Origin of the sequence: Staphylococcus edaphicus (assembly GCF_002614725.1) — a bacterium.
GTDB lineage: Bacteria > Bacillota > Bacilli > Staphylococcales > Staphylococcaceae > Staphylococcus > Staphylococcus edaphicus.
Genome location: NZ_MRZN01000003.1, coordinates 1 through 191615, shown reverse-complemented (window position 1 = coordinate 191615; position 191615 = coordinate 1). Strand labels below are relative to the sequence as shown.

General features: G+C 33.3%; 197 protein-coding genes and 2 pseudogenes. 142 read left to right on the top strand and 57 right to left on the bottom strand.

Translation table 11 applies throughout. From position 1 onward, the window contains the following. Both BTJ66_RS03555 and BTJ66_RS03550 read right to left on the bottom strand, forming a co-directional pair. Positions 1-1742, bottom strand: a 1742-nt coding sequence (locus BTJ66_RS03555; RefSeq protein ID WP_153043313.1) for a fibrinogen-binding adhesin SdrG C-terminal domain-containing protein, incomplete at its 3' end; no start/stop codon positions are given. Between the two features lie 282 nt (positions 1743-2024). Further along, complete coding sequence (locus tag BTJ66_RS03550) at positions 2025-3032, bottom strand: fatty acid desaturase (RefSeq protein ID WP_099089615.1); 1008 nt, start codon at positions 3030-3032, stop codon at positions 2025-2027. Positions 3033-3446: 414 nt separating this feature from the next. Here BTJ66_RS03550 and BTJ66_RS03545 point away from each other — a divergent pair, with 414 nt between their 5' ends. Both BTJ66_RS03545 and BTJ66_RS03540 read left to right on the top strand, forming a co-directional pair. Then, positions 3447-4805, top strand: a complete 1359-nt coding sequence (locus BTJ66_RS03545) for an amino acid permease (protein WP_099089614.1) — start codon at positions 3447-3449, stop codon at positions 4803-4805. A gap of 110 nt (positions 4806-4915) precedes the next feature. Next, complete coding sequence (locus BTJ66_RS03540) at positions 4916-5392, top strand: SRPBCC domain-containing protein (protein WP_099089613.1); 477 nt, start codon at positions 4916-4918, stop codon at positions 5390-5392. Between the two features lie 97 nt (positions 5393-5489). Here BTJ66_RS03540 and BTJ66_RS13935 read toward each other — a convergent pair whose 3' ends face one another. Next, positions 5490-5621 carry a hypothetical protein gene (locus BTJ66_RS13935; RefSeq protein ID WP_002484110.1) on the bottom strand — a complete coding sequence of 44 codons (132 nt, stop codon included), beginning with the start codon at positions 5619-5621 and terminating at the stop codon, positions 5490-5492. A gap of 276 nt (positions 5622-5897) precedes the next feature. Between BTJ66_RS13935 and BTJ66_RS03535 the strand changes: the two genes are divergently transcribed. Next, entirely contained in the window at positions 5898-6251 is a 354-nt protein-coding gene (locus tag BTJ66_RS03535) for a zinc ribbon domain-containing protein YjdM (protein WP_099089612.1), read from the top strand. Positions 6252-6327: 76 nt separating this feature from the next. Here BTJ66_RS03535 and BTJ66_RS03530 read toward each other — a convergent pair. Then, positions 6328-7503 (bottom strand): annotated as a pseudogene (locus BTJ66_RS03530) (MFS transporter). Between the two features lie 122 nt (positions 7504-7625). Here BTJ66_RS03530 and BTJ66_RS03525 point away from each other — a divergent pair. Beyond that, positions 7626-8516 (top strand): LysR family transcriptional regulator, encoded by an 891-nt coding sequence (locus BTJ66_RS03525; RefSeq protein ID WP_099089611.1) that lies wholly within the window; start codon positions 7626-7628, stop codon positions 8514-8516. A 51-nt stretch (positions 8517-8567) separates the two neighbouring features. On the opposite strand, the gene BTJ66_RS03520 is transcribed toward BTJ66_RS03525, so the two are convergent. Continuing rightward, on the bottom strand, positions 8568-9209 hold the full coding sequence (locus tag BTJ66_RS03520) for a FusB/FusC family EF-G-binding protein (protein WP_099089610.1): 642 nt from the start codon (positions 9207-9209) through the stop codon (positions 8568-8570). A 442-nt stretch (positions 9210-9651) separates the two neighbouring features. Here BTJ66_RS03520 and BTJ66_RS03515 point away from each other — a divergent pair, with 442 nt between their 5' ends. Together BTJ66_RS03515 and BTJ66_RS03510 are read left to right on the top strand one after the other, a co-directional pair. Beyond that, positions 9652-10614, top strand: coding sequence for an NAD-dependent epimerase/dehydratase family protein (locus BTJ66_RS03515; protein WP_099089609.1), 963 nt, complete (start codon positions 9652-9654; stop codon positions 10612-10614). A 308-nt stretch (positions 10615-10922) separates the two neighbouring features. Continuing rightward, positions 10923-11999 carry a branched-chain amino acid aminotransferase gene (locus tag BTJ66_RS03510; protein ID WP_099089608.1) on the top strand — a complete coding sequence of 359 codons (1077 nt, stop codon included), beginning with the start codon at positions 10923-10925 and terminating at the stop codon, positions 11997-11999. Positions 12000-12089: 90 nt separating this feature from the next. On the opposite strand, the gene BTJ66_RS13615 is transcribed toward BTJ66_RS03510, so the two are convergent. Together BTJ66_RS13615 and BTJ66_RS03500 are read right to left on the bottom strand one after the other, a co-directional pair. After that, positions 12090-12308 (bottom strand): hypothetical protein, encoded by a 219-nt coding sequence (locus tag BTJ66_RS13615; protein ID WP_099089607.1) that lies wholly within the window; start codon positions 12306-12308, stop codon positions 12090-12092. Positions 12309-12371: 63 nt separating this feature from the next. Further along, positions 12372-12581, bottom strand: a complete 210-nt coding sequence (locus BTJ66_RS03500; protein WP_099089606.1) for an anticodon-binding domain-containing protein — start codon at positions 12579-12581, stop codon at positions 12372-12374. A gap of 215 nt (positions 12582-12796) precedes the next feature. Between BTJ66_RS03500 and BTJ66_RS03495 the strand changes: the two genes are divergently transcribed. Then, positions 12797-13489, top strand: a complete 693-nt coding sequence (locus tag BTJ66_RS03495; RefSeq protein WP_099089605.1) for an HAD family hydrolase — start codon at positions 12797-12799, stop codon at positions 13487-13489. 84 nt (positions 13490-13573) lie between these two features. Continuing rightward, the gene (locus tag BTJ66_RS03490) at positions 13574-13963 is read left to right on the top strand and encodes a hypothetical protein (protein ID WP_099089604.1); all 390 of its coding nucleotides are present in this window, start codon (positions 13574-13576) and stop codon (positions 13961-13963) included. Positions 13964-14035: 72 nt separating this feature from the next. Here BTJ66_RS03490 and BTJ66_RS03485 read toward each other — a convergent pair whose 3' ends face one another. After that, positions 14036-14698, bottom strand: coding sequence for a deoxynucleoside kinase (locus BTJ66_RS03485; protein ID WP_099089603.1), 663 nt, complete (start codon positions 14696-14698; stop codon positions 14036-14038). Beyond that, positions 14691-15308, bottom strand: a complete 618-nt coding sequence (locus tag BTJ66_RS03480) for a deoxynucleoside kinase (protein ID WP_099089602.1) — start codon at positions 15306-15308, stop codon at positions 14691-14693. The genes BTJ66_RS03485 and BTJ66_RS03480 overlap by 8 nt, the downstream gene beginning before the upstream one ends. A gap of 64 nt (positions 15309-15372) precedes the next feature. Here BTJ66_RS03480 and tadA point away from each other — a divergent pair, with 64 nt between their 5' ends. From tadA to BTJ66_RS03465, 3 genes are all read left to right on the top strand, one after another. Beyond that, positions 15373-15864, top strand: coding sequence for a tRNA adenosine(34) deaminase TadA (gene tadA / locus BTJ66_RS03475; RefSeq protein ID WP_099089601.1), 492 nt, complete (start codon positions 15373-15375; stop codon positions 15862-15864). A 100-nt stretch (positions 15865-15964) separates the two neighbouring features. Beyond that, entirely contained in the window at positions 15965-16837 is an 873-nt protein-coding gene (locus BTJ66_RS03470) for a Cof-type HAD-IIB family hydrolase (protein ID WP_099089600.1), read from the top strand. Between the two features lie 18 nt (positions 16838-16855). Further along, a complete protein-coding gene (locus tag BTJ66_RS03465) occupies positions 16856-17422 on the top strand; it encodes an NADPH-dependent FMN reductase (protein ID WP_099089599.1) in 567 nt (188 codons plus the stop codon). 56 nt (positions 17423-17478) lie between these two features. Here BTJ66_RS03465 and BTJ66_RS03460 read toward each other — a convergent pair whose 3' ends face one another. The 5 genes from BTJ66_RS03460 to BTJ66_RS03440 form a co-directional block, all read right to left on the bottom strand. Then, on the bottom strand, positions 17479-17817 hold the full coding sequence (locus BTJ66_RS03460; protein ID WP_099089598.1) for a transcriptional regulator, SarA/Rot family: 339 nt from the start codon (positions 17815-17817) through the stop codon (positions 17479-17481). Positions 17818-17847: 30 nt separating this feature from the next. Beyond that, positions 17848-18564, bottom strand: coding sequence for a hypothetical protein (locus tag BTJ66_RS03455; RefSeq protein WP_099089597.1), 717 nt, complete (start codon positions 18562-18564; stop codon positions 17848-17850). A 595-nt stretch (positions 18565-19159) separates the two neighbouring features. Then, complete coding sequence (gene folE2, locus BTJ66_RS03450) at positions 19160-20038, bottom strand: GTP cyclohydrolase FolE2 (protein WP_099089596.1); 879 nt, start codon at positions 20036-20038, stop codon at positions 19160-19162. Between the two features lie 14 nt (positions 20039-20052). Continuing rightward, positions 20053-20718: a bacillithiol biosynthesis deacetylase BshB2 gene (bshB2, locus tag BTJ66_RS03445; protein WP_099089595.1), complete on the bottom strand. Its 666-nt coding sequence runs from the start codon at positions 20716-20718 to the stop codon at positions 20053-20055. Positions 20719-20730: 12 nt separating this feature from the next. Beyond that, positions 20731-21090 carry a YojF family protein gene (locus BTJ66_RS03440; protein WP_099089594.1) on the bottom strand — a complete coding sequence of 120 codons (360 nt, stop codon included), beginning with the start codon at positions 21088-21090 and terminating at the stop codon, positions 20731-20733. Positions 21091-21456: 366 nt separating this feature from the next. Between BTJ66_RS03440 and nagB the strand changes: the two genes are divergently transcribed. From nagB to BTJ66_RS03385, 11 genes are all read left to right on the top strand, one after another. Further along, a complete protein-coding gene (gene nagB / locus BTJ66_RS03435; protein WP_099089593.1) occupies positions 21457-22185 on the top strand; it encodes a glucosamine-6-phosphate deaminase in 729 nt (242 codons plus the stop codon). Positions 22186-22295: 110 nt separating this feature from the next. Next, positions 22296-22928, top strand: coding sequence for a 3-hexulose-6-phosphate synthase (hxlA, locus tag BTJ66_RS03430; protein ID WP_099089592.1), 633 nt, complete (start codon positions 22296-22298; stop codon positions 22926-22928). Position 22929: 1 nt separating this feature from the next. Continuing rightward, on the top strand, positions 22930-23478 hold the full coding sequence (gene hxlB / locus BTJ66_RS03425; protein ID WP_099089591.1) for a 6-phospho-3-hexuloisomerase: 549 nt from the start codon (positions 22930-22932) through the stop codon (positions 23476-23478). A gap of 344 nt (positions 23479-23822) precedes the next feature. Continuing rightward, complete coding sequence (locus tag BTJ66_RS03420; protein ID WP_238597580.1) at positions 23823-25190, top strand: AMP-binding protein; 1368 nt, start codon at positions 23823-23825, stop codon at positions 25188-25190. A 2-nt stretch (positions 25191-25192) separates the two neighbouring features. Further along, positions 25193-26335 carry a thiolase family protein gene (locus tag BTJ66_RS03415; RefSeq protein WP_099089590.1) on the top strand — a complete coding sequence of 381 codons (1143 nt, stop codon included), beginning with the start codon at positions 25193-25195 and terminating at the stop codon, positions 26333-26335. Further along, a complete protein-coding gene (locus BTJ66_RS03410; RefSeq protein WP_099089589.1) occupies positions 26307-26669 on the top strand; it encodes a hypothetical protein in 363 nt (120 codons plus the stop codon). Before BTJ66_RS03415 ends, BTJ66_RS03410 begins: the two co-directional genes overlap by 29 nt. Before the next feature lies 1 nt (position 26670). Continuing rightward, positions 26671-26934: a hypothetical protein gene (locus BTJ66_RS03405; protein ID WP_099089588.1), complete on the top strand. Its 264-nt coding sequence runs from the start codon at positions 26671-26673 to the stop codon at positions 26932-26934. Positions 26935-27123: 189 nt separating this feature from the next. Further along, a complete protein-coding gene (locus tag BTJ66_RS03400) occupies positions 27124-28536 on the top strand; it encodes an MFS transporter (protein WP_099089587.1) in 1413 nt (470 codons plus the stop codon). Between the two features lie 218 nt (positions 28537-28754). Continuing rightward, on the top strand, positions 28755-29177 hold the full coding sequence (locus BTJ66_RS03395) for a MarR family winged helix-turn-helix transcriptional regulator (RefSeq protein ID WP_099089586.1): 423 nt from the start codon (positions 28755-28757) through the stop codon (positions 29175-29177). A gap of 109 nt (positions 29178-29286) precedes the next feature. Then, on the top strand, positions 29287-30642 hold the full coding sequence (locus tag BTJ66_RS03390; RefSeq protein ID WP_099089585.1) for an MATE family efflux transporter: 1356 nt from the start codon (positions 29287-29289) through the stop codon (positions 30640-30642). Between the two features lie 124 nt (positions 30643-30766). Further along, entirely contained in the window at positions 30767-31213 is a 447-nt protein-coding gene (locus BTJ66_RS03385) for an ASCH domain-containing protein (RefSeq protein WP_193433008.1), read from the top strand. 253 nt (positions 31214-31466) lie between these two features. On the opposite strand, the gene vraX is transcribed toward BTJ66_RS03385, so the two are convergent. Further along, the gene (vraX, locus tag BTJ66_RS13555) at positions 31467-31637 is read right to left on the bottom strand and encodes a C1q-binding complement inhibitor VraX (protein WP_099089584.1); all 171 of its coding nucleotides are present in this window, start codon (positions 31635-31637) and stop codon (positions 31467-31469) included. A gap of 278 nt (positions 31638-31915) precedes the next feature. Here vraX and isaB point away from each other — a divergent pair, with 278 nt between their 5' ends. Further along, positions 31916-32425, top strand: coding sequence for an immunodominant staphylococcal antigen IsaB family protein (gene isaB, locus BTJ66_RS03375; RefSeq protein ID WP_099089583.1), 510 nt, complete (start codon positions 31916-31918; stop codon positions 32423-32425). A gap of 77 nt (positions 32426-32502) precedes the next feature. On the opposite strand, the gene thiD is transcribed toward isaB, so the two are convergent. After that, positions 32503-33333, bottom strand: a complete 831-nt coding sequence (thiD, locus tag BTJ66_RS03370; protein ID WP_099089582.1) for a bifunctional hydroxymethylpyrimidine kinase/phosphomethylpyrimidine kinase — start codon at positions 33331-33333, stop codon at positions 32503-32505. Positions 33334-33581: 248 nt separating this feature from the next. Between thiD and BTJ66_RS03365 the strand changes: the two genes are divergently transcribed. The 6 genes from BTJ66_RS03365 to BTJ66_RS03340 all read left to right on the top strand — a co-directional run bounded on the left by BTJ66_RS03365 (position 33582) and on the right by BTJ66_RS03340 (position 38844). After that, positions 33582-34238, top strand: a complete 657-nt coding sequence (locus BTJ66_RS03365; protein ID WP_099089581.1) for a uracil-DNA glycosylase — start codon at positions 33582-33584, stop codon at positions 34236-34238. A gap of 3 nt (positions 34239-34241) precedes the next feature. Next, entirely contained in the window at positions 34242-34607 is a 366-nt protein-coding gene (locus BTJ66_RS03360; RefSeq protein ID WP_099089580.1) for a DUF5327 family protein, read from the top strand. A gap of 36 nt (positions 34608-34643) precedes the next feature. Next, a complete protein-coding gene (locus BTJ66_RS03355) occupies positions 34644-35006 on the top strand; it encodes a DUF423 domain-containing protein (RefSeq protein ID WP_099089619.1) in 363 nt (120 codons plus the stop codon). Between the two features lie 62 nt (positions 35007-35068). Further along, positions 35069-36553: an APC family permease gene (locus BTJ66_RS03350; protein WP_099089579.1), complete on the top strand. Its 1485-nt coding sequence runs from the start codon at positions 35069-35071 to the stop codon at positions 36551-36553. Between the two features lie 215 nt (positions 36554-36768). Further along, complete coding sequence (locus tag BTJ66_RS03345; protein ID WP_099089578.1) at positions 36769-37230, top strand: MarR family transcriptional regulator; 462 nt, start codon at positions 36769-36771, stop codon at positions 37228-37230. Between the two features lie 204 nt (positions 37231-37434). Then, positions 37435-38844, top strand: coding sequence for a DHA2 family efflux MFS transporter permease subunit (locus BTJ66_RS03340; RefSeq protein ID WP_099089577.1), 1410 nt, complete (start codon positions 37435-37437; stop codon positions 38842-38844). Between the two features lie 109 nt (positions 38845-38953). Here the strand turns inward: BTJ66_RS03340 and BTJ66_RS03335 are convergent, their stop codons facing one another. The 3 genes from BTJ66_RS03335 to hemQ all read right to left on the bottom strand — a co-directional run bounded on the left by BTJ66_RS03335 (position 38954) and on the right by hemQ (position 41627). After that, positions 38954-39406 carry a threonine/serine exporter family protein gene (locus BTJ66_RS03335; RefSeq protein ID WP_099089576.1) on the bottom strand — a complete coding sequence of 151 codons (453 nt, stop codon included), beginning with the start codon at positions 39404-39406 and terminating at the stop codon, positions 38954-38956. Positions 39407-39417: 11 nt separating this feature from the next. Beyond that, the gene (locus tag BTJ66_RS03330) at positions 39418-40188 is read right to left on the bottom strand and encodes a threonine/serine exporter family protein (protein ID WP_420801872.1); all 771 of its coding nucleotides are present in this window, start codon (positions 40186-40188) and stop codon (positions 39418-39420) included. A 689-nt stretch (positions 40189-40877) separates the two neighbouring features. After that, entirely contained in the window at positions 40878-41627 is a 750-nt protein-coding gene (gene hemQ / locus BTJ66_RS03325) for a hydrogen peroxide-dependent heme synthase (RefSeq protein WP_099089574.1), read from the bottom strand. A gap of 172 nt (positions 41628-41799) precedes the next feature. Between hemQ and pta the strand changes: the two genes are divergently transcribed. From pta to BTJ66_RS03220, 21 genes are all read left to right on the top strand, one after another. Next, the gene (gene pta, locus BTJ66_RS03320; RefSeq protein WP_099089573.1) at positions 41800-42786 is read left to right on the top strand and encodes a phosphate acetyltransferase; all 987 of its coding nucleotides are present in this window, start codon (positions 41800-41802) and stop codon (positions 42784-42786) included. After that, the gene (locus BTJ66_RS03315) at positions 42786-43622 is read left to right on the top strand and encodes a lipoate--protein ligase family protein (RefSeq protein WP_099089572.1); all 837 of its coding nucleotides are present in this window, start codon (positions 42786-42788) and stop codon (positions 43620-43622) included. The genes pta and BTJ66_RS03315 overlap by 1 nt, the downstream gene beginning before the upstream one ends. Before the next feature lie 571 nt (positions 43623-44193). Further along, positions 44194-45117, top strand: coding sequence for a mevalonate kinase (gene mvk / locus BTJ66_RS03310; protein ID WP_099089571.1), 924 nt, complete (start codon positions 44194-44196; stop codon positions 45115-45117). A 5-nt stretch (positions 45118-45122) separates the two neighbouring features. Beyond that, complete coding sequence (gene mvaD, locus BTJ66_RS03305; protein ID WP_099089618.1) at positions 45123-46106, top strand: diphosphomevalonate decarboxylase; 984 nt, start codon at positions 45123-45125, stop codon at positions 46104-46106. A 12-nt stretch (positions 46107-46118) separates the two neighbouring features. Then, positions 46119-47195 carry a phosphomevalonate kinase gene (locus tag BTJ66_RS03300; protein ID WP_099089570.1) on the top strand — a complete coding sequence of 359 codons (1077 nt, stop codon included), beginning with the start codon at positions 46119-46121 and terminating at the stop codon, positions 47193-47195. 236 nt (positions 47196-47431) lie between these two features. Next, positions 47432-47773 carry a YuzB family protein gene (locus BTJ66_RS03295; RefSeq protein WP_099089569.1) on the top strand — a complete coding sequence of 114 codons (342 nt, stop codon included), beginning with the start codon at positions 47432-47434 and terminating at the stop codon, positions 47771-47773. Between the two features lie 430 nt (positions 47774-48203). After that, complete coding sequence (locus BTJ66_RS03290) at positions 48204-49139, top strand: aldo/keto reductase (protein ID WP_099089568.1); 936 nt, start codon at positions 48204-48206, stop codon at positions 49137-49139. A 447-nt stretch (positions 49140-49586) separates the two neighbouring features. Beyond that, positions 49587-50132, top strand: a complete 546-nt coding sequence (locus BTJ66_RS03285) for a flavodoxin family protein (RefSeq protein WP_099089567.1) — start codon at positions 49587-49589, stop codon at positions 50130-50132. A 130-nt stretch (positions 50133-50262) separates the two neighbouring features. Further along, positions 50263-50742 (top strand): GNAT family N-acetyltransferase, encoded by a 480-nt coding sequence (locus tag BTJ66_RS03280; protein ID WP_099089566.1) that lies wholly within the window; start codon positions 50263-50265, stop codon positions 50740-50742. A gap of 36 nt (positions 50743-50778) precedes the next feature. After that, positions 50779-52080, top strand: a complete 1302-nt coding sequence (locus BTJ66_RS03275; RefSeq protein WP_099089565.1) for an HD domain-containing protein — start codon at positions 50779-50781, stop codon at positions 52078-52080. 37 nt (positions 52081-52117) lie between these two features. Continuing rightward, positions 52118-52651, top strand: a complete 534-nt coding sequence (locus BTJ66_RS03270; protein WP_420801871.1) for a YwhD family protein — start codon at positions 52118-52120, stop codon at positions 52649-52651. Positions 52652-52839: 188 nt separating this feature from the next. Further along, positions 52840-53253: a YwiB family protein gene (locus tag BTJ66_RS03265; RefSeq protein WP_099089563.1), complete on the top strand. Its 414-nt coding sequence runs from the start codon at positions 52840-52842 to the stop codon at positions 53251-53253. Continuing rightward, positions 53254-54921 carry an arginine--tRNA ligase gene (gene argS, locus BTJ66_RS03260; protein WP_099089562.1) on the top strand — a complete coding sequence of 556 codons (1668 nt, stop codon included), beginning with the start codon at positions 53254-53256 and terminating at the stop codon, positions 54919-54921. Between the two features lie 128 nt (positions 54922-55049). Continuing rightward, the gene (locus tag BTJ66_RS03255) at positions 55050-55703 is read left to right on the top strand and encodes an endonuclease III domain-containing protein (protein WP_099089561.1); all 654 of its coding nucleotides are present in this window, start codon (positions 55050-55052) and stop codon (positions 55701-55703) included. Between the two features lie 146 nt (positions 55704-55849). Continuing rightward, entirely contained in the window at positions 55850-56734 is an 885-nt protein-coding gene (locus BTJ66_RS03250) for an ABC transporter substrate-binding protein (protein ID WP_099089560.1), read from the top strand. A gap of 201 nt (positions 56735-56935) precedes the next feature. After that, positions 56936-57886 carry a FecCD family ABC transporter permease gene (locus BTJ66_RS03245; RefSeq protein WP_099089559.1) on the top strand — a complete coding sequence of 317 codons (951 nt, stop codon included), beginning with the start codon at positions 56936-56938 and terminating at the stop codon, positions 57884-57886. Positions 57887-57983: 97 nt separating this feature from the next. Then, positions 57984-58685 carry an HAD family hydrolase gene (locus BTJ66_RS03240; RefSeq protein WP_099089558.1) on the top strand — a complete coding sequence of 234 codons (702 nt, stop codon included), beginning with the start codon at positions 57984-57986 and terminating at the stop codon, positions 58683-58685. Beyond that, complete coding sequence (locus BTJ66_RS03235) at positions 58686-59486, top strand: alpha/beta fold hydrolase (protein WP_099089557.1); 801 nt, start codon at positions 58686-58688, stop codon at positions 59484-59486. It abuts the gene before it with no gap. Between the two features lie 167 nt (positions 59487-59653). Then, on the top strand, positions 59654-60160 hold the full coding sequence (locus tag BTJ66_RS03230; RefSeq protein ID WP_099089556.1) for an SA0570 family protein: 507 nt from the start codon (positions 59654-59656) through the stop codon (positions 60158-60160). A 190-nt stretch (positions 60161-60350) separates the two neighbouring features. Then, positions 60351-61061 (top strand): hypothetical protein, encoded by a 711-nt coding sequence (locus BTJ66_RS03225; RefSeq protein WP_099089555.1) that lies wholly within the window; start codon positions 60351-60353, stop codon positions 61059-61061. A gap of 243 nt (positions 61062-61304) precedes the next feature. Beyond that, positions 61305-62108, top strand: coding sequence for an alpha/beta fold hydrolase (locus BTJ66_RS03220; RefSeq protein WP_099089554.1), 804 nt, complete (start codon positions 61305-61307; stop codon positions 62106-62108). 289 nt (positions 62109-62397) lie between these two features. On the opposite strand, the gene sarA is transcribed toward BTJ66_RS03220, so the two are convergent. The 4 genes from sarA to BTJ66_RS03205 all read right to left on the bottom strand — a co-directional run bounded on the left by sarA (position 62398) and on the right by BTJ66_RS03205 (position 65112). Next, positions 62398-62772 (bottom strand): global transcriptional regulator SarA, encoded by a 375-nt coding sequence (sarA, locus tag BTJ66_RS03215; protein WP_099089553.1) that lies wholly within the window; start codon positions 62770-62772, stop codon positions 62398-62400. A 361-nt stretch (positions 62773-63133) separates the two neighbouring features. Continuing rightward, on the bottom strand, positions 63134-63631 hold the full coding sequence (locus BTJ66_RS13775; protein ID WP_238597579.1) for an efflux RND transporter periplasmic adaptor subunit: 498 nt from the start codon (positions 63629-63631) through the stop codon (positions 63134-63136). A 107-nt stretch (positions 63632-63738) separates the two neighbouring features. Continuing rightward, complete coding sequence (locus BTJ66_RS13770) at positions 63739-64065, bottom strand: hypothetical protein (RefSeq protein WP_238597577.1); 327 nt, start codon at positions 64063-64065, stop codon at positions 63739-63741. A 117-nt stretch (positions 64066-64182) separates the two neighbouring features. Next, positions 64183-65112, bottom strand: coding sequence for a DMT family transporter (locus BTJ66_RS03205; RefSeq protein ID WP_099089552.1), 930 nt, complete (start codon positions 65110-65112; stop codon positions 64183-64185). Positions 65113-65336: 224 nt separating this feature from the next. On the opposite strand from BTJ66_RS03205, the gene BTJ66_RS03200 reads away from it, so the two are divergent. Then, complete coding sequence (locus BTJ66_RS03200) at positions 65337-65573, top strand: hypothetical protein (protein ID WP_099089551.1); 237 nt, start codon at positions 65337-65339, stop codon at positions 65571-65573. Positions 65574-66444: 871 nt separating this feature from the next. Here the strand turns inward: BTJ66_RS03200 and BTJ66_RS03195 are convergent. Continuing rightward, positions 66445-66663 (bottom strand): DUF2922 domain-containing protein, encoded by a 219-nt coding sequence (locus BTJ66_RS03195; RefSeq protein WP_099089550.1) that lies wholly within the window; start codon positions 66661-66663, stop codon positions 66445-66447. Between the two features lie 18 nt (positions 66664-66681). Beyond that, positions 66682-66888, bottom strand: a complete 207-nt coding sequence (gene sroA / locus BTJ66_RS03190) for a sigS mRNA-stabilizing protein SroA (protein WP_099089549.1) — start codon at positions 66886-66888, stop codon at positions 66682-66684. A 147-nt stretch (positions 66889-67035) separates the two neighbouring features. Here sroA and BTJ66_RS03185 point away from each other — a divergent pair, with 147 nt between their 5' ends. The 9 genes from BTJ66_RS03185 to BTJ66_RS03145 all read left to right on the top strand — a co-directional run bounded on the left by BTJ66_RS03185 (position 67036) and on the right by BTJ66_RS03145 (position 75931). Next, entirely contained in the window at positions 67036-67587 is a 552-nt protein-coding gene (locus BTJ66_RS03185) for a tyrosine-type recombinase/integrase (RefSeq protein ID WP_099089548.1), read from the top strand. A 24-nt stretch (positions 67588-67611) separates the two neighbouring features. Then, the gene (locus tag BTJ66_RS03180; RefSeq protein WP_099089547.1) at positions 67612-70008 is read left to right on the top strand and encodes a DUF4040 family protein; all 2397 of its coding nucleotides are present in this window, start codon (positions 67612-67614) and stop codon (positions 70006-70008) included. Then, complete coding sequence (gene mnhB2 / locus BTJ66_RS03175; RefSeq protein WP_099089546.1) at positions 69995-70420, top strand: Na+/H+ antiporter Mnh2 subunit B; 426 nt, start codon at positions 69995-69997, stop codon at positions 70418-70420. The genes BTJ66_RS03180 and mnhB2 overlap by 14 nt, the downstream gene beginning before the upstream one ends. Continuing rightward, on the top strand, positions 70417-70767 hold the full coding sequence (mnhC2, locus tag BTJ66_RS03170) for a Na+/H+ antiporter Mnh2 subunit C (RefSeq protein WP_099089545.1): 351 nt from the start codon (positions 70417-70419) through the stop codon (positions 70765-70767). Before mnhB2 ends, mnhC2 begins: the two co-directional genes overlap by 4 nt. Continuing rightward, positions 70760-72259 (top strand): Na+/H+ antiporter Mnh2 subunit D, encoded by a 1500-nt coding sequence (gene mnhD2, locus BTJ66_RS03165; protein WP_099089617.1) that lies wholly within the window; start codon positions 70760-70762, stop codon positions 72257-72259. Before mnhC2 ends, mnhD2 begins: the two co-directional genes overlap by 8 nt. Further along, positions 72259-72741, top strand: a complete 483-nt coding sequence (gene mnhE2 / locus BTJ66_RS03160; protein WP_099089544.1) for a Na+/H+ antiporter Mnh2 subunit E — start codon at positions 72259-72261, stop codon at positions 72739-72741. The genes mnhD2 and mnhE2 overlap by 1 nt, the downstream gene beginning before the upstream one ends. Further along, a complete protein-coding gene (gene mnhF2, locus BTJ66_RS03155; RefSeq protein WP_099089543.1) occupies positions 72738-73040 on the top strand; it encodes a Na+/H+ antiporter Mnh2 subunit F in 303 nt (100 codons plus the stop codon). The genes mnhE2 and mnhF2 overlap by 4 nt, the downstream gene beginning before the upstream one ends. Then, complete coding sequence (locus tag BTJ66_RS03150) at positions 73015-73461, top strand: Na+/H+ antiporter subunit G (RefSeq protein ID WP_099089542.1); 447 nt, start codon at positions 73015-73017, stop codon at positions 73459-73461. Before mnhF2 ends, BTJ66_RS03150 begins: the two co-directional genes overlap by 26 nt. 418 nt (positions 73462-73879) lie before the next feature. After that, a complete protein-coding gene (locus BTJ66_RS03145; protein WP_099089541.1) occupies positions 73880-75931 on the top strand; it encodes a cation:proton antiporter in 2052 nt (683 codons plus the stop codon). 312 nt (positions 75932-76243) lie between these two features. On the opposite strand, the gene mntC is transcribed toward BTJ66_RS03145, so the two are convergent. From mntC to BTJ66_RS03130, 3 genes are read right to left on the bottom strand one after another with little or no spacing between them, the layout of a single operon-like run. Continuing rightward, positions 76244-77167 (bottom strand): manganese ABC transporter substrate-binding lipoprotein MntC, encoded by a 924-nt coding sequence (gene mntC, locus BTJ66_RS03140; RefSeq protein ID WP_099089540.1) that lies wholly within the window; start codon positions 77165-77167, stop codon positions 76244-76246. Continuing rightward, a complete protein-coding gene (locus tag BTJ66_RS03135; protein ID WP_099089539.1) occupies positions 77164-78000 on the bottom strand; it encodes a metal ABC transporter permease in 837 nt (278 codons plus the stop codon). The genes mntC and BTJ66_RS03135 overlap by 4 nt, the downstream gene beginning before the upstream one ends. A 22-nt stretch (positions 78001-78022) precedes the next feature. Further along, a complete protein-coding gene (locus BTJ66_RS03130; protein WP_099089538.1) occupies positions 78023-78745 on the bottom strand; it encodes a metal ABC transporter ATP-binding protein in 723 nt (240 codons plus the stop codon). Positions 78746-78864: 119 nt separating this feature from the next. On the opposite strand from BTJ66_RS03130, the gene BTJ66_RS03125 reads away from it, so the two are divergent. Beyond that, positions 78865-79509, top strand: a complete 645-nt coding sequence (locus BTJ66_RS03125) for a metal-dependent transcriptional regulator (RefSeq protein WP_099089537.1) — start codon at positions 78865-78867, stop codon at positions 79507-79509. A 148-nt stretch (positions 79510-79657) separates the two neighbouring features. On the opposite strand, the gene BTJ66_RS03120 is transcribed toward BTJ66_RS03125, so the two are convergent. Continuing rightward, a complete protein-coding gene (locus BTJ66_RS03120) occupies positions 79658-80407 on the bottom strand; it encodes a M50 family metallopeptidase (RefSeq protein ID WP_099089536.1) in 750 nt (249 codons plus the stop codon). A gap of 302 nt (positions 80408-80709) precedes the next feature. On the opposite strand from BTJ66_RS03120, the gene tarA reads away from it, so the two are divergent. Continuing rightward, entirely contained in the window at positions 80710-81456 is a 747-nt protein-coding gene (tarA, locus tag BTJ66_RS03115) for an N-acetylglucosaminyldiphosphoundecaprenol N-acetyl-beta-D-mannosaminyltransferase TarA (RefSeq protein ID WP_099089535.1), read from the top strand. A gap of 57 nt (positions 81457-81513) precedes the next feature. Here the strand turns inward: tarA and tagH are convergent, their stop codons facing one another. Next, entirely contained in the window at positions 81514-82308 is a 795-nt protein-coding gene (tagH, locus tag BTJ66_RS03110; RefSeq protein ID WP_099089534.1) for a teichoic acids export ABC transporter ATP-binding subunit TagH, read from the bottom strand. 395 nt (positions 82309-82703) lie between these two features. Here tagH and BTJ66_RS03105 point away from each other — a divergent pair, with 395 nt between their 5' ends. From BTJ66_RS03105 to tagD, 4 genes are all read left to right on the top strand, one after another. Then, complete coding sequence (locus BTJ66_RS03105) at positions 82704-83504, top strand: ABC transporter permease (RefSeq protein ID WP_099089533.1); 801 nt, start codon at positions 82704-82706, stop codon at positions 83502-83504. Between the two features lie 280 nt (positions 83505-83784). Then, positions 83785-84876, top strand: a complete 1092-nt coding sequence (tarB, locus tag BTJ66_RS03100) for a teichoic acid glycerol-phosphate primase TarB (protein WP_099089532.1) — start codon at positions 83785-83787, stop codon at positions 84874-84876. Continuing rightward, on the top strand, positions 84873-85931 hold the full coding sequence (locus BTJ66_RS03095) for a glycosyltransferase family 2 protein (RefSeq protein ID WP_099089531.1): 1059 nt from the start codon (positions 84873-84875) through the stop codon (positions 85929-85931). The genes tarB and BTJ66_RS03095 overlap by 4 nt, the downstream gene beginning before the upstream one ends. Before the next feature lie 91 nt (positions 85932-86022). Beyond that, positions 86023-86421 carry a glycerol-3-phosphate cytidylyltransferase gene (tagD, locus tag BTJ66_RS03090; protein ID WP_099089530.1) on the top strand — a complete coding sequence of 133 codons (399 nt, stop codon included), beginning with the start codon at positions 86023-86025 and terminating at the stop codon, positions 86419-86421. Between the two features lie 160 nt (positions 86422-86581). Here the strand turns inward: tagD and pbp4 are convergent, their stop codons facing one another. Further along, positions 86582-87877 carry a penicillin-binding protein PBP4 gene (gene pbp4, locus BTJ66_RS03085; protein WP_099089529.1) on the bottom strand — a complete coding sequence of 432 codons (1296 nt, stop codon included), beginning with the start codon at positions 87875-87877 and terminating at the stop codon, positions 86582-86584. Between the two features lie 230 nt (positions 87878-88107). On the opposite strand from pbp4, the gene BTJ66_RS03080 reads away from it, so the two are divergent. The 12 genes from BTJ66_RS03080 to BTJ66_RS03025 all read left to right on the top strand — a co-directional run bounded on the left by BTJ66_RS03080 (position 88108) and on the right by BTJ66_RS03025 (position 101466). Continuing rightward, a complete protein-coding gene (locus tag BTJ66_RS03080; RefSeq protein WP_099089528.1) occupies positions 88108-89826 on the top strand; it encodes an ABC transporter ATP-binding protein in 1719 nt (572 codons plus the stop codon). Positions 89827-90210: 384 nt separating this feature from the next. Beyond that, positions 90211-91440: a NupC/NupG family nucleoside CNT transporter gene (locus BTJ66_RS03075; RefSeq protein ID WP_099089527.1), complete on the top strand. Its 1230-nt coding sequence runs from the start codon at positions 90211-90213 to the stop codon at positions 91438-91440. A 639-nt stretch (positions 91441-92079) separates the two neighbouring features. After that, positions 92080-92916: a YitT family protein gene (locus BTJ66_RS03070; protein ID WP_099089526.1), complete on the top strand. Its 837-nt coding sequence runs from the start codon at positions 92080-92082 to the stop codon at positions 92914-92916. Positions 92917-93225: 309 nt separating this feature from the next. Beyond that, complete coding sequence (locus tag BTJ66_RS03065) at positions 93226-94029, top strand: ABC transporter ATP-binding protein (RefSeq protein ID WP_099089525.1); 804 nt, start codon at positions 93226-93228, stop codon at positions 94027-94029. Positions 94030-94038: 9 nt separating this feature from the next. Further along, positions 94039-95040, top strand: coding sequence for a FecCD family ABC transporter permease (locus tag BTJ66_RS03060; RefSeq protein WP_099089524.1), 1002 nt, complete (start codon positions 94039-94041; stop codon positions 95038-95040). Beyond that, on the top strand, positions 95037-96053 hold the full coding sequence (locus tag BTJ66_RS03055) for a FecCD family ABC transporter permease (RefSeq protein ID WP_099089523.1): 1017 nt from the start codon (positions 95037-95039) through the stop codon (positions 96051-96053). The genes BTJ66_RS03060 and BTJ66_RS03055 overlap by 4 nt, the downstream gene beginning before the upstream one ends. A gap of 168 nt (positions 96054-96221) precedes the next feature. Further along, positions 96222-97187 carry a dihydroxyacetone kinase subunit DhaK gene (gene dhaK, locus BTJ66_RS03050; RefSeq protein WP_099089522.1) on the top strand — a complete coding sequence of 322 codons (966 nt, stop codon included), beginning with the start codon at positions 96222-96224 and terminating at the stop codon, positions 97185-97187. A 34-nt stretch (positions 97188-97221) separates the two neighbouring features. Beyond that, on the top strand, positions 97222-97800 hold the full coding sequence (gene dhaL, locus BTJ66_RS03045) for a dihydroxyacetone kinase subunit DhaL (protein WP_099089521.1): 579 nt from the start codon (positions 97222-97224) through the stop codon (positions 97798-97800). Beyond that, complete coding sequence (gene dhaM, locus BTJ66_RS03040; protein WP_099089520.1) at positions 97800-98162, top strand: dihydroxyacetone kinase phosphoryl donor subunit DhaM; 363 nt, start codon at positions 97800-97802, stop codon at positions 98160-98162. Before dhaL ends, dhaM begins: the two co-directional genes overlap by 1 nt. A gap of 159 nt (positions 98163-98321) precedes the next feature. Continuing rightward, positions 98322-98822 (top strand): hypothetical protein, encoded by a 501-nt coding sequence (locus BTJ66_RS03035; protein WP_099089519.1) that lies wholly within the window; start codon positions 98322-98324, stop codon positions 98820-98822. A gap of 416 nt (positions 98823-99238) precedes the next feature. After that, complete coding sequence (locus tag BTJ66_RS03030) at positions 99239-100306, top strand: YkvI family membrane protein (protein ID WP_099089518.1); 1068 nt, start codon at positions 99239-99241, stop codon at positions 100304-100306. A 128-nt stretch (positions 100307-100434) separates the two neighbouring features. Further along, a complete protein-coding gene (locus BTJ66_RS03025) occupies positions 100435-101466 on the top strand; it encodes an alpha/beta hydrolase (protein WP_099089517.1) in 1032 nt (343 codons plus the stop codon). Positions 101467-101839: 373 nt separating this feature from the next. Here BTJ66_RS03025 and BTJ66_RS03020 read toward each other — a convergent pair whose 3' ends face one another. Next, complete coding sequence (locus BTJ66_RS03020) at positions 101840-102346, bottom strand: GNAT family N-acetyltransferase (protein ID WP_099089516.1); 507 nt, start codon at positions 102344-102346, stop codon at positions 101840-101842. A gap of 121 nt (positions 102347-102467) precedes the next feature. Here BTJ66_RS03020 and BTJ66_RS03015 point away from each other — a divergent pair, with 121 nt between their 5' ends. From BTJ66_RS03015 to BTJ66_RS02995, 5 genes are all read left to right on the top strand, one after another. Beyond that, on the top strand, positions 102468-103385 hold the full coding sequence (locus tag BTJ66_RS03015; RefSeq protein ID WP_099089515.1) for an NAD-dependent epimerase/dehydratase family protein: 918 nt from the start codon (positions 102468-102470) through the stop codon (positions 103383-103385). A gap of 11 nt (positions 103386-103396) precedes the next feature. Next, a complete protein-coding gene (locus BTJ66_RS03010) occupies positions 103397-104071 on the top strand; it encodes a response regulator transcription factor (RefSeq protein ID WP_099089514.1) in 675 nt (224 codons plus the stop codon). Continuing rightward, the gene (locus BTJ66_RS03005; protein ID WP_099089513.1) at positions 104064-105092 is read left to right on the top strand and encodes a sensor histidine kinase; all 1029 of its coding nucleotides are present in this window, start codon (positions 104064-104066) and stop codon (positions 105090-105092) included. Before BTJ66_RS03010 ends, BTJ66_RS03005 begins: the two co-directional genes overlap by 8 nt. A 567-nt stretch (positions 105093-105659) precedes the next feature. Next, a complete protein-coding gene (locus BTJ66_RS03000; RefSeq protein ID WP_099089512.1) occupies positions 105660-106277 on the top strand; it encodes a DUF47 domain-containing protein in 618 nt (205 codons plus the stop codon). Positions 106278-106290: 13 nt separating this feature from the next. Further along, positions 106291-107298, top strand: a complete 1008-nt coding sequence (locus BTJ66_RS02995; RefSeq protein ID WP_099089511.1) for an inorganic phosphate transporter — start codon at positions 106291-106293, stop codon at positions 107296-107298. A gap of 499 nt (positions 107299-107797) precedes the next feature. Here BTJ66_RS02995 and BTJ66_RS02990 read toward each other — a convergent pair whose 3' ends face one another. Next, positions 107798-108604: a LysM peptidoglycan-binding domain-containing protein gene (locus tag BTJ66_RS02990; protein ID WP_099089510.1), complete on the bottom strand. Its 807-nt coding sequence runs from the start codon at positions 108602-108604 to the stop codon at positions 107798-107800. A gap of 463 nt (positions 108605-109067) precedes the next feature. Between BTJ66_RS02990 and BTJ66_RS02985 the strand changes: the two genes are divergently transcribed. The 5 genes from BTJ66_RS02985 (at position 109068) to BTJ66_RS02965 (ending at position 114150) form a co-directional block, all read left to right on the top strand. Continuing rightward, positions 109068-109727 (top strand): Bax inhibitor-1/YccA family protein, encoded by a 660-nt coding sequence (locus tag BTJ66_RS02985; protein ID WP_099089509.1) that lies wholly within the window; start codon positions 109068-109070, stop codon positions 109725-109727. A gap of 316 nt (positions 109728-110043) precedes the next feature. Further along, positions 110044-112194 carry a helix-turn-helix domain-containing protein gene (locus BTJ66_RS02980; protein WP_099089508.1) on the top strand — a complete coding sequence of 717 codons (2151 nt, stop codon included), beginning with the start codon at positions 110044-110046 and terminating at the stop codon, positions 112192-112194. A gap of 171 nt (positions 112195-112365) precedes the next feature. Continuing rightward, positions 112366-112722: a transcriptional regulator, SarA/Rot family gene (locus BTJ66_RS02975; protein WP_099089507.1), complete on the top strand. Its 357-nt coding sequence runs from the start codon at positions 112366-112368 to the stop codon at positions 112720-112722. Between the two features lie 206 nt (positions 112723-112928). Beyond that, complete coding sequence (locus tag BTJ66_RS02970; RefSeq protein WP_099089506.1) at positions 112929-113645, top strand: YebC/PmpR family DNA-binding transcriptional regulator; 717 nt, start codon at positions 112929-112931, stop codon at positions 113643-113645. 1 nt (position 113646) lies between these two features. Beyond that, positions 113647-114150: a cupin domain-containing protein gene (locus BTJ66_RS02965; RefSeq protein WP_099089505.1), complete on the top strand. Its 504-nt coding sequence runs from the start codon at positions 113647-113649 to the stop codon at positions 114148-114150. Positions 114151-114390: 240 nt separating this feature from the next. Here BTJ66_RS02965 and BTJ66_RS02960 read toward each other — a convergent pair whose 3' ends face one another. Then, positions 114391-115503, bottom strand: a complete 1113-nt coding sequence (locus tag BTJ66_RS02960) for a 5-methyltetrahydropteroyltriglutamate--homocysteine S-methyltransferase (RefSeq protein WP_099089504.1) — start codon at positions 115501-115503, stop codon at positions 114391-114393. 213 nt (positions 115504-115716) lie between these two features. Between BTJ66_RS02960 and BTJ66_RS02955 the strand changes: the two genes are divergently transcribed. The 5 genes from BTJ66_RS02955 to BTJ66_RS02935 all read left to right on the top strand — a co-directional run bounded on the left by BTJ66_RS02955 (position 115717) and on the right by BTJ66_RS02935 (position 120882). Beyond that, positions 115717-116457: a ribonuclease FAU-1 family protein gene (locus tag BTJ66_RS02955; protein ID WP_099089503.1), complete on the top strand. Its 741-nt coding sequence runs from the start codon at positions 115717-115719 to the stop codon at positions 116455-116457. Positions 116458-116818: 361 nt separating this feature from the next. Continuing rightward, a complete protein-coding gene (locus BTJ66_RS02950; protein ID WP_099089502.1) occupies positions 116819-117676 on the top strand; it encodes a LysR family transcriptional regulator in 858 nt (285 codons plus the stop codon). A gap of 104 nt (positions 117677-117780) precedes the next feature. Next, entirely contained in the window at positions 117781-118989 is a 1209-nt protein-coding gene (locus BTJ66_RS02945) for a sugar efflux transporter (RefSeq protein WP_099089501.1), read from the top strand. A 6-nt stretch (positions 118990-118995) separates the two neighbouring features. After that, the gene (locus BTJ66_RS02940) at positions 118996-119484 is read left to right on the top strand and encodes a DUF456 domain-containing protein (protein ID WP_099089500.1); all 489 of its coding nucleotides are present in this window, start codon (positions 118996-118998) and stop codon (positions 119482-119484) included. Between the two features lie 237 nt (positions 119485-119721). Beyond that, positions 119722-120882: an MFS transporter gene (locus BTJ66_RS02935; protein ID WP_099089499.1), complete on the top strand. Its 1161-nt coding sequence runs from the start codon at positions 119722-119724 to the stop codon at positions 120880-120882. 83 nt (positions 120883-120965) lie between these two features. Here BTJ66_RS02935 and BTJ66_RS02930 read toward each other — a convergent pair whose 3' ends face one another. Beyond that, positions 120966-121649, bottom strand: a complete 684-nt coding sequence (locus BTJ66_RS02930; RefSeq protein ID WP_099089498.1) for a DUF1129 family protein — start codon at positions 121647-121649, stop codon at positions 120966-120968. A 97-nt stretch (positions 121650-121746) separates the two neighbouring features. Between BTJ66_RS02930 and BTJ66_RS02925 the strand changes: the two genes are divergently transcribed. From BTJ66_RS02925 to BTJ66_RS02905, 5 genes are all read left to right on the top strand, one after another. Beyond that, positions 121747-122217, top strand: a complete 471-nt coding sequence (locus tag BTJ66_RS02925) for a GNAT family N-acetyltransferase (protein ID WP_099089497.1) — start codon at positions 121747-121749, stop codon at positions 122215-122217. 35 nt (positions 122218-122252) lie between these two features. Next, positions 122253-122465: an SA0632 family lipoprotein gene (locus BTJ66_RS02920; protein ID WP_099089496.1), complete on the top strand. Its 213-nt coding sequence runs from the start codon at positions 122253-122255 to the stop codon at positions 122463-122465. A gap of 264 nt (positions 122466-122729) precedes the next feature. Next, on the top strand, positions 122730-123026 hold the full coding sequence (locus tag BTJ66_RS02915; protein ID WP_099089495.1) for a hypothetical protein: 297 nt from the start codon (positions 122730-122732) through the stop codon (positions 123024-123026). 102 nt (positions 123027-123128) lie between these two features. Next, on the top strand, positions 123129-123674 hold the full coding sequence (locus tag BTJ66_RS02910; protein ID WP_099089494.1) for a GNAT family N-acetyltransferase: 546 nt from the start codon (positions 123129-123131) through the stop codon (positions 123672-123674). A gap of 77 nt (positions 123675-123751) precedes the next feature. Next, positions 123752-124369 carry a LysE/ArgO family amino acid transporter gene (locus BTJ66_RS02905; protein ID WP_099089493.1) on the top strand — a complete coding sequence of 206 codons (618 nt, stop codon included), beginning with the start codon at positions 123752-123754 and terminating at the stop codon, positions 124367-124369. Between the two features lie 109 nt (positions 124370-124478). Here the strand turns inward: BTJ66_RS02905 and BTJ66_RS02900 are convergent, their stop codons facing one another. The 4 genes from BTJ66_RS02900 to BTJ66_RS02885 form a co-directional block, all read right to left on the bottom strand. Then, positions 124479-125045, bottom strand: coding sequence for an LOG family protein (locus BTJ66_RS02900; RefSeq protein ID WP_099089492.1), 567 nt, complete (start codon positions 125043-125045; stop codon positions 124479-124481). Positions 125046-125061: 16 nt separating this feature from the next. Continuing rightward, the gene (locus BTJ66_RS02895) at positions 125062-125511 is read right to left on the bottom strand and encodes a YaiI/YqxD family protein (RefSeq protein WP_099089491.1); all 450 of its coding nucleotides are present in this window, start codon (positions 125509-125511) and stop codon (positions 125062-125064) included. 6 nt (positions 125512-125517) lie between these two features. Then, entirely contained in the window at positions 125518-126219 is a 702-nt protein-coding gene (locus tag BTJ66_RS02890) for a hypothetical protein (RefSeq protein ID WP_099089490.1), read from the bottom strand. Between the two features lie 219 nt (positions 126220-126438). Then, positions 126439-127314 carry an undecaprenyl-diphosphate phosphatase gene (locus BTJ66_RS02885; protein WP_099089489.1) on the bottom strand — a complete coding sequence of 292 codons (876 nt, stop codon included), beginning with the start codon at positions 127312-127314 and terminating at the stop codon, positions 126439-126441. 279 nt (positions 127315-127593) lie between these two features. Here BTJ66_RS02885 and BTJ66_RS02880 point away from each other — a divergent pair, with 279 nt between their 5' ends. Genes BTJ66_RS02880 through BTJ66_RS13930 form a run of 3 tightly spaced genes read left to right on the top strand, consistent with a single transcriptional unit; the run spans position 127594 to position 131042 of the window. Continuing rightward, positions 127594-129225, top strand: a complete 1632-nt coding sequence (locus BTJ66_RS02880; RefSeq protein ID WP_099089488.1) for an ABC transporter ATP-binding protein/permease — start codon at positions 127594-127596, stop codon at positions 129223-129225. Beyond that, positions 129222-130901: a thiol reductant ABC exporter subunit CydC gene (gene cydC / locus BTJ66_RS02875; protein WP_099089487.1), complete on the top strand. Its 1680-nt coding sequence runs from the start codon at positions 129222-129224 to the stop codon at positions 130899-130901. Before BTJ66_RS02880 ends, cydC begins: the two co-directional genes overlap by 4 nt. Before the next feature lie 18 nt (positions 130902-130919). Continuing rightward, positions 130920-131042, top strand: a complete 123-nt coding sequence (locus BTJ66_RS13930) for a hypothetical protein (protein WP_274521111.1) — start codon at positions 130920-130922, stop codon at positions 131040-131042. A gap of 80 nt (positions 131043-131122) precedes the next feature. On the opposite strand, the gene mgrA is transcribed toward BTJ66_RS13930, so the two are convergent. After that, on the bottom strand, positions 131123-131566 hold the full coding sequence (gene mgrA, locus BTJ66_RS02870) for a global transcriptional regulator MgrA (RefSeq protein ID WP_099089486.1): 444 nt from the start codon (positions 131564-131566) through the stop codon (positions 131123-131125). A gap of 226 nt (positions 131567-131792) precedes the next feature. Between mgrA and BTJ66_RS02865 the strand changes: the two genes are divergently transcribed. The 5 genes from BTJ66_RS02865 to mdh all read left to right on the top strand — a co-directional run bounded on the left by BTJ66_RS02865 (position 131793) and on the right by mdh (position 135689). After that, the gene (locus BTJ66_RS02865; RefSeq protein ID WP_099089485.1) at positions 131793-132719 is read left to right on the top strand and encodes a CobW family GTP-binding protein; all 927 of its coding nucleotides are present in this window, start codon (positions 131793-131795) and stop codon (positions 132717-132719) included. A gap of 32 nt (positions 132720-132751) precedes the next feature. Further along, complete coding sequence (locus BTJ66_RS02860) at positions 132752-133660, top strand: aldo/keto reductase (protein WP_099089484.1); 909 nt, start codon at positions 132752-132754, stop codon at positions 133658-133660. Positions 133661-133684: 24 nt separating this feature from the next. Then, positions 133685-133984 carry a hypothetical protein gene (locus BTJ66_RS02855; RefSeq protein WP_099089483.1) on the top strand — a complete coding sequence of 100 codons (300 nt, stop codon included), beginning with the start codon at positions 133685-133687 and terminating at the stop codon, positions 133982-133984. Between the two features lie 55 nt (positions 133985-134039). Continuing rightward, positions 134040-134651 carry a DedA family protein gene (locus BTJ66_RS02850; RefSeq protein WP_099089482.1) on the top strand — a complete coding sequence of 204 codons (612 nt, stop codon included), beginning with the start codon at positions 134040-134042 and terminating at the stop codon, positions 134649-134651. A gap of 99 nt (positions 134652-134750) precedes the next feature. Continuing rightward, the gene (mdh, locus tag BTJ66_RS02845) at positions 134751-135689 is read left to right on the top strand and encodes a malate dehydrogenase (RefSeq protein WP_099089481.1); all 939 of its coding nucleotides are present in this window, start codon (positions 134751-134753) and stop codon (positions 135687-135689) included. Between the two features lie 150 nt (positions 135690-135839). On the opposite strand, the gene BTJ66_RS13765 is transcribed toward mdh, so the two are convergent. The 3 genes from BTJ66_RS13765 to BTJ66_RS02830 all read right to left on the bottom strand — a co-directional run bounded on the left by BTJ66_RS13765 (position 135840) and on the right by BTJ66_RS02830 (position 137622). Then, positions 135840-136115, bottom strand: coding sequence for a hypothetical protein (locus BTJ66_RS13765; RefSeq protein ID WP_099089480.1), 276 nt, complete (start codon positions 136113-136115; stop codon positions 135840-135842). Beyond that, positions 136112-136729, bottom strand: a complete 618-nt coding sequence (locus BTJ66_RS02835; RefSeq protein WP_099089479.1) for a DUF1361 domain-containing protein — start codon at positions 136727-136729, stop codon at positions 136112-136114. The genes BTJ66_RS13765 and BTJ66_RS02835 overlap by 4 nt, the downstream gene beginning before the upstream one ends. Before the next feature lie 473 nt (positions 136730-137202). After that, on the bottom strand, positions 137203-137622 hold the full coding sequence (locus tag BTJ66_RS02830; protein WP_099089478.1) for a PPC domain-containing DNA-binding protein: 420 nt from the start codon (positions 137620-137622) through the stop codon (positions 137203-137205). Positions 137623-137821: 199 nt separating this feature from the next. Between BTJ66_RS02830 and norA the strand changes: the two genes are divergently transcribed. From norA to BTJ66_RS02775, 11 genes are all read left to right on the top strand, one after another. Continuing rightward, positions 137822-138982: a multidrug efflux MFS transporter NorA gene (gene norA, locus BTJ66_RS02825; RefSeq protein WP_099089477.1), complete on the top strand. Its 1161-nt coding sequence runs from the start codon at positions 137822-137824 to the stop codon at positions 138980-138982. Positions 138983-139297: 315 nt separating this feature from the next. Next, complete coding sequence (locus BTJ66_RS02820; RefSeq protein WP_099089476.1) at positions 139298-140038, top strand: hypothetical protein; 741 nt, start codon at positions 139298-139300, stop codon at positions 140036-140038. Positions 140039-140215: 177 nt separating this feature from the next. Continuing rightward, positions 140216-141085 (top strand): UTP--glucose-1-phosphate uridylyltransferase GalU, encoded by an 870-nt coding sequence (gene galU, locus BTJ66_RS02815; protein ID WP_099089475.1) that lies wholly within the window; start codon positions 140216-140218, stop codon positions 141083-141085. An 81-nt stretch (positions 141086-141166) separates the two neighbouring features. Next, positions 141167-141646, top strand: a complete 480-nt coding sequence (ybaK, locus tag BTJ66_RS02810) for a Cys-tRNA(Pro) deacylase (RefSeq protein WP_099089474.1) — start codon at positions 141167-141169, stop codon at positions 141644-141646. 234 nt (positions 141647-141880) lie between these two features. Then, positions 141881-142639, top strand: coding sequence for a DeoR/GlpR family DNA-binding transcription regulator (locus BTJ66_RS02805; RefSeq protein ID WP_099089473.1), 759 nt, complete (start codon positions 141881-141883; stop codon positions 142637-142639). Continuing rightward, the gene (pfkB, locus tag BTJ66_RS02800) at positions 142636-143559 is read left to right on the top strand and encodes a 1-phosphofructokinase (protein ID WP_099089472.1); all 924 of its coding nucleotides are present in this window, start codon (positions 142636-142638) and stop codon (positions 143557-143559) included. Before BTJ66_RS02805 ends, pfkB begins: the two co-directional genes overlap by 4 nt. Position 143560: 1 nt before the next feature. Next, the gene (locus BTJ66_RS02795) at positions 143561-145510 is read left to right on the top strand and encodes a PTS fructose transporter subunit IIABC (RefSeq protein WP_099089471.1); all 1950 of its coding nucleotides are present in this window, start codon (positions 143561-143563) and stop codon (positions 145508-145510) included. Between the two features lie 195 nt (positions 145511-145705). Continuing rightward, positions 145706-146872 carry an N-acetylglucosamine-6-phosphate deacetylase gene (gene nagA, locus BTJ66_RS02790; protein ID WP_099089470.1) on the top strand — a complete coding sequence of 389 codons (1167 nt, stop codon included), beginning with the start codon at positions 145706-145708 and terminating at the stop codon, positions 146870-146872. Positions 146873-147164: 292 nt separating this feature from the next. Beyond that, the gene (locus BTJ66_RS02785; RefSeq protein ID WP_099089469.1) at positions 147165-148514 is read left to right on the top strand and encodes a hemolysin family protein; all 1350 of its coding nucleotides are present in this window, start codon (positions 147165-147167) and stop codon (positions 148512-148514) included. A gap of 167 nt (positions 148515-148681) precedes the next feature. Next, a complete protein-coding gene (locus tag BTJ66_RS02780; protein ID WP_099089468.1) occupies positions 148682-149521 on the top strand; it encodes an aldo/keto reductase in 840 nt (279 codons plus the stop codon). A 362-nt stretch (positions 149522-149883) separates the two neighbouring features. Further along, the gene (locus BTJ66_RS02775) at positions 149884-150945 is read left to right on the top strand and encodes a glycosyltransferase family 2 protein (protein ID WP_099089616.1); all 1062 of its coding nucleotides are present in this window, start codon (positions 149884-149886) and stop codon (positions 150943-150945) included. Positions 150946-151145: 200 nt separating this feature from the next. Here the strand turns inward: BTJ66_RS02775 and BTJ66_RS02770 are convergent, their stop codons facing one another. The 5 genes from BTJ66_RS02770 to queC all read right to left on the bottom strand — a co-directional run bounded on the left by BTJ66_RS02770 (position 151146) and on the right by queC (position 154107). After that, positions 151146-151397, bottom strand: a complete 252-nt coding sequence (locus BTJ66_RS02770; RefSeq protein WP_099089467.1) for a GlsB/YeaQ/YmgE family stress response membrane protein — start codon at positions 151395-151397, stop codon at positions 151146-151148. 68 nt (positions 151398-151465) lie between these two features. After that, on the bottom strand, positions 151466-152059 hold the full coding sequence (locus BTJ66_RS02765; protein WP_099089466.1) for a hypothetical protein: 594 nt from the start codon (positions 152057-152059) through the stop codon (positions 151466-151468). Positions 152060-152299: 240 nt separating this feature from the next. After that, complete coding sequence (gene queE, locus BTJ66_RS02760; protein WP_099089465.1) at positions 152300-153016, bottom strand: 7-carboxy-7-deazaguanine synthase QueE; 717 nt, start codon at positions 153014-153016, stop codon at positions 152300-152302. Further along, complete coding sequence (gene queD, locus BTJ66_RS02755) at positions 153009-153434, bottom strand: 6-carboxytetrahydropterin synthase QueD (protein WP_099089464.1); 426 nt, start codon at positions 153432-153434, stop codon at positions 153009-153011. The genes queE and queD overlap by 8 nt, the downstream gene beginning before the upstream one ends. A 1-nt stretch (position 153435) precedes the next feature. After that, positions 153436-154107 (bottom strand): 7-cyano-7-deazaguanine synthase QueC, encoded by a 672-nt coding sequence (queC, locus tag BTJ66_RS02750; RefSeq protein ID WP_099089463.1) that lies wholly within the window; start codon positions 154105-154107, stop codon positions 153436-153438. Positions 154108-154361: 254 nt separating this feature from the next. Here queC and BTJ66_RS02745 point away from each other — a divergent pair, with 254 nt between their 5' ends. From BTJ66_RS02745 to ltaS, 7 genes are all read left to right on the top strand, one after another. Beyond that, complete coding sequence (locus BTJ66_RS02745) at positions 154362-154955, top strand: anthranilate synthase component II (RefSeq protein ID WP_099089462.1); 594 nt, start codon at positions 154362-154364, stop codon at positions 154953-154955. Further along, on the top strand, positions 154939-156081 hold the full coding sequence (locus tag BTJ66_RS02740; protein ID WP_099089461.1) for a chorismate-binding protein: 1143 nt from the start codon (positions 154939-154941) through the stop codon (positions 156079-156081). The genes BTJ66_RS02745 and BTJ66_RS02740 overlap by 17 nt, the downstream gene beginning before the upstream one ends. Next, positions 156081-156689, top strand: a complete 609-nt coding sequence (locus BTJ66_RS02735) for an aminotransferase class IV (RefSeq protein WP_099089460.1) — start codon at positions 156081-156083, stop codon at positions 156687-156689. Before BTJ66_RS02740 ends, BTJ66_RS02735 begins: the two co-directional genes overlap by 1 nt. Positions 156690-156805: 116 nt before the next feature. Then, positions 156806-157012 (top strand): hypothetical protein, encoded by a 207-nt coding sequence (locus BTJ66_RS02730; RefSeq protein WP_099089459.1) that lies wholly within the window; start codon positions 156806-156808, stop codon positions 157010-157012. Positions 157013-157034: 22 nt separating this feature from the next. Further along, the gene (locus BTJ66_RS02725) at positions 157035-157742 is read left to right on the top strand and encodes a 5-oxoprolinase subunit B family protein (protein ID WP_099089458.1); all 708 of its coding nucleotides are present in this window, start codon (positions 157035-157037) and stop codon (positions 157740-157742) included. Continuing rightward, positions 157730-158734 carry a 5-oxoprolinase subunit C family protein gene (locus BTJ66_RS02720; protein ID WP_099089457.1) on the top strand — a complete coding sequence of 335 codons (1005 nt, stop codon included), beginning with the start codon at positions 157730-157732 and terminating at the stop codon, positions 158732-158734. Before BTJ66_RS02725 ends, BTJ66_RS02720 begins: the two co-directional genes overlap by 13 nt. A 678-nt stretch (positions 158735-159412) precedes the next feature. Further along, on the top strand, positions 159413-161353 hold the full coding sequence (gene ltaS / locus BTJ66_RS02715; RefSeq protein ID WP_099089456.1) for a polyglycerol-phosphate lipoteichoic acid synthase LtaS: 1941 nt from the start codon (positions 159413-159415) through the stop codon (positions 161351-161353). A 73-nt stretch (positions 161354-161426) separates the two neighbouring features. Here ltaS and BTJ66_RS02710 read toward each other — a convergent pair whose 3' ends face one another. Then, a complete protein-coding gene (locus BTJ66_RS02710) occupies positions 161427-162245 on the bottom strand; it encodes a ZIP family metal transporter (RefSeq protein ID WP_099089455.1) in 819 nt (272 codons plus the stop codon). Between the two features lie 112 nt (positions 162246-162357). Between BTJ66_RS02710 and BTJ66_RS02705 the strand changes: the two genes are divergently transcribed. From BTJ66_RS02705 to BTJ66_RS02680, 6 genes and pseudogenes are all read left to right on the top strand, one after another. Then, on the top strand, positions 162358-164241 hold the full coding sequence (locus BTJ66_RS02705) for an ABC-F family ATP-binding cassette domain-containing protein (protein ID WP_099089454.1): 1884 nt from the start codon (positions 162358-162360) through the stop codon (positions 164239-164241). A 13-nt stretch (positions 164242-164254) separates the two neighbouring features. Then, positions 164255-166033: a DNA helicase RecQ gene (recQ, locus tag BTJ66_RS02700; RefSeq protein WP_099089453.1), complete on the top strand. Its 1779-nt coding sequence runs from the start codon at positions 164255-164257 to the stop codon at positions 166031-166033. 297 nt (positions 166034-166330) lie between these two features. Beyond that, complete coding sequence (locus tag BTJ66_RS02695; RefSeq protein ID WP_099089452.1) at positions 166331-167296, top strand: ABC transporter ATP-binding protein; 966 nt, start codon at positions 166331-166333, stop codon at positions 167294-167296. Then, entirely contained in the window at positions 167289-168806 is a 1518-nt protein-coding gene (locus BTJ66_RS02690) for an ABC transporter permease/substrate-binding protein (protein WP_099089451.1), read from the top strand. Before BTJ66_RS02695 ends, BTJ66_RS02690 begins: the two co-directional genes overlap by 8 nt. A gap of 184 nt (positions 168807-168990) precedes the next feature. Further along, positions 168991-170046 carry a histidinol-phosphate transaminase gene (gene hisC, locus BTJ66_RS02685; protein ID WP_099089450.1) on the top strand — a complete coding sequence of 352 codons (1056 nt, stop codon included), beginning with the start codon at positions 168991-168993 and terminating at the stop codon, positions 170044-170046. Positions 170047-170182: 136 nt separating this feature from the next. Then, a pseudogene (locus tag BTJ66_RS02680) lies at positions 170183-170730 on the top strand (5' nucleotidase, NT5C type). Positions 170731-170875: 145 nt separating this feature from the next. Here the strand turns inward: BTJ66_RS02680 and BTJ66_RS02675 are convergent. The 5 genes from BTJ66_RS02675 to BTJ66_RS02655 all read right to left on the bottom strand — a co-directional run bounded on the left by BTJ66_RS02675 (position 170876) and on the right by BTJ66_RS02655 (position 177131). Next, a complete protein-coding gene (locus tag BTJ66_RS02675) occupies positions 170876-171829 on the bottom strand; it encodes a diacylglycerol/lipid kinase family protein (RefSeq protein WP_099089449.1) in 954 nt (317 codons plus the stop codon). Between the two features lie 329 nt (positions 171830-172158). Then, positions 172159-173667 carry a peptide MFS transporter gene (locus tag BTJ66_RS02670; protein WP_099089448.1) on the bottom strand — a complete coding sequence of 503 codons (1509 nt, stop codon included), beginning with the start codon at positions 173665-173667 and terminating at the stop codon, positions 172159-172161. 368 nt (positions 173668-174035) lie between these two features. Continuing rightward, the gene (locus tag BTJ66_RS02665; RefSeq protein ID WP_099089447.1) at positions 174036-175550 is read right to left on the bottom strand and encodes a peptide MFS transporter; all 1515 of its coding nucleotides are present in this window, start codon (positions 175548-175550) and stop codon (positions 174036-174038) included. A 179-nt stretch (positions 175551-175729) separates the two neighbouring features. Then, positions 175730-176230, bottom strand: a complete 501-nt coding sequence (gene queF, locus BTJ66_RS02660; RefSeq protein ID WP_099089446.1) for a preQ(1) synthase — start codon at positions 176228-176230, stop codon at positions 175730-175732. A 13-nt stretch (positions 176231-176243) separates the two neighbouring features. Continuing rightward, complete coding sequence (locus BTJ66_RS02655; RefSeq protein WP_099089445.1) at positions 176244-177131, bottom strand: DMT family transporter; 888 nt, start codon at positions 177129-177131, stop codon at positions 176244-176246. A gap of 715 nt (positions 177132-177846) precedes the next feature. On the opposite strand from BTJ66_RS02655, the gene nrdI reads away from it, so the two are divergent. From nrdI to BTJ66_RS02615, 8 genes are all read left to right on the top strand, one after another. After that, entirely contained in the window at positions 177847-178245 is a 399-nt protein-coding gene (nrdI, locus tag BTJ66_RS02650) for a class Ib ribonucleoside-diphosphate reductase assembly flavoprotein NrdI (RefSeq protein ID WP_099089444.1), read from the top strand. Further along, complete coding sequence (gene nrdE / locus BTJ66_RS02645; RefSeq protein WP_099089443.1) at positions 178208-180313, top strand: class 1b ribonucleoside-diphosphate reductase subunit alpha; 2106 nt, start codon at positions 178208-178210, stop codon at positions 180311-180313. Before nrdI ends, nrdE begins: the two co-directional genes overlap by 38 nt. 120 nt (positions 180314-180433) lie before the next feature. Further along, positions 180434-181402 carry a class 1b ribonucleoside-diphosphate reductase subunit beta gene (nrdF, locus tag BTJ66_RS02640; RefSeq protein ID WP_099089442.1) on the top strand — a complete coding sequence of 323 codons (969 nt, stop codon included), beginning with the start codon at positions 180434-180436 and terminating at the stop codon, positions 181400-181402. Between the two features lie 385 nt (positions 181403-181787). Then, the gene (locus tag BTJ66_RS02635; protein ID WP_099089441.1) at positions 181788-182756 is read left to right on the top strand and encodes an ABC transporter permease; all 969 of its coding nucleotides are present in this window, start codon (positions 181788-181790) and stop codon (positions 182754-182756) included. Next, a complete protein-coding gene (locus BTJ66_RS02630; protein ID WP_099089440.1) occupies positions 182746-183705 on the top strand; it encodes an iron chelate uptake ABC transporter family permease subunit in 960 nt (319 codons plus the stop codon). The genes BTJ66_RS02635 and BTJ66_RS02630 overlap by 11 nt, the downstream gene beginning before the upstream one ends. Next, positions 183702-184502 (top strand): iron ABC transporter ATP-binding protein, encoded by an 801-nt coding sequence (locus BTJ66_RS02625; RefSeq protein ID WP_099089439.1) that lies wholly within the window; start codon positions 183702-183704, stop codon positions 184500-184502. Before BTJ66_RS02630 ends, BTJ66_RS02625 begins: the two co-directional genes overlap by 4 nt. 109 nt (positions 184503-184611) lie before the next feature. Next, complete coding sequence (locus tag BTJ66_RS02620; protein ID WP_099089438.1) at positions 184612-185658, top strand: ferrated catecholamine ABC transporter substrate-binding lipoprotein SstD; 1047 nt, start codon at positions 184612-184614, stop codon at positions 185656-185658. Between the two features lie 197 nt (positions 185659-185855). Beyond that, positions 185856-186182, top strand: a complete 327-nt coding sequence (locus tag BTJ66_RS02615; protein WP_099089437.1) for a PH domain-containing protein — start codon at positions 185856-185858, stop codon at positions 186180-186182. A 181-nt stretch (positions 186183-186363) separates the two neighbouring features. On the opposite strand, the gene BTJ66_RS02610 is transcribed toward BTJ66_RS02615, so the two are convergent. The 3 genes from BTJ66_RS02610 to BTJ66_RS02600 form a co-directional block, all read right to left on the bottom strand. Then, entirely contained in the window at positions 186364-186678 is a 315-nt protein-coding gene (locus BTJ66_RS02610) for a CHY zinc finger protein (RefSeq protein WP_099089436.1), read from the bottom strand. A gap of 14 nt (positions 186679-186692) precedes the next feature. Next, positions 186693-187616 (bottom strand): UDP-N-acetylmuramate dehydrogenase, encoded by a 924-nt coding sequence (gene murB / locus BTJ66_RS02605; RefSeq protein WP_099089435.1) that lies wholly within the window; start codon positions 187614-187616, stop codon positions 186693-186695. A gap of 164 nt (positions 187617-187780) precedes the next feature. Beyond that, positions 187781-188299 carry a GrpB family protein gene (locus BTJ66_RS02600; RefSeq protein ID WP_099089434.1) on the bottom strand — a complete coding sequence of 173 codons (519 nt, stop codon included), beginning with the start codon at positions 188297-188299 and terminating at the stop codon, positions 187781-187783. A 127-nt stretch (positions 188300-188426) separates the two neighbouring features. Between BTJ66_RS02600 and BTJ66_RS02595 the strand changes: the two genes are divergently transcribed. From BTJ66_RS02595 to BTJ66_RS02580, 4 genes are all read left to right on the top strand, one after another. Beyond that, complete coding sequence (locus BTJ66_RS02595) at positions 188427-189320, top strand: EMYY motif lipoprotein (RefSeq protein ID WP_099089433.1); 894 nt, start codon at positions 188427-188429, stop codon at positions 189318-189320. Positions 189321-189473: 153 nt separating this feature from the next. Continuing rightward, complete coding sequence (gene ytxJ, locus BTJ66_RS02590; protein WP_099089432.1) at positions 189474-189794, top strand: bacillithiol system redox-active protein YtxJ; 321 nt, start codon at positions 189474-189476, stop codon at positions 189792-189794. A gap of 276 nt (positions 189795-190070) precedes the next feature. Beyond that, the gene (locus BTJ66_RS02585) at positions 190071-191195 is read left to right on the top strand and encodes a glycerate kinase (protein ID WP_099089431.1); all 1125 of its coding nucleotides are present in this window, start codon (positions 190071-190073) and stop codon (positions 191193-191195) included. A gap of 226 nt (positions 191196-191421) precedes the next feature. Then, a partial coding sequence (locus BTJ66_RS02580; protein ID WP_476662000.1) for a transposase occupies positions 191422-191615 on the top strand: 194 nt, incomplete at its 3' end.

Here is a 191615-nt window from a genome sequence, read left to right as displayed (position 1 = left end):
CGGCGTTGGTCAGGGTCCGGAGTTGGATCAGGGTCCGGAGTTGGATCAGGGTCCGGCGTTGGCTCAGGATCAGGTGTTGGCTCAGGATCCGGCGTTGGCTCAGGATCCGGAGTTGGATCAGGGTCCGGAGTTGGATCAGGATCCGGAGTTGGTTCAGTTCCTTCTCCATCAGCGTTGCTTTGATAGAATGATACGCCGTTATTCCAGCTTACTTGTGTATAGTAATTTTCATAATATGGTGAAAATCCTGATAGGGTAGTTCTAAATGTTAGTGATTGCGCATCGCCATCATAATCACTATCAAATTTCACTACATAGGTACTTTCCAAATCATCAAAATCTATCTGGTATTGGCCATTAGCAAGATTTATATTTAAGTCCATAGTTACATCTTGGAACAATGAAGTATCTGAAGTATCGGCATATACACTTTGATTTAATTGATTTGGTTTAAGTACTTTGAATACTTTTACAGATGGTAGTTTACCATTTTGATTATTCCCAGTAAGCATTTGTCCATAGACAGAGGCAGAAGGAATGTTGAAATTGTTAGGGTTTATATAAGCGATATGTGTAAAAGTGTTGTTTTGCTTATTTAACGAAACAATACTTCCATTAACACTTAAACCGACATTATTAATGCCATTTAGGTATTTTATATAAACATCCTTTTGTGTCTTATGTCCATTAACTGTGGCAATAATAGATTGTTTACTATCTTGAGTGACATTTTTTGGATCGATAAATAAATTTAGAGATAAGTTTGTTTTCAAATTCTCCTTATTGTTTACATAATCTGTGAAAGTATATCTAATTTTACCATCCTCTAAGATGCGCCCGTTTGCAATAATTGTTTCTCCATTTTTAATTTCTGGAACTTTACCTATTAAAGACACACCACGTGTATTGACATTATTAGAAAGAGAAATATCGAAGTAATCACCTGCTTTAATTCCCTCACCAAATGTTAATCCGTATTTTAAAGTTGATTTTTCACCATTATGTGGCCTGATTGTATCATTCGATTCAATATTACTATTAACCACTGTGATTTTATCGCTAATATCTGTACCTTCTGTATTTTCACTTCTAGCTAATTCGACATTTGGTTTTGCAATATTATTGGCAACAAACGATCGTTTAGGAGAATTGTTTGAAGTATTATGATCATTTGATAGTGTGCTACGAGATTCAGCTATCAGCTCGTTGTTTTGTGGTGGGGGCGATTGTCTTGCTCCATTTTGTGAGTGTCCATCGTCAGAAGTTGATTCAGAATGAGGCGTCGTTTGTTCACTTGAGTCCGTTTTTTCATTGTTGTTGATCGTATTGAATTGAGCATTATCATTATTTTTTCTATTATTTTCTTGAGTTGAGTCTTCCACTTTAGTTATATTTTCATTTTTTAAAGTATTTTCTGTTTCGTCTGTTTTTATCTTCTCATCATTGTTGGTTGATTCTATCTTTTCAACCTCATTATTACCTATCATTGTATCTTTGGGTATTGCTGTTTCATTGTGTATAGCAGCTTCATTTGATATATTTTTGTCAGCTTGAGTTGTACTATTCGGATTATTTGAAGCTATATGACTTGAATCAAGTTTAGTTTCATCACTCGCGGTCTCTGATGCTTTTGCCTCCCCAGAAGCACTTAAACCAATAGCTAAACAAGTACCTAAAAGTACAGATGCAGCACCAAATTTATATTTACGGATACTGAATTTTTCATTTTTATTTATTAACATAACATTCTCCTTTTTTAACTTACATCGTTTAACGATATAAGTAAGTATTATAATTTATTTTATATAATTAGGCAATGTAATAATTATTTATTTTTAAATATTTATTAAATGATAAAAAAATGATTAGCTTTGCTAATTATAAAAAATGAGTAGTCTAGTTTGTGGTAAATGAGAAGCACTAGACTTTTTTGCGAAAAAAACTGCCCACCTCATATGAAATATGAGTGTTGGGCAGTACTTTATAATGCGTATATTTTATACCAGTTATATAGGTTGATTATTCTATAAGGATTGTTTTTGTCTCAAGGCAAATTCTTTAAATGTGATAAATCGCTTATGACTTTCATCATATAATTTGAATTTTAATGAGACAAAACTTTCTCTAATAGTAATTGAAGTTGCATGATGTAGCGGAATGACATTTTTATGTGTTGCTTCTAGAGCATAATTTGGGATTCTAGGGTTTAAATGATGTACATGATGATATCCTATATTACCAGTAATCCATTGAATGAATTTTGGTAATTTATAGTATGAGCTTCCATCAATGGCAGCTTTAACATAATCCCATTCAGAAGATTCTTCAAAATAAGAATCTTCAAAAGTATGTTGTATATAAAACAACCAAATACCAATCATGCCAGAAATAAAGATCATAGGAGCGAAAATCGCCAAAAATTGTCCCACGCCTAATAGATACACAAGTCCACCATAAACAACGAGTAATAAAATATTGTTAAGCCACGTATTTGTGCGCTCTGGTGTTTTAGCATCTTTGCTATTAAAACGATTAGATATAAACACTAAGAAAAATGGTCCTAAAATGAACATGACTATTGGATTACGATAACATCTATAGAGCAACCGTTTAAAAATTGATGCGGCTTGATATTCTTCAACGGTCATCACCCAAATGTCTCCGATACCACGTTTTTCTAAATTACCACTTCCTGCATGATGCATTAAGTGTTCTCTACGCCATTTTCGATAAGGGAAGAAAGTTAAAAATCCCGTCACATTACCTAACAAGTCATTATGCTTTTGCTTTTTTAGATACGAACCGTGACATGCATCATGAAAAATAATGAATGTTCTAATTAAAAAGATGGAAGAAAAAACACTAGCAACGATGGCGAGTGACCAATGAACCTGATATAAAAATCCACTTGCTATTAATAATGCAAGGAGGGGGAGTATTGTATTTAAAATTTGAATTGTACTTTTTGTATAGCTTGTTTTCGCAAAAGGTTTAACCATTTTGTTTAACAATTTCTTTTTATCTTTTTCCATATACACCAAACTTTCTATACACTCAGAAATTAATTTTTACTGAAGTGTTTCATTTAGTGTATAGAAAGCCTGTAGCTATTACAAATATTTATTTGAAATCCTTTTAAACAAAGGTGAAGTAAATGCTATTTAAAATATTAATTTAAGAAAAAATTGAATTTAGGCTTGATTTTAATTTTTATGTTTTAATCAATTAAAGCGTTGAAAATGCAAAAGTGTAAAAACACAAGAATATATAAATAAATTTATATCATTAGTTGTAATTTTCTGAAAAAAATAATATTATACAACCAAGCATTATTGAGATATATACATGTAATATTTACATTAGTTTATTTATTGATAACAAAGGGGCTAATAAACTAAGAATATATAGTAATGATGCTTAAAAACAATGGAATTGGGGCAAGATTTATGACAAATACTTTGAACAGAGAGTTGAGTAACAGACATATTCAACTTATTGCGATTGGTGGAGCTATAGGAACTGGCTTATTTTTAGGGGCTGGTCAGTCCATTAGTTTAACGGGGCCATCGATTTTACTCACGTATATAATTGTCGGTTTTGTATTGTTTATATTCATGCGTGCGATGGGCGAAATGTTACTTTCTAATACAGAATATAAAACTTTTGCAGACATTGCACATGATCAAATTGGTCCATTTGCTGGGTTTGTAACGGGATGGACGTATTGGCTAACTTGGATTACTTCAGGTATGGCAGAAATTACGGCAGTTGCGAAATACGTAGAATTTTGGGTGCCAGACCTACCAAACTGGATTACATCGTTAGCGTGTATACTCATTCTTATGGCATTTAATTTATCAAGTACTAAAATGTTTGGCGAATTAGAATTTTGGTTTGCAATTATTAAAGTTTTGACAATAGTTGCTTTGATCGTTATTGGTATCGTAATGATTGTATTTGCAATGCAAACACCTTTTGGTAAGACGGGCGTCTCTAATATATTCAATAATGGTGGCTTATTCCCGCATGGCGCATCTGGTTTTTTCATGTCATTCCAAATGGTTGTCTTTTCATTTACAGGTATTGAAATATTAGGTATTACTGCAGGAGAAACTAAAAATCCTGAAAAAACTATACCAAAAGCGATTAATAGTGTACCTATCAGAATATTACTATTCTATGTAGGGGCATTAGCGGTCATGATGTCTATTATTCCATGGCAAGACATTGATCCAGATAATAGTCCGTTTGTCAGCCTATTTGCACTTATCGGTGTACCATTTGCAGCAGGATTAATTAACTTTGTTGTGTTAACTGCAGCATCATCGGCCTGTAACAGTGGTATATTTGCAAATAGTAGAATTTTATTTGGATTATCTGAGAAAAAACAAACGCACCATTTATTAATGAAAACAAATAAAAAAGGTGTGCCTTATATAGCAATCATAGTAACATGTGCTTTATTATCTATTACTGTGTTATTAAATTACTTAATACCTAATGCAACACAGGTTTTCTTTTATGTCACTGCGATTTCGACAATTTTATTAGTCATTGTATGGATGTTTATAGTTCATTCATATGCAAGATATGTTAAAGCGCATCCAGAATTACATGAAAAAAGTACCTTTAAATTACCAGGTGGTATCCATATGGCAAGAATGGTGCAACTATTCTTTGTCTTCGTACTTATCATTTTGCTTGTAGTACCAGATACTAGAATGGGAGTTATATTATCACCACTCTGGTTTATCTTACTAGGATTAATTTATTTAAGGTATACAAGAAAAGCGCGCAAACTATAATTGAGTAGGCATTCATATCGTAAGTTTGTAATAAACTAATATAGGAAACCTAATAGTATGCATGTGTGGTTCAAGCTTGAAAAGTGTAAGATGAAAGGAGACTTGTTGATATGGAAGCTGTATATTCAAAAGATGAACAAGGTGCATATCAAACTTTAAAAATAACAATTAAACAAGATGCAGCAACTGTGTTTAAATATTTAAGTACGACGGAAGGCATTCAACAGTGGTTTCCACAATTATCGTTTGAGGATCGTAAAGTCGGAGGTAAGATGAAATTTCATATGGATGGGCAAGCTGATATGGAAATGGAAATCACGGCTATTGAAGAGAATGAGACGATAGGCTTTACATGGGACATTGGCACAGTTAGATTTGATTTGCATGATAGTGGTAATGAAACGGTATTAATTTTCGATGAGTGCTTACCATTTGAATTTCCGCATATTGTACTTGATTTTTCAGGTTGGCAGTTTCAAATGGAAAGTATTAAACGTGTTGTTGAAACGGGTTCACCGTTAGATCAAAAGGATTGCGACTTTGATAGTAAGAAACAAGAAATCGAAGAAAAATTAGATTTGAAATAAAATCACGTGAGATAAAAAAGCATCTGTTAGTACAGTTCATGTACTAACAGATGCTTTTAATTTAAATCATATAGCGAGTCAAGATTATTTCTGACAATTAAAATTTATCTTTTAAATCTTTTGCCTTATCTTGAGCTTGGTCTTTAACTTCTTTTTGTTTATCTTTGTCGTTTTTCACTTCGTCTACTTTGTCTTTTGCTTGGTCTTTAAAATCATCAAATTTACTCATTATAAAAGCCTCCTTTATGATTTGTGACATAAGTCTTTTTCCACTTATAAAACTAAATAAACATATTTATAATTGTTTTTTTTTTGAAAATTAAAAATAACAACGGATTTATGCTCTTTTCTTATATCGGCAAGTCCTTTTCATAGGCAGTACCCTTTTGTGATAGGAAATAAAAAGTAATAATATAAACTTTAATAAAAAAGTGGAGAAAATAGAACATATATTTTATAATATGGTAGGTTATGAGCTAAACAAAAACTTACCGGAGGTCTAATTATGGAATACACTTTACCTAACTGCCCAAAATGTGATTCTAGTTATACATACGAAGATGGCACTTTACTTGTGTGTCCTATGTGTGGTCACGAATGGTCTGAATCTGAAAATGAAGAAAATAAAGAAGCACAAATTACGAGAGATGTGAACGGTCAAGAACTTGTAGATGGTGATGCTGTCACGGTGATTAAAGATTTAAAAGTAAAAGGCACTTCATTTGTAATTAAGCAAGGTACTAAAGTGAAAAGCATTCGAATTGTGGAACCTGAGGATGGTCATGATATTGATGCCAAAGTTGATAAGATAGGTCTAGTTGGTTTAAAGTCATCACTTGTAAAAAAACTAAAGGGATAGAGAACAATTAAAAAACTGGGACAGAAATCACATTATAAAACATTGATTTCTGTCCCAGTTTTATCTATAAATAGCATTATTGCGATGTGTGCATTGCTTTTTTACCATGCATAAAATAGTAAAGTATGATGGAAGCGATAACTACAATGGCCATTGTAATGTATAAATAACGATACCCCATGATTGGAATTAGTATGCCTAAGACGAATGGTCCAATACCGGCACCAAAGTCAGCAAACATATAGAATGTCGAAGTTGCTAAACCCATTTTTTCAACTGGTGATTGTTGAATAGCAATCGCTTGTGCGCTCGGAATGATGGTTCCGTAACCGATTCCTACAAATATAGCTGCAACGAGCAACAATACACTAGTATGTGTGATTGCTAGCAGCACTAAGCCGACGGCAAAGCTAATTAAGACAGGATACATGACCTTATTTTCACCATAATTATCATATATTTTCCCGGTGAATGGACGAGTAAAAAAGGTACTGACTGCATATACGATAAAGAAGAAACTAGATGCAGTAGCTAAGTTGATTTGTTCTGTATAAACCGTTAAGAAAGACAAGACACTTGAATATGCGATACCAACGAATATCACTACAAATGAGATTGGAAGTGCTTCTTTTTGAATATACGCACTAAGCCCTTTATTTGTAGAAGCGTCATTGTTTTTTACAGGCGGTTTTGGTAACCCTTTGATAAATAATGCGGCAATACATGCCACTATGATAATAAATGAACTAACGATAAATATAGATTCGAAACCAAAACGTTGATTTAATATAATGCCGCAAAATGGTCCAATCGCCGAGGCGGTTGTGACACTGAGTGCGTATTAACCAATACCTTCTCCTTTACGTTGTTCAGGTATGATTCTTGATGAAATCGTTCCTGTAGCTGTAGAAGCTAAACCAAATGCCATACCGTGTAATAGACGAACCATCATTAAGATCGTCAAGCTATGAATTAAAAAATATAAACCGACAGTAATCACTGAGGAAATAATACCGAATAGTAAAACTTTTTTCGGCTGTAAATGGTCAATTACCCGTCCAGATACTAAACGTCCAAATAGCATTCCGATAATAAATATACCTGCTGCTAAACCACCCATACTTTCGGAAGCGTGGAATTTATCAATTGTAAATATAGTTACAGTAACGATTAATGTGTAATGTATTAAATACATTAAAAAATTCACGAATGTGATTGTGATAAAATCCTTTGACCAGAGTTTATCATACATATTAAGACCGTCCTTTGATTAATATTTCATGCATACTTTATTATAATGATTAATATGTGCTAATGTAAAATTAGTATTTTTAATCCTTGCATAAGCATAGCTTATGCAAAAGAGGTGTATATATGAATTTTGAACAATTAGCTTACGTTAAAAAAATATATGAAACCGAATCCATTGTACATGCTGCAGCAGCAAAGCATATTAGTCAGTCTGCTATGAGTCAGTCGATTGCAAATTTAGAATCGGAACTAGGATATAAGATTTTTGATCGTTCTCGTCAAGGCACATTGCCAACTGAAATTGGTAAAAAAATAATTCCGTTAATCATCGATATTTTAGAAGCACAAGCGCTATTGATATCAGAAGTTGATGCGATGCATTCAAATATTACAGGCGCATTAAAAATTGCGACTATCCCGACATTATTTAATAAAATAATCCCAAAAGCATTATCTTCCTTTAAAAAAGATTATCCTCACATTGAGGTTGAAGTTGTTGAAAGTGATAGAGATCAAATTATACAAATGCTTGAACATAACGAAATAGATATCGGCTTAATCGGGAAGACAGAAAGTGAGACCTTTGAGAAACACATTGTATCTAATCCCCTGAATATATCTACAAATTTTAGATTAATCGTTCCTAAGAAATCAAAATTATCATTGCAAAAAGCTGTTGAAATGGAAACGATTCAGCAATATCCATTTGTATTATATGATCGTAATTTTTATCATCATAATTTTAAACAGTTTGAAGATGAAAACGGGCCTCTCAAAATTGTGTTTCGTACCAATAATCCAAGTGTATTGATAAAAACGGTATCAGAAGGTTTAGGTGTGAGTATTGTTTCAAGTTTGATGCTTGAAGATGATCCTTATATCTTGAATGGACTCATAGAAATGTTACCTATTGGAGCGCCGTTTGATTATTATATTTATTTTACGGCTGTTACACATGTAGATAGAACTAATGCGCAAACAATCCGTACTTTTATTGATTATTTAAGAAAATAAAAATAGACCCTAGCAAAGCAGCATAGCTTCGCAAAGGGTCTAGCATATGGTTTATTGAATTTTATTTAAAAAATGATGGAAGTGTGACAAATCTGAAATTTGTTGATTACACAACGTGCTATCATAACAAATATAATCACCTTTTTTAGTATATTGACCATCACTTGCTGTACGTGTCTTTCTCATAAACAAAGCGACGCGGGATTCTTTGTTACAAATAGAACAGAATCCTTTAACGGTTTGATTAGAAATATCGCCATAAACTCCATTTAGTTTTCCTAAAGTATCATAATAAATGATGAACTTTCTATTGGACGCAATATCATTCCAACCAATATAAGTGCTAGTTTGAAGTATTTCATCACTAATGAGTGGTGCTTTTAACTTTTTAATCCTTTTAAAAACTTGAGCTAATTGTTTTTTACTAGGATGTTCAAACGGAATGACATACATTTGCAAGCTGTCTAAAATTTTTTGAGCTTGTTCTTTCGTTAATTGTAAGTTCATGAATTTTTCGACAGTTGATTGAATGGTAGTATTTGTCGACGGAAAGGTATTCAGTATTTCCTCACGTGTCATATCTTTAATCGAAGTGATTGTATTGGGATCATTGACTGAATTATAGGCGTTGACTAAATGTGCAACACGCTCTTTTATATAGTTAAATTGATAAGGATAAAGTAGTTTTTCCATTTTTTTGTTCCTCTCACATTAATATAGCTTGCATACTTAAGTTAGATGCTTTGTGATAAGGAAGTAGAGTACAAAGCATCGACTACGCGAATCGAACACTCTGTATTAATAATGTAGCATTTTTATGCAACATATCATCATCTCCTAAAGGTTTAATAACTATTTTATAACAGTACAGTGCTTGTGTGTCAAACGACGTATAACACTGGAAATTCAAACCGTATGATAAACAAAAAGAATCAACATACGAGATAAATAAATGATACGATTTTAAACATTTAAATAGTAGACAATCAGCGTCTATATTGCTAATATTTAAAGAAAGTGTTCTCTCAATATATACAATAAAGCGTTTTTTTAATATAATATGGATGAAAATAAAGTTATTGTCCACGAGGGAAATACATTACAGTTTCTGTAATATACAAGGGAGATAGAAATTATGAAGAGAATTATGATAACTGGTGCTTTAGGGCAAATTGGTACAGAGCTAGTCGTGAAATGTAGATTATTATACGGGAATGATAATGTTTTAGCTACTGATATTAGAGAACCAGAAGCGGATTCTGCATTAGCAGACGGACCATTTGAAATTTTAGATGTAACTGACAAAGCACGTATGGATGAATTAGCTGAATCATTTAAACCTGATACAATGATGCACATGGCAGCATTGTTATCAGCAACTGCTGAGAAAAACCCATTATTTGCTTGGGATTTAAACATGGGCGGTTTAATGAACGCATTAGAAGTGGCACGCGAACATGACTTACAATTCTTTACACCAAGTTCAATCGGTGCTTTTGGCCCATCTACACCTAAAGTAAATACACCTCAAGTAACGATTCAACGCCCAACGTCTATGTATGGTGTGAATAAAGTTGCTGGTGAATTATTATGCCAATATTACTTTGAAAAATTTGGTGTTGATACGCGTAGTGTTAGATTTCCAGGTTTAATTTCTCATATTAAAGAGCCGGGTGGTGGTACGACTGATTACGCGGTAGATATTTACTTTAAAGCAGTTAGAGAAGGACAATATGCAAGCTTTATCGCAAAAGATACGTTTATGGATATGATGTATATGGAAGATGCCATCAATGCTATTATCCAATTAATGGAAGCAGATGGTGTTAAATTAATTAACCGTAATGCGTATAATTTAAGTGCCATGAGTATTGAACCAGAAATGGTTAAAGAAGCAATTCAAGAATATTATCCGGACTTTAAATTAGACTATGATGTAGATCCAGCTAGACAATCCATTGCGGATAGTTGGCCAAACAGCATTGACGTAAGTTGTGCTAGAGCAGAATGGGGCTTTGATCCACAATATGACTTAAGCAAGATGACTAAAGTGATGCTAGATGCAATTGAAGGCAAAGAGAAAGCAGAAGTAAAATAATATAAATAAGGGATTCATTATTGAGGCGTGGACATTGATTGGTATATATTTATGAAAGTATTCACTATACTAAGTGGTTACATTAATAAATGGTATATCATATTGATGTCAGGCCTCTTTTTTTATCATTCTTTTAATACGAGCAACAATGATTAATATAACTTGTAGAATCCTGCCGCCAACGTGTGGAATGTAGGATGTCTTTATTGTTGATTTATTTGAAATTTTTTGAAAATTATTGAACAGCCGCCAGTGGATTGGTATAATTCAAGGTATTACTTAAGAATAAACATTGGGAGGAAACAGTCATGTCAGAAAAAATTAAATTTGTACAGCGTGAAACACTTAAAGAGAAACCGAATCCAAGTGAATTAGGTTTTGGGAAATACTTCACTGATTATATGTTGAGTTTCGACTATGATATCGATCAAGGATGGCATGATTTAAAAATTGTACCTTATGGTCCGATAGAAATTTCTCCAGCAGCACAAGGTATTCATTATGGTCAATCTGTATTTGAAGGTTTAAAAGCTTATAAACATAATGGTGAGGTTGATTTATTCCGTCCAGCAGAGAACTTCAAACGTATAAATAAATCGTTGGCACGTTTGGATATGCCTCAAGTCGATGAAGCGGTTGTGCTAGAAGGTTTAAAACAACTCGTTGATGTTGAACGGGATTGGGTGCCAGAAGGCGAAGGACAATCATTGTATATCCGTCCATATGTTTTTGCGACGGAAGGTATTTTAGGTGTACGTCCTTCATACTCTTATAAATTATTAATTATACTGTCTCCATCTGGTTCATATTATGGAGGCGAGTCTTTAAATCCAACTAAAATTTATGTAGAAGACCAATACGTACGCGCAGTACGTGGTGGTGTGGGTTATGCCAAAGTTGCCGGGAATTATGCTGCAAGTTTGTTAGCGCAATCTAATGCGACAGCACAAGGTTATGATCAAGTACTTTGGTTAGATGGCGTCGAACAAAAATATGTTGAAGAAGTAGGTAGTATGAATATCTTCTTCGTTGAAAACGGTACATTGGTAACACCTGAATTAAATGGGAGCATCTTACCAGGTATTACGCGTAAGACAGTCATTGAATTAGCACAAAATTTAGGTTATGAAGTTGAAGAACGTAAAGTATCTATCGATGAATTGATTGAAGCACATCATAAAGGCGAATTAACAGAAGTATTTGGTACAGGTACCGCAGCGGTTATTTCTCCAGTAGGTCAATTAAAATATGGTGACACGGAGATCATTATTAACAATAATGAAACTGGTGATATCACACAAACATTGTATGACCATTACACTGGGATTCAAAGTGGTAAACTTGATGACCCTCAAGGTTGGAGAGTTGTAGTCCCTAGATATTAATTGATTATAGTAAAGGGTTGGTAAAGTAAATACTTTACCAACCCTTTTGATTGTTCTTGAAGTCAATATATAGCAACGTGTGTATTTATGTTAATCACTTAAAATATGATTCAGTACATCTTCGTTGTTACCTTCTTTAAAGCCTTGTTGTATGACGTCTAGATTATCAAAGAAACTTACAATAAACAATGACACTAGAATAACGCCAATGACTTTATACCAACTTGAAGGTGACATCGGTTTGTTTCTTTTTGAAAAATAAATTCCAATTAAACTGGAAATTATTATAAAAGTAATCATATAAATCATCAGATATACCTCTTTAATATAGAATAAACATACTCATATGTTTAGAATCATCGTAAATCATTATTAGTGAGATTCATTATGTGCTTGTTGCGCTCCATTTTCTGCACCTTTTTTAATGTCATCCACGTGATAAAAACCACTGACAACTATCATGGCTAAGATAATAACGCCAATGCCTTTGAACCAACTTGAAGGTGACATCGGCTTGTCTCTTTTTGAAAAATAGATTCCGATACTTGTTGCAATGATTATAAATACGATAAAGTACCCCATATTTGCACGCCCCTTATTATATTTTCGAATATTTCACACAATTTATTATTATTGCAAATATAATAACATAATAAGTATAAAATGCAAAATGGCGCAAGCAATGAATGTATTTAAATCAAATAGAATTACAATATTTGTTTGGTGTGACATATTTGTACTAAAATATAAAAGGTAAGTCATTCTAAAGAAGTGAAATTATAGGAGCTGTTCAAGCGATGAAATGGATTTTATTTGATAAAGATGGCACGATTATATATTTTGATCGTAGCTGGATGAAGATTGGATTACAATTAGTTGATGATTTTATGGAAAGATATGAACATGACATAGATGATAAATTAGCTGCATATGCCTATTTAGGTGTTGTAGATGGTGAGATACAACCAGGCACAATCATGGCGTCGGGTGCACTTGATGAAATGGTACAAGCATTTTGTGATATTGCTGGACAAGATGTAACGAAATGGGCTCAAAATCGCAGTCAAACCTTAGTCGATAATAGAATTCCTGAAAATGTATTAGTTGAAGGTATGGCAGAAACTTTAGAAACACTACACAATCAGGGATACCAAATGGGGATCGTAACAAGTGATTCTAAAAAAGGTGTAGAACAATTTCTAGAGATGACACAATTCGATCATTTGTTCGATGTTGTGATTTCAACTGAAGCAAATGCTGTTGAGAAGCCCAATCCAGAAGTGTTAAATCCATTATTTAATCAATATGATGTTGCACCAGAAGACGTTGTCATAGTTGGTGATACGGCGAATGATATTCAAACTGGTGTGAATGCGCAATTAGGATTAAAAGTTGCGGTGCTAACAGGCGTAGGTTTAGAAGCAGAATTTACAAAAGCAGATTATATTGTAGAGACAGCAAATGATATCGTAGACATATTAAATAAATAGGCGTAGTGACTAAATTATGTCATAATATACATAACGTATATTATGGCTTTTTTATTATTTAAGTTAAATATTGAGGTGATCGGAATGATTGATGGGAAATATGCAGATTATCAAGGTGAAACTTATAAAGTCGTAGAAATTATTAGTAATGAAGTGTTGTTGGTCACCGAAGATGCAACTGCGTTAGAACGGGGCTTTGAAGCTAAAACAACAAAGCACTCTACACATACACTGTATTTTAAGCATGTTGCACGAGATGATATTGATGAACTTTACGCATTATATCAAGAGGCGCGATATGGTGGTGCCATCTTTGATTTATATCAAGATACAGAAGGACAACTTTATATCGGGACAGAAGATCAGGATAAAGCGAGTACTTTTGGTTTAAATCAAACAGATGAACACTATTATAGTAAATATGTGATGGACGATGAAATTGAAAAAATTATTTATCGCAGTCATATTGAATAATCAGAATAGAATATAAAAAGTCACTCCGACAATCTAGTTAAGTGGAGTGACTTTTCTTATCATATGTTTGTTTTAGCGTTGATCGACTTTACGATACGTTTCGATTACGTTACGAATTTTATCAATGACTGGGTTTAGTGATTCAGGATCTTCGTGTAAGTCATATTCGTTGATATTAACGCGTACAACTGGGCAAGCATTAAACGAACTAATCCAGTCTTCATAACGCTGATATAGTTTCTGCCAGTAAGCAGTATCTGTCTCAATTTCCATCTGACGACCGCGTTGTTTAATGCGGTGGATAACATCGTCATAATCACACTCTAGGTAAATCAAGACATCAGGTTTAGGGAAGTAAGGTGTCATCACCATTGCGTTAAATAGTTCAGAATAAGTTTCAAAATCTTCAGGACTCATCGTACCTTGTTCTTGATGCATTTTTGCAAAAATATCGACATCTTCGTAGATTGAACGGTCTTGAATAAAGCCGCCGCCATATTCAAACATACGTTTTTGTTCTTTGAAACGTTCTGCTAAAAAATAGATTTGCAAATGAAAACTCCAACGTTCGAAATCATTATAAAACTTGTCTAAGTAAGGGTTATGATCCACATTTTCGAATGAAGTTCTAAAATTAAAGCGCTCTGCTAAAGCTTTTGTTAATGTTGATTTACCTACGCCTACAGTACCAGCGATAGTAATGACAGCATCTTGTGGGATACCGTAATTATTCATACTCATGTCCTCCAATCAGTGGCTTCACTAATTCTAAAATATATTGATAATCTTTGTCATACTTCATAAAATCGAGCTGAGTCGTATCAATACGTATGACACGCGCTCCATCGGCTTTTAAAGATTCATAATAGGCGTTGTAATCACGCTTTAAATTTAATAAATAGTCATCTGCGATTTGATGCTCGAAGCTTCGATTACGGTGTGCAATACGTGATTTTAAAGTTGCCAATTCAGCATCTAAAAAAATAATGATATTAGGCATTTCTAGATCTTCAGTTAAAATATCATAGATTCTTGAAAATTTATGGTATTCCGCAGAAGTTAAGGTATTATTTGCAAAAATTTTATTCTTATAAATATGGTAGTCACTTACTATACCATTTTCAATGAATGCGAGGTCTTGAAATTGTTTATATCGATTACATAAAAAGAACATTTCTGTTTGGAAACTCCATTTGGAAATGTCTTCATAAAAATCCGATAAAAAAGGATTTTCTGTAATGATTTCTTTTTCTTCGAAATAGTTATAAGTTTGGCTAAGTTTATGTGCTAAAGAAGATTTGCCGACGCCAATCGGGCCTTCCACAGCAATAAATTGTTTTTTCATATTTACCGCTCCAATGTTAAAATAGACAATAAATATTGTACCATATGTGAGGTGTGTGAGATACATGACAAATCATCAATTTTATATGGCAATGGCGATTGAAGAAGCAAAAAAGGCCGAGAATATAGGTGAAGTGCCAATCGGTGCCATTATTGTGAAAAATAATGAAATCATTGCTAGAGCGCATAATTTACGTGAATCTATGCAAGATCCAACTGCACATGCCGAACATATTGCGATACAACGAGCTGCAGCTGTTGTGGGAAGTTGGAGATTAGAAGGATGTAGTCTTTACGTCACTCTAGAGCCATGCGTAATGTGTGCAGGTAGTATCGTTATGAGTCGTATACCCAATGTCATATACGGGACAACAGATCCTAAGGGCGGGTGCGCTGGTAGCCTCATGGATTTATTGCAAGAACCAAGATTTAATCATCGAGCAACAGTAGAGTCTGGTGTTTTAGAAGAAGCTTGCAGTCAGTTGTTAACTGAGTTTTTCAGAAATATAAGAAAAAATAAAAAAATCATTCGAACAGCCGATAATACAAATAACTAAACATTTGGTAGAATATGAATATGTTACAGAATTATGGCAAATGAGTATCATATGTGATTGATTTTGTGTTATCGATTTTAGAAGGGAAAGAGGTAAACAAATGATAAATTTAATTGCTACAGATATGGATGGGACTTTACTCAATGCGGCACATGAAATATCGGAAGAAAATATAAAGGCAATTCAATATGCGCAATCGCAAGGGATTACAGTTGTTATTGCAACAGGACGTGCATTTTACGAGGCAAATACACCCGTCAACCCAACAGATTTAAAACTACCTTACATTTGTTTAAATGGTGCCGAAGTCAGAGATGAATCATTTAATATAATGAGTACTTCGAATTTAAATCGAGAACTGATTAATAGAATTACACAAACGTTGAAGTCGGAAGATATCTATTATCAAGTTTATACAAATTTGGGTATTTATACTGAAAATCCGCAACGAGATTTAGAAATTTATATAGATATTGCAGAGCGTGCAGGTCAAAAAGCCGATGTTGAAAAAATTAAGTCAGGTATTCAAAAACGCATCGATAATGGTACGTTAAAAGTTGTAGATAATTATGACAAAATTGAAGATACGCCTGGCGAAATTGTAATGAAAATATTAGCATTTGATAGTGATTTATCAAAAATTGACCGTGTAAGTGAAAAACTAGCTCAATCAGAAAGTCTAGCTATTTCGTCCTCATCCAGAGGTAATATCGAAATAACACATTCAGATGCTCAAAAAGGAATCGCTTTAGAGACAATCGCTGAGCGGTTAAATATTGATATGAACGAAGTTATGGCAATTGGAGACAATATGAACGATATTTCTATGTTAGAACGTGTAGGCTATGCTGTAGCTATGGATAATGCAGCACCTGAAGTTAAGGCAGTCGCAACGTATACTACAGATTCAAATGAAGATAGTGGTGTTGGTAAAGCAATTATGAAACTACTTCAAGAAAATAACAAAATATAGTCCGAGGTGAAGCAGTAAATGAAAGGTTTAATCATAGTAGGTAGTGCTAAAGTGGGTTCGCATACAACAGCACTATCGCAATATTTAAAAGGTCATTTTGAAGAGCATGGCTTTGAAGCTGAAATTTTTGATTTGGCAGAACGCCCAATTCATCAACTTGATGTATCGGGTGCATCTAATCCAACTGAAAGCTATAAAAATAATTTACAAACACTGAAATCAAAAGCAAGAGAAGCTGATTTCTTCGTACTAGGTAGTCCCAATTACCACGGTTCTTACTCAGGTATTCTAAAAAATGCACTAGACCATTTAACGATGGATGATTTTAAAATGAAACCGGTTGGGCTGATAGGTAATAGTGGTGGTATTGTAAGTTCTGAACCGTTGTCACACTTACGCCTAATCGTTCGTTCATTATTAGGTATTGCAGTCCCAACACAGATTGCTACACACGATACGGATTATAAAAAATTAGATGACGGCATGTATTATTTAGAGAATGAAGAATTCCAGTTACGAGCACGTTTGTTTGTAGATCAAATTATTTCATTTGTTAAAAATAGCCCTTATGAACATTTAAAATAAAAATTAAACAACGCTTATAGATGCCTACGTAAAGGTCATCTATAAGCGTTGTTTGCTTATTGATTTATTTTTAAAATGGAAGATACAATTAAATGATAACGCTCAATAATTGTAGAGATTTTATCGAAATCAATGTCATAGAGGTAGATGCGTCGTTCATCATGTTCGTCGCGAGATTTTTTAAATAAACCTAAGTTACTTAAGTGATTGAGTTGAATTGAAATAGGTGTGTTATCAATTTTTAATTGTCTTTTGAGTGTTACCGCATCCATTTTTTCTTTGTTAAGATATTTCAACTTCTCTAAAATGATAACCTCTAAAAAGGACATACCTAAATTTTTTTTGATTGCCTTTTTGATTAAATTTCTGTGTGATTCATATAAAATCGTGTTCATGTCTAACCTCTCATTTCATTTTTAAAAATATTAATAAATGTTCAATAAATAATTTACTGCCATTAACAGTTCCTGTTTATTAAATATCTTGTAATGTTCGTCAAATGGTAAGGGATAAGGTGCATGACCTTTAATATTTTTAAATTGTTGTACAAACATGGTAGAAGTACGAAATTGATATGTTTGCCATACATCATCGATTAAACCGTCATTTAACAAGTCACAAAAAGCACAATGCACTTTGGCAGAAACGATGTAATTTGATAACGTCGTATGCATAATAGATGGAAAAACGCTCGATAAAAAACTATTATTCACAAAGAAATGCGTGGCTAATTGTTGGTAAAGAATTTTCTCCTTTATATGTTTATTGATATGTAATGTGACGTTTTTGACGAGTGTGTGTTTGTAATCTGTTAAGTCAATATCATTTGTGTGTTGTTTATCTTGAACGTAAATGTCTCTTAAAATATTGAATAAATTTTGCTCGACCGTTATAAATTGTTCATTAATAGCTGCAAATAGGACGTTATAGAAATGTGTTCTTAAGACATCATCTTTGTTAAGTTGTGGAAGTTTATCTGCAGATGAACTGAAGTCGTTGATTTTATAATAATAGTAATTATTGATTGTGATACCAATCATTAAACCTTCAAATGATATCAATTCAACGGTTTCATAGTCATGGATGTAAAAAACATCATTACTTATGTAAGTTTTAAGTACTGCGTTTTTCAAGATTGTCATTGTACCTTGTACTACGATATAAATGTTTATGAAATGCTGCTTTCTTAATTGTATGTATTCATTGTCATGATGATTGATGAGCTTGATGTAATAATCTGCTATATGTTGTCACCACACTTGTATCACTATATGAGTTAAAAAACTGACATAATAATTTTAATATGGAAATTGTTTATAGAACATTATCTAAATTTAATTATTAGTATCTATTACTTTAATATTAATGAATAATATCAAAGTATAAGATGAATATTTTAATATTTGACGTTAAAATTTTATATCTATAAAAACGTTAATCAATTTTAAACGCAGATCATATATAAATAAGTGCTTAAGACTGGTAACAAAGTCTCATACTGTGGTGGCCATATTTTAAGTACGTTATCCGTGTTTTCTGCCATAGTCTGTTTGAATTCGCTTGGTGTTTCCCTCGTGGGCGTTGCATGAATTACTAACAATATTCAATTTATGTTGAAGCTCATGTGCATAAAAATGACTGTAGTATAGCATAATTAGACAAAATAAATAGATAAATTTAAAAGCATATGTATAGTCAAGTTTAAAATTGACTATACATATGCTTAGTAGATTAGAATTATTTTCTATATTTTAATTTTGCAAAAGCATCGTGTTGGTGAATAGATTCTTCATTACGGCATTCAATATCAAAACCGTCGAGCCATTCAAAATCGACTAAATCTGCAGCGATTAAACGAATCAGATCTTCGACAAATCTTGGGTTTTCATAAGCGCGCTCGGTTACGCTCTTTTCATCTGGGCGTTTCAAAATGGGATATAACATAGAGCTAGCATTTGCTTCCATTGCATCTAATATCACATTTTTATAATCGTCAATTAAAGCAATATCTTTATTAATATATGCTTTAACAGTAACAATACCACGTTGGTTGTGTGCGGAATATTCACTGATTTCCTTCGAACAAGGGCATAACGTCGTAACTGCTGCTTCAATCGTAAGCTCTTTGCGTGTCACATTTTCTTTGTTAATAGCTAAACCATAAGTGACATCTGCGTGTCCAACTGCTTTGATTTGTGTCACTGGGCTATGACGATCAAAGAACCATTTAGCTGAGACATCTAAGCCAGCAGCATTTTGGTTCATGCGTTCTTGTAAACTACGCAGTAATTGATAAAGTGAATCAAAGTCTAGTTCAATTCCATTGTTGTAGTGTTTTTCAACACTTTCCAAAATACGACTCATATTAATGCCTTTTTCATCTATGTTTAAACTAGTTGAAAAACTGAAGTTACCGGCAGTCTGGAAACGGTCGACTAGTACAGGATAAACAAGATTTTTAATGCCAACTTCTTCTATTTCAAATAAGAAGTGTTTATTTGTGCTTTGTAAATCTTTCATTTCTTCTTTTATTGTTGGTTTCGTTCCTTCTATGGGGTCTACGGATCCAAAATGCTTCCAACGACCTTCACGAGTAGATAAGTCAAATTCTGTCATGCTATTGCCTCCACTTAAGATTCAAAGTTATAAGTCCAATAAGGTTCTACTTCTAAGAAACTATGTGCTTCTCCAGGTACCTCGGGTGTGGCTAGTTGTTTTAAAAAGGGACCTGTTTGAGATGCATGAGCTTCAAATGCACGAAGTTTTACCTCTTTATAATCACTGATCTCATTTTGTATATCAGGGGCACCTAGTTTTTCTGGTGCATCATTACTAAATGCTACGAGTTGTAAACGGGGTCTTTCAGGTGCTGGCATGCGGCCAACTGTTCTCACGACTGCTTCTGCAGTTGCTTCATGGTCTGGATGTACAGCAAATTGTGGGTAGAATGAAATAATAACAGATGGATGAAGTTCATCGATTAATGATTTAACCATTTCATCCATCTCATCATGAGGTTCGAATTCCACTGTTTTATCTCTCAAACCCATTTTGCGTAAATCAGTTATGCCTATGGCTTCCATTGCATTTTCTAATTCTTGCTCACGTATGTCCGGTAACGTTTCACGTGTAGCAAAAGGTGGGTTACCTAAATTGCGGCCCATTTGACCTAGTGTTAAACATGCATACGTAACCGGTACGCCATGATCAATATAGCGTGCCAAAGTTCCTGCTGACGAGAATGATTCATCATCTGGATGCGGGAAAATGACTAATACTTGGCTTTCCTCTGACATGATATGCCCTCCTTATGCTTTGAATGGTTTAGTGCTTATTTCTAGAGCTGCGGCTAATTGCCCTTCATAATTGAAGCCAGCTAATAGAAATTCGTCATTGTCATTTACTTCGAAATGAGTTAATCCTTGAACATAAACCCAACCATTGTCTTTTAATTTTAGTCCAACACGATAAGGATCTTTGTTTCCACCTTTGAGTTGTGCATGGTCATACGTGACTTGAATATTTCTTAAAAAGGTGCCTGCATTGAATACGCGTTGGTCGAAGTGTGCAGCATATGCGCCGTTTGTTGTTTCAACGTGAAGGTATACAGGTTGATGCTCATATGATGAAAGTAAATTTTGTACTTTGTCATAATCGATCTCTTCCAAATTGATTGCCTCCTTGCTATAAGAACTTAATTTTACAAAATTCATTTATTGAAATAACTTTACGATATCATATGTACCTAAAAATCAGTCTACTACTTAGTTTAAACCGACTTTTATACATTTTCTACCAGAAAAGTAAATTTTATAGATAAGTATTGTATTTTTGATTATCCTTCCATTCTACTAAAAAATACACCATAAATGTATCTCTATGCTCAATAAATTATAAGTTATTTGTTATTTTAGGATAGCAATTAAGAATGGACTCAATTTCTGTAAAAAATTGTATAAACACGTATAATGAATAAGTGTAATAGAAAGGATATACGAGCGTAATGTTTAGTATCATTGGGAGGGTGAACCTAAATGAAAATAACGAATCTTGGCACAAGCGATTATGCTTCGTTTTATGTTGCGTGTGAATTATATAAACAAATGAGCCAGCAAAGTCATAGTAAATTGGGCCTAGCTACAGGTGGCACAATGGTAGATGTCTATAAATTTTTGGTGGAATTATTAAATAAAAATAAATTAGATGTAAGCGAAATCGAAACATTTAATTTGGATGAATATGTAGGAATTGAGGCAATTCATGAACAAAGTTACCATAACTATATGAATGAAATTCTATTTAAACAATATCCTCATTTTAATCTATCACTTATCCATATACCAAATGGTAATGCAGTTCATCTTGAAGATGAAACGAAACGATATGAACAATTGATTAATCAAAAAGGTCCCGTAGATATTCAAATTCTTGGTATTGGTGAAAATGGTCATATTGGGTTTAATGAACCTGGTACGGATATTAATAGTGCGACTCACGTCGTCGATTTAACAGAAAGTACAATTAATGCGAATAGTCGTTATTTTGATAATGAAGCGGATGTGCCAAAACAAGCAATTTCTATGGGACTATCAACGATTTTAAAAGCACATAGAATTATTTTATTAGCGTTTGGTGTGAAAAAAAGAGCGGCTATTGAGAAGTTAGCAAAAAATGAAGTGAACAGTGATGTGCCAGCTACCATTTTGCATGCACATCCCAATGTAGAAATATATGTTGATGATGAAGCGGCACCTCGATTATAATGATGTCGTTTTAATATTTATGAAACGGGTAGACATTTTAAGTAAAAGATTTTAAATAAGTATAGTCATGAAATGGCTTTGATAATTTAATTCAAGAAGGGATGATCATTTTGGAATTACAACTAGCAATTGATTTATTAAATAAAGAAGAAGCAACAGAGCTTGCAAATAAAGTGAAAGATTATGTAGATATTGTAGAAATTGGAACACCAATCGTTATTAATGAAGGTTTACCGGCAGTGCAATATTTAAACGATAATATTGAAGGCGTAAAAGTCTTAGCAGACTTAAAAATTATGGACGCAGCAGACTATGAAGTAAGCCAAGCAGTTAAATTTGGTGCAGACGTTGTCACAATTTTAGGTGTTGCTGAAGACGCTTCTATTAAAGGTGCAGTTGAAGAAGCACATAAAAATGGTAAAGAGCTATTAGTTGATATGATCGCGGTACAAGACTTACAAAAACGTGCAAAAGAACTAGATGAATTAGGTGCAGATTATATTGCAGTGCATACAGGCTATGATTTACAAGCTGAAGGTGAATCACCGTTAGAAAGCTTACGCCAAGTTAAATCAGTCATTAATAATTCTAAGGTAGCTGTTATCGGTGGTATTAAACCAGATACAATTAAAGAGGTTGTAGCAGAAGAACCGGATTTAGTTGTAGTTGGTGGCGGTATCGCAAATGCAGATGATCCAGTTGCAGCAGCAAAACAATGTAGAGATGCGATTGAAGGCAGATAATATGGCTGAAATGACAAATTATCGATTGATTTTAGATGAATTGGATCGCACGCTAGCACAAGTTAGAAATAATGAAGCGGAAGCATTTCTAGGACAAGTAGTAAAAGCAAACCAAGTATTTGTAGCGGGTAAAGGTCGTTCTGGTTTTGTTGCTAATAGTTTTGCAATGCGTTTAAATCAATTAGGTAAGTATGCACACGTTATTGGTGAATCAACGACACCAGCGATTACAAAAGAGGATTTGTTTGTAGTTATTTCTGGTTCTGGTTCGACAGAACATTTACGCATCTTAGCTGAAAAAGCGAAAAGTGTTGGCGCTGAGGTTGTGTTATTAACTACAAGTCCTAATTCAGACATTGGGAAGCTTGCGAGCGCAGTCATAGAATTACCAGCCGGCACGAAATATGACGCTGAAGGTTCATCGCAACCGTTGGGTAGTCTGTTTGAGCAAGCTTCACAAATATTGTTAGATAGTATTGTTTTAAATTTAATGTCCGAACTTAATGTGGATGAAGAAACAATGCAACAAAATCACGCTAATTTAGAATAATTGAGTATGGAAAAATAAAAATAAGTAAACCATTTTCGATTTAGCTATTTAAGATAAAGTAGGAATCTAAGGCAGACACTGTTCTTAGATTCCTTTTTTTGTTAACACACTTTATAGCTAAAAACGAATCGATACGTTAATAGTATAATTGTTGAAAATTGGGATAGCGCACCATTATTAAAGATTAATGATTGATATGTCGAAAGATAGACTCAGAATAGTTAGTTAAACGAGTAGAAAATGGGAGAGTTATGGTAATGACTACCACAATAAAATCGTTAGGGCATTTTTTCGATTTAATGTTAACATATTTATTATAGAAGTTAACAAAGGGTGGAATGACGATGTTGCAGTTACTGGAAAAAATAGAACATTATGCACAAGTCCAGCCAGATCGATATGCTTTAGACTTTGGCCAAGACAAGCGAACCTATACACAAATAGCGCATAAAATTAGACAACACAAGGAACGATTTAAGAAAGTACCAAAGTATAGTTATGTAGGTTTACTGCTTGAAGATCCATTGACAACAGTAGAAATATATTTGACTTTACTTCAACAGCATTGCGTTCCTTGCATATTAGACTTTCGATGGTCACAAGAACAGATTGATACTTTGGTAGATAGTTATGGCATACCATTTTTAATAACCAATGACTTCACATTGATAGATACGCATAAAAAGCAGGAACTGCTTAAGTGGCACGAGGATTTATTACATATCGGTTTTACTTCAGGAACAACCGGATTACCTAAAGCTTATTATCGCAATGAAATATCATGGATTTATTCCTATAAAGAAACGGAAAAGTTAATGAAAAAGGATGTCAATACATTAATTGCACCTGGCCCATTATCGCATTCACTTTCATTATATGTATGCATATTTGCATTATATAGTGGAAGGCATTTTATAGGTCAACAAACATTTAATAGTCAACGATTAATGACAAAGATAGAACAAGAAAAAACAGGCGCTCCGTATGCCTTGTTTGTTGTTCCGACGATGTTAGTATCATGCCTAACAATACATGGTGAAGCGAAAGGATTTAGCTATTTATTTACGACAGGTGATAAATTACAAAGTCATGTAAGACATCAAGTACGTAATCGCTTTCCACATACCCAATTAATCGAATTCTTCGGAACGTCTGAAGCGAGTTTTATCAGTTATAACTATAATGATGAGGCACCAAGTGCTTCAGTAGGGAAATTATTTCCAAATGTAGAAGTAAAGTTAACACAGCCGGATGAACGAGGTATAGGGATACTTAAAGTGAACAGTAATATGGTATTTAGTGGGTATGTATCACAAAGAAAGGTGGATAATCAGTGGATTGATATAGGTGATTTTGCTTCAATGGATGAGCAAAATCATCTCTATTTACATGGTAGGCAGTATGACCGCATGATTATTGGTGGGAGGAATGTATATCCAACTGAAATCGAACGGGTTGCACAAAAGTTTGAAGTGTTTAATGAAGTTTTGGTCATTAGCGCCCCCCATGCAAAATTCGGGGAGATTGCTATTTTGTTATATACAGGATCGCATCATGTCAAACATAGCGTATTAAAAGCCTTTTTAATTAAACGGTTGGCTAGATATCAAATACCTTCCAAAATTTTAAAAGTAGAACAAATGCAATATACCCAAAGCGGAAAAATCGCACGTGAAACTATGAAAAAGAGATATTTGAAAGGGGAACTTTAAATATGGCAGAAGCTGTTATTGTTGCTGCGAAACGTACTGCATTTGGCAAATATGGTGGTTCATTAAGACATGTAGAACCCGAAGATTTATTGAAACCATTATTTCAACATTTTACTGAAAAATACGCAAAAGCTATGCTACATATCGATGATGTTGTGCTTGGTAATGTTGTTGGAAATGGTGGGAACATTGCCAGAAAGGCTTTGCTCGAAGCAAATCTGAATATACATATTCCAGGTTTAACGTTAGACAGACAGTGTGGATCAGGATTAGAAGCTATTACTTATGCTTGTAGAATGGTTCAAGCAGGTGCGGGTAATATGTATATTGCAGGTGGTGTTGAAAGTACGAGCAGGGCGCCGTGGAAGATCAAAAGGCCACAATCTGTTTATGATACACACCTGCCTGAATTTTACGAACGTGCTTCGTTTGCCCCGGAAAACCAAGATCCGTCAATGATTGAAGCTGCTGAAAATGTTGCTCAAACATATGGCATTACTAGAGAAGACCAAGATCTTTATGCTCTAAATAGCCATAATAAAACGATAGACGCATATAAACAGAATTTGATTCAGCAAGAAATAATAAGTTTAAAAATTAAAGGCGAGATATTCAATAGAGATGAAAGTATTAAAACAAGATTGAGTGAGCAAACATTAAATCGCTTAAAGCCATTATTACCAGGTGGAAGTGTTACTGCTGGTAATTGTTGCATGAAAAATGATGGCGCAGTGTTATTGTTGATTATGGATAAAACAACTGCCATATCACATGGGTTTAATGAAGGATTAGTGTTTAAAGATAGTGTTACGTTGGGTGTTGAACCGACATTACTTGGAATAGGACCGGTGCCAGCAGTTTCTAGGCTGCTTAGTAAACATGCTTATACAATCGATGATATAAATGCTATAGAACTCAATGAAGCTTTTGCCTCTCAAGTAGTGGCGAGTCAAAGACATTTGAGTATTGCAGATGAAAAATTGAATAAATATGGCGGAGCTATCGCGACAGGGCATCCTTACGGTGCAAGTGGCGCTGCACTCGTTAACCGCTTATTTCATATGAAAAGCGAAACAAGAACCATTGCAACAATGGGCATTGGAGGGGGAATGGGTAATGCAGTGCTATTTGAAAGATGGTCATGAATCAATAGAAGTAGTGTTTAATGCGGAGGAAGTAAACCAGTATAAAGCTTTTTTTAATATTTTAATAAGTGAGGCTGTACCACCATTATATTGTGCAAAATTATGGCCGAAATTTTCATTGTTTCAACAATTAAAAAATAGTGAAATTGTGTTAAAAGAAACCCAAGTTACTCAAATACAAGATATAAAGGTAAATGTACATTATTTAGCACAATTACATGTGATAGAGCAGAAAAAGATACGTCAGTTTATGAAATATGTCTTACAATTAGAAATTTATAAAAATGAAAATAAATGTATAACTATCAGACAAATATTTATGGAGAAAATCTAAGATGATAAGCATATATAATGAAGAAGTTAAAGCATATTTAAAGTTCATAGATGATCAAAATCCACTGCATACATATATTGTGCCAGGCCAAATGATAGTACAGATGGCGTTAGAAAATCAAAGATTGTACTGGACTTCGTTTAGAGTGAAATACATTGAAAGTATTGAAATAGGTGAACAAATTTCATTTTTTATGAGTGATGATGACACTTTAGTTGTTTCAAATCAAAATGATATTTTAAAAATAAAAATAATTAAAGTTTAATAAAATTAATTCGTATATATTTAGTAAAATTGTGTGATTAAAATGAAGTTTTGAACAAAGAATTGTTATGTTTAATATACATTTTTCGCATAAAAATAATTTTGAAATCCTTTTAAAAGCTTAATTCAATTTGACATTATTAATTAACTACGTATAATTATATAACATGTTAAGGGAGTGGACACATTCATGGATTATGAAAAGGATTTTGATAAAAGTAACATAAATAAGGTTGATCCTAAAGCTGCAAAAAAAACTGTGTTTGCCACAGGTATCGGAAACGCGATGGAATGGTTTGACTTTGGTTTATATTCTTATTTAGCGGTCATACTAGGGCAAAATTTTTTCAGTTCGGTGGAAAATGATCAACTCAAGACAATTTTTACATTTGCGACATTTGCTATTGCTTTCCTACTTAGACCTGTTGGTGGTATTATCTTTGGTATTATTGGAGATAAGTATGGTAGGAAAGTCGTATTAACGACCACGATTATTATGATGGCGTTCTCGACGTTACTCATTGGGTTATTACCTACATATGATCAAATTGGTGTGTGGGCTCCGATATTACTTCTACTAGGTAGAGTGTTACAAGGTTTTTCAACTGGTGGAGAATATGCAGGTGCTATGGTTTATGTAGCGGAATCATCACCAGATAGAAAGCGTAATACACTAGGTTCTGGTTTAGAAATCGGTACACTATCTGGTTATATTGCGGCATCCGTATTAAGTGGATTATTATTCTTCTTTTTAAATGATGATCAAATGGCTTCATGGGGTTGGAGAATTCCATTTATCTTAGGTTTATTCTTGGGTATGTTTGGTTTTTATTTAAGAAGAAAACTAGAAGAATCTCCAGTATATGAAAATGAAATTGCATCGAAACCGAAGCGAGATAATATTGGTTTCTTTACAATTATTAGATATTACTATAAAGACATTATTGTATGTTTTGTTGCAGTTGCGTTCTTTAACTGTACAAACTATATGGTAACTTCATATATGCCATCATATTTACAAGAAATTGTTAAATTGGATAGTACGACAGTATCAGTTTTAATTACTGTTGTTATGGCAGTTATGATTCCGTTAGCATTAATGTTTGGGCGCCTCGCAGATAGAATCGGCGAGAAAAATGTATTCCTAATTGGCCTCATTGGTACAGCTGTATTTAGTATAGGGGCATTTGCGTTACTTCAAACAACATCAATTGTATTTATCATCGTTGGCATCTTCGTCTTAGGCTTCTTCTTATCAACATACGAAGCAACGATGCCTGGATCCTTACCAACGATGTTCTATACACATATAAGATATAGAACATTAGCAGTAACATTTAACGTATCTGTTTCGTTATTTGGTGGTACAACGCCATTAATTGCATCATCACTTGTAGCGAAGACAGGAGATCCTTTGTCACCTGCTTATTATTTAACAGCTATGAGTATTGTTGGCATCATCGTTATTACATTATTACATGTAAGTACGTCTGGTAAATCACTTAAAGGTTCTTACCCTAACGTTGAAAGTGACGAAGAGTATGAATACTATGCTGAAAATCCAGATAAAGCTATGTGGTGGGCAAAAGACAAACGTGTTTAATTAAAAATTTATATTTAAAGAAAAAATTGAATTTTAAGCTGTCATAAAGTTTAGCGACTTTATGACAGCTTTTTTGTATAAATGCGGCTTGAGTCAACATTTTTATATTAAAGTGATGATAGTATTGTTCCTAAATTAAAAAATATCAAAAAACAATTGACTCTAGAAAAAAACAGTGTATTATTATCGTTAGATATCTAATTAAATGAGGTGCTTGTTTGGAACAGTCATATGGATATTTATTTAGAATGATAAGCCATGAGATGAAACGAAAGGCAGATCAGCGTTTGAAAATGTATGATATTACAAACGAACAAGGCCACACGCTAGGTTACTTGTATGCACACCAAGCGGATGGACTTACACAGAATGACATTGTGAATGCTTTACAACGTAAGGGTTCAACAGTAAGTAATTTACTTAAGAACTTAGAAAGTAAGAAGCTCATATACCGTTATGTAGACGCGAATGATACTAGGCGCAAAAATTTAGGTCTAACTGCATCAGGTAGGAAATTAGTTGAAGGGTTTACTGGTGTATTTGACGAGATTGAAGCGCTCATGAGTTCTCAGTTATCAGAAGCAGAGAATGAAATAATGAAACAAAATCTATCTAAAATGCTTAGTTGTTTAGAAGATTAGTTACTATAAGTGGCTGTTATAAATTGAAAATTTAACAGCCACCATATTTTTGAATATATAGTTAGATATCTAACTATTAGGTGTCTAAATAAAAAGGAGAAATATAGAAGTGAAAGACGAACAGTTATATTATTTTGAAAAATCATCAGTATTTAAAGCGATGATGCATTTTTCAGTTCCTATGATGATAGGAAGTTTATTAAGTGTAATTTATGGTATTTTAAACATTTATTTTATTGGATTTTTAGGCGATAGTCATATGATATCGGCTATTTCGCTCACTTTACCTATATTTGCAGTGTTAATGGGTTTAGGTAATTTATTTGGTATCGGTGGAGGAACTTATATTTCCCGGTTATTAGGTGTGAAAGATTATGTAAAAACGAAATTTGTGAGTAGTTTTTCTATTTATGGTGGGCTTATATTAGGTGTTATTGTTATTTTAATGACTATTTTCGCTACTGAACAAATTGCCCTTTTATTAGGTGCACGTGGTGAAACACTTGGTTTTACAAGTGCTTATTTAAAAGTAATGTTCCTAAGCGCACCATTTGTTATATTGTTCTTTATTTTAGAACAATTCGCGCGATCCATTGGTGCACCATTTATCTCAATGATTGGTATGCTAGCTAGTGTGATTTTGAATATCATTTTAGATCCTATTTTAATATTTGGTTTTGATTTAAATGTAGTAGGTGCTGCTTTAGGTACTGCTATTTCAAACGTTGTTGCGTCGCTATTTTTCATCATTTATTTTTTAAGAAAAAGTGACATGATTACAATTAGTTTGAAATATGTAAAACCGACGAAAGAAATATTAGTAGAAATTTTTAAAGTAGGCTTTCCTGCATTTTTAATGAGTATTTTAATGGGCTTTACGGGATTAGTATTAAATTTATTTTTAGCTGGCTATGGTAACTTTGCTATTGCAAGTTATGGTATTTCATTTAGATTAGTACAGTTTCCTGAATTGATTATTATGGGGCTTTGTGAAGGAGTAGTGCCATTAATTGCTTACAATTTTATGTCTGATAAAGCACGTATGAAAAATATTATTAAAGTCGTAATCATGACAATCGTTGTGATTTTTGCGGTTTGCATGGTCATTGTGTTTACGACAGGTCATCAATTGATAAGTATTTTCTCTAATGATGCGGCTATTGTAGGTATGGCGACATTTATGTTGAAAGTAACAATGACCTCATTATTATTAAATGGCATTGGTTTCTTATTTACTGGTATGTTGCAAGCGACTGGTCAAGGACGTGGTGCAACAATCATGGCTATTTTACAAGGTGTAGTCATTATCCCAGTACTATTTGTAATGAATGGATTATTCGGTTTAACTGGTATCGTATGGTCGTTATTAATTGCAGAAACAATTTGTGCTTTGGCTGCGATGCTCATTGTATACTTATTACGAGATAGATTAACAGTAGATAAAGAAGAATTATTAGAAGGTTAATCTTTCTAATGTAATATAATAATGTAAAAAATCTTTGTGCATTCAAAATGTCTGCGCGAAGATTTTTTCGTTTTGTGTTATTTTTAAATAGTAACGAACTATTCATGAATATGGGGGATTTTATATGGCTTTGACAGTAGAGCAGTATTGGCGCAAATTTATTGAAGCATTTCCAAAATACAAAGGGGTACCATTTGAAGCGTGGTCTTTTGGCGTTGATGAAGATGAATTAGCTAATTTAGTAAAACAAGGTGAAAAAACAGCAACAACCAGTGGTTATGAGACATACAAAGTAGAAGGTGAACCGTTACCGGAAGTAGGAGATGTCAGTGTTGTACTAAATGAGAAAGGTCATCCACAATGTGTGATTGAGACAACACGTGTATACCAAACGCCTTTCAATGAGGTGACGAAACATCATGCTTTCTTGGAAGGTGAAGGAGATAAATCGTTAACACATTGGCGTGAAGCACATATAGCATTCTTTAAACCGTATTATGAATCATTAGAAATCAATTTTAATGAAACTTCAATGATGGTTTGTGAAGAGTTTAAAGTACTATATGTATAAAAAGAGTGGTACATCAGTTAGAACTGCTTCGAGGTTACTCTCCAAGCAAACAAAGGGGACAATCTTTGTCTAACTGTGTACCACTATGGGTGTGTGTTTATAGGGATGTGTTTTTCAAAGTATGGTTAAGGGGACAACTTAAGCATACTTTGTAACTTCATATTTCTTAATAAGGGGAGTTAATTGTATATCGTTTCTTCTGAATTCAATTTATTGCATCTTCTGTATAATCTTCGATGAGTTGAAAATGAGTCTAATAACTTAATTTCATATTATCGACGTCATTTTCTAGTAGAGAGAGTAACTTATATAATTCATTCTTGTTGAAGCTTTCATCGAATTTAACAGAAATTGTTTTGAAAGTCTTGGTGATAATTTCATATATGGGGTTACCATTTTCAAAAGCTTGTTTGTAGATAATCATGTTGTGTTTCCCTCCTTCATCTCTCTACACTACATATAATAATAGAAATATATGTAGAATACATGAGTCTACGGTATCAACTTTTTATCAGTCTAACGTCGTATCATAATTCAAAATTAATTTTTTGACTAATAAAAGGCTACCTTAATGTTTTAACCATTTAAAATTTAGAATAGTATATTGTGTATTTAGTTTAAATTTGCACTTTTAGAAATATTTTTGTAATATTGTAATTGAATCGTAATATGATTCAAAAATTTTAAGTGGAGTGATACAGAATGAATAAGATAGCAAAGACTTTTGTAGCTGGTAGTATTGTATTTGGGACTGCATTAGGCATAAGCGTTTCTAATGAAGGCGTATCACACAGTCAAGCACAAGCAGCAACGACGCAACCTTGGTATGAGTATAATGGTTATACTTCAAAAGGTGGAGATTTTGTATTAGATCAAGCTTTTTATAATGGTCTGAAAGCAGGCAATGTAGAATTTAATGGTATTAAAGTTAATGGCAAATACGAATCTAACACAGCAACTAAAACACTATATGATCAAAAATTCCAACAAGTTGATGGAAACAAAGCAAATAATGTAGCCTTTGACATTCAAAATAAAGCAGTAAGTTTTAAAGACATACGTGTGCAATATGGTCAAAATTATAAGTATCAAGAACCTATGAATGGTGAGAAAAAAGCAAAAGGTGATGGCTTATATGGATATGATGTAGGAAAAGGTCACATTGTATTTTATGTAAGTGATGGTTACGTGAAAAGTGCAACCCTTTCTTAATAGAAATGTTTAACAAATTAAAGCACGTCGTTATCAATATGTGATAACGACGTGCTTTTTATTGAAACTTTTATTGATTAAACTTCTGTAACTTCTACATCGATATGTTCTATACGATTATAGGCACCATGGTCAACTGGACCAACGAAGTCATTCATTTTCCAACCGTTTTTAATTGCAGAAGCAACAAAAGCTTTAGCAGCAATGACAGCTTCTTTCGGAGATTTTCCATTTGCTAAATATGCAGTTGTAGCAGCAGCAAATGTACAACCAGCTCCGTGATTATAACTTTGTTGGAACATGTCAGTAGTTAATTGATAGAAGTTTTTTCCATCATAGTATAAGTCATAAGATTTATCTTGATCTAATGCTTTACCACCTTTAATAATAACGTGTTTAGCACCTTGTTGATGGATGATTTTAGCGGCATTTTTCATATCTTCAATAGATTTTAATGTGCCTAAATTAGCTAATTGTCCAGCTTCAAATAAGTTTGGTGTTACGACTGTAGCTTTTGGTAGTAAATATTCAATCATTGCATCGGTATTACCAGGATTGAGTACTTCATTTTCCCCTTTACATACCATGACTGGATCTACTACAAAATAATTTGCACCAGATTCAACGTAGGCTTCGCCAGCACGTTTAATAATTTTTTGTGTACCTAACATACCTGTTTTCACAGCGTCCGGGCCAATGGAAATGGCTGTTTCTAATTGTTTTTCGAATACATCAAATGGAATCGGTGTAACATCATGAGACCACGATTGCTTATCCATAGTGACGATTGAAGTTAGCGCTACAATACCGTATGTACCTAATTCTTGGAAAGTTTTTAAATCGGCTTGCATGCCTGCACCAGCACTTGTATCTGAACCGGCAATGGTCAATGTTTTTTTCAATGCCATGGAATTTCACTCCTAAATATCTTTTGAATATATCATATCACGTTTGTCGAGTATTCTAAATAAAGAGCTTTAAAATAGAGTTGTGTCATGTGGAATTTAAGAAAAATTTTACCTTAACACAATGTAGCTTAATCATAGACATGAAGGAATAAAAAAGGAATACCTGAGCAAAGCTTATGCATAAGGTTACTAATCTCTTAGAGAAAGTAACACTTTATATGTTATTATATCAATGAGGTGAGCGGTATATGGAATGGTCGGATGTTTTTCATGAAATAACGACGCGACATGATTTTAGTGCCATGCACGATTTTTTAGAGAAAGAGTATACAACAGAAATTATTTATCCAGATAGAGAGAATATTTATCAAGCTTTCGATTTAACACCATTTGAACAAGTGAAAGTGGTTATCTTAGGACAAGATCCTTATCATGGACCGAACCAAGCACATGGTTTAGCGTTTTCTGTACAACCAGATGCGAAATTCCCGCCCTCTTTACGAAATATGTATAAAGAACTTGAAGATGATATTGGATGTGTGAGAAACTCACCACATTTACAAGATTGGGCACGTGAAGGCGTATTATTATTAAATACAGTCTTGACGGTTCGTCAAGGAGAGGCACATTCGCATAAAAATATTGGGTGGGAGACTTTCACTGACGAAGTGATACAGGCTGTGTCAAAACATTTAACGCATGTGGTGTTTATATTATGGGGGAAACCTGCACAGCAAAAAATTAAATTAATCGATACATCGAAGCATCACGTTATACAATCACCACATCCTAGTCCGTTATCAGCTTATAGAGGATTCTTCGGTTCTAAGCCTTATTCGCAGGCAAATGCATATTTACAAACAATCGGTAAGCAACCTGTGAATTGGTGTGAGAGTGAGGTTTAAAAAATGGAAAAAGATAAAATCATTCAATTAATTGAACAAGAATTAGTTCAAGCAGATGAAGCAAATAGTAATGCTGAGTTTGAAAAACATATTTATGCGATTCATACTTTAACGTCATTAGTGAGTCATACCTCATCTACAAAACAGGTCTATAGTGATAACAGTTTTAATGTGTCATCTTCTTTTAAAGCAACTAAACCACAGAATTCCCCAGCGACACAAGGCGTTTCTGAAGATGAAATACGTGCAATGGGTGGAAAAGTTTCGGATGTTTCTTCGCCAAGTACGACAACGAATACATCATTAACTGCTAATAAACTAGTTACAGATGATGAAGTAGGTAATGGTGACTCCATTTTTGATTTTTAAAGAATTTTAAATAGTAAAGGAAATGAATAAATCATGATGAAAGTATTTATTATTTTAGGTGCACTAAATGCTATGATGGCTGTAGGTACAGGCGCATTTGGTGCACATGGATTAGAAAACAAACTATCCGCTAAATATTTATCAGTATGGGAAAAAGCAACAACATATCAAATGTATCATGGCCTAGGGTTACTAGCGATTGGTATCATTAGCGGAACTACATCAATTAGTGTGAATTGGGCAGGTTGGCTATTGTTCTTTGGTATCGTATTTTTTAGTGGTTCATTATATATATTAGCACTGACACAAATTCGTATACTTGGTGCGATTACGCCAATTGGAGGCGTACTGTTTATCGTAGGTTGGTTAATGTTGGTAATTGGTACATTCAAAATATAAATTTATAATTGTTATAGAATTCATCTTGTGGGTATAATACACTCCATGAGGTGAATTTTTTTATGAGTCAAAATAATCAGCAAGTAGATAGAGGAGATTTAAAGAAAAACCTATCTGAAAAATTTGTGTGGGCGATTGCTTATGGATCATGTATAGGTTGGGGCGCATTTATTCTACCAGGTGACTGGATTGGACAATCAGGCCCGATTGCGGCTGCGATTGGTATTGTGATTGGTGCGTTGTTAATGATACTTATTGCAGTAAGTTATGGTGCATTAGTTGAACGTTTCCCAGTTTCAGGTGGCGCATTTGCGTTTAGTTTTTTAGGATTTGGAAGATATGTTAGTTTCTTCTCATCATGGTTTTTAACTTTTGGTTACATATGTGTAGTTGCATTAAATGCTACTGCGTTTAGTTTGTTAATTAAATTTTTACTACCAGATATATTGGAAACAGGAAAATTATATACCATTGCAGGATGGGATGTGTATATTACTGAAATTCTCATTGCATCATTATTACTTATCATATTTATGTTTATAGCTATTAAAGGTGCTAGCGTTTCAGGATCATTACAATATTATTTCTGTGTAGCAATGGTTATTACAATATTATTATTGTTCTTTGGCTCGTTCTTTGGAGGTAATTTCTCTTTAGAAAATTTACAACCATTAACCAACGAGAAAGAGGGTTGGTTTACTTCCATAATTATGATTGTGGCAGTGGCACCGTGGGCATATGTAGGATTTGATAATATACCACAAACGGCAGAAGAATTTGATTTTTCACCTAATAAAACATTTAAATTAATTGTATATAGTTTATTAGCAGCTGCTGTTACTTATGTATTAATGATTTTATATACGGGTTGGTTAGGCACAACGTCAACTAGTTTAAATGGTAACTTGTGGCTAACAGGTGCAGTGACGCAAGAAGCATTTGGCTATATTGGTTTAGCAGTATTAGCAATTGCAATTATTATGGGGATATTTACTGGCTTAAATGGGTTCTTAATGAGTTCAAGCCGTCTCTTGTTCTCGATGGGTCGTTCAGGTATTATGCCGTCTGTATTTAGCAAATTGCATAAAAAATATAAGACACCTTATATAGCAATTATTTTCTTAGTAGCCATTACATTAATTGCGCCATGGTTAGGTCGTACGGCACTTACTTGGATTGTTGATATGTCATCAACAGGCGTATCAATCGCGTATTTCATAACTTGTCTATCAGCAGCCAAGTTATTCAGTTATGATAAATCAAGTAATACGTATGGACCTATTTATAAAACATTTGCTATTCTAGGGACCATCGTTTCATTTATCTTCTTACTATTATTATTAGTGCCTGGTTCGCCAGCATCACTTTCGGCACCTTCATATATTGCATTAGGTAGTTGGCTAGTGATTGGACTCATTTTCTTTATCGTTCGTTATCCAAAATTAAAACGTATGGATAATGATAAGTTGAGTAAATTGATATTAAACCGTTCAGAAGATGACATTGTAGATTTAATAAATGAAAACAAGTCAGAACAAACGAAATAATCCGCTTTATTTAAAATGATATATGTACAAAACATGTAAAAATAAATATGGTTATTATATACATCGGAGGGATATCCTAATATGGTTATCTCTCCGCTTTTTTAATTTATTGGATTCTCTTTGCATTAGAAAACACTTTTATTTAAAAGGGTTTTTGTTCATAATAAAATTTAAAGTGATACGCAATTAAGCCAAAGTAAATAGGAGGTTATGTTATGAATAAAGAAGAACGGTTATTAAACAATATTAGAACTTTATATGACAAAATTGTTTGGTTAAACAAACCGATTATGGAAGCAAGGTTAAACGACTATACTTCTACTGAAGTGCATTGTATAGAAGCAATACAACATAGTGAACAGCCAAACGTGAGCCAATTGTCTAAAACATTATTTATGACTAGAGGCGCAATTAGTAAGCTCACTAAAAAATTAATTAAAAAAAATGCAATTTATAGTTACCAAAATCCTATGAACAAAAAAGAAATTTACTTTAAATTAACAGATAAAGGACAAGAAGCGTTTCATGTTCATGAACAATTACATAAAGAATTTCGTGCACGCGATCAAGAAGTATTTAATCAAATATCTAATGAACAATATGATGCAATGTTATCCTTCTTGAAACTTTATAATGATCATTTAGACGTTGAAATCCAAAAACAAGAACAACATTAAACACAAGCGGTGCGTAAGTGTCCTAAATGGAATAGGCAAAGGATGCCATGGAAAGTACAACCATTGAATGATAACAGTGACAAATGCTACAAATAAAAGCTAGGTTCCAATCTAAGTATAGAGTGGAACCTAGCTTTTATTGTTGACAAGGAAACAATAAGGTTGTAATATTTTGTTGACGAGGAAACAAAAGGAGTATCTATTATGAAAAATAACAGTCTAAATCCCGTGCCTAAAAATATAATCATTGCTGCATGGGCGATTGCGCTTGGTGCAATTACACCTATGCTTGATTCAACTATGGTTAATATAGCAGTCAAAGATTTAACAGCATCATTTCATACAACATTGGACTGGGTACAATGGGGAATCACAGGTTATTTGCTAGCACTGGCAATGGCTGTTCCCATTTCAGGATGGCTCATGAATCAATTTAATAGTAAATATGTTTTTATTTCTGCCGTGGTTGGGTTTGGAATCACATCATTTATTACAGGCTTGAGCTGGAATATTTCTGTATTTATCGCATTTAGATTGATTCAAGGATTTAGTGCGGGCATCATTACGACATTAATGTCTACGATGTTAATTAAGATAGCAGGAGAAGCTTATATAGGAAGAGTGATTGCTATCGTTAGTACGCCCATGATATTAGGCCCTATCTTCGGTCCTGTAATAGGGGGATTCATCGTTCACGCGTCATCTTGGCGTTGGATCTTTTTTATTAATGTATTAATTACATTGATTGCTGTTCCTATTATGGTGAGAACGTTACCTCATTTCTGTCCATTCAATAAAATGAAATCATTAGATATTGTTGGTATGCTTCACTTATGTCTCATAAGTATCACAATGATTTACGGACTAACCCAAGCAACAAAATATGCGAGTTTTGTTAATAACACAACGTTAACTAGTATGATTATAGGCATTTTGCTTATAGTGAGTTATATTATTTATAATAGACGTAATCAGTACAATACAGTATTACCTACTAATTTGTTTAAACACAGAAATTTTGGGGCTTCAAGTTCTGGTTTGTTTTTATCCAATATCGCCATCTTGGGTCCTATGATTATATTGCCATTGTTTTTTCAAGACTTTTTTCATTTTACATCTATATCCGCAGCATTGATGTTGATGCCACAAGGTGTTGGCATGTTGATTACGCGCCCTTTGATTGGCAAACTAACAGATCAATATGGTCCGAAGGTCATTGTCTTAGTCAGTGCTTTCTTTGTGTTAATTTCAACGATTCCTTTTATCAGTGTTTCGTCGCATTCTTCTATTATTTGGATTGAATTGGCCTTGTTTTTAAGAGGGTGTTTTGTAGGCGGAGTCATGTTGCCACTGACTAGTGGTGCGTATCTAGGATTGAAAAATGAACAATTGACAGAAGCGGGCGTTGGTATAAATATAATTGAAAACTTGGGTTCTAGCTTTGGCGGAGCATTAATAGCAACAATTGTAGCTACTTTCATAAATACGCTGCCTACAACGGCTCACAACATATTGGTTGGGTACCATGCGGGCTTTTTAGTATCTATGCTTGCTATCATTTGTTTGTTTTTACCTGCTAGTTTTTTGAATAAAAAAATATCAACGATGCAATGATTAAAAAAGGTGCATATTTTTAAATTTAGGAAGGAACGAAAAAGATCTGGATGAAATACGTTTATCATAGCACGTGTTTCATCCAGACTTTAATGCGTTAGCAGTAATGCTATATTCTTTTTTTTCGAACTTTTTTTCCCGAAATAATAAGTTTGGATATTTGATCGGCGAAAAGTAAGCCAAGTGCAATGGCACCTGCAATGAGTGTTACTTCTAACATCGTATTAATGGCTTTACTAAATTCTAACAACACTAGGTTCTTAGTTGCATCAAATGCAAGACCACCTGGAACAAGTGGAATGATGCCAGGAATCATGAATATAATCACGGGTTCCTTTTTTGAACGTGCCATGACATGGCTTAAACAGCCTAAAGCAAGGCTGCCAAAGAAACTAGAGTATATTGTGTGTGTGTTTAAACCATCAAAAAATATTGTATAGACCATCCATCCGCATGCACCCACAATACCTACCGTATTATAAAGGCGTTTTGGAACATCAAATATAACGCCGAAGAAGAGGGAAGCAGTATAACTAAATATAAAATTTAAGATCCAAAACATAGACATTGCTCCTAAAATATAATAAGTATTGTACTAACACCGGCTCCGATGCCAAATGCAGTGACGAGTGCCTCTAATGATTTAGTGGTAAACATTAACATATGACCGCCGAATAAGTCTTGGATTGCGTTTGTGATTAACACGCCAGGAACAATGGGCATGACTGCAGCAATGATTATTGTAGCTACAGAACCTCCGGGTATGAGGTTGTGACCAATAATGGTAACCAATCCAATTACTAATGCTCCTATAAATTCTGGTATAAATTGGGCATGTAATTTTTGTTGTAGTATTTCCACTACGATATAGCCTAATGAACCAGCTAATAATGCTGTAAATACGTCAATTAAATGACCACCTTGTAAATATAAAAAACTGACAGATATCACTGCAGCAGCAATGAATTTGTAAAAAAGATAGTGGTTTTTAATACTTTGTTCCTGATAGATAACTTGCAATTCTTGAAAAGCATCTTCTAAGGAAATATCGCCTAGTGCTAAACGTCTAGAAATACCGTTTGTTCGTGAAATGCGATGAAGGTTAGTATCACGCGTTCTAATTCGATACATACGTGGATAAGATTCATCATGCAACATGAAATTAATAACGGTATTTGTAACAAAGCTATTACTTTCTTTATGACCTAAAGTCGTAGCAATGCGCGTCATGGTATCTTCCACGCGAGAACCTTCAGCACCAGACTCTAATAATATTCTTCCTGCTAACATGATGACATCTTTCGCCATCTTTTCATCATAACTTTCTATAGCTTGATTATATATTGTCATTTAATCACCAATTAAAATTTATTTAACCAACCATTCGTAATACAGTGTATAGGGTGGGTAGAAGTTACTAAAGTAATAATATTTATTGTAACATTTTATTAACAAGGTTTGTAATTGAATTGTAAATAAGGCATGTATGTTAAAAAATGTATTTTGTACAATTATTTGAATACATTTATGTTTCAAATATTTCAAATAGGTTAAAATAGTATTAGTTAACTGTTACAGACAAATATTGAGTAGCGACAATATACGACAGTTAACATTAAATTAAGTAGTGATTAAAAGTTCTCCCAAACACACTACATCCAACAAAGGCACACTTATTGATATAGTAAGTGTGCCTTTGTTATTACAATTGCATTTAATATAGTGGATGGTAATGGTAACGCAGATTGAGCTTTGCTATAAACCCTATTTATAAGGTGCTTTGTGAATGTGTTTAACGTGTTTTTCAAATGTTTTGATTGATGTCATTTTTGTACTAAACACATATGATTGATAGCGATGTACTTAGGTTTCAATATGTGTGGGGGAATTATAATGAGTGAAAAAATACAAATTCGAACTAGACGCAAGTCCAGTTTGCGCGATGCAAAAATTTGAAATATTAAATATCAAAAAAGGCCGCATTCCATTTGTTATGGATGCGGCTTTTTTGATTATCTTTCTATATGCATTTTCTATAAAGAAAATAATTGTTGTAGGTTAGCTTTAGTAACGATATGTCCTACATAAAAACTTCCAAAGTCGCCATAGCGTGCTGTTGTTTCATCGAATCGCATTTCGTAAACAATTTTTTTAAACTGTAATGGGTCATCTGCGAATAAAGTGACACCCCATTCGAAATCATCAAAACCGACGGAACCTGTGATGAATTGTTTGATTTTACCAGCATATTTTCTACCAATTTTACCGTGTGCATACATCAATTCTTGTCGTTTTTCTAACGGTAGCATGTACCAGTTATATGTTTCATTACGACGTTTATCCATAGGATAGAAACAAATGTATTCAGATTGAGGTAATTCTGGGAATAGTCTTGGTTTGATATGTGGATTTTCATAAGGATCCTCATCTGATTTCCCCGCAAGATAGTTACCTAATTCAATTATAGATACATATGAATAAGTTGGAATTAAGAAATCGGTAATTTTTAATTTGTTAAATTCATTTTCAAAAGCATTTAAATCTTTCATCTCTGGACGTAATGCCCATAAAAGAATATCGGCTTTTTGACCTGTAATATTATAAAAAGCATGATCGCCAACATGATTTGTACGAGCTTCTTCATGTTTAGTTAAAAATGTTTGTAATTCATCTACGAGTATTTCACGTTCTTCTGTTGGTACTAAGCGTAAACTAGACCAATCTATAGCGTATAATAAATGTAAACTATACCATCCATCTAACGTTTCTGGTGCTTGTGGCATTTAAATCGCTCCTTTTTATGAAAAATGCTATGTGTTCACTACAAAATTCTACCATAAAGGACCGCTCAAAACATAAGTAAATGATTACAAATTGGTGACATGGAATTTTAAGAAAAAATAACGTATAATGAAAACGTGAAATATTAAGAAAAGAAATTCGAGGAGGCCCCTAATGACTTTATTAGACGTATTACAAGAAAAACTTACGGGAAAAAACGTGAAAATCGTTTTACCAGAAGGTGAAGATGAGCGCGTATTAGAAGCTGCGACACAACTGCAAGGAACAGATTATGTTTCTCCAGTATTATTAGGAAATGAAACGACAATCAAAGCCTTAGCTAGCGATAAAGGATTAGATGTTTCAAGTTTAGAAATTATTGATCCAGAAACAAGCGAACTGAAGCAAGAACTTGTTACCGCATTTGTAGAACGTCGTAAAGGTAAGGCGACTGAAGCACAAGCACAAGAAATGTTAAAAGATGTCAACTACTTTGGTACAATGCTTGTTTATACTGGTAAAGCAGAAGGACTAGTAAGTGGTGCGGCACACTCAACAGGTGATACAGTACGTCCAGCGTTACAAATCATCAAAACAAAACCCGGTGTTTCTAAAACGTCTGGTATTTTCTTCATGATTAAGGATGATAAGCAATATATCTTTGGAGATTGTGCAATCAATCCAACACTTGAGGCACAAGATTTAGCTGAAATTGCTGTAGAAAGTGCAAAATCTGCTAAAAGCTTTGGCATGTCACCACGCGTAGCAATGTTAAGTTTCTCAACAAAAGGTTCAGCTAAATCAGATGATGTTGAAAAAGTTGCTACTGCTGTGAATTTAGCTCAAGAAAAAATTGAAGCGGATCATATTGAAGATGTGATTGTTGATGGAGAATTCCAATTTGATGCGGCAATCGTACCCGAAGTAGCTAAGAAAAAAGCGCCAGATGCTAAAATCCAGGGTGATGCAAATGTATTCGTATTCCCAAGTTTAGAAGCAGGTAACATTGGTTATAAAATTGCGCAACGTTTAGGTGGATTTGATGCAGTAGGACCAGTATTACAAGGGCTTAACTCTCCAGTGAATGATTTGTCTCGTGGCTGTTCTACAGAAGACGTGTATAATTTATCAATCATTACTGCAGCGCAATCATTACAATAATGGATTTAGCAAGTAAATATTTTAATGGTACAGATTGGCGTTATATTGACCATTCTTCAGGGCTAGAACCAATGCAGTCTTTTGCATTTGACGATACTTTTTCTGAAAGCGTTGGGAAAGATTTATCTTGTAGTGTCGTGCGTTCTTGGGTGCATCAACATACTGTGATATTAGGTATACATGATTCAAGATTACCGCATTTACAAGATGGTATACGATATCTCACAGAAGAACGAGGCTATAATGCCATTGTTAGAAATTCAGGTGGGCTTGGTGTCGTACTAGATCAAGGCATACTGAATATATCACTTCTATTTAAAGGGAAGCATGATATTACTATTGATGAGGCCTTTACAGTGATGTATTTATTAGTTGCTAAAATGTTTGAAGATGAAGATGTGGATATTGATACGCATGAAATCGAAAGGTCTTACTGTCCAGGTAAATTTGATTTAAGTATTAATGGCAAAAAGTTTGCTGGTATTTCTCAAAGACGTGTGCGTGGAGGTATAGCCGTTCAAGTTTATCTTTGCGTAGAAGGTGACGGTAGTGAACGTGCAGATATGATGAAATCATTCTATGATCGGGCGCTACAAGATGAAGAAACAAAATTCACCTACCCTGACATTGACCCACAATGCATGGCGTCACTTGAAACATTATTAGGCAGAACTATCACTGTACAAGATGTGATGTTTCAACTATTATATGCGATTAAAGATTTAGGTAGTCGTTTAAATATGGAGCCTATGACTGAAGATGAATGGCAACGTTATGATGGTTATTTTGAAAAAATGATTGAACGTAACGCTAAAATAAACCGATCTATGGATTGACGTTAAATAAGGAACAGGTTAAACACTTCTATGTGGAAGTCGTTAACCTGTTCCTTTTATTTTTCGAATTTAAATTTAAATTGTAGTGATAGATTTCTATATCTGTTGAATTATAGAAATGAAATAAGTAATATAGTGAAAGTATGGTTTAAAAATCCGATTATTAATAAAATTCCTCAATTTTAACGTTAGTTTTTTGAATATATAGACAGGGCGTTTTATAATAGGGAAGTATTGTAAATAATTAGTAGCAGGTATTAACTTTTGCCACAATTAGTTACAAGTTATCTCAAAGAATTATTTTCATCAGTGCATAGAAATAAATAATATATGACTAGAGTCGTATGGTAATATATGAAATTTGTGAGATAATATATAATGGTATGTGCAAAAAATGAGAAAAATGTCTATTTTAGAAAAACATAGACTTTTAAGAACCTAGATAACGGATTATTTCCCGGGGAATATAAAGTGATGCTATTTAATAGATAGTCGTGCACGGGCATACACTGAACAGTGTGAGACACACAAAAACATAAATTTAAAGAAAATACTAAAGGTGATTGAAAATATGGCACAACAAGGATACGGTGAAGCGAACGGAAAAGTAATATTAATAGGAGAACATGCTGTTACGTTTGGCGAACCAGCTATTGCGATTCCATTTACAACGGGAAAAGTAAAAGCAAAAATAGAATCGCTAGAGACAACAAGCGCTTCATATATAAAAAGTGATGTGTACGATGGCACATTACAACATGCACCAGAGCATTTGAAAGCGGTCATCACACGATTTATTGAAAAATATAACATAGCACCACCCATTAAAGTTTCAATCGATACAAATTTGCCACCTTCAAGGGGATTAGGTTCTAGCGCAGCGATGGCAGTTGCTTTTGTGCGTGCAAGTTTTGATTATTTAGATAAACCGTTGACAGATGAGATGTTAATAGAAGAAGCGAACTGGGCAGAACGTATTGCTCATGGTAAGCCGAGTGGTATAGATACACAAACCATCGTTTCAAATAAGCCCGTATGGTTTAAACAAGGACATGTTACAACATTAAAACCTTTAGATTTAAATGGTTATATGGTCGTTATCGATACAGGCGTTCGAGGTTCTACTAAACAAGCGGTTGAAGATGTTCATCATTTATGTGAAGTGGATCGTGATTATCTGCAATATGTTGAACATATTGGTAAACTTGTACATGAAGCAAGTGATTCAATTGAACATCATAATTTTGAACAATTAGCCAAGGTATTTAATTTGTGCCAAGAGAATTTAAGAACACTTACTGTAAGTCATGACAAAATAGAAGAAATATTAGATGCCAGCAAAGAACAAGGTGCGATTGCAGGTAAATTAACAGGTGGCGGTCGTGGTGGCAGTATGATTGTACTTGCCTCTAACATTGAGACAGCGAAACGTATTGTAGATAGTGCAACAAAGTTAGGTGCGCATCATACATGGATTGAATATTTAGGAGGGTAATGAAGTTGGTGAATAGTGGTAAGGCTCGTGCACATACAAATATTGCACTGATTAAGTATTGGGGAAAGGCAGATGAAACATATATTATTCCAATGAATAATAGTTTATCTGTTACGCTAGAACGTTTTTATACTGAAACTAAAGTCACATTTGATGAAAGCTATACTAAAGATACACTGATATTAAATGGTGAAGCAGTTACGGCAAATGAATCAGCTAAGATTAGTCGTTTTATGGATGTTGTTAGATTACAAGCCGGTACAACAATGTTTGCCTATATTGAAAGTGAAAACCATGTTCCAACTGCTGCTGGTTTAGCGTCATCAGCAAGTGCTTATGCTGCACTAGCAGCTGCGTGTAACAAAGCTTTAAATCTAGGATTAACGGGTAAAGCGTTATCTAGGTTAGCGCGAAGAGGTTCTGGATCAGCATCAAGAAGTATCTACGGCGGTTTTGTAGAATGGGAAAAAGGGCATGATGATGAATCATCATACAGTTTTCCCGTTGAAGCAGATAATTGGGAACAAGATTTAGCAATGATTTTTGTCGTGATTAATAATAAATCAAAAAAAGTATCAAGTCGTGCCGGGATGTCACATACACGTGATACGTCGCGTTTTTACCAATACTGGTTAGATCATGTAGATGAAGATATAGCATCAGTTAAGCATGCGATATCCCAAAAGGATTTTATGCAAATGGGAGAAGTAATCGAAACAAATGGCTTACGAATGCATGCAACAAATTTAGGTGCACAACCTCCGTTCACTTATATGGTGGAGGATAGCTATCTCGCGATGGACATCGTACATCAGTGTAGAGAAGCAGGTTATCCGTGTTACTTCACAATGGATGCAGGCCCTAATGTAAAAATTTTAGTAGAAAAGAAAAATCAACAAGCAGTGATAGAAGCACTACATCAATCGTTTGATAAAGACCAAATCATTGCTAGTGACATTATAAGTACAGGCGTTGAAATTATTGAGTAAGGAAGAGATAAAATGATTCAAGTAAAAGCACCAGGTAAACTTTATATTGCTGGCGAATATGCAGTGACTGAACCTGGGTATAAATCAGTATTAATTGCAGTTGATCGATTTGTTACTGCTTCAATTGAAGACTCAAATGCTCCTCAAGGTACGATACACTCTAAGACGTTACATCACGATCCAGTAACTTTTCAAAGACAAGAAGACCAAATTGTTGTATCCGATGTACATGCAGCGAAGCAACTTAAGTATGTCATTACGGCAATTGAAGTGTTTGAACAATATGTACGTAGTAATCAAATTAGTTTAAAACATTTTAATTTAACGATTGATAGCAATTTAGATGATGCAAATGGTCACAAGTATGGACTTGGATCGAGTGCGGCTGTGCTTGTCTCTGTTGTGAAAGTGTTGAACGAGTTTTATGAAACACATTTATCAAACCTGTTTATTTATAAATTAGCTGTTATTGCCAATATGAAATTACAAAGTTTAAGTTCATGTGGAGACATTGCGGTTAGTATTTATACTGGCTGGCTAGCTTACAGTACATTTGATCACGAATGGGTGTCACAACAGATTGAAGATACTTCCGTTAATGAAGTGTTGAATAAAAACTGGCCAGGGCTACATATTGAACCGTTGCAGCCACCCGAAAATATGGAAGTATTAATCGGTTGGACAGGTTCTCCTGCATCATCTCATCATTTGGTAAGTGAAGTGAAACGTTTGAAGTCTGATCCAACGTTTTATGGGAAGTTTTTAGAACGTTCACATCTATGTGTTGAAAAATTGATTCATGCTTTTAAAACAAATCATATTAAAGGTGTACAGCAGATGATTCGTATTAATCGTGAAATTATTCAATCTATGGATAAAGAAGCAACGATTGATATAGAAACAGCGCATTTAAAAGTGCTGTGTTCCGTAGCAGAAAAATATGGCGGTGCAGCTAAAACATCAGGTGCTGGTGGCGGAGACTGTGGTATCACAATTATTAACAGTGATGCTAATAAAGAATTAATATATAAAGAATGGTTGGAGAATGAAGTGAAGCCATTAGAATTTAATATTTATCATGGTCAATAAAAATATGTAAGTTAAGCAGTATGCTGATCTTTAGATTAGGTACTGTTTTTAATTATGTACAAATTAAGTCTTTAACTTGCAAAAGGTACTTGAATAGGAAGAAGTATATTTTATAATCTTGAAATATTAATAAAAAAGAGTAAAATAATTAGAGTTGCAAATGTTTAATATAAAGCGTCTATTACATAATGGATGTGTTTAAAAAGCTGTAAACCATAAGAAAGGAATGGGTGTAGTTGCAAAATAAATTTTTGATTTGTGATGATTGCCAAGGTGTAAACTGTAAGTCTTTAGAAAAAAAATTAACTAAATTAGATCCTGAGGCTGAAATTGAAATTGGTTGTCAGTCTTACTGTGGTCCAGGTCGTAGAAAAACGTTCGCCTTTGTTAACAATCGTCCACTGGCTGCACTCACAGAAGAAGAACTTATGGAAAAAGTTGAAAAACAATTACAGAAACCAAGAGATCCTGAAGAAGAAGAACGCTTAAGAAAACGTAATGAAGAACGTAAACGTCGTAAAGAAGAACAAGATAAAAAATTAAAAGACAAACTAGCTAAAAGAAAGCACACACAATAATGGCGATATGTAATTTTATGTAAAGTACCATACAGTTTCCAATAATAAGATGGGCGAGGTATCGTATAAGCATAATATAGAATAGTTGCTTTGATAGGTGTTATCTAAAGTATATAGTGATATAGAGCAGTAGGATAGAAATCAACCATACGCATTTGGTTTCTATTCTACTCTTTTTGTACGTAATTTTTTAAGTGTAATGATGTGTTGTTCGAGCAATGATAAATAGTTTGAACATACACGCTAAATGATAAATAGATAAAATATTAGGAACCGTATATTACGTTGCTTTCTTTTTAAATGTTGGAAAAAAGGGTAGAACGTATTATAAGTAACTAATTGGAAAAGTTAACTAAGTAGTAAATATTTTTAAAAGAGAAATGTTTATAACTGCCAAAAAGACTAATTTTATATAAGGAGTTGGGTAAGCTTGACTAAGAAAACAATAATTGGAAATTCAGATGTTGAAGTAACGCCAATCGCATTAGGTGCTAATGCTGTAGGAGGACACAATTTCTATAATGATTTAGATGAAGAACAAGGTAAAGAAACAGTTCGTACTGCTGTAAGAAACGGTATTACATTGATAGACACTGCTTATATATACGGGCCAGAACGTTCCGAAGAACTCGTTGGAGAAGCAGTTAAAGAATTTGATAGAGATGACTTTGCCATTGCTACTAAAGGCGCGCATTATTTTGATGATGATGGGAATGTTAAATATTCCAACGACCCGCAATTTTTAAAGGATCAAGTTGAACAAAGTTTGAAGCGTTTAGAACTAGATTATATTGATGTATATTATATCCATTTCCCTGATAATGATACACCTAAAAATGAAGCCGTTGCAGCATTAAAAGAACTTAAAGATGAAGGCAAGATAAAAGCGATTGGTGTGTCTAACTTTGATTTAGCGCAATTGAAGGAAGCGAATAAGGATGGTTATGTCGATGTGGTACAAATGGAGTATAACTTATTAAATCGCGAAAATGAGCATATATTTGAATATACTTCAGAACACAATATCACGTTTGTTCCATATTTCCCGCTTGTTTCAGGTTTACTAGCAGGTAAATATAATGAAAATACAACATTTGATGATATTCGTGCAGAAAATCCAGAATTTCAAGGTGAAAAATTCAAAGAGAATTTAGAAAAAATAGAACAACTACGCGGTATTGCAGATAATCATAGAGTGGATGTTGCACACATCGTCCTAGCTTTTTATCTAACGAGACCTTCATTAGATATCGTTATTCCAGGAGCTAAACGACCAAATCAAGTTGTTGATAATTTGACGACATTAGATGTTGAATTAACTGATGAAGAAATCGAAAAGATTGAAAAATTGTTTCCTATAAAATAAAAATTTAGATGGCAGCGAGAAAGTAACCTAATTTATTTGAAAGATATTGTGATTTTTCAGCAAGAAAGAATAGTTTGCAATGTCTACCTGAGTTGAAGCTCAGGCATGCGTCCCACAAATTCATTAAATTGAAGCGTGGGGCTTTATTTTTTAATTAATCCTGCTAGCACACTTTCCATATTATGACTAAAGACTGAGACAAGTTATTTATTTCTCACTATCCCATATTTTTATAATTATAAAGGCATATTTAAAAATATACATTTATAGTATGTCTTAGATTTTCAATTTTTGAGCAAATGATTTAATATTTTATTGTATATTAAGTAAAGTGTTTAGTAGTTATACTTTTTAGTGTAAAATAATTAATTAAGTTTAATGATTTTATAGAAATGTATATTTATAATATGTATGGGAATATAAAATGAGTAGTAGAAGGAGATTAATATGATCACAGTTTTATTTGGGGGCAGTAGACCAGAAGGGAATACTGCACGTTTAACTAAGATGGCCATAGCTGGATACGACTACGAATGGATAGATTTAACGCAATATCAATTAAATCCAGTTAGAGATTATAGACACGACGACAACACAATAGAATCATATATCGATGATTACAAGACAATTATAGATAAAGTGTTAGCAAGTGATACCGTTATTATTGCTTCACCTATTTATTGGTATAGTTTATCAGCATCAATGAAGGCGTTTATCGATCATTGGTCTGAGACGTTATTAGATCCGAATTATAAAGACTTTAAAGCTAACATGGCAAAGAAAGACTTTAGATTAATCATCGTTGGTGGAGATTGTCCTAAAGTTAAAGCGAAACCGTGCATTACGCAAGTTAAGTATAGCTTAGAGTTTTTAGGTGCAAGTTTAGGTGGTTATATCATTGGTACTGCTGAAAGACCAGGAGATATTGAAAAAGATGTATATGCATTATCGCGTGCAAACGAATGGCAAGAAACACTGGGAAGAAGTAAATAGAACATCGTTAGTTTGGGTGAATTATAATATTGCCCAAGCTATTTTTATATAAATAGATAAAGTATTTTGAATACTAAAATTATGATATAATGTAGCTATTATTACCTATCTTAAATAGGGGGAGAGCAACATGCATAAAATTAGAAAAGCGACACCGGAAGATGTTGTAGGCATCAGAGATGTAGCAACGAAAGCTTGGTATAACACGTACTTGAATATTTACGCAGCTAAAACAGTAAATGAGTTACTGGCTGCGTCCTATAATGAACAACATTTATTAAAGCGTTTAGAAGATCAGTTGTTTTTAGTCGTAGAAGAAGAGGGCAGTATTATTGGCTTTGCGACATTTATTTATGGTACAGAATTGTTTTTATCAGCGCATTATGTAAGACCATCATGGCAACATCATGGTTATGGTTCGAAATTGTTAACAGAAGGGTTAAGTTATTTTCATGATGACTATAACGAAGTCTTTTTAGAAGTGGATAATAAGAACGATGAAGCAGTTACGTTTTATGAACAAAAAGGTTTTGAAAAATTACGCTCATATACGCATGTCATGTATGGTGAAGCCATGGATTTAGCGTTAATGCGTAAAACATTAAATTAGTCTGCATTAAGTATAGGATATGGATAGGAGGACTGCATGACATTTACAGCATATGCTACACAAAAATTACCAGAAGAAAAAGTGTTCAAAGACCCAATTCATAGATATATCCATGTTAGAGATCAAGTAGTGTGGGATTTGATTAAGACAAAGGAATTTCAAAGACTCAGACGTATAAAGCAACTAGGCACGTTATACCTTTCATTTCATACGGCTGAACATAGTAGATTTGGTCATTCACTTGGCGTATACGAAATTGTACGTAGATTAATTGATGACTCGTTTAATGGAAGAGAAGCATGGAATAATGAAGATAGACCGTTGGCTTTATGTGCGGCTTTATTACATGATTTAGGACATGGACCGTTTTCACATAGTTTTGAAAAAATATTTAACACGGACCACGAGGCATTTACACAGGCAATCATTACCGGTCCAACAGAAGTGAATGAAGTATTAAGACGTGTGTCAGATGATTTTCCACAACAAGTAGCAGATGTTATTAATAAAACACATGATAATAAATTAGTAATATCTATGATTTCTTCTCAAATAGATGCAGACAGAATGGACTATTTACAGAGAGATGCCTATTTTACTGGAGTTTCATACGGAGAATTTGATATGGAACGTATCTTAAGATTGATGCGCCCTTCTAAAGATGAAGTGTTGATTAAAGAAAGCGGTATGCATGCAGTAGAGAATTTCATTATGAGCCGCTACCAAATGTATTGGCAAATCTATTTCCACCCAGTCAGTAGAGGTGGCGAGGTGTTATTAAATAACTGTTTGAAACGTGCGAAGCAATTATATAACGAAGGCTATACGTTCAAGATGCACCCGACAGATTTTGTGCCGTTTTTCGAAGAATCCATGACAATAGAGCAATACGTAGATTTAGATGAAGCAGTTGTCTTGTATTACTTAAAAGCATGGGTCAAAGAGGATGACGCTATATTAAGTGATTTGTCGCGTCGTTTTATCAATCGCGATTTATTGAAATATATGCCTTTCGATGGTTCAATTATAACAATCTCTGAATTAACTGATTTGTTTATTCAAGCAGATATCGACCCAAATTATTATTTTGTCAGTGAATCATTTTCAGATCTACCTTATGACTATGATAGACCTGGTTCAGATAGGCAACCTATTCATTTACTGAAACGAAATGGTAAAATTCGTGAGATTAGTAGTCAATCATTGGTTATCCATAGTATTACTGGAATTAATCGCCAAGACTATAAATTATATTATCCTAAAGAGCTTATTGCTCATATTGAAGATGCGCACGTGAAAAACGCAATTAATAGCATATTGGATGAATTGAATTCTTAATATAAAAACAAGTAAAATGAAGATAATTGATTAGATAATATGGGAGGTGTACCTGTTGGCTCAAAATAAAGGTTTTAAATTTAATATCATTAAGAATGACCCGCTCGATGGACATAAAGGCACAAATATCGGTTCCATTAGTTTGGATAATGTGGCGCCTGTGTTTATTGATGTTCAAAATAAAGAAGCATTCATTGATATTGGTGGTATGCATGCACGTTCAAGTGTAGAAAAGGGCGTTAAATGGATTAAAGAGAAAGAAGTAGTAGAAGGTGAAGAAGCCAAAGCATATTGGTTGTGCTGGGTTACTACTGAAAGAGGCGAAAATGGTCCATATTATGCAGGTGTAACAGGCTGTTATTTACTTGTAAATAAAAGTATTCGCAGAGGATATAAAAGCATGCCTGAACATGTCAATATGATGGATAAATCGATGAAACATCAAATTGATATTGATCACATAGGTGATGATAACAAGGCAATTTTGAAAGATTTTCTTCAAACACACGATTTAGCTATGTGGCATAATTCTGATAAAACATTGCATGAAGCATTAGCAAGCAAATCATGATGACGAGCAAGTCAAACAATGCGTAATTGTTGTTTGGCTTGCTTTTTTAATAATTAAAACAATGAATACATACGCTTCATATTAACTATGTGGACGGCATGAGGAAAAACGATTTCCCAACTGTATAGCATGAATCAAGTATGCTATAATAGTCTGTATTATTTTAAAAGATTAGGGTGAAACGTACATTGGAAAACAATGTGAATATCCAAACGAAACAAGTAGTTAAACAATTTGATAATAAAGAAAAATTCACTACGAATACACAAGGCACTTGGCAAAAACGTAACGCAGAATTTATACGTTATCAAGAAAACATTGATGATGTAGTTGTCAATGTGACCGTTAAAATTGAAGAAACAGGTGTTAAAATCATTCGTAAGGGTGAAATTAAAATGAATCTCCATTTTGTAGAAGGTGAAGATACAATAACTTTATATGAAATCACTGGAGGTCGCATACCATTAACTGTACGTACACATTCTATTTTACATTTTGTCACAGAGCATGGTGGTAAATTAAAGGTCCATTATGATTTAATACAAGATGAAGAAAAAATGGGATCTTATCAATATGAAATTACTTATAAGGAGCAGTCTTAAATGAATATAATTGACCAAGTGAAACAAACGTTGATTGAAGAAATTAAGCATAGTATTCAAAAAGCAGCGTTAGCTGATGTAGGTGAAATACCAGATATTAAAATAGAAATACCTAAAGACGATGCTAATGGTGATTATTCTACAAACATTGCGATGGTATTAACAAAAATAGCGAAACGTAATCCTCGGGACATTGCCCAAGCAATCGTTGATCATTTAGATACATCAGCAGCAAATGTGAAGAAAGTTCAAATTGCAGGACCTGGATTTATTAATTTTTATTTAGATAATACGTATTTAACTGAGATTATCTCAGAAGCGATAGATAAAGATGCTAACTTTGGTAGTACGCCTGAATCAAATGGTAAAAATATATTATTAGAATATGTGTCGGCCAACCCCACTGGTGATTTACACATCGGCCATGCTCGTAATGCTGCAGTAGGTGATACACTGGCTAATATTTTGACAGCTGCTGGCTACCATGTGACGAGAGAATATTATGTGAATGATGCGGGTAATCAAATTACAAATCTAGCACGTTCAATAGAAGCGCGTTATTTTGAAGCACTTGGTGATGATACATTTGAAATGCCTGAAGGCGGCTATCATGGTAAAGATATTATAAATATTGGTAAGGATTTAGCTGAAAAACAACCTGAACTTAAAAATTTATCAGAAGAAGAACGTATTAAGACATTCAGAAAATTAGGCGTAGATTATGAAATGGAAAAACTAAGAACAGATTTAACTGATTTTAATACACATTTTGATAATTGGTTTAGTGAAACTTCTTTATATGAAAAAGGTGAAATCACGGAAGTATTAAACAAAATGTCTGAACTGGGCTATACGTATGAGCAAGATGGCGCTACGTGGTTACGTACGACTGACTTTAAAGATGATAAAGATAGAGTATTAATTAAAAATGATGGTAATTATACTTATTTCTTACCAGATATTGCTTATCATTTTGATAAAATCAAGCGTGGTAATGATACTTTAATAAATTTATTTGGCGCTGATCATCACGGATATATAAATCGTCTTAAAGCTTCTTTAGAAACTTTCGGTGTTGAAAGTGATCGTCTTGAAATCCAAATTATGCAAATGGTTCGCTTAATGCAAGATGGGCAAGAGGTTAAGATGAGCAAACGTACTGGTAATGCAATTACTTTACGTGAAATTATGGATGAAGTAGGAGTAGACGCAGCACGTTATTTCTTAACTATGCGTAGTCCAGATACGCACTTTGATTTTGATATGGAACTTGCGAAACAAGAATCACAAGATAATCCGGTGTATTATGCGCAATATGCACATGCACGTATTTGTTCAATATTGAAACAAGCTGCTGAAAGAGGGATTACACCATCAAAAGATGCAGACTATACTTTAATTACAAATAACAAGGCGATTGATTTATTAAAAAAAGTTGCTGAATTTGAAACGACAATTCAAAGTGCTGCAGCACATAGAGCGCCACATAGAATTACAAATTATATTCAAGATTTAGCATCACATTTCCATAAATTTTATAATGCTGAAAAAGTATTAACAGATAATGTTGAAAAGACTGAAGCGCTCATTGCACTTATTGACGCAGTAAGAATTACATTGCGTAATGCACTTGGTTTAGTTGGAGTAAACGCGCCAGAAACGATGTAATCGTTAAAAGGTAATATCGGGCTAGTATCGGATTTGTTATGAATGAAGAGAGTCATATTCATTCTAATTACACATCATACTAGCTCTTTTTGTTTGAGAAATAAGTGCTAAATAAGGGGTATTCATATATGAGATTGGATTCAGAAACGTTATATCACATTTTATATAAACATATGGGACCACAAGGTTGGTGGCCTGCAGAATCGAAAATAGAAATTATTTTAGGAGCGATTTTAGTCCAAAATACCAATTGGAGAAATGCCGCCTATGCTATCGATTCATTAAAACAAACAACGCAGTTAGACCCACAACATATCTTGAATTTGAAATTAGAAGATTTACAGGTATTGATAAAGTCGAGTGGATTTTATAAAAATAAAGCGCAAACCATCCTAGCGCTGTTAAGTTGGTTGCAGCAAGGTGACTTCGACTATAAAAAGATTGCTAACGCATTTCATTCAAATCTTAGAAATAAGCTACTAAGCATCAAAGGAATTGGCAGTGAAACAGCGGATGTGCTCATTGTCTATGTATTTGAGGGTGTTGAGTTTATACCAGATAGCTATACGAGAAGAATTTATCAGCTGCTTGGATATGAACATACGGAACAATATGACAAACTTAAGCGTAGTGTGTCGCTACCGGAAACCTTTACTAATCAAGACGCAAATGAGTTTCATGCATTATTAGATAATTTCGGGAAAAATTATTTTAACGGTAAAGCAGTACATAGATTTACATTTTTAGATAAATATTTTGAATCAGTGAACTTAAGTCCATAAAAAGTATAGACGGTTAAGTGATATTTAAATATCTAATTAGAAAAGAGCATCATAAAAGCTTAAATAGAAAAAATTTTAAAAATAAGCGTAAAAATGCGCAAGAATTTGATATGATAAAGATAAATTATAAGCTAGGAGACAATATCATGAAAAAGCAATTTAAACTTATTTATCTTTTTATTATTTTGGCTGTAATATTAGCGGCATGTGGCACAAATTCTAATCAATCGAATAAAAAATCACAGACAGATAAATCGTATGATAGAATTATTTCACTAATGCCTAGTAATACGGAAATCTTATATGAATTAGGTCTTGGGGACAAGGTTATAGGTGTATCAACTGTAGACGATTATCCGAAGGAAGTTAAAGATAAAAAACAGTTCGATGCTATGAAATTAAATAAAGAGGCCTTATTAAAAGCTAAGCCTGATTTAATACTTGCACACGAATCTCAAAAAGCAACAGACGGCAAAGTGCTGAGTAGTTTAAAAGATAGTGGTGTTAAAGTAGTCTATGTTAAAGACGCACAATCTATTGATGACATGTATGGTACCTTTGAACAGGTTGGTAAAGTGACAGGCAAAGAAAAAGAAGCTACAGCACTAGTAAAAGAAACGAAAGCAAATATTAAAAAAGTGATACGTTCTGTGCCAAAGGATGCGAAGTCTCAAAAAGTCTTTATGGAAGTATCATCAGAACCAGAAATTTATACTGCAGGCAATCATACATTCTTTGATGATATGCTGAAACAACTTAAAACACAAAATAGTTTTTCCAATTTAGACGGCTGGCAAAAAGTCAGTAAAGAAGCGATTATAAAGAAAAACCCAGATGTCATGATTTCGACGATGGGGATTTCAGAAAGTGATTATCAAAATATTATCGACAAGAGAGGTGGTTTTGATTCATTAAAAGCTGTGAAAAATGGTAGGATTGAAGCGGTTAATGGTGATCAAATATCAAGACCAGGGCCACGAATTGATGATGGTCTTAAAGCCTTAAGAGATGCAATATATAAAGAGAAATAGCAATGATAGTAATGTGACGATAATGATAAAAGGAACAGTTGTTCCATATACACCTTGAAGTTTATGTACTCATACTTCAGGGTGTTTTTTATGGTGTTAAAAACGTATGTCATATAATGATTTATGATGAAGGGGATAGTGTTAGAAACATTCAGATGGTATTCTAAGAGGTGAAGATTTATTTGAAAGTGTGGCAAAAACATGAAGTATGCTATAACGATAGCAATATGGACAGCGATTGCTTTCTTGAGTTTATCGCTAAGTTTATTTTGGGGAATAGGTGACGTAAATGATGCGTTATCACAAACAATATTATATCAAGTGAGAATCCCGCGTACACTGCAAGCATTGTTAGCGGGTATAGGTTTGACACTTGCCGGTCATATGTTTCAAACATTGTTAAATAATCCACTTGCGGATAGTTTCACTTTAGGGTTAGCAAGTGGTGCTACATTTGGATCTGGACTTGCTGTTGTTATCGGCGTGTCATTTATCTGGATGCCAGTATTTTCAGTTGTCTTTAGTATTATGACATTAATTTTAGTAATCGTATTAACTAACGCAATGTCTAGAGGCTATCCTATAAGAACGCTCATTTTAGCTGGTATTATGATTGGTGCATTGTTTAATGCGTTGTTATATGTACTCATTATTTTTAATCAGCAAAAAATGAACAATATTGTGAATTATATGTTCGGTGGTTTTTCATCTGCAGAATATAACGAAGTGAAATATATTGGAATTGTCTTATTTGTAGGCATTGTCATATTATTAAGTTTAATTTCAAAAATCAAGATACTTCAACTGGGTGATTTACGGGCACAATCTTTAGGGGTTAATGTTCGAAACGTGACGTATAGCGTACTGTTAATCGCATCCATTATAACCGCAGTGATAGTCGCGTATGTTGGTGTGATTGGTTTTATAGGTATGGTCATACCACAATTGGTACGTAGAGCGAGAGGGCATTATGATTTGAAACAACAAATGTTCCTGAATATCGTGATTGGTGGTACAATTATGGTACTTTCTGATTGGTTAGGTAGTGTTGTATTAAATCCTTTCCAAGTGCCAGCTAGTATCATTTTGGCAATGTTAGGTATACCGGTACTATTTTATATTATGGTGACGCAACCGCGAATGGAAGAATGATGAAGTTAAAGTAACATAAACAAAACAAAATAGATTGTATTAAATAGGTGACACAGTTTTTTAATAGAGCGACATAATAATTAAAGAGGTTATGAGAATGGATTTAACACAAATAAAGGCGGTCGTATTTGATTTAGAAGGAACACTTTTAGATCGAAAAAAATCACGAGAAAAATTTATAGAAGAGCAATACGAAAGATTTCATGACTATTTGGTGCGCATTCAATTAGCAGATTTTAAAAGAAAATTTATAGAATTAGACGATGACGAGGATCATGACAAACCAGAATTATATAAAGCAATTATTAAAGATTTTCATGTCGATCGATTGACGTGGAAAGATTTATTTAATGATTTTGAAATGCATTTTTATCGCTATGTGTTTCCATATTATGACACACTATACACGTTAGAGAAATTAACCAATAATGGTTATCTTACTGGTGTTATCGCTAATGGCAGATCAAAAATCAAGCAATACCGTATGCATGCTTTAGGTGTAGAAGATGCGATTAACTACTTATCTACTTCTGAAACAGTAGGTTATCGAAAGCCACATCCTAAAATTTTTGAAGACATGCTCAACCAATTAGGTACAAAACCTGAGGAAACAATGTATGTAGGTGATGATCCCTTAAATGACGTTGCGCCGGCGAGAGCAATGGGTATGGTTAGTGTTTGGTTTAAGGAAGATGATGAAGTTGACGTAGAACCATTACCAGAAGAAGTTGATTTTACGATTAATACGACAGAAGAGCTATTATCCATATTACCTATTGCAAAGAAAGGAAGAGAATAAATGAATTTATTTACAACGAGTGATGATATTGCACTAAATTATAGAACAAGTGGTGAAGGCAATGCTATTGTAATGATTCACACTGCTTTTGATAATTTGACCGTTTTTGATACGATTGAAGAAAAATTCAATCAAGATAACCAAGTTATACTGATAGATTTAAGAGGACATGGTTATTCTGACAAACCACATCAAATTGATTTCAAAGAATATGCAGAAGATGTTAAAGAACTTTTGGATTATTTATATGTTACACAAGCATCATTGATTGGCCATGAATTAGGCGGTTCTGTTGCATGTGCATTTGCAGCGATGTATCCAGAAATGGCCGATTCTGTTACATTAGTAAATCCAACGCTATTGGATGATATGTCTCCAGAAGAGCGTTTATATCGTAAATATGCAAAGCAAATTAGAAATTGGGATAAAGAAGAACAACAGAAATTTTTAGATAAACATTTGTATTATTCCAAAAGAAAAGCTAAGAAATTTTTAAAACACGTTGATGATACAAATGGTATAGCTACACAAGCAGAATTAGATGCCGTAAAAGCGTCATTTAATGATAATCATATAATGAGTTATTTGAGCGAAATGGATATACCAACCCTAATCATTGCTGGCCAACATGGTGAAAGAACGACCATTGTTGAAGCAAAAGAAGTAGGCGATTTTATTGGAGAGGTACAATTCGTTACATTTACGGCTTCTGGATTATACCCATTTGTAGAAGAAAAAGATAAATTTGTGGATAATGTACTAAAATTCATAAAAGAAAATGAAAAAGAGTTAACATTTTAATGAGCCAATGCGTTTTTAAAGGATATATCAACTGCTAGCATCCTATGATTTATTACAAAGCACAGCTTTTTGTAATCTTATTGTAACAATACTGTTATTTCAGTAATATTTATAGTACAATATGGATAAGCACAAAGAAACTTTTAAAACAGAAGGAGAGCGTGCCTATGAAAAAATTATTTGCAGCAGTGTTCGTATCAGGGTTAGCACTTTCTGTATTGAGCACAGGCAGTGTTGATGCAGCGTCAGGTAACTCTATTCAAAGTGTTAAATCATTACAACAAGGTGATACAACTTTAGAAGGTGCAAAAATTGGTGCACCAATACAAAGTGTATTGAAATCTAATAATGTATCTGTTTATTCCTACAGTCCTGATGGTAAAGAACATTATTATGAGTTTAAAAAAGATAACGGCGTACTTGTAGTGACAGCTGATGGTAAAAAGAACAATGGAAAAATCACTCGTGTTTCTATGAGTTATAATGATACAAATGGTCCAACTTATAAAGCAGTTAAAAACGAAGTTGGTAGTAATGCTGTGACACGTGAGCATTATAATAATGTAACAGGTAATTTTGGTTACGTTCAAGACAATGATTTATCTTATCAATTTAGTTCTTCATCACCTAACGATAAAAACATTAAATTGTACCGTATTGATTTAGGTGAGTAATGAGCACTTTGGTTTTTAGAATAAGTACATTTACCGACAAGTATATACTTGTCGGTTATTTTATTGTTAAAATATGGAGTAATATGAGAGTATAAATTAAATCGTTTCAGTATTTATACTCATATCAATTTTTGATAACATATGAATTAAAGTTATTTGAGCGACGTAAAAATTTAAAAAGGAGCCCAATATGAGAGTTAACGATAAAGTTTTAGTCGAAAATATTAATGATTATTTTACTCATAAAGGTCTTTCTCCAAATTTAATAGAAGATATTAAGGAGAAACTAAAAAAAGATTTTCAAAAATCTGAAGCCAAAGATGAGGATTATATTGAGTATAGGCACAAGTCACCGGCAGAAGTTATTTTGACGATTCAACGAAACCTATTTACATTGCAACTCAATCCTATCATATTTTTTATTGTCAATTTTATTTTACTTTCTTACTTATATGATAAACAATATGTGCCGTTTCAGGCAGCAACAGGTACGTCAATATTTTACTTTTTAATTATTTTACCTATTTCAATATTTATCTATTTACGTATTGATTGGAAGAATTATTTATATAGTAATAAATTTGAAATGGTAATTGGTTTGGTAGTGGCCATTGCTGCATTTACACTTGTGATTCTCCATACTTTCAATATAGATTTAGGAATTGTAGCAGTGACCATATATGCGCATCAAGTGGTCTTCTTTATTGGCATCTTATTTAGTATTTCAGGTATATATTTTAGAAGATTAGAGTTTACAGGCATTGGCTTGCTGCTTTGTCAGAAAACCATTGACGCTATGATTAGTAATGCAGGTATTGCGCAAATTGGTTCAATTGTTATTTGGATATTATTATTAATTGTAATTATTTATTATACAATCCGTATTTCTTCTAGAAATTAATAAACAATGGGTTGAGTCATAAAGTTAATATTATATTTTATGAATATTAAAAAAATGATGGAAACACGTTTCAATACTATACCTTTTTGATATGCGGTGTAGTGTTGGAATGTGTTTTTATGTTGTCTAAATATGTAAGTGGATAAAGGTAATAGCATCGATGGTTGTGATTTAAAGCTGAAAACATAGCATAAGCTGATTCAATTTCGGGTATATAACTTCTGTAAAGGGAGGTGGCCCAAAATGGAAAAAATCGCAACAAATTGTAACAACGAGATTGCATACATCCGAGAGGGTCAAGGTTTTCCTGTGATACTCATCCATGGTCTAGATGGTAATATGGCATCTTTATATAGCCTGAAAGATGCATTGAAACATAGTTTTGACGTTATTGTTTATGATGTAAGGGGACATGGTAAATCAACAAAAAGGCATTCGTTTAATTTGGAAGATCATGTAGAAGATTTAAAAGCATTGATGACAAAGTTGGATATTTCATCTGCTCATCTCATTGGCCATGATATGGGGGGCTTAATTGCCAAACATTTTACTGATAAATATAAAACGAGGGTGGCGACATTAACTTTAATTGCTTGTAACCTCATCGATAGCGTGCATGCTTTAAATAAATTAATGATAGATCATCAAGAGGAAATTGAAGGTTTTGATAAATCAGAAGCACTTATATTATTACTTCCTTATATGTATAAAGAAAAAGAAAAAGCTAAAAAATGGTATCAAAATCAATTGATTTATAGTAGACAAACTGCAGATGATAGTGCTGTAGCAACACGTGCTTTAATGGAATTTCCCGTACTAAAGAAAGATGTCATTATTAAACAAACGGATGTGCCAACATTAATTGTTAACGGAGTGTATGATCCACTAATGACAAATGAGACAATTGAAAAATATAATTATGCTTTTACAAGATTGCAAATGCAATCATTTAATGCCTCTGGTCATGCACCACATATTGAAGAACCGAAACATTTTTTAGATGTTTACAATAATTTTATAATGTCACAAGTATTTCAAAAGGAATAGGTTTGTCGACGCGCTCTAGGAAAATGAATGTAATTATGTCGTTAAATAAAAGAAATGATTTTTCGAATTCTATTTATAGTAAATCAAGTAATTGATGATATACGTTTGTTTTTCTACAAAACTTGTTGGAAGGTAGATACTACTGGATTTGACTAATTCATAGCGTCAATGGAGGGCGTCTCGACAGCCACTATTGTGACAGAGACGCTTAAGAATAAAAATGAAATAGATTTTATCTTCATAAAAAAGATCTTCCCTTTTTCGGGAAGATCTTTTTTATGAAGATAGCTTAGACTTCTTTGTCGTCGTTAGCTTCCTTGATACGATTATTTACACGAGATAATAATTCGTTAATTTTTTTACGTTGTTTTGTATTAACTAAGATTAATACTGTTCTTTCATCATGTTCGTTACGTTTCTTATCAAAATAATCTTCTTGAGATAAGTTTTTAACTGCTTTAACAACTTGTGGTTGTTTGTAGTTTAAATGATTAATAATATCTTTTAAATAGTATTCTTCACTTTCATGTTCGCTGATATAAGTTAATACAGCGAATTCCTCGAAACTGATTGAAAATTCTTTCTTGATGATACCTTTTAATTTATCAGCGTAAGTAACCATCGCTAATAATTCAAAGCAATCATTGATTTTGGTGATAGCCATCCTTATTCCTCCCTATTCTATTGCCCAATCAAATATACATATAAAAAGACTTTTTTGTATAAATATTTGTCTTAATTCAAAGTTAAATACAAAGCGTTTATCATAATTTGCAGTCCTATTATATTTAGGTAAAATATATTAAAACTGCTATTATTTAGTTTATTATAACTAAATAAAAATAGAAAGTAAACAAAAAACTGTTTAAGCGGTACATGAATGATTTAAGATATTAATTCAATTATTTAAATACCAATAAGGAAAATATAATTAATATTTCTATATTTCAATCACCTGTGATTTGATAAAAATACTAAAAAAAATATTAAAATTTAAAGGTGTTTACTATTTATAATGTGTACATTTAATTTTTTGATAGAACTGTATTAGCATTTTTAGCAATCGTATCACCTGGATTTAAACCTTCTAGTACCTTCACATGTTTGTTATTACCCAATTTTTCGGTTTTAATAACCCGTTTAATAAATTTTTTATTTCTTTGTAAAAAAACGAATTGTTTATCATATATTGCCGTCTTTGGTATTTCAATTGTTTGGTTCGGTACTTCGATACGAAAATGAGTACCGAATTTAATATCTGCCTTAGAACTGATTTCTACATTATATAGTGATGGTAGTGATGTTGGTTTGGTATTTAAAGGCAATTTAGCAATATATTTTACAGTGCCGTTAAAGCTATGTAACTTATCAATGCTTATGCGAACTGTATCCTTTAATTCCAATAAATTTACTATAGATTCTGAGACTTCAGCTTTGATTATAGCACTTGGATGGAAAATTTGCAGAATAATATCATTGTTTTTAAAAGGAACCGAGTTATGGATGATAATATTGCCGTCCATAGGCGCATAAATAGTTGTGCGTAACTGTGTTTGAAGTGATTCAATCTCATATTGTATGCGGTTAACTTCGAGATTGATTGCAGGGTGCTTAAGGGGATTTAACTGATTTAAGTGGGATAAGTATTTTTGTTTTGTGGTGATTTGATGTTGACGTCGAGATTATAATATTCAAAGAGTGGCTGATTTTTCTTTACTGTATTATCATTTTTAACGAGCCAGTGACTGATAATGCCTTTATCTGAGTTGAAAAAGATGTTGGTGAGTTGAGTGGGAGATTGCGTACCAGTGAAGTATAGTGGCGGTTTGTATTGAACTTTGATTGTATCTACCTGAGCGTCATGCTTCTTACTCGTCTTAGTTAAATAAAACCAACCTAAGAGGATAATACTACATAGTATGATGAATAATGTGATGAAAATAAAAAATTTCCGCAATTAAGTCACCTCTTGATGTTTTGATAATCTAATTATACTGTGACTACTTAGTTCATTGCTATAAAAAAATAGAGTCATTTACTAAAAGTTAATAGTAAATGACTCAGTACTGCATTTTTAAAATAATCTCAACAATATAATGCCTATCATTATTGCAATGATGCCAGCAACTTTTCTTATGGTAATTTTATTAACACGAGTACCTAATAAACCAAAATGATCGATAATAACACCCATGAGCATTTGACCTAACATTACAATAATTGTTGTTAATGCAGCACCTAAGTGTGGCATTAAAATGATATTTGTAGTTACGAAAATAACGCCCAATATTCCACCGATAAAGTAAGTTGGTCTGAGTTTACCTTGTTTGGCATCTACAGTCTTGAGCTTCAGACTTCTATTAAATATGAGTGTAAGTATGAATAAGACGAGCGTACCCACAGCAAATGAAATTAGTGAAGCCATGACAGATGAATGTATTTGTTGACCTAAAGCACTATTAATTGCCGTTTGAATTGGGGGACAAAAGCCAAATATGAATCCAATAAGTAACCAAATATAGACGATAGAAGAGTTACCTTTTTCAATTGGTGTTCTTTTCACATAATTCATTAGTATAATGCCCAATATTAATACGATGATACCTACTACTTTAAAGAGTGTGAAAGGTGTTTTATCTGCACCAAACCAGCCAAATGTATCAATCATCACACCCATAATAATTTGGCCAGCCACAGTCATAACTACTGTTAGTGATGCGCCTAAGCGTGGTAATAGCAATAAATTGCCTGTTAGGAAAATTACACCAAGCATACCACCGACAAACCATATGTAACTAAAAGACTGATCACTGTAAAATTGAACAGTAAATACATGTGGATTGGTAAGAAGATTAATTAAAATCAGAAAAACAGTTCCTGTCGCAAAGGAGATTGTTGAGGCATAGAATGAAGACCTTGTGTAAAGACTTAGTCTAGAATTGATTGAAGTTTGAAAAGGCACAACCATACCAGCAACAATTCCGAGTATATATAAGAAGATCATTAAATCACGCTTTCTTTCAAGATATCTACATTATATAGTAAAGATTAAAATATTTATACATTTAAATTTACGCAAGAAATGTTTGTATATTGCAGAAAACAATGTACACAACACACAAAGTGTAATAAAATACTTATGTTGATCATTTAGAATATTTAAAAATTAACATGAACAATCAGTTTTAAACAATTAATAGTAATAAAAGAAGTGAGTGACTATAGATAGTGAAACAGCTTTCCATTATTCGTCTTTTAGATCAGGAAACTTTTTTCTTAGGCGCGGGTAGTAAAGATAATATTAAGAAGCATCAATTTTTAGAGGTCTTGAACTCAAGACATTCATATAAAAATTTAGCACAAGTCGTTGAAGTTTATGATCAATACGCTATGTGTAAAAAATTAGGTAAGAAAAAAGTGTTTTTCGGCGATACAGTTAGATTACGACCATTTAGAGATAAATAACTTCATTGAATAAATAGTGCTTGTAATGGCTGTAATCGATAGATATATAAATCAAACAGCTTGAGGCTTAGAACATATTTGTTAAAAATATTTCGTAGCTTCAGGCAAAGGTAACTGAATAAAAGAAACATAAGTGCTTAGGTGCATGTAACAAATACGCCTCATTTTCAGGAATGACAATGAGGCGTATTTAATTTATTATCCAGTCATTTATTTCCTATATAACAGACAGGGGAGTGGGATATAAATCTTAATTTACTAAATAGATTTTGTTGTCTCACTCCGGCAAAGGTAACAAGAATTGAAAATGTATAAATGGATCGGCTGAGCTAAGGCTCACGCAAAAGCCCCACTAACTCAATAAATTGAGAAGTGGTTTAGAGGAATACCTGAGCTATGGCTCATGGATAAGCCCACTAACTCAATAAATTGAGAAGTGGTTTAGAGGAATACCTGAGCTAAAGCTCATGCATAAGCCCCACTAACTCAATGAATTGAGAAGTGGTTTAGAGGAATACCTGAGCTAAAGCTCATGCATAAGCCCCACTAACTCAATGAATTGAGAAGTGGTTTTAAAGGAATACCTGAGCTAAAGCTCATGCATAGGCCCACTAACTCAATAAATTGAGAAGTGGTTTTAAAGGAATACCTGAGCTAAAGCTCATGCAAAAGCCCCACTAACTCAATAAATTGAGAAGTGGTTTTAGAGGAATACCTGAGCTAAAGCTCATGCATAAGCCCCACTAACTCAATAAATTGAGAAGTGGTTTTAGAGGAATACCTGAGCTAAAGCTCATGCAAAAGCCCCACTAACTCAATAAATTGAGAAGTGGGGCTAAATTTTCAATTTGCTTGCATTAAGTCAAGTTGATTAATTTTCAAAGATCAATTTAGTAGATTTATCTATAATTTGAGCTGAATGAATGGATGTTGGAATGCCTGACTTAGGTCTTAATATATCTAAGTCAATAATTTTAGACATGCCTTCTTTAATTGCTGTGTCGTTTACCAAGTGTTCAATTTTGGGTATTTGTAATTTGATTGCTTTATTAACTGCATCATTGAAAATAAGTTCGAGTGTTTGTGACATTGTTTAGTTCCTCCTGAATTAATTAATTGTTTCTGTCTTAATGACTTCTAACTTTTCAAAGTGTTCTCCAGTAATTTGTTCAATAACCGATTTGAAGCTTTTTAGTTGCTCTGGTGTAGCGTCAGTATTTAAACTTGTAAAGTGGCGTTTGAATTGACTGGCTTTTCCATCTTTATCGTACAATGTGCGCGATAATGTGACTGCTAATTGATTAATTGTATTCATCGTTTAAACCTCCTTTCACTATATATATCGAAATTACATAGTGAATTGGCCAAAAATAATTTGAGAAATTTAAGCTAACCCCTTTCATGTGACATAAATATCATATATCATTAAATATGAAACATTTAAAAGGTAAGAGGTGAATATATGAACCAAGTTGATCCAATTAGGGATATTAATGAGATAAAAGCAATGTATAGAGTGCTCAGTTGTAAATCAAAGCGTGATTATTTATTGTTTAAATTTGCAATACATACAGGTGTGAAACTTTCTGAATTATTAAACCTTTGTGTGAGTGATGTAAAAGAGAATGAAAATGAAATTAAAGTTTACTGGTTTGAAGCACATGCATCGATGATTCATATCAGATTACCTGAAACGTTAAGAAATGAATTAGCACAATATATAGAAGAAGAACGTTTAGATGATGAGCAACTACTATTTCAATCCAATAGAACACTACGAGGTTTATCTCGGCAACAGGCATATCGCATCATACATGCTGCTGCAGTAGAACTAGGTATGTTACATATAGGTTTGACTACGCTTAGAAAAACTTTTGCGTATCACGCATATCAATCAGGCATATCAATATCAATTATTCAAAAGTATCTAGGGCATCAAACAACTTATGAAACAATGAAATTTATAGGCATTTCAACCAAAGCTAGCAAAACTACCATAGCGTTAAATTTATAAAAAAATAATTAAAGGGGGGATATGATGAGTTTAGTCTATCTACTAGGCACTTTAATGTTAATAATGGTACTTCAATTATTGACTTTAACAAATAAAAAACTACAGAAATATGCTGGACAACTCGCACTTATAGCACCAATTATCGCCTCAATATATTTTTTGTGGCAAATACCACGTGTGATACAAGGACACTTTGAGTCAGTTAAAATACCTTGGCTTACATTATTTGACATAAATATAGATTTTAGACTGGATGGTTTAAGTTTATTCTTCAGTTTATTAATCTCACTAATTGGATTAGCAGTTGTCTATTATGCAACACAGTACTTATCTAAAGAACATGATAATTTACCACGTTTTTATGTTTATTTAATATTATTTATGTTTAGTATGTTAGGTGTTGTTACAGCTAACAATACGATTTTAATGTATGTGTTCTGGGAATTAACAAGTATTTCCTCTTTCTTACTCATAGTTTATTGGTACAGTAAAGGTGACAGTCAGTTTGGAGCAATTCAGTCGTTTATGATTACAGTATTTGGTGGCCTTGCATTATTGACAGGTTTCATCATGATTTACAGTGTGACTGGTACCAATTCAATTACTTCTATTATCGAACAGAGCGATAAAATAGCACAAAGTCACTTGTTTATTCCAATTATCATTATGTTACTACTTGGTGCATTTACTAAATCAGCACAATTTCCTTTCCATATTTGGTTGCCTAAGGCAATGGCAGCGCCCACGCCCGTTAGTGCGTATCTCCATTCGGCTACCATGGTGAAGGCTGGTATATTTTTACTATTTAGATTTACACCTGTATTGGGGTTAAGTGATTTTTACATTTATAGTGTTACATTTGTAGGTTTAATTACAATGATTTTTGGCGCAATCAATGCTACAAGACAGTTTGATATGAAAGCCATCTTAGCATATTCAACCATTAGTCAATTAGGTATGATTGTCGCTATGGTAGGACTTGGTGGTGGTTTTGCACAACATCCAACCGGTGAATTATCAAAAATTTACGGTATGATTTTATTTGCAGCCTTATTTCATCTGATGAATCACGCGTTATACAAAGGTGCCTTATTTATGGGTGTAGGTATTATAGACCATGAAACAGGTACAAGAGATATTCGTCGTTTAGCTGGTTTAAGAAAAGTATTTCCCATCACACATGTGGTTATGTTACTTTCAGCTTTATCTATGGCAGGTATCCCATTTTTAAATGGATTTTTAAGTAAAGAAATGTTCTTTGATGGATTAGTGAGTGCAGTTGAGCTGCCTCAATTTAACCTAACACTGACAGTTATCATTACAGCTATTGGTGTTATCGCTAGTATATTTACATTGGTTTATGGTGTATATATGATTAAAGAAGTTTTTTGGGGTGATTTTAAACAAGCTGACTTACCAAAACAATCGCCACACGAACCATTTTTATTCACGCTACCTTCTGCAATTATGATGATTTTGTTACCGGTTATTTTCTTTATACCAAATGTATTTGGGCATCATATTATTTTACCGGCATTACGAAGTATCACAATTGGAGAAAAAGTAGATCAAGTTGCCCCGCATATATCACAATGGCATGGGTTTAACTTACCTTTAATATTAAGTTTAATCGTCATGATTGTTGGATTTATCATGGCGCTCAAACTGAATTGGAAAAAGTATGCCAATTTGGTGAAAATTAAATCTATTACAGATTTATATTTAGGTTCATATAAACAGTTTGAACATTATTCTGGATATGGTATTCGTTCATTAATGAATAACCGTTTGAATCATTATATTACAATCACGTTACTCATTTTTAGCATGGTTGTTATCTATGGTATTATTCAGGCTGGTTTTCCAGAAGTGCATCAAATTCATGTAAGTGATTTCGGGCCTATAGAGGTTATCACTTTGATTGTTGTATTTGTACTTGGTATTGCATTAACTTTTATTCGTCAGCGTTTAACGATGGTTATTCTTAATGGGATTATAGGTTATTGTGTAACGATATTCTTTATTTTAATGAAAGCACCAGACTTAGCCCTAACGCAATTAGTTGTAGAAACAATCACAACAATACTATTTATTGTTAGTTTCTCTAGACTACCAAACGTACCGCGTGCAAAGGTTCATAAAAAACGTGAGGCTGTGAAGATTGTTGTTTCACTGCTCATGGCAATCATAGTTGTCACACTGGTATTTATTGCACAACAAAGCGATGCAATGCCTACAATCTCCACATTTTATCATGATGCATATGAATTAACAGGTGGTAAAAATATTGTAAATGCTATACTCGGTGATTTTCGTGCCATAGATACATTATTTGAGGGTATGGTACTTATTATTGCTGGATTAGGTATTTATACATTACTTAACTTTAAAGAACGGAGGGGTCAAGATGAAAGAGAATGATGTCGTATTAAAGACGGTAACGAAGATTGTCGTTTTTATCTTATTAACATTTGGATTTTACCTGTTTTTAGCAGGACATAATAATCCAGGTGGCGGATTTATTGGCGGTCTCGTATTTAGTTCTGCATTTTTATTAATGTTCTTGGCCTTCGACGTTAAACAAGTGTTAGTAGCATTACCTCTTGATTTTAGAATTTTAATGATTTGCGGTTCGTTATTATCGTTTGTAACCGCTGTTGTACCTATGTTTTTTGGTAAACCGTTCCTTTACCAGACAGATGCTTATGTACAGTTACCGTTATTAGGTGAAGTTCACTTAACAACAATTACTGTGTTCGAAGCAGGTATCGTATTAGCCGTCGTCGGTGTTGTTGTTACAGTCATGTTATCCATCAGTGGTGGTCGATCATGAATCTGATTCTATTAATGGTAATTGGCTTTTTAATATTTATAGGAACGTATATGATATTATCAGTCAATTTAATACGTATTGTTATAGGTATTTCGATTTACACACATGCAGGCAATTTAATTATCATGAGCATGGGTAATTATAGTGAAAATAAAGTTGAAGCTTTAATTGGTGAAGGCAGTCAGAACTTTGTTGATCCATTATTACAAGCTATTGTATTAACGGCAATTGTGATTGGTTTTGCAATGACAGCTTTCCTTCTTGTATTAGTTTATAGAACTTATCGTGTTACTAAAGAAGACGAAATTGATGTATTGAGAGGTGATGACGACGATGCTAATGAGTAATTTATTAATCTTGCCATTACTTCTTCCAGCTGTATGTGCTTTAGGCCTCGTGTTTATACGTACATATAGTAGATTATCTAGAATTTTTTCTATCGGTACTATGGCTGTCACTACGGTTGTTTCATTACTTTTGCTCATATATGTAATGTATAACAAGCCAATTACTTTAGATTTTGGTGGTTGGAAAGCGCCATTTGGCATCCAATTCGTTGGAGATTCATTAAGCCTCTTATTGGTTACAACATCAAGTTTTGTCGTCACATTGATTATGGCCTATGGCTTTGGTAGAACTGAAAAACGTGCCATTCGTTATTATCTACCAAGCTTTATCTTATTCTTAACTGTTGGCGTCATCGGCTCATTCTTAACGGCAGATTTGTTCAATATTTACGTCATGTTCGAAGTGATGCTACTTGCATCATTCGTACTTGTTACATTAGGACAATCGGTGGAGCAATTGCGTGCTGCCATTATTTACGTTGTATTGAATATCATCGGTTCATGGTTACTTTTATTAGGTGTTGGGTTGCTTTACAAACTAACAGGTACGTTGAACTATGCGCTTGTTGCACAAAGATTAAATGAAATGGACGATAAGCGTGCAATAGTGATTGTATCGTTGGTCTTCTTGATTGCATTTAGTGCCAAAGCGGCATTAGTACTATTTATGTGGTTACCAAAGGCGTATGCAGTATTGAATACTGAATTAGCGGCGTTGTTTGCGGCTTTAATGACTAAAGTTGGCGCTTATGCACTGATTCGTTTCTTCACATTGATCTTCGATGGACATAGTGGAGTAACACATCCGCTATTAGTATTTTTATCTTGTATTACGATGCTAATTGGCGCATTTGGTGTACTTGCGTATAAAGACATTAAAAAAATTGCAGCCTATCAAGTTATATTATCGATTGGTTTCATTATTCTAGGGTTAGGTACCAACACGATTGCTGGAGTAAATGGCGCAATTTTTTATTTAGCTAATGACATTATAGTGAAAACCTTACTTTTCTTTATTATTGGAAGCCTAGTATACATTACAGGAATTAGACAATATAAAAATTTATTTGGTCTAGCCAAACAGGAACCGTTTTTTGGTGTGGCATTTGTAGTAATGATTTTAGCAATAGGTGGCGTTCCACCATTTAGTGGCTTTCCAGGTAAATTATTTATTTTTAAAGGCGCTATTGAAAATGGAAACTACATTGGATTAGCATTACTGATTATAACGAGTTTAATTGCGATGTTTAGTTTGTTTAGAATCTTCTTTGTTATGTATCTTGGTAATGAAACCAAGGGGGAAGTCATTGAATTTAAAAAGATACCTACATATCGTAAAGGTTTAATAGGTATCTTGGTTGCTACAATACTCGCAATGGGATTAGCCGCGCCATTACTATTTAAAGTGACAGATAATGCGACACATTTAAATATGGATGACGGATTATATGAAAAAATGGTGAATCCTCATTTAATAAAGGGGGATAAATAATGAGACAAGTCTTACTTAATATTGTTATTGCATTTTTATGGGTATTATTTCAAGATGAAGATTCTTTTAAATTATCCACCTTCTTTTCAGGTTATCTCATTGGTCTATTAGTTATTTATATTTTGCATAGATTTTTCGGTCAACAATTTTATTTGAAAAAAGTTTGGGTTGGTATCAAGTTTTTAGCTGTATACCTTTACCAACTAATTACATCAAGTATGACGACAATCAATTATATTTTATTTAAAACAAAAGATTTAAACCCCGGTCTGGTTACTTACGAAACGACGTTAGATAGTGATTGGGAAGTTACATTCCTAACAATATTGATCATCATAACACCAGGATCGACCGTAATTAGAATTTCGAAAGAAAAGCAAAAGTTCTTTATACATGCGATTGATGTTTCCGACAAAGAAAAACAGAAATTGCTGAAGAGTATTAGACAATATGAAGGACTCATATTGGAGGTGGCAGAATGATAGACACGCTTATAGATTTTTTCATAACAAGTGCACTTATTATATTTGGTATAGCTTTATTACTGGCACTGTTCAGATTAATTAAAGGTCCGACGACTGCGGATAGAGTTGTCACATTCGATGCTGCTAGTGCCATATTGATGTCCATGGTGGGATTGTTAAGTATTGTGTTTGGAACTTTTTCGTTCTTGGATTCAATCTTACTTATTGCGATCATTTCATTTGTAAGTACGGTGTCAATTTCCAGATTTATAGAAGGGGGACACGTCTTCAATGCAAATAACAAGCGAAATCGTTAATTTAATAGCAGCCTTTATGATTTTCTTAGGCAGTATCATAGCTTTAATTAGTTCTATTGGTCTCATTAAATTCCAAGATGTCTTTTTACGAAGTCATGCAGCCACTAAAAGTTCTACGTTATCGGTACTATTAACATTAGTAGGTGTTATTATATTCTTCATTTCTTCACAAGGTTATTTAAGTGTTAGATTGATACTAGCACTGGTATTTATTAATTTAACTTCCCCAGTAGGCGGTCATTTGATTTCACGTGCGGCTTATCGTACTGGTGCTTATATGTATAGAAAAAGTGATGCGCCAAGACAGACAAATATTTTATTAAGCGCTGCTGAAAATAATACGTTTGAACAATTGAAAAAACGCGCACATGAACGTGAAGAACAAAGACGTAAAACATACGAAAAAGAACATGATTATTAATGCTTTAGCATAGTATTAAAGAGTAGGATGTAGAAACCACTTTAACGTTGGTTCAATCCTACTCTTTTCGTTGTTGAAACGTTTATATTTGATGATGATTAAATTTGTATTTAAATCAATTACTTAAAAGAAAAAATGAAGAAATTTAATGATTTGAAGTTGAGATAAATTTGGAATGAGTAAGAAATGAATCGATTTTAGGTGCAATACGTTTAAGATATGGGCAATAAAATGATAAAATAATATATATTTGTAATTGTGTTAATTTTTATGTTCATTATCAAATTTGGGGATAAAATACTTTGATAATTTATGATTAAGAGTTTGGGACGTAATATATTCATGTAAAGACGATAATATTTTTTGTTTCAACCTCAACAATTATGAAAGAATAATGATGTTGAAAAGAGGTGAAACTTTGCAAATATTTGAAACGATACTTATATTTTTAGCATTAGTTATTTTAAGTTCGTTTGTACACACATTTTTTCCGAAAATACCATTAGCTTTTATTCAAATCATATTAGGCATGTTATTGTACGTTACACCCATTCCTGTTCAATTTAATTTTGATTCGGAACTATTTATGGTGGCTTTAATCGCTCCATTGCTTTTTGTGGAGGGGGTTAAAGTTTCACGCGTCCATTTGAGGCGATATATTAAACCTGTGCTGATGATGGCATTAGGATTAGTAGTTACGACTGTAATTGTTGTAGGTTTGTTTGTGCACTGGATTTGGCCAGATTTACCAATGGCAGCTGCATTTGCATTAGCTGCAATATTATGTCCGACGGATGCTGTAGCGGTACAAGCAATCACAAATGGAAAAGTGCTTCCGAAAGGATCTATGACTATTTTAGAAGGTGAGTCTTTATTAAATGATGCGGCAGGTATCATATCTTTTAAAATTGCTGTAGCAGCACTTATTACAGGTGGCTTTTCTATGGTTAACGCTGTTGAACAATTTTTAATTTCTTCAATCGGTGGCTTTATTGTAGGACTATTAATTGGTGTCGCTTTAGTTCGATTCCGTGTGACGCTGTCTAGACGTGGTATTGAAAATATTAATATGTTTACCTTCATCCAATTAGTAACGCCATTCATCACATATTTAGTTGCAGAAATGTTTCATGCTTCAGGGATTATTGCAGCTGTTGTTGCTGGTTTAGTGCATGGATTTGAGCGTGACCGAATTGCTCAAGCGCGTACGAGATTGCAGATGAGTTATAATCATACTTGGAATATACTTGGGTATGCTTTAAATGGCTTTGTATTTTCTATCTTAGGCTTTTTAATTCCTGAAGTAGTAGGTAGAATTATTGAAAATGAACCACATAATTTAATATTCTTAATTACTGTGACGTGTCTTATTGCCTTAGCTATTTATCTATTCAGATTTTTATGGGTTTTCGTGTTATATCCATATTTTTATTTACCAGTGAGCCCATTCCAAAAAATGATTTCACATAATGAAGATGAACAGAAGACAACAGAAACCCCTCCAAAACGTGGCATGTATGCTTTTATAATGACTTTATGTGGTGTGCACGGCACCATTTCTCTAGCCATTGCACTGACATTACCGTACATGTTAGCGGATCACCATTCGTTTATTTTTAGAGACGATCTATTGTTTATTGCTTCAGGCATGGTAATTATCAGCTTAATCGTGGCACAAATGATTTTACCAATAGTTACACCGAATGCTAAAACACCAAAAATTGTAGGTATGAACTTTAAACAAGCGCGGGTATATATTTTAGAAAAGGTTATTGATTCATTAAATCAGCAATCTTCAGTTGCTTCTAGTTTCCAATATGGCAATGTGATTAAAGATTATCATGATAAACTAGCATTTATAAGAACTGTGGAAAATGAAGACGAGAATACCAAGGAATTGCAAAGGCTACAAAAATTAGCTTTTGATGTAGAAAATCAAACATTAAATGGGCTTGTTGAAAATGGCGACATTACTACTAACGTTTTAGATAACTATATGCGCTATACAGAGCGCACTCAAGTATATAAACAAGCATCGTTATTACAGCGCATGAAAGTTGAAGTTAGAGCAATGATTTTAAAAAGAAGAATTCGTACAAAAGTTAAAACCAATGCATCATCTTCACTATCCGTTGTTGATAACCTACGTGAGATTTCAAACGTGATGCGTACTGTACATTATCGTGTAGTGAGTCGATTAGGCAAAGAAACGACAGAAAATAATAAATTAGAAGTTGGTATGATTTGTGATAGTTATCTGATTCGTATTGATAATTTAACACCCTCCAACTTCTTTAATCCTAAAAATGAAACATCTATTACGAAAATAAAATTAAATGCACTTAAAGAGCAACGTCGTGTTTTAAATCAACTTGTTGAAGATGAAGAAGTCAGCGAAGTGACAGCATTAAAAATTCGTGAAGCAATTAATTACGATGAAATGATTATTGTTGATAGCTTAACTGATTAATAGAAAAGCCAGGTTCCACTGAGGAATCTGGCTTTTTTTGTCTGATTGGAGCATTACTGTGATAGAACAAATCATATATGAGTGAAGCAGTTGGAGTTTAAAGATTGATTTAGAGTAGATATATACATGCCATTCAACCACAAAATGACGAAATGGCATTAAAAATCTCCATCAATGGGGGGAGGAGCCACCATTGATGGAGTAAGGGAGATGATTTAAGGCTTGAATACCACCATGCCGTACGCTTAATTAGGAGGGAAGTCGTACGACATGGGACTATTCACCTATAACTAGGTCAATAGCCCGCACCATCTATTCCATGCTGCCATGTATAGTCTCTATGTTAGATTTCATCATATTGTAATATGAATCTCCTTTAGAGCCTTCTTGTCCAATTGAATCGGTATATACTTCACCATAGATATCTTTCTTTGTTTCTTCGCTTAAACTTTGCATACTTTTCTTATCAACACTTGTTTCTACTAATAAATGTTTAAGTTTATTATCTTTCACGAATTCAATTGCTTGTTTCATTTGTTCTGGAGTACCTTGTTTTTCGGTGTTAATTTCCCAAATATAACCTGGTTTGATGTCATATTGTTTAGAGAAATATTTAAAGGCACCTTCACTTGTTATCATTGCTCTGCGATCTTTTGGAATATCATTGAATTTTTCATGACTTTCTTTGTTTAATGATTTCAACTTAGCGATGTAGTCTTTACTGTGAGATTCGATATCTTCTTTGTGATTTTTATCATGTTTTAATAACGCATCACGTATTGTTTCAACGTATTTAATGCCATTTTCTAAACTTAACCATGCATGTGGATCTTGTTTAGATGCATCACCCTCAGCGTCATTTAAATATAGTGGTTTTACTTTGTCTGAAACCTTAACAACGCTATCATCTTTAGTTGATTTATTTGCTTGTGAAAGGGCCTTGTCGAACCAACCATTACCTGTTTCTAAATTCAAACCATTATAGAGCACGATATCGGCATCAGTTAAAGCTTTGATATCTTTTGGTTTCACTTCATATTCATGTGGATCTTGGCCAATAGGCACAATGCTGTGGATGTCGACATTATCGCCGCCAGTATTTTTTACCATATCGTATAAAATTGAGTTAGTAGTAACGACTTTTAGTTTTTCATTTGAATTTGTGTCACTTTTTCCATTACTACATGCACCTAAAAATAATAATAGGATAAGTGCAATTGATATTATCTTTTTCATAGTTGTTGTCCTTTCTGATTGAAAATATTTAATTTGTTTAAAATGAAAATCATGATATAAATCACAAACGCACAAAAGACAATTGTGGCACCGCTTGGAATATTGTAAATATAACTGATATATAAACCGACAATTGCACTAATCGTACTTATTAGACTTGAGATCATCATCATGGTATGTAATTTCTTTGCGATAAGAAATGCTGCTGAAGCAGGGGTGATGAGTAATGCTACGACTAATATAATGCCGACTGTTTGAATACTTGCCACAGTAACAAGCGATAATAATAACATTACGAAATAATGAAAGATGGTTGTGTTTAACCCACTCATTCTACTAAATACTGGATCAAATGTAGATACCATTAACGGTCTATAAAAAACAATAATCAAAATCATTACAATCATACCAACAACGACAGTTGACCAGAATGTAGATTGTGTGACAGCAAGTAAGTTACCGAATAATATATGATACAAATCGGTGGTACTATTAATCAAACTTATTAAAATCACACCTATAGCTAAGAATGCAGTAAAACTAATCCCTATAGCAGCATCTGGTTTGGTCTTACTATTTTTAGTAATGAAACCAATAAAGATACTCGCAATCATCCCTGTAATTAGTGCTCCGATGAACATTGGTATACCAAATAAAAAAGACAATGCAACACCTGGTAATACGGCATGACTCATCGCATCTCCCATAAGTGAAAGTCCCCTTAAAACAATAAGACATCCAACAGTGCCACACACAATTCCAACGACGATTGAAATAATCAATGCGTTACTTAAAAATTTATAGTCTAGCAAATGCTGTAAAAATTCCATAATAAGTTAAATCCTTTCTATGATGTTAAGATGTTCCGTTCTGTACTGTGGCATTTAAAAATGTTTTGTTTAAATGTTCAGGTTGCATAGCGGTAACACTGTCCCCAAAAAAACGAATGGTTTTGTTTAATAGGATGACGCGATCGAAATATGCTTCGGTTTTAGAAAGGTCGTGATGGACAATGAGCAATAACTTACCTTGTTCTTTTAACTTGCGTAACTGTTGCATAATGATTTGTTCGCTATGAAAATCAATTCCTACAAATGGTTCGTCTAATAAATACAATATACTTTCAGACATTAATGCACGTGCTACAAGTACACGTTGTAATTGACCACCGCTCAATTCTGAAATTTGACGGTGACGTAAATCTTCTAATTCCAAAGTTTGCATCAATTGATTTAGCCGCTGCCTTGTTGAAGACGTGATCCATTTAAACCAACCGATATCTTTATATGCTCCTGATAAAACTACATGTTCCACATTGATAGGAAAGTCCAAATCAATGTGCGCTTTTTGAGGAATATAAGTTACGTATTTCAAATTATTTTGTATGTAATCGTCATTTAACAGCGCAGAACCAGTCGGCTTAAATTCGCCAATAAGTGATTTGATTAATGAAGATTTCCCGGCGCCATTTGGACCCATAATACCAATGATTTCCCCCTGAATAGGTATGGATAAGTCGATATTTTGAAGTACTTGTTTATTCCCCAGTGATAGATTTAAGTCTTTTACCTCTAACATTTTGACCTCCTTAATAATAATTTTAGGTTAACCTAATTTATTTTATAATATACCATGAACTTTTAGCGTGTCAAGTTGATTCATGATACAATAAGGTGAATGATTTGAGAGGTGAGATAATGCTAACTGAAGAAAAAGAAGACTATTTAAAAGCGATTTTAACGCATGATGGCGACCACACTTTTGTTTCGAATAAGACACTATCCCAATATTTAAACATTAAGCCACCATCTGTTAGTGAAATGGTTAATCGTTTGGAGAAGGCAGGGTATGTTGAAACAAAGCCATATAAAGGCGTGAAGCTTTCTGAGACAGGTTTGACTTATACATTAGATATCATTAAACGGCATCGATTATTAGAATTATTTTTAATTAAAATACTGCAGTATAATTGGGAAGAAGTGCATCAGGAAGCGGAAGTATTAGAACATAAAGTGTCTCACTTATTTGTGGAGCGGTTAGATAAAGTATTAGAATACCCAATCACATGTCCACATGGCGGTATTATTCCAAGAAATAATCAATATAAAGAATTATATACAACCAATTTATTGTCATTTAACACAGGTGACAAAGTTACAATAAAACGTGTGCGAGATAGAACGGATTTATTAATTTATCTATCAAGTAAAAACATATTAATCGATGAAAGTATTGAAATTGTAAGTAAAGACGATACAAATAAAGTTATTATTGTTAATAAAGACCAACAAGTTACCGTATTAAGTTATGATAATGCCGAGCATATATATGCTGAAAGTTAAATATATAGATAACTGCGTATAACATAAATGGTAGTGTTGCAAAGCGGCTTGGTTTACGTAAAAAAGCAACTTCTCAATATTTGAGAAGTTGCTTTCAAACTAACAATATTTAACAAACATTATCATAATATAGCGTCAGTGCCACATGTCATATAGCAACATAGGATTGGAATAGTTGATAAATTGTAAATAAATTTATGGCTATCCATATGCAACTAAATAATGTTGTTGGTAAATGTGTGAGTTCTTTTAATGTTGTGCCATCCCATGATACAGGTTGACGAGAAAATGTTAAGTTTAAAATTGTCCAAGATGACTGTAATACTTCGCCGAGAAGCACACCTAAAATAAAATGATAGGTGATGGCTACAATATAAAGCATCATATATTGATTATCGGTTTGCAATAAAAAATATAAGAAAGTAATTAGTAGTATAACGATAAAGATAGGGAATAATTTCCTAGATGTTATCACTAAAAAGTAAATAAAAATGAATAAGTAGGCTGAAATAAATAAGCTTGGGTATTGATATTCCAGAGCTAAAAATCCTAAAAATAACATGAATGGTGGCATGATATAACCACCAAATGTAGTGATAGCTTGACCCACTCTCGATTTAGATTGTGTTATTGCAAACCCTTGTTGAGAAGTTTCTCTACGTTCTGTAGGATTGGCAACGATGACTAAATCTTTTGCTTTACCGCCACTGATTTTATTAAATAAAATATGGCCGAATTCATGTGTTAACACAGGTATGTAATTAACATAAATATCGAGTATCTGATTAACAGATTTATGTCTATAGCTGTGTATAAGAACATAAAGAAGTGCGATGATTAGAACCCAAATTAAGTTGAGCTGTATAGCAGAACTAAAAAATGCTTGTATTTTTGTCATAATTTAACCTCGGTATCATATTTCGACAATCTCATTCGTGATAAAGAGTATTGTCATAGCATAATATTAAGTATAAAATAATTTGATAAAGAAAGCATTTGGACTTTTGATGTAGATTGCGCTTCAAGTTGAATTTCAATAGTGCTAAAGTGATCGCCATCGTATAGAGCCGTCTTGAATTGGTAATCAGCAACGCTTCTGTTATAAAAGTAAATTTAATTTTTGTCCTGTGTAAGTAATGGATATGTTAATATGGCAATAATAAGTTGATAAGATGTATTTGAGTGAGGAGATTCTATATCATGACGGAGAACAACAGTATTAATAAAGTTGATGTGTTATCTGTGTTTTTTGATAATGTCACATTAATGGAAATGCGCAATCATATCAAGCGTTTTTTTTTAGCAGATAAGACGAAAAATTTATTTATCGTTACAGCTAATCCTGAAATTGTGGATTATGCTACCGAAAATGAAACATATCGTAAATTAATTAATAGTGCTGACTATGTTATTCCAGATGGCACAGGTATCGTTAAAGCGGCGAGAATACTTAAAACACCACTTAAAACACGCGTACCAGGCATTGAATTGATGGAAGAGTGTTTGAAAATCGCACATGCCAATAAGCAAAAGGTTTTCTTATTGGGAGCGAAAAACGATGTTGTTCAGAAGGCAGAACAAGAACTTTCCAAGAAATACCCCAACATCAATTTTGATGTTCATCATGGCTTCTTTGACTTAGCAGATGAAATGGTGTTAAAACAAGTCACGTCATTCGATCCCGATTATGTTTTTGTGGGCATGGGCTATCCAAGACAAGAACAATGGATAGAACGACATGCGCATCGTTTTAACAAAACACTTTTTATGGGTGTTGGAGGATCTATAGAAGTATTGAGTGGAACTAAGAAGAGGGCGCCCGTATTATTTCGAAAGCTTAATTTAGAGTGGGTATATCGCTTGTTTATTGATTGGAAACGTATCGGAAGAATCAAGGCAATTCCAAAATTTTTATACAAAGTATTTAAAATGAGATTATATAAATAAATTGGAAAAGGTCAGTTTCATCCACGGATGAAACTGACCTTTTTAATATATAGTCGCTTATTTTACAACAAATCTAGAATTATCTAAATCATTTCTGAATTTTTTTTGTTCATTTTTAGAACGTTTTTTAAATTCATTTAAGAATTTTTCATATTCAGGAAGCACTTCATCCAATTCGCCAAATTGTTTGAGCTTACCTGCTTCAATCCAAGCAATTTTAGTACAAAATTCACGTACTTGTTTCATGTTATGACTTACAAAGAAAATCGTTTTACCTTGTTCTTTATATTCAAATATTTTATCTAAACATTTTTGTGCAAAGGTCTGGTCACCTACAGATAACGCTTCATCAATAACGAGAATATCAGGGTTGGTTGTTATATTGATAGAGAACCCGAGCTTAGCACGCATACCACTGGAATATTTTTTTACAGGTTGATATATAAACTCACCTAGCTCACTAAATTCAATGATTTCAGGTGTGAGGGCTTTAATTTGTTTGCGCGTGAACCCCATACATAGCATTTTGAACTCAATGTTTTCAATGCCAGTGAGTTGACCGTTTAACCCAGCACTAATCGCAATGACACTGACGTCACCATCACGTTGGATAGCGCCATCTGTAGGAGAAAGTGAGCCACCAATCATATTACTTAAAGTTGATTTACCAGAACCATTGATACCTACTAAACCGATGACATCTCCTTCATAAGCAGTTAATGATAGGTCATTTAAAGCATAAAATGTCTTGTTCTTATGAAAAGGAACAATGACATCCTTTAAGCGTTCTTTATTATTACGATAAATACGATATTCTTTAGTTACATGTTCAATGTTAACCGATACATTCATATTTTTACCTTCCTTGTTTGCAGTTAGCTCTATTATATTATACATTATATTAGTTGTTAAATTTATTAACCTATTGTAAAGTAAGTGAGTACAATTTTACAAAAGTTTTCATATACAGTTGTTAAATTTTACTGAATATACATTATAAAATCAACTATTAAAGATAAAATTATAAAATATAAAGTTACGAGGGCTTTAATCTAAATTTATAGCAACTATTTTTTCATTATTTAGTATACAAAAAATCCAACTTTATAACATCTTTTAACATTAACTAATTTACGAAGGTGAATGAAAGTTGTTATGATAGTAACAAAGCGTATAGGGTAATAGAATATCATAGTGTCATAAGTAGATAGTGATAAGCAAATCGATTGAAAGTGTGGTTTATTTAAATGAATGCAGTGTGGGTAGTTTTTAGAGAGCATTTTAAAAATTTCTATCTTATACAGAGACTTGCGCAATTCCAAGTGAAAATTACGAATACGAATAACTATCTAGGCATGGCTTGGGAATTAATTAACCCAGCGATGCAAATAATGGTTTATTGGTTTGTATTTGGCCTTGGAATTAGAAGTAATGATCCTATAGACGGTGTGCCATTTATTTATTGGTTACTCGTGGGTATAAGTATGTGGTTCTTTGTTAACCAAGGTATCTTAGAAGGTACAAAATCAATAGCGACGAAGTATAATCAAGTAGCGAAGATGAATTTTCCATTATCCATTATTCCTTCTTATATTGTGATGAGTAGATTCTATGGTCACTTAGCTTTACTGGTTGTGGTTATTTTAATATGTATGTTGGCAGGCTATTATCCAACAGTATATACGTTACAACTGTTCTTATATGTACCATTTGCACTCATATTAACAACAGCGATTGCATTATTTACATCGACATTAGGTGTACTCGTCAAAGATACGCAACAAGCAATTCAAGCTTTGATGAGAATGGTGTTTTTTGCGTCATCTATTTTAATCGTGCCTCCAGAAGGTATTGTAAAAGATGTAATGAAGTTAAACCCAATATATTACCTTGCAGAAGCGTATCGTTCTGCTGTGTTACATAAAGAATGGTATTTTATTACACATTGGGAATTAACGCTATATAATTTCTTTATCATCTTGTTGTTATTTATCGTAGGTTCGTTTCTTCATATGCGTTATCGAGATCATTTTGCAGATTTCATGTAATTATAAGTATAGTTTAGATAGGGAAAATGCTGAATGTTCAACAAGTAAGTTATTAAAATGCTAGCAAAGTATAGATTACTTTGCTAGCATTTTATTTTTTATATTCTATACATTTGATGACGGATACAATATTTGGAAACTTGTTTTATTGAAAATATTTAAGTGTATTTGATTGTGCTTAAATTGAAAATGTAATTTTAAAAAGGATTTTTCTATAAATTTATACTTATAGTAGCTATAATATAAACAAACGTAGTGTAAATGAATGGCGGTGGACATAGTGAGACAAATGATTAAAAAACTGTATATGACAATCATTAGCTTTTTGAATTTAATATATATGAAGAAGAAAATACAAGATAGACATATCGTCATCATGATGACATTTGCTGAAGATGTATATCCGATTATTGAGGCATTATATAGAAAAGGCTATTTAATTACTGTGATTGGAAATGATTCGAATCGAGCATACATACAACAATTTGAAAATATTAACTTTATATCTACAGGCAATAAACGCGTATTCAAACATATTAAAGCACTCAGTACCGCAAAGGTTATAGTGATTGATACGTATTATTTAATGCTTGGTGGACTGAAGAAAAAACCCCAGCAAACTGTTATTCAAACTTGGCATGCAGCAGGTGCGTTGAAGCATTTTGGTTTAACTGATCATCAAGTGGATTTATCAAATACTAAAATGGTTACACAATATAAAAATGTCTATGGCGCGACAGATAAGTATCTTGTAGGTGGAGAACCAATGGTTGCATGTTTTAAAGCTTCTTTTGACGCAACGGATGAACAATTTTTAAGAACTGGTTTGCCAAGATTAGTGCCATATACAACGCTAGATATAAAAAAAAGACAGCATGAATTAAAAAAACAATATGGTATAGAAGGTAAAGTGGCTATATATGTACCAACGTATCGTGAACATAAACAAGCTAACCGTAATATTGATAAAGGTGAATTTGAAGCAGCATTACCAGAGTATACTTTGCTTAGCAAACTTCACCCTTCAATTGAAACGGAAGCACAAACAACGATACATTTACAAACATTGATGATTTTAGCAGATGTTATAATTAGTGACTATAGTTCTTTAGCAATTGAGGCTAGTTTGTTAGGTAAACCAACGGTATTTTATGTTTATGACGAAACACAATATGAGCAAGAACGAGGGCTCAATAAATTTTATAAAGCAATACCTGAAGGTTATAAGGCATATAGTGAAACAGAACTTATAGAAAAAATAAGTGCGAGTGATGTACAATTATCTCCTTTATTTGATGTTTGGCATGAATACAATACGCAAGATAGTTTAACGAACGTAATCAATGAGATAGAGAAAATGGTGAAAATATGAAAATTTCAATTATAATACCTGTGTACAATGCAGAAAAAACAATTCGAAGAGCAATTGCATCGATTGATACGAAACACCAATATGAAATTATTTGTATCAATGATGGCTCAACAGACAATAGCAAGCGTGAATTAGAAAAGTTACAAAAAGAATACAAACACGTCATTATCATCAACCAGACCAACCAAGGTGCAGCTGCAAGTAGAAATGCGGGCATTGCTAATATGACAGGTGATGTATTTATGTTTTTAGATGCAGATGATGAATTTTTACCTAGTAGAATTGATTTCATGGCCGATTATTATCAACAGGATGATGACGTAGACATTGTCATTGGACAAATAGGGCGTGAAAAAGATGGTGACTGGCAAACAATCTATTCACATCAGGCTATTCAAAAGCTTGATAAAGTGAATCTTGGACAATGCCCAGATATGATGCAATCTATTGGCCCAGGCGCTAAGATGTTTAACGCTAAATTTGCGGATTTACGCTTCGATGAAGATGTCGTCTTCTGTGAGGAGCATACATTTATCATTAGCGCGTATAAAAAAGCACGTGATATTCAATTATTACCAGATGTCGTTTACGGTTATAATGAACAAGATGGCTCTGTTACAGACCAACGTACGGATCAATTTGTTTCATATATGCAAGATGCGGTTAAAGTGAGAGCACGCGTGATGGATATATTATCACTCAGAGAAGCAAGAACATATTACAGTTACCGAATGGATGAGCTCATTGTCAGTTATTTGTTACAAGCATACGTTGAGAAGAATGCTGTGATTACGAAACAATTACTGGATTTAGTTACAACATATATCAATGAAATGCAGAAAACAGATTACGATGGGAAAGCGATGTTCAGAATAGTTAAAGTAGTTGAACAAGGTAGTAAAAAATGGAATAAAGCAATGTATCAGCAGTGGAGAGATACATTGTTAAGGGTTGGCATTGGGAGACCCAATTATTATCGTTTTAAAGCTGAGTTACTACCAAAACGTGCGCGATTCAGAGGGAAAATGAAGTTGAAACAACTTTTAAACCGATAAAAATAGTCGATATTCGTAAAGTTAAGTGTAGTATGCTATAATTTTTAAAAATGTAAATTTTAAGTTAATCTTTTGTTAAGGAGTACAGTTTATGAAACGAGTAATTACCTATGGTACATATGATTTGTTACATTATGGCCATATTGAATTGTTAAGAAGAGCTAGAGAAATGGGTGACTATTTAATAGTTGCATTATCAACAGATGAATTTAATCGTATAAAAAATAAAAAATCTTATTATAACTATGAGCAACGTAAAATGATGTTAGAATCTATACGTTATGTTGACCTTGTAATACCGGAAAGTGGTTGGGGTCAAAAAGAAATAGATGTTGAACGTTATGAAGTAGATACCTTTGTCATGGGTCATGATTGGGAAGGCGAATTTGATTTCTTAAAAGATAAATGTGAAGTGATTTATCTGAATCGTACAGAAGGTATTTCTACTACTAAAATTAAAAAAGAATTATATGGTGATAGCGAGAAATAAAGCGTTCTATCACTAGTAGAACAAGGGTTAAATGAAAAGGTTGTTGAGATTAGCATTCTAATTTCAACAACCTTTTTTATGTGCAAGGTATACCTCTTAAAGGTTTAAAAAAATGATAGATTCTATACATCTAGAATCTATCGCAAGATAAAGTTTGAAGTTATTTGTTGTTGCGTGATTTTCTTCTGAAAATATCAATAATCAAGTAAATAACGATTGCTATCGCAATAATGATTAAAATCGTACCCAATAATGTTAATATTGGATGGTCATCCCAAGAAGATTTTACTATCGTTGTAGTTTGATGAACGAGCGGCTTATTCACATTAACAGTTGGTGGACCATATTTATCTGAAATAAATTTACGGTCATAGTCAATGTGTGCTTTTTTATCTTCAATGACTACTTTGTAGTCTTGTTTATCAAAATCTTTAGGCAATACATCGTAAAGGTCTTTTTCAACAAAATAGGTCTTGCCATTAATTTTCTGTTCTCCTTTAGATAATACTTTTTTATATTTATATTGATCAAAGGACATATTCATTAATGCATTTCCCATCATATTACGCTGTTTTTCACCACCGAGGTTTTTATAATCACCAGCCCCCATGATAACTTGATTAATTCGGAAACCTTCACGTTTAGTTGTAATCGTGTGATTATAATCAGCGATATCACTTGATCCTGTCTTTAATCCATCAGTACCTTCTAGACTCATGTCGGCACCTTCAAGTGAATGGTTAAACGTATAGTAAGTTACACCGTGTTGCGTCGGTGCAAGTTGTTTTGTAAAATCTAAAACTTTAGGCGTATCTTGAACTGCATGTTGTGACAAAATACCAAAGTCTTTGGCAGTTGAAGTGGTATTGTCTTCATTTTTATATTTTTTAGGTGCAAAATCTTTTAGTTGTTTATTTTCAGCACCTGTCGGATTCACAAAATGTGTATCATTCATACCTAATGATTTTGCTTTTGAATTCATTTTATCCGTAAAATCAGAAACATTACCAGATACTTCCTTAGCCAAAATAAGCGCAGCAGCATTACTTGAGTTAGATACAGTAATTTGCAACAACTCTTTGATTGTGTAGGTTTCACCAGGATAAAGTTTCGTATTACTTAGTTCTGGTAGTGTTGACATTCTGTAGTGGTCATCAGTCATCTTAACTTTATCGTTTAAAGACAAGTCCCCATGATTTACTGCATCAAGTGTTAAATACATTGTCATTAATTTAGACATTGAAGCAGGATACCATGTCTTATTCATATTGTATTGATAAAGAAGTTGACCAGTTTGAGCGACGTTAACGGCACCTTCTGGTTGATATGACTCGGTTACGTTGTAACCGTATTGATTTGCCGCTTGTGTAGGTGTAATACTTTCGGCCTGCGCAAAAGGTGTTATAATTGTACCAATGAAGAGTACAGTTATCATAGTTAGTATAAACTTTCTCATAATTACATTCCCTCTTAATATATTCAGTTTTAGTGTGATAGAGATATTCTAGCATAATGCAAACTTATAATAAAACTTAACCCTATTAATTTTTAAGTATTTGTGGAATGTAAAAGAGTTGTGTAAAATAGATATGCCTTGTAATGTTACAAACACAATGAGGTTTTATAAAACATACCTGCTCATTTATAATGTAAGTGAAATAAAAAATTTAAAAAGAGGTAATAAACATGAAGCAAGAGAATCCATTATTCTACTTATTCAAAAAATTATCATGGCCAATAGGTCTTATCATTGTTGCCGTATTGATCTCTTCATTAGGTAGTATCACCGGGCTACTAGTACCGTTATTCACTGGTAAGCTTGTTGATAAATTCTCATTTGAAAATATGAACTGGATGTTTGTCGCTGGATTCATCTCTATCTTTATAATCAACGCCTTATTAAGTGGGATTGGATTATATTTATTAAGTAAAATTGGTGAAAAAATTATTTATGCGATTCGCTCTGTGTTATGGCGCCATATTATTCATTTGAAAATGCCATTCTTTGATCAAAATGAAAGTGGTCAATTGATGAGCCGTTTAACGGACGATACGAAAGTAATTAATGAATTTATTTCTGAAAAATTACCTAATCTCTTACCATCTGTGCTAACTATTATTGGTTCTATGGTGATGTTATTTGTAATGGATTGGAAGATGACCTTATTAACATTTATTACGATACCAATTTTTGTTTTAATTATGATTCCGTTAGGTAAAGTGATGCAAAACATTTCTAAAAAAACGCAGTCTGAAATTGCTAATTTTAGTGGTCTATTAGGACGTGTTTTAACTGAAATGCGATTAGTAAAGGTCTCGCATACTGAAGATTTAGAATTAGATAATGCGCATAAAAATTTAAAGGAAATATATTTTTTAGGATTGAAGCAAGCTAAAGTCACAGCAATTATTCAGCCTATATCAGGTGTGATTATGTTACTGACAATTGCGATAATATTAGGCTTTGGTGCGATAAGAATTTCGTCAGGTGCAATTACTGCTGGAACACTCATTGCTATGATATTCTATGTGATTCAATTGTCATCACCGTTAATTAATTTATCAACACTCGTTACTGATTATAAAAAAGCGGTCGGTGCCAGCAGTCGTATCTATGAAATTATGGAAGAACCGACGGAAGCATTACATGTAACACAAGAAAATAAAATTACTGATGGCAGTTTAATATTTGAAAATGTGGACTTTAAATATGGTGTGAAACCCATTCTGTCCGATGTGAGTTTCGAAATTCCGTCAAGTAAAGTCACTGCATTTGTTGGACCATCCGGTTCAGGCAAGAGTACGATTTTTAATATTATAGAACGCATGTATGATATTGAAAAGGGAGATATTACATATGGTGGCAAGTCAATTTATGATATTGCATTAGGAGATTGGCGTGAAAAAATAGGCTACGTTATGCAGTCTAATTCGATGATGAATGGCACAATCAAAGACAATATCTTATATGGTATTAATCGAGAAGTAACTGATGCAGAACTGATACAATATGCAAAATTGGCAAATTGTCATGAGTTTATTGAACAATTTGAAGATGGTTACGATACAGTAGTCGGTGAACGTGGACTGAAACTATCAGGTGGTCAACGACAACGCATTGATATCGCCCGTAGTTTCGTAAAGAATCCTGATATTTTGTTATTAGATGAAGCTACAGCTAACTTAGATAGTGAAAGCGAGCGCAAGATACAAGATGCTTTAGAAGAACTAATGGAAAATAGGACGACAGTTGTTATCGCGCACAGACTTTCTACTATTAAAAAAGCTGAACAAATTATCTTTATTGATGCAGGTAAAGTAACAGGTAAAGGTACACATGAAGAACTTATTTCAAATCATGAAAAATACCAGCAATTTGTAAATACACAAAATTTAACAAAATAAAAAGACTAAAAACGACTTCATTTGATTAGTAAATGGAGTCGTTTTCATATTAAAAGACGAATGTTAAAGATGAACAAGAACCACAAAATCAATATTAATCGAACTATAAAATAGTTATTTTATATAAAGTACATGCGTGCTATAATTATTGTGAATTATTAAAAGCAATGTTTTGAAATCGTATAATGCATTATTAATGATGAAATTATAAAATAGGGATTAGGAAAATGTAAGGAGTTTAGCATGTTAAAACTTAATAACGCAACTGTGCGTTATAAGTATAGACATATTTGGCTAATCTACATTTTCTGAATACATATCGACAGAGATACTTTCAAACATACATTGTGGGCAATGATTTAAATTAGAAATGGTGGGTGTATTATGTTCTTAGTGATTAACATAATTGGGTTGTTTGTGTTTTTAGGGATTGCAGTCTTATTTTCTAGAAATAAGAAGCATATTCAATGGAAATCGATTGCTATTTTAGTAGTGTTAAACTTATTCTTAGCATGGTTTTTAATGTACTTTCCATGGGGGAAGATGGCAGTACAATCGTTGGCAAATGGCATTTCTTGGGTAATTGATTCGGCACATGCAGGGACAGGCTTTGCATTTGCTAGTTGGGTGAAACCTGGTGCGATGGACATGGCAGTAAGTGCTTTGTTCCCAATTTTATTAGTTGTACCATTATTTGATATTTTAATGTACTTTAACATTCTGCCAAGAGTAATTGGGGCGATTGGTTGGGTCTTAGCAAAAATCACACGACAACCTAAATTCGAGTCATTCTTCGGTATTGAAATGATGTTCTTAGGTAATACAGAAGCATTGGCTGTTTCAAATGAACAGCTAAAACGTATGAAAGAAACACGTGTGTTAACAGTTGCTATGATGTCAATGAGTTCAATATCTGGAGCAATTGTTGGAGCATATGTTTCGATGGTACCAGGTGATTTGGTGTTAACGGCAATTCCATTAAATATTATAAATGCGATTATCGTTTCATCCATATTAAATCCAGTCACTTTAGAAGAGAAAGAAGATATTATTTATAGTATTCAAAATGATGAAGTAGAGAGACAACCTTTCTTTTCATTCCTAGGTGACTCAGTGCTTAATGCAGGTAAATTGATACTAATTATTGTTGCCTTTGTTATCAGTTTCGTCGCATTATCAGATTTAATCGATCGAATGATTAACTTACTTACTGGTATTGTTGGTAACTGGGCAGGCATTAAAGGTAGCTTTGGCCTAGATCAAATTCTCGGTGCATTTATGTATCCTTTTGCCCTGTTGCTAGGCTTACCATGGGATGAGGCATGGATTGTTGCACAACAAATGGCTAAGAAAATTGTTACAAATGAGTTTGTTGTTATGGGGCAAATTAAAGATGTAGTGGATTCCTATTCGCCGCATAGACGTGCAGTTATCACAACATTTTTAATCTCATTCGCTAATTTCTCAACTATTGGCATGATTGTTGGTACATTAAAAGGTATTGTAGATAAGAAAACGTCTGATTTCGTATCGCAATATGTACCCATGTTATTACTTGCAGGTATTTTAGTGTCATTAATGACCGCAGGCTTTGTTGGCTTATTTGCTTGGTAAACATAATTAGTTATGTAAAATTAAGGACTAATCCGCATTAACAAGGGGTTAGTCCTTTTCATTTTAAAACGATAGCATATAGATTGTGCATGCTTGTTTGGGATAGGCTCTGAGTCTATTGTTCTCATTTGATACAATGTTGCAAGCGTGTATTGCATTATACATGGTTTTCTAGTAGGTAAATTAGTCCCCGTATAACCGTATAAAAAATGAGTTGAATGATTCGAGAGAGCACATCAATAAAATGACAAAAAAACCAAGTAATTGAAGTGAGGAGACACATTCGTCATTACTTGGTTTTTACGGGAAATGAATTAATTGTACATAATTAGTAAGGACTAGGTACTAAATATATACTCGAGCAAAAATTGTTTTGTTTGTTACTATAAACAACACAAAGGAGATGGCTTCTTATTGGCTATCAATAAGAAGATAAATTGTATTATAGCAAACAGAAATGTAAAAGTAAACAGAAATTTCAGAATTTTTAAACTTTAGATGATTGCATTATAAAACAACCGCAGTTTTATAATGTTTTAGAGTGATGTTTTCCCCTGTTGGCGCAATATAGATGTTGTGGTATTTATGATTATTTGCTAACATTCAATTGATTGAAGTAAATTCAAGGGGGTCGTGTGGGTGAATAAAACAGTACGTGATTTAATATTAGTCGTTGTGGGATCGTTTATATTTTCGGCAGGCGTAAATACATTTATTATATCTGCTGACTTAGGTGAAGGAGGCGTAACTGGTATAGCTATCGTTCTTTACTATGCCTTTCACATTTCTCCAGGTGTAACCAACTTCGTATTTAATGCGGTACTTATCGCTATAGGCTATAAATTTTTAAGTAAAAGAAGTATGTATTTAACAATAGTAGCAACAATACTCATTTCAATATTTTTAGAATTAACAGTAAGTTGGAAGATTGAAACTGGAAATATTCTCGTCAATGCAGTATTTGGTGGTACATGTGTTGGTCTCGGTATAGGAGTTATTGTTCTGGCTGGAGGAACAACCGCTGGGACAACGATTTTAGCGCGTATAGCCAATAAGTATTTAGATGTAAGTACACCTTATGCATTACTGTTTTTTGATTTAATTGTTGTGGCGATTTCGCTAACAGTTATTCCAATCTCAAGTGCACTTGTCACAGTTATTTCTTTATATATTGGAACTAAAGTGATGGATTACGTTATAGAAGGTTTGAATACGAAGAAAGCAATGACAATTATTTCAAGTAAACCTGATGAGATTGCTAAGGTGATCGATGAACAAGTTGGACGTGGACTTACTATTTTAAATGGACGCGGTTATTTTTCTAAACAAGAAAAAGATATCCTATATGTCGTTATAACTAAGACACAGGTAACACGTGCGAAACGTTTGATTAAAAAAATAGATAACGAAGCTTTTTTAGTCATACACGATGTACGTGATGTTTATGGTAATGGTTTTTTAATCGACGAACATTAAAAGCGAATTAATTTTTTTGAGCCCTCAATTCATGACATATTTCATGATTGGGGGCTATTTCTATACGTAATTGTTTATTGGTAAGTGAGACACTTATACATAATTAAAAATGAATGGGATATAAACCGAAACAGACGTTAACCTATTACAACACTATAAAAATAATTAATAGTCAATAGAATTGAAAAATGATATAATATCATCTGTGATAATGATTATCATTTATATAGAAAATAAGCAAACAAAAGTTATAAAATATATGGGAATAAATAGGTGATTTTGCCTATTGTTATAGAAAGAAGGGTAGTTATGAGTCGCTTGAAAGGAGAACAGGTCACTATAGGTTATGGTGATAATGTCATCGTAGATAATTTAGATGTACACATACCTGATGGAAAAATAACATCTATTATAGGGCCGAATGGTTGTGGGAAATCAACATTACTTAAAGCGCTATCAAGATTGTTACCAATCAAAAATGGAGAGATAAAGCTAGATGATGAAAATATACATGCACAGTCTACAAAAGAAATCGCAAAAAAAATAGCGATTTTACCACAATCGCCAGAAGTTGCGGATGGATTGACCGTGGGTGAATTAGTTTCATATGGACGTTTTCCGCATCAAAAAGGATTTGGTCGTTTGTCTGCAGAAGATAAAAAAGAAATTGATTGGGCGATGCGTGTCACAGGAACTTATGATTTTAAATTACGTTCGATTAATGACTTAAGTGGTGGCCAACGTCAACGTGTTTGGATTGCAATGGCGTTAGCACAGCGTACAGATATTATTTTCTTAGATGAACCGACGACTTATTTGGATATTTCTCACCAATTAGAAATCTTGGAATTAATTACGCAATTAAATAAAGAACAGGGGTGTACGATTATCATGGTCTTACATGATATAAACCAAGCTGTTCGTTTTTCAGATCATTTAATTACAATGAAGCAAGGGGATATTGTTGCGACTGGTGATACTGAAAAAGTATTAACAAAAGAAATTTTAGAAAAAGTATTTAATATAGACGTAGAGATTAGTACTGATCCAAGAACTGGTAAACCGATGCTCGTGACATATGATTTATGCAGAAAAAGTTATTCGGAAGTCTAGGGGTAAATTATGACTACAAAGAAAAAAGGAAAGTTGAATTTTACCGCAACATTGATTATAGCGGCACTACTATTAATGGTTGCTTTAGTTGTTTCAATATTATTTGGTGACGCCAAGATTCATTTATCAACTATTTTTGAAGCAATATTTAACTATAATCCTAAAAACCAACAACATAATATTATCAGTGAAATACGAATACCTAGAGATATAGGTGCCATTTTGGTCGGTGTGGCACTCGGAACTGCTGGTGCAGTTATTCAAGGTGTTACTAAAAATGGTTTAGCTGATCCAAGTTTAATTGGTCTAAATTCGGGTGCGTCATTTATGCTTGCACTTACTTTTGCATTCTATCCATCAGCACCATTTATCGTTATGATGTTTGCAGGCTTTATAGGCGCATTAATGGGTGGCTTTATAGTACTCATGATTGGGAGATCTAGAAGTGATGGATTTAATCCTATGCGTATTATATTAGCTGGTGCAGCTGTCAGTGCACTGTTGACTGCTTTAAGTCAGGGTGTTGCATTACTCTTTAGATTAAACCAGAGCTTAACATTTTGGAGCGCTGGTGGCGTTTCAGGAACGACTTGGAATCAGTTGATGTGGGCAGCGCCATTTATTTTAATTGCACTTGTAATACTTGTTTCAATGAGTAAACAATTAACTATATTAAATTTAGGAGAAACGCTTGCTAAAGGACTCGGACAAAATGTAGCATTTACACGTGCCATTACGTTAATTTTATCCATGATTATGGCAGGTATAGCGGTAGCTATGGTTGGTCAAATCGCATTTGTTGGTTTGATGGTGCCCCATATAGTGAGGTATTTAGTGGGCACGGATTATGCGCGTGTGATACCGCTTACTGCAGTTGTTGGTGGCTTGTTACTACTAGTTGCAGATACCGTTGCACGTATGTTGGGAGAAGCCCCTGTAGGAGCAATCATTTCCTTTATTGGTGTACCTTACTTCTTATATTTAGTTAAAAGAGGGGGGCGCTTCTCATGATAGATCCAAGACTCAGATATAAACAGTGGGTTACGATGACAATTCTCATCATATTAGTGTTGTTGGCATGTGCTTGGAGTATGACTTCGGGAGAATATAAGATGTCCGTTGGTGCATTCTTCAAGACCTTATTAGGTCAAGGTGAATACACAGATACTTTAATATTAATGGAGTTCAGATTGCCTCGTATGATTATTACTATCTTGGCAGGTGCGGCTTTAGCGATGAGTGGTGCCATCATACAAAGTGTAACTAAAAATCCTTTGGCTGAACCAGGGATACTCGGAATAAATGCAGGTAGTGGTTTCGTTATTGCATTATTCATAGTTGTAGGACAAGTAGATGCAGCAAACTTTGTTTATGTACTACCAATTATTAGTATGATTGGTGGCGTATTGACTGCGTTAATTATTTTTTCATTTAGTTACAATAAAGGTGAAGGTATTACGCCAGCAAGTATGGTGCTCGTTGGTGTCGGGATGGCATCTGCGCTCAGTGGTGGTTCATTAACGTTAATGTCTACGTTCGATGAAGACCAATCAGAGTTTATTGCTTCATGGCTAGCAGGTAATATATGGGGAGATGAATGGGCATTTGTCATTGCATTCTTGCCTTGGGTCATTGTACTCATACCTTATTTATTATTTAAAGCCAATGTTTTGAATCTATTAAACACACATCAACATATTGCACAAGGCGTTGGTGTGAAGATTGGAAGAGAACGCATTATGCTGTTACTTGTTGCAGTATTACTTTCATCCGCAGCAGTATCAGTAGCAGGAGCAATTGGTTTTATTGGGTTATTAGGGCCGCATATTGCTAAGTCTATTTTCGGACCAAGACATCAATTGTTTTTACCAATTTCTATATTAATTGGTGCGTTTTTACTTGTCTTGGCAGATACGTTAGGACAAGTGATTTTACAGCCATCTGGTATTCCAGCAGGAATTGTCGTTGCAATTATCGGAGCACCTTATTTCTTATATCTCATGTACAAAACAAAATCAGTTTAATCAATTAAATATTGAAACGAATACTTGTATTTATGCTAGCAAGTATTCGTTTTTTTAATTACTTAAAACAATGATGTAAAATTAATAAAATCAACAGTCAGATGTTAGCGTTTACATTTGTGGGTGGGGTATACTAATGATGAGTAGTTAAATTAGGAGGTCATCGTAATGAAAAAATTAATTAAAGAAAAAACACATTTTTTGAATGATATGTTAGATGGGCTTTCAATCACTAATGAGCAAATTGAGGTTGTTTCAGATTCAATCGTTGTTAGAAAATCTAGAAAAAAACAGGGCGTTGCCATTGTATCCGGTGGTGGTAGTGGTCATGAGCCAGCACATGCAGGATATGTTGCGCAAGGTATGCTAGATGCTGCAGTTTGTGGTGAAGTATTCACATCACCTACGCCGGATAAGATACTTAGTGCTATCAAAGCAGTAGACAATGGTGATGGTGTATTACTGGTAGTTAAAAATTATGCAGGCGATGTCATGAATTTTGAAATGGCGCAAGAAATGGCTGAAATGGAAGACATTTTGGTAGAAACCGTTGTCGTAAAAGATGATATAGCAGTCAGTGATGAAGAGAAGCGTAGAGGTGTAGCAGGGACGGTCCTTGTACATAAGTATGCGGGGTACCTTGCAGAAAATGGGGCATCATTGTCAGAAATTAAAGATAAAATAGAAACCTTCTTACCAAATTTAAAAACGATTGGTATGGCAATCACAGCACCTATGGTACCAACGACTGGAAAATTTGGATTTGACATTGAAGATGATGAAATGGAAATAGGTGTAGGGATACATGGTGAAAAAGGCCTATCAAGAGAGACAATAGAACCAATAGATAATATTGTGGGGCGTTTATTAGGTGTGTTACTCCAAGAAATAAAATCAGATGATTTAATTGTTATGGTCAATGGTATGGGTGCAACGCCGCTTTCAGAACTTCATATTGTAGCAAAATATGTTTCTGAAAATTTGAAAGCGCAACATAAATCAGTAGAGCATTGGTTAGTAGGTGATTATATGACTGCTTTAGATATGCAAGGGTTTTCAATAACGCTTATACCTAACTCTGAAGCGGTGTTAAATGCGCTTAATGCGCCAACTGCTAGTAAATATTTTAATTAAAATAGGACGCATAAGAAATGAAGGAGTGGAAAATATGAATGTATCAGAACTTAAAACACGTTTATTAAATTTAGTAGATGTCTTTGAAGAAAAAGAAGACCTACTGACAGATTTAGATAGAGCGATTGGTGACGGCGATCATGGTGTTAATATGGTAAGGGGCTTTAAGGCATTGCCTGATAATATAGATGATCGTTCGATGCAAAGTTTATTAAAATCCACAGGTATGACTTTAATGTCAAATATCGGTGGGGCATCAGGACCTTTGTATGGTTTTAGTTTTGTGAAAATGTCACAAGTTGTAAATGACGAAATTGATAAAGATAATTTAAAAGTAATGTTAAACTCATTTTCAGAAGCGATTGCACAAAGAGGTAAAGTAGAATTAAATGAAAAAACGATGTATGACGTTATTGAACGTGCAAATACAGCTGCGCAACAAGATGAAGCATTAACATTTGAAGTATTACAGTCGTATGCAGATTTAACAAAAGATATAGAGGCTACTAAAGGACGCGCGTCATATTTTAAGGAAGATTCCAAAGGACATGTTGATCCGGGGGCACAGAGTAGTGTATATATTTTGAATGCGTTGATTGGAGATGAATTTTAATGACAAGTATTGTAATCATCAGTCACAGTAAAGAAATTGCCACAGGAACAAAAGCATTATTGAGTCAAATGGCGGCAGAAGTGCCAGTTTTTGCACAAGGCGGTGTAGGTGATGATATCGGCACATCATATGATCAAATTCAAGATTTAATTAATCAATTGGATGACGATGCGTTATGCTTTTATGATATTGGGTCGGCAGAAATGAATTTAGAGTTAGCGATTGAAATGTATGAAGGAGATTATCGTGTGGAGAAAGTAGACGCCCCTATTGTTGAGGGTAGTTTTACTGCAGCTGTCAAATGCTCAGTAGGCGGATCAATGGATGACGCAATAGCAGAATTGACTCAAACGTTCGGCTAAATAATAAGCGTTATTTCAATAAATCACAAAATATAAGAGAAATCTGAACATAACAACTAATTTGACAAAAAAATTCTTTTTTAAATGATTATATAGGTAGATTATGGTAAAATAAAAGCTAACTGTTATAGAAATCTGGATACCTAGGAGGACATTGCCATGAAAGATTTAATCCAAAAGCATGTCTTAAACGGCGAATTTGAGTCAGTCAAACGTTTGATGTCCCAGACAGATTTTATGGAATTTGAAGAAGCGTATATATCAAGTGCCCATGAAGTGGAGAATATCATGTTTTATACATGTATTTTAGATATGATGAAAGAAGAAGAAACGGCAGAAATGCATGACTTAGCTTTCCTATTATTAGTCTATCCATTAAGTGAAATCAATGGTGCTTTGGATTCTGCGTTTTATCATGCAGCGTCTTCCATAAAAATTACTGAGGGCAAAGAAGTTAAAAGTTTGTTACAAATGTTATTGTTACATGCAGTTCCTGAACCAGTCATTTCTGATAAAAAAGCATTCGACGTTTCACGCCAAATACTTAAATTAGATCCTTCTAATAGTGTTGCGCGTAATGTCCTGAAAGAAACTGCTAAACGTATGGACGATGTAGTTGTTGATTTTAACGAGTTAAATCGTTTTAAAAATGCCCATTAGTAAAGTAGTTAACTTTGGTAAGGAATTATAAATATTAGATTTTGACAAAGTAAACAATTGATTTAAAAATCCGAGTTGAGTACATTTATTTTAGTGTAGCTGACTTGGATTTTTTTATTAATATATCGGATATGTATAGACGTAGTAGGAAAAAATTGTAAAAAAAGCTAAGATATTTAACAACAACGATAATTGTATAAAATTACAGAATTTCCGTAGATATATCGATTAAATCAGTAATTATTTTATGTGAAAAGTATATTTAATACATTAATTGAATGTTTAATAATATTAGGGTGATTATAGATTTGTGTTAAAAATAATGTGTAGTGTAAAATTTTATGTTGTACTGTTGCAAAAATTATTCAGTAAGTTATAATAACTCAATGTGTTAACTATGAGGAGGTTAAAATTACATGGGGTTGAATAAAGAAGCGGTAAAAATTGGATTCGCTTATGTTGGTATCGTCGTAGGTGCCGGCTTTTCAACAGGACAGGAAGTCATGCAATTCTTCTCACCTTATGGCCTATGGTCATATATTGGTGTGATACTTTCAGGTCTAATTTTAGGATTTATAGGTAGACAAGTAGCTAAGATTGGTACTGCATTTGATGCACAAAATCATGAATCTACTTTAGATTATCTTTTTGGAGACAAGTTCAGTAAAATCGTAGACTACCTATTGGTATTTTTCTTATTTGGTATTTCAGTCACTATGATTGCAGGTGCAGGATCAACGTTTGAAGAAAGTTTTGGCGTACCTACTTGGTTAGGTGCATTAATAATGGTTGTAGCAATCTACATAACATTGTTAATGGACTTTAATAAAATTGTACGTGCTTTAGGCGTCGTAACACCATTCTTAATTATATTAGTTGTTATTATTGCTGCATATTACCTGTTTAATGGAAGTATTTCGTTTGGCGAAGTAAATGACTCGGTACCAGAAGCGAGTGCTTGGAAAGGTATTATATTCGGTATTAACTATGGTGGTTTGGCCTTTGCGGTAGGTTTCAGTACAATTGTTGCTATCGGTGGCGATGCATCTAAGCGTAAAGTTTCTGGTGCTGGTGCGTTATTTGGTGGTATCGTCTATACGATACTATTAGCACTAATTAACTTTGCATTACAGTCAGAATTTCCAAAAATAAAAGACGCTTCCATTCCAATGTTAACGTTAGCTAATGATATCCATCCTTGGATTGGTTTAGTATTATCTATCATTATGTTAGCGGTAATGTACAATACTATTCTAGGCTTAATGTACTCTTTTGCTGCAAGATTTACAGAACCATACAGTAAAAAATATCATATTTTTATTATTGTGATGGTGATTGTGGCATTTGGATTAAGCTTTGTAGGTTTCTCAGGACTAATTAACTTCCTATACCCAGTTATGGGTTATGTAGGTCTTATCGTTGTCATTGGTGTACTTGTGAAATACTACATTAGAAAACGTCAGAATGAAAAATATATCGCATAAAAATAGATTTAACAAAAGTAAACCCAGCTTATGTATGTGAGCTGGGTTTTATTTATATTTCTTAGTCAATTCATACTACAGTGTATGTATGAATTATGGTACAATGCTTCCGAAAGGGAAGGTCATGCATGAAGAAAAATTATAAGTGGACGCTGATTGCTGTGTTCGTATTTGTTGTAATCGCATTGGTTACAGCATTGTTATTAAAGCAGCAGTATGATCGTCAACACGCAAGTGAACTAAAAGAAAAAGTACAAATTAATAATAGAAATGTTAATGCATTTACTAATATCACTTATAGCACGGGCTTACCAAACAGTAGACTAGATATTCTTACACCTACAGATTTGGATAAAGATAATAAATTGCCGGTTGTTTTTTGGATGCATGGTGGTGGTTTTATAGCTGGTGATAAACAATATAAAAATCCATTATTATCAAAAATTGCTGAGCAAGGTTATATTGTTGTGAATATTAACTATGCACTTGCACCTGACAATAAGTATCCGACCCAACTACATCAGATTGATCAAGCCGTCCAATTTATTAAGAAAAATAAGCACGAATTACCTATGGATTTTGACCAAGTTATCTTTGGTGGCGATTCAGCTGGTGCCCAGATGTCTAGTCAATATACAGCCATTCAAACAAATCAATCACTTAGAGATGATATGGGATTTAAACAGCAATTTAAAGCAGATAAAATAAAAGCAGCAATCTTTTTTGGCGGCTTTTACGACATGAAGACAGTAAAAGCAACTGAATTTCCAAGAATCCAACTTTTTATGGAAAGTTATACTGGAGAGAGAGATTGGGAGAAACAGTTTAAATATATCAGTGAGATGTCTACGATTAATCAAGTAACAAAAGATTATCCACCAACATTTTTATCAGTTGGTGATGCAGATCCATTTTATAGTCAAAATATTGAGTTTTATAAAAAACTGAAATCTATGGATGTACCAACAGATAAATTGTTTTATGATGGCACACATCATTTAAGACATCAATATCAATTCCATTTAGATTTACCGGAATCGAAACAAAATATGAAAAAAGTTCAAAGTTTCTTAAGTAGAAACACGAGTTCTTCTGGTGTTGAAACAGAAATAGATGAAGGAACAGAAAATCCAAATGGTGTAGACTTAAATCCGTATTAATAAAAGTTGGATTTAAGATAGAGTCTCATAGAAAGCAATTTCATAATAGAATATCATAGTTTCTCTGACAAATAGAATTGGAAGAGAGATAACATGATACAAATATCAAGTGTAAGTGTACCAAGTCGACACATGATATTGCTAGTCATTTATGATGCATATAATAAAATAAGGTCGAGACATAAACTGAAATGTCTCGACCTTATTTGTTATACTGACAGAAAGCAAGCCTGTTTATTGTACTTCAAACTGATTTGCAAGATTATAATGATGCATATTAGTTTGGGAAATTATATTACTGTTATACACTCTTTTTTTCATTTACAATAATGTTAGTTGCTAATGACGTTTAGATGACTGGTAGATAGGTAAATTAAAGTAATAACTTCGCCATGACATATTTATTGAAGTATCTACCATCTATAAACAATTTGTCACGTAGCTCACCTTCAATTTGATATCCTGCAGTTTTAAATAAGTCTACTGCAGTTTCGTTTTCAGGAACGACTGAAGCTTCGATACGACGAATATGATGATTTAAACACCATGCTTCAACAGAGTTAATTAATGATTGCCCTAGGCCTCTTTCTCTATAATGTCTAATGACACCCATAGAAAATATCGCTTCATGGCGTGTTCGTTCAAAATTTTCTGTCGTAACAATAGCAAATCCCACAAGTTCGTCGTTATTTTCAGCAATATAAATGGCATTCGAAGGTGAAGTTATATAATGTTCTAAATTTGCAATCGCATCATTATTCGACGGCGCATATTCACCGGGATTATATATTAAGTAATCAGATTCATCATAAATTGTCGTTAATAATTTAACAAATGGATCTATATCATTGATGCCAATTTCACGTATTTGATGAACCATGTATGTACACTCCTTATATATCTTTTGTTAATACTCAGTTATAGTATAACTTAACATCATTAGCATGATATTACTAGGGAATATTTAAATAGAGTCAAACTAATGTAAAGGAAGTATGCTTATGAAGCCCAATATTTTACTTGCTGGTGTAACAGGCTATATTGGAAAGAATTTGATTCATTCTATAAAAGATGAAGGTGAGCTATATACGTTATCTAAATATCCTAAAGAAAAGGATTTTCAAGACGTTATATGGTTAAAAAAAGATATTTATAATTATACTGATGTGTTAAATGCAATGTCGGGGATGGATATAGCGATTTATTATTTAGATCCAACGAAACATTCGGCTAAATTAACACAGGCAACTGCAAGAGACTTAAATTTAATTGCTGCAGATAACTTTGGTAGAGCAGCTGCTGCTAATGGTATTGGTAAAATCATTTATATCAGTGGTAGTCGATTTGATTATGAAACAATTTCAAGACTATCAGCCTATGGCGTGCCGGTTGAACAGACAGAAGGCATTGTGTCACGTCCACATGTTGCTGTGGAACTTCAAGTATCTAAATATGATGACGTCCGCAGTGCTTTGAGTATTCAATTGCCGATGAATTGGACATTAGAACAAATGGTTGAATACTATTTTAATTGGTTAAATGAAACAAAAGGTACATTGCTTCATACATATAAAGACAAGGATAATTATGTGGTTTATGTTAAAGATAAACAGAACCCGATATTGGTATTACATAAAACCCAAGTCGAATCGGATATGATTGTGCTACACTTAGTGGGTGGTTCAATCGTAAAACCTAACGTGCTAAAACAGGGCAAATTAGAGTTTCGTAAGCTGAAAGGTACGCAAACTGTATTAGTGCATCTATTCGATTATATCCCTAAGTTAGTTTGGCCGGTGTATTATTTATTCCAGTCACCGTTTCAAGGATTAATGTTGAGAGGATTTGAAATCGATTGTCGAATTAAGCATTTTAATGGACGTATACAGTCAGGTGAAGATATAAAATATACTAAATAAAAGGTGATTATATGGACATACTATTAGTAGAAGATGATATGACATTATTTAAAGAATTAAGCGAAGAATTGGAACAATGGGATTTCACTGTTAATGGTATTGAAGATTTTAATGATGTAATGGCAAAATTCGAGTCAGTAAATCCTGCAATCGTTATTATGGATGTCAAATTACCAAAATTTGATGGGTTTTATTGGACAAGGAAAATCAGAGAAGTTTCTAATACGCCTATCTTATTCTTATCTTCTAGAGATAACCCAATGGATCAGGTGATGAGTATGGAACTTGGCGCTGATGATTATGTACAAAAACCATTCAACACAAATGTATTAATAGCAAAACTTCAAGCAATTTATAGACGTGTCTATCAGTTTAGCTTAGATGAAAAGCGTGTGCTGTCGTGGCAAGATGTGGTATTAGATTTATCTAAAGATAGTATAAGCAAGGATGATCACCAAATATATTTATCGAAGACAGAGATGATTATATTAGAAATGCTTGTAAAAAAGCAAGATCAAATTGTGACGAGAGATACATTGATTACCGCTTTGTGGGATGATGAAGCATTTGTAAGTGATAACACGTTAACCGTCAATGTAAATAGATTAAGAAAAAAATTAGCAGAATTAGATATGAATGATGCCATTGAAACAAAAATTGGCAAAGGATATATGGCACATGGCTAATTTAAAATGGATTATTCTCTTTTTACATTCACGAATATACTGGATATTATGGCTCTTATTTTTACATTTTATTTTCTTAGGCATCGCTTATTTAGACTATGATATAAGTGTATATAGCATTTTTTATATTATTATTTTAAATATTGGCATATCTGTATTGTTCTTATTGTTTACTTACTTAAAAGAAGTAAAGTTTTTTAAGCATCTTGATGAAAATATAGAACCAGAAGCATTAAAACATAAAGCATTAGCAGATACACCTTTTCAACAAGAAATGGTTAATTATTTATATGGACAGATTACAACTCAAAAAGCATTGGTCACGCATCAAAAACAACAAATACAATCTACAGAAGCAGCATTAACTGATTTTGTCCATGATATTAAGACACCTGTCACAGCCATGAAGCTGTTAATTGAGAAGGAACAAGATGTCTCTAGAAAGCGTGCTTTACTCTATGAATGGACGCGCATCAATGATATGTTAGACAGGCAGTTGTTTTTGACTCGACTTGAGTCACAAAATAAAGATATGTATTTTGAGCATGTGGCATTAAAACGACTTGTAATAGAAGAAATACAAATAACAAGGTACATTAGTCAATCAAAAGGTATAGGGTTTGATTTGGATTTTGAAGATGAATTCAATGTGTATACAGATACGAAATGGTGTAGGATGATGATTAGACAAGTGTTATCTAATGGAGTCAAATATAGCGAAGAAAGTACAATACATATACGTGCTTTTAAAGAAGCAGGACAAGTTGTACTTGAAATAGTAGACGAAGGTAAAGGAATCAGCAAAAAGGATTTGCCTAGAATTTTTGAAAAAGGATTTACATCTACTACTGATCGAAATCGTACAAGCTCTTCGGGACTTGGTTTATATCTAGTGAATCATGTTAAAGATAAACTGAGTATAAGTGTGCAAATTACTTCTGAAGTAGAAGAAGGTACAGCAGTTAAATTTATTTTTCCAAATCAGAATGAAATTGTTTCAAAACTATCAGAAAATATATAAACATTTACAGTATTATATTATGTAAAACTGCCAACAAATTTTGATTTATCGGCAGTTTTCTTTTTAATAGAAATACTGTAAGAGGGAAGTATCGTCAGTGAACAAGCTATAGTGGATATTGGTTATGTATAAAAGTAATTGTTGAATACTAAAAGTAAATGTGCAATCATATCTAATGTAAGTTTATTTGAATTTAATATAATGAGTAAGCAGTTTTGTGACACGCAGTTACTGAAGGTATTTTATAGAAATACATTTTAAAAACATCGCGTATATAAGTATAATCATTAATATTACGAAAATGAAATGTTAAGAATTTGTAAATACAATTGTAGGATTGTAAATTTTATGCTATTTTCAAATAAGGATAAATCAACATTTGTGAGATTTTTTAAACTAATATAAGCAAACGCTCATTTACATATAATTAACAAACATTGTAGTGACAACAAAATAATGAGCAAATTGTAAATCTTGCCAATCTTAATTTGTCTTAAAGGATTTTAAATTTTTTTAAATTTATTGAAGGTGATTGGGGACAATCGCTGTAAATGGAGGATTTTTTGAATGTTTAACAAGAAAAAAGATAAGTTCATGGTGCAACTTGAAGAAATGGTGTTCAACTTAGATAGAGCAGCAATTGAGTTTGGGAAGATGGATTTTAATACACATTTAGATCTTAAAGCATACTCAGACAATATTAAAACCTATGAATCACATGGAGACGAGTTAATGCATCAAGTGATTTCAGACTTGAACCAAACTTTTATTACACCAATCGAACGTGAGGATATCCTCTCTTTATGTAATGCTATCGATGATGTTTTAGATGCAATTGAAGAAACATCAGGCATGTTCGAAATGTATTCTATTGAGTATACTGACGAATATATGGCTGAATTTGTGGATAATATCCAAAAAGCTATTGCAGAAATGAAACTAGCTGTTGGTTTACTTGTAGAGAAGAAATTATCACATATGCGTATCCATTCTATTAATATAAAAGAATTTGAAACTAACTGTGACGGTATTTTACGTCAATCAATTAAACACATATTTAATAGTGAAACAGACCCGATTACACTGATTAAGATAAAAGAAATATACGAAAGCATGGAAGAAATTGCAGATAAATGTCAAGCTGTAGCAAATAACTTTGAAACAATAATCATGAAAAATAGCTAAGGAGTCCTAACTTATGGAATATATTTTGATCATCACAGTAGCTATCGTTATTTTTTCACTTGTATTTGACTTTATCAATGGTTTCCATGATACAGCCAACGCTGTTGCTACTGCTGTTTCAACTCGCGCCTTAACTCCTAGAACTGCGATACTTTTAGCATCAGTGATGAATTTTATTGGCGCTTTAACTTTTACTGGGGTTGCAGGAACAATTACTAAAGATATTGTAGATCCATTTAAATTAGAAAATGGGCTTGTTGTCGTATTAGCAGCAATTATTGCTGCTATTTTATGGAACTTAATTACATGGTATTATGGTATACCAAGTTCGTCTTCTCATGCATTGATTGGTTCAATCGCTGGGGCTGCAATTGCATCACAAGGTTCATTTGCAGTGTTACATTATGAAGGCTTTACAAAAATTATCATTGTTTTACTTGTATCTCCGATTATTGCATTTTGTGTTGGTTTTATTATGTATTCAATAGTAAAAGTTGTATTTAAAAATGCAAACCTTACAAAATCTAATCGTAACTTTAGATTTTTCCAAATTTTCACTGCATCGTTACAATCATTTTCACATGGAACCAACGATGCGCAAAAATCAATGGGGATTATCACATTGGCACTTATCGTAGCTAATCTACAAACAGGGACGAGTGTTGAGCCACAATTATGGGTTAAAGTAGCCTGTGCTACAGCAATGGGATTAGGTACAGCTGTTGGTGGTTGGAAAATTATCAAAACAGTTGGCGGTAACATTATGAAAATACGTCCAGCTAATGGTGCGGCTGCAGATTTATCTTCTGCATTAACCATATTTGTTGCGTCATCATTACATTTCCCATTATCAACAACACATGTTGTATCTTCATCTATATTAGGTGTAGGTTCATCAAACCGCATAAAAGGTGTTAAATGGAACACAGCACAACGTATGATTATTACATGGGTGATTACGTTACCCATTTCTGCAATTGTTGCAGCAATTATTTACTACATTATAAATATTTTCTTATAGTAGATAGTTTATTAAAATCGCATTGACTGTCGACAAAGTTTTCAACTTTGTTGGCAGTTTTTTTGTGGACAATTTTGCAAGATAATGCCTTGGTTAATAGACTTTAACTGATGCTTTTGGCATGGGAGTTAGCATTAATCACTACCAATCGAATTTTATGTAGTTTACCAATGCGATTTAAGGTATCTTCTTCAAATGAAATTGTTCACCTTGAGATATTATTTAACATGTATTTATTGTATCTAAGAGTTGTGTTCGTTTTTTAAGGATACTATTGAAAGAGCGACGTATGGAAGGCATCAATTAATTAATATAAGAAAGCGCTGATAAGCACAGTTGATAGAAGATTAATTATTGGCTTGTTGCTTTAATAATATGGTAAGAAAATCTTGTAATCAGAGAAGGGTGGCATGATTAATGGGATAGTTTTTGAAAAAAGCTACCACTAAAAAAGACTAGAATCCATATACGCTGGATTCTAGTCTTTTTAAATAGATAATTAATGAATATAGTTATAGCTTGAAGCTTGTGAAGCTGGAATTGTACGATAATCTACAGTACCTGGTGGTGTATTATAGTTCATTTCTGAAATTAAAATACTACCATCTGGGTTTACTCTTTCAACATAAGCAACATGTCCAACAGGTCCTTCGAAGTTTTGCATAATTGAACCTGCTGTTGGTGCATTATTTACTGTGTAACCATCAGCAGCTGCATTATCAGCCCAGTGATCAGCGTTCCACCAGTAAGTACTGATTGGTTGACCAGTTTCAGCTCTGCGGTTAAATACGTGCCAAGTACATTGTCCCCAGTCATACAGGTTAGCATCACTTGCTGTAGACCCACCTGTATTTGTGTTTGGTGTTTCTGTAGATGTTCCACCAGAACCACCTGTACCAGTAGCACCTGGAATTGTTAATGTTTGATTTGGATGGATTAAATATCCGTTTAAATTATTAGCTGCTATAATCTCATCAACTGACACACCGTATTGATTTGCGATGATGTTTAAAGATTCACCAGATTTGACTGTATGTGATGATCCACTTGAAGTGTTATTTGAAGTAGAACCACTTTCTTGAGAACCACTTCCTCCAATTTCAATAACTTGTCCCGGGAATACCATATTGTTATTGATATTGTTATTTTGTTTGATTTCGTCTACTGAAACACCGTATTGTTGTGAAATTGACCAAAGTGACTCACCAGATTTTACTGTGTGTTGTGTTGACGCATCGGCTTCATGGTTGGCGATAAATGCTGCCGCGCCTGAAGCTGCTGTAACTGCAAATGCTAACTTTTTCAAAAGAACTCCTCCTTCAATTCCTATATATCTAAACCCGTAAATATGTATTAAATATATTCGTTAGTGTTTTTAATCTGAATTCACGTACTATACTAACAAAAATCATTTGCTTTGTGTGCATTGTTATAAAGATGTAATATTATTAAAATTTCGTAAGGGCAAGCAAAATGTGAAAAGAACACTTTTGCAATGCACTTTAACCGAAACTATCTTTTTTCAAAAATAGTGATATTTATTGCAACTGTAATATTATCGAAGAACAAACAAAGAGTGTGTCCAAAATTTTTGAAAGTATATTTAATGTTTGGTACCTTTTAAAAACGTGAACACTTAAGTAATACATATTATTTTTGTACGAATTTTGAAATATATATACCTTTTGTATAGACGTTTAATGTTATGATTAAACGCATATGATTATTATTTAATAGATAGAAGTTTTTGAAATAGAGGAGTGATTAAGTTGGCTGAATCAGCACAACATATTAACAACAAGCAAAATAAGGCTAAAGATCAATCAAAATCACATGCCTATGGAAAAGTATGGCTCTTTTTTGTATACTATTGGATTATATTTGGAATTGGTTGCTATTTCGGACAATATTTGCCAATGTCATGGAGACAACCACTATCATTGGTATTACTCGGTTTAGTGTTAATTACGTTGATATTTAATAGAGCGCGTAAATACGGAATAGTGATTTCTCATATTTACGCTATCATACTAGGGTTGTTATCCTATGCAACATTCACGGCTTATTTACAAAATTTAGGCCCGGAGGTATTTTACAAGAATATCTTATTAGCCATCTCAGCTTTCATAGTATTTGGATTAATAGGATTCTTCCTTATTGGAAATGCTGCAAGTATGGGGAAATATCTATTCGTTACACTTATTGCATTAATTGTTGCAAGTTTAATTGGTATGTTCATTCATAACCCGATTTTTCATACAATCATAACTGTCGTAGGATTATTACTGTTTCTACTATATACTTTGTATGATTTTAATCGTATGAAACGAGGTCAGTTCTCTCCGAGAGAAATGGGTTTCAACCTATTTATCAATTTATTGCATATTATAAAATATGTATTAAGACTTGCTAGTAGAATGAGAAAATAATTACCATTTATAATCATGTAAAAACACCCTAACAATTTACTTTCTATAAGTAATTTGTTAGGGTGTTTCTTTAATATAGTGTAATTTTAAATTTGATGTACTATTTAAAATTTAAATAATACAATAGCTGTATTTTAAAATTAAGTTTGATTAATAAAAAAACATGTTGACAAATTTAATTATTTTATTCAAAATTATCTAAAGACTAAAACATGTTAATTAAAATATTCGGGTATGACGTGATTAAAATAATTGTAATAGTGGCGTGAAAGTTTAATGCATAGCGTATGAGACAATATTCGAAAGAGGTTAAATTATGAAAGCGCAGTGCTTAAATATTATTACTAAGGACAAGTATCCTACTAAGCGTGTGACAGATGGATTATTATTATTATTCCCTCTAAAAGGTTGTATAGAAGTTCAGCATTTTATTACAGATGTGAATGTTGAAAATGACTTGCTTATCGTGAATAATTCGGAGATATTTCGTATTAAGGAAAATGAAATGTCACTCGTATTATATATTTCTAGTGACTGGTTTCATGAACAAGGGTATTCATTTTTTGAATATCAATACACTTCTAATTTAATACAGTCATCTAGTGTATTATTAGATGCTTTGTTAAATTTAGCAAAGCATCATTTAAGCCAAACATTGACCAATGAATTATTTGAAACATATATGTTTCAAATAGTTGATATTATTGCAACAGAAGCTAAGATAGATGTTAATTATTTAAAACAACAAACAGATTATTCATTTTACGGTATAACAGGTGAAATGTTGGATTATGTAAATACACATTTACATAAACGATTAACATTAAAAGCCATTGCTAATAAGGTATTTATTTCTCAATCAAATATCTCAAGTCAGTTTTATAACACATTGGGAATGAGTTTTAAAACTTACGTAGATACTTTAAAATTATCAGCCTCTATAGGTGCTTTATTAGAAGGAAAATGTACAATTTGTGAAATATCAGATGCATATGGCTTTAGTAGTTCGGCTAGTTATAGCAAAAAGTTCAAACATTATTTTGGATACGCACCAAAAGAATATCGACAGCTTTCCAAGACAGATAAAGTTTTCGATTTTGCATTGAAAAACGATGATAACTATTTAATTGAAGAAATGCAACAAAAGATAACTAAAAAATTAAAGAAACTCAATGTTCAAAACAATTATATTTGTTTGAATATGAAAGAGATGGCTGAATCAAGGAATGATGCTATCGTGATTCAAATTCATTCATTGGAAGAGTTCCGCTATTTATTTGAAGATAAAAGTATGAGCTATATATTTGAGGGTACACAAAATGTATTAATCTATTGCATGATGGATGTTGAATCGATACGTGCTGCCTTTACAAAAGATGTGGATTGCGGTTTTATAAAATTTGTATTAACCACTCAAGTGAATTTAGCCGTTCAAATCAAATCAAGTGAAAAAGTGAATATTTATATTGATGAAATATATAGCCAGTATAAATCATTTTTACAATTGCATCCTGAATTGTCAGAAGATAAAATGCATGCGGTCAGTTATATATTTAATCTTTCAACTATGTCGATTAAAGAAATCTATCGTAATATCATTAAAATTCAGCGTTATAGAAATAATGTGAGATTTGGTGTTGATGTGACGCATTTATTTAATCATCCAGAAACATTTAAATTAATGGAACCGCAATTGAAACGGATAGGTTTTGACTATTATTTTATTGATAATCATAAACTGACATCACCTTATCTCAATGAAGACCATGAAGCGTTATTGACTAAAGAAGTATTTAAATTCAGTAATATAAAGAAAATTATGAATGATATGAAGTTAGAAGAAAGAAAATATTATCTCTTAAATGTACATAATAATCTATTATTAAACGACGATAAGATGGAGATAATTGAAAGTCCACCATTATTAATGGGCATGGTTAAAAAGGCACGAACCAATTTCTTTGGTTTAGGCATTGATTTAATCGAACAACCAGATAAGAAACATACATTATATTTGTATGATAGAAATGGATTTCGATCCATTTTAGGTAATATGTATGAAAGATTAATGGAAAAAAGTAACTGTAATATGAAAGCGTATGATTATTATACCGTGGTAAATCACCCACACAAAATAACGATTTTTGTGGGTGACTGGCGTGTAGTTGAAAGCGAAAATGCTGTAGATGATGAACAGAATATTCAAATTCATATTAATTTTAAAGATATTACTTTGCGTCGTGCTTATGTCATTTTTTATGAAACAATAAGCAATGTATACGGTAATATTAAATATGCCATTCCCACCCAATTACGCAATAACTACCGCTGGTCGGAGGAATGTATTAGGAAGATTGAGGCGTATAATAAACCTGAATTCAGTGTATTTGAACATAACTTTGAAGAAGAGACTTTGACATTAAATTTAGATTATAATACAGTTCACATCATCGATATATATAAATAGTAGATTTGTTTATATGCTTTTTAATTATATAAATAAACAAGCGTTGCAAAATTTAATTTGTTATTGTTCGCAATTTTGACAAACCTATAATTACAAATGATAAGGACAAGTATTTACATTTTATGGATAATTAGATTGTATTGCTGATTAGCATTTGGAGGTGTAACAACAATGAATGAAGAGAAAAAAGCGCATTTTTTAAGTGTTTATAAAAAATATAAAAGTGTAATGCATTACGTTGAAGCAAACTACAAGTTAACAATGAATGATGTAGCGATCTTAGAGCTTATCCAAAATAATTGTAGTAAACAAAACATGTTAATGCAGCCGTTCTTAAAAATTGCAACAACGGAATTAGAGTTGAGTAGGACTAAAGTGCTTGCATCTATCCGTCGCTTAATCGATCAAGACAGAGTAAGTAAGATACGTTCAACAGAAGATGAACGTAAAGTCTACTTATTTATGAATGACGACAACGCTGATAAATATGAGACACTACTTGATGATATTGAAGCATATGTAAAATAATCATTCATTATAAACAAAACCTTTATGTAAAAACAGAATATTAATGAAGATACAGATACATATCATTTCACATGTGTATCTGTATTTTTGTAGTGAATACCAATAGCGAAATGTATATTATAGGCTTACGTCTATGTTCTCAAGATAAAATATTGTATAATATATCATGTTAATTAATGTAGTTATCGAGAAAGTGAGATGGAAGTATGGGACGTAAATGGAATAATATTAAGGAAAAAAAGGCCCAAAAAGATAAAAATACGAGTAGAATTTATGCCAAATTTGGAAAAGAAATTTATGTAGCTGCTAAGTCAGGTGAACCAGATCCTGAATCAAACCAAGCACTACGCTTGACACTAGAACGTGCGAAGACATATTCAGTGCCAAATCATATTATTGAAAAAGCAATTGAAAAAGCAAAAGGTTCTGGTGAAGAAAATTATGATGAACTAAGATATGAGGGCTTTGGACCTAATGGTTCAATGATTATTGTCGACGCGCTGACGGATAATGTAAATAGAACAGCATCAGATGTTCGCGCAGCATTTGGGAAAAATGGTGGTAACATGGGTGTGTCTGGTTCTGTTGCGTATATGTTTGAACACACAGCTGTTTTTGGGATTGAGGACAAATCAGCAGATGATACTTTAGAAGCATTAATGGAACAGGATATAGATGTAAAAGATGTTATAGATGAAAATGGATTAACAATTGTCTATGCTGAGCCAGATCAATTTGCTCAGGTCCAAGACGCATTACGTGAAACAGGCGTTGATTCTTTTAAAGTAGCTGAGTTTGAAATGTTACCTCAAACTGATATTGAGCTATCTACAGAAGATCAAGAAACTTTTGAAATTTTAATAGAAGCTTTAGAAGAATTAGATGATGTGCAAAATGTATTCCATAACGTGGATTTGAAATAGTATGGAACAATCAGTACAACGTTGGATATCACAGTTAGAATTAAAACCGCATCCAGAAGGTGGTTATTATAAAGAGCATATCAAGGGACATAATGTTAATGATACGAATAGAGCGGCATATACCAGTATATATTTCTTGCTAACGTATCATAATATTTCACATTTTCATCGTATAGATGCTGATGAAATATGGTATCACCACGATGGTGATTCACTCACGGTTCATATGATTTATCCGAATGGCCGATATGAAAAGGTGACCATAGGTAAAAATATTGAAGCAGGTGACGTGTTACAATATGTAGTTCCTAAAGGTACTATATTTGCATCTACAGTAGAAGGTGAAAATGATTACGCTTTGGTTGGCTGTATGTGTCAACCAGGCTTTGAATTTGAACATTTTGAATTATTAAGTACAGAATGGTTAAACAAACATTATCCAGAATTAATAACGATAAATGAACGCTATGCTTTACCTAGCAATGCTATTGAACATAATGAATAATTATCATTTCTGTTATAATTTAGAATAGTTGAGATATAAGAAGCATTGGCCAATGATTATTTGGATGATAGTGTATGTCTAAGTTCTTCCACTAGGCTGTGTTAGGCAAACAAGCGTCAACGTGTTTGTAAAAGGATGACCTAGTTTCATAAATAGATAAGCCATGATGTTGTTAAATGTAAGAGTCCGAGGCATAAATAAATGCCTCGGACTCTAATTTATTATGAAAACAGTTAAAAATTATTTAGCTGTTCCAAATACTTCATTGGCAATTTCGACAATATAAGATAATTTTCTCCATTGTGCTTCTTCGGTCAATTTATTGCCTTCTTCTGTAGAAGCAAAGCCACATTGTGGGCTTAAACATATTTGATCTAAAGGTATATATTGCTCTGCCTCTTTAATACGTTTGAGAATTGTAGTTTTATCTTCTAATTCACCATTTTTTGAAGTGAATAAACCTAATACTGCGGCAGATCTATGTTCAGGGAAGAAACGCAAAGGTTCGAAGTCACCAGAGCGTTCATCATCGTATTCTAAGAAAAATCCACCTAACTGTTCTTTGAATAAATACGGTGCCACAGGTTCATAACCTCCTGAAATGGCCCAAGTAGATTGATAATTACCACGACAGATATGTGTTGTAACTAATAAATCATCTGGTAAATCTTGAACTGCTTGATTAACTACTTGATATGCAAGATGACGTGCTGCTTCTTTTTCATTTTCTGTACGATCACGACCACGCGTTTTTTGTGTACCCGAAGTTAGGTTTGCCCAATAAACATCATCTAATTGGATGTAACGTGCACCTAATTCATAAAATTTAAGCAAACTTTCATGATAGGCTTGTGCAACGTCATGCGCAAAATCTTTAATATCCGGATAAATAGCTTCGTTTAAAATATTTGGATGGAATAATTGATTCGGACTTGGAATTGACACTTTAGATGTTGCGCGTCCATCAACTTTATCATGTAAGAATTTGAAATGTTCAAAGTGAGGGTGCTCCGGATTGAATTGCACTTTATCGACGATTTTGACATTATGATTGCGTGTTTCAACACCTTCAAATTCTAAACCACGATCTGAGGTATAACCTTCTACACCATTTAAATTTTCTAGGAAATCGAAATGCCACCAACTTCTTCGAAATTCTCCATCAGTGATGCTATGTAATCCTACTTCAAGTTGTTTTTCAATGATGTGTTCAATTTCCTCATCTTCAACGTTTTTTAAAGCCTGTGCATCAATGACGTTGTTTTGATAATCTTGACGTGCTTGTTTTAAGCGATCAGTTCGCAATAAACTACCGACGTGATCGGCTCTAAATGGTCTTTGAATAACTGCCATGGTTATAACTCCTTTGTTTATAGAATTTTCAGAAAAATATAGATAAAATTTACCAGACTTCGCAAAAATTGTCAATTTCGCTTTTACTCTATGAAATATAGTACAATAATGATAATCAAAATTTTCGAAATACAAATAAAATGCTTCCAATATAATTCATGAGATGACATAAGGAAGTCAGTTTTATATAATAATGTTAAGGAGTTGGTGACAGTGAAAGTAAAATATATCGATAAGCGTCACTGGCGTCGCATCATTGATAGAGAATATACAGAAGTTAAGGTGAACAATAATAAGTTTAAGGGTATTATTGGTTTGGTCACAATGAATAAAGTGCGCGAACCATTAGAGGTTTCAGTTGTTGGTCAAAATATTATTGTTGCTGATGATCACTATCAGTGGTTACAAATCTTACCTGAGAAGAAGCGCTATAGTATTACAGTGATGTTAGATGACAAGGGCAATCCGTTGGAATATTATTTTGATATAAATATCAAAAATGTTACACAGAAAGGAAATGCACGTACAATCGATTTGTGTTTAGATGTACTTGCGTTACCTAATGGTGAATATGAACTTGTAGATCAAGATGATTTGGAACGCGCTTTAGAATCAGGTCAAATTACAAGAAAGCAATATCATGAAGCATATGTAATTGCGCATCAATTAATGATTAAAATTGATGCAGATTTTCAATCGATGCAAGATAAAATTATGTATTGTTTTTATAAAATTAAACAAAAAGCAAAACAAAGTAAGCATGATGTATCAAAATCGCAACCGCACCATAAACCAAAAGATCATAAAGTGAAGGCACATAAACACAAGGCAACACATAAACATGAAAAACATGCTAAACAAGAACAATATGATAAGTCGGAAAAACAACCGCAACATAAAAAAGGTACATTTGAACAATGGGCTCAAAAATCATCTTTTAAGAAAAGTGATTAACCATATGACCAACATCAATAACCGAATTCAGATTCATATTGATATGTAGATATAGCTGATTTCAGACTATTAAAAACAATAATATAAGTTAGTGTTGAAACGTGTTATAGTGAATCATGCGCACAGAATAAAAGACATTTTGAAGCATATTTTAAATGTCTTTTATTTATGTTAAAGGATGGCTTATAGCGAACTATATAATGACGTACTAAATAGGTCATTTGTTTCAATTATGTAATCGAATATTGTGAAAAAATCAACATTTTAGTATGAGCCTTTGTGACTACGGTACGGGCATATTGTAATCACGATACAATGAAATCAACCACAGAAAAATGCACTAAAACATAGGGGGATAATTATGAAGATTGACGATTATCGCTTGTTAACCACGCTTGATGAAACTAAAACACTGAGAAAAGCAGCAGAAATATTATATATTTCTCAACCTGCGGTCACACAGCGTTTAAAAGCAATTGAAAATGCGTTTGGTGTCAATGTGTTTATCCGAACTAAAAAACAACTGATTACGACAACTGAAGGTGCAATGATTATTGAGCATGCGAGAGAAATGCTTAATAGGGAACGTTTGTTTTTAGATAAAATGCAAGCGCATATCGGTGAAGTTAATGGCACAATATCCATCGGTTGCTCTTCGTTAATTGGACAAACGTTGTTGCCTGAGGTGTTAAACTTATATACACGACAATTTCCAAATGTAGAGATTCAAGTTCAAGTAGGTTCAAGTGAGCAGATTAAAGCCAATCATAGAGATTATCATGTCATGATTATACGTGGTAATAAAATGATGAATTTAAGCAATACACATCTTTTCAATGATGAACACTTCTTTATTCATCCCAAAAATCGTAATAACGAAGTGGACAAGATGCCATTCATAGAATTTCAAGCAGACCCGATTTATATAAACCAGATTAAGGAATGGTACGGTAGCCAAATCGGACAAGATTATCATGCGATGATAACCGTTGACCAAGTAGCGACCTGTAAAGAAATGCTGTTGAACGGGGTCGGTGTAACGATTTTGCCAGAAATTATGATGAAACATTTAGACCGTGATTTATTTGAGTTTAAACGAGTCAATATAGATGAAAAACCGCTGATTCGATCAACATTTTTAAGTTACGATTCAAGTATGTTGCAATTACCTCAAGTAGAATCGTTTATCAATTTAATGATGGAGTATGTCGAATCTTAAAGTGATGCACTATCTTACTTTGTTGCAAAATAGAAACATTTTTAGCGTAAAGCTAATGCAATGACACAGAGGAACATATTATTTATAGAATAGAGGTTGCCTATATGTTTAGTGCCTTATTACATATCAAGAATTACAAATTATTTGTAATTAATATGATGCTCTTAGGTATGGGAATTGCCATTACAGTACCTTATTTAGTATTATTTGCTACAAATGATTTAGGAATGACGTCCAGTCAATATGGCTTATTATTAGCATTAGCAGCAATAAGTCAATTTATTGTTAATACTATTGTGGCACGTTTTTCGGATACACATAATATAAATAGAAAATTGATTATCATCGCCGCATTATTTATGGGGGCAGTTAGTTTTTCTATTTATTTCTATATTCATGAAATTTGGATTTTTATAGCAATGTATGCAATTTTTCAAGGTTGTTTTGCACCGGCAATGCCACAGATGTATGCCTCAGCAAGAGAATCTATTAATGCTTCCGCGTCTAAAAATAAAGCTAAATTTGCGAATGCTGTCTTGAGATCCATGTTCTCTTTTGGCTTTCTATTTGGTCCTTTAATAGGTGCTTTGTTATTAAATGTAAACGGTTATGCAGGGCTGTTTGGCGGCACTGTAACTATTATTATATTTACACTCTTGCTACAAGTATTCTTTTTTAAGGATATTAAAACGGTACACGCTGTTTCAGATGTAAATCATGTTGAAGCTACTGCACCTAATATGTTAAGAGACAAAGTCTTGCTAGTGCCATTTTTAGCGTTTATTTTATTACATATTGGACAGTGGATGTACACACTTAATATGCCATTGTTTGTTACGAAATATTTAAATGAACCTGAAGGTTTTGTAGGTGGGCTGGCAAGTTTGTGTGCAGCATTAGAAGTGCCGTTTATGGTACTTCTTGGCATATTATCTGCTAAGTTAACAACGCGAACACTATTGATGTTAGGCGGTTTATTTGGTGGATTATTTTATTTCAGTATCGGAGTATTTGAAAGCCTAGTTATGATGTTTGTAGGGCAAGTGTTTTTAGCTATATTTTTAGCTATTTTACTTGGTCTGGGTATCAGTTATTTTCAAGATATATTACCTGATTTTCCTGGATACGCGTCGACACTTTTTGCTAATGCAATGGTTATAGGTCAATTATGTGGTAATTTATTAGGTGGCGTTATGAGTCAATGGGTTGGTTTAGGTAATGTCTTCTATGTCTCAGCGGTGTCAATATTTATAGGTATGATACTTATTTACTTTACTAAAGATCAAAAATTTACAGAAGAAAGTATGGAGTAGATAATAATGACAATTATTTTATGGTTATGTATTATAGCAGCATTTGTTTTAGCATTTATCGGGTTGGTTAAACCAATTATTCCTTCAGTATTAGTGCTATGGGTTGGTTTTTTAATTTATCAATTTGGCTTTCACAATGGGAACTTATCGTGGGTATTTTATGTTTCTATGATATTATTTACAGTATTTATTCTTGTTGCTGATTTTATTATGAATAAATATTTTGTCAATAAATTTGGTGGTTCAAAATTAAGTGAACTTGTCGCGTTGATTGGTGTGATTGTAGGTTGCTTCGTATTTCCACCATTCGGAATTATAATCGTTCCATTTGTTGCCGTACTTGTAGTGGAAATGATTCAAGAACCTAACTTATCTAAAGCTTTAAAAGCAAGTTTCGGTTCTGTTATCGCTTTTCTAGCAAGTACTGTCGCGCAAGCTGCTATCATGGTAATTATGGTGATTTGGTTCTTTGTAGATGCTTTATTAATTAACTAAATAGTTCTTTATGTGGGTTGATTATTCACACTTTTAAAAAATGCATTCATCAGATGTTGTTTTTGAAGTGAATAGTCAACTCTTTTTGTTGTGGCAATAAATCTGTGCCTCTTTTTAATGTAAGCGTATTTATATAAAAAAATGATAAAAACTTAAGCAATCTCCTTGTTTTAGGCAACGGCATTTTAGTATAATCACAATCATGTTTAAAAAATACGTAATTGGAGGGGAACAGTAATGAAATACCCTATAGCTATCTGGATGCTTGCGATAGGCGCATTTGCCATTGGTATGACGGAGTTTGTTATCATGGGATTATTACCTAATATTGCACGGGATTTTGACGTAACGGTGAGTCAAGCTGGACAATTGATTACTGGATACGCATTAGGTGTTGCAATTGGTGGACCTATCATAGTCATGTTGACTATAAAATGGAATAGAAAATATTTATTACTTGCACTGATGGGAATATTTATCCTAGGAAATCTCACAGCTTCATTTAGCCCTAATTATGGATTAATGATGACAAGTCGAATTATTACTTCATTAGCACATGGTTCTTTCTTTGGTATTGGTTCTATACTGGCAGCAAGTATGGTTAGACCTGAGAAACGTGCCAGTGCAATGGCACTCATGTTTATGGGGTTAAGCATGAGTAATATCTTAGGTGTGCCATTTGGGACATTAATTGGTCAAAATTTTGGTTGGCCAATGACTTTTATTATTATTTCAATTATTGGCGCGCTTGCACTTATTGGAATTATTATTTTTGTACCAATGCAACGTGAAACAGTGAAGTCATCTGTATTAAACGAATTAAAGATTTTAAAAGAAAAACGTTTATGGCTGACACTTGCTGTGACATTGTTTGGTTTTAGTAGTGTCTTTGCATATTTCACATATATTTCAACTGTTTTAATTGATGTCTCTAATGTTCAAGAGAATTTAATATCCTACCTTTTAATTATATTTGGTATAGGGGTTACGCTTGGTAATGTAGTTGGAGGCAAACTCGCAGATTGGAATTTAAACAAAGCACTACAAATCATATTCAGTGTGTTTATTCTATATTTCATCTTATTATACTTTGTTCAAATGAATAGTATATTAATGGTTGCAGGTATTTTCTTCTTTGGATTGATTGGATTTAGTATGAGCCCATCATTACAATTTAAGAGTACTTTAATTTCACAAGATGCACCAACACTTGCAAGTACGCTCAACCAATCAGCGTTTAATTTAGGAAATGCACTAGGAGCTTTTATCGGTGGGGTAGTAGTTACAAATTTACCTGTAGCATCGTTAAGTCTCATTGCGCCTATCTTGACAGTCATCGGACTCATTTTCTTATTTGTTAGTATAGCTGTTGAGAAGAAAGAAGGGCTTAACGCTTAAAGTAGGAAGATGATTTAATAAATTAAAAAGCAGGATAACGTCATCTTATTTTCAAATGGGATAGCGTTATCCTGCTCTTTTTATTATAACGAAGTGTTTGAATCTTTGTTGATAAAGTGGTGATCTATATATAGTGAAATGGGAATAATGATAAAAGACATTATGATGAAGGTCCAATTACTAATTAAGATATAAGGTCCAATAGCTAAAAAGGATTGTGGAATAAAAAATACATTGAATAACGCAAATAATAAAATAATAATGCTGATATACGTAGCAATCCACGTCCAATGTGACTTAGTGAAACATTGCATTTGTACAGTTTTAAATATAACCCAAATAAATAGGAAGATAATAAATAAGCCAATGATTAACATAATCGGGAATGTATAAATATATAACCGTTTTGCCCCTATAAAAAAACCTATAAATCCTTTTAGAAAACAAAAAATCCCTATCAATAGCAAGATATGTTGAAAAATGTACTTAAATATATTAATAATTGTTTCATTAGGTAAATGTTTAATTTCATTTTTAGCATGTGCTTTTGGATCATGATTGAAGAAATCCATTGCGAGTGTGCCATCTTTTTCCGCTTGTAACAATTGATGTAAAATACGATTTAACATTTTCTCAGATGCATATGGGTTCACACTTAAATCTGCTCGCACATATGTCATATAGTTTTCAAATGTTTCTCTATCTGTATTATTTAACCTCAGTGACTTCACATTATTTTCACGCATTAATCTTTCAGTGGATTTCATTTGAATTTCGCTACCTTTTTTTAGAATATATGTATAGACAAAGCTAATTATGACTAATGTCACAATATAAAGCAACAACCTTTTAAAAGGAGTATATATGAAAAATATAACTTATAAACAAACACAGTATATCAATCAAATTGCTGAAATACACGAAAGTGAACTAGAACGACAATATGCAGATTATAGAAAAAGCAAACTCTCAGTAGCTTTACGTGTCGAGATGATTGAGCATGGTTTAAGAAATAGTGATGATAACATATTGATTAAGACAAATCATGAGCAGTTGATCGGTTTTATTTGGTCACGATATGACAAGGTTCAGAAATTGGCAACGATTGAGATGTTATATGTCGAACCCAGCCATCGCAAACTGGGTATTGCAACTATATTAAAAAAAGAGATAGAAGCATGGGCGATGAATAAAGGCGCTCGTAAAATAGAAAGTACGGTCGCCTATTCGAATAGAAAAATACAAGAACTGAATTTAAACATGGGATATAATAAAGATAAAATTATTATGTCTAAGAATTTACTAGTAAATAATGAAGATAATATTAAACAATGATAAAATATATATTATTATGAAAAAGGAGATATTACATGAAAAAATGGCTGGCACTCATATTAGCATCAACCATTACTTTAACGGCATGTGGTAAAGATGATGAAAAAGCATCTTTAGAAAAAGATATCGATAAACTTGAAAAGCAAAATAAAGATTTGAAAAAACAAAAAGAAAAATTAGAAAAAGAACAGGACAAACTTAAAGATAAGTCAGATAACTTAGAAAAAGATATTAATGCAAAAACTTAAAGCATGATTTTTTGTTCAAGCATATGCATTTATATCTAGTCAACGTTAATGTTAGTGAAATAATATTTCCTAGGAAATCATTGTAATCTGGTTTTAGTCACTGTTATAATGGGTAACGTTATAAGATATTAGAATTTTTAACCGTTACGTATAAAAATAAAAAGTTGGAATACAAGTTAATTGGTCAATACGCTTTATCATATGTGCGAATGTAATGGATGAAGTGAATTAACAGTTTCCTTGAATAGAAGAGAGGTTATCGTTATGCATGAACAAGATTTCAATTTATTAGAAGGACGTTCAATAACTTTGCCAGAATTAGGCAGAGAAATTGAAAATATTACTGGTAGACAAATTAAGGATTCTACAGGTGAAATTAAACGTGTCATTGCACATTTGCCGAATTTTGAATCTGATACAGATACTTTTGTCGCTACGTATCAATTAGATTATAAAAATGACTTTATCGATGCAACGTTTACCGCGCCAAAAAGTGAGCGTAGTCGTTTGAAAGAAATCGCAGTAAATGTTGAATTAATTAGCTACATTTCAAGAGCATAATGTATTATCTTTGAAATACCAAAAGCAGTAACGCGATATGAGTTCTCTCATAACGCGTTACTTTTCTATAGAAATTTATTTTCAAGTATAGAGGTGTAACAAATGACGGTTTATATTGAAACTGAGCGATTAAGATTACGTGATTGGCGAGAGGAAGACTTGCTACCGTTTCAACAAATGAATGCCAATCGACAAGTTCGGAGATATTTTCCTAGTTTATTAAGTTATAAACGTTCAGAATACGATATGATGAAAATGAATGAAGTAATTCAAGCGCATGATATAGGATTGTTTGCGGTAGAATTGAAAGAGACCAGTGGCTGGTTAGGTTTTATTGGTTTGAATTATGTACCTGAAGAGAGTAAATATACGTTTGCAGAATTACCTTTTTATGAAATTGGTTGGCGTTTGATTCCTGAGGTATGGGGCAATGGTTTTGCAACAGAGGGGGCAACTGCCGTATTAAATTATGCAAAAGACCTTGGGCTAGAGGAAGTTTATGCATTTACTTCAGAAAACAACGAGGCATCACGGAAAGTAATGGAGAAAATTGGTATGAAACATTTTGACTATTTTGAATACCCAGATCTTAGTAAATACCATCCACTAAAAAGACATGTTAGATATTATAAAGATTTAAAGAGGTAGGATATGTTTACAGTTGAAAAGCAAACATGGGTAATCTTTTTTAAATATTAATTGTAAAACGTTAGAGGTGTAGTGAAATGTTTCAACCTTTGATTCATGGTTTTTTATTAGCATTAGGTTTGATATTACCATTAGGTGCACAAAATGTGTTTGTATTTAATCAAGGTGCAAACCATAAAAGTATAACAAAATCATTACCTGTTATTATAACGGCAGGTTTATGCGATACACTATTAATATTGTTAGCAATCATAGGTGTTTCAGTCATATTATTATCTATGCCAGTGTTGCAAATTACAATATATTGTATCGGTTTGTTGTTCTTATTGTATATGGCATGGTCATTATGGCGTGCGCGTCCTGATACATTGCAAACATATCGACCAATGTCTGCTAAGAAACAAATTGGCTTTGCGTTATCAGTGTCATTACTCAACCCACACGCAATCATGGATACGATTGGTGTGATTGGCACAAGTGGGGCAGTTTATGAAGGTACAGAAAAAATCATCTTCACCTTGTCAACGATTATTGTATCTTGGATATGGTTTGTTTTTTTAGCAGTAGCTGGAAAAATGGTTGGAAGCATAGATAAAACAGGTAAATACATTATGATTTTGAATAAATGCTCATCGGTTATCATTTTAATTGTGGCAATGATGATTTTAAAACAACTATTGGCCATTTTATTATAAAAAAAGGTTTATTATTGGACAGGGCGACAACACGCATTTGGTGTTGTCGCCCTTATATTGTTTATGTATTTCGGCAGATTTTTCAACTTAGATGTGCAAATAACCTCGATTAATCATAAGTTCTTACACCGAAAGGCTGATAACGATTTAATGTTTCAAATAGCGATTCGGGCGTATGACATAAAGGCGCTAGTTGTTTATATTTTGAATCGATAAAACCTTCTTCGATCATATGTTCAATCAATACTTGTAAAGGTTCGAAAAAACCATTAATGTTAAAGACTGCAATGGGTTTTTGGTGTATACCAATTTGCGCCCAACTATACATTTCAAAAAACTCTTCCAATGAACCAGCACCACCAGGAGCCATGACAAAAGCATCTGCAAGCTCAGCCATTTTATTTTTCCTTTCATGCATAGAATCTACTAAAATAAGTTCAGATAACTTGTTACTTGTGATTTCTTTTTCATCTAGCATTTTAGGCATGACCCCAATTGCAGTTCCACCATTATCTACGACACCATCTTGAATTGCACCCATAATACCAACAGATCCTGCACCAAATACCAGCTCATAGCCGTGTTGCGCCATGTACTTACCTAATTGATAGGCTTCGTTTACATAGATAGCATCATTGCCTTTACTCGCACCGCAATATATAGCAATTTTTTTCATTGTTAGTCCTCCAAACTCAAGTATATTTGTGAATTAAAGTTGAAAATACAGATTCAAACTTTGCTACATCGTCCTCAGTGAAAGCAGTTGGACCTTTAGTTCGGCCACCACTTTTTCTAAATTGTGCGCTAGCGTGACGTTGTTCGAGTAGCGTATTAATATTCTCTGGATTATATATAAATCCTTTATGATGTATAACAAGCTTAGCTTTATTCAATAATAGGCTAGCCAATCCATAATCTTGGGTAATAACAAGATCATCGGGTTGGACAAGCTTTACAATGCGATAATCGACAGCATCGGGTCCATCGTCAACATAGATAAACTTTACATGGTCAGGTTGTATAACAGATGAAAAGTGGCTGAAACTGCGAACAATCGTAACAAAAATGCCTGTCCCATCCGTCAATTCAATTACTGAATTGACTACAGGACAAGCATCTCCGTCTATTATGACTTGTGTCATATGCGTTTATTCGCCTTTACTTTCATTGTTTTGTTTTACGACGCTTTTTGCCACATAGTCTTTATACTTCTTGAATTCAGCTAAACGTGCTTTTTTATTTTTCTCTTGTGCTTTATCTTCATTTTTATGACGTTTATCGATGTTTTTTTGCAATAATTTATTTAATTTATTTACATCTTTGCGATTATCTTTTTCAAGCTTTTCGCCTTTTTTCTCAGTTTCATCATCAAGTTTACCTGGAGTTAAACCAACTTTTTCCATGTGCTTGTTAGATTTTTTCATATCTTTAATGCGTTGCTTTTCATTTTCTTGACGTGCTTTATCTTCATCTTTATGGCGTTTATCTATATTTTTTTGAAGAATTTTATTCATTTTGTCTGCTTCTTTGCGATTTTCTTTTTCTAGTTTTTCGCCTTTTTTCTCAATGTAAGCAGGATCATTTTCTTTCGCGATACGTTTAAGCTCACGTTTTTGATCTAAGTTGTGTTTTTTATCTGCAACATATTCTTTTGCATGAGAAGATTTATCTACTACATTATCTTTCAAGCGTACAGATTTATCTGCAACTGTTTTAGAAGCGTTTACTGTCGCATCATTTACTTTTTTTACATCTGGGTGATCTTTGATACGTTTACGTTCAACGATTAGCGGTACTAGAAACACAGGCGCCACTGTGATAATTGTTTTAATTAATTGCTTTTTGTCCATACTCGTTGCCTCCATTTGAATTATACTATCTTCACAATACCCTATCATACATGATAATAAACGGTAAATATAGCGTATGCATAGGATTTATTATCAATTGTTTTGATACTTATCGTACATTATACACTAACAGTGTATCTTAAAAAATAAAACACAGATGCCACGCCTTATAAAGGAGAATCTGTGTTTTATTAAATATCATTTTATGATGCTATTAAATTATTCACCAGTGATACCTCGTCCGATACCAAAACCAAAATAAAGAATTGCAATAATGATGACTAAGATGATTCTATAAATTGCGAATGGAATCAATTTAATTTTACTAATTAAGTATAAGAAAGTTTTAATGGCAATTAAACCAACAATAAATGCAGCTAAGAAACCTAAAATATAGAAACCAATGTCGCTCATATGGATATATTCCATATTTTTAATTAAAGATAAACCACTTGCAGCAAGCATGACCGGGACAGCCATGATGAAAGTAAAGTCAGATGCTGATTTATGATTCATTTTCATTAAAACACCTGTAGAAATTGTAGATCCAGATCTACTGAAACCTGGCCACATTGCTACTGCTTGTGATAAACCAATTACAAATGCTTGGAAATAATTGATTTGATCAACGTTACGTGGGTTAGTGACTTTTTTGCTATAAATGTCTGCAATAATCATATATACAGCCCCAATAAATAACCCTATCATTACAGTGGGTACACTGAAAAGATATTTTTGGATTACGTCGTCAAATAATAATCCTAAGACACCAGCAGGTATCATACCAACAATAATGTGTAATAAATTCAAACGTTTTGGTTTTTGTCCAATTCCGTCAATAGGTTCGTGTCTGTATTTACCAATATGTAACATTTCAAAATAACGTTCACGGAACACCCAAGCTCCTGCGAAAACAGAACCGAGCTGGATTACAATTTTAAATGTAAAAGCGGATTGTGAGCCTAAAAATTCACTAGATTTTAACCACATGTCATCGACAAGAATCATATGACCGGTAGAAGAAACGGGTGCAAATTCCGTTAAACCTTCTACGATGCCAAGAATAATGCCTTTGATTAATTCAAGTATTAACATAATTTACCTACTTTCATAGTACTTATTAAATTTTATATATTTTCATTTAACCATAATAGCACAATAAAAATATAATACGCTACTTAAAATCGTTATATTAGACTAAAGAATGAGAGTCAAAGACTAAATGTAATTTTAAAGTCATTATGTAAGAAATAAAAGTTGAAATCTAGAATTATGTCGAAAATATGAAAGTAACATAAAAAAGATAACTTAATAATGAGCGTAATTATTTAAATTTCATATAATGTGTTTATAATATGTGGCAGGTGATATTTTGTGAAAAGATTAACAAATTTAGCGTTAAAATATAAATTATACCCAATATGCATGTTTCTTGTCAGTACATTATTAGCTATAGCCGTAGTAGTTCAGAACATTTCAATTGCTGAAATTTTAAATATCGTGTTGTTAAAAGGAAATCAAGATTTAGTCGCTTTATTACTATTTACATTAGTTATTTTAATTGGACGTGCGACGTTTAATACAGTGAATCAAATGATAGGTAATCAAATGGCGGTAAAAGTAAAACGTGATTTGCGTCGGCAACTAATTTTAAAACGTTCGAAAGATCCCATCGGGGTTCAAATGAATACATTGACAGAAAGTATTGATGGCATCGTCCCTTTTTTTAATAGTTACTTTCCACAAGTATTTAAATCAATGATGATTCCATTTATGATTATTGTGGCAATGTGTTTTATACATTTGAATACTGCGATCATTATGATGGTTACGGCACCATTTATTCCTGTATTTTATATCATATTTGGATTGAAAACACGGAATGAATCAAAAGATAAAATGACATATTTAAATCAATTTAGTCAGCAATTTTTAAATAAAATTAAAGGCCTTATTACATTAAAATTATTTAATAGAACGGATCGTACAGAAGCAGCATTATACGCAGAAAGTACAACATTCAGAGATCTAACTATGCGCATTTTAAAAAGTGCTTTTTTGTCTGGGCTTATGCTTGAATTTATTAGTATGTTAGGCATTGGTTTGGTTGCATTAGAAGCAGGGTTAGGTTTGATTTTATTTCATAATATTGATTTTAAAACGGCAGCTATTGCAATTATATTAGCGCCAGAATTCTACAATTCGATTAAAGACCTTGGACAATCGTTTCATACGGGTAAACAGAGCGAGGGTTCGAGTGATGTAGTGTTTGATGTTTTAGATAAAGAAAGTAAGCACGATAAGTCGAAAATACAAACAGCTAAACAACAAGCACCCATCGTTCGGCTAAATCAAGTTAGCTTTAAATATGAAGAAGCCGACACGTATACCTTGAAAGATATTACTTTAAATATAATGCAAGGAGAAAAAATTGCACTTATTGGAAATAGTGGTGCGGGTAAATCAACACTAGCACAGATCATTACGCAAAATTACAAACCACAATCTGGTAGCGTAACGTTTAAAGATGAAGCTTTAAGTATTGGTTTTTTAAGCCAAACACCATACATTTTCAATGCGTCGATACGTGATAATATTACGATGTTTCGAGAAATTGATGAGGCAAAATTATTGAAGGTATTGAATGATGTGGGCTTGAAAGAAAAGGTAACGGCATTAGCAAAAGGTTTAGATACATGGATAGGAGAAGGTGGTGAAATGCTCTCAGGAGGCCAAATGAGACGTATAGAACTATCAAGAGTATTGTTGACCCAACCAGAGCTATTAATCTTTGATGAACCTGCTACTGGTTTAGACATAAAAACAGAACAAATAATTCAAGATGTAATAGAACAGCAATTTAAATATACAACGATTATTACAATTGCCCATAGAGCACATACCATTAACCGAGCGAATAAATGTATATTAATAGAAAATGGTTATTTAAAGTCTGATACACAAGTGACAATGAATAGTCAGAATCAAGGTGGTGATGTAACATGAAACCACGCATTCGATTTAAGGTAGATAAAGATATAATATTATCAATATGTGTTGGTGTGGTTGGTAGTTTAGTGGCACTAGGTATGTTTTTTTTAAGTGGTTATATGATTACGCAAAGTGCATTAGGTGCGCCGTTATTTGCTTTAATGGTACTTATTGTATCAGTTAAGATGTTTGGCTTTGTAAGAGCCATTGCAAGATATATAGAAAGACTGCTATCTCATAGAGCAACATTTACGATGTTGAGAGATGTGAGAGTGCAATTTTTCAAGAAACTATTACCAGTCATTCCAGATGTATATCGTAAGTTTAATTCTAGTGATTTGCTATCACGAATGATTGGTAGAGTGGAAGCATTACAGAACATTTATCTAAGAGTGTATTATCCGCCAATTGTGATTGGTGGTACAGCAATTATCACAATTTTGACAATGCTATATTTTTCATACGTACATGCTATTATTATTTGTCTGAGTATGTTTATGACATTGTTTGTCATACCTTGGCTAAGTGCTAAAAAAGCGAGACAACTCAAAAAGCAAGTTAATCAAGTACAAAGTGGATTTTTAAATCATTTTTATGATTATAAAGAAGGCTATGAGGAACTATCCCGTTTTGATCGAACTGATTTTTATAAAGATAAAGTGCTGCAACAATTAGAGCAATATGAAAATGTTCAGGCTAAAGAACAACGGTTCTTATCTTTATATGAGTATAGTTTAAATATTGTTTCTATGATTGCGTTGTTTTTCACTTTATATTTAGGTGTAGTCCAAGTACAACATGAATATTTAGATGTCGTTTATTTAACGAGTATCGTGTTAATGATGTTAACATTATTTGAACAAGCTATTCCAATGAGTAATGTAGCGTATTATAAGGCTGATACAGATGAAGCAATTGAAAATATTAGTGAGGTTATTGCACATCCGATGGTACAGGGTAATGAACGGATGCAAACAGATTTAATTCATGATGACGCACTATTAGATATTAAAGCAGTTAACTTTAAATATTGGAATCAATCGCGCCCTGTCTTAAATCAAATTCAATTCTCTATTCAAAAAGGGGAACATGTTGCGATTGTTGGGCCTTCGGGTTCTGGGAAAAGCTCTTTGCTACAGCTAATGCTTGGATTGTATCAAAGTGATAAAGGTGAAGTTTTATTGAATCAACAAGATATTGTGAAAATCAGTGATAATGACAAATATAGTTATATCAATGCATTATTGCAATCACAACAACTCTTTGATGGTACGGTGCGAGAGAATTTATTTGCTGAAAGTAGCGATAATGACATCAGAAATGTGCTTGATGGCTTGGGGTTAGAACATATTGATTTGAATAGAATCATAACACTTTCAGGTCAAACTTTATCTGGTGGAGAAATTCAAAGATTGGCATTAGCGAGATTGTTTCTAAAAGATGCGCCCGTGTGGATATTGGATGAGCCAACGACGGCTCTGGATATTTATCATACAGATAAAGTTATGGAAGCTATTCATAATAAGGCAGATACGCTTATCGTAGCAACACACGATTTGCAATTATTACCACAATTTGATCGAATCATTGTTATGCAAGATGGTGTTATTTTAGAAGATGATTGTTATCAAACGCTATTGAATAAAACCAATGGTTATCTAAAACAAATGGTAGCAATTAATACAGTATAAAATAGAACCTTAGCTTAAGTGAATATATCTGTTGTATTTTTGCAGTGGTCTATGCCGATGACTGAAGAGAAAACACTAGACGAAGATGACAAGACTAAGGCAGTAATTGTCGACAGCCTGAAACGAGCTCAAACACATTAGTGTTTGAGCTCGCTTTATAAATCAAGTATATTAAAGGAATAATTTTAAATAGCTTGTACCTAAACTTTTAATGCGAAAAATTATTTTGCTTTTTCTTCAGTAAAGGCATCAATTACTTTTGAAAGTAATCGATTTAACTCTTTAGATTCATCTGTGCTTAATGATGATGCAACAGCAACATCTTGACAAGCAGTGTCTAATTCTGGGCGAATTGCTTCACTCTTATCAGTCAAATGAATAAACACTTCGCGTTGATCTACTTCAGAACGTTCGCGTTTGATTAAATCAACTTGCTCCATTCTCTTAAGTAATGGAGATACAGTACCTGTATCTAGTGCTAATTCTGTTACAACTTTCTTAACGTTGACAGGTGAATCAGCCCATAAAATAGTTAATACTAAAAATTGTGGGTATGTCAGTTTGTATTTTTTAAAGACATTGTTTGAGTAGTAGCGATTTACTTGTCTTTGTGCATTATACAAACTGAAGCAAAGTTGTTCCTTTAAATTAAGTGGTTCAGACATAAGTTCTCCTCCAGACATTCTATCCGTTTTGTTCTCTCTGTATCGGACCTGAATCCGTCTTACATTGTGTTTGACACTTCTTCAATCATACTTTTGCACTGTGCCATGCTAAAATAAAGTGTGTATAAAGTTTAGAAGATATCTAATATTTTATCAAGTAAAAGTTTAATTATATGTATAAATTAAATTTTACACAAACATTTGTGTTTAAGAAATGAGTGATTTTATGGAAAATATTAAACAACCTAAGACGTCCATTACTATTGTAACAGGATTTTTAGGCAGTGGGAAAACAACTTTCCTTAGTAATTATGTGAAATATTTATTAAGAAAACATGAGAACCCTAGTATCATCGTAAATGAATACGGCAATTTAGATGTTGATAGCCATGCATTGAGCGATGATGTTGAAGTTGCGTCGATATTAAATGGTTGCGTCTGTTGTGACATGCAACAAGATTTAATAAAACAATTAAAACATTTTCTTAACAAAAGTGCAATGCACCACATTATAATTGAGGCGACGGGTATTGCACATCCGATAGAAATTATTGCGGCATGTCAAGACCCTGAAGTTGTCGACTATGTTAAACCACCAATTGTTATTGGATTAGTAGACGCACCAAGATTTTTGACCAGGACCCAATATACTTATAGTACAACACAATTGATGGAAGAACAATTAGAAGTGAGTCAGGCAATTGTAGTCAATAAAATAGACTTATTAAAAAATGACGAACACAGCGCATTGGAACAGCTTAATAAAATAAATTCAAGAGCACCGAAATTTTATACAACTTATGCAGAAATGAATATGTCATCTCTTGATACGATTACAAATTCAACAATAATAAGTAAAGATACACATATGCATCATCATGGAATCAATAGCGTGCAGTATCATTTTTCTGGGCCAATTGATCGTCAATTATTTTATCAATTTATTTTACGGCTTCCCGATAATGTTCTAAGATTAAAGGGATATGTTCAATTTCGCGATAAGCCTGATGAAACATATGAATTTCAATACGCATTTGGCTTGCCAGACTATCAAATCATTGACGACGATATGCCACTAACGCTTGTGATGATTGGTGAACAACTTGATGAAAATCAAATACGTAATAAATTAGACATGCTACAGTTTTCTTAATTAGCGAATAAAATAAAAGGTGTTGGTTTTTAATGGATAAAGTAAAAATAAATCAGTATGTTTCATTTTCAAAAGTAATACAAGGATTTTGGAGAGCACAAGATTGGCAGTGGACACCACAGCAACTTAATCGTTATATAAATGAGTTAGTAGAACGTGGAATTACAACTATGGACCATGCAGATATATACGGATCATACACTTGTGAAGGTATTTTTGGAGAAGCATTAAAATTATCACCCCAATTAAGAAATCAAATTGAGATTGTTACGAAATGTGGTATTGTATTGCCTTCTAGTCCTGATCAAACAATAAGTGGACATAGATATGATCATAGTAAAGCGCATATTCAACATTCCGTTGATCGATCATTGCAACAATTAAATGTAGACCACTTAGATAGTTTATTGATACACCGTCCATCGCCTTTGATGGACCCACATGAGGTGACTGAAGCATTAAAAACCTTGGTAAGCGAGGGGAAAGTTAAGTCATTTGGTGTGTCGAACTTTAATAAGTCTCAATATGATTTATTGAGTAAATGCCTTGTCTGTGACAAGTTACATATTACAATCAATCAATTGGAAGTATCGCCTTACACATTAGACGCAATTGAGAATGGAAATATCAATCATATGTACAAAGATGATGTTAAAATAATGTCATGGAGTCCTATGGCTGGCGGGAAATTATTTGATTTAGCGGATGAAAAAGCTGCAAGAATTATGGCAATTGTTTCTCCATTAGCACAAAAATATAATGTTACATCTAACGGTATCATCATGGCGTGGCTAGACAAGCATCCTGCTACGATAATGCCGGTGTTGGGAACGCATAAGATAGAACGAATAGATCAAGCAATAGAAGGGCTAAAAGTAACATTGACAGATCAAGAATGGTTTGATATTTATACGGCTTCATTAGGTCATGATATCCCGTAATTTAATTTTAAAGGAGCGTAAATAATGAATACTCAGAATGAACAACACCACAGAAAAGAACTTAAATTTCAAAGAAACTTTATCAATTTTCCATTTTTAGGATTTGCATTGGTCATTGCCATATTAAATATGGTATATCCTGATATTACTGTAATGATGACGCTATTTGGTTTGTTTTTCCTTTATAATTTAGCAATTTTATTTGTTGCTTTTATTAATCACTTTAAACGCACGATGCTCTTATCCCTCATATTAACGGTGCTTTCTCTGATATTGTTAGGTATTACATTTTATTCATTTGGTCTAACGAAACACATTTTTTAAGTAGTTTTGAGGGAATGATTTTTAAAGAAAGATAAGCAGGATGAGGAGGTAATGCATGGAACAGTGGATTACACATTTTATGGAATTATATGGTTATTGGGGCATCGCGTTTTTAATTTTCTTAGAGAATGTTTTTCCGCCAATCCCTTCTGAAATCATTTTAACATTTGGTGGTTTTATGACTACTCAATCTGATTTGAGTTTCATTGGCGTGACAATAACATCTACGATTGGTTCAGTCGTCGGTGCGCTTGTCTTATATGGTCTAGGAGCTTGGATTGGTGAACGCAATTTATATCGTTTTGTTCATCGTTATGGAAAAATACTGCGTGTAAAGACGCAAGACATAGACAAAACAATACATTGGTTTGATAAATACGGTTACTGGACGATTTTCTTCTGCCGCTTTGTACCATTACTAAGAAGTTTAATATCTATACCTGCAGGATTAACCAAAATGAACTTGCCACTATTTATTTTGTTTACAACAATTGGTACTTTGATATGGAATATTGTATTAATCTATTTAGGTCAAGCAGTAGGTGGTAATTGGCATGCCATTGTGTACTATATGGATATTTATTCTCGTATTATATATGTCGTATTACTTATGCTTGCTATTTTTATTATATGGAAATGGTTTAAACGCCAACGCAAACATAAGTAAAGTTGATAACTTAAGTTAAGCATTTTCAATCATTGTGTAAAAAGAAAAGGTGTTATAATTCAATTGAGATATAAATTGCTTGATTGAAGGGATGTTATTATGACAAAACAAAAAGTATCCATTATAGGTGCTGGTAACACGGGTGCAACATTAGCATTTATTGTTGCACAACAAGAGCTAGCAGATGTCGTGCTTATCGATCGTCCAAATAACGAAGGGCAAGTGAAAGGAAAGGCATTAGACATACTTGAGAGCAGCCCGGTATACGGTTTTGACGTGAAAGTAACTGGATCCATTGATTATGCTGATACGACCGATTCAGATATTGTAGTTATTACTGCTGGAAGCCCCCGAAAGCCAGGTATGAGTAGAGATGATTTAGTACAAATTAATGAAAAAGTTATGCATGATGTCACGAAAGAAATTGTGAAATATTCTCCTGATTGCAAAATAATTGTACTTACAAATCCTGTGGATGCAATGACCTATTCTGTGCTCAATGCATCTGGTTTTCCAAAAGAGCGTGTAATTGGTCAGTCTGGTGTTTTAGATACGGCACGATATCAGACATTTATTGCTGAAGCCTTAAATGTTTCTGTAAAAGACATAAAGGGACTTGTGTTAGGTGGTCATGGCGATACAATGGTTCCTTTAGTGAAGTCAACAAATGTAAATGGTGTTCCATTGGACCAATTATTAGACCAAGCACAAATTGAGCAAATTGTGCAACGCACTAGAAAAGGCGGCGCTGAACTTGTTGCTTTGCTTGGCAATGGTTCTGCATATTATGCTCCAGCGTCAGCAGTTTATGCAATGATGGAAGCAATTTTGAAAGATCAACACCGCTTACTTCCTAGTATCGCCATGCTAGAAGGGGAATATGGTTTCTCTGATATTTGTTTGGGTGTACCAACTGTTTTAGGTGAACAAGGTATTGAAAGTATTGTTGAACTAGAGCTTGCAGATAATGAGCGAGCCCAATTACAAATCTCTGCCGAGTCTGTAATAGAAGTGAAACAAGCATTAAAACATCAATGACATGGGCGTAGCATGCTTAGATAATGCAAGAGATGGACAGGAATTATGTTTTTAAAAGAGAGAAAGGCCAAGACACATCCATTGTGTCTTGGCCTTTCTCTATATATTCAAAAGTTTATTCAACTGTGTTTAAGCTTAATCGTTAGTGGCCTACATTCTAAATATACAAATATAAAGCGCGACATATTCAATAAAGGTCAATATATACATATATTTTAGTCTTACTTTAACATGGAGGGGCACATTCCAATTTGGAAAACGACGTTCATAATAAAATAATTGTAGATAAAATAAACCAATGCCTAATGGGAAGCACATCAAGATAATGCTGTGCGTATAAGAGAACCCTACATCATGTAATAGATGCCCGATGATTAATTGTAATAAAATCAGAATAATGATTAAGATGATTATATTGAAAGTCATTTTATGCTACGCACTCCTTTCGCAAATGCAAATATGATGACTTGCAATGCTACGAGTAATAACACGAAGCATAAAGTGTCGAATTTCAAGCTTGATGTTACTTCGTTGAAAATGCGAAGCGGCTCATTAATAAGATAAACTGAATGTAAACGCAAGAAGCGGCCAATGAAAATACCTAGTCCGTTAAGGAACATCATCGCTACAATAATAAGTCTATTTAACCACATACGATGTGTGAAATGCTCTATTTCTAAAAACATTAAAATTAATAGATATAAAGCAAGTAATACAGCAATAACTAAAAATGTGAAATAAGCCCATTCTGTTATTAATAACCCTTGATAAAAGTTAAATCTAAATTGATTTAAATGAATTAAATCTGTAACCATATACAAAGTATTGGGCACCATGAATACAAAAATAAGGGCGAATATGATAAAGAGTGGCCATTCATATATAGATTTAGGTTTAAATAAATTTAAAAGTAAGCATAGTTCAAATGGCACATATGCTAGAAATAGATTTAAAGTCATAAATGGGTAATAATTATTAAAAAATATAGAAATAATTATTAAAATAAGAAACACGGTTCTAGCAATATAGCGACCCCTCATAAATACACCTACTTCCTTTCTGTTGTAGTATTTCGTTATTACTCAAGTGTTTTTTAACGCTATACGATTCAAATAAATGAAATAACATCGTTCCTTTGATCGAATAAACAAAGAGCACTATTATTAATACGCATTTGTTGAAATACAAGATTAAATGATACATTTTTTAAAAATAAATTTCAATGAAAATACTAATTAGCTTGTTAAATATAAACTAGTGATTAAATGATTGAATAGTAATAGGAAGGCGTATTATTTAATCTTCGAAATATAACACATCTTTATGAATTATTCATTTAACGGTCGGAAGCACCTATATAAGGAAAATACATCTTTATGAATTAAGTAGTCTTCTTTAAACTGAATACAAACCACTTTTCAGTTTAGTCAACTAACCAAATATAAAATCAGACTAGGTCATGTATTTAATGTCCTAGTCTGAATATAAAAGTTTAATAATAGTGCATACGTATTTATAAGTCTAGCAGGTTCAAACCAATGTCTTCATTGTGTTTACGATTAATATCGAGGTTGGTCATTGTAATGACAATTTCGGCAGTTGCAGACACAATTGCTTTTGTTAAATGACCGCTCAACGTTTCATATTGATTTGTACCAAATGTTGCATGTAAATGTGCAAATGGCTGTGCATCAATATGAGAAATATTGCCTAGTAAACCGATTAATTCTAAGGGTTCATCAATTAATTTTTTCTCATACGTTTTCGTTTCAAGATTATAAAAGTTCAGCTCTGCACTTGAGCAAGCTCCAATACCGCTCACTGTACCGAATTTACCATCTTGTTCTCTGGCGATGTCAGTAACAGCCTCTACTATATCTTCGCCTTGTTCCAATACTAAAACAATTGTTTTACCATCTTCTTGATAAATCATATGAAGCCCCCATTCTGAAAATTGATTACATGACTATTATACAAGTTCTTTTCAAGACTTGTATAATAGTGTTTGTAAATAGAATTTTTTATTGTCATTTGCTACAGAACTGTTATAAAATGTTCTAATATTAGGGTTTTAGCGCTACGTTAAGTGGCTAACGATGTATATGTATTTTAAAAAGAATGGAGTGAGAAACGTGAATAAGCAGTTTTATATATTATATTTTAATATTTTTCTTGTCTTTTTAGGTATTGGTTTAGTAGTTCCGGTGCTACCGGTTTATTTAAAAGACTTGGGCTTAAAGGGGAGCGACTTAGGCGTACTTGTTGCCGTTTTTGCTTTAGCTCAAATGATTATATCGCCGTTTGGTGGTACACTTGCAGATAAATTAGGTAAGAAATTAATTATTTGTATCGGTCTCGGGCTGTTTGCTGTTTCAGAGTTCTTATTCGCTGCAAGTCATACGTTCTCACTTCTAGTTATTTCCAGAATACTAGGCGGTTTTAGTGCCGGTATGGTAATGCCAGGCGTAACGGGTATGATTGCAGATATTTCTGAAGGAAGAGATAAAGCCAAAAATTTTGGATATATGTCAGCGATTATTAATTCCGGATTTATCTTAGGTCCTGGCCTTGGGGGATTTTTAGCGGAATTTTCTCATAGGCTACCGTTTTATGTGGCTGGTTTTAGTGGATGTGTTGCATTAATATTATCAATTACATTAATAAAAAATCCAAAGAACAGCACGCAAGATGGTTTTGCCAAATATCAACCTGAATTATTGTCAAAAATTGATTGGAAGGTATTTCTTACGCCAATTATCTTGACGCTTGTACTTGCTTTTGGACTATCAGCTTTTGAAACGTTATTCCCATTATATACGGCTGATAAAGCACATTATTCACCTTTAGATATTTCATTTGCGATTACTGGTGGAGGAATATTGGGTGCTGTATTCCAGGTTTTCTTCTTCGATAAGTTCATGAAGCATTTTAAGGAGTTAACTTTTATTACTTATGCGTTATTATACTCTGCTATTGTTTTATTGGCGTTAACATTTGTGCACCATTACTGGTCAATTATGGTTATTAGTTTTATCGTATTTATTGGATTTGATATGATTCGTCCAGCGATTACTAATTATTTTTCAAACATTGCAGGTAATCGACAAGGTTTCGCCGGTGGGTTAAATTCTACATTTACAAGTATGGGGAATTTCATTGGGCCGCTTGTGGCAGGCACATTATACGATATTAATTTTGAATTCCCGCTATATATGTCAGTATTAGTGATGATACTTGGTATGTTCGTCATATTTATCGAGAAATTGATTAGATCACGCATGAGTCATCGCTAAAAGCACAAACTTCATATCCCCTTCATCAAAGACACGCATGAGTGAGCTTGTTGAAGGGGTTTTTAAGTTGGAAATTATTATGATATGCAGTGAACTTAAAAATACAAATCGTGCTACATACATTGAAATAGTTTGTGCAAGATAAATACGATTAAAGCTATAGGAATATGTCGCTTGTATTAAATAACCCGGACTTACGTAATAATTATGTGACAAATATTACATTTATTTTAAGTTGTGTTCTATTTAAGTGCTTTCAGAATAATCTATGCTAACATGATAAGAAATGTAATAAATGTAAGTAAGGGGATGAACTTGAAAAATTTAATGTTAACCATGATGGCGTTCTTTCTTGCTTGCTGCTTTGTGTTTCTTTTATTTATAGCTACGAACCAACAGGCACTTGCAAAAGTGCATGAAACGATTTCTAGTTTTTCGGTTGGTGAATCAAGTGCTGAAGCAAAGGATAAAGTGGAGCAGAAAGATAAGAATTCAATTAAAGCAGCAATTAAAGAAGACAAATATGAAGCGCCATACAATGGAACGAACCATGAACCTATCGCTAAATTAACGACACACGATTTAAATATGAAAGATACTGGACAAGCGAATTTACCACAATTTTCTAAAGCACTAGCTAAGGCACAAAGACTTGTGAACAAAGACAACCACGCTTCAAATCAATACAATGATTACGGCATCGATAGCACTTGCCAAGGTGTATATTATTATATTTTTACATTTGAAAATAAAGAAAAGCCAAATACGTTTTACAGAGTAACTGTGAATGAGGAAAATCAAACGAGTATATTTGATAAATCTTATGTAGCTAACGATGAACAGCCATCTCAACATGAGCGTATTTCTCCCCAAGAATCTGAAGTTATTGCACAAAAACATGCAGTAGACGAATTAGGAAAAAGTGTAGTGTTGAAAAAAGTTAAAGAATCTAAGGATGGTATGTTTTATAGCTTTCAAGATTATAAAACACAAAGAGATTATAAAGTTGTTGTAAGTAAATCTGGGGATGTAATTCAACAACCATCATTAAATTAAATAAAAGTGAGCCTCATAAATTCAGTTCAATTTATGGATGGCTCACTTTTTTATGTTAAGGAAATAAGTATAAAGTAGGACATATCAATGTTATGATGATAGTAATAAATAAAAAATAAATTGGAGAGTTTATTTTTTGAAGTAGCGAATAATGTTTATAGGGAAAGGATGAATGTTTTGAGAAAAATAAAGAAAGCAATCATACCAGCAGCTGGATTGGGGACTCGCTTTTTACCAGCTACGAAAGCAATGCCTAAAGAAATGTTGCCAATTTTAGATAAACCTACGATTCAATACATAGTAGAAGAAGCAGCACGCGCAGGTATTGAAGATATTATCATTGTTACAGGTAAGCACAAGCGAGCCATCGAAGACCATTTTGATAATCAAAAAGAATTAGAAATGATACTTCAAGATAAAGGAAAGACAGAATTATTAGAGAAAGTTAAATACTCTACAGAACTTGCGAATATCTTTTATGTTCGACAAAAAGAACAAAAAGGTCTGGGTCACGCTATTTATTCAGCAAGACAATTTATCGGAGATGAACCATTTGCTGTGTTATTAGGTGATGATATTGTAGAGTCAGATAATCCAGCGATTAAACAGCTTATGGAAGCATATGATGAAACAGGAAAATCGGTCATTGGTGTTCAAGAAGTAGAAGAAGCACATACGCATCGATATGGCATTATTGATCCATTACAGAGATTTGGTAGAAAATATGAAGTTAAGCAATTTGTTGAAAAACCTAAACAAGGGACGGCACCTTCTAATTTAGCAATTATGGGGCGTTATGTTTTAACAGCTGATATATTTGATTATCTGGCAACACAAGGTGAAGGCGCAGGTGGAGAGATTCAACTTACAGATGCTATTGAACGCTTGAATAGAGAAGATCAAGTTTATGCATATGACTTTGAAGGTGATCGATTTGATGTCGGTGAAAAATTAGGCTTTGTTAAAACGACGATAGAATATGCATTAAAAGATGAAACAATGCATGATGATCTAGTCGATTTTATAAAAAATCTAAAATTGAACTAATCTATAACGAACATAATAGACAGTGGCTTAAACGACCTATTAGAATAAACAGCATTAGAAATGTCATATGGGGTGATTAGAATGAAGAGAAAGAAAACCAATGCGATGAGAATGCTTGACCGCAGTGCGATACCATATGAAGTAAATACATATGAAGTTTCAGATGAACATATGGATGGGGAAAGTGTAGCGGCAAAAGTCGGCGTGGATGCTAATGAAGTATATAAAACACTTGTACTTGAAAATACAAAGCATGATCATTTCGTATTTGTTGTTCCAGTTCGGGAATCTTTAGATATGAAAGCAGCAGCCCAAGCAGTTGGGGAAAAGAAATTACATTTAATGCCACTTGGCGACTTAAAGCAAGTCACAGGATATATTAGGGGTGGTTGTTCACCTATTGGCATGAAACGGCACTTTCCAACTGTTATTGATCAACAAGCAAAGGATATCGATACGATTTATGTCAGTGGTGGTGAACGTGGAACACAAATTAAACTAAATACAACAGATTTAATCGGTGTAACGAACGCACAAGTCATACAAGTCATACATGAATAAAGAATGCAAATGAAGGACAGAAACCTAGTGTTTAGATAGGGGTTTCTGTTCTTTATTTTTAACTAATTTAAGCAAATTAACAGTAATGTTTGCAAGTGACTATATTTGTGATGAAAAAAGTGGCAAATCATTGAAATTTTAAGAATAAAATGACTGTTTTTGATTGTTTTTGGTAAATTATGATTGAAATAAGAAAGCGGAAACATTATAATGACATTGAGATGAGGTGAAGCGATGATAACGGAAAAACGCCATGAACTAATTTTGACCGAATTGTCAAAACAAGACTTTTTAACATTACAAGAATTAATTGATCGCACAGGTTGTAGTGCATCAACGATTCGTCGTGATTTATCAAAATTGCAAAAATTTGGAAAACTCAAAAGGGTGCATGGAGGTGCAACGCTAAACCAATCATCTGTTTTAGAACCTAATTTGGCAGATAAAAGAAGCACCAATTTAAGAGAAAAACAAGAAATTGGTAGAATTGCAGCGAGCCAAATTGAAGATCGAGATTGTGTGTTTTTAGATGCGGGTTCAACAACATTAGAAATGATTCCTTACATCAAAGCCAATGACATCATAGTGGTGACAAATGGTTTAACACATGTTGAAGAACTGTTGAAGCATGGATTCAGAACACTGATTATTGGTGGTGAAGTCAAATCGACTACATTTGCAACGATTGGTGCGAGCGCTTTAGAGACATTGAGTCGATATCGATTTGATAAAGTCTTTTTAGGTATGAATGGCATCGATTTGAAATATGGTTTGACGACGCCTGATGAACAAGAAGCGATTATTAAACATCATGCCATGCAATTAGGCACACAAGTTTATGTATTAATAGACCATGATAAATACGAAAAAGTTTATTTTGCACATGTACCTTTAGAAGAAGGCGTTTCAGTCATCACTTCCAAAAAGGCACAAGCAAGTAAAGACTTTCACCTGTTTGCGGGTCAATATAATTTTATTGGAGGAACATTATGATATATACGGTAACTTTAAATCCTTCTATTGACTACATTATGTTTACAAATGATTTTGAACTTAATGGGTTAAATCGCGCCACGGAAACGCATAAGTTTGCAGGTGGCAAAGGCATCAACGTATCAAGAGTGCTTAAAACATTAGATGTACCATCTACAGCACTAGGTTTTGCAGGTGGGTTTCCTGGTCAATTTATCGCAGAAACATTAACTAAAGCAGATATATGTACGAACTTTGTTCAAGTTGATGAAGATACAAGAATTAATGTCAAATTGAAAACAGGTAAAGAAACAGAAATCAATGCACCGGGACCACAAATAACAGACGACCAATTTGAAACACTCTTAACACAAATCAAGAAAACGACCCAAGCAGATACGGTTATTGTTGCTGGAAGTATTCCAAAAAGTATTCCAAATAATGCTTATGAACAAATTGCAAAAATCACGAACACAACCGGGGCGGCGTTAGTTGTTGATGCAGAGAAAGACTTGGTTGAACCCGTCTTAAGCTATCGACCATTATTTATTAAACCTAATAAAGATGAATTGGAAATAATGTTTAATACAACGATTGAAACAGACCAAGATGTTATAACTTATGGTCGTGAAATATTAAACAGAGGCGCGCAATCTGTCATTATCTCGTTAGGTGGCGAGGGTGCTGTCTATGTCGATAAACAACATAGCTATAAAGCTAGTGTTCCTAATGGCCACGTAGTTAATACAGTAGGTTCTGGAGATAGTACTGTTGCAGGAATGGTTGCAGGTCTTGACTCAGGACTGACAATTAAAGAAGCGTTTAAACAAGCAGTATCTGCTGGAACAGCTACGGCATTTAACGATGATTTGGCAACAGCAACTAAGATTGAAGATATTAAAAAACAAGTCGTTATTACGACATTAGATGGGAGTGAATAATATGAGAATTACTGAATTGTTAACAAAAGATACCATTGCAATGGATTTATCAGCTACAGAGAAAGATGGTGTCATCGATGAATTGGTGAACCAATTAGATAAAGCAGGTAAATTGAATGATTTAACAAGTTTTAAAGAAGCTATTCATAATCGTGAATCACAAAGTACAACGGGTATTGGTGAAGGTATAGCAATTCCTCATGCTAAAGTAGCTGCCGTTACCACACCAGCAATCGCTTTTGGTAAGTCTAAAGCGGGTGTGGATTATCAAAGTTTGGATATGCAACCGGCACATTTATTCTTCATGATTGCGGCACCAGAAGGCGGTGCTCAAACACACTTAGATGCTTTAGCTAAATTATCTGGTATTTTGATGGATGAACAGGTGAGAGAAGCATTAGTAAATGCTAGTTCGCCAGAAGAAGTACTGCAGATTATTGATAAAGCAGATGATGAAGCGACTGAAGAGGAAGCTTCAGAAGACCAGGAACAAGCTACTGCTGTTTCAACATCAGAATCAAATGAACCTTATATCTTAGCTGTGACTGCGTGCCCAACTGGTATTGCACATACGTACATGGCACGAGATGCTTTAAAAAAACAAGCTGAAAAGATGAACGTTAAGATAAAAGTAGAAACAAATGGTTCAGGTGGTATTAAAAATCACCTCACAGACGAGGATATAAAAAATGCAACAGGTGTCATTGTGGCAGCCGATGTTCATGTTGAAACAGATCGTTTTAATGGTAAGCAAGTGGTAGAAGTTCCGGTTGCAGACGGAATTAAACGCCCTGAGGAATTAATCAATCTAGCTCAAGATACTTCTCGCAAACCGTTTGTAGCAAAAAGCGGGAATACTGGAAGTAATGGCTCAGCAAGTAATGAAAAACAAGGTGTAGGAAAAACGATTTATAAACACCTAATGAATGGTGTTTCTAATATGCTACCGCTTGTGATTGCTGGTGGTATATTAATGGCAATCGTGTTCTTATTTGGTCCAAATTCATTTGATCCGAAAAGTGCAGAACATAATGCCTTTGCTGAGCAATTATGGAATATCGGTAATAAGAGTGCCTTTATGCTCATTATTCCTGTACTTGCTGGTTATATTGCTCGTAGTATCGCAGATAAACCAGGTTTCGCAGCAGGTTTAATTGGTGGTTTATTAGCAAGCACTGGCGATTCTGGATTCATTGGTGGTATTATCGCAGGTTTCTTAGCAGGTTATTTAACATTGGGTATTAAGAAATTAACGAGTGGTATGCCACAATCATTAGAAGGTCTGAAACCAACACTTATATATCCAGTACTGTCTGTATTATTTACTGGTTTATTAATGATATATGTAGTTAATCCGCCTGCTTCGTGGTTGAATAACACTTTGCTTAACGGATTACAAAGTTTATCTGGTACAAATATTATGTTGCTCGGTCTCGTTGTAGGCGCTATGATGGCCATCGATATGGGTGGGCCATTTAACAAAGCGGCTTATGTATTCTCTGTGGCAGCATTAACAGAAGGAAATGCTGCGCCGATTACAGCAGCGATGATTGGAGGTATGGTACCACCGATTGCGATTGCAACGGCAATGTTAATCTTCCGTAAAAAATTCACGAAAGAACAAAAAGGTTCGATTGTTCCAAACTACGTCATGGGCTTGTCCTTTATTACAGAAGGTGCGATACCATTTGCGGCGGCAGATCCTATCAGAGTGATTCCATCAATGATGGTTGGTTCAGGTTTGGCAGGCGCAATTGCATTAGGCCTAGGTTCATCAATTCAAGCGCCGCATGGTGGTATTATTGTTATCTTAGGAACTGACTTTAGTCATGTATTACAGTCACTTATAGCAATCATCATCGGTGCAATCGTGGCAGCAATCATTTATGGTTTATTGAAACCAAAATTAACTCAAGATGAAATTCAAACTTCAGAAGCTATGAATGAATAAGATAGTCTTGCAGTAATGCAAAGTGTAAGAAAGCCGGAAACGACTCAGTTCATGAGTGTGTTTTCTGGCTTTTTTGTTTTATTCATTTTATGATTAAAAACTTTTGAATATAACATTGTGATTAGATTTGGTAAAATGTGAATAAAGTCTTCGATAAAATGAGCTAGAGTAAATTTAAGTAAAGAAGGTAAAAAAATGAGCGAATATGTAATAGAAAATGGACGAATTTATACTGAAACGGGAACGATAGCAAATGGATATATCATCGTAAAAAATGGAAAAATTGATGATATCTCCTCTGGCGAATATACTGGTCATTTAACAACGATTGATGTACATGGTCAACACGTGCTACCTGGATTTATCGATATTCACATGCATGGTGGTTATGGAGAAGACGCTATGGATGCCTCTTATGAGGGATTGAAACATTTATCTGAATCACTGTTATCCGAAGGAACTACAAGTTATTTAGCGACTACAATGACGCAATCTGATGAAAATATAATAAAAGCATTAGAAAATATTGTGACTTATCAACAAGCACAAGATCAATACAATGCAGCAACTATCGTTGGTGTACATTTAGAAGGACCATTTATTTCAGAACATAAAGTCGGAGCACAAAATCCAGCTTATGTCCAAAGACCTTCTGTAGCAAAGGTAGAGCAATTTCAAATTACGGCTAATAATCAAATTAAAGTCATTACATTTGCTCCAGAAGTAGAAGGTGCTAACGACACCTTAGTTGCTTTACATAATGATATACGATTTTCAATTGGTCATACAGTTGCTACATTTGATGAGGTGAATGAAGCTGTAGAACATGGTGCGAAACATGTCACACATCTTTATAATGCCGGAACTTCATTTGAACATCGTGAACCTGGTGTATTTGGCGCAGCATGGCTGAATAATAAATTGAGCACTGAATTGATTGTTGATGGTATTCATTCACATCCTGCAGCGGTTCAAATTGCGTATAAACAAAAAGGCAATGAGCGCTTCTTTTTAATAACAGATGCTATGAGAGCCAAAGGTATGCCTGATGGCGATTATGATTTAGGTGGACAAAATGTAATTGTTAAGGGATCAGAAGCTCGTTTAGCATCTGGCGCATTAGCAGGAAGCATTTTAAAAATGAATGACGGTTTAAGGAATTTAATTCGCTTTACTGGTGATACATTAGATAATTTATGGCGTGTCACTAGTTTAAATCAAGCGATAGCCTTAAATATGAATGAACATAAAGGCAGCCTGAAAGTTGGGAAAGATGCGGATATTGTAATAGTGAATGATGTCATTGATGTATTAGCAACGGTTAAATCTGGGAAAATACACCAATTTGATGCATCATTGTAAGACCATAATTAACTTTTATTAAAATTCATTTTGAAAATATATTAATTTCGAAAGTTGACTTAAGTTGTGATATAGGTTTAAATGTTAAGTTAGAATAATGAATTTTTAAGCGTGAAAATAACAAGTGCTAACAACATTATGATAAAATAAGAGAAATGCGTATTTTTAGGGAGGTGTCGCAATGGGGAGGATTTAGTATTCAACGCTAGCATTAATAAACAAAAAATACTTATATTCGGTTACCTATTGTGACACGAAATTTGGAGGTGAATCCCTAGAAATAGGGAACTAATTGGAAACAGTGACCATAATGAATTTAGTAATATTTTTTCTTTTAATAGCATTAACAACGGTATTCGTAGGATCGGAATTTGCATTAGTTAAAGTGCGTAGTACAAGAATAGATCAACTTGCATCGGAAGGTAATGGAAGCGCACGTGTAGTCAAAAAAATGATAAAAAACCTAGACTATTATCTATCGGCATGTCAACTTGGTATCACAGTGACATCTTTAGGTTTAGGTTGGTTAGGTGAACCAACATTTAATAAACTATTGCATCCATTATTTGAAGCGATTAATTTACCAGATGCACTAACTACAACCATTTCATTTATCGTTGCATTTATTATAGTAACGTATCTGCATGTAGTATTGGGTGAATTAGCACCTAAAACATTAGCGATTCAACATACTGAAAAATTAGCCTTGCTCTATTCAAGACCACTTTATTACTTTGGTGTTGTGATGAAACCATTAATTTGGTTAATGAATGGCTCAGCGAGAATGATTATACGTATGTTTGGCGTTGATCCAGATGCAAATAACGATGCAATGTCAGAAGAAGAAATCAAAATTATAATTAATAATAGCTACAACGGCGGAGAAATAAACCAAACGGAATTAGCATATATGCAAAATATCTTTTCATTCGATGAAAGACAATCTAAGGATATTATGGTTCCCCGTACACAAATGATTACAATGAATGAGCCGTTTAACGTAGATGAATTGCTAGACACGATTAAAGAACATCAATTCACACGTTATCCAATCACAGCAGATGGCGATAAAGACCATGTGAAGGGCTTTATCAATGTTAAAGAATTTTTAACAGAATATGCTTCTGGCAAGCAAATAAAAGTGAGCAACTACATTCATGATTTGCCTATGATTTCAGAAACGACGCGCATTAGTGATGCGCTTGTACGTATGCAACGTGAACATGTGCATATTAGTCTGATTATTGATGAATATGGTGGTACAGCAGGTATCTTAACGATGGAAGACATATTGGAAGAAATCGTTGGTGAAATTCGTGATGAATTTGATGACGATGAAGTTAATGATATTGTTAAAGTTACTGAAAATAGATACCAAATCAATGGACGTGTACTGTTAGATGATTTAAATGATCAACTGGGCATTGAATTTGAAGATTCAGAGGACATTGATACAATTGGTGGTTGGTTGCAAGCACACAACACCAATTTACAACAAAACGATTACGTCGATACTGAATATGATAGATGGGTTATTTCAGAAATTGATAACCATCAAATTATTACGGTCATTTTAGAATTAGAACATAATAAAGCAAGACAAACGATTGAAGAACTTGAAGAAGAAGAAGAAAATGATTAATAGTGAAATTCATATAAGACTTTAATTATAGAAATCCTGACAAAGTATGCATGCTTTGTTGGGGTTTTTTAATTTTTATAAGGATTAAAAGATGATATAGTATATTTTAATGTTAGCCTTGAGCTAATAGCTAATAGCTAAATGCAAAATGAAAAGGGGTTTGAATCATGTTAGATGAAGTATATTATTTAAACAACGGTTACCCGATGCCTAAAATTGGACTAGGCGTATATAAAATTTCAGATGAAGAAATGAACAGCTCAGTGGCAACGGCATTAGATGCTGGGTATCGTGCATTTGATACAGCATATTTTTATAAAAATGAAATAGCATTAGGCAATGTGTTAAAAAAATCCAGTGTACCACGTGAAGATCTATTTATCACATCCAAATTATGGAATGATTATCAAGGATATGATCGGACGATTGAGTTTTTTACTAAATCTATCGAAAATTTAGGAACCGACTATTTGGATTTATTTTTAATTCATTGGCCATGTGAAGCGGATGGCTTATTTATAGAAAGCTATAAAGCTATGGAGAAATTATATGAAGAAGGTAGAATTCGTGCAATCGGTGTATGTAACTTTAAGCAGCATCATTTAGAAACATTGATGGCAGAAACGGATGTTGTGCCAGCGGTCAATCAAATTGAAGTACATCCTTATTTTAATCAACAGGGGTTACAAGATTATTGTGATAGTAAAGATATTGCAGTTACGGCTTGGATGCCATTGATGAGAAATCGAGGTCTACTAGAACATGAAGTGATTTTAAGATTGGCGGAACGCTATGAGAAGACTCCTGCACAAATTGTGTTGCGTTGGCATCTAGCACATAACAGACTTATTATTCCGAAATCAAAGACACCAGAACGCATTAAAGAAAACTATGATATTTTAGATTTTAATCTTGAACTTACAGATATTGCAGAAATTGATGCATTGAATAGAGATGAAAGACAAGGGAAAGACCCTGATGATGTACGTATCGGTACATTGAAATAAAGACAAGGACTGTACAGCCCAATATAGGGCATATAGTCTTTTTTTATGAGTCATAATGGTTATTGTTTTCAAATGGTTCTAATAGTTGATAGACTTAAAGTAACAATTTATATCTTTATTCAATTTAAATTTCAGTCAATATGAGTTATTGAAGTGGAAAATTATTTTTATCATGTTTTGATATTTAAAACTTGATTAATCAAGGGTCTTGAATCATGGCAAAAACTAAGCATGTACATTAAGTTTCAACATCAAACATTAAGGCTATATAAAGATTATGTAAATATAATTGATTTAGATAGCGTAATGTAGGTGGGAATTGATAAAGTAAAAAGGAAGTAATTGAAATGAAGGTGTTTAGTATGCAAATAAGAGTTATAGTGCCTTGTTATAACGAAGGTGAAGTGATTTTAAAAACATATGAAAAGTTGACTGAGATTTTATCACAAGATAGTCAGTACCATCGCTATGACTATGATATATTATTTGTTGATGATGGCAGTAAAGACAAAACGATTAATTATATACAAGATGTGGCTACAAAAGATAAACATGTAAAATTTATTTCATTTAGCCGAAACTTTGGTAAAGAATCAGCAATGATTGCTGGTTACCAACACAGCAAAGACTGTGATGGAGTGATAATGATTGATGCTGATTTACAACATCCACCAGAACTCATTCCTCAAATGATTGAAGGTTATATGGATGGATACGATCAAGTGGTTGCTAAACGTGATCGAACTGGTGAGAAACAATCAAGAAAAGCATTGACTAAGGTTTACTATAAATTAATCAATCATTTTGTTGAAGATATTAAACTAGAAGACGGAATTGGAGACTTTAGGTTACTAAGTCAACGCGCCGTTATTTCGTTAACGGAATTAGATGAATATAATCGCTTTTCTAAGGGGCTTTACGAGTGGATTGGCTATAATACGAAAGTGTTCACTTATGAAAATGTTGAACGTGAAGATGGCGAATCAAAATGGTCATTTAGTAAATTATTGAATTATGGTATAGATGGTTTGATATCTTTTAATAATAAACCTTTACGTGCAATGATTTACTTAGGTCTTTTTGTATTCTTTATCAGTTTACTTTATATTGGTTACATTTCAGTGGGCATTATGCTTCGAGGTGTGGAAACGCCAGGTTACTTCTCTACAATTGCTGCTATATTATTGCTCGGTGGTATACAGTTGATATCTATAGGTATCGTTGGTGAATATATAGGTCGTATTTATTATGAAGTGAAACAACGTCCAAAGTATATCGTCCAAGCAACGAACTTTAATTATGAATGTAATAAGAATCAGCAAAATATTAATCAAGATATCAATTATGAAATTGAGCGCAATCATCGTCAACAAGAAAACACAACAAAACCTAAAGAAGAAAAAGAATTGGTTAAAAACAGATAAATTAGCCATTAACGCTGTTTAAGTATTAAACAGCGGATGAAACACAAATTTTATAAGACGTACTTTTAGGTAGTTACTTTCTCATGTCAACACTTAAAAGTACGTATTTTTATATCAATTGGAATAATTAAATTTTTATTAAAAATAGCCATCAAAAAAGCCAATCTCGAACAAACGAGATTGGCTTTGAAAATATAACATTATTTTTTACGTAATTTACCAACGATAAATGACGCTAATGCTACTAAAATAATTGTTCCGATAAGTGCTGGGAATACAGCGATGCCACCTAAGTGCCAACCCCAGTCTCCTAGTATTAAAGAACCTAACCAAGCACCTACAATACCAGCAATGATATTTCCTAAAATACCACCTGGAATATCTTTACCGACGATGCCTCCAGCAATCCAGCCGATTAAACCGCCGACAATTAACATAAGTATAAAGCCCATATTCATTTACCTCCTTTATTAAAAACTTACTTAACTGTTATCTTATACCACAAAATATATTATCTTAATCATTTATGTGGAAAAAATATATTCTGCCATAATAAAAATATAACAAATAGTATATGGATAATGATGAATGCGTACCAATATGGGGTTAACAAGGTCATTATCGTAAAGGAAAGTATAATGAATAATTGTCCTACAAAAATAGGTTGTTTAATGTGATTCATAAGCTTAAGTTGTTCTTTTTCCTTTGGCTGAAACGTACTATAAAACAGTAAGATAGCACCAATGAGGAAAATAGCAGGTGCTAAATAGGGAATAGACATATAATATGAATCGTGACTCGTGCTATATGTAAGAATCAGCGAAGTACTCAGAATAATTGTTAGTACGAAAGCGATAAATTTTTGGTCTGTAACCTTAAAGGCAGTTATCTTACGATTTAAGTACAATTGTAATAATGTCCAAATGATTAGTTGACCACACGTATAAAATACAATGTAATCATATTCACCAACTAGAAATACATTAATAATGCTGTTGACACAGATTGCTATTAGTATAGAGCTAAACTTAAGTTGTTTAAAATTCTGACGATATAAATCAATACCAAGTATAATGCATATCGTAGCAATATTTATAATTATATTAATCAGCATGATGCTCTCCTAACCTATATACTTCATTGAAACATTATATCAGTGAAGTTAAAGTTAATCATTTAATTTCATTTCTTTAATTTAAAATTATCAAATATTGTTTAAATTAAAATGTCTAGATATAAATGAATAAAATGATTTTTACAGTAATGTCGTGCCATATAATGTTTGCATCATAATAAAGGCGATGTGTTATATAGACAAACAGCATTATACAACGGATCGCCATAAATACTCAATTTAAACACCTTTTTTGTTACTCCAAAGCAACGTGTGCAATTGAGGTAATACATATACGTTATTCATATCACTACTGATCATGACACGATCTACCAACGTTTCATATAAAGATAATAGTTTTTCGGTGTGGGCTTCTACATGTTCGCCATCTAAGTAAGGATTGCCTACCTGTAGATAAAACGGAATAGTAGGATAACGGTGATGAATCATTTTAGCGAATTGGTAATCTTCATCATCAAAAATCACAACTTTTAAGTTTAGTGTTTCAGGTACGCATTGTTCAATCACTTCATCTAAAATAGGTAGGTTAGGTTTCATTTTTGAACTAGGTGGTTTTGGACTAATCGTTAAATCATCAATTTGTGTCATCCATGGTTGGAATTTACTGCCTTGTGTTTCTAAAGCGCTTTGAATCCCTTTATTATCAAACAAATCTACTAATTGTTGTATGCCTTTAATTAAAGCAGGATTACCACCAGAAATGGTGACATGGTTAAAGGCGTCACCAGCAATTTCATATAAAGCGTCATAAATTTCCTCAGCAGTCATCATGCGAATATCTTCTTTTGCGCTACCGTCCCAAGTAAAGCTGGAATCACACCAACTGCAGCGATAATCACAACCGGCAGTTCGTACAAACATGGTTTTACGACCTATGACACGTCCTTCGCCTTGGATTGTTGGGCCGAAAATTTCTAGTACAGGTATTTTACTCATGATGTTGCTCCTTTGGTCTATAGACTACATAGCTTGTTGGTGTTTCTCTTACATAGACTTGTAAGCATTTAGGACGGTTGTTACGTTGGTCTAATGATGTTTGAACCATTTCGTAAATTGTCTGTGCAACGATTTCAGTTGACGGACTTTTTCCTTCGAATTGTGGTAAGTCATTAAGTAAATAATGATCAAATTGTCCGTGTACCAGTTGTTTTAATTCACTAAAATTCACCAAGAAGCCATTATGATCTAACGTATCTCCTGCAATAGTCAAGTTTACAAAGTAAGTGTGCCCATGTGTACGCATACATTTCCCTGCATCTTCACTTGGTATATAATGTGCTGCAGAAAAGTTAAAATCTTTGTTTAATTCAAATTGATAGGGATGCTGAACGCTTGGATAATTTTGTTGGAACATATTAATCTACTCCTTTTTCTTCTAGATAAGCGTTTAGACCATTGGCTCGTAATTTACAAGCTGGACATTCACCACAACCTTCACCAATAACTCCATTATAGCAAGTCAGAGTATTGTAACGGATGTATTCTAAGGCGCCTAATTCATCGCTTAAGGCCCAAGTAGCTTGTTTATCTAACCACATCAATGGCGTGTGAATAACGAAGTCCTTGTCCATAGATAATGATAAAGTGACATTCATTGATTTAATAAAGCTATCTCTACAGTCTGGATATCCTGAAAAATCTGTTTCACAAACACCCGTAATAATGTGTTTGGCATTTGTTTGATAAGCTAAAGCACCAGCAAAAGAAAGGAATAGTAAATTTCTTGCAGGTACAAAGGTATTTGGAATACCATCCTCACCAACTTTAATATCTAAGTCATGTTGTGTTAATGCATTTGGTGTGAGTTGTGAAAGTAATGACATATCAAGGATATGATGTTTGATATCTTGTTCTTTTGCGATTTGTTTTGCGACTTCAATTTCTGTGTCGTGCCTTTGACCATATGCAAATGTGACAAGTTCCACATGCTCAAAGTGTTTTTTTGCCCAAAATAAGCATGTTGTACTGTCTTGGCCACCACTAAATACTACGATGGCTTTATTATTGTCTAACGTTTGTTCTGACATTTATTGTGCACTCCTTAAAAGTATTGGACCAACTGTTACATTATATAGATAAGCGCATAAAAAAACGCCTATCCCTATAAAAAAGATAGACGTTATACATCTGTCTAGTTTTTTATAGAGGGTATCAGCTAGGAACCTCTTTATATTCATTTATAACGTGACTCAGAATAATATATTTAAACTGTAAAATCAAGTTAATATTTGTGATAATAAGTATAACAGACTATAGAAGATTTTTAAAAAGAGGTGACGACATGATACTAATGATTGATAATAAAGATTCGTTCACCTATAACATCGTAGACTATTTGAAACAAAGTTATGTAGGCACAATCGAAGTTATAGATGTTGAATATCTAACTGTAAGTAAAATATATGATTTAGCGCCCAAAGCAATCGTGATTTCTCCGGGACCCGGTGCACCGAGTGATTATCCGATATTAAATGAAGTTATAAGGATGTTTTCTAAGCACATACCCATACTTGGCATATGTTTGGGATTCCAACAGATTGTGACTTATTTTGGTGGGGACATTATAAAGAGTGACAAACCGATTCATGGACATACGACACAAATTAAACATAATAACAAAGGTATATTTCATCAACTGCCAGATACATTCAAAGTAATGCGCTATCATTCTTTAATAGCCAAAGCACAAAGTTTTCCTGATTCATTAGAGATTACTGCTTTAAATGATGCACATATCATTATGGGATTGGAACATAAGTCATTACCTATATATGGCTTACAATATCATCCTGAATCTATACTCAGTGAACATGGACTGACGCAAATTTTTTCATTTATAAAAATAGTGGAGGCGTATCATGCAAATACACTTTAATTATCGTTATATATTAGACGAAGCAACGGATGAGATGCATCAATACTTATTAACGCAGTGCACAGATAAGCGAATTGCTTCAACAATTGAAGACGTAGGGAAAGTAATTTCATTTGCTGAAGCGAAGCAAAAAGCAGGACTATATGTCGCGCTTTATCTACCTTACGAAGCGGCGCCATATTTCAATCATCAAATGGCAACTGTAAAAATAGAAGGTGACTATATATATGCGGCAGCTTATGCATTCAATCATGCCACAGACATAGCTAACTATGATTTAGAAGGACAAATATTAAAGCCATGCAACTTTAAATTTGAATTACCGTCATCGCAACTGATGACACATATAAAAATGATTCAATCAGCAATTATTGAAGGTAATACATATCAAGTGAATTATACGACACGTTTAACAGATCAAATACGACAACCTATTGCAACATTATATTATACGTTACTACAACAAAATCATGGTTTTTATTCGGCACTTATAGACACAGATGAGGTCAAAGTCGCATCTCTGTCACCAGAATTATTTTTTCAACGTGGCGCTTTTAACAACAAAGCAGATGTCTTATTAAGTAAACCGATGAAAGGGACCATTGCTCGAGGCGTATCTGAAGTAGAAGACCAACACAACCTTTCGACCTTACAACAATCAGAGAAAGATAGAGCGGAAAATGTCATGATTGTAGATTTATTACGCAACGATATGAGTCGCATTGCCAAGACTGGCACAGTCAAGGTATATAAACCTTTTCATATTGAGGCTTACAGTACTGTATTTCAAATGACGTCGATGGTTACTGGCGAGCTAAATAGTAGTACTAAATTAGCAGATGTTTTAAAGTCATTATTCCCATGTGGCTCGATTACTGGCGCACCTAAACTGAATACAATGCAATATATTAAAGATTTAGAACAAACACCTAGGCATGTTTATTGTGGCGCTATTGGACTGTTATTGCCTAGCGGAAAGACCATAGTTAATGTGCCAATTCGCACAATACAATACGTAAATAACCAAGCTATTTATGGCGTGGGTGCAGGTATTACCATTGATTCAATACCCGAAAATGAGGTTCAAGAATTTTACGATAAAACAAAATTACTGGAGAGATTATAATGCAGTTATTTGAAACATTACGTATGGATGAAGGTCGTTTTCCAAGGTTGTCATATCATAAAGCACGAATGAAAAAATCAGCAGAACAATTGGGGTTTAAGTTTGATGACAATAGGTGGCTTTATGAAATCAACAAGATGATTGAAACACACCCAAAAGGAAGCTTTAGAACGAAACTTTTATTAAATGATGATGGAACCATACATCATGAAATTGCGCCTTTATCAGACAAGCAGATATTTACAGCAAAGTTTCAACAACTAGCCCCTCAAGTGCCTAAAGACTTAGTAATCAATAAGACAACACAAAGAGCACATCTTGAACATAATCATCAGACAGATCTTATATTACTTTATGATAAAGATGAAAAAATATTAGAGTTTGATATTGGCAATGTAATTATTAAAGAAAAAAATCAACTATATACACCGATTTATGAAGCGGATTTTTTACGCGGATGTAAGCGACAAGAAATGATAGACAATGGTACATTAATGCAAAAAAACTATTATTTAAATGAATTGAAAGAGAAGATGAAGCAAGGGACGGTCACACTATTTCTAATAAATAGTTTGAGAGAGGTTGCCGAGGTAGAAATTTATCTATAGAATATAAAAAGTATAAACATGGTGTAGCAATTGGAAGACCATAATCATAAAATGATTTTCAAAGGAACTTATTAAGTAAAATGATGGCTAAATATAGTGAATGTGAGTGAAGTGACATGATGGTACTAGGTTGGACGTTATTAATGATTATAATTTCTGTTTTTACCAAATGGATTGTACATCTATTGATACAACGACAAAGTGTCTACTTTGCAAGAGTAGTCATCACAGGTTCGTGTATCATTCAGTTTATTATTGCCTATTTTTTAATAAAAGCAATCGTACATTATCTGGCACAAGCATTAGACGTATTTTATCGATAGTAACAATTTATGAGGTGAACCTATGAAGATATATAGTCAAGGAGATCAAGCCATTGTGGTGTCTATAGAAAAAGAGGTCTCTAAAGATTTAACCGAAGATTTATTAGCGTTAAAAAAATATTTAGCAGATAAACAATACCCATTTATCACTGAAATTGTGCCTACGGAATCAGATATGATGATTTGTTATGACGCGAGAGACATGATAAAACACCATCATATACAATCTCCTTTTTTATATATGAAGGCACTAATGCAAACCGTTCAATTAGAAATTAAACATGAAGAAGAAGCTGTGATGCCAATAGAAATACCGGTTGTTTATGGTGGTACATATGGACCTGATTTAGCATCTTTATTAACTCATTATAAAATGGATTTTGAAAAGTTTGTCAAACTACATACGCAACCAACATATTTTGTTTCAATGATGGGTTATACACCAGGGTTCCCATACTTAACTGGTATGTCTAAACGCTTATTTGTTAATCATACTGGAGGCAACAAGTCATTTATCCCAGCAGGATCAGTGATTATTGAAGGTAAAAAGACCGGTATTACCACGACTGATACATATGGAGATTGGTTAGTAATAGGTTATACACCGGTTAAATTATTTAATCCGGAATTAGAAGAATTCACTAAACTTAAACTAGGTGATAACGTTGTATTTCAAGCTACGACAGAGGAGTCACTGGATTTAGGAGGCTTTGAACCATGTCAATCATAATAGAAGGCGAAGGGCTATTTTCTAGTTTTCAAGATTTTGGTCGAACAGGTTATGAACACGACGGTGTTATTCCTGGTGGTGCCTTAGATCCACTTTCTCATGAAATTGCAAACAGATTAGTAGCAAATGATAAGCGTGAGGCTACATTAGAAATGACAAACAGAATGGCAAGCTTTCGGTTTACTGAACCGACATTAATTGCGTTAAGCGGAGGGAGTTTTAAAGCTAAGACAGAACATATGAAAGTATTGCCTAACAAATTATATTTAATGGAAAAAGGGGATGTACTTAAATTTACTGAAACAAACCATACATCTAGAGTATATTTAGCGGTCGGTGGTGGTTTTGAATTAGATGAGTGGTTAGGCTCAACTTCAACGGATTTTAAATCTAAAATCGGTGGTTTCCATGGACGTAGTTTAAAAAAAGGTGACGAAATCAACATGAAACGTGATTACACAGAGCGTCACCATAAACTTTTTGAGAATTTAGAAGAGACCCATCAAACTGACTGGGGAATCGACGGTTATGCACTATCTTTTAATTACATGTCCGACGTGTTTCATGTGATTAAAAATAAAGGGACTGAAGATTTTGAACAAAAAGCGTTAAGCCGTTTTACATCTGGAGAATATAAAGTAACAAGTAAAGCTAACCGAGTAGGTATGTATGTCGAAGGCAAGCCTGTGAAAGCTTTCTATGAAGACATGCCTGCGCACCAGTCTGTACAAATAGGTACCATACAAGTTAAGCGAGATGGCACGCCCATCATTTTACTGAACGATCATTATACATTGGGTAGTTATCCGCAAATAGGTACGATTGCAAGCTATCATTTAACTAAATTAGGCCAAAAACATCAAGGTACAAAATTAAAATTTCAATTTATAGATGTAGAAAGTGCTGAGAAAAATTTAATTAAATACACAAATTGGTTGAATCAATTATTTCACGGGATTGAATATCGCATGCAATTAGAAATGCTAAAGTAATGCGCATGTTGAAAATAGAGTGCATGTTAACTAACTGTAATCCACAAGGACGCCTTGTAAGGGTTGCAGTTTTTTTATATATAAACGCACCATTTGTAGTAAAAGAAAGCAGGATTAAATGTAAGGAATCTAACATACGACTAAAGCCGGATTATAATGTATAACATTCAAAGTATAATTAAATAGCATATTAATAATTAATAATAAGTTAATAATAGGTTAATAAGCCGTTAACAAAGCATTTGTTTGGTGCTTAATTACATGAAAAAGTGTGTTTTTACTTGATATTCAACTTGAATTGCTTTATATTTATTAATTGAACTGTGTGCGTTTTGTTACGAATGGATTACAAATTGTTGAAGTTTGTAAAGGTCTCGTTAAACAAAAATCACCAAGTAAATAAATGATAATTCGATATTCAATAGTTATTGGATATACGTAAAAAGCAAATTTAAAAATGAAGTAAGACATTAACGCAATAAATGATAAATTATAATCTGCTAAAAAGATTTTAATGAATATAAATTGAATGCAAAATAACAAGAGCAAATAAAGACACATGCTTAGTTAGAGGGATTAGCGTCACTAACAAGCACATTGAAACAGTAACTTAGCCAATCTTTACAAGGGTTTGGATTATATTCCGACCATTATTAATCTATATCGGGGGATAAAAACATGAAACTACACAAAAAGAAATTAACTCTTTTTGCGTTTTTTATATTGACAGTATTGACTGTCACATTGAAAACGTACTTTTCATACTATGTTGATTTTTCTTTAGGTGTTAAAGGATTAGTTCAAAACCTAATCTTATTAATGAATCCATACAGTTTGATCGCGTTAGTACTAAGTATTTTCTTATTTTTTAAAGGGAAGAAAGCATTTTGGTTCATCTTTATTGGAGGCTTTATATTAACGTTCTTGCTATACGCAAATGTTGTATATTTCAGATTCTTTTCTGATTTCTTAACATTTAGCACATTGAATCAAGCTGGGAATGTCGAATCAATGGGTGGCGCAGTTTCTGCATCATTCAAATGGTATGATTTTGTATACTTCATTGATACAATTATTTACTTGTTTGTTTTAATATTTAAACAGAAATGGCTAGACAGACGTGTGTTTAGCAAGAAATTTGTTCCAGTAGTAATGGCCGCATCAATTGCGTTATTCTTCTTGAACTTAGCGTTTGCTGAATCAGATCGTCCTGAATTATTAACACGTACATTTGACCATAAATATTTAGTTAAGTACTTAGGACCATTTAATTTCACTGTTTATGATGGTGTTAAAACAATACAAAACAATCAACAAAAAGCATTAGCAAATGAAGATGATTTAACAAAAGTGTTAAATTATACAAAACAAAAACAAACTGAGCCAAACAAAGCGTATTTTGGCGCAGCTAAGAAGAAAAATATAATTAAAATACACTTAGAAAGTTTCCAAACTTTCTTGATTGATAAAAAAGTGAACGGAGAAGAGGTAACGCCGTTCTTAAACAAACTTTCGACAGGTAACGAAGGGTATAGATACTATCCAAACTTTTATCATCAAACTGGACAAGGTAAAACATCAGATTCAGAGTTTACAATGGATAACAGTTTGTTTGGTTTGCCTCAAGGATCAGCGTATTCTCTAAAAGGTGACAATACGTACCAATCACTACCAGCTATCTTGGATCAACAACAAGGCTATACATCTAGCGTGATGCATGGTGACTACAAAACATTCTGGAACCGTGATCAAGTATACAAACACTTTGGTATAGATAAATTCTATGATGCGACGTATTACGATATGTCTGAAAATAATATAGAAAACTTAGGCCTTAAAGATAAAGAATTCTTTAAAGAGTCTGCTGATTATTTAGCTAAAGAAAAGCAACCGTTCTATAATCATTTAATTACTTTAACCAACCATTACCCATTCACTGTGTCTCCTGAAGACGCATCAATTGATAAGCCGAATACGGGTGATTCAACGGTAGACGGTTATATACAAACAGCAAGATATTTAGATGAATCATTAGAACAGTTTGTAAATGAATTGAAGAAAAAAGGTTTATATGATGATTCTGTTATTATGATTTACGGTGACCACTACGGTATCTCTGAAAACCATAATAAAGCGATGGAAAAATTATTAGGCGAAGATATAACACCAGCTAAATTCAATGATTTAAACCGTACTGGTTTCTGGTTGAAGATTCCTGGTAAAGAAGGTACAGTCGATAAAACATATGCTGGTCAAGCAGATGTCATGCCTACAATGTTACACTTGATGGGTATCGATTCGAAAAACTATCTCATGATGGGTACAGATTTATTATCTAAAGATCATAACGATACCGTACCATTCAGAAATGGTGACTTTGTAACCAAAGACTATAAGTATGTAAATGGTAGAATTTATGATAATAAGAATAATGAACCAATGACAGAAAAACCAAAAGACTTTGATAAGCGTAAACAACAATCTGAGAAAGATTTAGAGATGAGTGACGATGTGCTTAATGGAGATTTATTGAGATTCTATAAAAACCCAGATTTCGATAAGATTAAGCCATCAAACTATGAATATAAAGTAGGTCCAAAAGGACAAGAGAAAAAATAAATTAAAAAGGGAGCACCAGACGATAATGTCTGGTGCTCCCTTTGATTTAAAATGTAATACATGATGCTTTTCCTTATCCAAGTGCGACGTCAAGTATCATCATGATTGTGAAACCAACCATTAAACTTAACGTTGCGAGATCGGTATTGTTGCTGGCTTGTGAATCAGGAATCAGCTCTTCAACAACTACGAATATCATTGCACCCGCAGCAAAAGCCAATGCATAGGGCAACATAGGTGTGATAACAAGCACGGCTGCTGCACCAAGCGTTGCAAATATGGGTTCAACGATGGCAGATGCTTGCCCATAATTAAATGCTTTCCATCTTGAAGCACCAGCAGCACGGATAGGCATAGATAATGCAGCACCTTCAGGAATGTTTTGAATACCAATCCCAATTGCTAAACCAAGTGCGCCTAAAAATGTTGCTTGTCCGTTGCCTGATACGATACCGCCAAATGCAACGCCGATTGACAGGCCTTCTGGAATATTATGCAATGTAATTGCTAAAACGAGTAACGTATTTTTATTGAGTTTTTTTGTGCCTACACCTTCATGGTATTGGTTTGTGTCTTGGGTGTTAGGGTGTATATGTGGAATCACCAAATCTAATCCACGAATAAACAGACCACCCAATAAAAAACCGATAGCAGCGGGTAACCATGATAATGATGATCCTTCACCATAGTCAATAGCTGGTTGTAAAAGAGACCAAAAACTTGCTGCAATCATAATGCCGGCAGCGAAGCCTTGCATAGAATTTAATATCTTATCATTGACCCTTTTAAAAATAAAAACCGATGCTGCTCCTAATGCAGTGAGTAGCCAGGTGATAATACCTGCTATTAATGCTTGGATATAAGGAGGTAAGTCTTGGAAAAATTCTGACATAAGCTTCTCTCCTTTGTATCATTTGAGTTCGAAAAGGTGTATAATATATAGAACTGAAATTAAGTTTAACAGAAAAAATTATAATTTTCGATATTAAAAAGGATGTTGGACAATGGAAGCATACAAAATTGAACATTTACATAAATCATATGCCGATAAAATCATTTTTGATGATTTGCAATTGTCTATTTCTGAAGGTGAAAAAATAGGACTTGTAGGTATAAATGGTACAGGGAAGAGTACGTTACTCAAAGTAATGGCTGGCTTAGATGAAGACTTCAATGCCGAAGTTTCTCATCCTAAGGCTTATCGCATTAGGTATTCTTCGCAGAAACAAGACTTTAATCAAGATATGACCGTTTTCGAAGCAGTATTAACTTCAGAAACAAAAACGCTCCAAGTTATACGTGCGTATGAAGCAGCGTTAAATCAATATACTGTGACACAGAGTGATGAAGATTTCCAAAAAATGATGCATGCTCAAGAAGCAATGGATAATTATCAAGCGTGGGATTATAGCGCAGAAATTAAGACCATCCTTTCTAAATTAGGTATATATGATACAACGAAACCTGTGAACGCGCTGTCAGGTGGACAACAAAAAAGAGTTGGCTTAGCTAAAACATTAATTGAACAACCGGATTTATTACTTTTAGACGAACCTACGAACCACTTAGATTTTGAATCTATAAATTGGTTGATTAATTACGTCAAACAGTATCCGCATACGGTATTGTTTGTAACACATGATCGTTACTTTTTAAATGAAGTGTCCTCGCGTATTATAGAACTTGATCGTGGAAAGTTAACAACGTATGTAGGTAATTATGAAGACTATATTGCGCAACGTGCAGAAAATGAAATTATTGAGCAAAAACAACAAGCGAAACAACAATCTCTGTATAAAAAAGAGCTCGCATGGATGCGCGCGGGTGTCAAAGCACGTTCTACTAAACAGCAAGCAAGAAAGAATAGGTTTAGTGAATTAGAACAAGATGTTAAGGGACAACAACATCAAGATAAGGCATCGTTAAATTTGGCTTATTCAAGACTTGGCAAACAGGTGTTTGAATTGGAGCATTTAACTAAACGAATTGATGAGAAGACACTATTTGAAGACATTACACAAATCATTCAAAGTGGTCAGCAAATCGGCATTGTTGGCCCTAATGGAGCAGGTAAAACAACTTTACTAAATATACTGAGCGGTGAAGATCAAAGTTATGAAGGTAATCTCAAAATTGGTCAAACTGTCAAAGTAGCATATTTTAAACAAACAGAAGAGCGCCTCGATCGAGATATCAGAATGATTGATTATTTAAGAGAAGAAAGTGAAGTTGCTAAAGAAAAGGATGGTACAGCCGTTTCTATAACACAACTACTAGAAAGATTTTTATTTCCTAGTGCAACACACGGTAAAAAAATCTATAAATTATCAGGTGGCGAACAAAAAAGATTATATCTTTTAAAATTATTAGTACATCAACCGAATGTACTTCTACTGGATGAACCGACGAATGACTTAGATACAGAGACACTTACTATTCTCGAAGATTATGTGGATACATTTGGTGGTGCTGTGATTACGGTGAGTCATGATCGATACTTTTTAAATAAGGTCGCTCAGGAATACTGGTACCTTCATGATGGTAAGATGGAGCGTATCATAGGCACCTTTGAAGATTATGAACGCTATAAAAAAGAACAAGATCAAAAGTTAGAAGAACAAGCGAAACAACAATCTAAAGTTAAACCAAATACAGATAAGAAAAAGAAAAAAGGTTTATCGTATAAAGAACAGAAAGAATACGAAGCTATCATTGAACGCATTGATACTACTGAACAGCGATTAGAAGAAATAGACGAAGAAATGGTAGTCGCAAGTTCAGATTATGCTAGGATTAAAGCGTTAAATGAAGAACAAAAACGTTTGAATGAGCAGTATGAAGCAGATATTTCAAGATGGAGCGAGCTTGAAGAACAAAAAGAACAATGAGGGATTTTATAACATGGAGTCAACATTATCACATTATTTTGGCTATGACACGTATCGTCCTGGTCAAAAAGAAATCATAACTAGAGTCATGAACCATCACAATGTGCTAGGCGTGTTACCAACTGGTGGGGGAAAATCAATCTGTTATCAAGTACCGGGATTAATGTTAGGTGGAACGACGATTGTCATTAGTCCGTTAATCTCTTTGATGAAAGACCAAGTTGATCAATTAAAGGCCATGGGTATACATGCAGCATACTTAAATAGTAGTTTAACGCAAAAGCAACAAAAAGAAATTGAGACACAATTAAGGAATGGTGAGATTCAATTTTTATATGTTGCACCTGAGCGATTTGATAATGCTTATTTTATTAGATTACTACAACAACTACCGATTCATTTAGTTGCATTTGACGAAGCACATTGTATTTCAAAGTGGGGACACGATTTTAGACCAAGTTATCAAGATGTAATTCATAAAGTGTTCGCATTACCACAAGACTTTACAACTGTAGCGCTAACAGCGACGGCAACGATTGAAGTTCAAAAAGATATCATGGAACGCTTGAACATTGGAAAGCACGATGAAGTAAAAACAAGTACGAAACGACGTAACTTAGTCTTTAAAGTAAACCCAACATACCAACGTCAGAAATTTGTTATGGAATACGTGAAAGAGCATAAAAATGCGGCAGGTATCATTTATTGCTCAACACGGAAACAAGTTGAAGAACTACATGAAGCTTTAGAAAATAATGGTGTAAATAGTACAATTTATCACGCTGGGCTTTCAATTAAAGAACGTGAAGCAGCGCAAAATGATTTTGTTTATGATCGTGTGCGTGTGGTAGTAGCGACCAATGCGTTTGGCATGGGGATTGATAAATCCAACGTGCGTTTTGTGATTCATTATAATATGCCAGGTGACTTAGAATCTTATTATCAAGAGGCAGGTCGTGCTGGACGTGATGGTTTAAATAGTGATTGTATATTGCTATTTAGTGAACGTGATATTGGATTGCATCAATACTTTATTTCTTCATCAAAGGCAGACGATGATTATAAAGATAAAATGGGTGAGAAGCTCAACAAAATGATACTTTATACGAAAACCAAAAAATGTTTAGAAGCGACGCTTGTACATTATTTTGAACCCAATGAAAAACTGGAAGAATGTGGACAATGTAGTAATTGTATTGTTGAAAATAAGACTTACAATATGACAGATGAAGCTAAGATGATTGTCAGTTGCATCGCACGTATGAAGCAACGAGAAAGTTATAGTGTCATCATCCAAGTTTTAAGGGGCGAGGATTCAGATTATATTCGATACTGTGATTATAATCAGCTATCAACACACGGTATTATGAAAAACTACACAACATCTGACCTCAGTCATCTTATAGACGAACTTCGATTTAAAGGGTTTTTAAATGAACATGATGAAATTTTGACTTGTGATAATTCAGTCAAACAATTGTTGAATAATCAAGTAGACATCTACACTACGCCGTTTAAACGTAAGTCGAAAGAAAAAGTGAATATCAATACGGTTGAAGGTGTAGATCGAGCATTATTCGATGAATTAATTCATGTGCGTAAGCAATTAAGTGAATCATTAAGCATACCGCCAGTGAGTATTTTCTCAGATTTCACCTTAGAAGAATTTGCCAAAAGAAAACCTGAATCTAAACAAGAAATGATTTTGATTGATGGGGTTGGGAGTTATAAATTAAAACACTATTGTCCGATGTTTTTAGAGAAAATCCAAACATATAAAGAAAAAATATAAATGAGCTTAATATTTTAATTTTCAAAGCAATACGTTTATACTAGGTTCAACTATAAACATGTACATGAACAACACAACAGCGAAGCTAATTTGACAATGATTAATATTCTATGCAATTGCACAGGTCATAGATTTATTTTTTGTTTGAAATTAACTTCGCTATTTTTATATGGTTGAACGTAAAATGGATTTGGATTTTCGATGAATAATACATAAATTATATATAAATAGGGAATAATCAAAAAAATATAATTGTTATATTTGCAATTATGAGTATATAAAAGTGAAGGTGACAAAGTGATAGAATTTAAAAATGTAGTAAAACAATATGGGGATAAAACTGCTGTTGATGATATCAGTTTTAATATTAAAAAAGGTGAATTTTTTGTATTAATAGGACCATCTGGTTGTGGCAAGACGACAACATTAAAAATGATAAATAGATTAATTTCATTGTCGGAAGGCTATATATATTTTAATGATAAACCGATAAGTGATTATCCTGTCTATGAAATGAGATGGGATATCGGGTATGTATTGCAACAAATTGCGTTATTTCCACATATGACTATTAAAGAAAATATTGCGCAAGTGCCACAAATGAAAAAATGGACTGAACAAGAAATTAATCAACGTGTGGAAGACTTGATGGCGATGGTTGGTTTGGAACCAGAAGTATTTAAAAATAGAAAACCGGATGAACTATCTGGAGGACAACAACAACGTGTAGGTGTTGTTCGAGCATTAGCAGCCGATCCCCCAGTTATTTTAATGGACGAGCCATTTAGCGCTCTAGATCCAATCAGTCGTGAGAAATTGCAAGATGACTTAATCGAACTGCAACAAAAAATCAAGAAAACAATCATTTTTGTGACCCATGATATCCAAGAAGCAATGAAACTGGGCGATAGAATTTGTTTGTTAAATGAAGGACATATCGAACAAATTGATACACCAGAAGGCTTTATTAGTCATCCTAAAAATGATTTCGTGAAACAATTTATGGGAGATAAATTACAGCGTACGATTAATGATCTGAAATTATCAGAGCTTATTGAGAATTTAGCTATAAATGAACAAGATATCCAAACAAGTTATCCCGTTGTTGATAGTAATAAATATGTAAAAGACATTTATACAGATTTGGCAAACCATGACGCCATTATTATTAAAGATGCTGCGACTGCTACACAGCGTGTGTTAAGACGGCAGGATATTTTTAAAATGTTAGCGGAACGCAAAGGGGGGAGCATGAATGAATGAATTCATCAATACACTCGTTGCGCGTAGAGAAGAATTATTAACAACGATATTTGAGCATATACAAATTTCATTTATTGCTTTACTGATTGCTGCTTTGATAGGTGTTCCACTGGGGATTGCTTTAACGAAAACACGAAAACTATCTGAAATCGTTATGAATATTGCCGCAGTGCTCCAAACGATACCTTCGCTTGCCTTATTAGGATTAATGATACCGTTATTTGGTATTGGTAAAGTGCCCGCAATTATTGCTTTAGTGGTATATGCCTTGTTACCAATATTAAGGAATACATATACTGGTATAAATGAAGTTGATCCGTCGCTCGTTGAAGCGGCAAAAGGAATTGGTATGAAACCAAGACGTCGTCTGTCAAAAGTCGAATTGCCCATTGCAATGCCAGTCATTATGGCAGGGATTAGAACGGCAATGGTATTAATTATTGGGACTGCAACACTAGCAGCATTAATAGGCGCTGGTGGATTAGGGGATCTTATCTTGTTAGGGATCGATCGTAACGATACGTCATTAATATTGATTGGTGCCATACCAGCAGCACTTTTAGCTATATTATTCGATTTGGCTTTGAGATATATGCAAAAAATGTCGTATAAAAAATTACTTATTTCTCTCGGTGTCATCGTCATTATCTTATTGTTAGTGATTATAGCGCCGATGCTAGGTCAAAAAGGTGAAAAAGTTACGCTCGCTGGCAAATTGGGTTCTGAACCATCTGTGATTACAAATATGTATAAAATTTTAATTGAACAAGATACAGACGATACTGTAGAAGTTAAGGACGGTATGGGCAAGACGTCATTCTTATTCAATGCATTAAAATCAGATGATATTGATGGTTATTTAGAGTTTACAGGCACCGTTTTAGGTGAACTTACAAAAGAGGACTTGAAGTCTAAAAAAGAAGACAAAGTATATCAACAAGCAAAATCAAGTTTGGAAGACAAATTTGATATGACAATGTTAAAACCAATGAAATACAATAATACGTACGCCTTAGCAGTGAAAAAAGATTTTGCGGATGCCCACGATATTAAAACAATCGGTGATTTAAATAAAGTGAAAGATCAGATTAAACCTGGATTCACATTAGAATTTAACGACCGTGGTGATGGCTATCCTGCTGTGAAAAAAGCATATGATCTTGATGTAGGAGACGTAAAAACGATGGAACCTAAATTACGTTATCAAGCGATTGAAAATGGAGATATTAATTTGATTGATGCCTACTCAACTGACGCCGAACTTAAACAATATGATATGGTTGTATTAAAAGATGATAAACATGTCTTTCCACCTTATCAAGGTGCACCTATGTTTAAAGAGTCTTATTTAAAAGAACATCCAGAAATTAAAAAACCACTAAATAAACTAGAAGGTAAAATTTCAGATGAAGATATGCAACAAATGAATTATGATGTAACAGTTAAGAAAAAAGATCCATATCAAGTAGCGAAAGATTATTTAGAACAGCATAATTTAATAAAACACTAGTGTATAAAAATATGGGTTCAATAATTTGAGTAATGTTTCTTATGCTTAAATGGATTGAACTCATTTTTTATTAAATCTAAACGTCATTTGATGATAACGATACATTGATTTTCATGGATTATTGGGTTTATAATAGTTATTAAGTTTTGAAATTTCTGTAAATTCAAGGAGGACCGATACAACAATGAAGAAACAAATAGAACAATTATCAGCATACGAACCTGGGTTATCACCTCGTGCGTTAAAAGAAAGTTATGGTATTGAAGGCGAATTACATAAATTAGCATCAAATGAAAATTTATATGGTCCGTCACCAAGAGTGACAGAAGCGATTCAAGCTCATTTAGATGAGCTGCAGTATTACCCAGAAACGGGTTCTCCATCAATTAAGGCGGCAATAAGTAAACATTTAAATATAGATTCCGCACGTATACTATTTGGTGCTGGTCTAGATGAAGTCATATTAATGATTTCGAGAGCCGTATTGACACCTGGAGATAAAATTGTGACAAGCGAAATGACATTTGGTCAGTATTATCATAATGCGATTGTAGAATCAGCAGATGTTGTTCAAGTCCCATTACAAAAAGGTGAATTTGATTTAGAAGGCATTTTAGCAGAAATAGATAATGATACAAAGCTTGTATGGTTATGCAATCCAAATAATCCAACTGGGAGATACTTTACGCACGAAGCACTTCAAAGTTTTTTAGAACGTGTACCAAGTCATATTCCAGTAATTGTAGATGAGGCCTACGTAGAATTTGTAACAGCTAAAGACTTTCCTGATACATTAGCCTTACAACAACGGTTTGAAAATGCATTTTTATTACGTACATTTTCTAAAGCATATGGTCTAGCAGGAATGCGCATTGGCTATGTCATTGCACCAAAAGAAGCGATTGAAAAGTATAATATCATACGCCCTCCTTTTAATGTTGGACGCTTATCAGAATATGCTGCATTAGCTGCATTAGAAGATCAAGACTACTTATTATCAATTCGTGAACGAAATGCACAAGAAAGAGAGAAGTTTTTCGAACTTTCACAAAGCGATCACTTTTATCCAAGCCAGACGAATTTTATTTTTGTGAATACGGAGAAACCACATGAACTTTATGAAGCGCTGTTAAATGTGGGTTGTATTACGAGAGAATTTCCAAATGGCGTTCGAATTACGATAGGATTCCCAGAACAAAACGCTAAGATGCGAGAAGTACTTGAACGCTTTGACCTATAATCACTAAATGATTTGACGTTCAGCTTAATTAAAGTGCATTAATGTGATGATGTGGTGCAACTTTGGTTTCGTTGGGCGTTTTTTGCTATACTGAGATTATTACAGATTAGAGTTGATAAGGGAGTAGAGGAAGACGATGGCTAAACAATCGATAGCGATAGATATGGATGAAGTACTTGCGGATACAGTAGGTGCACTGATTGAAGACGTGAACAATCGTACGGATTTAGGGATTACAATTGATATGTTAGACGGTATTAAACTAAGACATGCGATGCCCGAACATGATGGTTTACTTACTGAAATTTTGAGAGAGCCTGGATTTTTAAAAAATTAAAAGTGATGGCAGATGCTCAAGACGTAGTTAAGAAATTAACAGAACATTATGATGTGTATATTGCAACTGCGGCAATGGACGTTCCAACGTCATTCCATGACAAATATGCTTGGTTGAGAGAATATTTTCCATTTTTAGACCCACAGCATTTTGTATTTTGCGGTAGAAAAGATATCGTAAATGCAGATTATCTAATTGATGATAATCCAAGACAACTCAGTATATTTACTGGAACATCTATTATGTACACGGCGACACATAATATTCATGATGATAGATTTACGCGTGTGAATAATTGGAAAGATGTAGAACAATATTTCTTAGGAGATGGCGGATACAATATTTAAGTGCGACGATTAATTTAAACATGAGAGGGACGATGAAACCATTTTTATTCAAATGATTTCAGCGTCCCTCTCGTGTTTTGGTTTTTAACAGATTTCCAACCATAAAATATAGTTAAAATTAATGGATTATATATTCTAATGAAATTTAGTTATTGTTATTTTGGGATTGGCTTGCTGCTTGTGCCTCAGGTAATGTCAAGATATAAATAGCATTTGGAATAACTTCTATGTTTAATGGTGTCTTTAAATTAATTTCTCCATCGATATCTACTTTCATTTGTGGCTCGGTTTCAATCGTAATTTTTTTAGCGAGTAGATGTTTAATTCCATCAGTCATTTTGTTCCAATTCATACTATCACGTTGTTTAAACACATCATTTAACACACTTGAACTTTGTTCTTTGAACACAAAAGTATTTAAATACCCATCATTTGGTGATAAATCTGTTAATGGAATACGGCTACCGCCAATAAAAGGGCCATTTGCTACAACGAGCATCGACGTGTTACCTTCTATGGTTTGATCATCGACTAAAATTTTATAGTCAAAATGTTCTGGATTAAGTAGTGTTTTGACAGTAGAACCTACATAACTTAGCTTACCGAATACATCTTTATTACCGTTCTGTACATTTTCTGCATTTTGAACAATTAAGCCAAGACCAATAAAGTTGAGCGCATAGTCGCCATTGACCTTCATAACATCATAGGGTCTTAATTCAGCATCCATCAGTTGTTGGCTGGCTATTTTATGACGTGGATGAAGGTTTAGCGTTTTTACAAAGTCATTGAATGTACCACCAGGGATGATACCGATAGGTAGATTTAGATTGCTTTTCATCAAGCCGTTTACTAATTCATTAACGGTGCCATCGCCACCTAATATAAAGATGATATCGACGTCATCACTGTAATGTTGATCCTTGATTTTTTGACAAAAGGTGATGATATCGCCTTCATTTTCACTTAATTGTATTGATAAATGTTTACAAAATGTAGTTAATGATGTTGCAACATCACCTAAACCTCTATAGATATCTTTAATACCTGTATGTTCATGGTAAAATAATACACCGTGCTTATATTGTTTCTGAGTCATGCTATTCACCGTATTTCTCTAATTTTTGATTTGTTTATATAATAGTTTACCCGTTTTTTTATAATAATATGTCCAAAACGATATAATAGGACTTAAAGATTACAATAGTGCTATGCGATGAATAAGAAATGCTATATTTTGAAGCCATTTAAAAGCAGTGTAATAAGTTTAATAATTAGTGGTGACACAAATGGGTAGCTTGAACGATGAAAGGTGGCAATATAGGTAAAATAAAGTATCTCCAACACAATAAAAAAGCTGAGCGACTTAATCTAATTAAGAAACTCAGCTTTATATAATGAAAATTACTAATATATAGAACTTAGCATTTATTTAATACCACGCATACCTTTGACAATTTTTGGTACGAATGCAAGAACGATAAGACTGACTACGATCGCGATGACACCCAATAGAAGGAAGTAGTTTTTATGTCCAAGTGGTTCGATTAATTTTACCAAGGTACCATTAATTGCTTGCGCACAGGCATTTGTTAATAACCATAAACTCATCATTTGTGTATTAAACGCTTTTGGTGCTAATTTAACTGCCGCACTATTTCCAGTAGGAGATAAGCAAAGTTCACCAATAACACAGATGATGTACGAAAGGATGACCCAGTTAACACTTAGCATTGAACCATCTGCTGAGTGGCCAATTAAACCTATCATGATGTAAGAGGCACCTGCGAGTATGGCACCAAGTACAAACTTTGTTGCTATGCTTGGTTGGCGTCTCGCCATTTTCGCCCAAATTAATGAAATAACAGGCGCTAACAATACGATGAATAGTGGATTAATGGATTGGAAGAGCGTTGGACCAAAATCTGTCTTCCACCCAAAAATGTTTAATTTCATGTCACTGCTTTCAAAAGCGAATAAGTTAAGTACATTTGCGCCTTGTTCTTGAATAGACCAGAATACGACTCCTAAAATAAACAATGGTATAAATGCAATCACTCGTGAACGTTCTTCATCGGTAACATCTTTACTGCGAATCATAATAGTGAAGTAGATGATTGGCAGCGCAACACCAAGTATTAGCACAGTGGTACTGACAATATTAAACGATAAGGTACCCGTTAATCCCGTAATAACAAGTACTGCAGCAATCAGTAAAATAGCCACTGCAAATATAAAACTATATTTTTTCTTTTCACTTTGATTTAAAGGATTGGTTGGTTTTGTACCTACACTACCAATATTTTTCTTGTTAAATAGCATATACCATACTAAACCAAGTGCCATACCTACTGCTGCAATTAAGAAACCAGCATGGAAGTTACCTGAGTCTACGAATTGGTTCAGAATCAATGGTGAAATTAAGCCACCTAGATTTACAGACATATAGAAAATAACAAAACCGGCATCAATACGTGAGTCGTTCTCAGGGTATAAGCGTCCCACAATGTTAGAAATACTTGGCTTCATTAAACCAGAACCAACAATAATAAAGAACATTGAAATAAATAAGCCAACGATATCTAAGGGTAAACTTAAGAAAATATGTCCGATAATAATTAATACGCCGCCATAGAAAGTGGCGGCACGTGTACCTGTGATTCTATCAGAAATCCATCCTCCTAGCACCGAAGTCATATAGATAAGGGCTCCGTATACAGCCATGACAGATTGAGCTGTCCCTTTGTCCATACCTAAGCCGCCATCTTTTATAGCAAAATACATGTAAAAGATTAGTAAGGCACGCATGCCGTAATAGCTAAATCTTTCCCAGAATTCTACAAAGAATAATACGCCGAGTCCTTTAGGATGTCCAAAAAAACCTTTCTGAGGAATAAGTTCAACTGTTGAGTCTTGTGATATGTATTTGTCTTGCATAAAACATTCCCGTCCTTTCTTGCTCCCAATAAAAATGTATAAAAAAGATTTTACGCTTAATAAAATTAAATTGCAATAATATTCTCAAAATAAGAATATTAAGAATATTCTGTTAATTATTGTAATTAATTTTGTATGATTTAAATAGCAAATTGTAAATATAAGTGTTTAATGTAATCATAAAAGCAGGGATATAATGAAGTGAATTTGCACTTTATTTGAGGATAGTGTGATCATCAACGCTTTCAACTACTGTCTATGTTTATCCAATAATGGCAAAAGAAAAACTGCCAGCTAACCATAATGTGGTGTTGCTGACAGCTTATATATAAAGCTTAAAAGATATGTTAATTAGAATCTATGCGTAATTAGTAAACACCTTTCATTGCACGTTTTACTTTTGGTGAAATGATTAATAATAGAATACCGATTACCACTGCGACTAAACCTGAATACATGAAGTAGTCACTTTGGTCCATTTTTGTATAAACAACTACGAGTTGTGCGTTAAGTCCTTGTGCTGTTGCATTACTTAACATCCATAAACTCATCATACGTGCTGTGAATGTGACTGGCGCTAATTTTGTAGTAGTCGATAAACCAACTGGTGAGATGCAAAGCTCTCCGATAGTAATTAAAAAGAAACTTAGCACAAGCCATAATGGATTAATTAAGTCATTACCTGTAGCCAATGGAATAATCATGACTAGATAGGACAAACCAGCGATAATTGCACCATAGGCAAATTTATGTACCGTAGGTGGGTTCTTTTTGCCTAATTTAACCCATAGCGTTGCAAAGACAGGTGCTAAGAGAATGATAAACAATGGATTTAAAGATTGTGCCCATGATGCAGGGATTGAGAAATCTATGAATCCATTCGTTAATACTGACATTTCTAGTTGCGTCTTTTTATCTGCAAATGTTGCGAGAATCGTTGACCCTTGTTCTTGTATCATCCAAAAGGCAACAGATGTAATATACAATGGTATGTAACTATATACACGTGAACGTTCATCTTGCGTAACGTCTTTATGTAAAATCATATTAATAAACAAGTAGATTGGTAATACAATACCTAAAATGGTAATTAAAAAGCTAAAGTTTTCTAAAGTTAAGGCATTATTCAAATGTAGAATTAATAAATACACTAAAAATAATACAATCATCCCTGTACTAAATAGAACGAACTTTTTAATTTCTGGTCTTGTTAAAGGATTCGGTACGTTACGACCCGCCAAGCCTAAGTTTACTTTACGTTTTAAAGTATAGACCACAAGTCCACAGAACATACCGATAGCAGCGATTAAGAAACCAGCGTGGAAACTAACTCTAGTTTGTAAATAACCTGTAATTAATGGCGCAAATAAACTACCGAAATTAATACCCATATAGAATAAAGTGAATGCAGCGTCTCGTCTTACATCATTACGATCATAGAGTTCACCAACTGTTGATGAAATGTTTGGTTTTAATAGACCAGTACCTGCAATAATGACTGCGAGCGCAACCATTACTAATGTTAAATTATTTGGTAAGGACAATAAAATATGCCCAATCATGATTAGGAATCCACCGTAGAAGACAGCGCTTTGTGTCCCGGTTATCCGATCTGCAATCCACGCCCCAATAACACCTGACATATAAATTAAAGTTCCGTAAATTGCGACAATTTGCATTGCCACGGCTTGGCTTAAACCGAAACCACCCTCAGCCACACTATAATAAAGATAATATATTAGTATCGCTTTCATACCATAATAACTGAATCGCTCCCAAAATTCAGTGAAAAACAGTGTGCCTAGTCCTTTTGGATGTCCGAAGAACCCCTTTCTCGGAGTACTTTTCATAATTTCTTCGTGCGTGTAACTTATCTGTTTCATAATTTCCCTCCCCTAAATGGTTGGATTTATTTTATAATGTTTTCACAAAAATAACAAGTGTATATATCAATAGTACAAAATCATATTAGTAAGCGTTTTAATATTTAAGTAAAATAATAAAAAAATAATCCACACGAACTACTTTTGGTTTCGAGTGGATTATTAATAGTAAGAAATTATTAACGGTTGTCTATCTTTTCAGGATAAAGGTCATGGTTCATTAAGCGATGCTCTGCCATTTTCTCATATTTAGAGTTTGGACGACCATAATTTGTATATGGATCTATTGAGATACCACCACGTGGTGTGAATTTGCCCCAAACCTCAATATAATGTGGATCCATAAGTTCTATTAAGTCATTCATAATGATGTTCATACAGTCTTCATGAAAGTCACCATGATTTCTGAAACTAAACAAATATAGTTTTAATGATTTGGATTCAACCATTTTAATATTTGGGATATACGAGATATAAATAGTCGCAAAATCTGGTTGTCCTGTAATAGGGCATAAAGATGTGAATTCAGGACAGTTGAACTTAACAAAATAATCACGGCCCTGATGCTTATTATCAAAAGATTCTAATACATCGGGTCTATAATCAAAGTCATATTTATTGTTTTGGTTCCCTAGTAGTGTAACATCTTCTAATTCTTGTTTATTACGTCCTTCTGACATGGTATAACACTCCTTATGTTTTTGGTTTTTGTTCTTCTTTTTGTAATGTTAGTGGTTGTCGTCTTGCTTTTTCAAACATGTAGTAACTTGAACCTATGATGATGACATAACCTAAAATCGCATAAAAGTCTGGGGATTCTCCAAACAAGATAAATCCAAATAAAGCTGTAAAGACAATAGATGCATACGTGAATATAGAAATGTCTTTAGCGGGCGCGTAACTGTAAGCTAATGTAATGCCAATTTGACCAGCAGCTGCTGCAAGACCAGCACCAATTAAATACACAACTTGCATCATAGTCATCGGTTCGAATGTAAAGGCCGTAAATGGTATTAAAACGATAATAGAAAAGAATGAAAAATAAAATACAATCGTATATGGCGCTTCACGTGTACTTAGCGCTCTTACACAAGTATAAGCACTTGCGGCAAAAATACCTGAGAATAAACCACCAATCGCAGGAATCATAGATGATGAAAATTCAGGTTTAACAACAAATAACATGCCGAAAATTGCAACCACCATCGCTATCAATTGATAGTTACGAATTTTTTCATTTAGAAATATTAAACTAAGTAAGATAGTCCAAAAAGGATTGAGTTTCATTAATGTATCAGCATCGCTTAAAATCATATGATCTATGGCATAGATATTTAATAGGACACCGATTAAACCTAAAGTAGAACGCGAAATTAAAAGCGGCTGACTGCTGAGTTTACCGAATAGCGGTTGTTTATATTTATAAATAAAATATAACGGAATAAACATAGCTACTAAATTTCGAGCGAGTGACTTTTGAAATACAGGTAAGTCTCCCGCTAATCTGAAGAAAACAGACATAAAGCTAAAGCCAACTGCGGAAACCAGGATAGCAATAATCCCCTTAACTTTAGGATTCATATGTATCGCCTCGATTTTTAAATTTTTAACGTATTCATATTAGCATAACTATATAGAACATGTATATATGCTTGAAAGTAAATTGAAAAGGGAGTAAACTAACAAAAGGGAACAAATGTTCTGTTTTCTGGCTGAAATGCGAAATATATTCTATTAAATTTTATTTTCCAAACAATTTCAATTGTAGTCAATTTTGGAGTCGTTATTTCTTAAATGGAGTTATATCAATGCTTACAAGCTTTTGGGAAAAAGCAAATAAAATAGCTTTGAATTTCGAAAAAATTTTTTTATAAAATTAAAATGAGCAGTTAACGTTGAATTGGTGCCATTTCTGTTTACTATTCAAAATTTCGTCATGAACAAAGGCCTTTAAATAACTTTCGGACTTATGTATAATAAAACACATAATATAGTACTTAAGGCCAGGGAGAAACACAATATATTGTGTTTTATAACGTGGTCAATTTATTTATAATAAATCATATTTTAAGTAAAATAACACTACTTTGGGCATTCAATCATGACAAATCAAGCATTAATACCTAATTATTGAACTTTTACATAACTCTATAGAGTTTAATGTAATCACTATATATTGTGGTTAGCTCAATTGATGGTTACTACTTAAATTAATTTTAAAATATAAATACGATAAGTTCTATTTGATGACAACTGTAATACGAATAAAATATAAGTTTAGAAAGAAGGTGATCCTATGAAGGTTGTTTATTTTTCATTTTCGGGCAATGTACGTAGGTTTATTAAAAAAACAGAACTTACCAATGTTATGGAGATAACTCAAAATAATTGTACTGAGAATATTGAAGAACCATTCATCTTGGTCACTGGAACGATAGGATTTGGAGAAGTACCACAACCAGTTCAGTCATTTTTAGACATAAATCATGATTTACTAAGGGCCGTTGCAGCAAGTGGAAATCGCAATTGGGGACAAAACTTTGCGAAAGCTGGACGGTCGATCTCGGAAAGCTATCAAGTTCCTTTACTTATGAAATTTGAAGTTCAAGGAACACAGAGCGATATTAGCGAATTTAAAGATAAGGTGGGGCAGTTCAATGAAAATTATGGACGAGAAGAAATACAATCATATTGAGTTAAATAACGAAGTAACGAAACGTAAAGACAATGGTTTTTTTAATTTAGAAAAAGATCAAGAAGCACTTGAGGTATATTTAGAAGAGATTCAGGATAAAACAATTTATTTTGACACTGAAATTGAGCGTCTACACTATCTCGTTGATAATGACTTCTATTTTGACTTGTTTGCAAAATATTCAGAAGCTGACCTACAAGAAATTACAGATTATGCTAAAGGTATTCCGTTTGAATTTGCAAGCTACATGTCAGCAAGTAAATTTTATAAAGATTATGCATTGAAAACAAATGATAAAAGCCAATATCTAGAAGATTATAAGCAACACGTAGCAATTGTGGCGCTTTATTTAGCTAATGGTCACAAAGCAACAGCGAAACAATTTATTTCAGCAATGGTTGAACAACGTTATCAACCAGCTACGCCGACTTTCTTAAATGCTGGACGTGCACGTCGTGGAGAATTGGTATCTTGTTTCTTATTAGAAACAGATGATAGTTTAAACTCAATTAACTTTATTGACTCAACAGCGAAACAATTAAGTAAAATTGGCGGCGGTGTCGCAATCAACTTATCTAAATTACGTGCGCGTGGTGAAGCAATTAAAGGCATTAAAGGGGTAGCGAAAGGTGTGCTACCTGTTGCAAAATCTCTTGAAGGTGGCTTTAGTTATGCAGACCAACTAGGACAAAGACCTGGTGCAGGTGCTGTTTATTTAAATATTTTCCATTATGATGTGGAAGAATTTTTAGATACGAAAAAAGTAAATGCGGATGAAGATTTACGTTTATCAACGATTTCAACTGGTTTAATTGTGCCATCTAAATTCTTTGATTTAGCCAAAGAGGGTAAAGATTTTCATATGTTTGCGCCACATACAATTTATAAAGAGTATGGTGTGACATTAGACGATATTAATTTAGACGAATACTATGACGAACTGGTTGCTAACCCGAATATTGATAAAAAGAAAAAAGACGCACGTGAAATGTTAAATACGATTGCACAAACACAATTACAATCGGGCTATCCATATTTAATGTTCAAAGATAATGCAAATAAAGTACATGCTAACGCTGATATTGGTCAAATTAAAATGAGTAATTTATGTACAGAAATCTTCCAATTACAAGAAACTTCTGTAATTAATGATTACGGTACTGAGGATGAAATTAAACGTGATATTTCTTGTAATCTAGGCTCGTTAAATATTGTTAATGTTATGGAATCAGGTAAATTTAAAGATTCTGTGCACACAGGCATGGATGCATTGACAGTTGTAAGTGATGAAGCAGATATTCAAAATGCACCAGGCGTAAGAAAAGCAAATAGAGAGTTACATTCTGTTGGATTAGGCGTGATGAATTTACACGGCTATTTGGCCAAAAATAAGATTGGTTATGAATCAGAAGAAGCCAAAGATTTCGCTAATATCTTCTTTATGATGATGAATTATTATTCATTAGAGCGTTCTATGGAAATCGCTAAGGAAAGACAAGAGGTATACAAAGACTTTGAGAAATCTGATTATGCAAACGGTAAATATTTTGAATTTTATACTTCACAAACATTTGAGCCAAAATATGAAAAAGTGCGTAAATTATTTGATGGATTGGAAATTCCAACACCAGAAGATTGGAAAGCACTTCAACAAAAGGTTGAAGCCAATGGTCTTTTCCATGCATACCGTTTAGCAATTGCACCAACGCAAAGTATTTCATATGTTCAAAACGCGACAAGCTCAGTAATGCCAATTGTTGATCAAATCGAGCGTCGTACGTATGGCAATGCAGAAACTTTCTATCCAATGCCATTTCTATCACCTGAAACAATGTGGTATTACAAGTCAGCATTTAATACAGATCAAATGAAATTAATTGATTTAATTTCAACGATTCAAACACATATTGACCAAGGAATTTCTACGATTCTTTATGTCAACTCTGAAATTTCTACACGTGAATTGTCAAGATTATATGTATATGCACATCACAAAGGATTGAAATCTTTATATTATACGCGAAATAAACTATTAAGCGTAGAAGAATGTACAAGTTGTTCAATTTAATAGACAAATCACATAGGTACAAGTGAACAGTGGTATTATGAAGCAGTCTGATCTAGCTATAAGGTTAGGCTGTATATCACTGCTTAATTAAATATTTATTGGATAGGGGACAATAACTAAATGAAAGCAGTCAATTGGAATACGCAAGAAGACATGACAAATATGTTTTGGCGACAAAATATTTCACAGATGTGGGTAGAAACTGAATTTAAAGTATCTAAAGATATTGCAAGTTGGAAGACGTTAACAGATCCAGAAAAAGAAGCTTTTAAAAAAGCATTAGCTGGTTTAACAGGATTGGACACACACCAAGCCGATGATGGTATGCCACTGATTATGTTACATACAACGGATTTACGTAAAAAAGCCGTTTATTCATTTATGGCCATGATGGAACAAATCCATGCTAAAAGTTATTCACATATCTTTACAACATTACTACCTTCCAGTGAAACAAACTATTTATTGGATAAATGGGTTATTGAAGAACCTCATTTAAAATATAAATCAGATAAAATTATAAATAATTATCATAAACTATGGGGTAAAGAGGCTTCGATTTATGATCAATATATGGCACGTGTATCAAGTGTATTTTTAGAAACATTTTTATTCTATTCAGGTTTCTATTATCCGCTTTATCTTGCCGGTCAAGGTAAGATGACAACTTCAGGAGAAATTATTCGTAAAATCTTATTAGATGAGTCTATTCATGGCGTATTTACAGGAATGGATGCACAAAGTTTACGTAATGAGCTCTCAGAAAGTGAGAAGTTACAAGCAGACCAAGATATGTATAAATTGTTAGATGACTTATACAAAAATGAAGTTGCTTATACACATTCACTTTATGATGATATTGGATTGGCCGAAGATGTATTAAACTATGTCAGATATAATGGTAACAAGGCATTATCTAACTTAGGTTTTGATCCGTATTTTGAAGAGCGTGAATTTAATCCAATCATTGAAAATGCATTAGATACTACTACTAAAAACCATGACTTCTTCTCAGTTAAAGGTGATGGTTATACATTGGCACTTAATGTAGAGGCATTAAAAGATGAAGATTTCGTATTTGACGAATAAACAATAGATGTGGTTGATTTAGAAAAAGAACTTAGCAATTTAGTGCAGTTTTAATGATAATAATAACTGCCAATACGATGATTTAAGCCGAGACATGTATGTTGTCTCGGTTTTTTTATATTCATATAGAAGCATGATTTAATGTAATTCGTATTAAAATAAATTTATATATAGAAGGAAAATTAAAATAAAGTGCTGTGATTTTTTAGTTGCGATATTAAATTATGTCATTATGCATATATAGATTATATTTAAATCGCATATACCTATTGAATTTACAATTAAAAATGGTAGAATTTTAATATAGTTGTTGATAATGATTATCATAACCAATAGCATTAAAAAATTGGATTTTAAAATCGAAAGGGTTAGAGGTAGTTCAATTATGAAATATTTTTTTAATGGTATTGTCTTAGCTATTATTTTACTCATCCTTACCATCCTTTCTCTGTTTTTAGGCGTAAGCAAGGTATCAATCACAGACATTTTCCATCTGACAGATGCACAAATGAATATTATTGTTTCGAGTAGAATTCCAAGAACGGTGAGTATACTCATTTCTGGAAGTACATTAGCGCTTGCGGGTTTAATTATGCAACAGATGATGCAGAATAAATTTGTCAGTCCCACAACTGCCGGTACAATGGAGTGGGCAAAGTTAGGGATTTTGCTATCTATGATATTTTTCCCACAAGAGAACATCATCATAAAATTAATTTTTGCAGTGACGTTAAGCATTGCTGGGACTTTCCTTTTTGTTAAATTGGTGCAATACATACGGTTTACCGATGTTATTTTTATACCACTATTAGGTATCATGCTAGGTGGTATTATATCGAGTTTTGCCACGTTTATAGCGTTGAGAACGAACACAGTTCAAAGTATTGGAAATTGGTTAAATGGTAATTTCGCAATTATCACTAGTGGTAGATATGAGATTTTATACTTAAGTATTCCTTTATTAGTACTTACATATATTTTTGCAAATCATTTTACGATTGCTGGAATGGGCAAAGACTTTAGTAATAACTTAGGCGTCAATTATGAAAAAATAATTAATATTGGCTTATTTATAACAGCTACTATTACTGCGCTAGTTGTTGTGACTGTCGGAACCCTCCCTTTCTTAGGACTCATTGTCCCTAATATCGTCTCCATATTTAGAGGTGATCACTTAAAAAATGCCTTGCCTCATACGGCAATGCTTGGTGCTATTTTTGTAATGTTTTCTGACATTTTTGGCAGAATCATCGTATATCCATATGAAATTAATATTGGCTTAACCATTGGAGTTTTTGGCACGATTATTTTCATAATCTTGTTAATGAAAGGACGACATAATTATGCAAATTAGTGCTAAATCTAAATTATTTATATTAATTGTAGCAACAGTAATTATAGCAATACTTTATTTGCTCATAGGCATTGATTTCGCAATTTTCCAATATCAATTTACAAGTAGATTGCGCAAACTTATTTTGATGGTTTTAGTAGGTGGTGCCATTGCCGCATCTGTAGTTATCTTCCAAGCTATTACTACAAACAGGTTGTTGACACCGTCAATTATGGGATTAGATGCAGTATACATGTTTGTAAAGGTATTGATCGTCTTTATATTTGGCGTGCAATCGGTATTTGTTACAAATTTGTACATGAGTTTCTTTATATCACTCATAACTATGATTGGCTTTTCGCTTCTATTATTTCAAGGTATTTTTAGAATTGGCAATGTCTCAGTCTATTTTATTTTACTAGTGGGCATTATTTTAGGGACATTCTTTAGAAGTATCACAGGATTTTTAGAGTTAATCATAAATCCTGAAGATTTTTTAGCCGTACAAAGTGCGATGTTTGCAAACTTTGATGCATCTAATAGTAAATTGGTTGCGTTATGCGGTATCATACTGATTGTTTTAATATTAATCACCATTTACTTAATACCATATTTAGATGTTTTACTCTTAGGCCGTGATCAAGCGATTAATTTAGGTATATCTTATCAAATGCTAACACGTATCTTATTAATTCTAGTGGCTATTTTGGTGTCTATCTCAACTGCACTAGTGGGGCCAATCACATTCTTAGGATTATTGACAGTAAACTTAGCGCATGAATTAATGAAAACATATCAACACAAATATATTTTGCCTGCAACGATTTGTATTAGTTGGCTTAGTTTATTCTTAGCACAAGCAATTGTAGAAAATTTCTTTGAAGCGACAACACAAGTTAGCATCATCATTGATCTTGTAGGTGGTAGTTACTTCATTTATTTATTACTTAAAAGGAGACATGCGAATTGATACGAGTACAAGGGCTTAATAAAACGATTCAAGACAAAGCGATTTTGCAAGACATTAACGTAGACATACACAAAGGTCGTCTTACTTCAATGATAGGTCCAAATGGTGCAGGTAAGAGTACATTATTATCTGCTATCACTCGATTAATAGATTTTGAAAAAGGCACTATTGACATAGAGGGACAATCTATTACGGATTATAAAAGTAATGATTTGGCTAAAAAACTATCTATTTTAAAACAATCTAATCATACAGAGTTAAATATAACGGTCGAAGAGTTAGTGAATTTTGGTCGTTTTCCACATTCGAAAGGTCGTTTAAAACAAGAAGATAGAGACCAAGTTGAATATGCACTCGATTTGCTACATTTAAATGAGATTAGAGATAGATATTTAAAAACACTTTCGGGCGGGCAACGTCAACGAGCTTATGTAGCAATGACGATTGCACAAGATACGGATTATATTTTACTTGATGAACCTCTAAATAATTTAGACATGAAACATTCAGTTCAAATTATGCAAACATTGAGAAGGTTAGCCCAAGAATTAAACAAGACCATTGTTGTTGTGATTCATGATATCAATTTCGCGTCTTGTTATTCGGATGATATTATCGCATTAAAAGACGGCAAGCTTGTTAAAGCAAGTACGAAGAACGCAGTGATACAAACAGATACTTTAAAAGAATTATATGATATGGATGTCAAAATTGAAGAAATTCGTGGACAACGTATTTGCATTTATTATGATGAAGCGACTGAAGTACCAGAATCAGTATTGGCACATTCTATGTAAGACGAATGAATTGTTAATCTTGAAGGGAGTGATGCAACAGTAACGTTGTTAAACTTACAGGGACATAAAAGGTAGTACATCATTAAGAAATTCAGGAGGAGTTAAGTACATGAAAAAGTTAGGATTATTATTAGTAGTTGGATTAATGTTTTTATTAGTAGCATGTAGTAATGGTGGATCAGAAGATAAAAAATCTTCAGATACTGATTCAAAGAATAAAGATTCAAATGAAACAGTGAAAATTGAAAATAATTATAAAGCAAATGGAGAAAAACGTGATGGTAGCGATGCAAAAACTGTTAAAGAAACAGTAGAGGTCCCTAAAAATCCGGAAAAAGCAGTTGTTTTAGATTATGGCGCACTAGATACAATGAAAGAACTTGGTCTAGAAGATAAAGTCAAAGCCCTTCCAAAAGGAGAAGGTAATAAGTCATTACCAGATTTTTTAAGCGACTTCAAAGATGACAAGTATTTAAATACTGGTAATCTGAAAGAAGTTAATTTTGATAAGATTGCAGAAGCTAAACCAGACGTGATTTACATATCTGGTCGTACAGCAAACCAAAAAAATCTAGATGAATTTAAAAAAGCAGCACCTGATGCAAAAGTTGTCTATGTAGGTACTGATAATAAAGATGAATTGAAATCTATGAAGAAAAATGCAGATAACTTAGGACAGATCTATGACAAAGAAGATAAAGTCAAAGATTTAAACAAAAAACTAGATGATAAAATTGCGAGTATGAAAGAAAAAACAAAAGACTTAAAAAATGATAAAGCATTATTCTTATTAGTTAACGAGGGTGAGTTATCAACATTTGGTGCTGGTGAACGTTTCGGTTCATTGATTTTTGATACAATGGGCTTCACACCTGCAGATGAAAATATAAAAGATAGCCAACATGGTCAAAATGTTACAAATGAATACATTGCTGAGAAAGATCCAAGTATTATCTTTGCAATGGATCGTGGTCAAGCAGTAAGTGGCGACGCAACAGCTAAAAAAGCGTTAGGAAATGATGTTATTAAAGATGTTAAAGCTATTAAAGATAATAAAGTTTATGAATTAGATCCAAAACTTTGGTATTTTGCTAGTGGATCAACAACGACAGCAATAAAACAAATAGACGAAGTTGACAAAGCGATGGAAAAATAAAAACACTCAAGGTGTGGGGATATAGAATCATTTGGCGTCTGGAATTTATTCCAGACGCCCTCTTTATAGATATGTGAATGAGTCAAAACGTTAAATTATTCATCAGCATCGGAGTAATGTTATAATACATGTATCATCATACTTTAAGCGAGTATATAAATAGAAAGTTTATAGTAATTGTAGGGGGACGAAGATACATGATATTAGATAATGTAAATCCAAATGATTTATTTCCAACTGAAAAAAAAGGACCAACTGTTTTAGGAACGATAGAATATTCGGTGCAAGGTTCTACGGAATTTGAAGGTGCATTTATAGCTACCAATGAGAGAATTATTCTCAATGTTGATATGAATGGTGAGTTCTATTATAGAAGCATTGCATATAATGAAGTTGAGAAAATCGAATACGACGGAGAAAAAATCAATTTCACTTTTAATATTGGACCTATGCCAATGAAGAATATTCAAAAAGGTGACGTAGAAACTTTTGTTCAATATGTTAGCGATAAAATCGATCAATAAGTCACTGTGAAATGTAATTGACCAAATAAACAGCAAAAAGCGTCTGGAACAAAAATCTATGTTCCAGACGCTTTTTGCTTTAGGTAGTAAAGCATTGCAATGCATAAGCACTCAAATCAACCTGTGTTGTTTAAAATTCGGATTCCTTATTATCAAAATATTAGGTCTTTAATGCCATGATTTAAATCTCAAAGTATAAATGATAATGATACTTACAACGATTATTAAAATGAGCATCACATTTAGGACAAGCTTCTGTCATCATATAATCATTGATAGTCATTTCATGCTTACAAACACCACACAAAATTGCTTTTTCATGAAATTCATTCGCATGCCAGCGCTGAATGGCATGCGATTCATGCTCATTGTGACATTTATAACATGGGTAATATTTATTACAGCATTTAAACTTAATGGCAATAATATCTAAAGGTGTTTGATAATGCGTACAACGTGCCTCATTATCTACTGTGGATCCATATACATTTACCATAATGATATCTCCTATTAATCATCGAGAGGATGTTCTCCGATAATTCGTACTTCAGGATGGAGTTCAACATCAAATTTTTCTTTTACGACTTTTTGAACATAATGAATTAAATCTTCATAATCAGTTGCAGTGCCCTTATCTACGTTAACCATGAAACCAGCGTGTTTTGTCGAAACTTCTACACCGCCAATTCGATGACCTTGTAAATTAGAATCTTGAATCAATTTGCCTGCAAAGTGGCCCGGTGGGCGTTGGAATACGCTACCACATGAAGGGTATTCTAGAGGTTGTTTTGATTCTCTTCTCTCTGTTAAATCATCCATTGATGCTTGGATTTCATTCTGGTTACCAGGCGCCAAAGTAAAGGCAGCTTCTAATACAACGAGGTGCTCTTTTTGAACAATACTATTACGGTAATCTAATTCAAGTTCTTTATTTGTTAATGTGATTAATTCCCCCTTATCATTCACACAAAGGGAGTAATCAATACAGTCTTTCACTTCGCCTCCATAGGCGCCAGCATTCATAAATACGGCGCCCCCGATAGAACCAGGGATACCACAGGCAAATTCAAGGCCAGTTAAGCCATGATCTCTTGCAGTACGTGAAACATCGATGATTGCAGCACCACTTCCAGAAATAATGGCATCATCAGATACATCAATATAATCAAGTGACAGTAGGCTAATCACAATACCTCGAATGCCGCCCTCACGGATGATAATATTCGAGCCATTACCTAAATAGGTCACAGGGATGTCATGAACATACGCGTAATGAACGATGGCTTGGACGTGTTCATTTTGAGTTGGAGAGAGATAGTAATCTGCTTTCCCACCGGTTTGAGTATATGTATATTTTTTAAGTGGTTCATCAATTTTAATAATTTCTTCTGGAATAATCGCTTTTAATTCTTTTAAGATGTCGTCTTTATGCAACTATAGAACATCCTTTCCTGTTGAATTCATTTATTTATTATACCAATGATTGCTAGTCTTTGCTAAATACTATGATAATTAATTTTAATTTATGCGTCATTCATTGAATTCATAACTTCAATATACTCAGCATAGCATTATTTGTTACAAATTATTTTATTAGATTAAATGATTGTCTGGGTTAATTCATGAAATAAATATTGTTTTTGATTTTCATATGTACGAATAGATTTAACTTTATTTGCTAGAATTAATTTATTAGCACCAAATTGTTTAGCAGTTTGTTTATCATTAGTAAGTATCTGGTTTGATTGGACATAGTCTCGATAAAGACTAGAATCCTTCTGAACAATATGCAAACGTGCAATTTGTTTTAAATCTATTAAATTGTTAAATTGCGCCATGATAACCTTTTTCTTATACGGATGGTGCAATCGATAAAAGCCCTCATAATTTAACCGTTTTTCATCTAAAGTGGTAATATCATGTAAATTGTCGACACCTACTAATACATCTAATATAGGTTCGGTGGCATAGTTGAAATGTGATGTACCACCAATATGTAGTGTGGTTTTAACAGGTGTATCGAGTAGATTAATAAGCATTTTTTCTAAAATTTGATATTTTTGTGCAAAATAATTTTTATTGTCTTCAGTTATATAAGATTGGATGTCTGAATACATGTAGGTTGTCCACACCTTTCTTTGTTTTGATATAACTGTTAAACTGTAAATTCTGAAACAATATATCATATATCATTTTCAAGTTAAATAAGTTTCTGTATAATACTGAATGATAAGGAGTGCAGAAATGAAAAAATTACTTTGCATTGTTTTATTGTTTGGCTTTGTAATTTCACTTAGCGCTTGTGGTAATGAAGGATCTAACGAGTTCAAAGATTTTGATAGTTCGCTGAATGATGTGAAAAATAAGGAAAAAGAGCTTAAACATGTCATGGATGATATATCGTTGAAGCGGTTAGATGATTTAAGTAATGCAGATATGACCGATAAGAACAAGAAAGCCTTCAATGATTTACAAAATAACATTAACAGTAAATTAATTCCTAAATTAGAGGCATATGAAACAGCAGCTAAAAAATTACCGGCAGAATCTAAAGAAACTAAAGATTTAAAATCTACCTACTTAGCGTCAGTGAAAGATAAGAAGGCAGCAATTAACGATTTGAAATTATTTATCGATTTATGCAATCAAGCGATTAAAGCAAATGAAGATATTTTAGAATATACGAAGTTATTTGAAAAAAGTAGATCTCAAGTTGAAGCACATATGCAAAGTGCAAATGATGTAGGTGCTACCACTGATGTGAACAATTTTAAACATAAATTAGAACAAAACAACAAAGAAATAAGGCATACGGCAGAAAAAGAAGCAGATTCAACGGATTCAATTAAAGTTAAACAATCTATTGAAAAAGAAATAATGCCTTTAATTACTAAGCAAATTAAAGATTTAAACAAAGCTGAAATCACGAATAGTTATGTCAATAGTGCACGAAAAAATGCGATTGAAATGTATTATAGTTTACAAAATTATTATGAAACACGCATAGAAACAATTGATATTAGCAAAGATTTATCGAAAATAAATCGTGAAAAATTGCCTAAAGCGAGTAAAGATTTAGAAAAATATGATGCTGTTTTTGATAAACAATATAACAACATAAAAGAAGATTATCACTAATGATGAATTTTGTATTGTTATAAAATTTTAAATAAACGGTTAACAATAAAAAGAGTATTGTGTATAATTGGAAACAATGATATGAGTATATCGTGGAGATTTCACACTTTTGAAATAATATGGGTGTGTTAAATATTTTTAGAGGTGAATAGAATGGCTATAAAGCTGAGTTCGATTGACCAGTTTGAGCAAATTGTAAAAGAAAATAATTATGTATTTGTGTTGAAACACAGTGAAACGTGTCCAACTTCAGCAAATGCAATGGATCAATTTAATAAATTTTTATATGAACGAGATATGGATGGTTATTATTTAATTGTACAGCAAGAACGAGAATTATCGAATTATATAGAAGAAAAAACGGATGTGAAGCATGAATCGCCGCAAGCATTTTATTTTGTAAAGGGACAGGCGATTTGGAATGCAAGCCACAATGACATTAACGTTACTACTTTAGCAAATGCAGAAGAATAAAACATAATCAAATACACATGAAACACGCTTGTTAAACGCTTATCTATATGAAAGTGATTAGCAAGCGTTTCTTATAGTGTGAAAAATGTTTATCCGACATGTATAATAAATAGTTGAATATGAAATATAGACTACTATTTTATTGGAAATAAACATATGTGACTATGTATAGTTAGAATTGTGTTCAACTAAATAGTAGGATGTTACATAGTAAATGATATGAGTTTATGTTTTATTATACAAAAATCAATGAATAAAACTATTTGAGGTGAAAATATGAAAGTGTTAGTGGCGATGGATGAATTTAATGGAATTATTTCTAGTTATCAAGCCAACCGTTATGTGGAAGAAGCGGTGGCAAGCCAAATTGAAAAAGCAGATATCGTTCAGGTACCGTTGTTTAATGGGCGTCATGAATTGATGGACTCTGTCTTTTTATGGCAATCCGGTACTAAATATAGAGTGCCTACCCATGATGCAGATATGAATGAAGTAGAAGCTATATATGGCATTACAGACAGTGGGATGACTGTAATAGAGGGTAATTTATTTTTAAGTGGTCAACGGCCGATAAATGAACGCACAAGTTATGGTATGGGAGAAATGATTGCTGATGCACTTGAAAATGATGCGGACCATATTGTAATTTCACTAGGTGGCATTGCAAGTTTTGATGGTGGTGCAGGAATGTTACAAGCGCTTGGCGTAAAATTTTATGACGATGAGGCACAAGAGGTGGATATGCGACAAGGTAGTCGTATGTTGAAGTATATTCGTAAAATAGATACAACAGCCATAAATTCAAAATTAAAAAATGTCCGCTTTCAAGTTATGTCTGATTTTGATAGTAAATTATATGGAAAGCATAGTGAAATTATGCAAACGTATGAAACATATGGTTTAGATAGAGCAAAGGCAGCGGAAATTGATAATTTGATTTGGTATTTAAGTGAAATTTTCAAAAGCGAATTAAAACTTGCACTTGGACCTATTCAAAGGGGCGGTGCTGGAGGTGGTATTGCTGCTGTGCTTCATGCACTTTACGATGCAGAAATCATGACAAGCCATGCGTTAGTTGATCAAATCACACATTTAGATGCACTAATTAAACAGGCCGACCTAATTATTTTTGGAGAAGGTGTAAATGAAGAAGACCAAATTTTAGAAACGACAACTGTCCGCCTTGCTGAATTAGCTACTAAATATGACAAACCATCGATTGCTATTTGTGCAACGCCTGATAAATTTGATTTATTTGAGTCTATGGGTGTTACATCTATGTTTAATACATTTATTGAAATGCCTGAAAGCTTTACTGATTTTAAAATGGGAATACAAATCAGGCATTATACAGTACAAGCAATTAAATTATTAAAGACGCAATTCACTATAGATAAATAAAGAATAAATTAAAAAGCGGCTTGTGATTACGTATCACAAGCCGCTTCAGACTGTCGACAAAGTCTACGACTTTGTTGGCAGTTTTTTTATGCACGCTTTCCGCGGGCACTGCCTTAGCCTGTAGTCTTCGGCTAGTGCTATTCCCGCAGGAGTCGGCATAAATCACTGCCAATATTACACAAAAAATATTATAATATATGTAAATTAAACAGTGGTGGTGTTTATTATGTTGAATAAATCAATTGATAAAAGAGATCAATATGAAATGATTTCTATCTCTGAATTAGTCCCTGATAATCATTTATTACGTAAAGTCGATACGATATTAGATTTAAATTTTGTGTATGAACTTGTCGAAGACAAATATTGCCTTGATAATGGTAGACCATCTATAGATCCTGTTATTTTAGTAAAAATATT

Coding starts and splice junctions, on each gene's coding strand:
- BTJ66_RS03550 (WP_099089615.1), bottom strand. CDS start 3,032: ATGGAAAAAGATAAAAAGAAATTGTTAAACAAAATGGTTAAACCTTTT.
- BTJ66_RS03545 (WP_099089614.1), top strand. CDS start 3,447: ATGACAAATACTTTGAACAGAGAGTTGAGTAACAGACATATTCAACTT.
- BTJ66_RS03540 (WP_099089613.1), top strand. CDS start 4,916: ATGGAAGCTGTATATTCAAAAGATGAACAAGGTGCATATCAAACTTTA.
- BTJ66_RS13935 (WP_002484110.1), bottom strand. CDS start 5,621: ATGAGTAAATTTGATGATTTTAAAGACCAAGCAAAAGACAAAGTAGAC.
- BTJ66_RS03535 (WP_099089612.1), top strand. CDS start 5,898: ATGGAATACACTTTACCTAACTGCCCAAAATGTGATTCTAGTTATACA.
- BTJ66_RS03525 (WP_099089611.1), top strand. CDS start 7,626: ATGAATTTTGAACAATTAGCTTACGTTAAAAAAATATATGAAACCGAA.
- BTJ66_RS03520 (WP_099089610.1), bottom strand. CDS start 9,209: ATGGAAAAACTACTTTATCCTTATCAATTTAACTATATAAAAGAGCGT.
- BTJ66_RS03515 (WP_099089609.1), top strand. CDS start 9,652: ATGAAGAGAATTATGATAACTGGTGCTTTAGGGCAAATTGGTACAGAG.
- BTJ66_RS03510 (WP_099089608.1), top strand. CDS start 10,923: ATGTCAGAAAAAATTAAATTTGTACAGCGTGAAACACTTAAAGAGAAA.
- BTJ66_RS13615 (WP_099089607.1), bottom strand. CDS start 12,308: ATGATTTATATGATTACTTTTATAATAATTTCCAGTTTAATTGGAATT.
- BTJ66_RS03500 (WP_099089606.1), bottom strand. CDS start 12,581: ATGGGGTACTTTATCGTATTTATAATCATTGCAACAAGTATCGGAATC.
- BTJ66_RS03495 (WP_099089605.1), top strand. CDS start 12,797: ATGAAATGGATTTTATTTGATAAAGATGGCACGATTATATATTTTGAT.
- BTJ66_RS03490 (WP_099089604.1), top strand. CDS start 13,574: ATGATTGATGGGAAATATGCAGATTATCAAGGTGAAACTTATAAAGTC.
- BTJ66_RS03485 (WP_099089603.1), bottom strand. CDS start 14,698: ATGAATAATTACGGTATCCCACAAGATGCTGTCATTACTATCGCTGGT.
- BTJ66_RS03480 (WP_099089602.1), bottom strand. CDS start 15,308: ATGAAAAAACAATTTATTGCTGTGGAAGGCCCGATTGGCGTCGGCAAA.
- tadA (WP_099089601.1), top strand. CDS start 15,373: ATGACAAATCATCAATTTTATATGGCAATGGCGATTGAAGAAGCAAAA.
- BTJ66_RS03470 (WP_099089600.1), top strand. CDS start 15,965: ATGATAAATTTAATTGCTACAGATATGGATGGGACTTTACTCAATGCG.
- BTJ66_RS03465 (WP_099089599.1), top strand. CDS start 16,856: ATGAAAGGTTTAATCATAGTAGGTAGTGCTAAAGTGGGTTCGCATACA.
- BTJ66_RS03460 (WP_099089598.1), bottom strand. CDS start 17,817: ATGAACACGATTTTATATGAATCACACAGAAATTTAATCAAAAAGGCA.
- BTJ66_RS03455 (WP_099089597.1), bottom strand. CDS start 18,564: ATGACAATCTTGAAAAACGCAGTACTTAAAACTTACATAAGTAATGAT.
- folE2 (WP_099089596.1), bottom strand. CDS start 20,038: ATGACAGAATTTGACTTATCTACTCGTGAAGGTCGTTGGAAGCATTTT.
- bshB2 (WP_099089595.1), bottom strand. CDS start 20,718: ATGTCAGAGGAAAGCCAAGTATTAGTCATTTTCCCGCATCCAGATGAT.
- nagB (WP_099089593.1), top strand. CDS start 21,457: ATGAAAATAACGAATCTTGGCACAAGCGATTATGCTTCGTTTTATGTT.
- hxlB (WP_099089591.1), top strand. CDS start 22,930: ATGGCTGAAATGACAAATTATCGATTGATTTTAGATGAATTGGATCGC.
- BTJ66_RS03420 (WP_238597580.1), top strand. CDS start 23,823: ATGTTGCAGTTACTGGAAAAAATAGAACATTATGCACAAGTCCAGCCA.
- BTJ66_RS03415 (WP_099089590.1), top strand. CDS start 25,193: ATGGCAGAAGCTGTTATTGTTGCTGCGAAACGTACTGCATTTGGCAAA.
- BTJ66_RS03410 (WP_099089589.1), top strand. CDS start 26,307: ATGCAGTGCTATTTGAAAGATGGTCATGAATCAATAGAAGTAGTGTTT.
- BTJ66_RS03405 (WP_099089588.1), top strand. CDS start 26,671: ATGATAAGCATATATAATGAAGAAGTTAAAGCATATTTAAAGTTCATA.
- BTJ66_RS03400 (WP_099089587.1), top strand. CDS start 27,124: ATGGATTATGAAAAGGATTTTGATAAAAGTAACATAAATAAGGTTGAT.
- BTJ66_RS03385 (WP_193433008.1), top strand. CDS start 30,767: ATGGCTTTGACAGTAGAGCAGTATTGGCGCAAATTTATTGAAGCATTT.
- vraX (WP_099089584.1), bottom strand. CDS start 31,637: ATGATTATCTACAAACAAGCTTTTGAAAATGGTAACCCCATATATGAA.
- isaB (WP_099089583.1), top strand. CDS start 31,916: ATGAATAAGATAGCAAAGACTTTTGTAGCTGGTAGTATTGTATTTGGG.
- thiD (WP_099089582.1), bottom strand. CDS start 33,333: ATGGCATTGAAAAAAACATTGACCATTGCCGGTTCAGATACAAGTGCT.
- BTJ66_RS03365 (WP_099089581.1), top strand. CDS start 33,582: ATGGAATGGTCGGATGTTTTTCATGAAATAACGACGCGACATGATTTT.
- BTJ66_RS03360 (WP_099089580.1), top strand. CDS start 34,242: ATGGAAAAAGATAAAATCATTCAATTAATTGAACAAGAATTAGTTCAA.
- BTJ66_RS03355 (WP_099089619.1), top strand. CDS start 34,644: ATGAAAGTATTTATTATTTTAGGTGCACTAAATGCTATGATGGCTGTA.
- BTJ66_RS03350 (WP_099089579.1), top strand. CDS start 35,069: ATGAGTCAAAATAATCAGCAAGTAGATAGAGGAGATTTAAAGAAAAAC.
- BTJ66_RS03345 (WP_099089578.1), top strand. CDS start 36,769: ATGAATAAAGAAGAACGGTTATTAAACAATATTAGAACTTTATATGAC.
- BTJ66_RS03340 (WP_099089577.1), top strand. CDS start 37,435: ATGAAAAATAACAGTCTAAATCCCGTGCCTAAAAATATAATCATTGCT.
- BTJ66_RS03335 (WP_099089576.1), bottom strand. CDS start 39,406: ATGTTTTGGATCTTAAATTTTATATTTAGTTATACTGCTTCCCTCTTC.
- hemQ (WP_099089574.1), bottom strand. CDS start 41,627: ATGCCACAAGCACCAGAAACGTTAGATGGATGGTATAGTTTACATTTA.
- pta (WP_099089573.1), top strand. CDS start 41,800: ATGACTTTATTAGACGTATTACAAGAAAAACTTACGGGAAAAAACGTG.
- BTJ66_RS03315 (WP_099089572.1), top strand. CDS start 42,786: ATGGATTTAGCAAGTAAATATTTTAATGGTACAGATTGGCGTTATATT.
- mvk (WP_099089571.1), top strand. CDS start 44,194: ATGGCACAACAAGGATACGGTGAAGCGAACGGAAAAGTAATATTAATA.
- BTJ66_RS03300 (WP_099089570.1), top strand. CDS start 46,119: ATGATTCAAGTAAAAGCACCAGGTAAACTTTATATTGCTGGCGAATAT.
- BTJ66_RS03285 (WP_099089567.1), top strand. CDS start 49,587: ATGATCACAGTTTTATTTGGGGGCAGTAGACCAGAAGGGAATACTGCA.
- BTJ66_RS03280 (WP_099089566.1), top strand. CDS start 50,263: ATGCATAAAATTAGAAAAGCGACACCGGAAGATGTTGTAGGCATCAGA.
- BTJ66_RS03275 (WP_099089565.1), top strand. CDS start 50,779: ATGACATTTACAGCATATGCTACACAAAAATTACCAGAAGAAAAAGTG.
- argS (WP_099089562.1), top strand. CDS start 53,254: ATGAATATAATTGACCAAGTGAAACAAACGTTGATTGAAGAAATTAAG.
- BTJ66_RS03255 (WP_099089561.1), top strand. CDS start 55,050: ATGAGATTGGATTCAGAAACGTTATATCACATTTTATATAAACATATG.
- BTJ66_RS03250 (WP_099089560.1), top strand. CDS start 55,850: ATGAAAAAGCAATTTAAACTTATTTATCTTTTTATTATTTTGGCTGTA.
- BTJ66_RS03245 (WP_099089559.1), top strand. CDS start 56,936: ATGAAGTATGCTATAACGATAGCAATATGGACAGCGATTGCTTTCTTG.
- BTJ66_RS03240 (WP_099089558.1), top strand. CDS start 57,984: ATGGATTTAACACAAATAAAGGCGGTCGTATTTGATTTAGAAGGAACA.
- BTJ66_RS03235 (WP_099089557.1), top strand. CDS start 58,686: ATGAATTTATTTACAACGAGTGATGATATTGCACTAAATTATAGAACA.
- BTJ66_RS03230 (WP_099089556.1), top strand. CDS start 59,654: ATGAAAAAATTATTTGCAGCAGTGTTCGTATCAGGGTTAGCACTTTCT.
- BTJ66_RS03225 (WP_099089555.1), top strand. CDS start 60,351: ATGAGAGTTAACGATAAAGTTTTAGTCGAAAATATTAATGATTATTTT.
- BTJ66_RS03220 (WP_099089554.1), top strand. CDS start 61,305: ATGGAAAAAATCGCAACAAATTGTAACAACGAGATTGCATACATCCGA.
- sarA (WP_099089553.1), bottom strand. CDS start 62,772: ATGGCTATCACCAAAATCAATGATTGCTTTGAATTATTAGCGATGGTT.
- BTJ66_RS13775 (WP_238597579.1), bottom strand. CDS start 63,631: ATGGACGGCAATATTATCATCCATAACTCGGTTCCTTTTAAAAACAAT.
- BTJ66_RS03205 (WP_099089552.1), bottom strand. CDS start 65,112: ATGATCTTCTTATATATACTCGGAATTGTTGCTGGTATGGTTGTGCCT.
- BTJ66_RS03195 (WP_099089550.1), bottom strand. CDS start 66,663: ATGTCACAAACACTCGAACTTATTTTCAATGATGCAGTTAATAAAGCA.
- sroA (WP_099089549.1), bottom strand. CDS start 66,888: ATGAATACAATTAATCAATTAGCAGTCACATTATCGCGCACATTGTAC.
- BTJ66_RS03185 (WP_099089548.1), top strand. CDS start 67,036: ATGAACCAAGTTGATCCAATTAGGGATATTAATGAGATAAAAGCAATG.
- BTJ66_RS03180 (WP_099089547.1), top strand. CDS start 67,612: ATGAGTTTAGTCTATCTACTAGGCACTTTAATGTTAATAATGGTACTT.
- mnhB2 (WP_099089546.1), top strand. CDS start 69,995: ATGAAAGAGAATGATGTCGTATTAAAGACGGTAACGAAGATTGTCGTT.
- mnhC2 (WP_099089545.1), top strand. CDS start 70,417: ATGAATCTGATTCTATTAATGGTAATTGGCTTTTTAATATTTATAGGA.
- mnhD2 (WP_099089617.1), top strand. CDS start 70,760: ATGAGTAATTTATTAATCTTGCCATTACTTCTTCCAGCTGTATGTGCT.
- mnhE2 (WP_099089544.1), top strand. CDS start 72,259: ATGAGACAAGTCTTACTTAATATTGTTATTGCATTTTTATGGGTATTA.
- mnhF2 (WP_099089543.1), top strand. CDS start 72,738: ATGATAGACACGCTTATAGATTTTTTCATAACAAGTGCACTTATTATA.
- BTJ66_RS03150 (WP_099089542.1), top strand. CDS start 73,015: ATGCAAATAACAAGCGAAATCGTTAATTTAATAGCAGCCTTTATGATT.
- mntC (WP_099089540.1), bottom strand. CDS start 77,167: ATGAAAAAGATAATATCAATTGCACTTATCCTATTATTATTTTTAGGT.
- BTJ66_RS03130 (WP_099089538.1), bottom strand. CDS start 78,745: ATGTTAGAGGTAAAAGACTTAAATCTATCACTGGGGAATAAACAAGTA.
- BTJ66_RS03125 (WP_099089537.1), top strand. CDS start 78,865: ATGCTAACTGAAGAAAAAGAAGACTATTTAAAAGCGATTTTAACGCAT.
- BTJ66_RS03120 (WP_099089536.1), bottom strand. CDS start 80,407: ATGACAAAAATACAAGCATTTTTTAGTTCTGCTATACAGCTCAACTTA.
- tarA (WP_099089535.1), top strand. CDS start 80,710: ATGACGGAGAACAACAGTATTAATAAAGTTGATGTGTTATCTGTGTTT.
- tagH (WP_099089534.1), bottom strand. CDS start 82,308: ATGAATGTATCGGTTAACATTGAACATGTAACTAAAGAATATCGTATT.
- BTJ66_RS03105 (WP_099089533.1), top strand. CDS start 82,704: ATGAATGCAGTGTGGGTAGTTTTTAGAGAGCATTTTAAAAATTTCTAT.
- BTJ66_RS03095 (WP_099089531.1), top strand. CDS start 84,873: ATGAAAATTTCAATTATAATACCTGTGTACAATGCAGAAAAAACAATT.
- tagD (WP_099089530.1), top strand. CDS start 86,023: ATGAAACGAGTAATTACCTATGGTACATATGATTTGTTACATTATGGC.
- pbp4 (WP_099089529.1), bottom strand. CDS start 87,877: ATGAGAAAGTTTATACTAACTATGATAACTGTACTCTTCATTGGTACA.
- BTJ66_RS03080 (WP_099089528.1), top strand. CDS start 88,108: ATGAAGCAAGAGAATCCATTATTCTACTTATTCAAAAAATTATCATGG.
- BTJ66_RS03075 (WP_099089527.1), top strand. CDS start 90,211: ATGTTCTTAGTGATTAACATAATTGGGTTGTTTGTGTTTTTAGGGATT.
- BTJ66_RS03065 (WP_099089525.1), top strand. CDS start 93,226: ATGAGTCGCTTGAAAGGAGAACAGGTCACTATAGGTTATGGTGATAAT.
- BTJ66_RS03060 (WP_099089524.1), top strand. CDS start 94,039: ATGACTACAAAGAAAAAAGGAAAGTTGAATTTTACCGCAACATTGATT.
- BTJ66_RS03055 (WP_099089523.1), top strand. CDS start 95,037: ATGATAGATCCAAGACTCAGATATAAACAGTGGGTTACGATGACAATT.
- dhaK (WP_099089522.1), top strand. CDS start 96,222: ATGAAAAAATTAATTAAAGAAAAAACACATTTTTTGAATGATATGTTA.
- dhaL (WP_099089521.1), top strand. CDS start 97,222: ATGAATGTATCAGAACTTAAAACACGTTTATTAAATTTAGTAGATGTC.
- dhaM (WP_099089520.1), top strand. CDS start 97,800: ATGACAAGTATTGTAATCATCAGTCACAGTAAAGAAATTGCCACAGGA.
- BTJ66_RS03035 (WP_099089519.1), top strand. CDS start 98,322: ATGAAAGATTTAATCCAAAAGCATGTCTTAAACGGCGAATTTGAGTCA.
- BTJ66_RS03030 (WP_099089518.1), top strand. CDS start 99,239: ATGGGGTTGAATAAAGAAGCGGTAAAAATTGGATTCGCTTATGTTGGT.
- BTJ66_RS03025 (WP_099089517.1), top strand. CDS start 100,435: ATGAAGAAAAATTATAAGTGGACGCTGATTGCTGTGTTCGTATTTGTT.
- BTJ66_RS03020 (WP_099089516.1), bottom strand. CDS start 102,346: ATGGTTCATCAAATACGTGAAATTGGCATCAATGATATAGATCCATTT.
- BTJ66_RS03015 (WP_099089515.1), top strand. CDS start 102,468: ATGAAGCCCAATATTTTACTTGCTGGTGTAACAGGCTATATTGGAAAG.
- BTJ66_RS03010 (WP_099089514.1), top strand. CDS start 103,397: ATGGACATACTATTAGTAGAAGATGATATGACATTATTTAAAGAATTA.
- BTJ66_RS03005 (WP_099089513.1), top strand. CDS start 104,064: ATGGCTAATTTAAAATGGATTATTCTCTTTTTACATTCACGAATATAC.
- BTJ66_RS03000 (WP_099089512.1), top strand. CDS start 105,660: ATGTTTAACAAGAAAAAAGATAAGTTCATGGTGCAACTTGAAGAAATG.
- BTJ66_RS02995 (WP_099089511.1), top strand. CDS start 106,291: ATGGAATATATTTTGATCATCACAGTAGCTATCGTTATTTTTTCACTT.
- BTJ66_RS02980 (WP_099089508.1), top strand. CDS start 110,044: ATGAAAGCGCAGTGCTTAAATATTATTACTAAGGACAAGTATCCTACT.
- BTJ66_RS02975 (WP_099089507.1), top strand. CDS start 112,366: ATGAATGAAGAGAAAAAAGCGCATTTTTTAAGTGTTTATAAAAAATAT.
- BTJ66_RS02970 (WP_099089506.1), top strand. CDS start 112,929: ATGGGACGTAAATGGAATAATATTAAGGAAAAAAAGGCCCAAAAAGAT.
- BTJ66_RS02965 (WP_099089505.1), top strand. CDS start 113,647: ATGGAACAATCAGTACAACGTTGGATATCACAGTTAGAATTAAAACCG.
- BTJ66_RS02960 (WP_099089504.1), bottom strand. CDS start 115,503: ATGGCAGTTATTCAAAGACCATTTAGAGCCGATCACGTCGGTAGTTTA.
- BTJ66_RS02950 (WP_099089502.1), top strand. CDS start 116,819: ATGAAGATTGACGATTATCGCTTGTTAACCACGCTTGATGAAACTAAA.
- BTJ66_RS02945 (WP_099089501.1), top strand. CDS start 117,781: ATGTTTAGTGCCTTATTACATATCAAGAATTACAAATTATTTGTAATT.
- BTJ66_RS02940 (WP_099089500.1), top strand. CDS start 118,996: ATGACAATTATTTTATGGTTATGTATTATAGCAGCATTTGTTTTAGCA.
- BTJ66_RS02935 (WP_099089499.1), top strand. CDS start 119,722: ATGAAATACCCTATAGCTATCTGGATGCTTGCGATAGGCGCATTTGCC.
- BTJ66_RS02930 (WP_099089498.1), bottom strand. CDS start 121,649: ATGAAATCCACTGAAAGATTAATGCGTGAAAATAATGTGAAGTCACTG.
- BTJ66_RS02925 (WP_099089497.1), top strand. CDS start 121,747: ATGAAAAATATAACTTATAAACAAACACAGTATATCAATCAAATTGCT.
- BTJ66_RS02920 (WP_099089496.1), top strand. CDS start 122,253: ATGAAAAAATGGCTGGCACTCATATTAGCATCAACCATTACTTTAACG.
- BTJ66_RS02915 (WP_099089495.1), top strand. CDS start 122,730: ATGCATGAACAAGATTTCAATTTATTAGAAGGACGTTCAATAACTTTG.
- BTJ66_RS02910 (WP_099089494.1), top strand. CDS start 123,129: ATGACGGTTTATATTGAAACTGAGCGATTAAGATTACGTGATTGGCGA.
- BTJ66_RS02905 (WP_099089493.1), top strand. CDS start 123,752: ATGTTTCAACCTTTGATTCATGGTTTTTTATTAGCATTAGGTTTGATA.
- BTJ66_RS02900 (WP_099089492.1), bottom strand. CDS start 125,045: ATGAAAAAAATTGCTATATATTGCGGTGCGAGTAAAGGCAATGATGCT.
- BTJ66_RS02895 (WP_099089491.1), bottom strand. CDS start 125,511: ATGACACAAGTCATAATAGACGGAGATGCTTGTCCTGTAGTCAATTCA.
- BTJ66_RS02890 (WP_099089490.1), bottom strand. CDS start 126,219: ATGGACAAAAAGCAATTAATTAAAACAATTATCACAGTGGCGCCTGTG.
- BTJ66_RS02885 (WP_099089489.1), bottom strand. CDS start 127,314: ATGTTAATACTTGAATTAATCAAAGGCATTATTCTTGGCATCGTAGAA.
- cydC (WP_099089487.1), top strand. CDS start 129,222: ATGAAACCACGCATTCGATTTAAGGTAGATAAAGATATAATATTATCA.
- mgrA (WP_099089486.1), bottom strand. CDS start 131,566: ATGTCTGAACCACTTAATTTAAAGGAACAACTTTGCTTCAGTTTGTAT.
- BTJ66_RS02865 (WP_099089485.1), top strand. CDS start 131,793: ATGGAAAATATTAAACAACCTAAGACGTCCATTACTATTGTAACAGGA.
- BTJ66_RS02860 (WP_099089484.1), top strand. CDS start 132,752: ATGGATAAAGTAAAAATAAATCAGTATGTTTCATTTTCAAAAGTAATA.
- BTJ66_RS02855 (WP_099089483.1), top strand. CDS start 133,685: ATGAATACTCAGAATGAACAACACCACAGAAAAGAACTTAAATTTCAA.
- BTJ66_RS02850 (WP_099089482.1), top strand. CDS start 134,040: ATGGAACAGTGGATTACACATTTTATGGAATTATATGGTTATTGGGGC.
- mdh (WP_099089481.1), top strand. CDS start 134,751: ATGACAAAACAAAAAGTATCCATTATAGGTGCTGGTAACACGGGTGCA.
- BTJ66_RS13765 (WP_099089480.1), bottom strand. CDS start 136,115: ATGACTTTCAATATAATCATCTTAATCATTATTCTGATTTTATTACAA.
- BTJ66_RS02835 (WP_099089479.1), bottom strand. CDS start 136,729: ATGAGGGGTCGCTATATTGCTAGAACCGTGTTTCTTATTTTAATAATT.
- BTJ66_RS02830 (WP_099089478.1), bottom strand. CDS start 137,622: ATGATTTATCAAGAAGATGGTAAAACAATTGTTTTAGTATTGGAACAA.
- ybaK (WP_099089474.1), top strand. CDS start 141,167: ATGAAGAGAAAGAAAACCAATGCGATGAGAATGCTTGACCGCAGTGCG.
- BTJ66_RS02805 (WP_099089473.1), top strand. CDS start 141,881: ATGATAACGGAAAAACGCCATGAACTAATTTTGACCGAATTGTCAAAA.
- pfkB (WP_099089472.1), top strand. CDS start 142,636: ATGATATATACGGTAACTTTAAATCCTTCTATTGACTACATTATGTTT.
- BTJ66_RS02795 (WP_099089471.1), top strand. CDS start 143,561: ATGAGAATTACTGAATTGTTAACAAAAGATACCATTGCAATGGATTTA.
- nagA (WP_099089470.1), top strand. CDS start 145,706: ATGAGCGAATATGTAATAGAAAATGGACGAATTTATACTGAAACGGGA.
- BTJ66_RS02780 (WP_099089468.1), top strand. CDS start 148,682: ATGTTAGATGAAGTATATTATTTAAACAACGGTTACCCGATGCCTAAA.
- BTJ66_RS02775 (WP_099089616.1), top strand. CDS start 149,884: ATGCAAATAAGAGTTATAGTGCCTTGTTATAACGAAGGTGAAGTGATT.
- BTJ66_RS02770 (WP_099089467.1), bottom strand. CDS start 151,397: ATGGGCTTTATACTTATGTTAATTGTCGGCGGTTTAATCGGCTGGATT.
- BTJ66_RS02765 (WP_099089466.1), bottom strand. CDS start 152,059: ATGCTGATTAATATAATTATAAATATTGCTACGATATGCATTATACTT.
- queE (WP_099089465.1), bottom strand. CDS start 153,016: ATGAGTAAAATACCTGTACTAGAAATTTTCGGCCCAACAATCCAAGGC.
- queD (WP_099089464.1), bottom strand. CDS start 153,434: ATGTTCCAACAAAATTATCCAAGCGTTCAGCATCCCTATCAATTTGAA.
- queC (WP_099089463.1), bottom strand. CDS start 154,107: ATGTCAGAACAAACGTTAGACAATAATAAAGCCATCGTAGTATTTAGT.
- BTJ66_RS02745 (WP_099089462.1), top strand. CDS start 154,362: ATGATACTAATGATTGATAATAAAGATTCGTTCACCTATAACATCGTA.
- BTJ66_RS02740 (WP_099089461.1), top strand. CDS start 154,939: ATGCAAATACACTTTAATTATCGTTATATATTAGACGAAGCAACGGAT.
- BTJ66_RS02735 (WP_099089460.1), top strand. CDS start 156,081: ATGCAGTTATTTGAAACATTACGTATGGATGAAGGTCGTTTTCCAAGG.
- BTJ66_RS02730 (WP_099089459.1), top strand. CDS start 156,806: ATGATGGTACTAGGTTGGACGTTATTAATGATTATAATTTCTGTTTTT.
- BTJ66_RS02725 (WP_099089458.1), top strand. CDS start 157,035: ATGAAGATATATAGTCAAGGAGATCAAGCCATTGTGGTGTCTATAGAA.
- BTJ66_RS02720 (WP_099089457.1), top strand. CDS start 157,730: ATGTCAATCATAATAGAAGGCGAAGGGCTATTTTCTAGTTTTCAAGAT.
- ltaS (WP_099089456.1), top strand. CDS start 159,413: ATGAAACTACACAAAAAGAAATTAACTCTTTTTGCGTTTTTTATATTG.
- BTJ66_RS02710 (WP_099089455.1), bottom strand. CDS start 162,245: ATGTCAGAATTTTTCCAAGACTTACCTCCTTATATCCAAGCATTAATA.
- BTJ66_RS02705 (WP_099089454.1), top strand. CDS start 162,358: ATGGAAGCATACAAAATTGAACATTTACATAAATCATATGCCGATAAA.
- recQ (WP_099089453.1), top strand. CDS start 164,255: ATGGAGTCAACATTATCACATTATTTTGGCTATGACACGTATCGTCCT.
- BTJ66_RS02690 (WP_099089451.1), top strand. CDS start 167,289: ATGAATGAATTCATCAATACACTCGTTGCGCGTAGAGAAGAATTATTA.
- hisC (WP_099089450.1), top strand. CDS start 168,991: ATGAAGAAACAAATAGAACAATTATCAGCATACGAACCTGGGTTATCA.
- BTJ66_RS02675 (WP_099089449.1), bottom strand. CDS start 171,829: ATGACTCAGAAACAATATAAGCACGGTGTATTATTTTACCATGAACAT.
- BTJ66_RS02670 (WP_099089448.1), bottom strand. CDS start 173,667: ATGCAAGACAAATACATATCACAAGACTCAACAGTTGAACTTATTCCT.
- BTJ66_RS02665 (WP_099089447.1), bottom strand. CDS start 175,550: ATGAAACAGATAAGTTACACGCACGAAGAAATTATGAAAAGTACTCCG.
- queF (WP_099089446.1), bottom strand. CDS start 176,230: ATGTCAGAAGGACGTAATAAACAAGAATTAGAAGATGTTACACTACTA.
- BTJ66_RS02655 (WP_099089445.1), bottom strand. CDS start 177,131: ATGAATCCTAAAGTTAAGGGGATTATTGCTATCCTGGTTTCCGCAGTT.
- nrdI (WP_099089444.1), top strand. CDS start 177,847: ATGAAGGTTGTTTATTTTTCATTTTCGGGCAATGTACGTAGGTTTATT.
- nrdE (WP_099089443.1), top strand. CDS start 178,208: ATGAAAATTATGGACGAGAAGAAATACAATCATATTGAGTTAAATAAC.
- nrdF (WP_099089442.1), top strand. CDS start 180,434: ATGAAAGCAGTCAATTGGAATACGCAAGAAGACATGACAAATATGTTT.
- BTJ66_RS02635 (WP_099089441.1), top strand. CDS start 181,788: ATGAAATATTTTTTTAATGGTATTGTCTTAGCTATTATTTTACTCATC.
- BTJ66_RS02630 (WP_099089440.1), top strand. CDS start 182,746: ATGCAAATTAGTGCTAAATCTAAATTATTTATATTAATTGTAGCAACA.
- BTJ66_RS02620 (WP_099089438.1), top strand. CDS start 184,612: ATGAAAAAGTTAGGATTATTATTAGTAGTTGGATTAATGTTTTTATTA.
- BTJ66_RS02615 (WP_099089437.1), top strand. CDS start 185,856: ATGATATTAGATAATGTAAATCCAAATGATTTATTTCCAACTGAAAAA.
- BTJ66_RS02610 (WP_099089436.1), bottom strand. CDS start 186,678: ATGGTAAATGTATATGGATCCACAGTAGATAATGAGGCACGTTGTACG.
- BTJ66_RS02600 (WP_099089434.1), bottom strand. CDS start 188,299: ATGTATTCAGACATCCAATCTTATATAACTGAAGACAATAAAAATTAT.
- BTJ66_RS02595 (WP_099089433.1), top strand. CDS start 188,427: ATGAAAAAATTACTTTGCATTGTTTTATTGTTTGGCTTTGTAATTTCA.
- ytxJ (WP_099089432.1), top strand. CDS start 189,474: ATGGCTATAAAGCTGAGTTCGATTGACCAGTTTGAGCAAATTGTAAAA.
- BTJ66_RS02585 (WP_099089431.1), top strand. CDS start 190,071: ATGAAAGTGTTAGTGGCGATGGATGAATTTAATGGAATTATTTCTAGT.